The sequence below is a fragment of the Pseudomonas sp. W22_MBD1_FP4 genome, from assembly GCF_052113765.1.
Lineage (GTDB): Bacteria > Pseudomonadota > Gammaproteobacteria > Pseudomonadales > Pseudomonadaceae > Aquipseudomonas > Aquipseudomonas sivasensis.
Map to the genome: position 1 here is coordinate 1 of NZ_JBGQOI010000007.1, position 225078 is coordinate 225078.

At 58.1% G+C, this 225078-nt stretch carries 210 protein-coding genes and 4 pseudogenes (1 of these 214 only partly in view); 124 read left to right on the forward strand and 90 right to left on the reverse strand.

Features of this window, described 5'->3' with window-relative positions; all coding sequences use genetic code 11:
• Window positions 1–542 precede the first annotated feature (542 nt).
• The 10 genes from ACEN2T_RS11010 to ACEN2T_RS11055 all read right to left on the reverse strand — a co-directional run bounded on the left by ACEN2T_RS11010 (window position 543) and on the right by ACEN2T_RS11055 (window position 12332).
• Window positions 543–2279, reverse strand: a complete 1737-nt coding sequence (locus tag ACEN2T_RS11010) for a GNAT family N-acetyltransferase (RefSeq protein ID WP_442116738.1) — start codon at window positions 2277–2279, stop codon at window positions 543–545.
• 17 nt (window positions 2280–2296) lie between these two features.
• On the reverse strand, window positions 2297–3082 hold the full coding sequence (locus ACEN2T_RS11015) for a class I SAM-dependent methyltransferase (RefSeq protein ID WP_368962284.1): 786 nt from the start codon (window positions 3080–3082) through the stop codon (window positions 2297–2299).
• 116 nt (window positions 3083–3198) lie between these two features.
• Window positions 3199–3423 carry a hypothetical protein gene (locus ACEN2T_RS11020; protein ID WP_368962286.1) on the reverse strand — a complete coding sequence of 75 codons (225 nt, stop codon included), beginning with the start codon at window positions 3421–3423 and terminating at the stop codon, window positions 3199–3201.
• A 215-nt stretch (window positions 3424–3638) separates the two neighbouring features.
• Window positions 3639–4574: a ThiF family adenylyltransferase gene (locus ACEN2T_RS11025; RefSeq protein ID WP_442116739.1), complete on the reverse strand. Its 936-nt coding sequence runs from the start codon at window positions 4572–4574 to the stop codon at window positions 3639–3641.
• Between the two features lie 497 nt (window positions 4575–5071).
• Window positions 5072–6004 carry a tetratricopeptide repeat protein gene (locus ACEN2T_RS11030; RefSeq protein WP_442116740.1) on the reverse strand — a complete coding sequence of 311 codons (933 nt, stop codon included), beginning with the start codon at window positions 6002–6004 and terminating at the stop codon, window positions 5072–5074.
• Window positions 6005–6450: 446 nt separating this feature from the next.
• Entirely contained in the window at window positions 6451–7956 is a 1506-nt protein-coding gene (locus tag ACEN2T_RS11035) for a YfjI family protein (protein WP_442116741.1), read from the reverse strand.
• A complete protein-coding gene (locus ACEN2T_RS11040) occupies window positions 7953–8201 on the reverse strand; it encodes a helix-turn-helix transcriptional regulator (RefSeq protein ID WP_442116742.1) in 249 nt (82 codons plus the stop codon). Before ACEN2T_RS11040 ends, ACEN2T_RS11035 begins: the two co-directional genes overlap by 4 nt.
• A 684-nt stretch (window positions 8202–8885) precedes the next feature.
• Window positions 8886–9614 (reverse strand): metallophosphoesterase, encoded by a 729-nt coding sequence (locus tag ACEN2T_RS11045; RefSeq protein WP_442116743.1) that lies wholly within the window; start codon window positions 9612–9614, stop codon window positions 8886–8888.
• Window positions 9615–10144: 530 nt separating this feature from the next.
• A complete protein-coding gene (locus ACEN2T_RS11050) occupies window positions 10145–10984 on the reverse strand; it encodes a lipopolysaccharide kinase InaA family protein (RefSeq protein WP_442116744.1) in 840 nt (279 codons plus the stop codon).
• 160 nt (window positions 10985–11144) lie between these two features.
• On the reverse strand, window positions 11145–12332 hold the full coding sequence (locus tag ACEN2T_RS11055) for an MFS transporter (RefSeq protein WP_099601418.1): 1188 nt from the start codon (window positions 12330–12332) through the stop codon (window positions 11145–11147).
• 163 nt (window positions 12333–12495) lie between these two features.
• Between ACEN2T_RS11055 and ACEN2T_RS11060 the strand changes: the two genes are divergently transcribed.
• The 4 genes from ACEN2T_RS11060 (at window position 12496) to ACEN2T_RS11075 (ending at window position 20204) form a co-directional block, all read left to right on the forward strand.
• A complete protein-coding gene (locus tag ACEN2T_RS11060; protein WP_099601419.1) occupies window positions 12496–15309 on the forward strand; it encodes an ATP-binding protein in 2814 nt (937 codons plus the stop codon).
• Window positions 15306–16505: an EAL domain-containing response regulator gene (locus ACEN2T_RS11065; protein ID WP_095184174.1), complete on the forward strand. Its 1200-nt coding sequence runs from the start codon at window positions 15306–15308 to the stop codon at window positions 16503–16505. The genes ACEN2T_RS11060 and ACEN2T_RS11065 overlap by 4 nt, the downstream gene beginning before the upstream one ends.
• A gap of 125 nt (window positions 16506–16630) precedes the next feature.
• Window positions 16631–19528 (forward strand): ATP-binding protein, encoded by a 2898-nt coding sequence (locus ACEN2T_RS11070; RefSeq protein WP_442116745.1) that lies wholly within the window; start codon window positions 16631–16633, stop codon window positions 19526–19528.
• Window positions 19529–19556: 28 nt separating this feature from the next.
• On the forward strand, window positions 19557–20204 hold the full coding sequence (locus ACEN2T_RS11075) for a response regulator (protein ID WP_179179350.1): 648 nt from the start codon (window positions 19557–19559) through the stop codon (window positions 20202–20204).
• A 5-nt stretch (window positions 20205–20209) separates the two neighbouring features.
• Here ACEN2T_RS11075 and ACEN2T_RS11080 read toward each other — a convergent pair whose 3' ends face one another.
• The 6 genes from ACEN2T_RS11080 to ACEN2T_RS11105 all read right to left on the reverse strand — a co-directional run bounded on the left by ACEN2T_RS11080 (window position 20210) and on the right by ACEN2T_RS11105 (window position 26037).
• A complete protein-coding gene (locus ACEN2T_RS11080) occupies window positions 20210–20698 on the reverse strand; it encodes a fimbrial protein (RefSeq protein ID WP_442116746.1) in 489 nt (162 codons plus the stop codon).
• A complete protein-coding gene (locus tag ACEN2T_RS11085) occupies window positions 20695–21162 on the reverse strand; it encodes a fimbrial protein (RefSeq protein ID WP_095184177.1) in 468 nt (155 codons plus the stop codon). The genes ACEN2T_RS11080 and ACEN2T_RS11085 overlap by 4 nt, the downstream gene beginning before the upstream one ends.
• Before the next feature lie 7 nt (window positions 21163–21169).
• Window positions 21170–22078: a fimbrial protein gene (locus tag ACEN2T_RS11090; RefSeq protein ID WP_442116747.1), complete on the reverse strand. Its 909-nt coding sequence runs from the start codon at window positions 22076–22078 to the stop codon at window positions 21170–21172.
• Between the two features lie 3 nt (window positions 22079–22081).
• Entirely contained in the window at window positions 22082–24658 is a 2577-nt protein-coding gene (locus ACEN2T_RS11095; RefSeq protein WP_442116748.1) for a fimbria/pilus outer membrane usher protein, read from the reverse strand.
• 41 nt (window positions 24659–24699) lie between these two features.
• A complete protein-coding gene (locus ACEN2T_RS11100; RefSeq protein WP_122822163.1) occupies window positions 24700–25398 on the reverse strand; it encodes a fimbrial biogenesis chaperone in 699 nt (232 codons plus the stop codon).
• A gap of 66 nt (window positions 25399–25464) precedes the next feature.
• Window positions 25465–26037, reverse strand: coding sequence for a fimbrial protein (locus ACEN2T_RS11105; RefSeq protein WP_032888865.1), 573 nt, complete (start codon window positions 26035–26037; stop codon window positions 25465–25467).
• Between the two features lie 437 nt (window positions 26038–26474).
• On the opposite strand from ACEN2T_RS11105, the gene mqo reads away from it, so the two are divergent.
• Window positions 26475–28121 (forward strand): malate dehydrogenase (quinone), encoded by a 1647-nt coding sequence (mqo, locus tag ACEN2T_RS11110; RefSeq protein WP_032888867.1) that lies wholly within the window; start codon window positions 26475–26477, stop codon window positions 28119–28121.
• 212 nt (window positions 28122–28333) lie between these two features.
• Window positions 28334–28663 carry a YXWGXW repeat-containing protein gene (locus ACEN2T_RS11115; protein WP_095184329.1) on the forward strand — a complete coding sequence of 110 codons (330 nt, stop codon included), beginning with the start codon at window positions 28334–28336 and terminating at the stop codon, window positions 28661–28663.
• An 8-nt stretch (window positions 28664–28671) separates the two neighbouring features.
• On the opposite strand, the gene ACEN2T_RS11120 is transcribed toward ACEN2T_RS11115, so the two are convergent.
• From ACEN2T_RS11120 to ACEN2T_RS11130, 3 genes and pseudogenes are all read right to left on the reverse strand, one after another.
• On the reverse strand, window positions 28672–29043 hold the full coding sequence (locus ACEN2T_RS11120; protein ID WP_032888869.1) for a hypothetical protein: 372 nt from the start codon (window positions 29041–29043) through the stop codon (window positions 28672–28674).
• A 194-nt stretch (window positions 29044–29237) separates the two neighbouring features.
• Window positions 29238–30611, reverse strand: coding sequence for a nucleotide 5'-monophosphate nucleosidase PpnN (ppnN, locus tag ACEN2T_RS11125; protein WP_032888871.1), 1374 nt, complete (start codon window positions 30609–30611; stop codon window positions 29238–29240).
• A 148-nt stretch (window positions 30612–30759) separates the two neighbouring features.
• Window positions 30760–30858, reverse strand: a pseudogene (locus ACEN2T_RS11130) (aspartyl/asparaginyl beta-hydroxylase domain-containing protein); the annotation flags it as partial.
• Window positions 30859–31050: 192 nt separating this feature from the next.
• On the opposite strand from ACEN2T_RS11130, the gene fabV reads away from it, so the two are divergent.
• Window positions 31051–32247: an enoyl-ACP reductase FabV gene (gene fabV / locus ACEN2T_RS11135; RefSeq protein WP_032889283.1), complete on the forward strand. Its 1197-nt coding sequence runs from the start codon at window positions 31051–31053 to the stop codon at window positions 32245–32247.
• Between the two features lie 63 nt (window positions 32248–32310).
• Here fabV and ACEN2T_RS11140 read toward each other — a convergent pair whose 3' ends face one another.
• On the reverse strand, window positions 32311–33480 hold the full coding sequence (locus ACEN2T_RS11140) for an anthrax toxin-like adenylyl cyclase domain-containing protein (RefSeq protein ID WP_442116749.1): 1170 nt from the start codon (window positions 33478–33480) through the stop codon (window positions 32311–32313).
• Between the two features lie 304 nt (window positions 33481–33784).
• Between ACEN2T_RS11140 and ACEN2T_RS11145 the strand changes: the two genes are divergently transcribed.
• A complete protein-coding gene (locus ACEN2T_RS11145) occupies window positions 33785–34408 on the forward strand; it encodes an HAD family hydrolase (protein WP_095184180.1) in 624 nt (207 codons plus the stop codon).
• On the opposite strand, the gene ACEN2T_RS11150 is transcribed toward ACEN2T_RS11145, so the two are convergent.
• On the reverse strand, window positions 34405–35310 hold the full coding sequence (locus tag ACEN2T_RS11150; protein WP_095184181.1) for a LysR family transcriptional regulator: 906 nt from the start codon (window positions 35308–35310) through the stop codon (window positions 34405–34407). The two genes, ACEN2T_RS11145 and ACEN2T_RS11150, sit on opposite strands and share 4 nt — an antisense overlap.
• A 96-nt stretch (window positions 35311–35406) precedes the next feature.
• Here ACEN2T_RS11150 and ACEN2T_RS11155 point away from each other — a divergent pair, with 96 nt between their 5' ends.
• Complete coding sequence (locus tag ACEN2T_RS11155; RefSeq protein WP_339480596.1) at window positions 35407–36585, forward strand: acetylornithine transaminase; 1179 nt, start codon at window positions 35407–35409, stop codon at window positions 36583–36585.
• Here the strand turns inward: ACEN2T_RS11155 and punR are convergent.
• A complete protein-coding gene (punR, locus tag ACEN2T_RS11160; RefSeq protein WP_095184183.1) occupies window positions 36557–37480 on the reverse strand; it encodes a DNA-binding transcriptional activator PunR in 924 nt (307 codons plus the stop codon). The genes ACEN2T_RS11155 and punR overlap by 29 nt on opposite strands.
• A gap of 122 nt (window positions 37481–37602) precedes the next feature.
• On the opposite strand from punR, the gene punC reads away from it, so the two are divergent.
• Window positions 37603–38781 carry a purine nucleoside transporter PunC gene (gene punC / locus ACEN2T_RS11165; protein ID WP_032888880.1) on the forward strand — a complete coding sequence of 393 codons (1179 nt, stop codon included), beginning with the start codon at window positions 37603–37605 and terminating at the stop codon, window positions 38779–38781.
• A gap of 67 nt (window positions 38782–38848) precedes the next feature.
• Here punC and ACEN2T_RS11170 read toward each other — a convergent pair whose 3' ends face one another.
• A complete protein-coding gene (locus ACEN2T_RS11170) occupies window positions 38849–39682 on the reverse strand; it encodes a nucleoside-binding protein (RefSeq protein ID WP_442116750.1) in 834 nt (277 codons plus the stop codon).
• Window positions 39683–39839: 157 nt separating this feature from the next.
• Between ACEN2T_RS11170 and ACEN2T_RS11175 the strand changes: the two genes are divergently transcribed.
• Entirely contained in the window at window positions 39840–41342 is a 1503-nt protein-coding gene (locus ACEN2T_RS11175) for a nucleobase:cation symporter-2 family protein (protein ID WP_442116751.1), read from the forward strand.
• Window positions 41343–41442: 100 nt separating this feature from the next.
• On the opposite strand, the gene ACEN2T_RS11180 is transcribed toward ACEN2T_RS11175, so the two are convergent.
• Together ACEN2T_RS11180 and ACEN2T_RS11185 are read right to left on the reverse strand one after the other, a co-directional pair.
• Window positions 41443–42375: a proline iminopeptidase-family hydrolase gene (locus ACEN2T_RS11180; RefSeq protein ID WP_032888886.1), complete on the reverse strand. Its 933-nt coding sequence runs from the start codon at window positions 42373–42375 to the stop codon at window positions 41443–41445.
• A 92-nt stretch (window positions 42376–42467) separates the two neighbouring features.
• Window positions 42468–43232 carry a LuxR family transcriptional regulator gene (locus ACEN2T_RS11185; RefSeq protein WP_032888888.1) on the reverse strand — a complete coding sequence of 255 codons (765 nt, stop codon included), beginning with the start codon at window positions 43230–43232 and terminating at the stop codon, window positions 42468–42470.
• Between the two features lie 183 nt (window positions 43233–43415).
• On the opposite strand from ACEN2T_RS11185, the gene ACEN2T_RS11190 reads away from it, so the two are divergent.
• Genes ACEN2T_RS11190 through ACEN2T_RS11215 form a run of 6 tightly spaced genes read left to right on the forward strand, consistent with a single transcriptional unit; the run spans window position 43416 to window position 49579 of the window.
• Window positions 43416–44303, forward strand: a complete 888-nt coding sequence (locus ACEN2T_RS11190; protein ID WP_095184185.1) for a proline iminopeptidase-family hydrolase — start codon at window positions 43416–43418, stop codon at window positions 44301–44303.
• Window positions 44304–44306: 3 nt separating this feature from the next.
• Window positions 44307–45254 (forward strand): ABC transporter permease, encoded by a 948-nt coding sequence (locus ACEN2T_RS11195; protein ID WP_442116752.1) that lies wholly within the window; start codon window positions 44307–44309, stop codon window positions 45252–45254.
• Entirely contained in the window at window positions 45251–46108 is an 858-nt protein-coding gene (locus tag ACEN2T_RS11200; RefSeq protein ID WP_401382677.1) for an ABC transporter permease, read from the forward strand. Before ACEN2T_RS11195 ends, ACEN2T_RS11200 begins: the two co-directional genes overlap by 4 nt.
• Window positions 46105–47061 carry an ABC transporter ATP-binding protein gene (locus ACEN2T_RS11205; RefSeq protein WP_442116753.1) on the forward strand — a complete coding sequence of 319 codons (957 nt, stop codon included), beginning with the start codon at window positions 46105–46107 and terminating at the stop codon, window positions 47059–47061. The genes ACEN2T_RS11200 and ACEN2T_RS11205 overlap by 4 nt, the downstream gene beginning before the upstream one ends.
• Entirely contained in the window at window positions 47058–48029 is a 972-nt protein-coding gene (locus ACEN2T_RS11210; protein ID WP_122752669.1) for an ABC transporter ATP-binding protein, read from the forward strand. The genes ACEN2T_RS11205 and ACEN2T_RS11210 overlap by 4 nt, the downstream gene beginning before the upstream one ends.
• A gap of 35 nt (window positions 48030–48064) precedes the next feature.
• Complete coding sequence (locus ACEN2T_RS11215; protein ID WP_442116754.1) at window positions 48065–49579, forward strand: ABC transporter substrate-binding protein; 1515 nt, start codon at window positions 48065–48067, stop codon at window positions 49577–49579.
• A 193-nt stretch (window positions 49580–49772) separates the two neighbouring features.
• Here the strand turns inward: ACEN2T_RS11215 and ACEN2T_RS11220 are convergent, their stop codons facing one another.
• The 4 genes from ACEN2T_RS11220 to ACEN2T_RS11235 all read right to left on the reverse strand — a co-directional run bounded on the left by ACEN2T_RS11220 (window position 49773) and on the right by ACEN2T_RS11235 (window position 53495).
• Window positions 49773–50513 (reverse strand): YciK family oxidoreductase, encoded by a 741-nt coding sequence (locus ACEN2T_RS11220; protein WP_032888901.1) that lies wholly within the window; start codon window positions 50511–50513, stop codon window positions 49773–49775.
• A gap of 202 nt (window positions 50514–50715) precedes the next feature.
• On the reverse strand, window positions 50716–51387 hold the full coding sequence (mupP, locus tag ACEN2T_RS11225) for an N-acetylmuramic acid 6-phosphate phosphatase MupP (protein ID WP_032888903.1): 672 nt from the start codon (window positions 51385–51387) through the stop codon (window positions 50716–50718).
• Between the two features lie 4 nt (window positions 51388–51391).
• On the reverse strand, window positions 51392–52090 hold the full coding sequence (ubiG, locus tag ACEN2T_RS11230) for a bifunctional 2-polyprenyl-6-hydroxyphenol methylase/3-demethylubiquinol 3-O-methyltransferase UbiG (protein ID WP_017734479.1): 699 nt from the start codon (window positions 52088–52090) through the stop codon (window positions 51392–51394).
• A gap of 73 nt (window positions 52091–52163) precedes the next feature.
• On the reverse strand, window positions 52164–53495 hold the full coding sequence (locus tag ACEN2T_RS11235; RefSeq protein WP_442116755.1) for a TRZ/ATZ family hydrolase: 1332 nt from the start codon (window positions 53493–53495) through the stop codon (window positions 52164–52166).
• 109 nt (window positions 53496–53604) lie between these two features.
• Between ACEN2T_RS11235 and mtnA the strand changes: the two genes are divergently transcribed.
• The 28 genes from mtnA (at window position 53605) to ACEN2T_RS11375 (ending at window position 86975) form a co-directional block, all read left to right on the forward strand.
• On the forward strand, window positions 53605–54675 hold the full coding sequence (gene mtnA / locus ACEN2T_RS11240) for an S-methyl-5-thioribose-1-phosphate isomerase (RefSeq protein ID WP_442116756.1): 1071 nt from the start codon (window positions 53605–53607) through the stop codon (window positions 54673–54675).
• 423 nt (window positions 54676–55098) lie between these two features.
• Window positions 55099–57759, forward strand: a complete 2661-nt coding sequence (gene gyrA / locus ACEN2T_RS11245) for a DNA gyrase subunit A (RefSeq protein WP_095184190.1) — start codon at window positions 55099–55101, stop codon at window positions 57757–57759.
• A gap of 110 nt (window positions 57760–57869) precedes the next feature.
• Window positions 57870–58955 (forward strand): 3-phosphoserine/phosphohydroxythreonine transaminase, encoded by a 1086-nt coding sequence (gene serC / locus ACEN2T_RS11250; protein ID WP_032888912.1) that lies wholly within the window; start codon window positions 57870–57872, stop codon window positions 58953–58955.
• Window positions 58955–60049 carry a prephenate dehydratase gene (gene pheA / locus ACEN2T_RS11255; protein WP_003172650.1) on the forward strand — a complete coding sequence of 365 codons (1095 nt, stop codon included), beginning with the start codon at window positions 58955–58957 and terminating at the stop codon, window positions 60047–60049. The genes serC and pheA overlap by 1 nt, the downstream gene beginning before the upstream one ends.
• Window positions 60050–60058: 9 nt before the next feature.
• Complete coding sequence (gene hisC / locus ACEN2T_RS11260) at window positions 60059–61171, forward strand: histidinol-phosphate transaminase (protein WP_032888914.1); 1113 nt, start codon at window positions 60059–60061, stop codon at window positions 61169–61171.
• Between the two features lie 28 nt (window positions 61172–61199).
• Window positions 61200–63410 (forward strand): bifunctional prephenate dehydrogenase/3-phosphoshikimate 1-carboxyvinyltransferase, encoded by a 2211-nt coding sequence (locus ACEN2T_RS11265; protein WP_442116797.1) that lies wholly within the window; start codon window positions 61200–61202, stop codon window positions 63408–63410.
• Window positions 63407–64096, forward strand: a complete 690-nt coding sequence (cmk, locus tag ACEN2T_RS11270) for a (d)CMP kinase (RefSeq protein ID WP_003172653.1) — start codon at window positions 63407–63409, stop codon at window positions 64094–64096. Before ACEN2T_RS11265 ends, cmk begins: the two co-directional genes overlap by 4 nt.
• A 120-nt stretch (window positions 64097–64216) precedes the next feature.
• Window positions 64217–65902, forward strand: a complete 1686-nt coding sequence (gene rpsA, locus ACEN2T_RS11275; protein ID WP_027604177.1) for a 30S ribosomal protein S1 — start codon at window positions 64217–64219, stop codon at window positions 65900–65902.
• 146 nt (window positions 65903–66048) lie between these two features.
• On the forward strand, window positions 66049–66333 hold the full coding sequence (locus ACEN2T_RS11280; protein ID WP_442116757.1) for a hypothetical protein: 285 nt from the start codon (window positions 66049–66051) through the stop codon (window positions 66331–66333).
• Window positions 66334–66465: 132 nt separating this feature from the next.
• Entirely contained in the window at window positions 66466–66762 is a 297-nt protein-coding gene (gene ihfB, locus ACEN2T_RS11285; RefSeq protein ID WP_032888918.1) for an integration host factor subunit beta, read from the forward strand.
• Between the two features lie 32 nt (window positions 66763–66794).
• Window positions 66795–67040 carry a lipopolysaccharide assembly protein LapA domain-containing protein gene (locus tag ACEN2T_RS11290; RefSeq protein WP_099601435.1) on the forward strand — a complete coding sequence of 82 codons (246 nt, stop codon included), beginning with the start codon at window positions 66795–66797 and terminating at the stop codon, window positions 67038–67040.
• A gap of 819 nt (window positions 67041–67859) precedes the next feature.
• Window positions 67860–68915: a hypothetical protein gene (locus ACEN2T_RS11295; protein ID WP_442116758.1), complete on the forward strand. Its 1056-nt coding sequence runs from the start codon at window positions 67860–67862 to the stop codon at window positions 68913–68915.
• A 15-nt stretch (window positions 68916–68930) separates the two neighbouring features.
• Window positions 68931–69740, forward strand: a complete 810-nt coding sequence (locus ACEN2T_RS11300; RefSeq protein WP_122752678.1) for a glycosyltransferase family 2 protein — start codon at window positions 68931–68933, stop codon at window positions 69738–69740.
• A complete protein-coding gene (locus tag ACEN2T_RS11305; protein WP_442116759.1) occupies window positions 69737–70792 on the forward strand; it encodes a glycosyltransferase family 4 protein in 1056 nt (351 codons plus the stop codon). The genes ACEN2T_RS11300 and ACEN2T_RS11305 overlap by 4 nt, the downstream gene beginning before the upstream one ends.
• Window positions 70785–71756 carry an NAD-dependent epimerase/dehydratase family protein gene (locus tag ACEN2T_RS11310; RefSeq protein ID WP_442116760.1) on the forward strand — a complete coding sequence of 324 codons (972 nt, stop codon included), beginning with the start codon at window positions 70785–70787 and terminating at the stop codon, window positions 71754–71756. The genes ACEN2T_RS11305 and ACEN2T_RS11310 overlap by 8 nt, the downstream gene beginning before the upstream one ends.
• Window positions 71757–72184: 428 nt before the next feature.
• Window positions 72185–73684: an oligosaccharide flippase family protein gene (locus ACEN2T_RS11315; RefSeq protein ID WP_260366599.1), complete on the forward strand. Its 1500-nt coding sequence runs from the start codon at window positions 72185–72187 to the stop codon at window positions 73682–73684.
• 114 nt (window positions 73685–73798) lie between these two features.
• Window positions 73799–74902, forward strand: coding sequence for a glycosyltransferase family 4 protein (locus tag ACEN2T_RS11320; protein WP_442116761.1), 1104 nt, complete (start codon window positions 73799–73801; stop codon window positions 74900–74902).
• Window positions 74903–74906: 4 nt separating this feature from the next.
• A complete protein-coding gene (locus ACEN2T_RS11325; RefSeq protein WP_095184200.1) occupies window positions 74907–75866 on the forward strand; it encodes a GDP-mannose 4,6-dehydratase in 960 nt (319 codons plus the stop codon).
• A 30-nt stretch (window positions 75867–75896) separates the two neighbouring features.
• On the forward strand, window positions 75897–77021 hold the full coding sequence (gmd, locus tag ACEN2T_RS11330) for a GDP-mannose 4,6-dehydratase (RefSeq protein WP_032888934.1): 1125 nt from the start codon (window positions 75897–75899) through the stop codon (window positions 77019–77021).
• A 1-nt stretch (window position 77022) separates the two neighbouring features.
• The gene (gene fcl / locus ACEN2T_RS11335) at window positions 77023–78000 is read left to right on the forward strand and encodes a GDP-L-fucose synthase (protein ID WP_442116762.1); all 978 of its coding nucleotides are present in this window, start codon (window positions 77023–77025) and stop codon (window positions 77998–78000) included.
• 159 nt (window positions 78001–78159) lie between these two features.
• Window positions 78160–79575 (forward strand): mannose-1-phosphate guanylyltransferase/mannose-6-phosphate isomerase, encoded by a 1416-nt coding sequence (locus ACEN2T_RS11340; RefSeq protein WP_095184201.1) that lies wholly within the window; start codon window positions 78160–78162, stop codon window positions 79573–79575.
• A gap of 4 nt (window positions 79576–79579) precedes the next feature.
• Window positions 79580–80347, forward strand: a complete 768-nt coding sequence (locus ACEN2T_RS11345; protein ID WP_095184330.1) for a glycosyltransferase family 2 protein — start codon at window positions 79580–79582, stop codon at window positions 80345–80347.
• Entirely contained in the window at window positions 80347–81312 is a 966-nt protein-coding gene (locus tag ACEN2T_RS11350) for a UDP-glucose 4-epimerase family protein (RefSeq protein ID WP_122764955.1), read from the forward strand. The genes ACEN2T_RS11345 and ACEN2T_RS11350 overlap by 1 nt, the downstream gene beginning before the upstream one ends.
• Complete coding sequence (locus ACEN2T_RS11355; RefSeq protein WP_032888941.1) at window positions 81309–82334, forward strand: MraY family glycosyltransferase; 1026 nt, start codon at window positions 81309–81311, stop codon at window positions 82332–82334. Before ACEN2T_RS11350 ends, ACEN2T_RS11355 begins: the two co-directional genes overlap by 4 nt.
• A gap of 91 nt (window positions 82335–82425) precedes the next feature.
• Complete coding sequence (locus tag ACEN2T_RS11360; RefSeq protein WP_032888943.1) at window positions 82426–84420, forward strand: polysaccharide biosynthesis protein; 1995 nt, start codon at window positions 82426–82428, stop codon at window positions 84418–84420.
• A gap of 111 nt (window positions 84421–84531) precedes the next feature.
• Complete coding sequence (locus tag ACEN2T_RS11365; protein ID WP_032888945.1) at window positions 84532–84864, forward strand: ComEA family DNA-binding protein; 333 nt, start codon at window positions 84532–84534, stop codon at window positions 84862–84864.
• A gap of 602 nt (window positions 84865–85466) precedes the next feature.
• Entirely contained in the window at window positions 85467–86111 is a 645-nt protein-coding gene (locus tag ACEN2T_RS11370; RefSeq protein WP_095184205.1) for a GntR family transcriptional regulator, read from the forward strand.
• A 15-nt stretch (window positions 86112–86126) separates the two neighbouring features.
• Window positions 86127–86975 (forward strand): urea carboxylase-associated family protein, encoded by an 849-nt coding sequence (locus ACEN2T_RS11375; RefSeq protein ID WP_095184206.1) that lies wholly within the window; start codon window positions 86127–86129, stop codon window positions 86973–86975.
• A 6-nt stretch (window positions 86976–86981) separates the two neighbouring features.
• On the opposite strand, the gene ACEN2T_RS11380 is transcribed toward ACEN2T_RS11375, so the two are convergent.
• Together ACEN2T_RS11380 and eat are read right to left on the reverse strand one after the other, a co-directional pair.
• Window positions 86982–87149 carry a DUF2897 family protein gene (locus ACEN2T_RS11380; RefSeq protein ID WP_081797766.1) on the reverse strand — a complete coding sequence of 56 codons (168 nt, stop codon included), beginning with the start codon at window positions 87147–87149 and terminating at the stop codon, window positions 86982–86984.
• A 111-nt stretch (window positions 87150–87260) separates the two neighbouring features.
• Window positions 87261–88625 (reverse strand): ethanolamine permease, encoded by a 1365-nt coding sequence (gene eat / locus ACEN2T_RS11385; protein ID WP_095184207.1) that lies wholly within the window; start codon window positions 88623–88625, stop codon window positions 87261–87263.
• A gap of 409 nt (window positions 88626–89034) precedes the next feature.
• On the opposite strand from eat, the gene kdpF reads away from it, so the two are divergent.
• The 6 genes from kdpF (at window position 89035) to ACEN2T_RS11415 (ending at window position 96979) form a co-directional block, all read left to right on the forward strand.
• On the forward strand, window positions 89035–89124 hold the full coding sequence (kdpF, locus tag ACEN2T_RS11390; RefSeq protein WP_003218754.1) for a K(+)-transporting ATPase subunit F: 90 nt from the start codon (window positions 89035–89037) through the stop codon (window positions 89122–89124).
• 9 nt (window positions 89125–89133) lie between these two features.
• Entirely contained in the window at window positions 89134–90828 is a 1695-nt protein-coding gene (kdpA, locus tag ACEN2T_RS11395) for a potassium-transporting ATPase subunit KdpA (protein WP_032888953.1), read from the forward strand.
• A 14-nt stretch (window positions 90829–90842) separates the two neighbouring features.
• Window positions 90843–92900 carry a potassium-transporting ATPase subunit KdpB gene (gene kdpB, locus ACEN2T_RS11400; protein ID WP_206073119.1) on the forward strand — a complete coding sequence of 686 codons (2058 nt, stop codon included), beginning with the start codon at window positions 90843–90845 and terminating at the stop codon, window positions 92898–92900.
• Window positions 92901–92997: 97 nt separating this feature from the next.
• Window positions 92998–93543 (forward strand): potassium-transporting ATPase subunit KdpC, encoded by a 546-nt coding sequence (kdpC, locus tag ACEN2T_RS11405; protein ID WP_442116763.1) that lies wholly within the window; start codon window positions 92998–93000, stop codon window positions 93541–93543.
• Between the two features lie 57 nt (window positions 93544–93600).
• Window positions 93601–96252 carry a DUF4118 domain-containing protein gene (locus tag ACEN2T_RS11410; RefSeq protein ID WP_442116764.1) on the forward strand — a complete coding sequence of 884 codons (2652 nt, stop codon included), beginning with the start codon at window positions 93601–93603 and terminating at the stop codon, window positions 96250–96252.
• 37 nt (window positions 96253–96289) lie between these two features.
• Window positions 96290–96979 (forward strand): response regulator, encoded by a 690-nt coding sequence (locus ACEN2T_RS11415; RefSeq protein WP_032888961.1) that lies wholly within the window; start codon window positions 96290–96292, stop codon window positions 96977–96979.
• 22 nt (window positions 96980–97001) lie between these two features.
• Here the strand turns inward: ACEN2T_RS11415 and ACEN2T_RS11420 are convergent, their stop codons facing one another.
• Window positions 97002–98039 (reverse strand): patatin-like phospholipase family protein, encoded by a 1038-nt coding sequence (locus tag ACEN2T_RS11420; RefSeq protein ID WP_181643558.1) that lies wholly within the window; start codon window positions 98037–98039, stop codon window positions 97002–97004.
• Window positions 98040–98257: 218 nt separating this feature from the next.
• On the opposite strand from ACEN2T_RS11420, the gene ACEN2T_RS11425 reads away from it, so the two are divergent.
• From ACEN2T_RS11425 to ACEN2T_RS11435, 3 genes are all read left to right on the forward strand, one after another.
• On the forward strand, window positions 98258–98536 hold the full coding sequence (locus tag ACEN2T_RS11425; RefSeq protein ID WP_032888964.1) for a hypothetical protein: 279 nt from the start codon (window positions 98258–98260) through the stop codon (window positions 98534–98536).
• A 45-nt stretch (window positions 98537–98581) separates the two neighbouring features.
• Entirely contained in the window at window positions 98582–99343 is a 762-nt protein-coding gene (locus ACEN2T_RS11430) for a CHAD domain-containing protein (protein ID WP_442116765.1), read from the forward strand.
• A 90-nt stretch (window positions 99344–99433) separates the two neighbouring features.
• Window positions 99434–100231 carry an acyl-CoA thioesterase gene (locus ACEN2T_RS11435; protein ID WP_442116766.1) on the forward strand — a complete coding sequence of 266 codons (798 nt, stop codon included), beginning with the start codon at window positions 99434–99436 and terminating at the stop codon, window positions 100229–100231.
• 3 nt (window positions 100232–100234) lie between these two features.
• On the opposite strand, the pseudogene ACEN2T_RS11440 reads toward ACEN2T_RS11435, so the two are convergent.
• The 3 genes and pseudogenes from ACEN2T_RS11440 to ACEN2T_RS11450 all read right to left on the reverse strand — a co-directional run bounded on the left by ACEN2T_RS11440 (window position 100235) and on the right by ACEN2T_RS11450 (window position 103080).
• Window positions 100235–100596 (reverse strand): annotated as a pseudogene (locus ACEN2T_RS11440) (terminase).
• A 99-nt stretch (window positions 100597–100695) separates the two neighbouring features.
• A complete protein-coding gene (locus ACEN2T_RS11445; protein ID WP_099601452.1) occupies window positions 100696–102177 on the reverse strand; it encodes a methyl-accepting chemotaxis protein in 1482 nt (493 codons plus the stop codon).
• A 96-nt stretch (window positions 102178–102273) separates the two neighbouring features.
• Window positions 102274–103080 carry a TatD family hydrolase gene (locus ACEN2T_RS11450; RefSeq protein ID WP_122752689.1) on the reverse strand — a complete coding sequence of 269 codons (807 nt, stop codon included), beginning with the start codon at window positions 103078–103080 and terminating at the stop codon, window positions 102274–102276.
• 236 nt (window positions 103081–103316) lie between these two features.
• Between ACEN2T_RS11450 and ACEN2T_RS11455 the strand changes: the two genes are divergently transcribed.
• From ACEN2T_RS11455 to ACEN2T_RS11465, 3 genes are all read left to right on the forward strand, one after another.
• Complete coding sequence (locus ACEN2T_RS11455; protein WP_442116767.1) at window positions 103317–104738, forward strand: transglycosylase SLT domain-containing protein; 1422 nt, start codon at window positions 103317–103319, stop codon at window positions 104736–104738.
• Window positions 104739–104841: 103 nt separating this feature from the next.
• Entirely contained in the window at window positions 104842–105276 is a 435-nt protein-coding gene (locus ACEN2T_RS11460; RefSeq protein ID WP_032888975.1) for a DoxX family protein, read from the forward strand.
• A gap of 259 nt (window positions 105277–105535) precedes the next feature.
• Window positions 105536–105844, forward strand: coding sequence for a class I SAM-dependent methyltransferase (locus tag ACEN2T_RS11465; RefSeq protein WP_442116768.1), 309 nt, complete (start codon window positions 105536–105538; stop codon window positions 105842–105844).
• A gap of 4 nt (window positions 105845–105848) precedes the next feature.
• On the opposite strand, the gene ACEN2T_RS11470 is transcribed toward ACEN2T_RS11465, so the two are convergent.
• The 3 genes from ACEN2T_RS11470 to ACEN2T_RS11480 are packed head-to-tail and all read right to left on the reverse strand — an operon-like array spanning window position 105849 to window position 109258.
• Window positions 105849–107594 carry a Gldg family protein gene (locus ACEN2T_RS11470; RefSeq protein ID WP_442116769.1) on the reverse strand — a complete coding sequence of 582 codons (1746 nt, stop codon included), beginning with the start codon at window positions 107592–107594 and terminating at the stop codon, window positions 105849–105851.
• 15 nt (window positions 107595–107609) lie between these two features.
• A complete protein-coding gene (locus ACEN2T_RS11475; RefSeq protein ID WP_095184214.1) occupies window positions 107610–108335 on the reverse strand; it encodes an ABC transporter permease in 726 nt (241 codons plus the stop codon).
• The gene (locus ACEN2T_RS11480) at window positions 108332–109258 is read right to left on the reverse strand and encodes an ATP-binding cassette domain-containing protein (protein ID WP_442116770.1); all 927 of its coding nucleotides are present in this window, start codon (window positions 109256–109258) and stop codon (window positions 108332–108334) included. Before ACEN2T_RS11480 ends, ACEN2T_RS11475 begins: the two co-directional genes overlap by 4 nt.
• A 209-nt stretch (window positions 109259–109467) precedes the next feature.
• Here ACEN2T_RS11480 and ACEN2T_RS11485 point away from each other — a divergent pair, with 209 nt between their 5' ends.
• The gene (locus tag ACEN2T_RS11485) at window positions 109468–110451 is read left to right on the forward strand and encodes a hypothetical protein (RefSeq protein ID WP_032888986.1); all 984 of its coding nucleotides are present in this window, start codon (window positions 109468–109470) and stop codon (window positions 110449–110451) included.
• Between the two features lie 113 nt (window positions 110452–110564).
• Window positions 110565–111038 (forward strand): transcription elongation factor GreB, encoded by a 474-nt coding sequence (gene greB / locus ACEN2T_RS11490; RefSeq protein ID WP_442116771.1) that lies wholly within the window; start codon window positions 110565–110567, stop codon window positions 111036–111038.
• A 45-nt stretch (window positions 111039–111083) separates the two neighbouring features.
• Here greB and ACEN2T_RS11495 read toward each other — a convergent pair whose 3' ends face one another.
• A complete protein-coding gene (locus tag ACEN2T_RS11495; RefSeq protein ID WP_442116772.1) occupies window positions 111084–113594 on the reverse strand; it encodes an ABC transporter permease in 2511 nt (836 codons plus the stop codon).
• Window positions 113594–114277: an ABC transporter ATP-binding protein gene (locus ACEN2T_RS11500; protein ID WP_032888990.1), complete on the reverse strand. Its 684-nt coding sequence runs from the start codon at window positions 114275–114277 to the stop codon at window positions 113594–113596. Before ACEN2T_RS11500 ends, ACEN2T_RS11495 begins: the two co-directional genes overlap by 1 nt.
• A 10-nt stretch (window positions 114278–114287) precedes the next feature.
• Here ACEN2T_RS11500 and ACEN2T_RS11505 point away from each other — a divergent pair, with 10 nt between their 5' ends.
• The 3 genes from ACEN2T_RS11505 to ACEN2T_RS11515 all read left to right on the forward strand — a co-directional run bounded on the left by ACEN2T_RS11505 (window position 114288) and on the right by ACEN2T_RS11515 (window position 116300).
• Window positions 114288–114893, forward strand: a complete 606-nt coding sequence (locus ACEN2T_RS11505; RefSeq protein ID WP_032888992.1) for an arylesterase — start codon at window positions 114288–114290, stop codon at window positions 114891–114893.
• A gap of 58 nt (window positions 114894–114951) precedes the next feature.
• Complete coding sequence (locus ACEN2T_RS11510) at window positions 114952–115245, forward strand: hypothetical protein (RefSeq protein WP_010211879.1); 294 nt, start codon at window positions 114952–114954, stop codon at window positions 115243–115245.
• An 86-nt stretch (window positions 115246–115331) separates the two neighbouring features.
• Entirely contained in the window at window positions 115332–116300 is a 969-nt protein-coding gene (locus ACEN2T_RS11515; protein WP_032888994.1) for a L,D-transpeptidase family protein, read from the forward strand.
• 135 nt (window positions 116301–116435) lie between these two features.
• Here ACEN2T_RS11515 and oprI read toward each other — a convergent pair whose 3' ends face one another.
• A complete protein-coding gene (gene oprI / locus ACEN2T_RS11520; RefSeq protein WP_003172710.1) occupies window positions 116436–116687 on the reverse strand; it encodes an outer membrane lipoprotei OprI in 252 nt (83 codons plus the stop codon).
• 612 nt (window positions 116688–117299) lie between these two features.
• Here oprI and ACEN2T_RS11525 point away from each other — a divergent pair.
• The gene (locus ACEN2T_RS11525; protein WP_003189869.1) at window positions 117300–117581 is read left to right on the forward strand and encodes a GNAT family N-acetyltransferase; all 282 of its coding nucleotides are present in this window, start codon (window positions 117300–117302) and stop codon (window positions 117579–117581) included.
• Between the two features lie 64 nt (window positions 117582–117645).
• Here the strand turns inward: ACEN2T_RS11525 and ACEN2T_RS11530 are convergent, their stop codons facing one another.
• Both ACEN2T_RS11530 and ACEN2T_RS11535 read right to left on the reverse strand, forming a co-directional pair.
• Window positions 117646–118722 (reverse strand): 3-deoxy-7-phosphoheptulonate synthase, encoded by a 1077-nt coding sequence (locus ACEN2T_RS11530; protein ID WP_032888996.1) that lies wholly within the window; start codon window positions 118720–118722, stop codon window positions 117646–117648.
• Window positions 118723–118853: 131 nt separating this feature from the next.
• Window positions 118854–119288, reverse strand: coding sequence for a pilus assembly protein PilZ (locus ACEN2T_RS11535; RefSeq protein WP_032888998.1), 435 nt, complete (start codon window positions 119286–119288; stop codon window positions 118854–118856).
• On the opposite strand from ACEN2T_RS11535, the gene ACEN2T_RS11540 reads away from it, so the two are divergent.
• The 5 genes from ACEN2T_RS11540 (at window position 119287) to cysB (ending at window position 123190) form a co-directional block, all read left to right on the forward strand.
• Window positions 119287–119673, forward strand: coding sequence for a thioredoxin (locus ACEN2T_RS11540; RefSeq protein WP_122752693.1), 387 nt, complete (start codon window positions 119287–119289; stop codon window positions 119671–119673). The genes ACEN2T_RS11535 and ACEN2T_RS11540 overlap by 2 nt on opposite strands.
• Complete coding sequence (locus ACEN2T_RS11545) at window positions 119670–120623, forward strand: putative 2-dehydropantoate 2-reductase (protein WP_095184218.1); 954 nt, start codon at window positions 119670–119672, stop codon at window positions 120621–120623. The genes ACEN2T_RS11540 and ACEN2T_RS11545 overlap by 4 nt, the downstream gene beginning before the upstream one ends.
• Before the next feature lie 16 nt (window positions 120624–120639).
• Window positions 120640–121557, forward strand: a complete 918-nt coding sequence (locus ACEN2T_RS11550) for a 5'-nucleotidase (RefSeq protein WP_442116773.1) — start codon at window positions 120640–120642, stop codon at window positions 121555–121557.
• A gap of 53 nt (window positions 121558–121610) precedes the next feature.
• A complete protein-coding gene (locus ACEN2T_RS11555; RefSeq protein WP_032889006.1) occupies window positions 121611–122111 on the forward strand; it encodes a universal stress protein in 501 nt (166 codons plus the stop codon).
• A gap of 104 nt (window positions 122112–122215) precedes the next feature.
• Entirely contained in the window at window positions 122216–123190 is a 975-nt protein-coding gene (gene cysB / locus ACEN2T_RS11560) for an HTH-type transcriptional regulator CysB (RefSeq protein WP_003189876.1), read from the forward strand.
• A gap of 5 nt (window positions 123191–123195) precedes the next feature.
• Here cysB and ACEN2T_RS11565 read toward each other — a convergent pair whose 3' ends face one another.
• Together ACEN2T_RS11565 and ACEN2T_RS11570 are read right to left on the reverse strand one after the other, a co-directional pair.
• Entirely contained in the window at window positions 123196–123678 is a 483-nt protein-coding gene (locus ACEN2T_RS11565) for a GreA/GreB family elongation factor (protein WP_032889009.1), read from the reverse strand.
• A 12-nt stretch (window positions 123679–123690) separates the two neighbouring features.
• Window positions 123691–124059, reverse strand: a complete 369-nt coding sequence (locus ACEN2T_RS11570) for a hypothetical protein (RefSeq protein WP_032889011.1) — start codon at window positions 124057–124059, stop codon at window positions 123691–123693.
• A 132-nt stretch (window positions 124060–124191) separates the two neighbouring features.
• Here ACEN2T_RS11570 and earP point away from each other — a divergent pair, with 132 nt between their 5' ends.
• Together earP and ACEN2T_RS11580 are read left to right on the forward strand one after the other, a co-directional pair.
• On the forward strand, window positions 124192–125325 hold the full coding sequence (gene earP / locus ACEN2T_RS11575) for an elongation factor P maturation arginine rhamnosyltransferase EarP (RefSeq protein WP_442116774.1): 1134 nt from the start codon (window positions 124192–124194) through the stop codon (window positions 125323–125325).
• A 49-nt stretch (window positions 125326–125374) separates the two neighbouring features.
• Window positions 125375–125947, forward strand: a complete 573-nt coding sequence (locus ACEN2T_RS11580) for an elongation factor P (RefSeq protein ID WP_032889016.1) — start codon at window positions 125375–125377, stop codon at window positions 125945–125947.
• 62 nt (window positions 125948–126009) lie between these two features.
• Here ACEN2T_RS11580 and ACEN2T_RS11585 read toward each other — a convergent pair whose 3' ends face one another.
• The 3 genes from ACEN2T_RS11585 to ACEN2T_RS11595 all read right to left on the reverse strand — a co-directional run bounded on the left by ACEN2T_RS11585 (window position 126010) and on the right by ACEN2T_RS11595 (window position 128054).
• A complete protein-coding gene (locus tag ACEN2T_RS11585) occupies window positions 126010–126429 on the reverse strand; it encodes an organic hydroperoxide resistance protein (protein ID WP_010176159.1) in 420 nt (139 codons plus the stop codon).
• A 143-nt stretch (window positions 126430–126572) separates the two neighbouring features.
• Window positions 126573–127025, reverse strand: coding sequence for a MarR family winged helix-turn-helix transcriptional regulator (locus ACEN2T_RS11590; RefSeq protein ID WP_122755792.1), 453 nt, complete (start codon window positions 127023–127025; stop codon window positions 126573–126575).
• A 78-nt stretch (window positions 127026–127103) separates the two neighbouring features.
• Entirely contained in the window at window positions 127104–128054 is a 951-nt protein-coding gene (locus ACEN2T_RS11595) for a LysR family transcriptional regulator (protein WP_401381259.1), read from the reverse strand.
• Window positions 128055–128162: 108 nt separating this feature from the next.
• Between ACEN2T_RS11595 and ACEN2T_RS11600 the strand changes: the two genes are divergently transcribed.
• Entirely contained in the window at window positions 128163–128912 is a 750-nt protein-coding gene (locus ACEN2T_RS11600; RefSeq protein ID WP_095184224.1) for a sulfite exporter TauE/SafE family protein, read from the forward strand.
• Here the strand turns inward: ACEN2T_RS11600 and ACEN2T_RS11605 are convergent.
• Complete coding sequence (locus ACEN2T_RS11605; RefSeq protein WP_032889029.1) at window positions 128902–129756, reverse strand: LysR family transcriptional regulator; 855 nt, start codon at window positions 129754–129756, stop codon at window positions 128902–128904. The two genes, ACEN2T_RS11600 and ACEN2T_RS11605, sit on opposite strands and share 11 nt — an antisense overlap.
• A 96-nt stretch (window positions 129757–129852) precedes the next feature.
• Here ACEN2T_RS11605 and ACEN2T_RS11610 point away from each other — a divergent pair, with 96 nt between their 5' ends.
• Together ACEN2T_RS11610 and ACEN2T_RS11615 are read left to right on the forward strand one after the other, a co-directional pair.
• A complete protein-coding gene (locus ACEN2T_RS11610; RefSeq protein ID WP_233896991.1) occupies window positions 129853–130059 on the forward strand; it encodes a DUF1127 domain-containing protein in 207 nt (68 codons plus the stop codon).
• Window positions 130060–130104: 45 nt separating this feature from the next.
• Complete coding sequence (locus ACEN2T_RS11615) at window positions 130105–131337, forward strand: winged helix-turn-helix domain-containing protein (RefSeq protein ID WP_442116775.1); 1233 nt, start codon at window positions 130105–130107, stop codon at window positions 131335–131337.
• A 96-nt stretch (window positions 131338–131433) separates the two neighbouring features.
• Here the strand turns inward: ACEN2T_RS11615 and ACEN2T_RS11620 are convergent, their stop codons facing one another.
• The gene (locus ACEN2T_RS11620) at window positions 131434–132780 is read right to left on the reverse strand and encodes a class II 3-deoxy-7-phosphoheptulonate synthase (RefSeq protein ID WP_442116776.1); all 1347 of its coding nucleotides are present in this window, start codon (window positions 132778–132780) and stop codon (window positions 131434–131436) included.
• A gap of 124 nt (window positions 132781–132904) precedes the next feature.
• Here ACEN2T_RS11620 and ACEN2T_RS11625 point away from each other — a divergent pair, with 124 nt between their 5' ends.
• On the forward strand, window positions 132905–133660 hold the full coding sequence (locus ACEN2T_RS11625; RefSeq protein WP_032889040.1) for a spermidine synthase: 756 nt from the start codon (window positions 132905–132907) through the stop codon (window positions 133658–133660).
• Window positions 133661–133775: 115 nt separating this feature from the next.
• Here ACEN2T_RS11625 and ACEN2T_RS11630 read toward each other — a convergent pair whose 3' ends face one another.
• Window positions 133776–134567, reverse strand: a complete 792-nt coding sequence (locus tag ACEN2T_RS11630) for a crotonase/enoyl-CoA hydratase family protein (protein ID WP_095184227.1) — start codon at window positions 134565–134567, stop codon at window positions 133776–133778.
• 422 nt (window positions 134568–134989) lie between these two features.
• Here ACEN2T_RS11630 and ACEN2T_RS11635 point away from each other — a divergent pair, with 422 nt between their 5' ends.
• A complete protein-coding gene (locus ACEN2T_RS11635) occupies window positions 134990–136663 on the forward strand; it encodes a DEAD/DEAH box helicase (RefSeq protein ID WP_027606997.1) in 1674 nt (557 codons plus the stop codon).
• 86 nt (window positions 136664–136749) lie between these two features.
• Here the strand turns inward: ACEN2T_RS11635 and ACEN2T_RS11640 are convergent, their stop codons facing one another.
• A complete protein-coding gene (locus ACEN2T_RS11640; protein ID WP_032889047.1) occupies window positions 136750–137517 on the reverse strand; it encodes a DODA-type extradiol aromatic ring-opening family dioxygenase in 768 nt (255 codons plus the stop codon).
• 105 nt (window positions 137518–137622) lie between these two features.
• Between ACEN2T_RS11640 and ACEN2T_RS11645 the strand changes: the two genes are divergently transcribed.
• Window positions 137623–138279 carry a thiopurine S-methyltransferase gene (locus tag ACEN2T_RS11645; RefSeq protein WP_179179323.1) on the forward strand — a complete coding sequence of 219 codons (657 nt, stop codon included), beginning with the start codon at window positions 137623–137625 and terminating at the stop codon, window positions 138277–138279.
• A gap of 57 nt (window positions 138280–138336) precedes the next feature.
• Here ACEN2T_RS11645 and htpX read toward each other — a convergent pair whose 3' ends face one another.
• The gene (gene htpX, locus ACEN2T_RS11650) at window positions 138337–139224 is read right to left on the reverse strand and encodes a protease HtpX (RefSeq protein WP_032889053.1); all 888 of its coding nucleotides are present in this window, start codon (window positions 139222–139224) and stop codon (window positions 138337–138339) included.
• A gap of 303 nt (window positions 139225–139527) precedes the next feature.
• Window positions 139528–140739 carry a pyridoxal phosphate-dependent aminotransferase gene (locus tag ACEN2T_RS11655; protein WP_032889055.1) on the reverse strand — a complete coding sequence of 404 codons (1212 nt, stop codon included), beginning with the start codon at window positions 140737–140739 and terminating at the stop codon, window positions 139528–139530.
• Window positions 140740–140941: 202 nt separating this feature from the next.
• On the opposite strand from ACEN2T_RS11655, the gene msrB reads away from it, so the two are divergent.
• The 3 genes from msrB (at window position 140942) to ACEN2T_RS11670 (ending at window position 142441) form a co-directional block, all read left to right on the forward strand.
• Window positions 140942–141334, forward strand: coding sequence for a peptide-methionine (R)-S-oxide reductase MsrB (gene msrB / locus ACEN2T_RS11660; RefSeq protein WP_032889057.1), 393 nt, complete (start codon window positions 140942–140944; stop codon window positions 141332–141334).
• Between the two features lie 133 nt (window positions 141335–141467).
• The gene (locus ACEN2T_RS11665) at window positions 141468–141953 is read left to right on the forward strand and encodes a glutathione peroxidase (protein WP_032889060.1); all 486 of its coding nucleotides are present in this window, start codon (window positions 141468–141470) and stop codon (window positions 141951–141953) included.
• The gene (locus tag ACEN2T_RS11670) at window positions 141950–142441 is read left to right on the forward strand and encodes a MarR family winged helix-turn-helix transcriptional regulator (RefSeq protein ID WP_442116777.1); all 492 of its coding nucleotides are present in this window, start codon (window positions 141950–141952) and stop codon (window positions 142439–142441) included. The genes ACEN2T_RS11665 and ACEN2T_RS11670 overlap by 4 nt, the downstream gene beginning before the upstream one ends.
• Here the strand turns inward: ACEN2T_RS11670 and ACEN2T_RS11675 are convergent.
• Complete coding sequence (locus ACEN2T_RS11675; protein ID WP_032889297.1) at window positions 142395–144704, reverse strand: hybrid sensor histidine kinase/response regulator; 2310 nt, start codon at window positions 144702–144704, stop codon at window positions 142395–142397. The two genes, ACEN2T_RS11670 and ACEN2T_RS11675, sit on opposite strands and share 47 nt — an antisense overlap.
• Before the next feature lie 163 nt (window positions 144705–144867).
• On the opposite strand from ACEN2T_RS11675, the gene ACEN2T_RS11680 reads away from it, so the two are divergent.
• Complete coding sequence (locus ACEN2T_RS11680; RefSeq protein ID WP_032889064.1) at window positions 144868–145758, forward strand: ATP-binding protein; 891 nt, start codon at window positions 144868–144870, stop codon at window positions 145756–145758.
• Window positions 145755–146237, forward strand: a complete 483-nt coding sequence (locus ACEN2T_RS11685) for a GAF domain-containing protein (protein ID WP_032889067.1) — start codon at window positions 145755–145757, stop codon at window positions 146235–146237. Before ACEN2T_RS11680 ends, ACEN2T_RS11685 begins: the two co-directional genes overlap by 4 nt.
• A gap of 25 nt (window positions 146238–146262) precedes the next feature.
• On the opposite strand, the gene ACEN2T_RS11690 is transcribed toward ACEN2T_RS11685, so the two are convergent.
• The 8 genes from ACEN2T_RS11690 to ACEN2T_RS11725 all read right to left on the reverse strand — a co-directional run bounded on the left by ACEN2T_RS11690 (window position 146263) and on the right by ACEN2T_RS11725 (window position 155059).
• Window positions 146263–149898 (reverse strand): transporter substrate-binding domain-containing protein, encoded by a 3636-nt coding sequence (locus ACEN2T_RS11690; RefSeq protein WP_442116778.1) that lies wholly within the window; start codon window positions 149896–149898, stop codon window positions 146263–146265.
• Window positions 149899–149906: 8 nt separating this feature from the next.
• Window positions 149907–150527: a response regulator transcription factor gene (locus ACEN2T_RS11695; RefSeq protein ID WP_032889068.1), complete on the reverse strand. Its 621-nt coding sequence runs from the start codon at window positions 150525–150527 to the stop codon at window positions 149907–149909.
• Window positions 150528–150783: 256 nt separating this feature from the next.
• The gene (locus tag ACEN2T_RS11700) at window positions 150784–151179 is read right to left on the reverse strand and encodes a response regulator (protein ID WP_081797772.1); all 396 of its coding nucleotides are present in this window, start codon (window positions 151177–151179) and stop codon (window positions 150784–150786) included.
• Window positions 151180–151350: 171 nt separating this feature from the next.
• On the reverse strand, window positions 151351–152682 hold the full coding sequence (locus ACEN2T_RS11705; RefSeq protein WP_032889071.1) for a deoxyguanosinetriphosphate triphosphohydrolase: 1332 nt from the start codon (window positions 152680–152682) through the stop codon (window positions 151351–151353).
• A gap of 71 nt (window positions 152683–152753) precedes the next feature.
• A complete protein-coding gene (locus ACEN2T_RS11710; protein ID WP_095184234.1) occupies window positions 152754–153917 on the reverse strand; it encodes an EAL domain-containing protein in 1164 nt (387 codons plus the stop codon).
• Window positions 153918–154012: 95 nt separating this feature from the next.
• Complete coding sequence (locus tag ACEN2T_RS11715) at window positions 154013–154354, reverse strand: hypothetical protein (RefSeq protein ID WP_032889075.1); 342 nt, start codon at window positions 154352–154354, stop codon at window positions 154013–154015.
• A complete protein-coding gene (locus ACEN2T_RS11720; RefSeq protein WP_442116779.1) occupies window positions 154351–154740 on the reverse strand; it encodes a phage holin family protein in 390 nt (129 codons plus the stop codon). Before ACEN2T_RS11720 ends, ACEN2T_RS11715 begins: the two co-directional genes overlap by 4 nt.
• A gap of 4 nt (window positions 154741–154744) precedes the next feature.
• The gene (locus ACEN2T_RS11725) at window positions 154745–155059 is read right to left on the reverse strand and encodes a DUF883 family protein (RefSeq protein ID WP_032889079.1); all 315 of its coding nucleotides are present in this window, start codon (window positions 155057–155059) and stop codon (window positions 154745–154747) included.
• 346 nt (window positions 155060–155405) lie between these two features.
• Between ACEN2T_RS11725 and ACEN2T_RS11730 the strand changes: the two genes are divergently transcribed.
• Window positions 155406–156614, forward strand: coding sequence for an ammonium transporter (locus ACEN2T_RS11730; protein WP_442116780.1), 1209 nt, complete (start codon window positions 155406–155408; stop codon window positions 156612–156614).
• Here ACEN2T_RS11730 and ACEN2T_RS11735 read toward each other — a convergent pair.
• Window positions 156605–158326 carry a cation:proton antiporter gene (locus ACEN2T_RS11735; RefSeq protein ID WP_032889081.1) on the reverse strand — a complete coding sequence of 574 codons (1722 nt, stop codon included), beginning with the start codon at window positions 158324–158326 and terminating at the stop codon, window positions 156605–156607. The genes ACEN2T_RS11730 and ACEN2T_RS11735 overlap by 10 nt on opposite strands.
• Window positions 158327–158473: 147 nt before the next feature.
• Between ACEN2T_RS11735 and ACEN2T_RS11740 the strand changes: the two genes are divergently transcribed.
• From ACEN2T_RS11740 to ACEN2T_RS11750, 3 genes are all read left to right on the forward strand, one after another.
• A complete protein-coding gene (locus tag ACEN2T_RS11740; protein ID WP_095184236.1) occupies window positions 158474–158710 on the forward strand; it encodes a glutaredoxin family protein in 237 nt (78 codons plus the stop codon).
• Window positions 158711–158784: 74 nt separating this feature from the next.
• Window positions 158785–159120 carry a hypothetical protein gene (locus tag ACEN2T_RS11745; protein ID WP_032889084.1) on the forward strand — a complete coding sequence of 112 codons (336 nt, stop codon included), beginning with the start codon at window positions 158785–158787 and terminating at the stop codon, window positions 159118–159120.
• 73 nt (window positions 159121–159193) lie between these two features.
• Entirely contained in the window at window positions 159194–160084 is an 891-nt protein-coding gene (locus ACEN2T_RS11750) for a pseudouridine synthase (RefSeq protein WP_442116798.1), read from the forward strand.
• A 55-nt stretch (window positions 160085–160139) separates the two neighbouring features.
• On the opposite strand, the gene ACEN2T_RS11755 is transcribed toward ACEN2T_RS11750, so the two are convergent.
• Together ACEN2T_RS11755 and mobA are read right to left on the reverse strand one after the other, a co-directional pair.
• Entirely contained in the window at window positions 160140–160361 is a 222-nt protein-coding gene (locus ACEN2T_RS11755) for a YgdI/YgdR family lipoprotein (protein ID WP_032889086.1), read from the reverse strand.
• 80 nt (window positions 160362–160441) lie between these two features.
• Window positions 160442–161044 carry a molybdenum cofactor guanylyltransferase MobA gene (mobA, locus tag ACEN2T_RS11760; RefSeq protein ID WP_122680113.1) on the reverse strand — a complete coding sequence of 201 codons (603 nt, stop codon included), beginning with the start codon at window positions 161042–161044 and terminating at the stop codon, window positions 160442–160444.
• A gap of 76 nt (window positions 161045–161120) precedes the next feature.
• Between mobA and moaB the strand changes: the two genes are divergently transcribed.
• Both moaB and ACEN2T_RS11770 read left to right on the forward strand, forming a co-directional pair.
• Complete coding sequence (gene moaB / locus ACEN2T_RS11765; protein ID WP_032889090.1) at window positions 161121–161660, forward strand: molybdenum cofactor biosynthesis protein B; 540 nt, start codon at window positions 161121–161123, stop codon at window positions 161658–161660.
• Window positions 161644–162870 (forward strand): molybdopterin molybdotransferase MoeA, encoded by a 1227-nt coding sequence (locus ACEN2T_RS11770; RefSeq protein ID WP_095184238.1) that lies wholly within the window; start codon window positions 161644–161646, stop codon window positions 162868–162870. The genes moaB and ACEN2T_RS11770 overlap by 17 nt, the downstream gene beginning before the upstream one ends.
• Before the next feature lie 129 nt (window positions 162871–162999).
• On the opposite strand, the gene ACEN2T_RS11775 is transcribed toward ACEN2T_RS11770, so the two are convergent.
• Both ACEN2T_RS11775 and fliK read right to left on the reverse strand, forming a co-directional pair.
• On the reverse strand, window positions 163000–163329 hold the full coding sequence (locus tag ACEN2T_RS11775; protein ID WP_032889094.1) for an EscU/YscU/HrcU family type III secretion system export apparatus switch protein: 330 nt from the start codon (window positions 163327–163329) through the stop codon (window positions 163000–163002).
• The gene (fliK, locus tag ACEN2T_RS11780) at window positions 163326–164903 is read right to left on the reverse strand and encodes a flagellar hook-length control protein FliK (RefSeq protein WP_122680111.1); all 1578 of its coding nucleotides are present in this window, start codon (window positions 164901–164903) and stop codon (window positions 163326–163328) included. Before fliK ends, ACEN2T_RS11775 begins: the two co-directional genes overlap by 4 nt.
• A gap of 200 nt (window positions 164904–165103) precedes the next feature.
• Here fliK and ccmA point away from each other — a divergent pair, with 200 nt between their 5' ends.
• The 10 genes from ccmA to ACEN2T_RS11830 all read left to right on the forward strand — a co-directional run bounded on the left by ccmA (window position 165104) and on the right by ACEN2T_RS11830 (window position 172463).
• Window positions 165104–165739 (forward strand): cytochrome c biogenesis heme-transporting ATPase CcmA, encoded by a 636-nt coding sequence (gene ccmA, locus ACEN2T_RS11785; protein WP_122765337.1) that lies wholly within the window; start codon window positions 165104–165106, stop codon window positions 165737–165739.
• The gene (gene ccmB, locus ACEN2T_RS11790) at window positions 165736–166404 is read left to right on the forward strand and encodes a heme exporter protein CcmB (protein ID WP_003189951.1); all 669 of its coding nucleotides are present in this window, start codon (window positions 165736–165738) and stop codon (window positions 166402–166404) included. The genes ccmA and ccmB overlap by 4 nt, the downstream gene beginning before the upstream one ends.
• 91 nt (window positions 166405–166495) lie before the next feature.
• Window positions 166496–167251, forward strand: a complete 756-nt coding sequence (locus ACEN2T_RS11795) for a heme ABC transporter permease (protein WP_032889098.1) — start codon at window positions 166496–166498, stop codon at window positions 167249–167251.
• Window positions 167248–167424, forward strand: coding sequence for a heme exporter protein CcmD (gene ccmD / locus ACEN2T_RS11800; RefSeq protein ID WP_003172771.1), 177 nt, complete (start codon window positions 167248–167250; stop codon window positions 167422–167424). The genes ACEN2T_RS11795 and ccmD overlap by 4 nt, the downstream gene beginning before the upstream one ends.
• Window positions 167421–167876, forward strand: a complete 456-nt coding sequence (gene ccmE / locus ACEN2T_RS11805) for a cytochrome c maturation protein CcmE (protein ID WP_032889100.1) — start codon at window positions 167421–167423, stop codon at window positions 167874–167876. The genes ccmD and ccmE overlap by 4 nt, the downstream gene beginning before the upstream one ends.
• A 3-nt stretch (window positions 167877–167879) precedes the next feature.
• Window positions 167880–169868: a heme lyase CcmF/NrfE family subunit gene (locus ACEN2T_RS11810; protein ID WP_442116781.1), complete on the forward strand. Its 1989-nt coding sequence runs from the start codon at window positions 167880–167882 to the stop codon at window positions 169866–169868.
• Complete coding sequence (locus ACEN2T_RS11815) at window positions 169865–170401, forward strand: DsbE family thiol:disulfide interchange protein (protein WP_032889103.1); 537 nt, start codon at window positions 169865–169867, stop codon at window positions 170399–170401. Before ACEN2T_RS11810 ends, ACEN2T_RS11815 begins: the two co-directional genes overlap by 4 nt.
• On the forward strand, window positions 170398–170871 hold the full coding sequence (locus ACEN2T_RS11820; protein ID WP_032889105.1) for a cytochrome c-type biogenesis protein: 474 nt from the start codon (window positions 170398–170400) through the stop codon (window positions 170869–170871). Before ACEN2T_RS11815 ends, ACEN2T_RS11820 begins: the two co-directional genes overlap by 4 nt.
• Entirely contained in the window at window positions 170864–172048 is a 1185-nt protein-coding gene (gene ccmI / locus ACEN2T_RS11825; protein ID WP_032889107.1) for a c-type cytochrome biogenesis protein CcmI, read from the forward strand. The genes ACEN2T_RS11820 and ccmI overlap by 8 nt, the downstream gene beginning before the upstream one ends.
• Before the next feature lie 16 nt (window positions 172049–172064).
• A complete protein-coding gene (locus ACEN2T_RS11830; RefSeq protein WP_032889109.1) occupies window positions 172065–172463 on the forward strand; it encodes a hypothetical protein in 399 nt (132 codons plus the stop codon).
• Between the two features lie 209 nt (window positions 172464–172672).
• Here ACEN2T_RS11830 and ACEN2T_RS11835 read toward each other — a convergent pair whose 3' ends face one another.
• Window positions 172673–173656 (reverse strand): hypothetical protein, encoded by a 984-nt coding sequence (locus ACEN2T_RS11835; RefSeq protein ID WP_442116782.1) that lies wholly within the window; start codon window positions 173654–173656, stop codon window positions 172673–172675.
• Between the two features lie 95 nt (window positions 173657–173751).
• Between ACEN2T_RS11835 and ACEN2T_RS11840 the strand changes: the two are divergent.
• Together ACEN2T_RS11840 and phnN are read left to right on the forward strand one after the other, a co-directional pair.
• Window positions 173752–173898, forward strand: a pseudogene (locus ACEN2T_RS11840) (alpha-D-ribose 1-methylphosphonate 5-triphosphate diphosphatase); the annotation flags it as partial.
• A gap of 84 nt (window positions 173899–173982) precedes the next feature.
• Window positions 173983–174555 (forward strand): phosphonate metabolism protein/1,5-bisphosphokinase (PRPP-forming) PhnN, encoded by a 573-nt coding sequence (gene phnN / locus ACEN2T_RS11845; protein ID WP_099601475.1) that lies wholly within the window; start codon window positions 173983–173985, stop codon window positions 174553–174555.
• 35 nt (window positions 174556–174590) lie between these two features.
• On the opposite strand, the gene ACEN2T_RS11850 is transcribed toward phnN, so the two are convergent.
• Complete coding sequence (locus ACEN2T_RS11850) at window positions 174591–175286, reverse strand: ArsR/SmtB family transcription factor (RefSeq protein ID WP_099601476.1); 696 nt, start codon at window positions 175284–175286, stop codon at window positions 174591–174593.
• 74 nt (window positions 175287–175360) lie between these two features.
• Here ACEN2T_RS11850 and ACEN2T_RS11855 point away from each other — a divergent pair, with 74 nt between their 5' ends.
• Together ACEN2T_RS11855 and ACEN2T_RS11860 are read left to right on the forward strand one after the other, a co-directional pair.
• Window positions 175361–176485: a cytochrome P450 gene (locus ACEN2T_RS11855; protein WP_442116783.1), complete on the forward strand. Its 1125-nt coding sequence runs from the start codon at window positions 175361–175363 to the stop codon at window positions 176483–176485.
• A 107-nt stretch (window positions 176486–176592) separates the two neighbouring features.
• Window positions 176593–177042: pseudogene (locus ACEN2T_RS11860) on the forward strand (type II toxin-antitoxin system HicB family antitoxin).
• On the opposite strand, the gene ACEN2T_RS11865 reads toward ACEN2T_RS11860, so the two are convergent.
• From ACEN2T_RS11865 to gcl, 9 genes are all read right to left on the reverse strand, one after another.
• Window positions 177039–178235: an MFS transporter gene (locus tag ACEN2T_RS11865; RefSeq protein ID WP_081797774.1), complete on the reverse strand. Its 1197-nt coding sequence runs from the start codon at window positions 178233–178235 to the stop codon at window positions 177039–177041. The pseudogene ACEN2T_RS11860 and the gene ACEN2T_RS11865 overlap by 4 nt on opposite strands.
• Window positions 178236–178510: 275 nt before the next feature.
• Complete coding sequence (locus ACEN2T_RS11870) at window positions 178511–179515, reverse strand: sulfate ABC transporter substrate-binding protein (protein ID WP_032889121.1); 1005 nt, start codon at window positions 179513–179515, stop codon at window positions 178511–178513.
• Between the two features lie 96 nt (window positions 179516–179611).
• Complete coding sequence (locus ACEN2T_RS11875) at window positions 179612–180436, reverse strand: ion transporter (RefSeq protein WP_032889122.1); 825 nt, start codon at window positions 180434–180436, stop codon at window positions 179612–179614.
• A gap of 31 nt (window positions 180437–180467) precedes the next feature.
• Entirely contained in the window at window positions 180468–181343 is an 876-nt protein-coding gene (locus tag ACEN2T_RS11880; RefSeq protein WP_122765344.1) for an urea transporter, read from the reverse strand.
• 137 nt (window positions 181344–181480) lie between these two features.
• On the reverse strand, window positions 181481–182896 hold the full coding sequence (gene pyk / locus ACEN2T_RS11885) for a pyruvate kinase (protein WP_095184248.1): 1416 nt from the start codon (window positions 182894–182896) through the stop codon (window positions 181481–181483).
• Window positions 182886–184166 (reverse strand): glycerate kinase type-2 family protein, encoded by a 1281-nt coding sequence (locus ACEN2T_RS11890; RefSeq protein WP_442116784.1) that lies wholly within the window; start codon window positions 184164–184166, stop codon window positions 182886–182888. The genes pyk and ACEN2T_RS11890 overlap by 11 nt, the downstream gene beginning before the upstream one ends.
• 177 nt (window positions 184167–184343) lie before the next feature.
• Entirely contained in the window at window positions 184344–185234 is an 891-nt protein-coding gene (locus tag ACEN2T_RS11895; protein WP_442116785.1) for a 2-hydroxy-3-oxopropionate reductase, read from the reverse strand.
• A gap of 126 nt (window positions 185235–185360) precedes the next feature.
• Window positions 185361–186143 carry a hydroxypyruvate isomerase gene (gene hyi / locus ACEN2T_RS11900; RefSeq protein WP_442116786.1) on the reverse strand — a complete coding sequence of 261 codons (783 nt, stop codon included), beginning with the start codon at window positions 186141–186143 and terminating at the stop codon, window positions 185361–185363.
• Between the two features lie 10 nt (window positions 186144–186153).
• Entirely contained in the window at window positions 186154–187929 is a 1776-nt protein-coding gene (gcl, locus tag ACEN2T_RS11905) for a glyoxylate carboligase (RefSeq protein WP_032889133.1), read from the reverse strand.
• A gap of 255 nt (window positions 187930–188184) precedes the next feature.
• On the opposite strand from gcl, the gene ACEN2T_RS11910 reads away from it, so the two are divergent.
• Entirely contained in the window at window positions 188185–188625 is a 441-nt protein-coding gene (locus tag ACEN2T_RS11910; RefSeq protein ID WP_032889135.1) for a GlcG/HbpS family heme-binding protein, read from the forward strand.
• 118 nt (window positions 188626–188743) lie between these two features.
• Here the strand turns inward: ACEN2T_RS11910 and ACEN2T_RS11915 are convergent, their stop codons facing one another.
• Window positions 188744–189349 carry a TetR/AcrR family transcriptional regulator gene (locus ACEN2T_RS11915; protein ID WP_122680100.1) on the reverse strand — a complete coding sequence of 202 codons (606 nt, stop codon included), beginning with the start codon at window positions 189347–189349 and terminating at the stop codon, window positions 188744–188746.
• 133 nt (window positions 189350–189482) lie between these two features.
• On the opposite strand from ACEN2T_RS11915, the gene ACEN2T_RS11920 reads away from it, so the two are divergent.
• Complete coding sequence (locus ACEN2T_RS11920) at window positions 189483–190403, forward strand: DUF808 domain-containing protein (RefSeq protein ID WP_032889139.1); 921 nt, start codon at window positions 189483–189485, stop codon at window positions 190401–190403.
• Between the two features lie 64 nt (window positions 190404–190467).
• Here the strand turns inward: ACEN2T_RS11920 and ACEN2T_RS11925 are convergent, their stop codons facing one another.
• The 3 genes from ACEN2T_RS11925 to ACEN2T_RS11935 all read right to left on the reverse strand — a co-directional run bounded on the left by ACEN2T_RS11925 (window position 190468) and on the right by ACEN2T_RS11935 (window position 193293).
• Window positions 190468–190983 carry a hypothetical protein gene (locus tag ACEN2T_RS11925; RefSeq protein ID WP_050442854.1) on the reverse strand — a complete coding sequence of 172 codons (516 nt, stop codon included), beginning with the start codon at window positions 190981–190983 and terminating at the stop codon, window positions 190468–190470.
• Window positions 190984–191213: 230 nt separating this feature from the next.
• Window positions 191214–192002: an MlaA family lipoprotein gene (locus ACEN2T_RS11930; RefSeq protein WP_032889141.1), complete on the reverse strand. Its 789-nt coding sequence runs from the start codon at window positions 192000–192002 to the stop codon at window positions 191214–191216.
• Window positions 191995–193293 carry a serine/threonine protein kinase gene (locus ACEN2T_RS11935; protein ID WP_032889143.1) on the reverse strand — a complete coding sequence of 433 codons (1299 nt, stop codon included), beginning with the start codon at window positions 193291–193293 and terminating at the stop codon, window positions 191995–191997. Before ACEN2T_RS11935 ends, ACEN2T_RS11930 begins: the two co-directional genes overlap by 8 nt.
• 236 nt (window positions 193294–193529) lie before the next feature.
• Between ACEN2T_RS11935 and ACEN2T_RS11940 the strand changes: the two genes are divergently transcribed.
• The gene (locus tag ACEN2T_RS11940) at window positions 193530–193898 is read left to right on the forward strand and encodes a hypothetical protein (protein ID WP_095184252.1); all 369 of its coding nucleotides are present in this window, start codon (window positions 193530–193532) and stop codon (window positions 193896–193898) included.
• A gap of 80 nt (window positions 193899–193978) precedes the next feature.
• Here the strand turns inward: ACEN2T_RS11940 and ACEN2T_RS11945 are convergent, their stop codons facing one another.
• Window positions 193979–195532, reverse strand: a complete 1554-nt coding sequence (locus tag ACEN2T_RS11945; RefSeq protein WP_095184253.1) for a glycoside hydrolase family 17 protein — start codon at window positions 195530–195532, stop codon at window positions 193979–193981.
• A gap of 332 nt (window positions 195533–195864) precedes the next feature.
• Here ACEN2T_RS11945 and ACEN2T_RS11950 point away from each other — a divergent pair, with 332 nt between their 5' ends.
• The 3 genes from ACEN2T_RS11950 (at window position 195865) to ACEN2T_RS11960 (ending at window position 198946) form a co-directional block, all read left to right on the forward strand.
• Window positions 195865–196716: a glycine betaine ABC transporter substrate-binding protein gene (locus ACEN2T_RS11950; protein WP_032889150.1), complete on the forward strand. Its 852-nt coding sequence runs from the start codon at window positions 195865–195867 to the stop codon at window positions 196714–196716.
• 263 nt (window positions 196717–196979) lie between these two features.
• Window positions 196980–197291 (forward strand): DUF485 domain-containing protein, encoded by a 312-nt coding sequence (locus ACEN2T_RS11955; RefSeq protein ID WP_027607054.1) that lies wholly within the window; start codon window positions 196980–196982, stop codon window positions 197289–197291.
• The gene (locus tag ACEN2T_RS11960) at window positions 197288–198946 is read left to right on the forward strand and encodes a cation acetate symporter (RefSeq protein ID WP_095184254.1); all 1659 of its coding nucleotides are present in this window, start codon (window positions 197288–197290) and stop codon (window positions 198944–198946) included. The genes ACEN2T_RS11955 and ACEN2T_RS11960 overlap by 4 nt, the downstream gene beginning before the upstream one ends.
• A gap of 240 nt (window positions 198947–199186) precedes the next feature.
• On the opposite strand, the gene gltA is transcribed toward ACEN2T_RS11960, so the two are convergent.
• Window positions 199187–200476 (reverse strand): citrate synthase, encoded by a 1290-nt coding sequence (gene gltA / locus ACEN2T_RS11965; RefSeq protein ID WP_032889154.1) that lies wholly within the window; start codon window positions 200474–200476, stop codon window positions 199187–199189.
• Window positions 200477–200840: 364 nt separating this feature from the next.
• Here gltA and sdhC point away from each other — a divergent pair, with 364 nt between their 5' ends.
• The 11 genes from sdhC to ACEN2T_RS12020 all read left to right on the forward strand — a co-directional run bounded on the left by sdhC (window position 200841) and on the right by ACEN2T_RS12020 (window position 214870).
• Entirely contained in the window at window positions 200841–201215 is a 375-nt protein-coding gene (gene sdhC, locus ACEN2T_RS11970) for a succinate dehydrogenase, cytochrome b556 subunit (RefSeq protein WP_016979564.1), read from the forward strand.
• On the forward strand, window positions 201209–201577 hold the full coding sequence (sdhD, locus tag ACEN2T_RS11975) for a succinate dehydrogenase, hydrophobic membrane anchor protein (RefSeq protein ID WP_032889156.1): 369 nt from the start codon (window positions 201209–201211) through the stop codon (window positions 201575–201577). Before sdhC ends, sdhD begins: the two co-directional genes overlap by 7 nt.
• Window positions 201578–201580: 3 nt before the next feature.
• Window positions 201581–203353 (forward strand): succinate dehydrogenase flavoprotein subunit, encoded by a 1773-nt coding sequence (sdhA, locus tag ACEN2T_RS11980; RefSeq protein WP_032889157.1) that lies wholly within the window; start codon window positions 201581–201583, stop codon window positions 203351–203353.
• Between the two features lie 11 nt (window positions 203354–203364).
• Window positions 203365–204069, forward strand: coding sequence for a succinate dehydrogenase iron-sulfur subunit (locus tag ACEN2T_RS11985; RefSeq protein ID WP_003172807.1), 705 nt, complete (start codon window positions 203365–203367; stop codon window positions 204067–204069).
• Window positions 204070–204330: 261 nt separating this feature from the next.
• Window positions 204331–207162: a 2-oxoglutarate dehydrogenase E1 component gene (locus ACEN2T_RS11990; RefSeq protein ID WP_032889159.1), complete on the forward strand. Its 2832-nt coding sequence runs from the start codon at window positions 204331–204333 to the stop codon at window positions 207160–207162.
• 44 nt (window positions 207163–207206) lie between these two features.
• Window positions 207207–208439 (forward strand): 2-oxoglutarate dehydrogenase complex dihydrolipoyllysine-residue succinyltransferase, encoded by a 1233-nt coding sequence (gene odhB, locus ACEN2T_RS11995; RefSeq protein ID WP_442116787.1) that lies wholly within the window; start codon window positions 207207–207209, stop codon window positions 208437–208439.
• Window positions 208440–208537: 98 nt separating this feature from the next.
• Window positions 208538–209974: a dihydrolipoyl dehydrogenase gene (gene lpdA, locus ACEN2T_RS12000; RefSeq protein ID WP_032889163.1), complete on the forward strand. Its 1437-nt coding sequence runs from the start codon at window positions 208538–208540 to the stop codon at window positions 209972–209974.
• Between the two features lie 205 nt (window positions 209975–210179).
• Window positions 210180–211346, forward strand: coding sequence for an ADP-forming succinate--CoA ligase subunit beta (sucC, locus tag ACEN2T_RS12005; protein WP_003210567.1), 1167 nt, complete (start codon window positions 210180–210182; stop codon window positions 211344–211346).
• The gene (sucD, locus tag ACEN2T_RS12010; RefSeq protein WP_003210566.1) at window positions 211346–212227 is read left to right on the forward strand and encodes a succinate--CoA ligase subunit alpha; all 882 of its coding nucleotides are present in this window, start codon (window positions 211346–211348) and stop codon (window positions 212225–212227) included. Before sucC ends, sucD begins: the two co-directional genes overlap by 1 nt.
• 359 nt (window positions 212228–212586) lie before the next feature.
• Window positions 212587–213900: a branched-chain amino acid transport system II carrier protein gene (brnQ, locus tag ACEN2T_RS12015; protein WP_032889165.1), complete on the forward strand. Its 1314-nt coding sequence runs from the start codon at window positions 212587–212589 to the stop codon at window positions 213898–213900.
• Window positions 213901–214132: 232 nt separating this feature from the next.
• On the forward strand, window positions 214133–214870 hold the full coding sequence (locus tag ACEN2T_RS12020) for a DUF599 domain-containing protein (protein ID WP_032889167.1): 738 nt from the start codon (window positions 214133–214135) through the stop codon (window positions 214868–214870).
• Window positions 214871–214976: 106 nt separating this feature from the next.
• Here ACEN2T_RS12020 and ACEN2T_RS12025 read toward each other — a convergent pair whose 3' ends face one another.
• The gene (locus tag ACEN2T_RS12025; protein ID WP_010211724.1) at window positions 214977–215228 is read right to left on the reverse strand and encodes a hypothetical protein; all 252 of its coding nucleotides are present in this window, start codon (window positions 215226–215228) and stop codon (window positions 214977–214979) included.
• 158 nt (window positions 215229–215386) lie between these two features.
• Here ACEN2T_RS12025 and ACEN2T_RS12030 point away from each other — a divergent pair, with 158 nt between their 5' ends.
• The 4 genes from ACEN2T_RS12030 (at window position 215387) to ACEN2T_RS12045 (ending at window position 219101) form a co-directional block, all read left to right on the forward strand.
• Entirely contained in the window at window positions 215387–215863 is a 477-nt protein-coding gene (locus tag ACEN2T_RS12030) for a PaaI family thioesterase (RefSeq protein ID WP_442116788.1), read from the forward strand.
• Window positions 215860–216312: a PaaI family thioesterase gene (locus ACEN2T_RS12035; RefSeq protein WP_032889171.1), complete on the forward strand. Its 453-nt coding sequence runs from the start codon at window positions 215860–215862 to the stop codon at window positions 216310–216312. The genes ACEN2T_RS12030 and ACEN2T_RS12035 overlap by 4 nt, the downstream gene beginning before the upstream one ends.
• An 89-nt stretch (window positions 216313–216401) precedes the next feature.
• Window positions 216402–218306 carry a molecular chaperone HtpG gene (gene htpG, locus ACEN2T_RS12040; protein ID WP_442116789.1) on the forward strand — a complete coding sequence of 635 codons (1905 nt, stop codon included), beginning with the start codon at window positions 216402–216404 and terminating at the stop codon, window positions 218304–218306.
• Window positions 218307–218372: 66 nt separating this feature from the next.
• A complete protein-coding gene (locus tag ACEN2T_RS12045; protein WP_122680094.1) occupies window positions 218373–219101 on the forward strand; it encodes a dienelactone hydrolase family protein in 729 nt (242 codons plus the stop codon).
• 113 nt (window positions 219102–219214) lie between these two features.
• Here the strand turns inward: ACEN2T_RS12045 and ACEN2T_RS12050 are convergent, their stop codons facing one another.
• Together ACEN2T_RS12050 and ACEN2T_RS12055 are read right to left on the reverse strand one after the other, a co-directional pair.
• Window positions 219215–220081, reverse strand: a complete 867-nt coding sequence (locus tag ACEN2T_RS12050) for a pirin family protein (protein ID WP_442116790.1) — start codon at window positions 220079–220081, stop codon at window positions 219215–219217.
• 64 nt (window positions 220082–220145) lie between these two features.
• Entirely contained in the window at window positions 220146–220562 is a 417-nt protein-coding gene (locus tag ACEN2T_RS12055) for an OsmC family protein (protein WP_181639742.1), read from the reverse strand.
• A 139-nt stretch (window positions 220563–220701) separates the two neighbouring features.
• Between ACEN2T_RS12055 and ACEN2T_RS12060 the strand changes: the two genes are divergently transcribed.
• Both ACEN2T_RS12060 and ACEN2T_RS12065 read left to right on the forward strand, forming a co-directional pair.
• Window positions 220702–221724 (forward strand): amidohydrolase family protein, encoded by a 1023-nt coding sequence (locus ACEN2T_RS12060; protein ID WP_442116791.1) that lies wholly within the window; start codon window positions 220702–220704, stop codon window positions 221722–221724.
• A gap of 96 nt (window positions 221725–221820) precedes the next feature.
• A complete protein-coding gene (locus tag ACEN2T_RS12065; RefSeq protein WP_095184261.1) occupies window positions 221821–223446 on the forward strand; it encodes a methyl-accepting chemotaxis protein in 1626 nt (541 codons plus the stop codon).
• Between the two features lie 119 nt (window positions 223447–223565).
• On the opposite strand, the gene fabB is transcribed toward ACEN2T_RS12065, so the two are convergent.
• Together fabB and fabA are read right to left on the reverse strand one after the other, a co-directional pair.
• The gene (fabB, locus tag ACEN2T_RS12070; RefSeq protein ID WP_012723103.1) at window positions 223566–224786 is read right to left on the reverse strand and encodes a beta-ketoacyl-ACP synthase I; all 1221 of its coding nucleotides are present in this window, start codon (window positions 224784–224786) and stop codon (window positions 223566–223568) included.
• Between the two features lie 11 nt (window positions 224787–224797).
• Window positions 224798–225078, reverse strand: the 3' portion of a protein-coding gene (gene fabA, locus ACEN2T_RS12075) for a 3-hydroxyacyl-[acyl-carrier-protein] dehydratase FabA (protein ID WP_010211704.1). It continues 235 nt past the right edge of the window; only the last 281 of its 516 coding nucleotides appear in the window; its start codon lies off the right edge, out of view — the gene reads right to left on this strand; it ends in the stop codon at window positions 224798–224800.

Genomic DNA, 225078 nt, shown 5'->3' on the forward strand with positions numbered 1-225078 from the left:
GAACGGCTGCCGTTTTTTGAAAGCGCCTATGGCTCAGCAGTCGAAAAATAGCGGCCTACTTCAGACTATCCCTAAGGCAGCTATCCGCAGCTTTACCCAACCCTGCCAGCCCTCGCGTAAGTCGTTGATAGGCAGGGTAGGCAGTAATATCCGCTAGATCGATACGTGTTCCATTCCTATCGTTGTCTCCAAGGAATTTTTTCAGTTGGTTAGTGAGGTAATTCAATGCACTGGTCGACGAGATATGGTCTGTGAAAGTTCGTAAGTACTTTTCAACAGCACGCCAGTACAGCGTCTGATGTGTCCAGTCTGACGGAGGCAAAGTGGAGTGTGTAATCAGGGCAAGGCCGCCACACACCTCCTTGCGACTTCTACGGTATACGAACCGCGTATTAGGTTTGCAGCGCGACGACTAAACCAATGCAAATTTCGCTGTCCCGGCATCTGCCATGGATCAGAAGTCGAGGTCGGTAACGAACAGCTTTAGGCCTTGGTGCTCGGTCTCCACTGGGAACGGGTCCTTGCTCTGGCATCCAAAAAAATCACAAGATCAATGCATATATATTTTGATCTAGATACTCGTCGCCAATGCGCTCTGATTTTTTGAGTGTTCCTTCGTAATCAAAGCCACAACGTAAAGCCAGTTTGTTGCTCTTTTCATTTCTTACTGCCGCTTTGATAACGAAGCGACATATCTGGTTGCTTTTTCCATAAGTTTCAATAAGCTTTCTTACGGCAGCTGTTAGAAAACCCTTTCCTTGCATGTCAATATCCAACCAGTAGCCCAAGTATGCTGTTTTATTATCTATATCCAAGGAGTTGAAAGACAGCACTCCGCACGGTTGGCCAGATTGACATAGTATGTAAGTTTTTGAAATGTTTTCTTGATGCTCTTTTGCGCAGGAGATTAAAAACTCTTCTACATCCTCCAGTTTTTTGGTGTGTCTTGGCCAGTGCATATATTTTTCGAAGTTTTTCTTGTTTTTAGCTATCAGGCGGAAAAGATCTTTGGCATGCGTGAGATTCGAGCTAACTAAAGATAAAGTATCTGTTATTTTAATTTCTTCACATCTTTGATAGATATCACCTAAGACTAGCTGACTTGGTTTGAGTTGCGACCGACAGATCACTAGTCGGCTATCATCATACATGTAGACTACAGGCTTACATCTGATCCACTGAGTCATTGTTTGTAGGTCATATGCTCCGCAGCCTCTTATAAGAAAATAATCATTTTCTTTTAAAGAGAAATTCTCACCGAGAACCGTGAGATAATCAGTTTCAAAGCAATTGAAACCTACTAGGTACTGTGCGTGATTTATTGGTGCTCGTAAAGTCTTTGATACTTGTACGGTCGAATGAGCCCATCGATGAATTGAGGGAACCCAGTTTGAAGCTAAGTTTGTTTGGAGAAGTTCTATGCCGTTACGCCATTTAGTGCTAAAAACCTTTCCGCAGAGATAACCATAGTCCTCGCTAAGACATCTGCCTGGCTCAAAAATATAATTCCAGCTTTCCTGTTTTTGTCCAAATAAAGTTTGAATTTTTTTAGAGACTTCGTCAAAGAACATTTCGGCAGATGGGGTTTGAATACTAATGTCTGTTGAGAACGAGTCCGCTGGAAAGCCGCTTCCCAAGTCTAGTATTCCTTGATCCGGCATGTGTTTCATTAGAAATGCCGACCAATCTTCTATGGCGTCTGTTATAGCTTCTGGAGTCGGTAGATTTGATCCGACATTAAGATGAAATCCAACATGCTCTATAAGTTCATTATTGCGTAGCTTGGGGATGATGCTTTCTTCAAACTCATTGGATGTACAGCCAAAACGAGAATAACCATTATCTCTATAGATGTGTGATAGGCGAATTATCACACGGCATTTTTTTTTGATTTTCGAACATATTGAACCTATTCTTTCGACTTCTTTTATACTATCGATTTGCAGTAGCACCTCATTTTCAATAGCGAAAAATAACTCAGTGTCGAGCTTGAGCGGCCCATCAAAAATTATTTGGTTACTTTCAAAGCCTGCTTGTAATGCTAACTTTATTTCTTCTATTGAGCATGCTTCAATCCAGTAATTATTGTCTTTGAGCATTTGGCAAAACGCTCCTAAATTACACGATTTCAGAGATGCAGCGACCTGAACATGATTGAAATACTCTTTAGCAGAAGCCATAAAGCTTCTCGCTTTCGCTCTAGCGCTTTCAAGATCAAAAATAAAGAAAGGCTGATCAGGATCTACCATCTCTCTAAGATGATCGCGAACGGTCGTCATGAGTTCTTCCGGGGGGGCTACTTGTGCCATATCTGAAATGCTACTCCTTGAAAATCTTTCTGAGCGTTCAAGCTTTTGCGAATTTCAAAAAAATGATTGTATAAGTTTTTCTGTTGATGGGTGGGAATAACTTTTGTCGAAGGATTTTCTTCAGTTAGATAGCACATTACACGATTTGCTAGCACTTCCTCATTTTCGGCGAACAGTTCATAAGTGAACTCAGAGCCAAGTTTGAATCCGCCTGTTACAAAAAAATCTTTCCAGTAATCATATGTCCATGATGGTTCTGGACGCCAGCCTAGAGCTGCTTCTACCGAATTTAGTATGTGCTCGGGAGGCGGGTTTCTAAAGAAAAAATTGGAAATGCACAAAGTCCCAGTAGGCTTCAGAACTCGGTGGCATTCTGATAGTGCGAGTCGACGATCTTGAATAAACCCAAAATTGCACCCTCCTAACACATGACTAAATGACTCTTTTTCGAAAGGTAATGCGCAAGCGTCGGCTACTTGGTAATGTAAATCTCCAGTTGCGTCCATCGCGCTAGATGTTGCATTTGCAACTTTTACTGAAGAGCTGCTTAAGTCAATGCCGACAGCGCTGCTTCCCACTTTTTCGTAACAGTACCTAGAGCTATAACCTGTCGAGCAAGCTAGGTCTAATAGATGAGAGCTGGATGTAATTCCGGAGTTTTCGATCAAGTAATCTAATGCATAGCTTCCACCTGGAGGTGTGTTCTCTTGTTGCATGAACGCCACAAGATCTGGATAGGACATCGTGCTAAAGTCTAAGCTCTCAGTGTTCATAAGATAATTTTCCAAGGCGGCGAAATTAACATAGTAGATGCGAAGGTATACTTCACATCTACTATGAGTTTCATTAGCAATAAATTTAGTTAAAAATTTATTGCTCCAGACGGATCTTAGTTACAAAGACTATTGTGTGCTGATGCGCTCGGAAGAGTGCAGACGCTGGCAAGAGACTCCTTGAGCACTTCATGCTTTGCAAAAGGCGCTACTGGTCGACCCAGATCATCGTGCTGCAGTTGCGTTTCGATTTTTACTGGTGGTGTTGGCAAGGCGGTGGCCTGCACGGCGGGTGCACTTGCCAAAATTACTGAAGCGATTCCAAGCAGTTTGTGGTTCATAAGATATTCCTTTAATTTATATGAGAACGAGAATCGTTCGTAATAATCATTGAGCTTTTTCTTACTTTTGTCAACAGCTCTGCACTGATCTTTTTAATATTTGAGTTGCATTGAAATGCGCACGACACTTACGGAAATTCTTACTGAGCCGAAGCGTGATTTTTTTTGACTGAAGACTCAGGCGGAGCGGTTGATAACTTTTCAGTATATCAATTCTAGATGACTATTCTGGAACTATCCCATCGCTCTACTCTGGATTCAAAACCTTTGAAGATATTTTTTGCCAGCGCAGAAATCAGATTGCTGCATAGCACCGACGCAAGATTAAAATTTACTGGGCCATAACTTGGCATTATTCCACTGGGCAACCTCGTTAAGGATGTGGAATGATCACTCCTGACGCTGTCTACCAGATTTCTTGCGTCTTCTGGCTTGAATAGAAATGAGGTGCTGAAGTGATGAAGATAGCCCCCAGAGACAACAGGGATATTGAACTCCTCCGCGATAAGAACGCCGTCTCTTGCGAGAGTAGGAGGGTCATCAGCGGTTATAACTGCACCATGAACTTGTTCTGGGATAAGAGACTTAAGAAGATCAAGTGTGCATGGCTCCGCATGAGTAGTTATGCTTAGATTTTCAAATCTAGCATTTAGTCCATTTTTTAGCACATCCACCTTCAAATGGCCTAGATCTGCTAATGTCCAAAAAAGTTGGCGATTCAAGTTGCTTTTTTCTATAAAGTCATTATCAGTCAGGATGAGATTTTGTATTCCTGCACCCGCTAGAAGCATAGCTACCGAACTTCCAATCCCTCCGCAACCAGCTACGAGAATTTTCGCATTTCGCAAAACCTCCATGTCCGCAATTACATCTGAACATAGGTGTGCAACACTCAGGAAGTAGCTTGCGGTTCTACTGGTTACGGGATTCTGAAGAAGTTTTTTTATTTTTTGAATTTCATCGGGCGATCCTAGGATTAGAGCTCCAGTCTCATTTAAAGCATTTTCAAGAGATTGCTCGTCTCTGCTTCTAACGCTTGAAATTCCTGCAGGGCCGTTTACAACAATTTCATCAGCACCCCGAGAAAACAGGGTGGAGGGGGCGATAATGGCAATCGGCTTGCCTTTTTTGTAAAAAACTAAATCGTCCATGGTTAGCTCTTCTCTTCACGTAGTTTCTTAATTCAACGAATCAGATGGAGAAAAAATTAAGGTTGGCTTGACTTTTTTCACTCGCGTTTTTCTACGCGCAGCGCAAGCGCGCATGTCCCACAGTAGCAGTCCCAATTCATCACCGAAAAGGCTGATGTTTTTCGCTCATGACCGGCAGCAGTCGGCCAATAGCAGACGTTCGCTACTGGGGCTAACCCGAAGCATTGGCCGGTGAGTTCCGAGCTTGATGCCGGGCGCAGGTTGCTGGATTGGGTACTAGGTCAGGTGCAGAAGAAAGAGCGGACGCAGTCATGCGCGCTGCGCTTGCCTTCATTCATATCTGACGGCTGTAGCAGCGCTCTTGAGTGTAGGCTGGCCGCAGCGTTGCCTGAACCGGTCTCATCGCGGGGCAAGTCCGCTCCCACGCTACTCTCGAAGTTTGGACTGTTCAGGAGCCGGCTTGCCAGTGATGAGGTCAGCAATGGCAACACAAGGCTTCAACCAGCAGTTGGCATTAATACGACAGGCACCTGGATGGGCGGAATGTCCTCGCCCGCCGGCACCAGGTAGGGATCCTGCATGGGTAGGCCGTCCACTGCCGACACCACAAGACTGTCGATAACCGGATCGCCGCAGCTCTTGACCAGATAGGCCTTGGAACGGGGCTGCCCAGCCGTGAACCGGTAAAGCACGGTGACCGTGAAGGTCTGACCGGATGCCTTAACATGCTGGAACACCGTAGACATCAACAAGCGGTTGCGCTGCTCGCGTACAAATCGTTCGGTCCACAACCGGTTGTACTTCTGCACTTGCCCGGCGTCGAGTTCGAGCCCTCGCGCCAACAGTGGCTGTATCGCCTGCCAAGCTTTGTCGCCATACTTCTGCGTCGCGTCAATGTAAAGCTTCAAGGCCCCGGGCACATCGTGCGCACCGCCCTGTCCGTGCTCCATCATCCCACCCAGTGCCACCGCACCAGATCGTCCCCCCAGTCGGTAGTAATCACGGGCTTTAATCCAATCAGCTGGCTCGCCCACCCCGTCGCGCGCCATGCGCCCGAGTTCGACATAGGCGTAAGGGTCATCCTTTGCCGCTTCGAGATACAGACCGCGGGCCATACCGATGTTCTGAGTGACGCCGTTGCCGCTCTCGTAAAACGTGCCGAGCACATGCCGGCACATCGCATTACCAGCATCGCTGCTTCCCTTGACCATCTCCATACTAGCGGGTGCAACATCCCTGCTGTAAATGGCTTCACGGCAGGCGTTGCTCTGGTTGTCGTCCCGCGTGTAATCGAAGGTGCCAAGCGGCTCGTAACGGTTGCGCTGTTCTTTGAGGTAGCGTTCCATCGGAGTCTGCCGTGCCGCCTTGATGTAGTCGGCGGTGCTCTTGCCCATGTCGTTGGGGCTCTGGCAACCGGCCAGGGCGAACATTAGGCCAATCGATGCGAGGTTTCGAGTCATGCTTTACCTGTGTCCATACATGCACGGCGGTAGCTCGTGCGGGCGATCCATGGGTAGCCTGGCGAACGCGTTAGCGCAGTAGGTAGATGGGGCGGATCCTACCTGTCGCACGTGAAGCCCGCAAATATTGAGCACTAACGAATGAGTGACGGTGGACTCCAGAGTTGTTCGCACGAGAAGTAACGAGCCGCCCGGCTAATCGGCGGTCAAGGAGCCGCTTTTGGCTGCTTTTGGCCGTTAGCCGCCACTGGCAATTTTACATTTTTGCCTGCTGAATTCGTGTAAAGGTACCTCTATAAGAGTGCAGATTATTACTCCCAACCATGGAGGGGCTACCTACGAAACCTACAGAACCAAGTTTCGTAGGTTTTGTAGGTCTACCTACAGGCCTTTTGAGTAAATAAGCTGGGCCGAGGCTATGTATTTCGCCAGACATATCGCGTCGATGGGCGGCCGCCCTTCTCACCGGCAACCTCGTAGCCAACGATGAAGTCGTGTTCAACCAGAATTGCGAGCGCATTATTCACGGCGTCCTGCGAGCCCAATCCCGTCCAGTCCTTCTGGCGCACCTCTCGTGCGGTAAACGGCTCGGGTAATTTCTGCCGGCGTTCCAGGAGCAACCGGGCACCCAGTAGTGGGGCGTTAATTGCTGCACCGTACAACCGCTGTGCATGGCTCATCAGGTAGGCCGCCCAGTCAATCGCTCGGGTAGCAGCCTCTGCGCTGACCACTTGCTGTCCTCCGCCCATAAGCTCGAATAGAAGTGCTAATCCGGCAATTGTCTGCGGCATTTTTAGGAAGTGGGACTGCAATGCTGGATGTAATTCTTCCCCCCGGCTTTCCTGCATGTGACGGGTATACCAAGCGTTAAATATCTCCTGTGCCTCTGGGCTGAACCTGAGTGCAGAACGAGGCTCATCTGGTATTTGGTCGAGTTGCTCTATAACCCAATCCACGCGCTCAGTGGCGGCTTTGTTCGGCCAGCGGTCCACCAGACGCCATTCGCGGACATCGTCGGGATAAACGGCGAGTTGCAGGCGCTGAATCAGGCCGTCATCCAATTCGCCGCTGATCGCGGCGCGCACCAGCGATGCGATACGTGACGGTTGAATGCCGCCGATCAAGGATAAGCAGCATGACTCGATGAAAATGGTGCCGCGCCCAATGCGGTCGTAGGTGAATGAGCCGTTGCCATCGAAACACTCCAGGTAGAACGCGCGCGCAACAGAACCGTCCTCGCTCTGTATCGTCGCCAGCCAGCCTCCCAGCTCGTCACGCACTAGCAGTAGGCCGTTGGGGTTTTCGTTGAGCAGTTCGCCGAGTTTCTCGACACTTGAGTCGTTGACCATGTACCGGCGCAGGACTGGAGCCTGCATGTCGCTGGAAAGTCTGTTCAGTTCCGCCAAAGCTGCGTTCTTGTCGCCGTTACCGAGAAGTTTTTTTGCCTTGACCTTGGCGGCGTTGCGCTCCATTTCGAGTAGCTCGCTGCTGGCCTTGTGCTCGGCCTCAGCCAATCCGTAATGTTTGCGCTCGCTGGACTCCAGGGCATGCAGTGCGCGCAGTGCATGTTTGAGTGCTGGCGATTTCATCGCTGATGGTCGACCGATGATGACGCCCCATTGATTGGGGACGACCACCCAGTCGTCGTGCTGTTTCGGGTGGATGGTAAATTTGCGACCCACCACAGCGCTGACAGCAACCACGAGTGCGACCCCAATAAAATCTGGCGGGCATTGGGTGCGTTCAGCGACGTCACGTACATATTCCCGCAGGTCGGCTGGCAATAGCTCGTCACGCCAGGGCATGACCTGAGACAGCCCGCTCGGGAGCGGCTTTGGCGCAATTTCCAGACTCAGATATGAGTTAAGTGCCGGTTCGGGCATCTCTGCCAAGAACGGCGGGATCTGCTCGTGCGTGGTCATCGCTCATTTCTCTCGGAGAGATCCTGAGTGACGCCATTGCGCTCACTGATCTTGATCTCCAGCCAGGCCTCCACCTCCGCGACGACGAAGTAAACTCCAGCCTGTTTGCTCGGTCCGAATTTGATGGGGCGAGGGAAGCTGGGGTCGGTTTCGCGCAGCTTTTCGAGGCCAGAGCGGCTCTTGTCAAAGCAGTGCTGCAGAGAGGTGTGACTAATCAGGTATTTCTTGGGGGCATGTGTCGGCATGTGTGAGTCTCTGTGTGTAAGCCAACACAGATTAAATACCTCAGACAGACCGCTGTGGCGCGTTTTCAAACCGGAAAAGCGACGGAAAACGTGTTGTCGGTTGTTGAGGTAAAGGCGACAGCCAAGGATGGGCTTCGCGGGCAGGCAGGCGTCATAAAGCTGGCATAACCGAGCCAAAACCACCCATCCAGGTACAAAAAAGGCACTTGCGGTAAACGCTAAGTTCCTGATTTTTATCGCTTATTTTGTGGTGCGGGGGGGGCCGGCCTTCCCCCTGTTCCAAACAGAAGGCGGTAATTGCACAGAGCGGCGCCCTGACAATAATCCGGCATGTCAGCGATTGGACATAATCTTGCGTGAAAAATGGCTCTTTCTGAGTGTTTATCCCCAATTACCTGCTAGATTTTTGCTACAGCAAATATTAAATGTTCAATATTACACTGAAAAATAAAGCATTTTTATCTCAGTAGCTTCGATCCATCATCGGGGCAACGGAGAAGCGGCGGGAGAGTGGAGCTGTTTGTAGGGACATTGGGAATCTGAGTCAACGAGGCGAGTGGCCTAGTTTATCAGGGATGTATCAGGGGTGTTTTGCGCTCTTCACCGTCTCAAGCGACAGGGTACACGGTGAGGATCCTCAATCAATGATTGTGTCGGATATCGTGGCCTGACCCTGGCGTCTCTTTAGTGCATTGCTTGCATGGAAACGTTTGTAGCCGTCTGAGTCGTTAGTTCTATGAGGGTTAACGCTCCGTCGTCAAAGGAGCAGCCTGTATCTATGTAGATCGTATTTCCAAAATAGGTAAGGGAGGATACAGTTGAATGGCCGACATGAACTTGATCAATACCTTGAGTTAAAGCTTCGTCGAGGCTTTCGATTTTTGTTCTGGCGTACAGTGCTTTTTCTAACGCTAGGCGTTGATGGACTTCGCCAAACTGACCCGTAATAGCGTCTTTTGCACTCTGCCAGGTGTCATCGTTATGCGTCAGCGGAGTCTCTGCGTGCACAATCCCAATTTTTCGACCATCTGTTAATTCAACCTCTATTATTAGAGGAAGATCTTTTAAGGCGTCAGACAGGGTCTGTTGAAATTGAGTTGATAGTTTGTAGAGCCATGCTCCACCGTTGCGCGAATGCCTGGCAATGTCGCCATTGCCAGAAACACAGTCGATAACCATCTGTTCATGGTTGCCTCTCACGGCGTGAAACCAGGGCTTCTGTAGCCAGACCACGGCATCGATGGAGTCGGGTCCTCTGTCAATGAGGTCGCCCACAGAGAAGATTCGATCTATGCGTTCATTGAAGTCCACTTTTTTTAAAAGAAGCTCTAATAGCTTGAAGTGCCCGTGGACGTCACCGACTATAAAATCTCGACCAATTTTGTTGGGTAAAAACGACTGGGTTTTGTGCATGGTCAGTGATCGAGGGGGGATATTTAATTTTAAGGATACTACGTACTTGGAGACTTGGTAACGTACGCATGGAAATCGCGGCTTCCTCCCTGCGCCCGCTATTTAAAGTACGAGCGAATCCTCGTACACGTCTTGCTGGTGACTTTCGGTAGCCGATGTGTCGCTGCAGGCGGTGCCATTTGGATAATGCAGTGTTCCTTATGGCCATCGCCATAAACCATCACTGCCGAGGTGGTGGAGGAGCCATCTTCGTTCAAGTACGTTGTGACATTTTCACTGTTCTCTGGGCGTTTATCAGGGCCGCCGTAGGGATCAGGGTTCGCGGGGGACTCGGCCGCATAGGCAGCCTGGGCGAGCAATAGAAGCGTGAATGCGCAAATGAATTTCACAGTGGGCCCTTCGACAGAGTTGGGAATTCAGTAAATAAAGATTGAGGCGGCTGTGCAGCTCAGACCGCTAAATCCCTCAAGAAATTTCCCACACGTTCTCGCCCGGCCCTGTGCAAGCCAGCTACTACAGGCAGGGCTGCGTCAGCCCACTTCGACAGTGCCTTTATGGAAAATCTCACGCCGTGCCCGGCGGCTGATGTTTTCGTGCTTGCTGAGTGTGTACATCTCGTCAAAACGCGCACGGTCGATACGGGGATAGTTGACCAGTTCTTCCATCACCATGCGGTCGTAATCCTGCTCGATCACAAAACGGAAAACCTCGCGTCGATAATAGAAGCCGAATTGAAAGGCCAGCACTTCGGTGAGGTAGTCAGTCTGGGTGAGGAAGCAGTTCTCCAGGTCAATCGCCTTGGCGCACGTGGGGTGCTGCGGGTCGACCATCACGTTGTTGGCCCAGAAGTCCATATGGATGATGTGTTTGCTGTGCAGGGCGCGCAGCAGTTTGAATGACGCAGTGATCAGGCTTAGGACGCCGCGTTCCTGCTTGAGCCATTCCAGGCCGCTGAGGTAGCCGTCGAGCATCTCGGTGAAGATGAAGAATTCCTGGATTAGGCCAAGCGCAGATTTTCTGTAACCGAAACCACGCAGTCCGGCGACCGGTGCGCCGCGCTTCTGCGCGCCCAGGGTGTTGATGACTTCCTCTACGGGCCAGTCGAATGTGCCGTCGCGTTTGGAGCGCCCGAAGGTGACGCGCAGTTTTGGACGCAGGCTGTCCAACGGCTGGGACTTGGCGAACAGATCGTTCTCCATGCCTTTCAACGGCGCGCTGATGCGGTTTTTGAGTTGATGGCGAGTGTCGATCAGGTCCTGAATCGCTTGGTGGACTCCGTCGCCGCTGGTGTGTGTGGTGAACACCGTCGCGTTGCCGTGATTGAGCGTTGCGGGAAAATTCTCAAGCACATTTCTATCGGGAAAGCTCAAAACACATCCTTGTCATTCGGAAAAGTATTACAGATATGTTACATGCACGATCTATTGGATCCAACCTGAACGTAACCTGTCTGGAAATGAAATATTTTTCACGTAGGGTTTTCTGAGCGTTTCCTGGCGTTGATGCCTGATTTCAACCGGTTCTATTCGTTTATTCCCCGCCTTTCATCCGTCGTGCAATCAGATAGATCCCCAACCCGGCCAACGCAGTGACTGCGCCGATATAGCCGGTGCTGGTCCAACCCAACCCGGCCGTGATCGCCATGCCGCCAAACCACGGGCCCAGCGCGTTCGCCAGGTTGAATGCCGCATGGTTGGACGCTGCCGCCAGGCTTGGCGCTTCGTGGGCAATGTCCATCAGGCGGATCTGCAACGGTGCAGCCAACGCCACCATGGTGCCGACCAGGCCCATGCTCAGCAGTACGCCCCACAGCGATGCCGCTGCGAACGGAAAGAACAGCAATACGCCAATCGACCACACCAGGATCCAACCCACCGCGCGAAACTGCATGCGATCAAACAGCTTGCCGCCGGCGATATTGCCGATGATCCCGCCCACGCCAAACGCGGCGAGGCCAAAGGGAATCCACTGTGGCGAGACTTTGGTCACTTCGAGCATGGTCGGTGCCAGGTAGCTGAACACGCAGAACATCCCGGCAAACCCGATTGCGCCGATGGACAGTGCCATCCACACCTGGGGTTTGGTGAAGGCACGCAGTTCCTTGCGTGGGTCGCTGCGTTCTTCGTCATGGCGGTGCGGCACGAATTGCCAGACGAGGGCGATGGTGCACAGCGCAATCACGCTGACCAGCGCGAACGCCGAGCGCCAGCCCAGGTGTTGGCCGAGGAAGGTGGCGATGGGGTTGCCGAGTAGCATGGCCAAGGTCAGGCCCATCATGACGCGGGCGACGGCACCGGCGCGTTTGTCGCTCGGCACCATGCTGGAGGCGACCACGGCGGCGATGCCGAAATAGGCGCCGTGGGGCAGGCCACTGATAAAGCGGAACGCCACCAGCGAACCGAAGGTGGGCGTGAATGCCGTTGCGAAGTTGCCCAGCGCGTACAAGCCCATCAACAGCAACAACATATGTTTGCGCAGCAGCTTGGCGCCGAGGATCGCCAGCAGCGGCGCGCCGACCATCACGCCCAGCGCATAGGCGCTGATGGCGTGGCCGACCTGAGGTTCGCTCAACCCCAGGTTCTGGGCGATGTCGGGCATCAGGCCCATGATCGCGAATTCGCCGGTACCGATCGCGAAAGCGCCCACGGCCATGGCGGCTTCCATTTTGGCGGCGCTGCGCGCGGGCAATACGTGCCCGGGTGTTTGCTGGATAGACATGGATCGCTCTGTGCAGGAGGGAAAGACGAGCCGCCGATCCTAACGAGGCGGCCACGAAGGAGTCTAGAACAGCGGATTACGCCTGAGTTCCATCCCATCACGGCGCCGGCCTTTGAGATCCGTCTTATTCACCCGGCTCCTGCTCATCCCTAACCTTTGGGCGATGAAACTCAAACATTTCCTGCAACCCCTCGATTCAACCTTCTCGACGCCCAAGGCAGCCCGCAAGTTGTTGCGTTTGTTTGCCTTTGCGTTGGTGCTAGGCGTTTATGTGGGGGCTTACAGTTATCTGCGTGCGGCATTCAGCGAGGAAATTTCGCTGCGGCGCAGTTATATGAACGAGGCGATTTCCGACGCACAGAGTTTTTTCGTCAGCCGCCAGACGCTGTTGAAGAGCCTCGGCCTGTCCACCGTCAGCCATAAGACGCCGCCCGTGGGCAACCTCAATGAAGTGCCGGCCGAAGAAGTGCATATCACCCTCGGTGAAGCAGGCAATATCTGGAGCCTGTGGCTGACCCGACGCATGCTCGATTACTTGCAGGCCAACCAGGTCAACCTGATTTACGTGCCGCAGCGTGCCACGCCGCTGGTCGAGCGCCTGTTTACCGTGGGCGAAGCGCCGGGAGCCGTACCGGAATCGGTGTTGAAACGCTTGATGGCGGTGGATACCGGCAAGGTGTCGGTCAGCGATGAGTTGTGGCTGACCGAGCAGAGTCGCCTGGATTCATCGCTGTACATTTTTACGCGCCTGGACGAGCGCAGTCCTTCATCGGGCTGGCTTGGATTAGAGGTGGACGGACCGGACCTGATCAACGCCTTGCAGCATGAGAAGGCCGGCGACTTCATGTTGCTCGACGGTGCGGGCCAGCTGATTTTCAGCAGCGCGCCCCATCAACCGGCGGCGGCGCAGGTGTTGCGCCAGTATCACTCCACCGCCAGTTTCGGCTGGGAAGGCAGCCGCTGGTTGCCCGACCGCCTGGCGATCCGCAAGCACTTGGGCTATTCGCACTGGCAGATCGTCTACAGCCTGGAGTTGAGCTCGCTGTTGCCCAGCCTGGCGCTGCCGTTGCTGGTCTGCTTGCTGCTGTGCGCTCTGGCGAGCCTGCTGATGGTGCGCCTGGTACGGCGCATCGACCAGCGCCTGATCATCCCGGCGGCCAATCGCATCGAAGCGTTGGTGGAGAGCGAAGCGTTCAGCAGTGCGGTCATTCGGATCGCCCCGGTGGCCTTGTGCGTGCTGCGGCGCAGTGACGGCGAAGTGGTGCTGGAAAACCCGTTGTCGCGCCAATGGCTGGGCAAGGGCCAGGAGCGCCGGCAACTGTGTCTCGACTGGGTTCGCCGTGCCTTCCATGATGCCGAACACGGCAGCACCGACGAGTTGCAGATGGCCGATGGTCGCCACCTGTTCCTGAGCTTTGCGCCCACCCGTTACCAACGTGAAGAAGTATTGATCTGTGCCTTCAGCGACATCAGCGAGCGCAAGCAGGTCGAGTTGGCGCTGGAGCAGGCGCGAACCCTGGCGGATGCGGCCAACGAGGCCAAGACCCTGTTCCTCGCAACCATGAGCCACGAGATCCGCACGCCGTTGTATGGCGTGCTGGCCACCTTGGAGTTGCTTGCCCGCACCGAGCTCAACAACCAGCAGCGCGGCTACTTGAATGCCATCGAAGGTTCCTCCGCGAACCTGCTGCAATTGATCTGCGACGTGTTGGATGTCTCCAAGATCGAAGCCGGGCAGTTGTCCCTGGAACTCACGGTGTTTTCTCCGCTGGAACTGGTGCAGGAAGTGATTCAAGGCTACGCCGGTGCCGCCCAGAGCAAGGGCCTGCAATTGTTCAGTTGCCTCGACCCGCACACCCCCGAACGCGTGCGCGGCGATGTCACACGGATTCGGCAGATCCTCAACAACCTGCTCAACAACGCGCTCAAATTCACCGAGAGCGGGCGCATCGTCCTGCGTTTACGCCTGGAAAGCCGTGAGGGCGAGCGCAGCATGTTGCAGTGGCAGGTGGTCGACACCGGCAAAGGCATTGCGGCGCACGACCAGCCCGATTTGTTCGAGCCGTTCTTCCAGGCCAGCGGCAACGCCAATGTGGTGGCGGGCAGCGGGCTCGGGCTGTCGATCTGCAAGCGCCTGGTGCACTTGATGAACGGCACGTTGCGTGTGGTCAGCGAGCCGGGCCTGGGCAGCAGTTTTACCTTCAACTTGCCGTTGGAGCAGGTCACCGACGATCAGCCCTGGGCCTTGCCGTTGTTGGGCGAGCGGGTCTATGTGGTGTCACCGGTACGCGAACTGGCCGAGAGCATTGGGGGCTGGTTGCGGCGCTGGGGGGCGCGGGCGCAATTGGGCGTGCCCGAATCCGTCGCCACCGACCCCGGCGCGGTGCTGGTCGAGCTTTATCCTGGCGCGGTCGATGCTGCGCGGCTTCGCTGGTCGGGCCCACGGGTAGTTGCGTCGGCTGATGAGCATGGCGTCTCGCTGGGACCGGGCGCGTGTTGGCAGATCGGCTTGAACAACCTGCACGCGCTCAATCGTGCCGTCAGCCGCGCCCAGGGCATCGAGGAACACCTGTCGCCCATCCCCCGCGAGGCGCCCGCCGAGGTCAGCCTGAACCTGCGTCTGCTGGTGGCTGAAGACAACCTGATCAACCAGTTGATCCTGCGCGACCAGTTGGAAGAACTCGGCTGCACCGTGGTACTCGCCGGCGACGGCATTGAGGCGCTGTCGTTGTGGGGCGAACGCCCGTTCGACATGGTTCTCACCGACGTCAACATGCCGCGCATGAACGGCTACGAACTCACCGAACAACTTCGCCGCTTGGGCTGTTCGCTGCCGATCATCGGCGCCACGGCCAACGCGATGCTCGACGAAGCCGAGCGTTGCCTCAGCGCCGGCATGGACCACTGCCTGGTCAAGCCGTTTACCCTGCGCGCGCTCTATCAGTGCCTGCAGCGCTTTCAAAGGAGCGAGCCTTGAGTGCCTATCGCGTGCTCATCGTGGAAGACCATCCCTTTCAGCATGAGTACCTGATCAACGTGTTCCAGGCCATCGGCGGGTTTGACGTCGACGCGGTCTGGGATGGCGCCACCGCGTTGCAGCGCCTGGCCAGCCAGCATTACGACCTGTTGCTTAGCGACCTGATGATGCCGGGGATGGACGGTGTGCAACTGATCCAGCAACTGGCCGGCCTGCAGGCGCCGCCCGCGTTGGCGCTGATGAGTGTGGCTTCGCGGCGCATGTTGGTGGGGGCCGGGGAGGTCGCGGGCAACCTGGGCCTGACGGTGGCTGGATTACTGTCCAAACCGATCAGCGATCCGCAGGTGCGCAGCCTGCGCGATTGCCTCGACCGGCTGGCCGAACAGGCGCGCACGCCGTGTTGCCATCGCGGTGTCAACCTGGCGCGGGACACCCTGGCCCGCGCATTGACCAACGGTGAGATCCAGGCCTGGTTCCAACCCAAGAAATCCCTGCACGACGGGCGTATTGTCGGCGCCGAAGCCCTGGCTCGCTGGGTCCACCCGCAGGAGGGCCTGCTGATGCCCGCCGAGTTTCTCGGCGGGATCGAACGCCAGGGCCTGGAAACCCAACTGCTGTCCTGCATCCTCGCCCAGACCCTGACCGCCCAGGCCCAGTGGGCGCAGCTCGGCTACCGGTTGCCGGTATCGATCAACCTGCCAACCCATCTGCTCGACCAGTGCGACCTGGTCGATCGCTTGCTGGCCCAAGTGCTGCAGCGCGACGCGGAGCCCCGGCAAATCACCTTCGAACTGATGGAAAGCTCCACCACACAGTTGGCCAGCAACTACTACGCTGGAGCATGTCGCCTGCGTCTGATGGGCTTCGGTCTGGCCCAGGATGATTTTGGCAAGGGCTTCAGTTCTTACTTCAACCTGGTGTCTACGCCGTTCAACGAGGTCAAGATCGACCGCTCACTGGTGCACGGTTGTGCAGACAACGAACACCTGGCGTCGGCCTTGCAAAGCATCATTGAACTGGGCCGCAAACTGGGCCTGACGACCATCGCCGAAGGCGCCGAAACCCAGGCTGAGCTGGCGGTGCTGAGGCGTTTTCGCTGCGACCAGGTGCAAGGCTTCTTGATTTCCCACGGCGTCGCTGCCGAAAAATTCAGCGCGCTGTTGATCGAAGATGGCCCTGCGCCAGCACTTATCTGAACGGCCGGGGTCACACAGTCAAGAAGCCCAGAGGAAGGGTCATCCGGTCAGCCGGGTGTTATCGGTCAATGCCGGATGAAGCATAGGCCCTACGTCCTGATTCCAGGCTTTTCGCGGTACTGACGATGAAACATGCAAGTCTGCGCCTGGACAAGCTGGCGCAAAGCTCTCAACGCCTGAACAAAGCCCTGTTGTTGCTCACCGGGCTCGCCTTGCTGCTGTCCAGCAGTTGCTATTGGGCAGTGTCGCGTTTGTTGGAAGCCGAACAGGAAAAGATCCAGTTTCACTTTGCCCGTGTGGTGGAAATCATCCATGAGCATGAGGCGTTTCTGCGCAATGTGGCCAGCGGCTACAGCCAGCGCAACTCGGCGCCGTTGCCGGCGGTGCAATCGACGTCGGTGGTGGAGGTGCAGCGCGACGCAGGGCAGGTGGTGTTGCAGGCCAAGGGGTTTGCGCTCTCGCTGCCGTTCACCTTGTCCCACGATCCCGGCTTATCGGCGGATGACACACGGCGCGCGCTGGCATTTGGCGTGCAATTGACCGACTACTATGGCGGCTATTGGGCTAGCTCGTTTTATGCATCGCCACAGCTGTTCGTGCTCACCCCTGACAACCTCACCAGCCTAGCTGTGCCCGGCATTGGCGGCCTACGCCAGCATCAGCCGTTATTGCCCGGACAGTACCGCGAGGTGGTCGGGCGCTTGCATGAATTGCAACAGCGCCAGGCCGCCTTGCTCAATGACAGCCGCGTGCGCTGGATGCGCGCGCCGTCGCAGCTGTATCACGACAGCCGCAGCGTGGTCGCCATGATCGGTCTTGATGTGCCCGGCGCTGTGTTGCCGGCTGCTCAAGGCCAGGGCTTGCTGGCCTTGGTGGCGGTGGTGGATACGTCCCAGGTCGATGAGTTCGAGCGGGTGTTGCGACTGTCGGTCTACAACCAGTTCACCCTGATCGCGCCCGAGGGCGACGTGTTGCTCGGCAGCCTCGGCGACGAACAGATGGCGCCGATGGGCTTGAGCTTCAGCCGCCAGGGCTTGCGCTTCAAGATGACCAGCGCGGGCGGTGAACGCTGGACCGGCTTGTACGCCATCACCTATCAGGACTTCCTGCGCTACGCCAAATGGCCGCTGCTCGGTCTCGGCCTCACATTCCTCGCCGCCATGCTGCTCGGCTGGTGGATCAATCATTGGTACAAGACGCGCATCGTCAGCCCGGCGCAGCGCGCTCAGGAGCGGCTGTTCGAGAGCGAAGCGTTCAACCGCATCATGCTCCACAACGCCCCGGCCGGGCTGTGCGTGGTGCGGCGCAGCGACACGCAACTGCTGCTGGAGAACCAGCGCGCCCTGCAATTGGGCGGCACCGCGTCCTTGCTGGCGGTACTCAAGGCCAACGACGGCGCCGACACCCCCGGCGAAATGTGCCTGGCGGTGGACGGCCGTTATTTGCAGGTTGTGGTGGTGGCCGCGCGCTACGAGGGCGACGACGTATTTCTTTGCGGCTGCAACGACATCACGCGGCATGTGGACGAAGCCCAATTACTGAACCAGGCCCGTCAGGAAGCCACCGCCGCCAACGAGGCCAAGACGGTGTTCCTCGCGACCATGAGCCATGAGATCCGCACACCCTTATATGGCGTGCTGGGCAATCTGGAGCTGATGGCCCTGACCGACATGAGCGAGCGCCAGCGTCAGTACCTGGAAATCATCCAGGGCTCGTCCACTGTGCTGTTCCAGTTGATCAGCAACGTGCTCGACGTGTCGAAGATCGAGTCCGGGCAAATGGCGGTGGAGGCGGCTGCCTTCGACCCCCATCAACTGGTGGACGAGTCGGTGCTGGCGTTCACCGCCACGGCGCGCAACAAAGGCTTGCAGATCGACGCCGAGATCGACCCGCAGGTGCCACAGCAACTGCGCGGCGATGCCGGGCGCATTCGGCAGATCCTGCACAACCTGTTGGGCAATGCGATCAAGTTCACCGACTCCGGCCGCGTGCGTTTGCGCCTCACCGTGCAACAGCTGTTCGAGCAGGAAGTCGCCTTGCAATGGCAAGTCACCGACACCGGCGTGGGCATTCCGGAAAAGGCCGTGGAACAGCTCTTCAAACCGTTCTACCAAGTGGCCGGCGGCCAGGATGGCAATGGCGCGGGCCTTGGGCTGTCGATCTGCTCGCGCCTCAGTGAATTGATGGGCGGCAGCATGCGCGTGGTCAGCGAACCGGGCCTTGGCAGCAGTTTTTCGCTGTTCATTACCTTGCCGATTCTCACTTCTGTGCCCTCAGCCATCAGCCCGGCGCTGGCCTCGCCCTGTCTGGATGCGCCGTGCCTGAACGTGCGGGTGCTGGTGGCCGAAGACAACCCAGTCAGCCAGGCGGTATTGCAGGAGCAGCTCGAAGCCCTCGGCGCCCAGGCCACCGTGGCGCGGGACGGCGAGCATGCGTTGCAGATCTGGGGCTCGCAGCCTTTTGACCTGGTGATCACCGACATCAACATGCCACGCCTCAATGGTTACGATCTGGCCCGCGCCTTGCGCGAACAGGGCGTGCAGGTGCCGATTATCGGCGTCACCGCCAATGCGTTGCGCGAGGAAGGCGAACGCTGCCTCGCGGTGGGCATGAATGCCTGGGTGGTCAAACCGCTGAGCCTGAGCATGTTGCGCCAGGCGTTGATGGCGCACTGCAGGCGCGCCACGGCCCTAACGACACCGGCGCCGGACCGCGACCGCGAAGGCTGGATCGAGCTGTCGCCGTCCATGCGCAAACTGATGGGCGAGACCCTGCTGGTCGACGTGCAACTCATTGAACAGGGCCTGGACGCCGGCGACTCTGATCGGGTGCGCCAACGCCTGCACAGCCTCAACGGCGCGCTGGCCAGCGTGCGCGCCGGGCTGTTGTCCAACGCCTGTCAGACATGGGAAAACACCCTCTACGATGGCCCGTTGGACAGCCATGCCACCACGCAGATCCGTGTGTTGTGCGCGCGCTTGACGGCCGTCGCGCAGTGCCTGCTGGCCGAGTCATCCACCTGATGAACGCCCCCTACAAGAGAGCTGAACCATGCGAGACATGAACGTCGTCATAGCCGATGACCATCCCATCGTGTTGGTGGGCGTGCGCGAAATCGTGCAGCGCGACACCCGCTACCGCCTGGTGGGCGAGGCGGTCAGTTCGACGCAGTTGATCGAGCAGTTGCGCAGCCATCGGCCGCAAGTGCTGATCACCGATTTCAACATGCCCGGCGATGATACTTATGGCGACGGCCTGAAGTTGATCGAGTACATCCTGCGCCACTTCCCCGAGACCCAAGTGTTGGTGCTGACCATGATCTCCAACAGCCTGATCCTCACGCGTTTGCAGGAGTTGGGCGTGGCCGGCGTGATCCAGAAGAACCACCTGCACGGTGAAATCGAGAAAGCCCTGGGCGCCATCAGTGCTCAGCGCAGTTACCGGGCGCCGATGCCGGCGGCGACGTCGGTGGTGGGCAACGGGTTTCAGGTGCAGGAGCGGTTCCAGAGCTTGTCGCCACGGGAGATGGAGGTGCTGCGTTTATTCGTCACAGGGATGAGTGTCAGCGACATTGCCAGGCAATTGAGCCGCAGCAACAAGACCGTCAGCGCACAGAAAATCTCGGCCATGCGCAAGCTGGATGTGGACAGTGATCAGGCGCTGCTGACCTATTGCATCGAGGCCCGGCAGTTTCAGTAGGGGGGTTAGCGGTACGTCATCTGCATCAACAGCGTTGCGCTGTAGCTGCCCGCTTCGGGCAGTTCGCCCACGGTCACCGGCTTGACTCGTAGGGTCAGTTCCAATAGTTCTTTTTCCACCGTCCAGTTGCTGGTTTCTCCCAGACTGAAATCGGCCGTCGCGCTTTTATTCCACAACCCCAGGCGCAGTCCCAGACCAGCGCGATTGGTGAGCAGGGTCTGCTTGTCAGCGCTGCCCAACCCCGCTGAAAACGTCAGGCTCACCTGGCTGTCAGCTTGGCAATCGAAGATCAGCGGTACGTCGGTAGCGGCGACGCTGTCATCGACCAACTGGTTGAGGTTGGCGTCACCCAGTTTCAACTGTTGCGAGGTGGGAAAACGTGGTGTGCAGGGCGGCGCGATCAGCTTGCCGCTGACATCGATCTTCGCCTCATCCGCCGGTTGCGCAACCGCCGTGCCGGTCACCGCCAGCAGTATCCAGATAAGCGCTTTCATAGGTAGTTGATGGTCATGACGATCGACGAGGTGAACGCGCCCGGCGTCAGGGTGCCTTGTGCGATCAGCTTCGCCTTGAGGCTGATGTCGACGTTGCCGCTCAGGTTGCTGTAGGCCTTGGCGGTGCCTTTGAGGTTGGCCACCGTATTGTCTGCCCACAACAGCGAAACGCCGAGGTTGTCGGCCGTGGTCTTGGCCACGGTGTCGGTGTGCGTGCCTTTGCTGGAAGCGAAGCTTACGTTCAGCGATGAGCCAGCCGGGCAGGTCATTTTCACGGGAACCGCTACGGTATCGGTGGTGGCGACCTGGTCGGTGCGCACATTACCGAATGCTGCCGTGAGGGAGGTGCCAGAAGTCAGTACGCAGGGCGGTCGGGTGAGGGTGCCGCTTACGGTGATATTCACGGTGTCGGCGGCCTGGGCGGCAGTGCCGAGCAGTACCAGGGCGAGCAATGACGTTTTCATGAAAGCCTCATTGGTAATTGATGTTCAGGGTGTATTGGCTCTGGAACGCACCGGCAGGCGATTTCCCAGCCTCCAGTTGCGGCTTGAAACTCAAATTCACGTTGTTGCTGCCGGCCCTCAGTAGCATCGCGCGCGGGCTGGTAAAAACCACCGGGTTGCCGCTGTCGGTCCAGATAGCCTGCATGTTCAGCCCCGCAAGCGTGGTGCGTGATACTCCGGTATTGGCGTTGACCACTGACTGGCTCGGCGTCAAGGTCACGTTGGCGCGCATCGACGACGGGCAATTGAGTGACACGCTGGTCGACTGCGAAACGGCGCTGAGATTAGCGCTGCTGATAGTGCCGAATTTCAAGTTGACGGCACTGGGTGAGCTCAATGTGCAACTGACGGCGGCGACGTTGTAGACGAACGTTATAGGGTGTATCCATTCTGCATAGTTCGGGTAGCCAATAGAGGTCACACCCAGTTTGACTTCTGCCACACGCCTGCCAGGTGTGCTAGGGGCGGTGCCCCCTATGTAGTAGGTGTAAGAGACTTTGCCGCCTACCGCAATCCGCCCACACTTCCCGCCGAGGCAGGAAGACCCGTAGTTACCCAGCGGCAACTGGGACATGTAGGTATTGTTGTAATAGTCTATGCCGTACAGGGTCGCGGGGTTGCTCCCGCCGCTGTTTGTGATTTGCAGAGTTGGATAGGCCCCATTGGGAAACGTGCGTTTTGCCGTGCACGTGCCACTGAACGGCACACTCATCTCGGCGCCGGCCGCAAAGGTGTAGCCACTCATATTCGACCCCGATACATTGCAATCCCAGCTGCCACCGATCAAAGCCTGGGCGTCCAGCGGCAACATCCAACCCAGCACCAGCAGGGTTAAGCACTTGCTCCAGCAAGCGGCGAGGTGATTTTTAAGGTTCATGACTTACGAATCCTTGGCACCCGACCCACCGGCCGCGCGCTCACATTGAATGTTCAGTTGTGTAATCCCACCCTCGGCAGGCCCTTTATCGTCCAGTTTCAATTCGCGGCTGCACCACGGCTGGTTATCCACGCTGATCAACAGGCGTGACTGCGCCGGTACGCCGCTCAGGTACGCACGGCCCTTGTCGGCCACCAGTGTGCTACCCAAAGAGCGCCCATCCGGGGCGAACAGTTCGGCCTTGGCGGCAAACGGTGCCGCTTCGCCGCGTGCATCGATGATGCGGAACAGAATGCGTTGGCCTTTGCGGGTCTCGAAGTCCGCCAGCACAAAGGCACCGCGATTTGGCGTGACCTCCTGCACCAGTTGGGCGATGTCGACGTCAGCCGGCATCGACTGGGTGTCCAGCGACATACGGTTCTTGCGGTAGGGCAGGGCAGACGGCACCACCGTGTAGCCATTGGCATTGGTGCGCACACCCCGCTTGTTGGCGATTCCCACGTCTGCGGCGCCGGGTGTGGCCACGATCACGTTGGTTTCGCCCAGAGGCTGACTGAAAATCAGATTGCGGTCATAGGCGACCACCGAGCCCTCGATGCCCATGTCCAGTTGCCGGCTACCGGAGGTCTCGTTATAGCCGCCGTGCACGATGGCGTTGGGTGCGTCATAGCGCGCGGCAAACGTGCTGCCCATCACGCGGTCATTAGCGTTGACTTGCTGCGACACGCCAGCGCTGTAGGCCAGAGTGTCGTCCTCCAGCGCATTGCCGCTCAACGTCGCCGTGCGCGAGGCCGTGCCCCGCGCGCTCTGGTTCGCGTTGACCGATACACGCTGGTTGCGTGTACCGCCCAGCGGCATGCTGATGCTCAGGGACAGCGTGCGGTCATTGCTGCTGTCCCCTTTGTTAGCGCTCAAGCCGAGTGTGTAGGAAATGTCCCCGACGCTGGCGCTGTAGCCCAGTTGAATCGAGGTGTCGGCATTGCTCTTGTCCCAGTAGTTGGTTTTCGTCACGTTGGCATACACACCGCCGTAGCCGCCCAGTTGCTGGGACACGTTGGCGGTGAAGTTGCTCTTCATATGGCCGCTGCGGTACATCTCCAGCGACTGCTCGTTGGTGCGGCTGTTGAGCGCCTCGTTGAACGAGTAGTAGCCGCCGGTGGAATAGCGATAACCGATCAGGCTGAAGTTGGTGTCGGTGGCCGCCAGGGCTTTGGAGTAGCGAAAGCGAAACGACTGGCCGCTGGCGGTGGTTTTTGCCGGGCCCATGGCTTCGCTGCGCGCGTGGGTCATGTCCACTGAAATCGCACCGAAACCGGCGAAGTCGTGGGCGAACCCTAGCAGGCCGGCGCTGTACTGATCACTCAGCAGGCTGCCGCCGAACAGCGTGGTGCCGCCGGCCAGGCCACGCCGCAGGGACGCCTGGATAAAACGTGGGGTGTCCTGCTGCGTGGTCGCTTGCGCCGGGCGGTACTGGCCGGCGAATACCGAGTAGCTCTGTTGGCCCTCACGCAGCATGTAAGGCACCGACGAAAACGACTGGGTAAACACCTGACGCTGGCCATCGGGGCCTTCCACGGTGACTTCAATGTCGCCATTGCTGGCGGTGGGGTACAGGTCGGTCAACGCGAACGGCCCCGAGGGCACCCACTGCTCATGGATCACGTAACCGCGTTGGCGGATGATCACCCGCGAGCGGCCGTTGGCGATGCCACGAATCACTGGCGCGAATTGGCGGGCCTGGTCCGGCAGCATGTCCATGTCCGAGGCAATGCCCAGCCCGCGATAGGGGATGGCGTCGAACAGGTCACTTTCGGTGGTGGAGTCGCCCACGGTGGCAATCGCCATCATGTTGCCCATGTTGCGCTGGGCGTAGGTTTCCATCGACTCCCAACGTCCGGTGTCGCCTGTGCCTTTCTGCCAAGTGGAGAAATTGCGCAGCCGCCAGGCTCCGGCGTTTATACCGCTGCGCAGGCTGCCGAACTGGTCTTGGCGGCTGCCGGTGTCGGACTCCACCGTACTCCCGGAAAAGCTGTAGTTGGTGAACGCCACTTGCTCGCCGTCACTCCACTGCCGGCGGCGTACTTCAAACGGGATGCTGCCCAAGTACGCTTGGGGAATCTCAATCGACAACACTTGGCGGTTGAAGTCGTAGTCGTAGACCATCCCGGCCAGGCCCTGGTCGAACGCGATGCAGGTAGCGTCGGCGTCGCTGCGGTTTTGCAGGGCGGTATCGGCAACCCCTTGGCTACGAAAAAAGTCGGTATCCAGGCACGGGAAAAGCCCGGTGGAGGAGCGGTCCGACGTACCGCTGGCGCGAATAAAGCGTACATCGCGCTGCTCGACCGAATGCTCATTGACCAACACGTCTACCCGGTAAATCCCCGGCAACTGGCCTTCGCTCATGGCGCTGACCTGTTGTTTCACGGCGGCCGAACTCTGCCCGCCGCCGATCTCAAGGAACGACGCATCGAACTCGTAGCCAGCCTGTGCAGGGGCCAAATGCAAGGCCAAGGCCGCCGCGATCGGGCAGCCGAAAGCCTTCATGGCGCAACGGCGCATGAATGGGAGTGAACGGGGCATGGGCGTTCCTGAAATGGCGTTTCGAGGTTGGCGCTTGGGTATCAGTGAAGGCGGACGACGGGGGCGGTCACGACGCTGCCGTAGTCATCGATGTAGCTCATTTGCACTTCATCACCGGGCTTGGCCTGGATCGCTAGTTCCTGCTGTTGGCCGGGGCGCAGCACATCCGGTGCCTGGGTGATCGGCTGGCCGTTGAGCTTCAGCTCGCTGACCACAACATGAAATTTGGACGTGTTGTTGAACATCAGCGCGCCGGCATTGGCCTTCCAGTTCACTTGCGTCACCGCGTCCTTGAGTTCGCCTTTAAGGCCGGCGGGGCGGTAGAACAGCTTGATGGTGGTCTTGAGGGCGATCTGCAGCACGTTCTTGCCTTTCTGGTCGTCACTCATGGCCGGGATCGCCTTGACGTTCATCAGGAACAGGCTTTCACGGTCTTGTGGCACATCGGCGCCACCGGCAAAGATCACACGCAGGATGTTTTCCTTATTGGCGTCGAGCCGGAACAGCGGCGGGGTGACGATAAAGCTGTCGACGCTTTCTTCGCTGGTGCCGCCGAAACGGCTGACCCAGGACTGCACCAGGTAAGGCGAGGTGTCTTCGCGGTTGCTCACATTTAGATTGGCTTCGTTGGAGGCGCCGTTGTAGATCAGGCGCGTGGCGCCTACGGTCACGGCGGCGTCCGCTGCTGCGACATGCCAGAGCGGTAAGAGCGCGAGCAAAAAATACAGTTTCAAACGCATGAGGGGAGACCTTTAAAAGTCCGTAGGCCGGCGCGGCGGCGCCAGGCCCACGGTGTTGACGAGCAATTACTTGTAGGTAACGTCGAAGCTGGCCAGGGCGTTGACTTGACCGGTGCCGATGCCGGACGTGGTCACTGCATCGTCGCCCGTGCCCGTAGTCACATCGGCGGCGGTGCGCACATAGGCGGCGGTGAAGTTGAAGGTGTTGGACATCGCTCGCAGGTCGTAGTCGGCGGTCGCGGTATTCAGTGGAACCGCGTTTCCGGTACGCGCGTCAGCGATCTTGATCGCGATACCTGTGACCTGGTTTTCACCGGTCAGGCCCAGCAGGGTGGAGTCGCTGGCGTCTTCCTGGCCGCTGAAGGTAATCGCGACGTTTTTCTTGGTCGCGGTGCTGCAGTTGTCCAGGCTGATCGAGAACGCTTTCGGCTTGGCGGTGGCGCCCACCGTTTTCCCGAAGTCAGCGATGCGCACCGGATCGAGTGTCACGGACTTGCTCTCGTCGCCGGTTTTGATGGTGCACGCGTTGTCGGTCACGGAACCGGTGAATTGGATCTGCCCGTCCGCAGCCTGTGCGGTACCGGCCAGCAGCCAGCAAGCGCCGCATGCGAGAGTGATTTGGCTCAGTTTGTTCAGCATTGCAATGCCCTTTACGAGATGGATGGTTGTCTGCTTACCCCCCTTGGGTAAGCCAATCCATAGTGCAATGCTGGGATTTGGAGGCACATGAGACAGATCTTAAAAGCTGGCCTACTGATGGCCGTTCGACCGGTGAGTCCATATCCGACGCCGGGCGTGATATTCTGCGCGCCGTCTTGGTCTAGTCTTTCCTTGGTACGTACATCCGTATACGTCCCAGCGGTTGACTGTCGCCCAGGTTGCTGAAGCCAATAAAGATAAAAAGTCAGCGCAGAAGGGACATAAAAGTGAGGTCGATACGTCGGCTTTGTGTGCCCACCCTGTGGCCTTCGTGTGAGTGTGCAAACCCCGCGGTACGTTGCCTGGCGTAGCGTGATTGAGGGTTGCCCATGATCAGGGGCAGTGGGGCGGATGGCGTTTTATCATAGGTGCTACTGATGTTTAAAAAAGTAAACACTGCCCTGCTGGGGCTGGCTTTGTCGCTGGGGATCACGTCCGTTCATGCGGAAGAGGCAAAGAAAGTCGATGTGCTGCTGATCGGCGGCGGCATCATGAGTGCAACCCTCGGTGTCTGGCTTAACGAGCTGGAACCGGACTGGTCGATGGAAATGGTCGAGCGCCTCGACGGCGTGGCCGAAGAAAGCTCCAACGGCTGGAACAACGCCGGTACCGGTCACTCGGCCCTGGCCGAGCTGAACTACACCCCGGAAGACAAGAACGGCAACGTTGAGATCCCGAAAGCGGTCGAGATCAACGAAGCGTTCCAGATCTCCCGTCAGTTCTGGTCCTGGCAGGTCCAGCAGGGCGTGCTGAAGAACCCGCGTTCGTTCATCAACACCACTCCGCACATGAGCTTTGTGTGGGGCGATGACAACATCAAGTTCCTCAAGAAGCGCTACGAAGCCCTCAAAGCGAGCCCGCTGTTCGCCGGCATGCAGTACTCCGAAGACCCGGCGCAGATCGCCAAATGGGTTCCGCTGATGATGGAAGGGCGTGACCCGAACCAGAAAATCGCGGCCACCTGGAGCCCGCTGGGTACCGACATGAACTTCGGCGAGATCACCCGCCAGTTCGTTGCTCACCTGCAAACCACGCCTAAGTTCGACCTGAAACTGTCGAGCGAAGTGCAGGACATCACCAAGAACGCCGACGGTTCGTGGCGTGTCAGCTACAAAAACCTGAAAGATGGCACCAAGACTGAAACCGACGCCAAGTTCGTGTTCATCGGCGCCGGCGGCGGTGCACTGCACCTGCTGCAAAAGTCGGGCATTCCTGAAGCCAAGGAATACGCTGGCTTCCCGGTGGGTGGTTCGTTCCTCGTGACCGATAACCCAACCGTTGCCGAGCAGCACCTGGCCAAGGCCTACGGTAAGGCTTCGGTTGGCGCGCCACCGATGTCGGTTCCGCACCTGGACACCCGCGTGCTGGATGGCAAGCGCGTAATTCTGTTTGGCCCATTTGCCACCTTCTCGACCAAGTTCCTGAAAGAAGGCTCGTACCTGGACCTGCTGACCAGCACCACCACCCACAACATCTGGCCAATGACCAAAGTCGGTATTCGTGAATACCCACTGGTTGAGTACCTTGCTGGCCAACTGATGCTGTCCGATGACGACCGCTTCAAGGCGCTGCAAGAGTACTTCCCGAACGCCAAGCAATCCGACTGGCGCCTGTGGCAAGCCGGTCAGCGCGTGCAGATCATCAAGCGTGACGAAGAGCAGGGCGGCGTCCTGAAACTCGGTACCGAAGTGGTCAGCTCCGCCGACAACACCATCGCAGGCCTGCTGGGTGCATCGCCAGGCGCGTCCACCGCGGCTCCGATCATGCTGACCGTGCTGCAGAAAGTGTTCAAGGACAAGGTGGCTACTCCGGCCTGGCAGGAAAAGCTGCATCAGATCGTGCCAAGCTACGGCACCAAGCTGAACGACAGTCCTGAAGCCGTTGCCAAGGAATGGGCCTACACCGCCAATATCCTGCAACTGCCTACACCGCCGGTGATCCCTGCAATGGCTGCTCCCAAGGCGACCGAGGCTGCGAAGCCTGCGGCTGAGCCGAGCAAGCCGGCGTCTGATCTGGCGCTGTAAAAACAGGTAGGGCGCTGATTCAGGTCCAACTGTAAAAAAGCCCGCTGAACCGGTGACGGTCAGCGGGCTTTTTCATGGCCGTGAGAACAGTTCAGCAATCCGACAGACATCACCTGTTAAAAAAGTACCCAGGCCTTAGCAGGAGCGTGGCTCAAACACGGGGGCATTTTTTACTGGTGCAAGTGTTGGGCGTCAGCGCCCGAGGGGGTTATATGTTGCTACGTTACGCAGCATTGGCGGCCATGGTCGTTGCGGCATCCGGGTGTGTGCAAGAGCGTGTCGTGCATGAGCGTCGACCGCCACAACGTGAGTATGTCGAGGTGGTTGCGCCGCAACCGCCACCGGTGCAGGTGATCGAGGTCGAGCCTGCGGTACGCGAAGGTTACATATGGTCGCGTGGTTACTGGCGCTGGGAAGGTGGGCGCTATGTTGCGGTACACGGCCATTGGGAGCCTGTGCGCCAGGGCTATCGTTATGTGCATCCGCATTGGGTGCAGCGCAATGATGGATACCACTGGCAGGTTGGTGGGTGGATTCGCTGAGCTTCGTCCTAAGAGGGCTTTTTCGTACCCAAGAGCCTGACTTCCCGTAACAGCGCGGCGCCGAGTTGATCGGTGCCCAGCTCCTTGTAACCCACGGCTTTAACCTCACCGTTCTCTTCCGCCTGGATGATGATCACCGGTGTTTCCTTGCCGGTGGCTTCGTCGACGTGCATCGCGTACTGGGGAATATCCAGCTTGATCGGTGTACCCGCTGCCTTGCCCTTCACGTTGATCAGAAACGCCGCGCAGCCAGTGTCGACATCTGTACTGGTGGCCGAACGGCCGCTGACGAAGCAGGTTTTCGGTAGCTCAGGCCAGGCGATATCGGCCAGGGCGAGGGACGGCGACAAGGCCAGGGCAGCAAGAAGAAACGAGCGCACGTGGGGCTTTCTCTCGATTAGGGGCAGAGGTGGTTTTTACCAAAGCCTGCCCTTCGCCGCAACGCGCGGGTTCAGGTCAGGCGCTTGATGCCCGCCGCCTTGACCGCACTGAGGTCAAAGGTGGCGGTGTGTTCACAACCTTGCCGACGGGCCAAGGCGATAAAAACGATGACCGACCGGCCAGCCCCTTTATCTCACTGCACTACGCGATAACAAGGCACGTACGCCGCACCGCCCGGCAATTTCATGCGGTGCTGGGCGACGAACGCCTGCAGCAGCTCATCCAGCGGCTTCATGATGGCCGGGTCGCCGTGGATCTCGTACGGCCCATGCTCCTCGATCAGGCGGATGCCTTTGTCCTTCACGTTGCCGGCCACGATCCCCGAGAAGGCACGGCGCAGGTTGGCCGCCAGTTCGTGGGGTGGAAGTGCGTGGCTCAGTTGCAGGCCGGCCATGTTTTCGTGGGTCGGGTCGAACGGGCGCTGGAAGCCTTCGTCGATTTTCAGCAGCCAGTTGAAGTGGAACGCGTCGTTGCGTTCGCGGCGGAATTGTTTCACCGCCTTGAGGCCGACGGTCATTTGGCGGGCCACTTCGGCCGGGTCGTCGATGATGATCTGGTAGTGCGCCTGCGCTGCTTCGCCCAGGGTGGCACCGACGAAGGCATGCAGTTGCTGCAAGTACGGCGCAGCCTGTTTCGGCCCGGTGAGAATGACCGGGAAGGGCACGTCGCGGTTGTCCGGGTGCATCAGGATGCCAAGCAGGTACAGGAACTCTTCAGCCGTGCCGGCACCGCCTGGGAAGATGATGATGCCGTGGCCGACACGCACAAAGGCCTCCAGGCGTTTTTCGATGTCCGGCAGGATCACCAGCTCGTTGACGATCGGGTTCGGCGCTTCGGCGGCGATGATGCCCGGCTCGGTCAGGCCCAGGTAGCGGCCGCCGGTGATGCGTTGCTTGGCGTGGGAAATGGTCGCGCCCTTCATCGGGCCTTTCATCACGCCGGGGCCGCAACCGGTGCATACGTCGAGGCTGCGCAGGCCCAGTTCGTGGCCGACTTTCTTGGTGTATTTGTATTCTTCGGTATTGATCGAGTGCCCACCCCAGCACACCACGATCTTCGGTTCCACGCCCGGGCGCAGCGTGCGGGCGTTGCGCAACAGATGGAACACGTAGTCGGTGATGCCTTGGGAGTTGCTCAGGTCGATGCGCTGGCTGTCCAGTTCGTTCTCGGTGTAGACGATGTCGCGCAGTGCGCTGAACAACATCTCACGGGTACTGGCGATCATTTCTCCATCGACAAACGCGTCGGCAGGCGCGTTCAACAGTTCCAGGCGCACGCCACGGTCCTGCTGGTGGATGCGCACTTCAAAGTCTTTGTAGGCGTCGAGGATGGTCTTGGCGTTATCGATATGCGCGCCGGTGTTGAGGATCGCCAGGGCGCACTGGCGGAACAGGGTGTAGATACTGCCGGTACCGGCTTCGCTCAGTTGCTGGACTTCACGTTGGGACAGGGTTTCGAGGCTGCCCTTGGGGCTGACGGAGGCATTGATGACTTGGCGTTGGGGCATTCTGATTCCTTGAAAACACAGCCACCGCACCCGACGAGGCGCGATAGCTTGAGAATGGTGGGCGCCGTAAACGGTCGCACGAGCCGAATATTTACCTCAGGCGCGGGGCCCAGCGCAAATACCGTCCACCCCCATCATGCCGCAGAACTTACCGAATCAGCTTCCAGTTTTTGTAGAAAACCCGACGCAGGGTAACGGCCATCCCGCAAAACCCTGCGATCACGGCGTTGAGCAGCGACGGCATCACCGCAAAGGCGTGCGACCTTGTGCAGGCTTTACATCGTTTTCAAGCCTTGCCAGCCTTGTGTGGATTGAATTTTGTAAACGGAAGATTTACGTCTATCGTGACGCTTCGGTTTTTCAGGCGTCATAGACCGGTACGATTGAAGTTGAATGGCCACCATTGGCCTTCGGCACCTTGGAAGAGGCAGAAATTTTTATGATCATCAAACCGCGGGTTCGTGGCTTTATCTGTGTGACCGCTCACCCTGTTGGCTGTGAAGCGAACGTCAAAGAGCAGATCGACTACGTCACTAAAAACGGCGTCATCGAAGGCGGCCCCAAGAAGGTGCTGGTCCTCGGCGCTTCCACCGGCTACGGCCTGGCCGCGCGTATCAGTGCTGCGTTTGGCTGCGGCGCCGACACCCTGGGCGTGTTTTTTGAGAAAGAAGGCGAAGAAGGCAAGCTCAGCTCCGCTGGCTGGTACAACAGTGCTGCGTTCGAGAAGTTTGCCGTCGAAAAAGGCCTGTACGCCAAGAGCATCAACGGCGACGCGTTCTCTGACGAGATCAAGCGCCTGACCATCGAAACCATCAAGAAAGACCTGGGCAAGATCGACCTCGTGGTCTACAGCCTGGCGGCGCCACGCCGTACCGATCCTAAAACCGGTGAAGTCTATAACTCCACCCTCAAGCCAATCGGCAAGGCTGTGACCCTGCGCGGTATCAATACCGACAAAGGCGTTGTGGTCGACACCACCCTTGAGCCTGCAACCCAGGAAGAAATCGATGGCACCGTGAATGTCATGGGTGGCGCCGACTGGCAGCTGTGGATCGACGCCCTGCGTGATGCGGACGTGTTGGCCGAAGGTGCCAAGACCACCGCGTTCACCTACCTCGGCGAGAAGCTGACCCAGGATATCTACTGGAACGGCTCCATCGGCGAAGCCAAGAAAGACCTCGACAAGAAAGTCTTGACCCTTCGCGACAACCTGGCCGCACTGAAGGGCGACGCCCGCGTGTCGGTGCTCAAGGCCGTGGTGACCCAGGCCAGTTCGGCGATCCCGATCATGCCGTTGTACTTGTCGCTGCTGTTCCGCGTGATGAAAGAGCAGGGCACCCACGAAGGCTGCATCGAGCAGGTCTACGGTCTGTTCAAGGACAGCCTGTACGGCAGCGAGCCGAAACTCGACGCCGACGGCCGCCTGCGTGCCGATCTGGCTGAGTTGGAGCCTAAGGTCCAGGACGCCGTTGCGGCACTGTGGGATCAGGTTACTGACGAAAACGTCAACGAGATCAGCGATTTTGCCGGCTACAAGGCGGAGTTCCTGCGCTTGTTCGGCTTTGAAGTCGATGGCGTGGACTACGACGCTGACGTGAACCCGACCGTGAAGATCAACGGTCTGGTCCAGGCGTAAATGATGTGATTGACAGCGGTCTTGATAACCGGGTTATCAGGCCGCTGTCAGCTCTTTCTTGATTCAAGAAAGACGGTTTTTTGCCAGGGTAAAGTCGGACCGCCTGACAGTGGTCACGTCTTTCTCCCAGAGTGGATTCAGCGGTACGTGATAACCGCTGTCCTTGGCGGTCTTTATCAGTTCTGCCATTTCCCTACTGTCGCGGATGATGCTGATTTCATTGAATCGGCCCAGTTTTGCCGGCAGGAAAAACGTCGCCGGGTAATTGTCGGCCACTTCCGTTGCCGGGCTGCCCGAGTCCGCATTGTGATGAACCACGCGCTCTCCCTCGCCTATCAACGTTTGATTGATGAGTTCTATCATCTGCTCTATTCGCGGTGTCGCATTGCCGAGGTGGGGATCTTCTTTCTGGTAGAAGTGCGCCGCACTTTCAAAGTCTGCGCGTAGCTCTTTCGGAACCTGCTTGTAGCGCTCAACTCGATCCCTGAAGACACGGTGGGCCACGTCCGGCACGGGGAGTTTGTCCTGTGGACCAAAGTCGCTGATGTGGGGCGCGATCATGTGCAGGTCGTAATCGGCGGTCAACGGTTTGCCTTCTGATTGCTTGGCCAGCACTTCGAGGGGCTTGCCCTGATGAGTGATGAGGTAGCTGTCACTTGAAGGCGACGTGCGATGGCCTTCGAATGTATACGACTGTTGACTGGGCCCGCAGGCGCTCAACTGCAATATGCCGTCAGGTCCATGGGCTGCCAGTTGGGTTATCTGGCCGAGCTTGAGCAGCTCATCAATGCGCTGGCCCGAGAGTTTCAGAGGGGTTGCAACTGCATGGCCTTCCTGGATGCACGCCTGGATTTGCTCATTGGCCTTGGCCACTTTGGCCGGCGTTTTTTCAGCAAATTGCTCAAGCTTGCTGAGCGCCTGATCCGTACAGATAAAACCTGCCTGGGGGCCCCAGTTGGCGCTTTTCCCTTTGATATGGAAGTCCTTGGTGGGGTGCCCGGCTTCTATCAGGCCTGTTGCCACAGTTTCGACCGGGCGTACGCCAATGATGGAGTTGGTGGTTACCGCGATGCCTTGCAACGGGGCAAGATGGCTCGTCACGATGCCTGTTTGGTTTTTTACTTGGCCGACCAGATCGGCTGCGGGATCATTCGCGCCCTGGGCACGGTAGCTTTGCAGCGCATGAAGGCTGTGCGCGCAAGGGGAAATCACTGAGGAAATCATGCCTGTCATTGAAGTTTCTCCACGTATGTCTACTGCGAAGTTGAACGATTCCCTCCAAACGCCAGCTCCTTGAATTTTCCGACCGACACTAAGGTGAAAGCGCCCTCAATCGCAGAGAACGAGTGTGACTGTCTGTGTGAAGTTGAACTCGCACAAGTCAGTTAAAACCGCGTACTGCACGGGAGCTCCGCTGTTTCCCATCGCCGGGCCTGGTCGAATTCTCAGAGCGTTCCTACTCGCTCTTACATGCTCTTGCAGGTCGCAGGCATGCCAGACTGTGATGGTTATGTCGTTTCACACACGGGAGGACCCCATGACGATTCGCGCAGTAGTGTTTGATTTCGGCGGTGTGTTGTTCGATTGGAACCCGCAACACCTGTACCGCAAGCTGATTGCCGATGATGATGAGCGGCAATGGTTTCTCGAGAATATCTGCACCCAGGCCTGGAACACCGAGCAGGACGCGGGTCGGCCGCTGGCCGAAGCCACGCACGTCCTGATCAATCAATTCCCGCACCACAAAACCCTGATCACGGCGTACTACGACCGCTGGCATGAAATGCTGCGTGGCCCGTTGCCCGAAGGCGTGGCGATTCTCAGGGCGCTGCATGCAGCCAACATGCCCTTGTTTGGGCTTACCAACTGGTCAGCCGAAACCTTTCCCTATGCCCGTGCCCACTATCCATTCCTGCAGTGTTTTCGCGACATTGTGGTGTCTGGCGAGTTGAAGCTGATCAAGCCCGATCCGGCGATCTACCACGCCAGCCTTAGTCAAGTTCGTGCCCATTTGCCGGATATCCAGCCAGGAGAAGTCGTATTTATCGATGATGTTGCCGGCAATATCGACGCGGCCATCGCCCTCGGCTGGCAAGGCATTCACCATGTGTCAGCCGAACAGACGGCGGCTCGGCTGAGGGAGTTGGGTGTGGGCTTCTAGCGCGCCCATTTCTCCATGGCGAAATCGACAAAGGCGCGCAGCTTTGGCAGGCGATAGCGGTCCTGGCCATACAGCAAGTGCATGGGACGGCTGGGCAGTTGGTAAGTGGTTAGCAACGCCACCAGCTTGCCGCTCTGCAGGTCGGGCTGTACCAGGGCGTCGGGCAGCATGACGATGCCCATGCCTTGCACTGCCGCCTGGCGCAGGGCTTGGGAGCTGTTGATGGTCAGCGAACCGGACACCGGGATCTCCACTTCGCCCTCTGCGCCTGTCATGCGCCAGAGCTTGTCGGCATTGCGCCAGTCGTCGGTGGATGGGTAGGCGAAGGCCAGGCAGTCGTGGTGCTGCAGGTCTACAGGCGTCTGTGGCGTGCCACGCCGTTCCAGGTATTGCGGTGAGGCGCACAGGGTGATGGTGTAGTCCTGCATGGGGCGGGCGATCAGGCTCGACGGCTCCAGTTCGCCCAGGCGGATCGCCACGTCAAAGCCGCTGTCGACCATGTCCATACGCTGATTGCTGAGCACCACGTACAGTTTGATCAGCGGGTAGCGTTGCGAGAATTCGCTCAAGGCCGGCGCCAGGCGTTCGGTGCCGAAGGCGGGTGGCGCGGTGATGCGCAGGGTGCCTTTGGGAACGTCACTGTGGGCCTGTTCTGCCAATTGTTCGGAGTCGGCGACCAGTCCCAGCACTTCCAGGCAGCGCTGGTAATACTGGCCACCGAATTCCGTCAGGCTCTGCTTGCGCGTGGTGCGCTTGAGCAGGCTGACGCCCAGGCGTTGCTCCAAGGCGCGCAAATGGTTACCGACCATGGTGGTCGACATCCCACAGGCCTGTGCCGCAGCGGTCATGCTGCCGGTTTCCACCACTTTCACGTACACCGACATTGCCTGGAACAGGTCCATTATCAATCCCTGATTTAAAGTCATTGCAGGAAAGCACAGTTTATCCAGCTGAGGTGGCTAACGATACTTCCATCACCACAACCGGAGCCTGCCACCATGACCGCCGCCTGCCTGATGACCACCTACCAACCCTTGGCCTTGAGTTTTACCCGTGGCCTGGGCACACGCCTATGGGATCAGCAGGGCCGTGAATACCTGGACGCGGTAGCGGGTGTGGCGGTGACCAATGTCGGCCACTCCCACCCGAAACTGGTGACGGCTATCAGCGAGCAAGCTGGCCTGTTGCTGCATACCTCCAACCTCTACAGCATTGATTGGCAGCAACGGCTGGCCCAGCGCTTGACGCAACTGTCCGGCCTGGACCGCGTTTTTTTCAACAACTCCGGCGCCGAAGCCAACGAGACCGCGCTGAAACTGGCGCGGTTGCATGGTTGGAAAAAAGGCATCGAAGAGCCGTTGGTGGTGGTCATGGAGAATGCTTTCCACGGCCGCACGCTTGGCACCATGGCCGCCAGTGACGGACCGTCGGTGCGCCTTGGTTTTCAGCGCTTGCCGGGGGATTTTCTCAAGGTCCGGTTTGGTGATCTGGCGGCCATCGAAGCGCTCACCAAAACGTTTGGTACGCGGATCGCGGCGGTCTTGCTGGAGCCGATCCAGGGCGAAAGCGGCGTGCTGCCGGCGCCGCCGGGTTACCTGCAAGCGCTGCGCGATCACTGCACGCGCCACGGTTGGCTGATGATGCTGGATGAAATCCAGACCGGCATCGGCCGTACCGGCGCCTGGTTTGCTTTCCAGCATGAAGGCATCCTGCCGGACGTGATGACCTTGGCCAAAGGCCTGGGAAACGGTGTGCCCATCGGCGCCTGCCTTGCAAGGGCGGCGGTAGCCCAGTTATTCACGCCGGGCAGCCACGGCAGCACTTTCGGCGGTAACCCGCTGGCGTGTCGGGTGGGCTGCACCGTGTTGGACATTATCGAAGAGCAAGGCCTGTTGCAGAACGCTGCGCAGCAGGGCGAGCGCTTGCTGGCGCGGTTGCGGATGGAATTGGACGAACACCCGCAGGTAATGGCGATTCGCGGGCAAGGCTTGATGATCGGCATCGAGCTGACCAGCCCTTACCGCGAACTGGCCCAGCGCGCTGCCCAGGAGCATGGGCTACTGATCAATGTGACGCGGGGTAAGGTCATTCGCCTGTTGCCGCCGTTGACCCTGGATGCCAAGGAGGTCGAAATGATCGTGCGAGCCATCACCCGTTTATTGGATCAGGCCCATTGAGCCATTCCTGGTTCATTGTCTCTTTATCCCCCAGATACTCCAGCAACCACGCCATGGCCGGGGACAGTTTGTTCTGTGCCCAGGCCACGCACGACGGGCTGGCGGGGAAGGGCCGGGTCAATTGCAGCGCCACCAGTTCACCGCGTTCGATCCACGGCAACACCTGATGCGCTGGCGCCATGCCGACGCACAGACCATCACGCAGGCAATCGATGGCGGACGCCCAGTTCGGCACCACCAGCCGACGTTGGTTATCCAGCGTCCAGGTGTCGCGCTTGGGGAGGTTGCGTGAAGTGTCGGTCATGCACAGTGATGCGAACGGGCGCAGTTGGTCATCGCTGAGCAGCCCTTGCACCGCCGCCAGTGGATGCTTGGCGCTGACCACACACAACCAGTTCAACAACCCCATGTCGCGAAAGGTGAAGTGACTGGCCACCGGCACCGCGCTGGTGGCGCCGATCACAATGTCGGTGCGCTCATCGGCCAGGGCGTCCCACACGCCGTTGTACACCTCGTATTCCAGCAACAATTCCACCTCGGGGAACTGTCGATAAAAATCCAGCACCAACTGCCGGCAACGCTGGGGTTTGACGATGGAGTCCACGGCCACCTTCAACTGACCACTCCAACCGTTCGCCACTTGCTGACACAGACGCCGCGTGCCGAGCATCTTTTTCATCACGCCTCGGGCTTCGTCTATAAATAGACGGCCCGCCGGGGTCAGCTCTACGTCGCGATGGCGCCGCACAAACAGTGGCACTGCCAACCATTCTTCCAGTTGACGCACCGTGTAGCTGATGGCCGACGGCACGCGGTGCAATTCCTGGGCGGCAGCGCTGAAACTGCCATGGCGTGCCACCGCATCGACTACATCCAGGGAGTATTCAGACCACATGGTGACTGCCTTCAAAATTATTGATAAGAGTGTCCAATTATTATCGCTTCACACAAAATCTGTCAGCCTCATAATGGCCGCCAGTCAGCAAATAGTTTGATGGCAAGATCTACAAGGCTTCAATGAAAAATTCTTTTGGTTTTACCTGGTACCTGGCGGGGCTGAGCATGCTCGGTTATCTGGCCATGGATATGTACTTGCCGGCGTTCGGCGCCATGGGCGAGCAGTTGCAGATTGGCGCTGGCGCGGTGGGGGCCAGCTTGAGTATTTTCCTCGCCGGCTTTGCGCTGGGGCAGTTGCTGTGGGGCCCGTTGTCCGATCGCCTGGGGCGCAAGCCGATCTTGCTCGCAGGCTTGAGTCTGTTTGTGCTGGGCTGCGCCGGAATGTTCTGGGTCGAGACCGCGTCGCAGTTGCTGGCCTTGCGCTTTATGCAGGCCATTGGCGTGTGCTCCGCTGCTGTGAGCTGGCAGGCGCTGGTCATCGATCGCTACCCGGCCGACAAGGCTCACCGGGTGTTCGCCAGCATCATGCCGCTGATGTCGCTGTCGCCTGCCCTGGCGCCGCTGTTGGGCGCGATGGTGCTGAACCACTTCGGTTGGCAGGCGATCTTTGGGGTCTTACTGGGCGTATCACTGCTGTTGCTGCTGCCGACCTTATTCCTGCGCAGCGTGCCGAAACGGCAGGCAGAAACTCCGACACGCCTCGGTTATGGGCAGTTGCTCACTTCCCGGGTGTTCACCGGCAACGTGATGATCTTCGCTGCCTGCTCCGCCAGTTTCTTTGCCTGGCTGACGGCTTCGCCGTTCATCCTTGGCGACATGGGCTACAGCCCGAATGACATCGGCCTGAGTTACGTGTTGCCGACACTGGCGTTTCTGGTGGGCGGCTACAGCTGCCGCAGCGCCTTGCAGCGTTTCCAGGGCAAGACGCTGTTGCCTTGGTTACTGGCGGCCTACTGCATCAGCATGGTGGCGCTGTATCTGGTTGCGACCATGACCGTGCCGACCCTCACCACCTTGCTGATTCCGTTCTGTCTGATGGCGTTGGTCAACGGTGCGAGTTATCCGATCGTGGTGGCGAATGCACTGATGCCGTTTGCGGAAAATTCCGGCAAGGCGGCCGCGTTGCAAAACACCTTGCAACTGGGCCTGTGTTTTCTCAGCAGCCTGCTGGTGTCTTCGATGATCGACCAACCGCTGCTGATCACCGTGATCGTGATGCTGGCGACCGCGCCACTTGCGGTGTTGGGCTACTGGCTGGCGCGGCCGAAGCACACCGCTTCGAAGCTGTCGCGCGTTTAGGCTGACAGTGCGGTCACTGTGAGAGGGGGCAAGCCCCTCCCACATTTTGACTCGGCTGGGTCAGTGGCTAAAACGTGATCTCCATATTCACCGTCGGTGTTGACGTGCGGCTACCCCGGCCGCCGTCCACACCGAATTTGTTGTGCCAGTACTCGTAACCCACGCCGAGGTACAGGTTCGGCTTTACGCTCTTACCCGGTCGTACCGCCACCATCAACGCGGTGCGCATCAAGGCTTCCGGCGCAGTGTCACGGCCATGGTAGTCCTCGCCTTTTTCCCCGACGTAATTGATAAAACCCTGGAATTTTGCCGCGTGGTTGGCGATTTCGAATGGGCGCATCCAAGTCAGGTTAAGCATGTAGGTGTCGTCGAAGGCGTGGTTCGACTCCTGCGCGCCGGGGATGCCGGTGTGATTCTTTTCCTTGTAGTACATCAGGCTCAGGTCCAGCACGCCCACGGTGTTGAACTTCAAGGTCGGGCCGAGCACCAGCGCACGCTTTTTGGCCGAGGCGAAGTTGTTGTTGCGGTTGGCATCAAAGCCCAAGGTCAGCGCGTAATCCTTGATCAGCCCGGTGCCCAGCGGCACATCAAATACGCGTGAGGCGTACAGCTGGTGCCGGTACACGGCGTACACCTCGCTGCCACCGTGATCAGTGCCCTTGCGCGGGTCGCGGCTGTCGGACAGGAACACGTCCAGGTTCAGGAAATTGCTGCCGTATTGGTAGCCGCTGGCGTGGGTGAAGCTGTAGATGCGCTTGCTGAATTCATCGGGGTTGTTCGGGTTGGTGAACTGCTGGCCGTAGCGAAAGCCTACGCTGTTGTTCATCCATTCCACCGCGACAGCCTCCCCGCCGCCGAGAAGGGTGAGTGCAACGGTGGCGCCCTGTAATACCTTTTTCATGGTCCTGGTCCTTTGGCGTTCTGGCTCATCACGGCCGGATTGTTTTTGTAACGCCGGCGGAGGGTATCTTGTTCGATTGATTGTATACAACTCTATGGACATATAGTCCTAACATTGCATACAGTGGCCGCACAACAAAAACAGAGAACCCCTCACCATGACTATCCCGAAGGCGTCACCGCAGCGGCCAGAAGATGAGAATCTCGGCGTCGCCGCCAACATGGCTTACGGCCTGCAGCATGTGCTCACCATGTACGGCGGCATCGTCGCGGTACCGTTGATCGTCGGTCAGGCGGCCGGGTTGTCACCGGCAGATATTGGTCTGCTGATCGCCGCGTCGCTGTTCGCTGGTGGCTTGGCCACCCTGTTGCAAACCCTTGGCGTGCCGTTCTTTGGCTGTCAGTTGCCGCTGGTGCAGGGCGTGTCATTTGCCGGTGTGGCAACCATGGTGGCGATTGTCGGCAGCGACGGCGCTGGCGGGGTGCCGGCGATTCTTGGGGCGGTGATGGCCGCGTCGTTTATCGGGCTACTGATCACGCCCGTGTTCTCGCGGATTACCAAGTTCTTCCCGCCATTGGTGACTGGCATCGTGATCACCACCATCGGCCTGACGCTGATGCCCGTGGCGGCGCGCTGGGCCATGGGGGGTAACAGCCGCGCCGCGGATTTCGGCAGCATGCCCAATATCGGCCTGGCGGCGTTGACCTTGGTATTGGTGCTGCTATTGAGCAAGATTGGCAGCGCAACCATCTCGCGCCTGTCGATCCTGCTGGCGATGGTCATCGGCACGGTGATTGCGGTGTTCCTCGGCATGGCGGACTTTTCCGGCGTGACCCAGGGCCCGATGTTTGGTTTCCCTACGCCCTTCCATTTCGGCATGCCGACCTTCCACATCGCGGCGATCATTTCCATGTGCATCGTGGTAATGGTGACCCTGGTGGAAACCTCGGCCGACATCTTGGCCGTGGGCGAAATCATCGACACCAAAGTCGACTCTAAACGCCTCGGTAATGGCCTGCGCGCCGACATGCTGTCGAGTATGTTCGCGCCGATCTTCGGTTCGTTCACCCAGAGTGCGTTCGCCCAGAACGTCGGCCTGGTGGCGGTGACCGGGGTGAAGAGTCGCTTCGTGGTTGCCACCGGTGGCCTGTTCCTGGTGATCCTTGGCCTGCTGCCATTTATGGGGCGGGTGATCGCCGCGGTGCCCACCTCGGTGCTGGGCGGTGCCGGGATTGTGCTGTTCGGCACCGTGGCGGCCAGTGGTATTCGCACCCTGTCGAAAGTGGATTACCGCAACAACATGAACCTGATCATCGTCGCCACCTCCATCGGTTTTGGCATGATTCCGATTGCAGCGCCGAGTTTCTACGATCAATTCCCTAGCTGGTTTGCGACCATTTTCCACTCGGGCATCAGCTCGTCGGCGATCATGGCGATCCTGCTGAACCTGGCGTTTAACCACTTCACGGCGGGCAATTCGGATCAGCAGTCGGTGTTCGTAGCGGGGACCGAGCGCAGTTTGTGCTTCCACGATGTCGCGGCGCTGCGGGATGGAGATTACTTCAGGGGCGGCAAGTTGTTTGATGCCGAGGGCAAGGAGATTCCGCTGGTAGCGGAGGTGCCCAGGAAAACGGCGCAGCCTGAAACCACAGAGGTCTGAAAATGTGGGAGGGGGCTTGCTCCCGATAGCAGGGTGTCACCCACAGTAGTCGTGGCTGACCCAGCGCTATCGGGAGCAAGCCCCCTCCCACATTTGGAACTCAACCAGCCTTGCGGACGGGGTGCGGCACTGAACAGGCCTCATCCAAAAACTTCACCACGGTCCCCATGCAGGCCTGGCGTTCTTCTACGTGGGGCATGTGGCTGGAGTCTTCGAACAGCGCCCAGCGTACATCCGCGATCTCATCCAGAAACGGCTTGACCACCAGTGGGGTGGCCTCGTCATGTCGGCCCGAGATCACCAGGGTCGGCACCTTGATCGCCGAGAGGCGGCCAATGGATTTCCAGTCCTTCAGACTGCCGATCACGTGGAACTCGGTCGGGCCGCTCATGGCGTGATAAACCGTAGGGTCTGAATCGACCTGGGCGAAAGTGCGCGCCACTTCCTCCGGCCAGGGGTTCACGCGGCATACGTGCTGGTCATAGAACACCCGCGAGGCGGCGAGGTATTCCGGGTCCTGATAGGTGCCAGCGGCTTCGTGCTTGAGCAGGGTTTCGTGCACGCCTTCCGGCAGCAATTGGCGCAGGCGATTGGCCTCGCTGACCCAAGTGCGCATGCAGGTCGGGGAGTTGGCCGGGATGAACGCGCGCAAACCCTTGGGTTGCAAGATTGCATGTTCACTGCCGAGCATGCCGCCCCAGGACTGGCCGAGGATCGCGTAGTTGTCGCTGATCTGCAGGTGATCCAGCAGGTTATCCAGTTCCTTGAGGAACAAGTCGACGGTCCAGAAGGACGGATCTTTCTCAGGCAAATGCGTGGAGCGGCCATTGCCCAGTTGGTCGTAGTGGATGACCGCGTGGCCGCTGGCTGCGACGTCCTTGAAGGCGTCGACATAATCATGGGTACAGCCGGGGCCGCCGTGGATGACGACCAGTGGTGTACGGCCGCTGGACAGGTCGCCAGTGACGCGATACCAGGTCTGGTAGGCGCCAAAGGCCGCATACCCTTCGCGAATTTTTTCGATGAATTCCATTTCGTACCCTGCTCTGAAAAAAGGCTCAGGGACACGATAGTCTGCGCGCGAAATTTAGGTAACTAGCAAAACAGCTAGGTTTTGCCGATGGATCAGTCTTCCAGCAGGCGGTAATGGGTAGCCCGAACCACCGCCTGGACTCGGTTTTTGGCGCCCAGCTTGTGCATCGCCGAAGCCAGGTGCAGCGTGACCACCGCCAGCGAACGGCTCAACTGCGTGGCGATTTCAGCAGCGGTCAGGCCTTCGGCGGCCCATTTCAGGCACTCGCGTTCGCGTTTGGTCAGGTGAATATGGGGGTAGGTGCGCAGTTCCTTGCTGAACAGCGGGTAGGCTGCTTCCTGCAACGCATGGGAAATCACACTGAAATCGGACAAAGTTTGCTGCGCGTCCTGCAACACCGTGTGCGCGCTACCGATACGCAGGCCGGTCAGCGAAGCAAAGCCACCACGGGGCAGGTGGATCGGTACGCTGACGCCGCAGGTCAGCTGCTGGTCATGCAGGTAGGATGAAACCGGCGCGTGGCACGGATCGATGATTTTTTGCAGTGGGGTGTCGGCCTTGGCTTCGTAGGACCATACGAAAGGCGATACCGTGCTCAGGGCCAGGTGTTGCACCGGGTCGATCTGGTAAAACCCTTTGCTGCACCATAATGCGTGCCAGTCGGGTGGCGTATTGCGCAGTTCCAGCACCGAGGGGGTGATCAAAGCGCCGTCCTGGTCGATCGGCACGGGGGAGTAGTCGTACACCAGCGCATCGAAGCCTAACTGTTGAGCGAGGATAAACGCGTTGTCCATCTGCTCATCCAGGCTCCTGCCCGGCATCAGACGATTGTTGAAGGCAGTCAGCTTGGTCAGCATCCGTTCTGCTCCCGAATTCATTTGAATCTCGACATGCGGCAAGTAGAATGCCACGCCCCGGCGAAGGACTGCCAGGCCAAACCTATAAGAACTACTAGGTTATGGACGCGCGGCATCCTCGGTAGTGTTGGCCTGACAAGCGGCCGCTACTCGCCAGGCCGATACAACACAAGGAATGTATGCATGTGGCGTGAAATTGCCCCCGACCAGCAGTACAACGTGCAAGTCGACGGCCATAACCTCGTGGTCTACAGCTTTGGCGAAGGCGATGAGGTGCTGTTGTGCCTCAACGGCGGGCCAGGCCTGCCGTGTGACTACTTGCGCGACGCCCATGGCTGGCTCAAAGAGCATAACCTGCGAGTGGTTGCATTCGACCAGCTTGGCACGGGGGCATCAGCCAGACCGACCGATGTTTCCCTGTGGGAAATACGCCGTTATGTCGAAGAAGTCGAATCCGTGCGCCAGGCACTGGGGCTGGGCCGTGTGCACTTGCTCGGGCATTCATGGGGCGGCTGGCTGGGCATCGAATACGCCATCCATTATCCCGACGCGCTGAAAAGCCTGATCCTGGAAAACACTGTCGGCGACATTCCGCACCTGTCCCAGGAGCTGGAGCGCCTGCGCGGCGCCTTAGGCAGCGAAACCGTGGCCATGATGCAGCGCCATGAAGCCATGGGCACTCTCGATCACCCGCAGTACCAGGCCGCGATCACCTTGCTCAACTATCGCCACGTGTGCCGTCTGGACGAATGGCCCGAGCCGGTCAAACGCTCCCTCGGCGACTGGAACATGGGCCCCTACGAAACCATGCAGGGCCCTAACGAATTCCTCTATGTCGGCAACCTCAAGGACTGGAACCGCATCCCCGAGATGGCCGATTTCAAGATGCCGATCTTGATCACCACCGGCCAGCACGACGAACTCACCCCGGCCTGTGCCATGCGCATGAAGATGGCGGCCAGACACGCCGAACTGCACGTATTCCCCAACAGCAGCCATATGCCGTTCTACGAAGAACCCCAGGCGTATTTCCCGGTGCTGCTGGACTTTCTTGCTCGCCACCGAGGCTGACGGATGAACTTGGCGCGTTACCGTTTTGTGCTGTCCCGGCCGCTGCAATTGCTGCCGGTGCTGTTTGGCATCAGCCTGATTACCTTTGTGCTGGTGCGCTCGATCCCCGGCGACCCGGCGCGTGCGTTGCTCGGCTCGCGCAGCACACCGGACGCGTTGCTGAAAATCCGCGCCCAGTACGGCCTCGATCAGCCGTTGTGGCTGCAATATTTCTATTTTCTGAAGAACCTCCTGAAGGGCGACCTCGGTCAATCGCTGCTGTACAAGGTCGACGCGCTGAAGCTGATCGTCACCCGTATCGAGCCGACCCTGGTGCTGGTACTCGGCAGCGTGGTGCTGGCGCTGCTGATCGCGGTGCCCCTGGCAACCTGGGCTGCGCGCAATAAAGGCGACTGGGCCGACAACCTGATCCGCGTATTCACCACGGTGGGCCTGGGCATGCCGGCGTTCTGGCTGGGCTTGATGCTGATCCTGCTGCTGAGTGTGAAATGGGGCTTGTTCCCGGTGTCCGGCTACGGTCGCACCTGGCTGGACAAGGCACACCATATGGTCCTGCCGTGCCTGACTATTGCCCTGGCGCTGTCGGCAGTACTGGTGCGCAACCTGCGGGCGAGCATGTTGATGGAGTTGCAGGCGGACCATGTTACCGCCGCCCGTGCGCGCGGACTTTCCGAAGCCGCCGTGTTTCGCCGCCATGTGTTGCCCAATTCCCTGGTGCCAGCGGTCAACCTGCTGGCAGTGAATATCGGTTGGCTGATCAGCGGCACGGTGGTCATCGAAAGCCTGTTCGCCATTCCTGGCATCGGTCAGTTATTGGTGCGCGGCATCTTTACCCGCGACTACATGGTGGTGCAGGGCGTGGCCATGGTGTTGGCCTGCGCGACGGTGGTGGTCAACTTCATCGCGGATGTGGCGACGGTGGCCCTCGACCCGCGGGTGAAAATGCAATGAGCAGCCGCCCGTTGATTGCCCCATGGCGCTTGCGCCTGCGCTTTGGTTTTCGCAATGGCCGGCTGACGGCCGCGTGGGGGCTATTGATACTGTTGGTGTGGTTGACCCTGGCGCTGTTGGCGCCATGGATCGCGCCTTTTGATCCGATTGCACAGAACACCGATATCAGTTTGATCGGTCCCAGCCTGGCCCATCCATTCGGCACCGATAACTACGGTCGTGACATTCTGTCCAGGGTCATCTGGGGCGCACGTATTGACCTGCAGTTGGCCATCATCGGGGTCATTTTCCCCTTCATCATCGGCACCTTTGTGGGCGCGGTCTCAGGTTACATCGGCGGTCGTTTCGACAGTTTCTGCATGCGTGTGATCGATGTGATCCTGGCGTTCCCGTTCCTGGTGCTGATGCTGGCGATCATGGCCATCCTCGGCCCGGGCCTTAAGAGCTTTTACATCGCCATGGCGCTGGTGGGTTGGGTCTCGTATGCGAGGCTGATCCGTTCGCAGATCCTGGTACTCAAGGAAAGCGACTTTGCCCTGGCCGCCAAGAGCCTGGGTTTTGGTCATGGGCGCATCCTGTTCCGGCATTTGCTGCCGAATGCGATGTTTGGCTCGATTGTGTTTTCCATGTCCGATGCGGTGCTGGTGCTGCTCAACGGTGCCGCCGTGAGCTACCTGGGTCTTGGGGTGCAACCGCCGACCGCCGAATGGGGGACGATGGTCGCCGAAGGGCAGGCGTTTATTACCACGGCCTGGTGGATCTGCACCTTTCCGGGGTTGGCCATCGTGACCCTGGCCATGGGTTTCAGCCTGTTGGCTGATGGGGTGGCGCAAGTGTTAGGGGATCGGTCATGAGTCTGCTTCAGGTACGAGACCTCAGCGTAATCGCCAATAACGCGGGGCGCGATGTCACCTTGGTCGACCGCGTCTCCTTCGACCTGGCCGAAGGCGAAATCCTTGGTTTGGTGGGCGAGAGCGGCTCGGGCAAGACCATGGCCTGCCGAGGCCTGATGCGGCTGCTGCCGTCGCCTGATCTGCGCGTGCAGGGCGGTGCCGTGTGCCTGGCCGGTCAGGATCTGCTGTCACTGGATGACGCGGGCATGCGTGCGATACGCGGCGGGCAATTGGGCATGATTTTCCAGAACCCCAGCAGCCACCTCGACCCGCTGATGCGCATCGGCGAGCAGATCGCCGAGGGTATTCGCCTGCACCAGGGCGCGTCGAAAAAAGACGCCCGACGACACGCCATCGACGTACTGCGCCAAGTGGGTATTCCCGATCCACAGGCGCGCGTCGACAACTATCCTCACGAGTTTTCCGGCGGCATGCGCCAGCGCGCCATGATCGCCGTGGCCTTGGCCTGCAACCCAAGGGTACTGATCGCCGACGAGCCGACCACCGCCCTGGATGTGACCGTCCAGGCGCAAATCCTGCGTCTGTTGTTGGACCTGCGCGACCAGCGTGGCTTGTCGATCATCATGATCACCCACGACTTGGGCGTGGTGGCGCAAACCTGCGATTCCATCGCGGTGATGTACGCGGGGCGCCTGTGCGAACACGGCAGTAAGTACGACCTGCTGGCCCATCCGCAACATCCGTACACCGCTGGCCTGATTGACTGCCAGCCGGCCCACAGCAGTGGCCACGCCTTGTTGCGCACCATTCCCGGCCAGCCGCCGTTGCTGGATGCCTTGCCCGGCGGCTGCCGCTTCAATCCGCGCTGCCCGCAGGTCGGTGCCTTATGTACCGAGGTGCTGCCAGAAGGTGCCCGCGTAGCCTGTCACTATCCGCTGGGAGCGCGACCATGAGCCTGTTGCAGATCAAGGACCTGGAGGTGCGCTTTGCGGCGTCCGGCAGCGGTTTTTTTGGCCTGAACACGCAGTGGGTGAGGGCGGTGAACGGTGTGTCGCTGAACCTGGCGGCCGGCGAAACCCTCGGGTTGGTGGGCGAGTCCGGCAGCGGTAAAAGCACCCTTGGCCGGGCGATCCTGCACCTCAACCCGATCAGCGCCGGGCAGGTGTTGTTCGATGGCATCGACATGGCCCATGGCAGCGCGATCGACATCGCGCGTTTGCGCCATGAAACGGCGATGATCTTTCAGGATCCCTACGCCGCGTTGAACCCGCGCCAGACCATCGGCGAAACCATCGCCGAGGTGCTGCGGGTGCAGCGCAAAGTCCCCGCAGAGCGCATCCCGGCGCGCGTCAACGAACTGCTTGAGCTGGTCGGCTTGCGCCCCGAACTGGCCAGTCGAAAACCCGGCTCCCTCAGTGGCGGTCAATGCCAGCGCGTCGGCATTGCTCGCGCCTTGGCGGTGGAACCGCGCCTGATCATCGCCGATGAGTGCGTGGCCGCGCTGGATGTGTCGATCCAGGGGCAGATCATCAATCTGCTGTTGGAACTGCAACAGCGCATGAACCTGGCCATCCTGTTTATCGCCCATGACTTGGCCATCGTGCGGCGCCTGTGCGACCGCGTTGCGGTGATGTACTTGGGCAAGATCGTCGAGGAAGGGCCCGTTGAGGCAGTGTTCAGCGCGCCGCGCCATCCCTATACGGCGGCGTTGATCCAGGCGATTCCGGAGATCGATCCGCATCGGCCATTGCCTGCAGAACCTTTGCCCGGTGAGCCACCGAGCCCACTGAATTTGCCCACCGGCTGCGCCTTTCACCCACGTTGCCGGTATGCGCGCGCCATGTGTTCCGTGGCGTCGCCGCCTACTCATTTCCTGCACGAGCATCGATACAGTTGCGTGCTTGAATCACCTTTGCTTTGACCCTTTCCTGCCATTCATGAACAAGGAGTTATGACATGCAATCCCGTCACTTGAAGTTGCTCGCCGCCGCTACGCTTACGGCTTGGTCGCTGACCGCTGGTTTGGCCCAGGCCGCTGGCGTCCTGACTATTGGCTGCCGAGAAGACAGCACCACGTTCGACCCGATCAAAAGCGCGCAAAACCGCGACACCTGGGTGTTCGCCAACGTCTACGACACCCTGGTGCGCGTGGATAACCTGGGCACCAAGATGGAACCGGGCCTGGCCGAAAGCTGGGACATTTCCAAGGACGGCCTGACTTACACCTTCAAACTGCGCGATGCGAAATTCTCTGACGGCTCGCCGATCACCGCTGAAGATGCGGCGTTTAGCCTGCTGCGCACCCGCGATAACAAAGCCTCGCTGTGGGCGGACCCTTTCAACCTGATCAACACGGCCAACGCCGCCGACCCGAAAACCCTGGTCGTCACCTTGAAGACGCCTGCCGTGGCGTTCCTCTCGCAACTGGCTTCCCCGACGGTTTCGATCCTGTCGGAAAAAGCCATGACCAAGATGGGCGAAGACGCCTACTCGGAAAACCCGGTGACATCCGGCGCGTTTACCGTGGAGGAGTGGCGCAAGGGCGATCGGGTGATCCTGAAGAAGAACCCGAACTTCTGGCAGGCCAAGAATGTGAGCCTGGATGGCGTGGAGTGGGTCTCGGTGACCGACGACAACACGCGCATGCGCATGGTGCAGAACAACGAGCTGGACACGGCGATCTTCGTGCCGTTCTCCCGGGTTGAAGAGCTGAAGAAAGACAAGAACGTGGTGATCCACGCCGACCCTTCCACCCGTGAAGATCACCTGTTGATCAACCACGCCCATGGCCTGCTGGCCAAGCCGGAAGTCCGTCAGGCGCTGGACATGGCCATCGACAAACAATCGCTGGTCAAGACCGCCACCTACGGTCAGGGCACCGTGGCCTATTCCTACATTCCAAAAGGTTCGCTGTACCACTACGCCAACAACCTGCAACGCCCGTACGACCCGGCCGAAGCCAAGAAATTACTGGCTGCTGCCGGCGCCAAGGACTTGAAGCTGAACTATGTGGTCAACGCCGGCAATGAGGCTGACGAGCAGATCGCGGTGATCATCAAGGACCAGTTGGCCAAAGTCGGCGTCACCGCCAACCTGCAGAAGGTCGACCCGACTCAAAGCTGGCAGATGCTGGTGGACGGTGAGTACGATATTTCCGTGATGTACTGGACCAACGACATCCTCGACCCGGACCAGAAGACCACCTTTGTGCTGGGCCACGACACCAATCAGAACTACATGACCCGCTACAAGAACGACAAGGTCAAGGACCTGGTGGCTGCGGCGCGGATTGAGGCGGACCCGGTCAAGCGTGAGCAGATGTATGTCGAGCTGCAAAAACTGGCGAAACAGGATGTGAACTGGATCGACTTGTACTACAGCCCCTACATCAACATCTCACGCAAGAACGTGAGCAATTTCCTGCAAAACCCGCTGGGGCGCTTCACCCTTGAGGAAGTGGTGAAGAACTAAGTAAACCCAATGTGGGGCGAGACCTGTGATGAGCGGGCTTGCCCCGCGCTGGGCTGCGAAGCAGCCCCAGTACAGCCAGCGCGATCTGACAGAGAGATCGCGCTGGCAGGTTTTGGTGCCGCTTCGCAGTCCCGCGCGGGGCAAGCCCGCTCACTACAAAAGCCAACTCACACAGCGAGTTGGGTGTCAGATGTTACTGCGCATCAAACGCCTGCCCATTGATGCCGGCACTGTCCGGCCCCATCAGGTACAGGTACACCGGCATGATCTCTTCCGGCGCAGGCCTTTCCATGGGGTTCTCCCCCGGATACGCCTGGGCCCGCATGCTGGTACGAGTGCCGCCAGGGTTGATGCTGTTGGCCCGCACCGCTGCCACATCTTCAAGCTCATCTGCCAAGGTCTGCATCAAGCCTTCAGTGGCAAACTTCGACACCCCATAAGCGCCCCAATACGCGCGGCCCTTGCGGCCTACGCTGCTGGAGGTGAACACCACCGACGCATCCTGGGACAGCTTGAGCAGCGGCAACAAGGTGCTGGTGAGCATGAACATTGCGTTGACGTTGATGTGCATCACCCGCATGAAGTTCTCACCGGAGAGCTGCTCGATGGGCGTGCGCGGGCCGATGATCGAGGCGTTGTGCAGCAGGCCGTCGAGGTGGCCGAATTCTTTTTCGATCATGGCTGCCAGCTCATCGTATTGATGGGGCAGGGCGGTCTCCAGGTTGAATGGGATCACCACTGGCTGCGGGTTGCCGGCCGCTTCGATTTCGTCGTAGACCTGGGCCAGATTGGCTTCGGTTTTGCCTAACAACAGCACGGTAGCGCCATGGGCGGCATAGGTTTTTGCCGCCGCCGCGCCAATCCCGCGACCGGCGCCGGTCACCAAGATGACCCGGTCTTTGAGCAGTTCTGGACGTGCAGAGTAATCAAACATAAAAAGCCTCGACAGAATTCAGCAGGTTACAAACAGCGAGCTGGAAAACACTGAAGATCCCCTGTGGGAGGGGCTTGCCCCCAATACTGGTGTATCAGTCAGCAAATGCAGTGACTGACACACTGCAATCGGGGGCAAGTCGAATCGTCGAACCGCCCCTCCCACATTTGGATCTTTATCAATCACTAAGGCCGGTGAGCCATCAGCAACTGCACAGTGCGTTATCCAGCACCTTGCGCAGTTCCAGTGGGTGATCCACCACTACATCTGCGCCCCAGTGGCGTGGGTTGTCGTCCGGGTGGATATAGCCGTAGCTGACCGCCGCCGTGCGCGTGCCGGCATCGCGGCCGGACTCGATGTCACGCAGGTCATCGCCCACGAACAACACGCTGGCCGGGTCCAGGCCGAGCATCTTGCACGCCAGGATCATCGGTTCCGGGTCCGGCTTGCTGTTTGTCACGTGGTCCGGGCAGATCAGCAGGGCCGAACGCTCGGCCAGGCCCAACTGCTGCATGATCGGTTCGGCGAAGCGCAATGGCTTGTTGGTGACGACGCCCCAGACCAGCTTGGCCTTCTCGATGTCTTCCAGAAGCTCGGCCATGCCGTCGAACAGCTTGCTGTGCACCGCGCAGTCCTTCAGGTAGCGCTCCAGGAATTCCTGGCGCAGTTCCTCAAAGCCCGGTGACTCCGGGTCCATCGAGAAAGTCACGGCGACCATCGCCCGCGCACCGCCGGAAATTTCATCGCGAATATGCTGCGGGTTGATCGGCGCCAGGTCGCGGTCGGCGCGCATGGCCTGGCAGATGGCGATGAAGTCCGGCGCGGTGTCCAGCAAGGTACCGTCCATATCGAAGAGAACCGCTCGCAACTTCACAGGCTTACTCCTCGCGCAGGGTCTGGATCATGTAGTTGACGTCAACGTCGCTGGCCAGTTTGTAGTGCTTGGTCAGCGGGTTGTAGGTCAGGCCGATGATGTCCTTGACGGTCAGCCCGGCCTGGCGGCTCCAGGCGCCCAGCTCGGACGGGCGGATGAATTTCTTGAAGTCATGGGTGCCGCGCGGCAGCAGCTTCATGATGTATTCGGCGCCAATGATCGCGAACAGGTAGGCCTTGGGGTTGCGGTTGATGGTGGAGAAGAACACCTGGCCGCCGGGCTTGACCATGCGGAAGCAGGCGCGGATCACCGAGGAGGGATCCGGTACGTGCTCAAGCATCTCAAGGCAGGTGACCACGTCGAACTGCTCGGGCATCTCTTCAGCCAGGTCTTCGGCTGTGATCTGGCGGTATTCCACGTTCACGCCGGACTCCAACTGGTGCAGTTGTGCCACGGCCAGCGGCGCTTCACCCATGTCGATCCCCATCACCGTGGCGCCGCGCTGGGCCATGGCTTCGCTGAGGATGCCGCCGCCGCAGCCGACGTCCAGCACCTTCTTGCCGGCCAGGTTGACGCGTTCGTCAATCCAGTTGACCCGCAGCGGGTTGATGTCGTGGAGGGGTTTGAACTCGCTTTCGCGGTCCCACCAGCGGTGGGCCAAGGCTTCAAACTTGGCGATTTCTGCGTGGTCGACGTTGCTCATGGTGAATCCTCTAAATCTGATAAATCTGATAAATCGGTTTGTCGGTCCTGAACACTCAGGTTCAGAGCCAGCGTTATTCGGTGTGCCCGCTGATGCGTTTTCCCCAGGCAATGGCCGTGGCGGTCAACTGTTGTTCATCCATGCGGGTGAGTTGCCGATCGTCGAGCAACTGCTTGCCGGCGACCCAAAGGTGTTTCACGCAATCGCGCCCGGTGGCATATATAAGCTGTGAGACCGGATCGTAGATCGGTTGTTGCGCCAGCCCTGTGAGATCGAAGGCGACAATATCCGCCGCCTTGCCCACTTCCAGGGAGCCAATCTCGCTTTCCAGGCCCATGGCCCGCGCACCGTTGAGCGTAGCCATACGCAATGCACGGTGCGCGTCCAGCGCGGTGGCCGAGCCGGCGACGGCCTTGGCCAGCATCGCAGCGGTGCGGGTTTCGCCCAACAGGTCCAGGTCATTGTTGCTGGCGGCGCCATCGGTGCCGATGGCCACATTGACCCCAGCCTGCCACAGACGCTCCACCGGGCAGAAGCCGCTGGCCAGTTTAAGGTTGGATTCCGGGCAATGGATAACGCTGGTGTTGCTTTCTACCAGCAAAGCCAGGTCGTCCTCGCTGATTTGAGTCATATGAACGGCCTGGAAGCGCGGCCCCAGTAATCCGAGGCGGCCCAAGCGTGCCAGCGGGCGTTCGCCGGTCTGTTCGACGGCTTGCTGTACCTCGAAGGCGGTTTCGTGCACGTGCATATGGATCGCGGCGTCCAGCTCTTCGGCGATCACCCGAATCTTTTCAAGGTTGGCATCGCACACGGTATAGGGCGCGTGGGGGCCGAACGTAATCTTGATGCGCGGGTGGTGCTTGAGGTCGCCGAACAGCTCGATGCCCTGGCGGATCGCCTCATCGGCGGTACTGGCGCCGGGAATCGGGAAGTCGAGGATCGGAATCGCGATCTGTGCACGCATGCCGCTGTTGTGCACGCAATCGCTGGCGACCTTGGGGTAGAAGTACATGTCGGAGAAGCAAGTGATGCCGCCCTTGAGTTGCTCGGCGATGGCCAGGTCGGTGCCATCACGCACGAAGGCTTCATCGACCCACTTGGCCTCGGCGGGCCAGATGTGTTTTTCCAGCCAGGTCATCAAGGGCAGGTCATCGGCCAGGCCGCGAAACAGGCTCATCGCCGCGTGCCCGTGGGCGTTGATCAGGCCTGGGCTGAGCAGCATCCCCGGCAGTTCGCGCACCTCAGTGGCTGACAGCTTCAAGGCAGCGGCCCGCGGCCCGATAAAGGCAATGCGTCCATCGCGGATGCCCACGCCATGTTCCTTGAGCACCACGCCAGCAGGTTCGACAGGTACCAGCCAGGTTGGCAGTAGCAGTAAGTCGAGCGGGGCGGCAGTGGAGGTCATCGCAGGCTTCTTCCCGGGCAGCTATAAAAGAAGCGCGAAGTATACCCGAGCGTCCTGGCTGGCGGATCGCTATAATCGGCGGCTTTTGTTCATGAGTGCGGAGTAAGGGATGCGCGACCGACTGTTGGCAGCGGAGAAAGTGAAGGCCATCGATTGGCGTGATGGCACGCTGCACCTGCTCGATCAGCGTGCCTTGCCGTCCCAGGAAAACTGGGTGGCCTGCTCCACGGTCGACGACGTGGCTGCCGCCATTCGCGCCATGGTGGTGCGTGGTGCGCCGGCCATCGGTATCAGTGCGGCCTATGGCTTGGTTCTGGCCGCCCGTGATCGTATGGCCGAGGGCGAAGACTGGCAGGCTGCGTGGGAGGAGGATTACGCACTGCTGGCCGATACTCGTCCCACTGCGTCGAACCTGTTCTGGGCCCTCAAGCGCATGCGCGATCGCCTGGATCGCATCAAGATGCACGCCGATCCGCTGGCAGTCCTGGAAGCAGAGGCCATCGCGATCCATGAAAGTGACCGCGAAGCCAACCTTGTGATGGCGCAGTTGGGCGTTGAGCTGATTCGCAAGCACCAGGGCAACGCCCAGGCGATCCTGACCCACGGCAATGCCGGCGCGTTGGCGACGGGCGGTGTCGGCACCGCCCTCGGGGTTGTGCGTGCGGCCTTCTTGGAAGGCTTGGTTGAACACGTCTATGCCAATGAAACCCGGCCTTGGCTGCAAGGTTCGCGGCTGACGGCCTGGGAGTTGGCGGGCGAGGGCATCCCTGTCACGGTCAATGCCGACTCGGCGGGCGCGCATATCCTCAAGACCAAAGGCGTGACCTGGGTGATCGTCGGGGCTGACTGTATTGCGGCCAATGGAGATGTGGTCAGCACGATCGGCACGTACCAGTTGGCCGTGTGTGCCATGCATCACGGCGTGCGGTTTATGGTGGTGGCGCCGAGTTCGACTTTGGATCTGATGATGGCCACTGGCGAAGATGTTGCGTTGGAAGAGCGCGATCCCGGTGAGCTGCTGGAGGTCAACGGGAAGCGCCTGGAGGTTAATGCGTTTAACCCGGTATTTGATGTGACTCCGGCCGACCTGATTGATGTGATTGTGACTGAGAAGGGCGTGGTTGAGCGGCCGGATACGGCGAAATTGGCCAAGCTGATGTGCCGTAAGCGGCTGCATTGATGGCTGCGGTGTCTGTGAAATGGCTACCGGGGGCAAGCCCCTCCCACACTTGAATGGCGAACACAGTCAAAATGTATGAGGGGGCTTGCCCCCGATTGGCCCTGAAAGTCAATAAAACCCTCGGATCCGCCCTCAAAAAAAAGCACCACCCCATCTCTGAGCCCCTCTCGTCCCCCTCAAGCCTGTCATCCGTCAAATTACTAGTCTCCATGCGCATCAGGGGGATAGGTGCGTGGCGGCGATTGTGATAACATCCGGCGGTTTCCAGGGCCGCCCCGAGGGGTTGCCTATAACGTGCAGATCCGTGTCATAACTCGTTGATTTGTCGTAAGTCGTTGTCAGGCACTCTGTCGGCAGCGGCGAGCTTCGTTCGTCCCATATGGATGTGACGAGGTTTCACCCGAAAAAGGAATCAGGCTTCTCATGGGCGAACTGGCCAAAGAAATCCTCCCGGTCAATATCGAAGACGAGCTGAAACAGTCCTACCTCGACTACGCGATGAGCGTAATTGTCGGTCGGGCACTGCCTGATGCGCGCGATGGCTTGAAGCCCGTGCACCGGCGTGTGCTGTTCGCGATGAGCGAGCTGGGTAACGACTGGAACAAGCCGTACAAGAAATCTGCCCGTGTTGTCGGTGACGTGATCGGTAAGTATCACCCTCACGGCGACACTGCGGTGTACGACACCATCGTACGTATGGCCCAGCCGTTTTCCCTGCGCTACCTGCTGGTAGACGGCCAGGGTAACTTCGGTTCCGTCGACGGCGACAACGCCGCTGCCATGCGATACACCGAAGTGCGCATGACCAAGCTGGCGCATGAGCTGCTGGCTGACCTGCACAAAGAAACCGTGGACTGGGTGCCGAACTACGACGGCACCGAAATGATCCCGGCTGTCATGCCTACCCGGATCCCCAACCTGCTGGTCAACGGTTCCAGCGGTATCGCCGTGGGCATGGCGACCAACATCCCGCCGCACAACCTCGGTGAAGTCATCGACGGTTGCCTGGCCCTCATCGACAACCCTGAGCTGACCGTCGATGAGTTGATGCAGTACATCCCGGGTCCGGACTTCCCGACCGCCGCGATCATCAACGGTCGCGCCGGCATCATCGAAGCCTATCGCACCGGCCGTGGCCGCATTTACATGCGCGCCCGCTCGATGATCGAAGACATCGACAAGGTCGGTGGCCGTCAGCAAATCGTCATCACCGAGCTCCCTTACCAGTTGAACAAGGCGCGTCTGATCGAAAAGATCGCCGAGCTGGTTAAAGAGAAGAAACTCGAAGGCATCACCGAGCTGCGCGACGAATCCGACAAAGACGGTATGCGCGTAGTGATCGAGCTGCGTCGTGGCGAAGTGCCTGAGGTGATCCTCAACAACCTCTATGCCCAGACCCAGCTGCAAAGCGTGTTTGGTATCAACGTGGTTGCCCTGATCGACGGCCGCCCGCGCATCCTGAACCTCAAGGATCTGCTGGAAGCCTTCGTGCGTCACCGTCGCGAAGTAGTGACCCGCCGCACCGTATTCGAACTGCGCAAGGCCCGCGAGCGTGGCCACATTCTGGAAGGCCAGGCGGTTGCGCTGTCGAACATCGACCCGGTTATCGCCCTGATCAAAGCCTCGCCGACACCATCGGAAGCGAAAGAAGCGCTGATCAAGATGCCGTGGGAATCCAGCGCCGTCGTGGCGATGGTTGAACGTGCCGGTGCTGACTCGTGCCGCCCGGAGACACTGGATCCGCAATACGGTCTGCGTGACGGCAAGTACTTCCTGTCGCCGGAACAGGCCCAGGCTATCCTGGAACTGCGCCTGCACCGTCTGACCGGCCTTGAGCACGAGAAGCTGCTGGCCGAGTACCAGGAAATTCTCAACCAGATCGGCGAGTTGATCCGCATCCTCAACAGCGCCGTGCGCCTGATGGAAGTGATCCGCGAAGAACTGGAAGTAATCCGCGCCGAATACGGCGACGTGCGCCGCACCGAAATCCTCGATGCCCGTCTTGATCTGACCCTGGGTGACATGATCCCGGAAGAAGAGCGCGTGGTTACGATCTCCCACGGCGGCTATGCCAAGACCCAGCCATTGGCTGCGTACCAGGCCCAGCGTCGCGGCGGTAAAGGTAAATCGGCTACTGGCGTGAAGGATGAGGACTACATCGCTCACCTGCTGGTCGCCAACAGCCACACCACGCTGCTGCTGTTCTCCAGCAAGGGCAAAGTGTACTGGCTCAAAACCTACGAAATTCCGGAAGCGTCCCGCGCCGCCCGTGGTCGTCCGCTGGTCAACCTGCTGCCACTGGACAGTGATGAATACATCACCACCATGCTGCCGGTAGACGAATACACCGAAGGTCACTTCATCTTCATGGCAACTGCCAAAGGCACCGTGAAGAAGACCCCGCTCGAATCCTTCAGCCGCCAGCGCAGCGTGGGCCTGATCGCCCTGGAGCTGGACGAAGGCGACGTATTGATCAGCGCGGCCATCACCGATGGCGAGCGTGAAGTCATGCTGTTCTCCGACGGCGGCAAGGTTACGCGCTTCAAGGAATCCGACGTTCGCGCCATGGGCCGTACCGCCCGCGGTGTGCGCGGCATGCGTCTGCCGGAAGGGCAGAAGCTGATTTCGATGCTGATCCCGGAAGAAGGCAGCCAGATCCTCACCGCTTCGGCGCGTGGTTATGGCAAGCGTACGGCCATCGGCGAGTTCCCGGAGTACAAACGTGGTGGCCAGGGCGTTATTGCCATGGTCAGCAACGATCGCAACGGCCGTCTGGTCGGCGCGGTACAGGTGCTCGACGGCGAGGAGATCATGCTGATTTCCGACCAGGGCACCCTGGTACGTACCCGTGTGGCTGAAGTGTCGAGCCTGGGTCGCAACACCCAAGGCGTGACGCTCATCAAGCTGGCCAGCGACGAGACACTGGTAGGCCTGGAGCGTGTCCAGGAACCATCGGAAGTTGAAGGCGAAGAGCTGGACGAGGCCGATGCCGAGTTCGCAGGTGAGGTCATGGCGAGTGGCGATGATATCGTCGACGAGCCAACCCTCGATGCTGCCGCAGACGAAGAAGAACCGCAGGAATAAGCGGACACAAAGGGGGCGGATGAAGATTCGCCCCCTTGTTGTTTGTCCCTTGTGAAATATTGAAATCCCGATTTATTGCACCACCCCACCAGATCAGAGTGAGATTGGATGTGAGCAAGAGAGCCTATAACTTCTGTGCCGGTCCCGCGGCGCTTCCTGAAGCAGTCCTGCAGCGTGCGCAGGGTGAACTCCTCGACTGGCATGGAAAAGGCCTCTCTGTGATGGAAATGAGCCATCGCAGCGATGAGTTCGTATCCATTGCTACCAAGGCCGAGCAGGATCTGCGCGACTTGCTGGGCATTCCATCCGATTACAAAGTGCTGTTCCTGCAGGGTGGCGCGAGCCAGCAGTTCGCCCAGATCCCGCTGAACCTGCTGCCGGAAGACGGCACTGCCGACTACATCGACACCGGTATCTGGGGGCAGAAGGCTATTGAAGAGGCCTCGCGCTACGGTCACGTCAACGTTGCCGGCACCGCTAAGCCCTACGACTACTTCGCCATCCCAGGTCAGAACGAATGGAAGCTGTCGAAGGATGCGGCCTACGTGCACTACGTCGCGAACGAAACCATTGGCGGCCTGGAGTTCGACTGGGTGCCGGAAGTCGGCGACGTTCCGCTGGTGTGCGACATGTCCTCGGACATCCTCTCGCGGCCTATCGATGTGTCCAAGTACGGCATGATCTATGCCGGCGCGCAGAAGAACATCGGTCCAAGTGGCATCCTGGTTAACATCGTTCGTGAAGACCTGCTGGGCCGCGCCCGTTCGCTGTGCCCGACCATGCTCAACTACAAGGTCGCAGCCGACAACGGATCGATGTACAACACCCCGCCGGCGTTCTCCTGGTACCTGTCCGGCCTGGTATTCGAGTGGCTGAAAGAGCAGGGCGGTGTCGCCGCCATGGGCAAGCTCAACGAAGAGAAGAAGCGCACCCTGTACGACTTCATTGACGCCAGCGGCCTGTATAGCAACCCCATCAATCCAAGCGACCGCTCGTGGATGAACGTGCCGTTCCGCCTGGCTGACGACCGTCTGGACAAACCATTCCTGGCCGGTGCCGACGCGCGCGGCCTGTTGAACCTCAAGGGCCACCGTTCGGTGGGTGGCATGCGCGCCTCCATCTATAACGCTGTCGACATCCACGCGATCAATGCGTTGGTTGCCTACATGGCAGAGTTCGAAAAGGAACACGGCTAATGTCTGAACAAGAGCTCAAGGCCCTGCGTGTACGCATTGACAGCCTGGATGAGAAAGTCCTGGAACTGATCAGTGAACGTGCGCGGTGCGCCCAGGAAGTGGCACGGGTGAAGATGGCGTCCCTCGCTGAAGGCGAAGTGCCGGTGTTCTACCGCCCCGAGCGTGAAGCTCAGGTGCTCAAACGCGTGATGGAGCGTAACAAGGGGCCGCTGGGCAACGAAGAGATGGCGCGGTTGTTCCGTGAAATCATGTCGTCGTGCCTGGCGCTTGAGCAGCCGCTGAAGGTTGCTTATCTCGGTCCTGAGGGTACGTTTACCCAGGCGGCGGCCATGAAGCACTTCGGCCACGCTGTGATCAGCAAGCCGATGGCGGCCATCGACGAAGTGTTCCGTGAAGTGGCGGCCGGTGCGGTGAATTTTGGCGTGGTGCCAGTGGAAAACTCCACTGAAGGCGCGGTCAACCACACCCTGGACAGCTTCCTTGAGCACGACATGGTGATCTGCGGCGAAGTCGAGCTGCGTATCCACCATCACCTGCTGGTGGGCGAGAACACCAAGACCGACAGCATCAGCCGCATCTATTCCCACGCCCAGTCCCTGGCCCAGTGCCGAAAGTGGCTGGATGCCCACTACCCGAATGTCGAGCGCGTGGCGGTATCCAGCAACGCCGAAGCGGCCAAGCGTGTCAAAGGTGAGTGGAACTCGGCGGCGATTGCCGGTGATATGGCCGCAGGTCTTTATGGCTTGACGCGTCTAGCCGAAAAAATCGAGGACCGTCCGGACAACTCTACGCGCTTCCTGATGATCGGCAGCCAGGAAGTGCCGCCGACCGGCGACGACAAGACCTCGATCATCGTCTCGATGAGCAACAAGCCTGGCGCGCTGCATGAACTGCTGGTGCCGTTTCACGACAACGGGATTGACCTGACGCGCATCGAGACTCGTCCTTCGCGCAGCGGTAAATGGACGTACGTGTTCTTTATCGATTTCATCGGCCATCACCGCGACCCGCTGGTCAAAGGTGTGCTGGAGAAAATCAGTCAAGAGGCCGTGGCGCTCAAGGTGCTGGGCTCTTACCCGAAAGCGGTTTTGTGAGGCGTTAACATGAGTGGCAACTTCCTCGCCCTGGCTCAGCCGGGCGTGCAACAACTGTCGCCTTACGTTCCGGGCAAGCCTGTGGACGAGCTGGCGCGTGAGTTGAACCTGGATCCGTCGAAGATCGTCAAGCTGGCGAGCAACGAGAACCCGCTGGGCCCTAGCCCCAAAGTGCTGGCGGCGATTCGTGAGGAACTGGCCGAGCTGACCCGTTACCCGGATGGCAACGGCTTCGCCCTGAAGTCGTTGTTGGCGGAAAAGTGCCGGGTCGATCTGAACCAAGTGACCCTGGGTAACGGCTCCAATGACATCCTTGAGCTGGTCGGTCGCGCTTACTTGGCGCCAGGCCTGAATGCGGTGTTCAGTGAGCATGCGTTCGCGGTTTACCCGATTGTCACTCAGGCCGTCGGTGCTGACGCGCGCGTGATTCCTGCCAAGGATTGGGGGCATGACTTGCCAGCAATGCTGGCAGCAATCGACGCCCAGACCCGCGTCGTGTTCATCGCCAATCCGAATAACCCGACGGGTACCTGGTTCGATGAGCAGGCGCTCAACGAATTCCTGCAGGATGTGCCCGAGCACGTGCTGGTCGTGCTGGACGAGGCCTACATCGAATACGCAGAAGGCAGCGACTTGCCGGACGGCCTGGATTTCCTGGCGGCGTATCCGAACCTGCTGGTGTCGCGCACTTTCTCCAAGGCTTACGGCCTTGCTTCGCTGCGGGTTGGCTATGGTCTGTCCACGGCGGTGGTAGCTGACGTGCTGAACCGAGTACGCCAACCGTTCAATGTCAACAGCCTCGCCTTGGCGGCGGCTTGTGCGGCGGTGAAGGATGCCGAGTACCTGGAAGAAGGTCGGCGCATCAACGAAAACGGCATGCTGCAGTTGCAGGAAGGCTTGCGTGAGTTGGGCCTGGGCTGGATTCCGTCCAAGGGCAACTTTATTTGCGTCGACCTCGGCCAAGTGGCCGCGCCTGTTTTCCAGGGTCTGTTGCGCGAAGGTGTGATCGTGCGTCCGGTGGCTAACTACGGCATGCCCAACCACCTGCGCATCACCATCGGCTTGCCGGCTGAAAACAGCCGCTTCCTGGAAGCGCTGGCCAAGGTTCTGGCTCGTGGTTGATGTCACTGCATTGCAACCTGCTGTGCCTATGATCGGTCGCCTGGTGGTGGTCGGCCTGGGGTTGATCGGCGGCTCCTTCGCCAAAGGCCTGCGTGAAAGTGGGCTATGCGGTGAAGTGGTCGGTGTTGACCTGGACCCTCAATCGCGCAAGCTGGCGGTTGAGCTGGGCGTGGTGGATCGCTGTGAAGCGGACCTGGCGCTCGCGTGTCATGGCGCGGATGTGATCCAGCTAGCGGTGCCGATCCTGGCCATGGAGAAGTTGCTGGCGTTGTTGGCGGGTATGGACTTGGGGCAGGCGATTCTCACGGATGTCGGCAGTGCCAAAGGCAATGTGGTGCGCGCGGCGCAACTGGCATTTGGCGGGATGCCCGCGCGCTTCGTACCGGGTCACCCGATTGCTGGTTCCGAGCAGAGCGGGGTAGAGGCGTCCAATGCGCAGTTGTTCCGTCGGCATAAAGTGATCCTGACGCCGTCGGAGCAAACCGATCCCGCTGCGTTGGCGGTGGTGGATCGTCTCTGGCGTGAGTTGGGGGCGGACGTCGAGCATATGCAAGTCGAGCGCCATGACGAAGTGCTAGCGGCGACGAGTCATTTGCCGCATTTGCTGGCATTTGGTCTGGTGGACTCTTTGGCCAAGCGCAATGAGAACTTGGATATTTTCCGCTACGCAGCCGGTGGTTTCCGCGATTTCACGCGAATTGCCGGCAGCGACCCGGTGATGTGGCACGACATCTTTCTCGCCAATCGCGAAGCGGTGTTGCGTACTCTGGACACTTTCCGCAGTGATCTCGACGCCCTGCGCGATGCAGTGGATGCGGGTGATGGTCATCAATTGTTGGGTGTGTTCACCCGTGCGCGGGTGGCGCGTGAGCATTTCAGCAAGATCCTGGCGCGCCGGGCCTATGTGGAAACCGCTGTGAACGCCGACGAGTTGACCTTTGTCGCCAACCCGGGTGGCCGCTTGAGCGGGCGCATCCGTGTGCCGGGCGATAAGTCGATTTCTCATCGGTCAATCATGTTGGGCTCATTGGCCGACGGCGTGACCGAGGTCGAAGGCTTCCTTGAGGGCGAAGATGCTCTGGCGACCTTGCAGGCGTTTCGTGACATGGGAGTGGTCATTGAAGGTCCGCACCATGGGCGCGTGACCATTCATGGCGTGGGCTTGAATGGCTTGAAGCCGGCGCCGGGGCCGATTTACCTGGGGAACTCGGGCACGTCCATGCGGCTGTTGTCCGGCTTGCTGGCAGCGCAAAGCTTTGACAGCGTGTTGACTGGCGATGCGTCGTTGTCCAAGCGCCCAATGAGCCGCGTGGCCAAGCCGCTGCGGGAGATGGGCGCAGTGATCGAAACCGGGCCGCAAGGACGTCCACCGCTGACCATTCGTGGTGGGCAGTCGCTCAAAGGTTTGGACTATGTGTTGCCGATGGCCAGCGCCCAGGTCAAATCCTGTTTGTTGCTGGCCGGGCTATACGCCAAAGGCAAGACCGCAGTGACCGAGCCAGCACCTACGCGCGATCATACCGAGCGCATGTTGCGCGGTTTTGGCTATCCCGTGAGGGTGCAGGGTGCTACCGCAGCGGTTGAGTCGGGTCATACGCTGACTGCTACCCGTATTGAGGTGCCGGGGGATATTTCCTCGGCGGCGTTTTTTATGGTGGCTGCGTCGATTGCCGAGGGTTCCGAGTTATTGTTGGAACATGTCGGCATCAACCCTACCCGTACCGGGGTGATTGATATCCTGCGGCTGATGGGGGCAGATATCAGCCTGGAGCACCAGCGCGAAGTCGGTGGAGAACCTGTCGCAGACCTGCGTGTGCATGCTGCGGTTCTGAAGGGTATCGAGATCCCGGAAGCGCTCGTGCCGTTGGCCATCGATGAGTTTCCGGTGTTGTTTATTGCGGCGGCCTGCGCTGAAGGTCGGACCGTTTTGCGTGGGGCTCAGGAGTTGCGCGTGAAGGAGTCCGACCGTATCCAGGTGATGGCCGACGGTCTGCTCGCGCTAGGCGTGAAGTGTGAAGCTACCCCTGATGGGATTATCATTGACGGTGGCCTGATGGGCGGTGGTGAAGTCCATGCCCATGGCGATCACCGGATTGCCATGGCGTTCAGCGTAGCGTCCCTGCGGGCGACTGCGCCGATCCGTATCCGCGACTGCGCCAATGTTGCTACGTCCTTTCCGAATTTTCTTACACTGTGTGCCCAAGTCGGCATCCGTGTTGCCCAAGAGGCTCAATTGTGAATATCAAAGCACCGGTGATTACCATCGACGGGCCAAGCGGCTCGGGCAAAGGCACCATCGCCGGCATCCTGGCCAAGCGCCTGGGTTGGTGTCTGCTGGATTCCGGCGCGCTGTACCGGTTGCTGGCGTTTGCCGCACGCAACCATGGCGTAGACCTGACTAATGAAGAGTCCCTTAAGCTGCTGGCGGCGCACCTAGATGTGCAGTTCGTCGGGGCGACGGAAGGTCATCCCCAGCGCATCATCCTCGAAGGGGATGATGTGACGGATGATTTGCGCAACGAGCAAGTCGGTTCTTGGGCATCCCAGGTTGCCGCGCTCCCAGCTGTGCGTGACGCGTTGCTGCAGCGTCAGCGGGCTTTTCAGGAGCCGCCGGGCCTTGTGGCCGATGGTCGCGACATGGGTACCGTGGTGTTTCCCGAGGCACCGCTGAAGATTTTCCTGACGGCCAGCGCCGAGGAACGAGCTCGCCGGCGCTACTTGCAGTTGAAGGGCAAAGTCGATGGTGTTAGTCTGTCGAGTCTGCTAGATGAGATCCGTGCACGCGATGAGCGTGATACCCAGCGTGCAGTAGCCCCGCTAAAGCCGGCGGCTGATGCCATACAGTTGGATTCCACGGAGTTGTCCATCGAGCAGGTGCTGGAACGCATCTTGAGTGAAATCGCCATTCGCGATATCGCCGGGTGATCAAGAAGGCCGCAGGGGACCAGTCATAGTCCTGCGGTGGCTTCTTTTAACTGAAACTGACCCACGCCGTCTGGGGTGTGGAGATGGGCGTATTCTTCGCCCTTATCAACAGGAATTAAAATGAGCGAAAGCTTTGCGGAACTCTTTGAAGAAAGCCTAAAAACCCTGAACCTTCAGGCAGGCTCCATCATCACCGGTGTTATCGTTGATATCGATTACCAAGCTCGCTGGGTAACCGTTCACGCTGGTCTGAAGTCTGAAGCTCTGATCCCGCTGGAACAGTTCTACAACGATGCTGGCGATCTGACAATCAATGTCGGTGACGAAGTTCACGTTGCTCTGGACTCGGTTGAAGACGGTTTCGGTGAAACCAAGCTGTCCCGTGAAAAAGCCAAGCGCGCTGAATGCTGGATTGTTCTCGAAGCAGCCTTCGCAGCTGAAGAAGTGGTCAAGGGCGTTATCAACGGTAAGGTTAAAGGCGGCTTCACTGTCGACGTTAACGGCATCCGTGCGTTCCTGCCAGGTTCTTTGGTCGACGTTCGTCCTGTGCGCGACACCACGCACTTGGAAGGCAAAGAACTCGAATTCAAGGTCATCAAACTCGACCAGAAACGCAACAACGTTGTCGTTTCCCGTCGCAGCGTTCTGGAAGCAGAGAACTCCGCCGAGCGTGAAGCTCTGCTGGAATCCCTGCAGGAAGGCCAACAAGTCAAAGGTATCGTCAAAAACCTCACCGATTACGGCGCATTCGTCGATCTGGGTGGCGTCGATGGCCTGCTGCACATTACCGATATGGCTTGGAAGCGTATCAAGCATCCTTCCGAAATCGTCAACGTTGGCGACGAGATCGATGTAAAGGTTCTGAAGTACGATCGTGAGCGTAACCGCGTTTCCCTGGGCTTGAAGCAGCTGGGCGAAGATCCATGGGTTGCTATCAAAGCTCGCTACCCAGAAAGCACTCGCGTTACCGCGCGTGTTACCAACCTGACCGACTACGGCTGCTTCGCTGAGCTGGAAGAAGGCGTGGAAGGCCTGGTACACGTTTCCGAAATGGACTGGACCAACAAGAACATCCATCCTTCGAAAGTCGTACAAGTCGGCGACGAAGTGGAAGTTATGGTTCTGGACATCGACGAAGAGCGTCGTCGTATCTCCCTGGGCATCAAGCAGTGCAAATCTAACCCATGGGAAGATTTCTCTGGCCAGTTCAACAAGGGCGATAAAATCTCCGGCACCATCAAGTCGATCACCGATTTCGGTATCTTCATTGGTCTGGACGGCGGCATCGACGGCCTGGTTCACCTGTCCGACATCTCCTGGAACGAAGTTGGCGAAGAAGCTGTTCGTCGTTTCAAGAAGGGCGACGAGCTGGACACCGTTATCCTGTCGGTTGACCCAGAGCGCGAGCGTATCTCCCTGGGTATCAAGCAACTGGAAAGCGATCCGTTCTCCGAGTACGTTCAAGAGAACGACAAAGGCGCAATCGTTAAAGGCACTGTGAAAGAAGTTGACGCCAAAGGCGCCATCATCGTTCTGGCCGACGATATCGAAGCGACTCTGAAAGCCTCCGAAATCAGCCGTGACCGCGTTGAAGACGCGCGCAACGTTCTGAAAGAAGGCCAAGAAGTAGAAGCCAAGATCATCAGCGTTGATCGCAAGAGCCGCGTGATCCAACTCTCCATCAAGTCGAAAGATGAAGTGGAAGAGAAAGAAGCAATCCAGAGCCTGAAATCGGCTCCGGAAGCTGCAACCGGCGAGACCACTATGGCCTCCCTGCTGCGCGAAGCAATGGCTAAGCAGAACTAAGTTCTGTAACGCTATAAAAAGGGCGACTTCGGTCGCCCTTTTTTGTGCCTGGAATTTGTTGATTTAACAAACGAGAACCAAGGCGCGCAGCTCAGTGTCATAGTCACTATAGCTTTGAAAAAAGCTCGCCCGGAATAAGGATCTCAATGAACAAGCTTGTCGTGATGCTCGCATTGGTAATGCTTGTCGGCTGCTCTGTCACTAGCGCTAAAACTCACGCCAGGCGCGGTGTCAGCGGCATCGAGGTCGATTGCTCTGGCCTTGGTAATCATTGGGATAAGTGCGAACAGCGCGCCGCTCGCGAATGCAAGATGCAGAGCTACAAGGTTATCACCCGGTCAAGCGACGCCAAGGACGAAGAGGGCGACTATTTTTTTGGCTTGAACCCGGCTGGAGCTGTCACCCGCACGATGCTTGTGATCTGCAATTAGGCACGTTACTTGTTTGATACTTATGTTTATTCAGCCAGGAGATAAGTTGAAACATGGGCTGTTCAAATTCATCAAGTCATGCTAAAACCTTCGAAGCGCTTTTCCTAGCTGCTTGAAAAAGAAGGGAAAAATATGACGAAGTCGGAGTTGATCGAACGAATTGTCACCCACCAAGGACTGCTCTCATCCAAAGATGTTGAGTTGGCTATCAAGACCATGCTTGAGCAAATGTCCCAGTGCCTGGCCACTGGGGATCGTATTGAGATTCGTGGGTTCGGGAGCTTTTCGCTGCACTATCGTGCGCCTCGTGTAGGTCGTAATCCAAAGACGGGCCAGTCAGTCAGCCTTGATGGGAAATTCGTGCCTCACTTCAAGCCGGGCAAGGAGTTGAGGGATAGGGTGAATGAAGACGAGGAAGACGGCGTCTGACTCGGCTATCTATTGTTATGGAGGCGAACGCTATGGCTAGAATATTACGGATTCTTTTAGGTGTGGTCTTAATGGTCATTACCTTTGCAGTCGTTGGGTTTGTTTTGGAAAATCAGCAGGCTGTTGTGCTCTCATTCTTTGGTTGGTCGACCGGTGAGGCTCCAGTAGCCGTGTTTGTTGTATTTGCTTTGATTATCGGCATGTTAATCGGCCCATTCTTAGGATTGTTTAAGCGGAGCGTTGCGCAGCGTGACCTTGGTACGGCCAAGCACTTATGAGGGGGGGCGCGGAGTGTCCTTCGGTATGTGGCTGGCATCTTAGCTGATCCTGAGCTTAAGCCATCTGGAAGTAGCTGGTTGTTAATTGGTTTGAATGGGCCCGTCATCCTCAAATTTTACGCGCTCTAGCCTCTCCCTGTCCCGATTTGCTTACGGTGCACTGCCGTAATTTTCGCTATAGCTGCTCAGATAATTCTTACAGTAAGTTCAGAACTTTTGCGAATGTAGTTGCTCTGTGTTGAATAAAAGGTTTTGCACTATAATAATTGGCCTTCTCAGAGTAATCGGAGCTGAGTCCAGTTATTGATCTGCACAGTTTTCAATTTTATCGGGTTGGCATTTCTCTGGTAACGAATGAATCACTGCTGCTGGCTGAACTGGCTGGTTATCAAAATTGAAGCCCTGCTCCTTGAGGTCACTCACGGGCGCCTGTTCTCTCGCTGTTGCGTCAGTGAGTGGGGCTGAGTGGCAGGGCATGGCAATGACGAGCGCTCAGCATCGAATCTTCAAGACCCAGTGCTATGACCTAGTGTGCTCAATATCATGAAAAGCCTGCCAGAGTCAGTAAGTTGAGAACTATATGATAGGAACAAGGCTAGTTAATTCAGATTTTATGAGTAGGTGGGCCACTGCTGTCTGCGAATGGATTATGAAAGTAATAGCTGAGTACTATACTGGAGTGCTATTGACTCACTCAACGATGAGCGAAATTCATACATTTACGTACTTATCGATCCACGGCAGGTCTGTGTGAAATACTTATGTTATATACTCGGTGTCTTAATTGTCTTCCCGTTGAAGATTTTAAGCGTTGGTAGTGTGAACTATAAGTTTGATGAGATTTTGCTTGTATGCATTTTTGTTATTTTATTTTGTACTCGAGGCATAGCGTTTAGACCGCTGGTATATTGTGGTCTTATATTTCTATACTTAGCTTATGGTGCTCTGGCTATATTGGATAGCGGTCTTGTCATTAATTATCAGGTTTATTTTCGCCTGCTTCAGATCGTATTAATCATTGTTGTTGTGTCAATGATGTCTGACGGCGAAAGAGTGAAGATGCTTGACGGTATTGCCAGTTGGGGGCCAGTCTTCGCTTTATGTATAGTCTTCTATCTCATTTTTATACTCGACTATTCTTTTGATCTGCTGTTGGATAGCCAGCAGTACTACAAAGACTTTTTTAATGGAAAAACCACTTTTTTAAGTGTGCATATAAATACCGTTGGTACGATTTTGCTGTTGTCGATCTATCTTAACTTGTTAAAATTCCAGGTGACTAGAAATAAAGTATATGTTTTACTCTCTGCTTTTATGCTGTTGCCTTCGATAATGCTTTTGTCCAAGGGAGACCTGCTTGCCATTTTAATAGCTCTCGTCTTTTTTTGTTTTTCGAAATTAAAGATGTCGTATTTGTTTTTTGTGTGTTTGGCAGTTGGTGGCTTAATAGCGGGCTATGGCTTAAATCTTGCTAAATTTGATTCGACACGAGAAGCCCTGTATAGCACGGCATTGCAAGCATTTATTAGTAATCCACATGGATATGGGATTGGTACAGAGCGCCAAGTAATATTCGCTTCCTCTGGGATAAATTATCCTGCGCATAATTTTTTATTAAGTGCCGCGCTAGAGACTGGGGTCCTAGGCGTTATTTTTTTTCTGGCGTTGATTCTTTACAGCTATCTGAGAAACAAAGATTCGGTGGCGAGGGCTTTTTTAATAGCGTTTGTCGTAGTCGGCTCGTTTGGAAATGTTATGTATTTTTATAAATACCATTTTGTATTTTTTATTATAATAAATGGTTTTTATGATCGGGCGTACTGTCAAGCCGTTGCGTTACGAGGTAAGGCTTCAGGCGCAATCGACACACATTAATTGAGGCGGCTAGTAATGGCTAAGGCTAAAATCGGGATTGTTATTGCTACGTTTAATAGTGGGCGTACGCTGCGCGAATGTTTAGATAGCATTCAGGCGCAAGATTTTAAAGATGTGGATTTGTATGTTCAGGATGGCGGTAGCACTGACGATACGCTGGCGATTTTAAGTGAATATAACTTTGTCCGATTCTCCAGCGAAAAAGACTCTGGAGTATATTGCGCCTGGAATAAAGCATTGAAGCAGGTGAGTGCTGAATGGATAGTGTTTATGGGCAGTGATGACTATTTCAGCTCTCCGTCCGCGTTATCCTCCGTGCTTGAATATCTTGACGCCGCGGATCGGCAGGATTTGAGGTTGGTTTACGGTAGAAATATACTCGTCGATCAATCTGGCGGCTTGATTGATGAGGTTGGAGTTCCTTGGAGTGAGGCAAAAAATGATTTATCCAAGAGGATGACCATTCGTCATCCTGGTTGTTTTCATCATGTATCCTTGTTTGAGAAAATCGGCGGGTTTAATGAGAATTATAAGGTAATAGGTGACTATCATTTTATTTTACGCGCTCTCGTCGGTAGCGATGCAGGGTTCTATCCTTTCTCTATCGTGTCCCACCGAGTGGGAGGGCTCAGTAATAAGCCAAGCTTGATGATGTCGATCATTCGTGAAAATTTTAGGCTTCGAAAAGAGTTGGCATTAACTCCGTTGTATCTAGTTGACGGAATTTTCATAAAACGGTTGGTTATTTTTTTGATGAGCTGTGTTTTGGGTGATCGTGGAGTAATGAAACTGCTGTCCATTTATGGTGGGATTGTGAAGAAATGAAAATCTGCTATGTGGTTCCTGCAATCGTCAATAAGGCCCCTATTCTAGTAGCCTTGCAATTGTGCGAGCAGATGCTTCGTCGTGGGCACGATGTCACCGTTCTTTATTTTGACGAGCGTGTCGATATAGGTTTTTTGGAAGGCGCAAGATTCGAGCGAGTGAGTTTTTATAAAAAATTTGATTTTTCGGGTTATGACATAGTTCATTCCCATCTCTTGAGGGCTGATGCATTTGTATTTAAAAATAAATCATTCTTTTCGAGTGTTCGCTATGTGAGTACGCTGCATAATTACGTAGAGAAGGAGCTTTATTTTCATTACAATAAACTTGTTTCTGTTGTGTTTAGTTTCGTTTGGAATGTGTGCTGGACGAGGCATGACCGCCTTGTCGTGTTAAGTGACCATTCTATGCAGTATTACTCCAAGTTTTCATATAATAAAAAACTCTCCAGGGTTTACAATGGCAGGGATATCGTTGTTAATTATGAATTGATCGAAGATTGGTGTGCCGCTGAGATAAATAATCTGAAAAGCAAGGTTGATTTTTTGTTAGGTACGTACTGTGTGCTCACCGCAACAAAAGGTGTCGATCAGTTAGTGAGATTGTTGGCTCTTAATACCAGGCTGGGGCTTGTGGTTATTGGTGACGGTCCAGAGAAAAATATCTTACAGGATCTTAGTGTTTCTCTAGGCGTCGATAGTCGCTGTGTTTTTATTTCTTCAATTCCCTATGCACATCAGTGCAATGTTTTTTTTGATATATTTGCGATGCCTTCTCGTTCTGAAGGCTTTGGGCTTGCTCTGATTGAAGCGGCTCTCCACTCAAAGAAAATAGTGTGCTCTGATATTCCAATCTTTCGCGAGCTTTTTGATGAAGATGCGGTTTCTTTTTTTAAACTAGATGATATTGTCGGTCTTAATGCTGCGGTTGTGCAAAGTTTGGTCGAAGAGTCAAAAGGCTCGGTTGTTCTGAGTGTTGCTTGTGAAAAATATAGTTCTTTTACAATGGCATCGAACTATCTTGAAGTTTATGAGGAGCTAACGCGTGACTAATGTCAAAGTTCTGGTTACAGGTGGGTCCGGTTTTATAGGGACTAACCTGGTGTGTCGGTTAAAGATATTAGGATATAAGGTTCTAAGCTTGGATGTGGCTCAGCCTAGAAATTTAAATAATCTTGATGTTCATCTCTCCTGCGATATTTGTGATGTGGATAGTGTCAGAGAGGCTTTTGATTCGTTTAAGCCGGATTATGTCTTTCACCTCGCAGCACGTACAGATCTCCGGGGCAAAAGTTTGGACGATTATCCCGAAAACATTGTAGGTGTCGAGAACTTGTGCTCGGTACTGTCTTCGGTGGACTACGTTAAGCATGCAGTCTTCGCTTCCAGTATGTTGGTTTGTAAAGCAGGTCACATACCATCGTCAATAGAGGATGTTTCCCCAACTACAGTTTATGGGGAGAGTAAGGTCCAGGGGGAGAGCATTGTTAAGAGATGGATTGATCGCATGCCTAGATGTTCTATTGTAAGGCCTACATCTATTTGGGGGCCTTGGTTCGGAGAACCGTACCGTAACTTCTTTGATATAGTACTTGCTGGTCGATATATTAGAATTGGCAAAAAATCGAGTACAAAGACGTATGGATATGTCGAAAACTGTGTGAATCAGATGATTTCAATTTCTCAGCAGCCAAATAATGCGGTCGAATATTATTACATAGGTGATGCAAAGCCTTTGAATGTAGATGGATGGAGTTTGAGTATCGCATCGCTTGCAGGCGTTAGACGTCCAGTTAAAGCACCGATGTTTTTTTTCTATTTCTTGGCGTTGATTGGTGATGTTTGTAACTCAGTAGGATTGAGATTTCCGTTTACTAGTTTTCGTCTGAAGAATATGACAACTGATAATGTCGTCGATTGTTCTCCAGCCGAGAAGTCAAATTCTTATCCTGTTGTGGATAAGCAGGAAGGTATTAAAAAGACGCTGTCATGGCTAAAGAATTCCTCGGCCAATTAATAACTTAGCTGGCCGATATTGCGTTGGGTTACGTTCTAAGATTCGTTCACGTTTTTGGTTTTCTGAATGTTTATAGCGTCTTTATCCAGCGCCTGAGTATGGGCTGGTTTGATCGTCGAATAACGAAACTTTACTGTGCTTGCGCCGGAGAGCCCTTGAATTTCAAATTTTGTAATTTCTCAAGACTTTTCAGTGTGTCAAGATCATGCTAAAGTTATTGGTGTTGCTGAAGATTTGTTCGTGGCGGTCTTGAATCCCGCGGTCGGACCTAGTAGCTTCTTGTAAGCGTTCATGGGTAGAGGCTTACAGAGCCAGCGTTGACTATATACTTGTATTTCTAGAGCCATTATTTATCAGTAAATATAATCGAATGGTTTCTAGGATGAGTTTTTTTGAAGTAAGATTTATGTGTTAAAGGGTTATGCCGCATGAATAGCGTTCTTAAAAATGTAGCGGCAAATTTTTTGGGGCAGGGTTGGGCTGCTCTTATGGGTATCTGTTTCGTACCCTTGTATCTTAAGTTTATTGGTATTGAGGGTTACGGGTTAATAGGCTTTTTCGTAATTCTATCTTCTGCTATGTCGATGCTTGATGGCGGATTTGGTGCTGTGGCAACTAAAGAGGCCTCTGTTTATGAGTCGGCTTCGTCGCTGGAAAAGAAAAAAGTTATTCTATTGTTGAGAAGTGTTGAGTGGGTTTTTTGGGGTATTGCACTCACTGCTGGTGCGGTGGTGATATTGTTAGCGCCGCTGATTTCCAATTATTGGTTGGATATAAGTCCTGATAAGCTGGATTCTGTGACTCAATCGTTAAGAGTAATGGGTGGGGCGCTTGTTCTTCAGTTTCCTATAGCATTTTACTATGGTGCTCTTACAGGTCTTCAAAAGCAGGTTGAATTAAATATTGCAACTTCCATCTTTGCGACTTTCCGTTCGGGTGGAACGGTGTTGGTCTTGTGGCTGGTTTCTCCAACGGTTGAATGGTTTTTTATTTGGCAGTGCGTAATAAATCTTTTGACTGTTTTTATTTTGCGTATTCAACTCATTCGCGAGTTGGCAGGCTGGACGGATTCTATTTCTTTCTCTCTTGATACGCTTCGCCGCCTTCGAGGTTTTGCAGTGGGAGTAGGGGCGACGAATGCACTTGCGTTTCTACTGATGCAAGCGGATAAGATAGTTTTGTCAAAGACGTTGTCATTAACAGATTTTGGTTATTACATGCTCGCTTGGACGCTGGGTACGATCGCTTTCAGGCTTATATCTCCAGTTTTCAATGCTTATTACCCGAAGATAGTGGCATCTGTTGCTTCTGGTAATGCCGTAGAGGCATTTGGCTATTATATTAGGGCGAGTCAAATACTGTCGATGTTGGTAATACCGTTTTCTGTATGGATTGCATTTTACAGTCATCAGGTGCTTTCGTTATGGACGCAGGATCAACATATCGCCGCTGCGGCGAGTGGGCCCTTGATGATACTGGTTCTCGGCACCATGATTCATTCATTCATGAATATGCCTTATGCATTGCAATTAGCTCACGGATGGACGCGTTTCAGCGTCTGGCAAAACTTTATAGCTGCCGTTCTTGTGGTTCCATTAACGTATTATTTGGCTGCCTCTTATGGGTTGGCGGGCAGTGCTTGGCCTTGGCTATTATTGAATATCGGTTTTTTTACCTTCTGTCCTCCGATTGTCTTTAAGAAGTTAAATATTAAACCTGCGAAGACCTGGTACATAGACGCCATTTTTATTCCGTTTGTTATTTCGGTTTCGCTACTCTATTTTTTTAAAAGCGTTTTTGATCTGCTAGCTATCGATAATCCCGTTGTGATGTTGTTGTCGCTAGGGATAACTTATATTGCAGTGGCACTTCGTTTGTTTGTTTTTAGTGTTGATATTCGAAAGATAACGTGGCGAAATGCGGTGTGATATAGATTTTACATAAATGATAGGCTTACTTTGATAAGTAGTCGTTCGAAATTTAATGCAATGCAAGCTCGATTTTAAACAGATTGGGCTTTGTTTTCTTTCGGGAACAGACATATGCGAGTTGCGTTCGATCACCAAATATTCTCATTGCAAAATTATGGGGGGATCTCTCGTTATTTTGCTCGTATCGCCGAGCAGATGGTTAGCGCGGGTAATGATGTGGGTATTTTCTCACCTCTTCATCGCAATGCCTATCTGAAGGAGTTACCCGAGGGAATTGTTCGTGGCCGCTGGATGGAAAAGTACCCGCCTCATACGGCTCGGCTGATACTCGCTTACAACCGCCTTAAAGGGCGGTCGGAAATGAGTCGTTGGCAGCCTCAGATAGTGCATGAGACCTATTACAGTCGCCGCCCAAGTTTTATCTCGGAGAAGTGCCCGGTCGTACTAACGGTTTACGATATGATCCATGAATTGTATCCCGAAAGCTTTTCATCTCAAGATAAAACGACCGCGCTCAAGCAGCAGGCTGTCGAGCGTGCTGACCACGTTATTTGCATTTCGGAAAGCACACGTCAGGACCTTATGCGGTTGTTTGCAGTCCCCGAGAGTAAGTTGTCAGTCGTTCATTTAGGCTTTGAGCAATTTAAAAAAGTTACCGGAAAAAAATATTGTAATTTATCCAGGCCCTATTTGCTTTATGTCGGCGCACGCTACGCTTACAAAAATTTCGCCGGATTGCTCCGTGCCGTAGCACGCTCCAAGCGATTAAAGTCCGATTTTGATATTGTCGCTTTTGGCGGCGGAGAGTTTTCTCAAGACGAACAGGCGTTGATGCAAAGTCTTGGTTTTAGTGCGGGTCAGGTGCGGCAGATCGGCGGTGATGATGCGTTGCTGGGGCAGCTCTATGAGGGTGCAAAGGCCTTTGTTTATCCTTCTGTTTATGAGGGCTTCGGTCTTCCACCTTTAGAGGCAATGGCGCACTCTTGTCCTGTTGTCAGCAGCAGCACCAGTTCCATGCCTGAGATCATCGGCAATGCGGGGGCTTTTTTTGACCCCGGTAATGATGACGAAATGGCTGTGGCGATAGAGAGAGTGGTTTATTCTGACAGCGAAGTTGCGAGGTTGGTTGGGCTCGGTCTTGAGCGCTTAAACCATTTCTCATGGCAGCGGTGTGGCCAGGAAACATTATCGATCTATAATTCATTACAAAGGTAATACTTTGGAATACTCAGAAAAAACCGCCCTGATTTGCGGTGTGAGCGGCCAGGATGGTGCTTATCTCGCGAGGCTGTTGCTTAGCAAGGGCTATACCGTCTGGGGTACTTCTCGGGATGCGCAGGGATCTTCATTCGTCAACCTCAAGCGACTGGATATCTTTCCTCGGGTGAAACTTCTGTCGATGGTGCCTGAAGACTTTCGAAGCGTTTTCATGGCTCTTAAGCGCAGTCAGCCTGATGAAGTCTATTATCTGGCGGGGCAGTCGTCGGTTGGTTTGTCTTTTGAGCAGCCCGCCGAAACGATCCAGAGTATTACCTTGGGTACGCTCAATATGCTTGAGGCCTGCCGGATGACAGAGCGTCCGATTCGCTTTTATCAAGCAGGATCAAGTGAGTGTTTTGGGGATACCAACGGTGAGCCCGCCGCTGAGGGGATGGCGTTCCACCCTCGTAGCCCTTATGCAGTGGCTAAGTCTTCGGCGTTCTGGTTGGTCGATAACTATCGTGAAGCTTATAATCTCTTCGCCTGTACAGGGATCTTGTTTAATCACGAATCTCCATTGCGCCCCTCTAGATTTGTAACACAAAAAATTGTCACGACAGCGAAACGAATTGCTGCTGGCTCTGATGAGCGATTAACTCTTGGACGCCTGGATATCGCTCGAGATTGGGGGGCCGCCTCAGAGTATGTCGATGCGATGTGGAGGATGCTGCAGTGTGATGAGCCGAGCGATTTTGTGATAGCCACGGGTCAAACCCATACGCTTGAAACCTTTGTTGCTGAGGCGTTTACACAGTTGGGCCTCGATTGGAAGGCTTATGTCGATCAATCCACTGAATTTTTCAGGCCTACTGATCTATTGGTCAGTCGAGCTTGCCCCGCTAAGGCCGAGCAGGTCTTGGGGTGGAAAGCCCAGTCGACGATGCCTGATGTCATTACCAGCATGTTAAATGCGATTTAATAGTAAATCTAAGAATTTTAGGACGTAGATATGACCCTGAAAAAAGCGTTAATTACTGGGATCACTGGCCAAGATGGCTCGTACTTGGCTGAACTTTTGCTGGAAAAAGGCTATGAAGTTCACGGCATCAAACGACGCGCATCGTCCTTCAATACGCAGCGTGTTGATCATATCTATCAGGATCCGCATGTTGATAATCAGCGTTTTATCTTGCATTACGGGGACCTTACTGACTCGTCGAACCTGACTCGTATTATTCAGGAAGTTCAGCCCGACGAGGTTTACAATCTGGGGGCACAGTCACATGTGGCTGTGAGCTTTGAGTCGCCGGAATACACTGCTGATGTCGATGCGATGGGTACGCTGCGAATTCTTGAGGCCATTCGTTTGCTTGGGCTTGAGAAAAAAACCCGTTTCTACCAAGCCTCAACCTCTGAACTCTATGGCTTGGTACAAGAGACCCCACAAAAGGAAACCACCCCTTTTTATCCACGGTCGCCGTACGCCGTTGCCAAACTTTATGCCTACTGGATCGTGGTTAATTACCGCGAAGCCTATGGCATGCACGCATGTAACGGGATTCTTTTCAATCACGAGTCGCCACGACGTGGTGAGACTTTCGTGACCCGTAAAATCACTCGTGGCTTGGCAAATATTGCTCAGGGACTTGAGCAGTGTCTCTACATGGGCAACATGGACGCGCTTCGCGATTGGGGTCACGCGAAAGACTATGTTCGTATGCAATGGATGATGCTGCAACAAGATGTTCCCGAAGATTTTGTTATCGCAACCGGCGTTCAGTACTCGGTGCGTGAGTTCATTCGCTGGTCTGCCGCTGAACTGGGACTGACCTTGCGTTTTGAGGGCACTGGCGTAGATGAGCGGGGCATCGTGGAATCTATTGTTGGCGACAAGGCACCTGCGCTGAAAGTCGGAGATGTACTGGTTAGTGTCGACCCGCGCTATTTCCGCCCCGCTGAAGTTGAAACGCTGCTTGGCGACCCTACCAAAGCGAAAACAAAGCTGGGTTGGGTGCCAGAAATTACCGCCCAGGAGATGTGTGCTGAAATGGTTCGCGAAGACTTGAAAGTCGCCCAGCGTCACGCGCTGCTGAAGAATCATGGTTACGATTTGCCGGTGTCGTTGGAGAATTAATATGTCACGTCAATTGAGCGAATGTGTTTTTGTTGCTGGCCACAAGGGGATGGTAGGTTCGGCCATTGTTCGACGCCTGCGAGCGTTGGGTTACACCAATATTGTGACCCGCGACAGGGCTCAATTGAATCTGTTGGATCAGCTTGCGGTAATGAATTTTTTTGCTGAGACCAAGATAGAGCAAATCTATATGGCCGCTGCCAAGGTGGGTGGCATTCATGCGAACAACACCTACCCGGCTGAGTTTATCTACGAAAACCTTATGATGCAGGCAAACGTCATCCATGCTGCGCATCAGCACGACGTGCAAAAAATGCTATTCCTCGGTTCGTCGTGTATTTATCCCATTAACGTCAAGCAACCGATGCCTGAAGAGGCGCTCTTGACGGGAACGCTTGAGCCTACCAATGAGCCTTATGCCATTGCGAAGATTGCCGGGATCAAGCTATGTGAGAGTTATAATCGCCAATATGGACGCGATTATCGCAGTGCTATGCCTACTAACTTGTACGGTCCTAATGACAACTTCCACCCGCAGAACTCCCATGTAATACCCGCACTCTTGCGTCGCTTTCACGATGCAGTCGAAGAAGGCGTTGAAGAGGTTGTTATATGGGGTAGTGGTTCGCCGATGCGTGAATTCCTGCATGTGGATGATATGGCCAGTGCGTCGGTCCACGTCATGGAGTTGGATCAGAACCAGTATGGCGCCTATACCCAACCGATGCTTTCTCATATCAACGTAGGTACGGGCGAAGACTGCACCATTCGCGAACTGGCTCAAACCATCGCGAAGGTTACTGGGTTCAAGGGGCGCCTAAGCTTTGACAGCACAAAGCCAGACGGGCCGCCAAGGAAACTGATGGATGTTTCGCGTCTTGAGCGATTGGGGTGGCGTGCGAGCATCAGCCTCGAAGAGGGGCTTCGCGACGCATACGCCTGGTTCTCCGAGAACGCCTTGCACGCTCGCTCGCGCTAGCCTTTGTTGCTTGGGGGTGGCTCGTCGGCTTGCGCATTTTTTTCAAATGGCGCCGGCACCGTAAAGTTCAGGTTTCAGGCGTTGACCTGGTCCACTTTTAGTGGCTATTAGTGAGCGCGCTTATGTTGCGGCGTCGATCTCGGCCTTAAGGATGTTTGAATGTTTCTTCCAGTAATCATGGCGGGTGGCTCAGGTACCCGGCTATGGCCACTCTCCCGTCAATTGAACCCCAAGCAGTTTCTCCCCTTGGTGGATGCCGATATGACGATGCTCCAGGCCACTATCAAGCGCCTTGATGGGCTTGAGCATGGGGCGCCGCGATTGATTTGCAACGAACATCATCGCTTTCTGGCTGCCGAACAACTTCGGCAGTTGGGTCTGGACGACGCGAACATCATCCTTGAACCGGTAGGCCGCAACACTGCCCCAGCTATTACACTGGCAGCCCTGCAGGCACTCGCTGAGCAGGATGATCCAATCATGCTCGTCTTGGCGGCTGATCACTTGATTCAAGATGTCGAGGCGTTCCAGAGAAGCATCGCTACGGCGCTTGCGCTGGCGGAGTCTGGCAAGTTGGTCACCTTCGCCATTACGCCTACGTGCCCTGAGACGGGGTATGGCTATCTTCAGCTGGGTGCGCCTGTTGGATCGGGAGGGTTCAAGGTCAGTCGTTTCGTTGAAAAACCTGACTTGGTTACCGCTCAGTCCTACCTCGCTCAGGGCGATTACTTCTGGAATAGCGGCATGTTCATGTTTAGAGCCAGTCGCTATATTCAGGAGTTGGAAAAATTTCAACCGGAAATTGTGTCGGTATGTCGGGAAGCCTTGGCGGGTGGGCAACAAGATATGCATTTTACTCGGGTCGACAGTGCCATTTTCGCGACCAGCCCTGATGTCTCCATTGACTACGCAGTGATGGAGAAGACTTCAGACGCCGTCATGGTTCCTTTAGATGCCGGCTGGAGTGATATCGGGTCCTGGTCTGCTCTTTGGGAGGCAGGCGAGAAAAATGCAGACGGTAATCTGTTCAAAGGTGACGTGTTGTCTGAGAAAACCTCCGGCAGCTACGTTCATGCCACACATCGTTTGGTCACCACTGTTGGTGTAAATGACCTGATTATCGTGGAGACCAAGGACGCAGTCCTCGTTGCACACAAAGATCAAGTTCAGGAAGTTAAGAAAATCGTTGATCAACTCAAGGCGGGCAAACGCCACGAGCATACCGACCATCGCGAGGTCTATCGCCCTTGGGGTTTTTACGACTCTATTGATAGTGGCGAGCGCTATCAGGTCAAAAGAATTACCGTAAAACCAGGCGAGAAGCTCTCAGTGCAGATGCACCATCACCGCGCGGAGCACTGGGTGGTTGTCAGCGGTACTGCCCGCGTGACTAATGGTGATAAGACGTATCTCGTTACCGAGAACCAATCTACATTTATCCCTATTGGACAGATTCATGCACTGGAGAACCCTGGAATCATTCCGCTAGAACTGATTGAGGTTCAGTCGGGATCTTACTTGGGAGAGGATGATATTGTCCGGTTTGAAGATGTTTACGGCCGTGTAAAGGGTTGATGTGTTGAAAATTTCGATTATCACGGTCTCCTACAACAGCGAAAAAACGATCAGGGATACTATTGAGTCCGTATTGGCTCAGACGTATTTGAATATCGAATATATAGTTATAGATGGTGGTTCCAAGGACAATACGATGGGTATTGTTGGTGAATATGCTGCGTCTATCGCAACCATCGTGAGTGAGCCGGATCGCGGCATATACGACGCTATGAACAAAGGTATCGCGTTGGCCACGGGTGATGTTATCGGCATTCTCAACTCCGACGATTTCTATGAAAGTCCTACATCGTTAGAGAGCGTTGCAGCCGCGTTTCGTCTGAATCCAGAAAGTGCGCTCGTCTTTGGTGATGTTGTTTTTGTAAATCCTGAGGACTTGCAGCGGGTCACGCGTGTCTATAGCGCTTCACATTTTCGCTCGTGGAAGCTGCGGTTTGGGTGGATGCCTCCCCATCCAGGTACATTTGTACGCAAAGAGGCTTACGCCGACGTTGGCGCTTATTCCATGTTGTACGCCATCTCCGCAGATTACGAGATGTTTGTTCGCCTGCTCCTGATTAAAAAACTCAGATTTTCGCATATTGATAAGGTCCTGGTTCGCATGCGCTCGGGCGGCGTCAGTACCTCCGGTATAAAAAGTAGTCTGAAACTAAATCGGGAAATTGTTCTGGCGTGCAAGCGTAATGGGATATACACCAACTTGCTTATGGTGCTGAGTAAAATTCCATTCAAATTGCTGGAATACCTAAAGCGCTCGGGGACAAAGAACTGATGGACCATATCTTTATTACCGGAGCTACCGGTTTTTTGGGTAAAGATCTGATCCGCCGTTTGCAATCAGATAAGAAGTATCGCCTGTCTGCCTCCGTGCGTACCGCCGCGACAAGGTTAGATAGCGACGTTTCGGCCCATGTCATGGGCGATATTGATTCGACGACCGCATGGGGGCAGGCATTGGCGGGTGTGGATGTTGTTGTCCACTGCGCTGCTCGTGTGCACATAACGACCGACGATTCTGCTGATCCGCTACAAGCTTTTCGTGACATCAATGTTAAAGCTACCTTGCACCTGGCAAGGGAGGCCGCCGCCGCCGGCGTTCGCCGTTTTGTCTTTATCAGTTCGATCAAGGTCAACGGTGAAGTGTCGCCGGCTGGCACACCGTTCTGCGCCGATGATGAGCCGAACCCGGCTGACGCGTATGGCCTGTCTAAATGGGAAGCCGAAAAGGGGCTTCTACTACTCGCTGAGGCCGTCGAGATGGATATCGTCATCATCCGGCCAGTGCTTATCTATGGCCCCGGAGTAAAAGCAAACTTTTTGAACATGATGCGTTTTCTGTCCAAGGGAATCCCGTTGCCTTTGGGCGCCATACATAACAAACGCAGCCTTGTCGCGCTTGAAAACGTATCGGATCTGATTGTTACTTGCCTGGATCACCCTGCTGCCAGCAATCAAGTCTTTCTCGTCAGTGACGGTGAAGACCTTTCTACGACTGAACTATTGCGCAGGTTGGCACATGCATTACACGCACCCGCCCGCTTGATTCCCATTCCTTCGCGCTTTTTGACGTTCGTCGCTAAGCTATTCCGCATGTCGGGGCTCTCTCAGCGCCTGTGCGGAACGCTGCAGGTCGATATTCGCAAGACCCGCTCGCTGTTGGGGTGGGCACCTCGTGTCAGCGTTGATCAAGCTCTGAATGGCGCAGCTCGACATTATCTGGATACGAATAAACGATGAATTTTCTCTGGTTGCTCCCTGTCCTGGCGGGCATTTCCCTTCTGTTGACGTGGCAGCTGCGCCGTTATGCATTGTCAGCAAGCTTGATCGATACTCCGAACGCCCGTAGCTCACATTCAGTACCCACGCCCAGAGGCGGTGGCGTCGCGATTGTGATCAGCTTTCTCGCTGCTGTGCCTGTGCTCGCTTTTGCGGACCTTATTCCCTGGTCATGGGCGTGGGGCATGTTGGGGGCTGGCCTGGGCGTTGCCGTTCTGGGGTTCATGGATGACCACGGGCATATCGCAGCGCGCTGGCGCTTGCTTGGCCATTTCCTTGCAGCGGTATGGGTATTGTTTTTCCTTCAAGGCCTGGCGCCGCTAAAGATCTTCGGGCATTTGATTGACCTGGGTTGGCTAGGCAACTTCCTGGCTGTGCTTTATTTGGTGTGGTTACTAAATCTCTACAACTTCATGGACGGTATCGATGGTATTGCAAGCATCGAGGCGTTGTGTGCTTGCCTGGGAATGTGTGTCGTTTATGGCGTGGCGGGGCATGCACAACTGGTCTGGACGCCGCTGGTGTTCAGCATGGCGGTAGTAGGTTTTTTGTATTGGAACTTCCCTCCTGCGCGAATCTTCATGGGCGATGCAGGGAGTGGTTTTATCGGCATCATACTGGGGGCGTTTTCTTTACAGGCGTGTCTTATATCGCCTCAGTTGTTCTGGGCATGGCTGATAATGCTGGGTGTGTTTATTGTCGATGCTACCTTTACGTTGATACGTCGGCTGTTGCGTGGGGACAAGGTTTACGAAGCGCATCGCAGTCACGCCTATCAGTTTGCTTCCCGGCAGATCGGCAGGCACCGGCCGGTCACGCTGGCTGTTGCGTGTATTAATATTTTCTGGCTCCTTCCGGTGGCCCTGGCTGTAGTGTTGCTTGATTTAGATGGGGTTCTAGGCTTGGTTGTTGGTTATGTACCGTTGGTCTGGTTGGCAATAAAGTTTAATGCGGGTTCTTTAGAGCCAGCCAATACGCCCTGATTGTCATTAAGGCGCAGATGCGAATTAAGGTAGTCTGATAATGAGGCCACCCCTGCCTTTTTTCAGGCAGATGTAACTTTGGAGAGTAAGGATGGATCGGCTGCGCACGCTGCTACTTGGCCTACCAAGGCGTTATAAGCGCGTTCTACAGGTGCTGACTGACATCGTTGTGGTGTGGGCCGCGTTGTGGATGGCTTTTGTCGTGCGCCTGGGCATCGACGAGATGATCAATCCGGTCAGACAGCATTTATGGCTGTTCATTGCCGCGCCTATCGTTGCCATTCCCTTGTTTGTGCGATTCGGTATGTACCGGGCGGTTATGCGTTATTTCGGTAATGATGCGCTGATCGCGATCATCAAAGCAGTCAGCCTGTCATCGTTGATCCTGGCGCTGGTGGTTTACTGGTATAGCAACCATCAGAACGTCGTCCCGCGTTCGATTGTTTTCAATTATTGGTGGCTAAGCCTGATCATGATTGGCGGCCTGCGCCTGGGGATGCGTCAATATTTCCTTGGGGATTGGTTCACCGCCACCCAGCATGTGCCGTTTACCAATCGTGATGACGGCTTGATCAAAGTCGCTATCTACGGTGCTGGGTCTGCCGGTAACCAATTGGTCGCCGCATTGCGCATGGGGCGTGTCATGCGTCCTGTGGCGTTTATCGACGACGATCCCGGGATTTCTGATCGTGTTATCTCGGGTTTGCATGTTTATAAACCCCGGCATATTCAACAAATGATCGACGCGACAGGTGTTCAGGAAATTCTCTTGGCCATCCCCTCGTCCAATCGTGGTCGGCGGCGTGAAATCCTGTCCTTTCTTGAAGGTTTCCCTCTGCACGTTCGCAGTGTTCCCGGCTTCATGGATCTGGCCAGCGGACGCGTCAAGGTCGACGATATCCAGGAGGTCGATATTGCAGACTTGCTAGGACGTGATGCAATCCCAGCCCAAGGCGAACTGCTTGAACACTGTATTAAAAGTCAAGTTGTACTGGTTACGGGGGCAGGTGGGTCAATTGGTTCAGAACTCTGCCGGCAGATTATATCCCTCAAACCTACGACGTTATTATTGTTCGACCATAGCGAATTTAACCTGTACACCATTTTGTCTGAGTTGGAACAACGTATTACTCGCGAATCTTTGCCGGTAAAACTTTTGCCGATACTCGGTTCAGTACGTAACCAAGGCAAGTTGCTCGATGTTATGAAAACCTGGCATGTAGACACTGTCTATCATGCAGCTGCTTACAAGCATGTGCCGATGGTAGAGCACAATATCGCTGAAGGTGTGTTGAACAATGTCATCGGCACGCTCAATACGGCGCAAGCTGCACTTCAGTCTGGCGTGGCCAACTTTGTATTGATTTCGACTGACAAGGCCGTACGTCCAACTAACATCATGGGGAGCACCAAACGGCTGGCGGAATTGACGCTGCAAGCCCTGAGTCGAGAACTCGCCCCGGTATTGTTCGGCGATAAGGCGAATATCTCCCGCGTCAACAAAACCCGCTTCACTATGGTTCGCTTCGGCAACGTGCTGGGCTCCTCGGGCTCAGTCATTCCGTTGTTTCACAAACAGATCAAATCCGGTGGTCCCCTGACGGTTACCCATCCGAAAATCACGCGGTATTTCATGACGATCCCGGAGGCGGCCCAACTGGTCATTCAAGCTGGGTCCATGGGGCAGGGTGGGGATGTATTCGTGTTGGACATGGGCGAGCCGGTGAAAATTGTCGAGCTCGCAAAAAAGATGGTGCATCTATCCGGGCTCAGTGTGCGTTCTGACGAGAACCCTCAAGGTGACATCTCGATCGAGTTCACCGGCCTGCGCCCCGGCGAAAAGCTTTACGAAGAGTTACTCATCGGCGACAACGTGGTCGCCACTCAACACCCCATGATCATGAGCGCCAACGAAGATCATCTGTCTTGGGAAGTGCTTAAAGGCAAGCTCTCGGACTTATTGGCTGCCGTGGATCAAGACGACTACGCCCGCGTCCGTCAACTCCTGCGCGACACCGTCAGCGGCTACTCCCCAGACGGAGAGATCGTCGATTGGATTTACCAGCAACGCCGTCTCGAGCCTTGATTTAATACTCTGTTACTCAACCGTTTTTGACGAATTTCCAACATCACCTACGTTTGAAAAGCAGCTTCGGAAAAGCTGCTTTTCTTTCAACGATGTCATGGAGCGTCACCAATGCAGAACACCTACATCTCTTCGCTGATTTTCGCCGTTCTTACAACCCTCTCCGTCGCCAGCACCGCGGCCCCTTCCATCAAGCCTGAAGCCCCAACCCCTATCAGCGCTCAGATGGCCAAGGCCGAGCAATCCGCCAAGGTCAACCTTAACGCCGCAGACGCCGAGACCCTGCGTCGGGATCTGTTCGGTATTGGCGCTGCCAAAGCCAAGGCAATCATCGCCTACCGCGAAAGCAATGGCCCATTCACGGCGGTGGATGAGTTGCTGGAAGTGAAGGGTATCGGCAAGGCGCTGTTGGAGAAGAACCGCGACAGGCTGGTGATCAACTAAACCCCAAGGGGCCGGTCATTGATCGGCCTCTTTCTTCTGTTAGTTCCGCGCTTCACGTTCCCCCGCACCACATCTATGTTCCACCTCACCAATTGTGGGTCTTAGACTCTCCTGGCAAGGACTTATGCGCCTACCAGTGTCGACATCTTCCCCAGCCTCTCTGCGCCGCAACGCCCATCTCCCAGCGCCGTTTCAATTTGCTCAAGTCTTACGTCGATAGGGTTCGTTATCGCACTGGGCTGGTCGCTCAGATCTATTTCGGAAAACATTGTTGGCAGCGGGAAGCCGTGGTCCGGGGGAGGACATGTGCCGTTCCGACAGGTAGTTGTCGACAAATACATCCAGCGGTCTTTGCTGACTGAACAGGTTGTCGCGATGGGCGTCCAGGTCCGCAGCTGATCTGTGAAGGCCGGGCGCTTCCTTGATGATGCATGGGTGAGTTTGGGTTTTGTGACGATGTAAACAACGTATAAGGCGGCTCAAGCCACAGGCTGGCATTTTAACCAACCTTAACTTTTTACACCCATATCGCCCGTTCTGGAGGTTGGCATGAAACGTGATTACCTCCAGACAGAAGATTGTTCAACAATCATGAGGCGATGATGACACCCAATATGTCTTTAGCAGACCAGATTGCTTTGGAGCTGCGTGCCGACATCATCAGCGGGCGGTTATTGCCGGGTATGGCCCTGGTCGAGGCGGATTTGGTCACGGCCTACAGTGCGTCGCGCAATACGATTCGCGAAGCCCTCCACCGTTTGGGGCAGGAGGGCTTGACCCGTTATGTGCGCAACAAGGGTGTGATGGTCCGGCGATTGGAGCGGGAGGAAGTTCGCGATCTATTTGTTGTCCGCCGCACACTGGAATTGCAGGCCATCGCACAAAGCAAAGCGTTGACGGACGATCAATCTGAACGCATGCAAAACGCCATCGACGCCACTACCCTGGCCCGTGAGCGCGAAGATTGGCGTGCCGTGGCCACCCACAGTTTGTTGTTCCATCAGCACATCGTCGGGTTGATGCGCAGCCCCTTGTTCGATGAGTTTTTCGCCCGGGTCATCGCCCAGCTACGCCTCGTGTTTTGTGCGGCGCCCGATGAGCAGCGTTTTCAGTCACCTTGGCTTGAGCGTGACCGCGAGATTTACGCGTTATTGGTCCAGGCGAACAAACACGCGGCAGGGGAGGCGATGAGCCTGTACCTGGAAGATTCCGAACGCCTGTCGTTGGCGTTGTTTACCCACCCCTGATCGAGGATTTGCACCATGTACAAAGATTATCCGGCCGCTTATCAGGTCAGTAAAGGCTCGGCGCTGCAGGTCGACACGGCGTTTTACGAGCGCATTCGTGACCGGGCGGATCAACGCACCTTGATCGAACAGTTTGAGGTGCCTATTCGAACAGGCAGGGCCTGGAAGGTGCCGGCGGGGCATGTGTTTCGCGTTACTACGCCAGTGGGCCCGCAGGTGGGTGACTTTAATGTCTGGAACGCCCACGACCCGCGGGAACGTCTTTGGGCGGCGCGCACCCGCCAATTGCAGGGCGCCCATGTCAGCACCCATGACCGATTGTGGTCGAACCTGCCGTTTCTGCGACCGTTGGTGACCATCACCGATGACAGCCTGGCCAGTTATGGTATCGACGAGCACGGCGGGCGCCTCCACGACTTACTCGGCACGCGCTGCGATCCCTACGTGAACCGGATGCTGACCGGTGAGGATTTCCATCACCACTGCCATTCGAACCTCACTCGCGCGGTGCTGCCCCACGGTCTTACGGAATTCGACGTGCATGACGTGTTGAATATTTTCCAGTGCACCGGCCTGAATCACGACGACATGTACTTCATGAAGGCGTGTCCGGCGCAGAAGGGTGATTACCTGGAGTTCTTTGCGGAGATTGATTTGCTGTGTGCACTGTCGACCTGCCCGGGTGGAGATCTGTCGCTGCCGATGTGGGGGCCGGACGCACAGGATCCGCTGACGGTATGTCGTCCGCTGGGCGTAGAGATCTACAAGTTGGAGGATCAATTGCTGAGCGGCTGGAGCCAGCCGGAGCGTGCTGCCTACAAGGGGCAGCACGGGTTGCATATTGCCAAGGCGGATTGGGAGTAAGCCTAACTAGCGATCCTGCGAATCCTTGGCGTCCGCCTGGGCGTTGCGTTCGGCCACGCGTTTGCGTTGCTCGTCGGTGAGTTCCACCTTGTTGGCGCTGTCTCGCAGCATCATCAGCCCACCGACGATCGACCCAATCGCGACCACCATAATCAACCACGCATACCACGGCATAAGGCTCTCCTTGAGGCAGATTGCTGTGGGAGAATTTTCCCACGGTAATAACTGCTTTGAGTTACGGGCTTTCTGAGTAGTTCAGTGTAAGCCCGTTCTGCCTCGTAAACCTTAGAGCCCAGTCAACATTGCGTCCGCTGGCGCATCGGCACGGTCTTGTGCGGTCAGTTGGAAGTAGATGAAACCTACCGCCATAAAGCCCAGGAAGATCAAGCCGATGAGTGTGTTGAACCACGCCATGGCCACCAGGCACACCACCGCCAGCACCAACGCAATGCCTGGCACGATCGGGTAACCCGGCGCGCGGAAGGTGCGTTCCAGCAGCGGTTCGGTTTTACGCAGTTTGAATAGGCTGAGCATGCTCATGATGTACATGACGATGGCGCCGAAAACCGCCATGGTGATCATCGCTGCAGTCAGAGTCATGCCGCCCAGGTTGATCAGACCGTCGCTGTAGATGGCGGCGATGCCGACCACACCGCCGGCGATGATGGCCCGGTGCGGTGTCTGAAAACGCGACAGTTTGGCGAGGAAAGACGGTAAGTAACCGGCGCGAGCCAGGGCGAAGAACTGGCGCGAGTAGCCCAGGATAATGCCGTGGAAGCTCGCTACCAGGCCAAACAGGCCGATCCACACCAGCATGTGCAACCAGCCGGAGCTTTCGCCCACCACGGTTTTCATGGCCTGCGGCAGCGGGTCGTTGATGTTCGACAGGGTGCGCCAGTCACCCACTCCGCCGGCAAAGAACATCACGCCCATGGCCAGGATCACCAAGGTCAGGATGCCGCTGATGTAGGCCTTCGGAATGGTGCGCTTCGGATCCTTCGCTTCTTCAGCCGCCATGGCTGCGCCTTCGATGGCAAGGAAGAACCAGATCGCAAACGGAATTGCGGCAAACATCCCGGCAATCGCTGGGGCGCCAAAGGTATCGGAACCGGCCCATCCATTCAGGGCGAAATTACTGAAGCTGAATGCCGGGGCGACCACGCCCATAAACACCAGCAGCTCTGCGACGGCGAGCACGCACACGACCAGCTCAAAGGTCGCGGCGAGTTTCACGCCAAGGATGTTCAGGCCCATGAACACGATATAGGCACCGACGGCAGCGTGCTTCGGGTCCAGCGCAGGGAACTGCACATTCAGATAAGCGCCGATGGCCAAGGCAATGGCAGGCGGCGCGAAGACAAATTCGATCAGGGTGGCAAGACCGGCGATTAAACCGCCTTTCTCCCCAAATGCACGACGGCTGTAGGCAAACGGTCCGCCAGCATGGGGAATCGCGGTGGTCAGCTCGGTGAAACTGAAGATAAAGCAGGTGTACATTGCGGCGACCATCAACGAGGTCACCAGGAAGCCCAAGGTTCCGGCCACGCCCCAGCCATAGCTCCAGCCGAAGTATTCACCGGAGATCACCAGCCCGACGGCAATGCCCCATAAATGCAGGGTGCCTAGGGTGGGTTTGAGTTGTGTGTTCATGTGCTGCTCCCTGAACGGTTTGGAATGATTCAAGGTGTTGCAGCGGCCATGCCAGCTTGAGAATCATTGTCGTAAAGGCGCGCAACTGTCGTCTGGGGGATGGTTTGGCGTTTGAAATTTGCCGGTGTCGCACCAGATAGGTGCGGCGGTGACGGTGCCGACGCTATCGGGAGCAAGCCCCTCCCACAGGTTGACTGGCGCTCGGCATGACAACTCGGTCAAGTGTGGGAGGGGGCTTGCTCCCGATAGCGCCCGCCCAGACGCTGGAAGCCCGCAGTGTAAAACCCGCATAAAGCCACTCTTTACGCCTTCTTTACGCCCCGCCCGTACCCTCGCACTCGTTCCTTTACGCCACTCCTGCGGACAATTGCCCCACACGCGGCACTCGCCGCTGAACGGAGAGACTTCCATGAGTGTTCTGGACGGAGTGTCACTGCTATTGGCCGTGGCGCTGTTTATTTATCTGCTGGTTGCGCTGTTACGCGCGGATCGGAACTAGGAGCTGGCCATGCACAGTTATGACTATTGGCTGATCATCGCCTTCTTTGCCGTGGTATTGGTGCCGGCACCGTTCCTGGGGCGGTTCTATTACAAGGTGATGGAAGGCCAGCGCACGTGGCTGAGCCCGGTGCTCGGGCCTGTCGAAAAAGCCTGTTATCGCCTGTCGGGTGTCGACGCGCAGCAGGAGCAGAGCTGGCAGAAGTACATGCTGGCGTTGCTCGCATTCAACCTCGCGGGTTTCCTGCTGTTGTTCGCGATCCTGATGTTCCAGGACTATCTCCCGCTCAATCCGCAGAAATTGCCGGGGCAGGAGTGGACGCTGGCCTTCAACACTGCGGTCAGTTTCATGACCAACACCAACTGGCAGTCCTACAGCGGTGAGGCGTCACTGAGCTACCTCAGCCAGATGGCTGGCCTGACGGTGCAGAACTTCGTCAGTGCGGCCACTGGACTGGCAGTTCTGGTCGCTTTGTGCCGTGGGATCGGTCGCAAATCTGCCCAGACATTGGGGAATTTCTGGGTCGATATGACCCGCGCTACCCTCTACGGCCTGTTGCCGTTGTGCCTGGTGCTGGCGTTGTTCCTGGTGTGGCAGGGCGTGCCGCAGACGTTCGCCCATTACGTTGATGCCGTGACGATGCAAGGCGTGGATCAGGTGATCCCTCTGGGCCCGGCGGCCAGCCAGATTGCGATCAAGCAATTGGGCACCAACGGCGGTGGTTTTTTCGGCGTCAACTCGGCGCATCCCTTTGAAGACCCGACTGCCTGGGCCAACCTGTTTGAGGTGGCGTCCATCATCCTGATCCCGGTGGCGTTGGTATTCACCTTCGGTCATTACGTCAAAGACTTGCGCCAAAGCCGCGCCATTCTTGGCTGCATGCTGGCGCTGTTCCTGATCGGCGGCGCGACTTCACTGTGGTCCGAGTATCAGCCCAATCCGACCCTGAACAACCCGGCCGTAGAGCAAACCGCGCCGCTGGAAGGCAAGGAAGCGCGCTTCGGCACCACTGGCACGGTGCTGTGGTCGGTGACCACCACCGCGGCGTCCAACGGTTCGGTCAACGGCATGCAGGACAGCCTCAGCCCCCTCAGCGGGATGGTGGCGCTGGTCAACATGATGGTCGGCGAAGTGATCTTTGGCGGCGTCGGCGCCGGTATGTACGGGATGTTGCTTAACGTGTTGATCGCGGTGTTCCTGGCTGGCCTGATGATCGGCCGTACGCCGGAATACCTGGGCAAGAAACTCCAGGCCAAGGAAGTACAGTTGCTCGTCGTGACCTTGCTGGTGATGCCAGTCGGCGTGCTCGTGCTCGGCGCCATTGCCGCCAGCCTGCCAGGCCCGGCCGGCGCTATCAGTAACCCTGGTCCCCATGGCTTCAGCCAGTTGCTTTATGCCTACACCTCCGCCAGTGCCAACAACGGCTCTGCGTTTGGCGGCTTCAGTGCCAACACGCCGTTCCATAACCTGATGCTCGGCCTGGGCATGCTGATCGGTCGCTTTGGCTACATCCTGCCGGTACTGGCCCTGGCCGGCAGCCTGGCGATGAAAAAGAGCGCACCGATTGGCCAGAACAGCTTCCCCACCCACGGCCCGCTGTTCGTGACTCTGTTGACCGTAACCATCTTGCTGGTGGGCGGCCTGACTTTCCTGCCGACGCTGGCGCTGGGTCCTATCGCTGAACACTTGAGCATGGGCTTCTGAGAAGGGATATGAACATGAATATGCCTGCAAAAAACGCGGCCCCGGTCAAACCCCAGGAGCCTGCCAAAACCGCTATCTCTGCTCTGTGGCGCCCGGCGCTGGTCCAGGCGTTCGTCAAGCTGGACCCGCGCGAACTGAAACGCTCGCCGGTGATGCTGGTGGTCGAACTGACTGCGATCCTCACCACGGTGCTGTGCTTCGTGCCCGACACTTCCGTGCCGACCTTCGTTGCCGTGCAGATCGCCGTGTGGTTGTGGTTCACCGTGCTGTTCGCCAACTTCGCCGAAGCCTTGGCCGAAGGGCGAGGCAAGGCTCGCGCCGACAGCCTCAAGGCAGGCAGTGAAGGTCTGAGTGCTCGGCGCAAGGAAGCCGATGGCAGCTTCAAGGTCGTGCCGGCCACCAGCCTGCGTAAGGGTGATGTGGTGCGGGTTGCCGCAGGGGAAATGATCCCCGGTGACGGCGAGGTGATCGAAGGCATCGCGGCGGTTAACGAAGCGGCGATCACTGGCGAATCCGCCCCGGTGATCCGTGAGTCTGGCGGCGACCGCTCGGCCGTTACCGGCAACACCCGGCTGGTCTCGGACTGGCTGATGATCCGCATCACCGCCAACCCCGGTGAGTCCACCCTGGACCGGATGATTGCCTTGGTAGAAGGCGCCAAGCGCCAGAAGACCCCCAATGAAGTCGCGCTGGATATCCTGCTGATCGGCCTGACGCTGATCTTCCTGCTGGTGGTCGTAACGTTGCAGCCGTTCGCCCACTTCGCCAATGGCAGCTTGCCTTTGGTGTTTCTGGTCGCACTGCTTGTGACGCTGATTCCTACGACCATTGGCGGCTTGTTGTCGGCCATCGGCATTGCCGGCATGGACCGCCTGGTGCGCCTCAATGTGATCGCCAAGTCTGGCCGCGCGGTGGAAGCCGCCGGGGACGTACATGTGTTGCTGTTGGACAAGACCGGCACCATCACCTTTGGTAATCGCCGGTGTGCAGCGGTGGTCGCGGCGCCCGGGGTCAGCGGCCGCGAGGTGGCCGAAGGCGCGCTGTTCGCGTCCCTGGCGGACGACACGGCGGAAGGCAAATCCATCGTTGAATACCTGCGCGCCTTGCACCCTCAGGCCGAGCCTTCCCAGGACGAGTTGACCGCAGTGCCGTTCAGCGCTGAAACCCGCTTGTCCGGCGTTGACTTCCAGGGCCGCGTGTACCGCAAAGGCGCGGTGGATTCGCTGCTGGCATTTATCGGCCAGCAGCGTCAGGACCTTGCACCTGCGCTGTCGCGGGAAATCGACAAGATCGCCCAGAGCGGCGGCACGCCTTTGCTGGTGTGCGCCGATGGCAAGCTGCTTGGTGCGATTCATTTGAAGGACGTGGTCAAGCCCGGCATCCGCGAACGTTTCGCCGAGCTGCGCAAACTGGGCATCCGCACCGTGATGGTCACTGGCGACAACCCGCTGACGGCTGCTGCGATTGCCGCTGAGGCGGGCGTGGATGACGTGCTGGCCGAAGCCACGCCAGAGAAAAAACTCGCACGTATCCGTCATGAGCAGAACGACGGGCGCCTGGTGGCAATGTGCGGCGACGGCGCCAACGACGCCCCGGCACTGGCGCAGGCCGACGTGGGCATGGCGATGAACGACGGCACTCAAGCCGCCCGTGAGGCCGCCAACATGGTCGACCTCGACAGCGACCCTACCAAGCTGCTGGACGTGGTGCAGATCGGCAAGGAATTGCTGGTGACCCGTGGCGCGCTGACCACCTTTTCAATCGCCAACGATGTGGCCAAATACTTTGCGATTCTGCCGGCGCTGTTTGCCTCGATCTATCCGCAACTGGGCGTGCTCAACGTCATGCACTTGCAGAGTCCGCAGAGCGCGATCCTGTCGGCCATTGTGTTTAACGCGTTGATCATCGTGGTGTTGATCCCGTTGGCATTGCGCGGTGTGCGCGTGCAGGCAGCGAGTGCAGCAGCGTTGCTGCGGCGCAACCTGTTGATCTATGGCTTGGGTGGGTTGTTGGTGCCGTTCGTGGGTATCAAGGCCATCGACATGCTGTTGACCGCCCTGCACCTCGTATAGGCCAGACCTTGTAGTGAGCGGGCTTGCCCCGCGCTGGGCTGCGAAGCAGCCCCACTGCGACCAAGGTCGCTGTATCCAACGAATTGAGGAACCTGAAATGTCCAACATCATCCGTCCAGCCCTGAGCCTTTTAGTGCTCATGACCCTGATCACCGGCGTCGCCTACCCATTGGTGGTGACCGGCGTCGCCCAGGTGGCATTCCCCGATCAGGCCAACGGCAGCCTGGTACGCGACGCCGATGGTAAGGTGCGCGGGTCCAGCCTGATCGCCCAGGATTTTACCGGCGACAGCTGGTTTCACCCGCGTCCATCGGCGGGCGCCTTTGCGACGGTGTCCAGCAGCGCCAGTAACCTTGGCCCGAGTAACCCAGCGTTTGCCACCCGCGTATTCGATGACGCAAATAAACAGCTGGTGCCAGGTCAGGGCCCGGTACCTTTGGCCTCGCTGACTACCTCTGGCAGCGGTCTTGATCCACACTTGCCACCCCAGGCGATTGCCTATCAACTGGTGCGGGTAGCGGCGGCGCGGAATGTGCCGGTGTCGACCTTGCAACGGCTGTTGGATGAGCACATCGAAAGCCCATTGGTGGGGCCACCGGTAGTGAATGTACTGGCGCTGAACATGGCGCTGGAAAAACTCTGATCCCACAGTTGATCTTCACTTGCCCGATTACATCATCACCTGAAGGACACTGCCCGCATGAGCGACTCCGGCCGCGCCGATGCCCTGCTAGCTGATCTACCCCGTAATGGTCGTGGCCGGCTCAAAGTCTTCCTCGGTGCCGCACCCGGCGTAGGCAAGACCTACGCCATGCTGCAGGCGGCCCACACCCAACTGCGCCAAGGCGTCAAGTTGGTCGCCGGTGTGGTGGAAACCCACGGCCGCGCCGAGACCGAAGCCTTGCTCGCCGACCTGCCACAGCAACCGTTGCTGCGCAGCGAATATCGCGGTGTGATGCTCGAAGAAATGGACCTCGACGGCCTGCTCGCCGCCAAGCCCAAGCTGGTGCTGGTGGACGAACTGGCCCACAGCAACGCGCCCGGCAGCCGCCATGAAAAGCGCTGGCAAGATATTCAGGAACTGCTCGCTGCGGGCATCAACGTGTTTACCACGGTCAACGTTCAGCACTTGGAAAGCCTCAACGACCAAGTGCGCGGGATCACCGGCGTGCAGGTGCGTGAAACGCTGCCGGACTGGGTACTGCAAGAAGCCGACGAACTGCTGCTGATCGACTTGCCATCCCGCGAGCTGCTGGAGCGCCTGCGCGACGGCAAAGTCTATGTTCCGGAACAGGCCCGTGCGGCCATCGATGCGTTTTTCACCCAGACCAACCTGATGGCCCTGCGCGAGCTGGCGATGCAGACGGCCGCAGCCCATGTCGACGACGACTTGGCCCAGGGCTATCGCCAGCTCGGCCAGGCCGCGCCGGCGGTGCGCGGCCGCTTGTTGGTGGGTGTGGATGGCGACGCGCAGGCCGAACGCCTGGTGCGGCATGCCAGTCGTGTGGCGCAGCGTCGACATTTGCCGTGGAGCCTGGTGCATATCGATAACGGCCGGGCACGGGATGAGCAGTCGCGTCTGCGCCTGCAAAACGCCCAGCAATTGGCCGAACGTCTCGGCGGGGAAGTCGTGTTGCTGCGGGCGGGGGAGGTGGCCAAAACCTTGATCCAGCACGCCGCCGAACGCCGCGCCAGCCTGGTGCTGGTGGGACAGTCACGGATGCGCTGGCGCCGTCGTTTATTCGGTGGAGGCCTGGCGGCGCGTCTGCTGCGCAATGCGCGCGGCTTGGAAATCAACGTGCTCGACAGTGACGATATTCCCGCGGCGCCGCGCTTGCCGCAGGTGCGCGGGCTGGTGTGGTTCGACTACTTTTTGGCGGTGGTGGCGACGGTGATTGCTGCCGGCGTGGCCTGGGCGGTGTCCAGTGTGTTGCCGTTGCCGAATATCTCGCTGGTGTTTCTTGCTGCCGTATTGCTGGTCGCGGTACGCAGTAGCCTGGGGCCGTCCCTGGTCTGCGCGGCTTTATCATTTCTGACCTACGACTTCCTGTTTATTCCGCCGAATTTTTCCTTCTCCATCCAGCGTGAAGAAGATGTGCTGACCCTGCTGTTCTTCCTGCTGATGGCAGCGCTCACCGGCAACCTCGCGGCGCGTCAGCGTCGACAATTGCAGGCGTTGCGCGATACCCAGGAGGAAACCAGCGAGCTGCTTGACCTGTCACGCAAACTCACCGCCGCCACTGACCGCCAGGCCGTGGTCAGCGCGGCGGCCCATCACCTTGAAGGTTGGAACGACCTGGACCTGTGCCTGGTCAATCGCGATGGACAGGGTGGTTGGAAGATCGAAACCGGCGGCCCGCTGACCTTCAGCGAAGCCGAACGCGCCGCCGCCGATTGGGCCTGGCAACATGACCAACCCGCGGGCATGGGCACCGGCACGTTGCCGTTTGGGCGCTGGTGGTGGTGGCCGTTGTCGGGCGAGGAAGGTCCGCTGGGCTTACTCGGTGTCAGTGCCAAACCGGGCCAGGCGTTGAGCGGTCAGCGCCGCCGCTTGCTAACTGCTCTGAGTCAGCCTCTGGCCCAGGCCCTGGCCCGTGCGCAGTTGGCGCAGGAGCTAGAATCCGCACGCCTGCACGGCGAAACCGAGCAACTGCGCAGTGCCTTGCTTGCGTCGGTGTCTCACGATTTGCGTACGCCGCTGACGTCCATGCGCGGCAGTATCGACAGCCTGCTGGCGTTGGGTGAAGCCATTCCCCTGGAGGACCGTCGCGAATTACTGGAAGGCACGCGTGATGAAGCCGAGCGCCTCGATCGCTATATCCAGAACCTGTTGGACATGACTCGCTTGGGCCATGGCGCCCTCAAGCTGGCGCGTGATTGGGTGTCGCCGGGCGATATCGTCGGCAGCGCCCTTGGCCGTTTGCGTGCGGTACTGGCGCCATTGCAGGTGAGCACCGAGGTGCCGCCTGAGCTGCCGTTGCTGTATGTGCATGCGGCGCTGATCGAACAGGCGCTGGTCAATGTGCTGGAGAACGCCGCACGCTTTTCACCCCCTCAGGGACGTTTGCAATTGAGTGCCGGCGTGTCGGATAAGCAACTGTTTTTCGCGGTAGCCGATGAGGGGCCGGGCATCCCCGAGGATGAGCGCGCGAAGATTTTCGATATGTTCTACACCGCTGCGCGCGGTGATCGGGGCGGGCAGGGCACCGGCCTGGGTTTGGCGATCTGCCAGGGGATGGTTGGGGCGCACGGTGGGCATATCAGCGTGGCCGATGGCATTGAAGGGCGCGGCACCTGCATCACCTTGTTCCTTCCATTGCCTGCACAGCCTGGCCTGGAGCCTGAGTCGTGAGCTACCCTCTTTTCTCCACGGATTTTGATGGGACACCATGAGCCAGACCGCGACGATTTTGGTCATTGATGACGAACCGCAGATCCGCAAGTTCTTGCGCATCAGCCTGGCCTCCCAGGGTTACAAAGTGATTGAGGCGGGCACCGGAAACGAAGGCTTGGCCCAGGCGGCCTTGAGCAAGCCGGACTTGCTGGTGCTCGACCTAGGCTTGCCGGACATGGACGGCCAGCAAGTGCTGCGTGAGTTTCGCGAGTGGTCGACGGTGCCGGTATTGGTGCTGTCGGTGCGCGCCAGCGAAGGGCAAAAGGTCCAAGCCCTCGACGGCGGCGCCAATGACTATGTGACCAAGCCTTTTGGAATCCAGGAGTTTCTCGCCAGGGTTCGCGCGCTCCTGCGCCAGGCGCCCGCAGGTGAGGCGCAGGAAGCGGCGTTGAGTTTCGGCCCGCTGACGGTCGATCTGGCCTATCGCCGTGTGCTGCTGGACGGTGTCGAAGTGGCGCTGACTCGAAAGGAATATGCCGTGTTGGCGCAGTTGGCGCGGCACTCGGGACGGGTGATCACCCAGCAGCAACTGCTCAAGGATATCTGGGGTCCGACCCATACCGAGGACAGTCACTACCTGAGGATTGTGGTGGGCCATCTGCGGCAGAAACTGGCGGATGATCCGACTCAGCCACGCTTTATCGTGACCGAGGCGGGGGTGGGGTATCGGTTGTTAGGCGGTTAGAGTCTGGCGCCTGTCGATGCACTCAGGGCTGTTCACTTTCATAGCGGTCCAACGTATCGCTGGCAATTTCGCGCCCCAAAGCGATCAACTCCGGCGCCTTGTAGAACTCGAAAAACCGGCACACCCGCTTCGGCACGTTGATCAATACATCCGGCGGATAGCCCGCAATTTTGTACTGAGCCAATGACGTCTGCATCACCTCAAAACTCTGGTTGATCAGGTCCAGCAACGACGCCGGCCCCACGTTATCAATGATGAACGAACCGGTCGCCGACTTCGGCGCCCCGGGTTTTTCCGGCGCAGCGGCGGGTTGTTGGGACTCGGGCTCAGCCGAATCCAGCCAAGGGTTGATGTCGGCCGCCTGGGCCTGCAACGCTTCCTGCTCCAGCTTCATTAACTGCTCGGCTTGCTTACGACGAAACGGCAGGTGGGAGCCGAGTGATTTCGCCAGGCTGTTGAAGCGGCTCTTGAACGCCGGCGGACGTTGGATCACCGGCAATTGGTAGTGTTTCTGGTTGGTAGCGTTGAGATTGACTGCGATGATCAAGTCGCAATGGCTCGACACCACCGGCACGATAGGCAGTGGGTTAAGCAGGCCGCCGTCCACCAGCATGCGGTTACCTTGCATCACTGGGGTGAACAGGCTGGGAATTGCGGCCGAAGCGCGCATGGCCTGGTGCAGGCAGCCCTCTTGGAACCAGATTTCCTGCTGGTTGGTGAGGTCGGTGGCCACGGCCGTGTAGGGAATGCGCAGCTCCTCGATATTGATCTCGCCGACGATCTTGCGGATCTGTCCGAAGACCTTCTCGCCACGAATCGCTCCCAGGCGAAAACTCACGTCCACCAGACGCAGCACGTCGAGGTAATCAAGGCTTTCAATCCAGTTTCGATACTCGTCCAGCTTGCCCGCGGCGTAGATCCCACCCACCACCGCGCCCATGGAACAGCCAGCGATACAGGCAATGTCATAGCCGCGCCGTTCAATTTCTTCGATCACTCCGATATGGGCGTAGCCCCGGGCTCCACCGGAGCCCAGCACCAAGGCAACACGTTTCTTCATGGTCCATATCCTTTGATCGGCAGGTCCCCACAATGCACCCATTGAGGGGGCCGCTTCAATCTTCGCTGAACTGCGTAATATTTTTCCAGAATAGCGAGTAGGCTCGGGTATGCTCTGGCAATAGGTACTATCGATTTCAGGCTAAGGACAAGGCACTTTTTGTTGTAGGCAACGTCTACAACCGTACGACTGTTTTTCTTTATTTTGAGGTGTCATTGATGAAAGCCTGGATGTGTGTGCCTGTGATTCTGTTGGCCCTGGCCGGTTGTGCCGGGAAAACCGCTTACCGCGACAGCTGCGGCGCGCAATTGGACGCTGCCTGGAAAGAACTGGACCTGGCCAAGGCCGAAGGTTTCGCCGGTACTGTCAGCTATTCCAAGGCGTTGTCCCTCTTGACCGGTGCGAAGACACAGCAACAGTTTGAAGCGTTTGAAGGCTGCTCCAACAAGGCTGAGAAGGCACGGTTCTATATTCGTGAGTCGCGCGCCGGGCGTTGAGCCATGGGCAGCAAGTAGGATTTTTCATCAAAAGGCGGGGGCAGGATGTCAGCGTTGGTTGATCAGTTAGTCGCTCAGGTCATTGGCCTGGAAGTAGGGTTGCTGAGCTGCCAGGCTCGCCTCGCCGCCGTCACCGACGATGAAGCGCTGCATGACTTGCGCACCACCGTGCGGCGCCTGCGCAGCCTGTTGCGACCCTTGCGTGGGTTGCCAGGCGTCGAACAGCTCGAATTGGCTGCCAGCACCGTTGGCCGATTGACCACACCCCTGCGTGATCGTGAAGTGCTGGCTGCTTATCTGCATCTGCATGGTCATCACGAAGCGGCAGATCGGCGTCTGCGCCTACAGCCCGACGCGTATCGCCAGGTAGCGCAAAGTCCGGAGTTGGCGCACTTGCTGCAGATTCTGGATGCCTTCCCACGCTTTATTCGCGCCTCCCAACATCAGAAATTGCTCAAAGGCCTGCGCTCGCGCATCGGGAAGCGTCTGGCCAAGCAATGGAAAACCCTCGGTGAAGCCCTCAAGGATCCCGGCCATGATCGCCACCGTCTGCGTTTGTTGATCAAGCGGGTGCGTTATGCGGCCGAGGCGTATCCGGAACTGGACAAACTGCCCGCCAATGCCATGTCGCGCCTGAAGAAAGCCCAAGGTGCCCTGGGCGATTGGCATGATTGCTGGCAGTGGCTGGCCCAGGCTGAACATCAAGCGGATCTGCAACCGTGTGTGGCGGTATGGCACAAAACCATGGCGAAAGCCGAGGGACAGGCGGATCGGGTGCTGGACAAGCTCAGCGCGGATTGTTTCTGAATCGGTCCGGTTTTTGGCCGGAATAGGCGCTGTACCTCACCTGCACGATGGTTAAGATCCCTCATCTGTTTCCTTTGACCTGAGGTCGCCATGCGCTTTAGTGATTTGCTCGACGCTGCCCGTAGCCACCCGCTGGATGTCACCATCCCCGCCGAATGGGCCCAAGGTCGCGCGACGTTTGGCGGGCTGGTCGCCGCTTTGCAATACGAAGCACTGCGTGCCCAAGTGCCTGCGGATCGACCATTGCGGTCGTTGGCAATAACCTTCGTGGGGCCGGTGGCGCCCGATGTGCCCGCCAGTTATCAAGTCGAAGTGTTGCGCGAAGGCAAGGCAGTCAGTCAGTTGCTAGGCCGCGTCGTTCAGAACGGTGAAGTGGCGACCCTGGTGCAAGCCAGTTTTGGCGCATCCCGTGAGTCAGAGATAGATGTGGCAAGCGACGCGGCGCCGGTGTTCAAACACTGGGACGAGTGCCAGGAGTTGCCCTATATCAAGGGTGTGACGCCTGAATTTATGCGTCACTTGGCAATGCGCTGGAGCGTTGGCGGCCTGCCATTCACCGGTAATAAGTCCCGCGAAATGGGGGGCTGGGTTCGCTTGCGTGGGGATGTGAAAGAAGAGCCGTTGACCGAGGCGCATATCCTCGCCCTGGTCGACGCCTGGCCGCCGGCATTGCTGCCGCACCTGAAGAAACCGGCACCGGGCAGCACCCTGACCTGGACCATCGAATTCATCCAACCGTTGCAGGATCTGACCACCCTCGATTGGTGTCAGTACTGCGTCAACATCGAACACGCCCGCGACGGCTACGGCCATGCTGCCGCTGCGCTGTGGAGCCCTACTGGCGGATTGATTGCTATCAGCCGCCAGACTGTTGTGGTATTCGCTTAAGCATCAGTGCAGATGGCGCTGGCGCCAGGCGCGCCACCTGCCACTGCTTGACACAACGCGCGCAGAGGTCACGAACTGCTCAATTACCAGGCGCTCACCGCATGTTTGCGGTCACTGAACGGCTGACTCGCCTGGGCTTCCAGGCTGTGACCATGACGCTGCAATGCCAGGCCGGCCAGAATGCCGACTACGCCAACGGCGAAACTGGCCAGGCTCAGACTAAAGGCCCCAGAAACGATCAACAGAAAGCCAACGATAAACAGCGGCACGGCGATCAGGTTCAAGGCCAGGTTCGTTGGGTGCTGGTGCTTCTGCGGGTAGCTATGCCATTGCCAGGCGGGGAGATTGGGATGACGTTTGCCCATGATGGTGATTCCTCTGTCCGTTGAAACAACATGGAGAGAGTTTAGGTGGGGGCGGGCGCGTGGGCGAATTGGGGCTCGCTATGGGGCTCATAGCCAGTCCTACAGTTTCAGTTGCCCAATCGCCTTGCTCAACTCCCCTGCCAACGTCGCCAGTTCATTGCTGGTCGTTGCCGAATCCACGGTTTGTTGGACGGTGTTCTCGGTCACATCGCGGATACTGACCACTGCGCGGTTCATCTCTTCGGCCACATGGCTTTGCTGTTCGGCGGCAACGGCGATTTGAGTGTTGCTTTCACGCATCTGCGCCACAGCACCGGTGATTTCGGCGAGTGCTGCACCGGCTTCCTGGGCTTGTTGCACGCAGTCGTCGGCCTTGAACGAGCTTTCCTGCATAAAGTCCACCGCGTCGCGGGTACCGGCTTGCAGCGCTGAAACCATACGGGTGATCTCGTCGGTGGAGCTTTGCACGCGCTTGGCCAGATTGCGCACTTCGTCGGCGACGACTGCGAAGCCACGGCCCATTTCTCCAGCGCGTGCGGCTTCAATGGCGGCGTTGAGGGCGAGCAGGTTGGTCTGTTCGGCGATGCTGTGAATCACGCTGACCACACCGTTGATTTTCTGGCTGTCTTCAGCAAGCTTCTGGATCATTACGGCAGTTTGTTGCACGCCGCTGGAGAGTCCGGCAATCGAGTGTCTTACCCGAGTCACCACTTCCTGGCCGCTACCGGCGAGGGTGTCGGCGGATTGGGACAAATCTCGCGTGGCGCCAGCATGTTGGGCGATGTGGTAGACGGTGGCGGTCATCTCGTTGATGGCCGTGGCGGCTTGGTCGGTTTCGCTTTGCTGGCCGAGCATGCCGTGCTGCACCTCATTCATGCTGCTGGCCAGACGTGCAGCGCCTTCGTCCAGTTGCCGAGCGGTGCGCGCCACGGTGCTGACCACGCGCTGGTAGCCAGCCTGCATGGCATTGAACGCGCTGGCCATCTGGCCGACTTCATCCTTGCAGGCCAGGGGGACGCGGGCCGACAGGTCGCCGGTTTTCTCCACGTGCAGCATGACATCCTTGAGCGTGTTGAGCTGACTGAGCAGGAAGCGGATCAGCAGTTGCGAAGCGCCAAGCATCACAAGCATCAGGATTGCGACAGCCACAGCGTAATTAGCGAAGCGGTCGCTGAAGACCTGGCTCAAGCTTGGCGCGTAGGCAAGTACGCCAATGTATTGCCCATCCGGGCGGGCAATGACTTCAGCGCCTATCAATGGATTTTCACCAAACAGCGGCATGTGATTGAGTTCGACCCAGCCGGTGGTGGTGCTCAGGGCTGACAGATCCAAATCGCCCAACTGTGGGACTTGGCCTCGGGCAAACGTCAGCCAATGCGCGTCCTTGGGGAGCGGCTGGTTGGTTGGCCAGGCCCCCAGCAATCGGCCCTGGGCCTGCGCCGAAACCTGGGAGGCTGTGCTGCGCGCTTGTTGTTCGAGCTGCACGGCGTACAGCACCAGCAGCAGGGTGGTGATGAAGGCGACCGCGTTGACGGCCCAGAATTTGTACTTCAGCGAGATATTGCTAAGCCAGGCACCCATGGAAGGTTTTCTCTGATAGCGGAAACAGCATTGGCAAGGTGCCATTATTGTGCCGCTACTCAGAAAACCGGTTTTGACATGGGTCAATGCGCCGCATCAATCCAAGGTCGGCAACCCAAAAAAAGCGCGTGAACAGGCAGTGCTGTGGTCGGCCAAGTCTTGCGCGCTTTCGTTGCGGTGCAGGGCGACTTCGCGCAGTACTTCCGTCAGATAAGCCGGTTCGTTACGACCGTTTTTCGGCTTGGGACGCAGGGTGCGCGGCAGCAGGTAAGGCGCATCGCTTTCCAGCATCAGGCGGCCCCGGGGAATTTCTTTGACGAGTGGGTGCAGGTGCGTACCACGGCGCTCGTCGCATATCCAGCCGGTGATGCCAATGTGCAAATCGAGGTCGAGGTAGCTGAACAGCGCCGCCTGTTCGCCGGTGAAGCAATGCACTACGGCGGCGGGGAGGTGGTCGCGGTAGTCCTTGAGGATCTCCAGCAGGCGTTGGTTAGCGTCACGCTCATGGAGAAATACCGGGAGCTTTAGCTCGACGGCCAGGGCCAGGTGTTCTTCCAGGACTTTTTCCTGTTGCGGGCGCGGTGAGAAATCCCGGTTGAAATCCAGGCCGCATTCGCCCACGGCACGTACGCGGCTTTCGCTGAGTAAACCGCGCAAACGCTGGGCGCTGTCGCCGTTCCAGTCGCTGGCGGAGTGGGGGTGGATGCCTGCGGTGCTGAACAGGCGTTGGCCGCTTTCGTCGAGGTTGACGCACAGTTCCAGAGCCTGTTCGCTGCCGTCGACGCTGGTGCCGGTAAGTACCAATTGCTGCACGCCGGCGGCGTAGGCGCGGTCGAGAACGGCCTGGTGCTTGTCGTCGAAACTGGGGTTGGTCAGGTTGACGCCGATATCAATGAGTTGCATGGTGCTATCTCCGCCTGCGGCCGGAAAGCATATCAGAGCTGTAGATTTATAAGAAAAACGAAGAACTACAATGAGTTATAGCTGTCTTTGAACGTCGCAAGTGACATCGTGTTTGGCTGAACGCCCTGCACTGTGCCACCGTTGCACGCAAAGCCTGCGCATAAAGCGCTCTGTTTCTGACCTCCACCGCGTCGTTTTTCGCGAGCGCGTTGGCCAGTATTCTTTCCGGAGAGCGGATGATCCGACCCTCGGCGTTGCTTATGTTGTGCCTGGCGTTACTGTTGCCTTTGGCGGCGGTTGCGCGTCTGGACGGGCCGCTGGAAGTGACCAAGCCTGGCAAGGTCCGTGACTTGGCGGAGATTCGTTCAAGTCGCACCCTTCGGGTATTGGTCAACCAAAGTCGCAACAGTTCCGGCGAAGTGCAGGGCCAGGCCATCGGAGTTGAATACCACCGCCTACGCGCCTTCGAGCAATACCTCAACGGTCACGCCCGTGATGGCCAGGAAATAAACCTCAAGATAATCCCCAAGGCCAAGGATCAATTGCTCGGCGCTCTGGCCCGTGGTGAAGGCGATCTGGTTGCTCCTGGGGAGTTGCTTGATGTGAAAGCTGCTCACAAAATCAGCACCAGTAGCCCGATTGCCAGCGCTGTACCGTTGTGGCTGGTGGGGGTGAAGGGAGAGCGGCGTTTTACCAAGTTGGAGCAACTGTCAGGACGAACGCTGGCGCTGACCACTGGCAGTGCGGCAGCGGATGCCATCAGCCAGGTCAATCAGAAGCTGGCCCTGCACAAGCAGCCACCGGTGAAGGTGGAATGGGTGGACCCGACCCTGGCAGTGGAGGACGTTCTGGAAATGGTGCAGGCGGGGATTTTCCATCTCACCATTGTCGAGAAACCGATTGCCGAACGCTGGTCGAAGATCCTGCCCAAGTTGCGCTTCGACAAACAAGTCGTCATCAGCGAACCCGGCGATGAATACTGGTTTGTTCGCCAGGACGCTTCGATTCTGCGTGCAAGTATTGATCGATTTCTCAAGACCTATCGCACGCCTTCCGACCAGGACGTGGCGTTTCAACGTATTTATCGACGCCTCTACCAGGTGCGCAACCCACTGGCCCGCGCCGACCGCCAGCGCCTGGAAAAGCTGCGGCCAGTGCTGCAAAAACATGCCCGCGAGCAGGGCATGGACTGGCTTAACCTTGCAGCGCTGGCTTTCAAGGAATCCGCCTTCGATCCTGGCGCGCGCAACAGCGGTGGTCCTACCGGCTTGATGCAGATCACACCCTCAGCGGCCCAACGGGTGGGCGTCAACAATATCGAAAGTCTCGACAGTAATGTGCAGGCGGGCGCGCGTTATCTGGCGTTGATCCGTCGCAAGTTCTTCGCCAGCCCCAAGCTCAACGAGCGTGAGCGCATGGCTTTTGTACTCGCGGCCTACAACATGGGCCCGGAGCGCGTGCAGGGTATGCGCACCGAGGCCAGGCGCCGCGGATTGAACCCCAACCAATGGTTCTTCCAGGTGGAGCGCATTGCCATGGAGCAGGTGGGAATGGGCGGCGTCAGCTATGTTAATAGCGTCAACAAGTACTTCTTGGCGTTCGATCGGGAGCGTGAGTCCCTGGAGCCGCCAGCACCGAAAATTGCCTCACGGAAGTAATCGATTTTATCGATATTAATCAGGCATTTTTTCGGCTTTTATCATTGCTTAAACTGATTAATATAGCGGCCAACCAACCCCTACTTCGAAAAGGATTTACTCCATGAGCCCAATGATCAAAAGCCTACTGTCCACTCGTGCCGGCTACGGTCTGACCATCCTGCGCATTGTTGTTGGCATCATCTTCGCCGCCCACGGTTCGCAAAAACTCTTCGGTTGGTTTGGCGGCTACGGCTTGGCGGGCACTGCCCAATGGATGGAAAGCATCGGCCTGGCGCCGGGTACCCTGATGGCGCTGCTGTCGGGCGGAACCGAGTTTTTCGCCGGCCTGGCCCTGATCATCGGTCTGCTGGTACGCCCTGCCGCGTTGGGCCTGACCATTCTGTCGGTGGTGGCGATCTTCTCGGTGCATATCCATAACGGTCTGTTCATGGCCAACAACGGTTACGAGTTCGCATTAGCCTTGTTGGGCGGGTCCGTGGCAGTGCTGCTGGAAGGTGCCGGCAAACTGTCTGCCGACCGTGCAATAGCCAACTGACCCCTCTACAACACCTGAAGAGGCCCGCCATGTGCGGGCCTTTTCATTGCTCGGGATTCTTGACATCGTCCATCCGGCTTCTCTAGGATGCTGCCCATGCGCCGATTTAAACAGCTAATTGCGGGGCGCCACTGGGACTCGATGCAGCCCGACAGAAGCCTGTTCTCCCCTGAGGAAACAGCTTCGAAATACCGCTAAAGCGCTGGTTCGGTGTTGCCTCTCACCTGCCCGCAGACTTTTGAGGCAGAGACACGACACTATGAATGCACTACGCCCCCTGATACGCCTGGCTCCGATCACTGCGGACCTTACTCAACGCAATCCGAAAATCCTCTTGGGCGGTAAGCACCAGCCCACGCTGTTGCGTTACCTGGACGGCTGGCCACGTCGCACCGGGCGGCCTTCGGCTTTCCTGATCCAGTTTGTCGAAGATGTCGGTTCCCTGGCCCGTTTTGCGAGTAACAGCTTCGACCTGGCAGTTATCCAGGCGCCCAGTGCCAGCGACGCGGCTGAAGTGATTCGTCAACTCACACGTATTGCCCGGCAGGGGCTGATTGCCAGGCGTTGAGGGCTCAGGAGAGTCCGACACTCGCCTGTAATCGGCGCCGTTTATTCCTTACAAAAACCACCCAAGCGACTAGACAGAGCACGCCCGGGATTGCCAAGGTCACGAACAGCTTTATCGCGAGCTCCAGGCGATGCACCTCAGCGTGCGTCTGAGCCCTCAAAGCGTGTAATTCCATGGGTAAGCGCAGGCGCTCCTTGTTGAGCGCCACCAATTGGGGGGTGGTGTCCACTGCTTGGGAGCCGAGGGGGGCTGCCGGTGGGTTCAGCATTTGCCATTCCTGTTCCGTTCGTAACAGACGCCGTTCCAATTCAGTCGCCTTCTGCTCGTAGGCTTGTTCGGCGTTGTCGCGTATCCGCTCCATTATGTTCTTCGATCTGTCCATCGGTGCGCGCGGGCGGATATTGGCCAGTGAATCGCTTGCGGAGAGGTTATCCAGCGTATTTAAGATAAAGACTGCGTTGCTGTCAGGCGCTGAGCTATTGATGTGATCCGTGAGCAAATCAGTGTCGGCCACCACCACCACATGGATCTGTGCCGCTTTTTGCAAACCTGCGGGCTGCTCCTTAATGCCATCGGGGAATGCTGAGTAGGCTGGCCCCTCTATACGAGCAGCAATCACATGGTGTTGCGCCCGAGTGGATGCGTTATCGGCCGTTGAGTCGATCTCATGTGCTGAGGTAAATCGGTTGGTTTCCAGCAACCTGGATTGCCCGGAACTTTGCAGAAGCGGGGTGAGGGTGGTGCCGCTTTTTTTGCGATGAAAAAGCGCACCACTGCTCGAGACCGTCACAGTATTAAGTTTCCAAGTGCTGATGTCGTGCGTGTTCATTGCCTGCCGAGGCAGCTTCAATCTGCCCGGATACTGCACTGGGAGCTTACCCAGCTCAGGTGCCGCCGATTCCGCGTAGCGGTGGTCGATTAGAAACTTGTCTGCTGGCATCTCTACGCCCCAAGCGGAAAGCACCTCTGTCAGACGGGTATTGGCGGACGTGATGTTCGAACTTTGCTCAGGCATGGGGTCGATAAACATCATCAATTTACCGCCCCTCAACACAAATTGTTCAATCCCATACAACGATTGTTCGGGCAGCGCTTCAGGACGCACGACCATAAGCGTTTTGACGTGTTCCGGTATGCGCTCGGTGGTCGCCTCCAGATTGACCAGGTTGAAATGACGCTGCATTTCCGTCACCAACTGGCCTGCATAGTCTCCCATCGCTAAACCAGACAATAGTCCGATAACCGGGCGGTCTGGGTACTGCAACTTATAGATCAGATGGCTGATTTCATATTCGAGCAATGGCTCCCGGTCCAGGCTGAATGATTCAATACGTTGCGCTCCGTGGCCGGCTCGGGTGCCGATTAGCCCCAGAAATCCCGCCTGGTCGTCGAGACCGAAAAGCCTGGCTTTGTAGGCGTCTTCTGAAAAAGATCCGGGATCAATAAGGTGCAGATTGATCATACCCTTCGCTGCTTTTTCGTATTCCCGCAACCGGTCTTCTATGTGCTTGCCGTGGCGCTTTAGGGCGAAGCTTCGTTTCGGGTCGTTATTGGTATTGAAATAATACAAGTCCAGTGGCGACTCAAGCGACGAAAGTAATTGTCTAGCGGGTGGGGAGAGGGTGTGGACCTTATGTCGCGAAAGATCCCATCGAATATCAGGAATTTTCGCTATCCAAACTAAGTTGAACGCTAGAAATAATAACAATATGACAGTGAGTGTAATGCCTGTGCGCAGAGTAGGTTGCATGGAGGGCTTTCCTTCTCAGCGATGTCGGTAATTGAGGGTTACTGTCGTGGCTGTGAGGAAGGCGACTATTATACTAATGAAGTAAAGGATGTCGCGAAGCATAAACTTTCCGTTGTCAATAGCGCTGAACCTTGAAAAAGGGCTTAGGGAGGCCAGGCTGTCTATTGCCCAGATGGGCGCCTGATGCTCTAGTGCATCAAGCAAATAAGAAAGAGCGCTGGAGGTGAGCAGCAGGCCTACTGTCAGTATGAAAAGGACAGTGCGCTGAGGCAGTAGTGTGAAAATAAACAATCCAACAGATAAATAACTGCCTGCCAGCAGCCAGCTAGACATAAATTGCGAGGCAATAATATTGTTGTCTGCATTACCCATGTAGTTGGCAATGATGACGAGGGGGAACGCCAACATCAGGGCCATGCCCACCACGGCCCAGGCTGCTAGAAATTTTCCAACAACCCATTCATGCGTCGTGACGGGCACTGTTTTCATCAGGTCGAGAAAGCCTGCATTGGACTCGTCCGACCAAAGTTGCGTCGCGAGTGAAGGAATCAATAATAGATATAGCCAAGGGTGCAACTGGAAAAAAACCTGCAAGGTATTGATGTCGTGTTCAGGCCACGGACTCATGTGCAACCCGAGTGCCACGTAAAGCACTGAAAAAATGGCAACGCTCAGATAAGTGCCGGGTGTGCAGGCGTAGTGGAGAAGTTGACGCTTGAAAATGACTGGCAGCAGTTTCAAAGACGGGCCTCACGGCTCAGATGATGAACCACATCGCTCAGTCGACCGGGCTCTAGGTTCAGTGAGTTGATTTTCCATCGGCGATGGGCAATGAGTGCGTTGATGTGGGGGTAGATGGTGTGTCCCGGCATGGCCAGGACGGTCACCGTACCGGGTGCATGCCGATGCTCTTCGATCCCTGCCACACCTGGCAGTACGGCTAGAGCCAACAAGTCCAACGGAGCGTCTGCGGCGAGGGTGACCGCCTGAAAATGACGAGAGTTGCGTTGCAAATCGGGCATTGGGGTGTCGGCCACCAGGCGATTGCCTTCGATAACCAGCGCGCGAGTACAGAACTCGGACAATTCATCGCAGTGGCGGGAGGCGACGATCACTGTCATGTCTTGTGTCAACGACTGGATGAGCGCCCTGAATTTGTGTTTTTGATCAGGCGTGAGCCCTTCAGTTGGCTCATCGAGTAACAGCAGCGTAGGGGTGTGCAAGATGGCTTGGGCGATGGCGACTTTGCGCTTAAGGCCGATCGACAGCGCATCAAGGGGCGCGTTGAGCACCGATGACAATTCCAATCGTGCAGCAGCCTGTTCAACCTTTGCGCGCTTTTCGGTGCCGCGAAGTCCACGGATGGCTGCGATGTAGTCAAGGAACTCTTTAACCAGCATCGTCGGGTGACTGACACACTTGTTAATTTGGTAGCCGACTATCTTTTTTACTTTATGCGATTGGGTGGTTGTATCGATACCTTGGATGTTGATATGTCCGCTGAAGGGGAGTGTCGAGCCTGAGATTAAATCGAGAAGTGCTGTTTTAACTGTAGGATTTTCTCCGAATAGTCCCAGGCATTCATGTTTGCAGGCGCTAAATGAAAAATCGTTGATTATTGTTTTCTTGTTTAGATGTTTTGTCAGGTTGGTTATTTTGATCATTTAGTCTGGTGCGCGCAGGGCGAAGATGTTGAAAAAGAATACGAGCAATAGTGGTTTTTGGGAACTCCGATAAGCATTAATAGGAAAAGTCCTACGTGCACGCTAGGCAGGTCGCTGGAACAATTGTTTTGTGTTTGTAATCTCTAACTGCCTAGTGTTTGTCTGGGAGTTGTAGAGATTTTCCGAATGTCTAATGAGACCTGATTATCATGATGCTTCTACGTACTCTTGTTCTTGAACGCGATGGCCAAGATACGCCGGTCAACGGGGCGTTGCTCTGTGGATTTGCTGTTGGTCAGATTGCCTCAAACTTTCTTGTTTATAGCTTGGATGAAGAGGTGGAGCCGGCGAGTTCAAGGGTCTATATCGCAACCCTGCGCAAAAAACTCGATCGGTATTTTCTGGATGGGGTAGAGTCCAAGGAAGACTTACAGGTGGCAATGCAAGTTTTTAAGCAGATTCTTACATCGGCGTCGGGTATTAAGACCGGCAGTGTAACCGACACTCAAGTTTCTTATCATTTTCTCGATTTGAAAGGGTGCAAACTGCCCCCTGCGAGGCCTGAAGAGCATCATTCGGTGACCATCAAGAAGGCCCTGGTGATGAAGGTGATCACCCTGGGAATGTCTGCTCCGGTGATGCCACCCATCGAAAGTGCTTCATTGATTGTGCCTTCCATTCGCTTCTCGTCGAAAATGAGTGCGCCTCCCAGGGACGCGGACCCAACCGAGCCTGCCCAGTTGCCCGTAAATGAACAGACGCCAGAAGAGCCAAGGCAGATGCCAATCAATGAGCCGGTGACCGTGTTGCGGACTGCACCAGCCGTAATGAATGAGCCCGACGCTCCGGCGCAGCCAAAGCAACTGGCGCCAACAGACCGCTGCAACCTGTTCGAAGTGGACAGTACGCTGACCAACCTTGCTCGTGTCGCTCAGGAACTCACCCAACAAAAACTCGCTGCAATGGAACGCGAAACAGCCCTTGATCAATGGCAGGCCCGATTGCAGCAAGAGCAGAGTCAATTGGATGAAAGGACCCGCGAATTGGAACAGCGCACCACTCAGTTGCATGACCAATCGTTGGCCGTCAGTCAGCGGACCGAAGCCCTGAAAGTGATGACTTCGCAAGTGTCGGGTTTACGCCAGAGTTTGCGCGGTGTGCTGCTTGAGCTGGATCAGACCCTGGATGGTTAGACTGCCCTGGCTACTTTCCCGGGTTCATTTATCATCAACCCCAGCGAACCGACGTCAGGGAGTTATTGCCTGGCCTATCGGCATCTATGGACATTGCCTGGGGATGCATGCGTTTGAGTACCAAGCTGATTACCAAAGAAGGTCATGAGGCGCTGAAGAAAGAGCTGGATTATCTGTGGCGCGAAAAACGTCCAGATACCACGCGCAAGGTGACGTGGGCCGCCTCACTGGGGGATCGCAGTGAGAATGCCGACTACCAGTACAACAAGAAGCTGCTGCGAGAAATCGACCGACGGGTGCGTTACCTGCGCAAGCGTCTGGAAGACATGCGCGTGGTGGAGTACATGCCCGAGCAGGAAGGTAGGGTTTTTTTTGGTGCTTGGGTCAATATTGAAAACGAGCAGGGAGAGACCAAGCGTTTTCGCATAGTCGGCTATGACGAGATTTATGACCGGATGGATTACATTTCTATCGACTCACCGATGGCTCGTGCCTTGTTGCGCAAGGAGGTCGACGATGAGGCCGTCGTGCAGACTCCCGGTGGCGAAGTGTGCTGGTGGATCACCGGGATCGAATATGTGAAATAGGCAATGATGGCCCGCAGTCTTTGAAGAGTGCGGGCCATCGGCGTTTCAGCCTTCGCGCAATACCGTCAGTGGGCTGGCATTCAACGCGCGGCGTGTGCCGAATACTCCTGCGGCACCGATCAGTACGGCGCCGATGATCGGCAGCAGCAACAGCCATGGGTGCGGGTGCCAGACCAGGTCAAAGGCATAACGGTACAGCACCCAGGTCACCAGTTCGGTACCCAATGCCGCCAACAAACCGCTGACGGCGCCCAGCAAGCCAAACTCGATACGCCGTGCCTTGACCAGCAACTTGCGTTCCGCGCCCAGCGCTCGTAGCAGTGCGCCTTGGCGGATGCGCTCGTCCAGCGTGGCCTGTAAACCGGAGAACAACACGGCCATCCCGGCAGCCAGTACAAACAACAGCACGTATTCCACCGCCAGGGTCACTTGGGCGAGGATGCTGCGCAATTGCTCCAGCAGGGCCTCAACCTGGAGGATCGTAACCGCCGGAAATGCTCGCGACAGATCGACGATTTGTTGGTCATGCCCTGACGCCAGGTAGAAGCTGGTCAGGTAGGTGGCCGGCAGGTCCTTCAACGTGCCGGGCTGAAAAATCATGAAGAAGTTCGGCTGGAAGTTATCCCAGTTGATGGTTCGCAGGCTGGTGACCCGCGCTTCACGATTTTCCCCGGCAATGGTGAACACCAGGTGATCGTTCAACTTGAGCTTGAGGCTTTCAGCAACTTTGGCTTCTACCGAGACGCCAGGAATATCCTCGGTGGGTCGTTGCGACCACCATGAGCCTGCAGTCAGCGTATTGCCCGGTGGCAGGTCGGCGGCCCAGGTCAGGCTCAGGTCGCGTTGTACTGCGCGGTCGCCGCTGGAGTCCTTGCTGACTATGTCCTGTACCGGGTCGCCATTAATGCTAATCAACCGGCCCGGCACCACGGGGTACAGCGGCGCTGATTGCGCCTGCACTTCCAGCAGGCGGGCGCTAAAGGCGTCCTTGTCGGCCGGCAGGATGTTCAGCGCAAAGTAGTTAGGCGCGTCCTTGGGCAACTGGTTTTGCCAAGTGTCCAGCAATTCGCCGCGCAGCAGGGCGATCAAACCCATGGACAATAAGATCAAGCCAAACGCCAGTGACTGGCCCGCCGCCGCCAATGGGTGGCGCAGCAGTTGGCCCAAGCCCAGGCGCCAGGGCAGGGAGGCGCGAGCCAGCAGGCGCCGCAGGCTTTGCAACAGCAGCAAAAGCAAGCCGCCGAGGACCAGCGCAGCCACCACGCCACCGCCCAGCAGGGCGAAGGTCAGCACCAGATCCAGGCTCAGGCGCCACATGATCAGGCCCAGTGCGAACAGCGCAGTGCCGTAAACCATCCAGGTGCTGGACGGAATTGGCAGCAGGTCGCGGCGCAACACCCGCAACGGCGGTACCCGACCGAGTGCTGCCAACGGCGGCAGGGCGAAACCGGCGAGAGCCACCAGCCCGGTGCCGATCCCGGCAACGGCCGGCAACAGTCCCCCGGGGGGAACATCCGCTGGCAGCAGGTCGTGCAGGAAATAGAACAAGCCGAACTGTGCCAGCCAACCGAGCAGGGCGCCGGCCAGGCTTGCGAGCAAACCCAGTACGGTCAGTTGCAGGCTGAACAGCAACATGGCTTCGCGTCGTGACAGTCCCAGGCAGCGCAGCAATGCACTGGCGTCGAAGCGTCGGGTGGCAAAGCGGTTGGCCGACAAAGCCACGGCCACGCCGGCCAGCAGCACGGCTACCAGGCTGGCCATGTTCAGGTAGCGCTCGGCTTTGCCCAAGGCGCCGCCAATCTGTTGATTGCCGTCGCGTGAGTCCTGCAGTCGCTGGTTGGCGGCGAGCCCCGGCTTGAGCAGGTCGCGATAGGTTTGCAGCACCGTGCTTTCCGGCGGCCCGCGCCATAATTCGCGGTAGCTGACGCGGCTGCCGGGTTGGACCACGCCGGTGGCGTCCAGGTCTGCCAGGTTGATCATCACCCTTGGCGTGAGGCTGTAGAAGTTGCCGGCGCGATCTGGTTCGTAGGTGAGTACGCGGGCCAGACGCAGGGTTTTCATGCCGACATCGACGCTGTCGCCGATTTTGAGGTCCAGTGCCGTCAGCAGCCGCGCCTCCACCCAGGCTTCGCCGGGTTTGGGGCCGCCGCCAGGGGTTTCATCGCCAAAGGGCGCAGCAGCGCTCTTCAGTTCGCCTCGCAGCGGATATTGCTCGTTGACCGCCTTGATACTGGAAAGCTGGATACCGTTATCTGTGGCGATAACACTGGAGAACTCCACGACTCGCGCGTGATCCAGACCCAGTTCGGTCCCGGAGCGGATTTGCTCGGAACGGGCTGGTGAGCTTCCTTCAAGTACCAGGTCGGCGCCTAGGAACTCGGTGGCGCGCAACATCATGGCGCCGTTGAGACGTGCACCGAAGTAACCGATAGCAGTGCTGGCGGCCACGGCCACCAGCAGGGCAAAGAACAACACGCGCAATTCGCCGGCGCGGGCATCGCGCAGCAATTGACGCATGGCAAGGCTGAACAGGCGCAACAGCGGCAAACGTGCCATCAAGGCTCCAGGGGCGCGACCATCAGGCCGGCTTCAAGGCGGATCAGGCGTCGGCAACGGTGGGCCAGGCGCTCGTCGTGGGTGACCAGCACCAGGGTCGTGCCGCTCTCTTTATTGAGCTCGAACAGCAGGTCGCTGATGCGCTCGCCGGTGTGGCTGTCGAGGTTGCCGGTGGGTTCATCGGCAAACAGCACGTCCGGTTCGGCGGCAAAGGCGCGGGCAATGGCTACACGCTGCTGCTCGCCACCGGAAAGTTGGCGTGGCGAGTGTGTGAGGCGCTGGCCGAGGCCCACGCGTTCCAGCAGGTGTTTGGCGCGCTCACGGGCGTCTTTGCGGCCATCCAGCTCCAGCGGCAGCATGACGTTCTCCAGCGCGTTGAGGCTGTCGAGCAGTTGGAACGACTGGAACACAAAGCCTACGTGTTCGGCGCGGATGCGTGCGCGCTGGTCTTCGTCGAGGCGGCTGAGGGCTTGTCCGGCGAGTGTGACTTCGCCGCTGCTGGGCAGGTCGAGTCCGGCCAGCAGGCCGAGGAGGGTGGATTTACCGGAGCCGGAGCTGCCGACGATAGCCAGGCTATCGCCCTTGTTCAGTTCGAGGCTCAGTTCGTGCAGGATAGTCAGTTCACCTTCCGCGCTGGGAACCACTTTGCTAAGGTTCCGCGCGGTGAGAATGCTTGCGCCCATGGAGAATCCGATGCGAATGTGGTTTTTGAGTGCTGGCCTGGCCTTGATGTGCATGGCCCAGAACGCAGCGGCGGGTACAGTCCTGATCGTTGGCGATAGTATCAGTGCCGGTTTCGGCCTGGATACACGCAAAGGGTGGGTTGCCTTGTTGGAGCAACGGCTCAAGAAGGAAGGTTTCGACGATAAAGTGGTCAACGCCTCCATCAGTGGTGATACCAGTGCTGGAGGTCTCGCGCGGCTGCCGGCGGCCCTTGCAGAGCATAAGCCTGAGGTAGTGATTATCGAACTGGGTGGCAATGACGGCCTGCGCGGTATGCCCCCTACGCAATTGCAACAAAATCTTGCGTCGATGATTCAGAAGTCCCAGGACAGCGGCGCGAAGGTGCTGTTGCTGGGCATGCAGATTCCACCTAACTATGGGAAGCGTTATGTCGACGCCTTCGCCAAAGTATTTGCCGATGTCGCCCAGCAGAAAAAGGTGCCGTTGGTACCGTTTTTCCTTGAAGGAATCGGCGGCAATTCGCAATTGATGCAGGCTGACGGGCTGCACCCGGCTGTCGCTGCTCAGGGCAAGTTGCTGGAAAATGTCTGGCCTACGCTAAAACCGCTGCTATGACGCTTTTCTACTGGCAGGCTTTCGGCTAAGGTGGCGCCCCCCCGATCTGGAGCCCCCGATGTCGCGTCCTGCCTGGTCACTGTTTAACTACCAACTGATCGAGCCGGACGAGCAGTTGGATCTCTTCGCCTGCCAGGAAGTGCGGGTGCATTTAGTGGCGCGTCAATTGGAACTGGGCGGCTCCATTGATCGCACGCTGTGCGGCACGTTACTGCCAGCGCAGCCACGTTGGTCGCGGGTTGATCGCTCGATTTTCCAGGACCAGCGCCTTTGCCCCTTGTGCCGGGCCATCTTGGAGTCCCAAAAGCGCGGCACACCGCCGATCTGGCCTGAGCTGCGTTTCGAACTCTAGCGGCCGCGACACGCTTGCAGCTAGAAGCTCACATCACGTATACAATCGATTTTTACCTACACGTCGTTCTGCGAAGGATTTTCCGGATGTTGTCGCGCCTTTCCGTCGTCACCTGCTGCCTGTCTCTCGCTGCACTCTGTGCGGCGGGTTCTGCATCTGCTTTGCAGTTGCCCTTGCCACCTCCGGGTGAAGACATCGTCGGCCAGGTCCAGGTGATCAAGGCCAAGTACGAAGACACCTTTGCCGACCTGGGCACCACTTACGACCTGGGCTATTCGGAAATGGTCGCGGCCAACCCAGGTGTTGATGCCTGGTTGCCGGGAGCGGGCACCGAGATCGTGCTGCCGACGCGTTTTATCCTGCCGCCGGGGCCTCGCGAGGGCATCGTGATCAACCTGGCGGAATACCGGCTCTATTATTTCCCCAAGGGCCAGAACGTGGTCTACACCTTCCCGTTGGGGATTGGTCGTGAGGGCTGGGGCTCGCCCATTGCCCACACCAGTATTATCGCCAAGACGCCGAACCCGACATGGACGCCGCCGGCTTCGATCAAGGCCGAACACGCCGCCAACGGTGATCCTTTGCCTAACGTGGTGCCTGCCGGACCAGATAATCCGCTGGGCCCGTTCAAGTTCACCCTGGGCACACCGGGTTACCTGATCCACGGCTCCAACATGAAGTTCGGTATTGGCACACGTACCAGTCATGGCTGTTTCCGCATGTTCAACAATAATGTGCTGGAGATGGCGGGCATGGTGCCGGTAGGTACGTCGGTGCGCATCATCAACGATGCCTACAAGTTCGGCAGCAGCGGCGGCAAGGTCTATCTGGAAGCGCATACGCCTTTGAATGATGATGGAACGCCATCGGTGGTCGACAAGCACACGGCGGTGATCAACGCTTTGCTCAAGCGTGAAGACTTGGCCAATAACCTGCGGGTCAATTGGGATCAGGTACGTGATGTGGTGGCCGCGGAAGATGGTTTGCCGACTGAAATCGGCGTGCCAGGTGGGGCGCCTATAGCGTCCAGCTCGCTGATCGATCTTCAGCAGTAACTCTGCTCGATCAAAAGCCCGCCCACAGCCTTGCGCTGCGGCGGGCTTTTTATTGCCTGCGTTCAGGTGCTAATCGCAGACAATAAAAAAGCCGATCCATAAATGGATCGGCTTGATAACAATCCCGAGGGATTATTACTTGCGGCTAGCTTTTTCAAGCATACGCAGAGCGCGCTCGTTAGCTTCGTCAGCAGTCTGTTGTGCTTTTTGAGCAGCAGCCAGAGCTTCATCAGCTTTACGGTAGGCTTCGTCTGCACGGGCCTGGGAGCGAGCTGCTGCGTCTTCAGTTGCAGTCAGACGAGCTTCGGTTTCTTTGGAGACGCTGCTGCAACCGGTAGCCAGAACTGCGGCCAGAGCCAGAGCAGAGAATTTCAGAACGTTGTTCATCGTGTTCCCCTTCAAGGACTTTCTATTAAATGGCTACTTTCTCAGAGTGAGCTAATAGCCAGCGTACATACTACCCATTACTTGTAGTAAGTAAACTGACGTAGCGCAAGAAGCAAAAAAAATTCTCGCACCTAATCTATTTTGGCTAATCTTTTGGAGGTTTGTATAAAAACCGTCCAATTTTTTTCATACGGGTGAAGATTGGATCCAGGCTGAAAGGGCCGGCCTGCATGCGTTAAGCTTTGTATATAGATGAAAATTTATATATTCGGGCCGACACTTACGTTGCGTTTGGCGTTGCTTGGCCGGGCATCTTTTACTCATGTAGAGGTGACTTTAAGAGCGCCTGTTCGTCTCAAGGTTCAACTGCCGGCAATGTTCAGGCTTTCGACCAGTGTTTGGTCGAGGCCCCTTCTATATCCACCAGCAGCAGGGGATGACGAGTGCGCCTTGAGCAATTTCAGGATTGGTGCCTACTATTCCCTACGAGCTGGTTGTTAGCGCTCAAGGTTTTCTCGTTGTCGAAACCGGCACGGGGTGGCGTAGATGTTCCTTCGCCGGAAAAACATCGGTAAGGTAGGGGTCAGAATTCAAGACCCGCGAGGAGTAGTGATGAGCGAGGCGTTGTCCATCCACCATGACCAGGCTGGTCATCAGTTCGAGACCAATGTGGACGGTCATCGTGCCTATCTGACCTATATGGACCTCGGGAAGCAGACCCTGGATATCTATCGGACCTTCGTGCCCAACGCACTGCGGGGCCGCGGCATTGCGGCGGCGTTGACCGAAGAGGCCTTAAAGTTTGCCGAAGAGGCTGGCTACACGGTGATCCCTTCCTGCTCCTATGTCGAACGCTACATGGAGCGCCACCAGCGTCATGCCGCGAAGCTCTGAGTGATCAGCAGACAATAAAAAAACGCCGGGCTTAGCCCGGCGTTTTTGTGTGTGCAGTTGCGGTTCAGGTGCGTTTGCGTGTCGGCAATACGTCCTTGAGCTTGGCGTGCATGCTGCGCAGGGTGTTTTCGGTGGCGGCCCAGTCGATGCAGGCATCGGTGATCGACACGCCGTACTGCAAGTCGGCCAGGTCTTTTGGAATCGCCTGGCATCCCCAGTTCAAATGGCTCTCGACCATCAGGCCGATGATCGACTGATTGCCTTCGAGGATCTGGTTGGCAACGTTTTCCATCACCAACGGCTGTAGGGCCGGATCCTTGTTGGAGTTGGCGTGGCTGCAATCGACCATAATGTTTGGCTTGATCTTGGCCTTGTTCAACGCTTGCTCGCACAACGCAACGCTGACTGAATCATAGTTGGGCTTGCCGTTGCCGCCGCGCAGTACCACGTGACCGTAGGCATTGCCCTTGGTGGTGACGATGGAGACGCCGCCTTCCTGATTGATACCCAGGAAACGGTGGGGGCTGGAAACTGATTGCAGCGCGTTGATCGCCACAGTCAGGCCGCCGTCGGTGCCGTTCTTGAAGCCCACGGCCGATGACAGACCGGACGCCATTTCACGGTGGGTCTGGGATTCGGTGGTACGCGCGCCGATGGCCGACCAGCTGATCAGGTCCTGCAGGTATTGCGGGGAGATCGGGTCAAGCGCTTCGGTGGCAGTGGGCAGGCCCATTTCGGCCAAGTCCAGCAGCAACTGACGACCAATGTGCAAACCGTCCTGGATCTTGAACGAGTCGTCCAGGTACGGGTCGTTGATCAAGCCTTTCCAGCCGACGGTGGTACGCGGCTTTTCGAAATAGACGCGCATCACCAAGTACAAGGTGTCGGACACTTCTGCCGCCAGTACCTTGAGGCGCTCAGCATATTCGTGTGCGGCCTTGAGGTCATGGATCGAGCATGGGCCGATTACCACAAAGAGGCGGTGGTCGGTGCCGTCGAGAATCTCACGGATGACTTCGCGACCCTTGGTGACGGTCTGCAGGGCAGCGTCGCTCAGGGGGATTTCGCGCTTGAGCTGATCGGGCGTGATCAGCGTCTCGTTGGATTCGACGTTTAGGTCATTGATCGGTAAATCAGCCATCGTGTTACTCGTCAGGGTCACGGGTGCCGGCCGCCAGCTATCCCCGTGCGGCGGAGCACAGCATGATTTGGATGCAGGGGGGAGGAACCTTAGCGCGTAACACGGGCCCGCGACAATGGGCAAAGCCCCCTTTAATCCCCTGCTGGCCGCACAAACGCCTCATGGGAGAAGTCACTGGCGTGTCGCGCCACCCACTCGCGGGCCAGGGCTTCGACTTTCGCAGGGCTAGGCTCAGCATCTTCGTGCTGGCGGCAGTAGCGCTCTATCCGGCATGCTTGTTCGCCCATGCGCGCACCGAACAACGCATGTTCATCGGTAAACGAAATTCCGACGCGGTAGCCGTTTTCCACCTTGCGACACCACGCCACGTAGCCTGGGTATCGGGCGGTGGCGCCCAGGGATGGAATGTGCAAGTCAACGGCCGTGCCCTGGCGCCAGGCGCGCGGCCAATTGCAGGCAATGCCACCCAGGCCGTTAGAGAGCAGGCGTTGGCGGGGTATGGCGGGAGAGGGGCGTTGGATTAACTCGACAGCGACATCATCAGGGTGAGGTAAAAAACGACCCATGTACACGGACTCCGAGCACCGTCCTGTAGACGGCAGTGGCAGCAGTATAGTGAAGGAACTGGAATTGACCGACCTGGATATTGACCAGCAATTGCTGGGATTGCCAGGGATTTCGCTCGTGGTGTTCACCAGCGTAGGATGCTCCAGCTGCCGTTGGGCGCGCCAGCAACTGCCCGGGTGGCACTTGCCGGTGGACCGTGTGTGCTGGGTGGATGCCGGGCACAACGGTGGCGCGGTTGAACGCTACCAGATCTTTCATTTGCCCGCGTTGTTCGTCGTGTGCGAGGGTCAATTCCTCGGACAATTACAGACACGTCTTACATCTGCCGACCTTGCCGACGCGATCAATCAAGCGTTGATCCGTACTCCAGAGGATTTGCCATGACAGTACAGTCGCCACGCGTTGGCATTATCGGAACCGGTGCCATCGGGGGATTCTACGGTGTGATGCTGGCTCGCGCCGGGTTCGATGTACACTTTCTGCTGCGCAGCGAATATGCCGCGGTCAGCGAGCACGGCTTGCACATCAACAGCACGGTGCACGGCAAGTTGCACCTGTACCCGGTTCAGGCCTACGCGCGCGCCGCCGATATGCCGCCGTGTGACTGGTTGCTGGTGGGCACCAAGTCCACGGGCAATGTTGAGTTGGCGCCGACCATTGCCCAAATCGCGGCGCCGGATGCCAAAGTGGTGCTGCTTCAAAACGGCCTGGATGTAGAAGACAGCCTGCGAGAACACCTGCCGCTGTCGCTGCATCTGCTCGGCGGCCTGTGCTATATCGGCGTGCACCGTTCTGGTCCGGGTGTGGTTGAGCATCAAGCCTTGGGCCGGGTCAATCTGGGCTATCACAGCGGTTCTGCTGCTAACGATGAGGCTCGTCAGAAAGCAATTGTCGAGGCAGGCGCCGCGTTGTTTCATAAGGCTGGTATCGAGTCCCAGGCCATGGCCAATGTGCATCAGGCGCGCTGGCACAAGCTGGTGTGGAACGTACCTTACAACGGCCTTTCGGTAGTGTTGGGGACTGGCACCACGGCCCTGATGGCCGACGAATCCAGTCGCCAACTGATCCAGGCGCTGATGGCTGAAGTGGTGCAGGGTGCCCATGCCTGTGGCCAGGAAATCCCCAAGAGTTACGCTGAGCAGATGTTTGCCATGACCGAAACCATGGACGATTACTTGCCGAGCATGTACCACGACCACGTACATAAGCGCCCGCTGGAGCTGGAGGCCATCTATGCTCGCCCTCTGGCAGCCGCCAAAGCCGCGGGCTGCGAATTACCGCGTATGCAGGCGCTGTATCAGGCCTTGAGTTTTATTGATCGGCATAACCGCTGATTCGGGGGGTAAATGCATGGCGAAGGGATTAGGCGACAAACTGGTGCTGGCGATTTCGTCGCGGGCCTTGTTCGACCTGAGCGACAGCCACAAGGTCTATCTCGCTCAAGGGGTGGAGGCCTACCGCAAATACCAGATCGAACACGAGGAAGAAATCCTTGAGCCCGGCGACGCCTTCCCTCTGGTCAAAAAGCTGTTGAGCCTCAACGCCAGCCTGGGTCGTGCCCGGGTTGAAGTGGTGCTCGTATCGCGCAACAGTGCCGACACTGGCCTGCGCGTATTTAACTCTATTCAGCACTACGGCCTGGATATTTCCCGCGCCGCTTTCGTAGGAGGGCGTAGCCCTTATCCTTATTTGGCCGCCTTTGGTTGCCATCTGTTTCTTTCGACCCATGCTGAAGATGTGCGCAGCGCCCTTGATGCCGGCTTTGCAGCGGCGACGATTTTGTCGGGCGGCCCGAGACGGGCTTCCAGCGAGGAACTGCACATCGCCTTTGACGGCGACGCGGTGTTGTTTTCCGATGAGTCGGAGCGCGTGTACCAGGCCGGCGGGTTAGCCGCGTTCCAGGCCAGCGAGCGCGAATCGGCGCGCCAGCCCTTGCACGGCGGTCCGTTCAAGGGGTTTCTGGCCGCGCTGAACCTATTGCAGCGCGAGTTTCCTGAAGAGGCCTGTCCGATCCGCACAGCTTTGGTAACCGCCCGTTCGGCGCCGTCTCACGAGCGGGTGATTCGCACGTTGCGTGAGTGGGATATTCGCTTGGACGAATCCTTGTTTCTTGGCGGTCTGGAGAAGTCCGCGTTCCTGGAAGCGTTTGCCGCTGATGTATTTTTCGATGACCAAGCCGGTCATTGCGAGAAAGCCAGGGAGGTGGTGGCCACGGGGCACGTGCCCCATGGCATCAGTAATGAGGTGAGGATTCAGGCCGAGAGTTAGGGCCGCTGCTAAGCTCATTCAATCTCCTCCACCCTGGCAGTCCAGGAGGTTTTATGATTCGTTCGATGCTGTACGCCACGGACCTCGGTCTGTACGCGCCCTATGTGATGCAGCATGCACTGGCGCTGGCGCGAACGTTCAAGGCTGACCTGTATGTGATTCACGCGGTCGAGCCTATTGGGTTGTTCGCCGAATCGGTGCTGCAGAGCTACCTTGATGAAGCGGCGTTGAGTGAATGGCAGACCCAAGGGCTTAGCACGGTGATGGCGACCATCGAGCAGCGGGTGCTCGACAGTTTCCGCGAGGAGTTGGGGGAGGGTGAGCAGGACTTGAAGTTGATCCGCTCGGTACGTGTGATTCAGGGGGACCCGTGCGAGGTGATTCTCGACCAACTGCGCAAGCTGTCCGTCGACCTGTTGATCGTCGGTAGCCACAGCCATGCAACCGGCACGACAGCGCCGCTTGGGCGTACCGCGGCACGGGTGCTGCAGCTGTCTACGGTGCCGGTTTACTTGGTGCCGTCCTTACAAGGTCGACGCATTGATGACGTATGACCGGTAGAAAACGATAAAAAGTTCTAGATTTATCCGTCTAACCTTTAATATAGTTATATACCGTCGCTGATACCCGTGGCGTCTATCTGCTTTGAGGGACACATATGAAGCTTCAACAACTGCGCTACATCTGGGAAGTGGCGCACCACGACCTCAACGTTTCCGCTACCGCTCAAAGCCTGTACACCTCGCAACCCGGTATCAGCAAGCAGATACGCCTGCTCGAAGACGAGCTGGGCGTCGAAGTGTTCGCGCGCAGCGGCAAGCATCTAACCCGTGTCACCCCGGCTGGTGAGCGCATCATCACTACTGCCGGCGAGATCCTGCGTAAAGTCGAAAGCATCAAGCAGATCGCTCAGGAATTTTCCAACGAGAAAAAAGGCACTCTATCGATCGCCACCACCCACACCCAGGCGCGTTATGCATTGCCTCCGGTGATCCGCGATTTCATCAAGCAATACCCGGACGTGGCCTTGCACATGCACCAGGGCTCGCCGATGCAAATCGCCGAGATGGCTGCTGATGGCACCGTCGATTTTGCCATCGCCACCGAAGCCCTGGAACTGTTCGGTGACCTGGTGATGATGCCGTGCTACCGCTGGAACCGTTGCGTTGTGGTGCCTCAGGGGCACCCGTTGGCCAAACTGCCGAAGCTGACCCTCGAAGCCCTGGCTGAATACCCGATCGTGACCTACGTGTTCGGTTTCACTGGCCGCTCCAAGCTCGACGAAGCTTTCAGCCATCGCGGCCTCACACCGAAAGTGGTGTTCACCGCCGCCGACGCCGACGTGATCAAGACTTACGTGCGCCTGGGCCTGGGTGTGGGTATCGTCGCCAAGATGGCCGTCGACACCAACCTCGACAAAGACCTGGTGGTTCTCGACGCCAGCGAGTTGTTCGAATCCAGCGTGACCAAGATCGGCTTCCGGCGTGGCACGTTCCTGCGTGGGTTCATGTGCGACTTCATCGAGAAGTTTGCGCCGCACCTGACCCGCGAAGTGATGGCCAAGGCGATCCAGTGCCATAACAAACAGGAACTGGAAGAGCTGTTCGACGGCGTTGAATTGCCCGTCCACTGAGTGGTTTATCGGGCCTCGGTAACCGTAAACAGTTGCCGGGCGCCTGCCACCAGAATCTCTACCTCATCGCCTTCGAACTTGCCCAGCAGGCTTTTGCCCATGGGCGAGCGCGGGGTGATGACAGTCACCGGTTGCCCGACCACATCCACCTTCAAGCCTGCAGCATCAGGCGCCAGGAATAGCCATTGCTGGCGACCGTTCTCGTCCTCCAGGCCCAATAGCGCGCCGACTTCTATGCCTCGTTGATCATCGTAGGCACGCAACTGCAGGTTCTGGCACAGCGCGAGCGCTTGCTTGATTTCCTCGACCCGTTTGGCCTGCCCGGCCGCGAGATACGAAGCCTCCAACCCCAGGGTGTCGTATTTGTTTTCCGCGATGTTCTCTTCGTGAGTCGCGGTTTCGTAGGCGGTCTGCGCGGCGCGCTGGGCGATATCGAGATCGACAGTGAGTTTTTCCAGGATCAACTGGAGGACGGCGTGCTTATTCATGGTTGTGCTTGATCATTCGCAGAATTGCAGGACATTGGCCCGGCTCTTTTCATTGGGCGCATTCTGGTCCTGTTGCAGCCAGAACTGGCATTTGGGGTTGGACAGGTTACGTGCGTTGTTACGTGCCTGGTCCAGGGCTTGTTGCTGTTCCTGCTTGTGCAGGTTCTGCTGGTACTGCTCGAACATACGGTTGGGTGGCTCAGGCGCGACAACGGTCGGCTTGCCCAATTGCTGGACTGCCTGCGCCACCGGCGCAAGGCTTTGCGGGAACAGGTAGCTCGACGCCAGCCAGGTGGTCAGCGCAATGGCGATAAACCCCAGCCATACACCCAAGGCGATAGCGATGCACAGCTTGAGCAGCGACAACGATTGATCCGACATGATGGCCTCCTGGCGGGCATTTGCGGCGTAGCGGCGATTGTCGCACAGCCACTGTGCAGAATAATCGCGATCAAGCCTTCTGCATCGGCGCATTTATGCGGACAATCGAGCCTTTGAGCGTTGGAGCCCGGAATGAAAGCCCGCTGGGATATTTTTTGCAGCGTTGTCGATAACTTCGGCGACATCGGCGTGACTTGGCGGCTGGCCCGGCAATTGGTGGTGGAGCATGGCTGCGAGGTGCGCTTGTGGGTTGATGACCTGCGGGCCTTCGAACGCATGTGCCCCGAGGTGGATGTGCAGCGGGAGCAACAGTGGCAGGAGGGCGTTGATGTACACCACTGGCCAGCCCAATGGTCTCCAACTCCTGCCGGAGATGTGGTGATTGCTGCTTTCGCCTGCCAGTTACCGCTTGAGTATATGGAAGCCATGGCCGAGCGTGAGCGCACGCCGTTGTGGATGAACCTGGATTACCTCAGTGCCGAGGACTGGGTGGTGGGCTGCCATCGCCTGCCGTCGGTGAAGTTCAAGGGAGTACAGAAGTACTTCTTTTTCCCCGGCTTCCGATCTGGTACTGGCGGTTTGCTCCGTGAGGCGGGGTTGCTGGAAAAGCGTCACGCTTTTCAACTGGATGTCGCTGCGCAGCGACAATTCCTGCAAACCGTGGGTGTGATTCCGGATGATGGTGCGCGGCTGTTCTCACTGTTTGCCTACGAAAACGCTGGTCTCGCCGGATGGCTGGACGTCTTATCGACGGACGGGCGTGCCACTCATCTATTGGTGCCGGAGGGCCGCATCCTCGGTGACGTACAGCGCTGGCTCGGTGTAGGAGGGCTCGTCGCGGGCGATATTCATCAACGTAAGTCTCTGACCGTGCAGGTGCTGCCGTTCGTGCGTCAGGAGCAATATGACCACCTGCTGTGGTGCTGTGACTTTAACGCAGTGCGCGGTGAAGACTCGTTCGTCCGCGCCCAATGGGCGGGGCGCCCGTTGCTGTGGCACATCTACCGCCAGGACGAAGACATACACCTCGACAAGCTAGATGCCTTCCTGGAGTTGTACACCGCCGCCTTATCACCGGCCGCGAAGGCGGCGTTGGTCGCGCTTTGGCAGGCTTGGAACACCGAGGGTGACATGGCACAGCCGTGGAAAAAATTGTTGGAGCACTGGCCGGAAGTCACTCAACACGCCGAAACGTGGTGTCTGGAACAGGGCTTGCAGGCTGATCTTGCGACGGCGCTGGTACAGTTTTATGAAAGTTGGATATGATACGCCACCTTGATTTTTGTAAATCCCATCCAAATTTCGGATATATGCAATGAAAACTGGTAAAGAACTGAAACCCGGTACAGTGATCCGTCTCGAAAACGACCCTTGGCTGGTTCAGAAAGCTGAGTTCACCAAGTCTGGTCGTAACAGCGCAATCATGAAGACCAAGCTGAAGAACCTGCTGACCGGTTACAAGACCGAGATCGTCTACAGCGCCGATGACAAACTGGACGACGTAATCCTCGACCGCAAAGAAGCGACCCTGTCCTTCATCAGCGGCGACACCTACACGTTCATGGACACCACTGACTACACCATGTACGAGCTGAACGCTGAAGACATTGAAGCCGTTCTGCCGTTCGTGGAAGAAGGTATGGAAGATATCTGCGAAGCGATCTTCTTCGAAGAGCGTTTGGTTTCCGTTGAACTGCCAACCACTATCGTGCGTAAAGTTGCCTACACCGAAGGCTCCGCTCGCGGCGACACTTCGGGCAAGGTGATGAAGCCTGCCAAGCTGGCTAACGGTACCGAGCTGCAAGTAGCTGATTTCATCGAAATCGACGACCTGATCGAGATCGACACCCGCGAAGGCGGTTCGTACAAAGGCCGCGCCAAGAAGTAATTCTGGCTCCGCCCATAAAAAAACCCGACTTCACGTCGGGTTTTTTTATGGGCGGGTGTTTTTCATACGGTTACATGCAGGCGCACATCGACGTTGCCACGGGTGGCGTTGGAGTACGGGCAGACTTGGTGAGCCGCATCGACCAGGCTTTGCGCGTCATCCTGGGCCAGGCCTGGCAGGCTGATGTGCAGGTCGATGTCCAAGCCGAAACCGCCGGGGATCTGGCCGATGCCTACGTGGGCAGTGATCGAGGCGTCGTCCGGGATTTTGCGTTTGGTCTGGCTGGCAACGAATTTCAGCGCGCCGATAAAGCAGGCCGAGTAGCCAGCAGCGAACAGTTGTTCCGGGTTAGTGGCTTGGCCACCGGCGCCGCCCAGCTCTTTAGGCGTGGAGAGCTTAACGTCGAGAATGTTATCGCTGGAAACAGCGCGACCATCACGTCCGCCGGTGGCGGTGGCTACTGCGGTGTAGAGAGTTTGCATGGTGTCGTCCTCGGTCTAGTGTTTCGCAAAATATTTGCGCGCTAATTAGTTTGTGAGGCAAATGTATAGCGCTAATATTTAGTGCACAAGATAATTTTTGAAATGTTTTCCGGGGAGTGCTGCAAGTCAATGCGTGAAGGTGGCTAAACGGTGCTTTGCAGGTTACTGCGCAACGTAATCAGATCAGCTTGCAGCTTGCGCAACTGCTCCAGTTCCAAACCGCTGGCCCTGAGGATGCACTGCGGAATACCCATTGCCTTGTCCTGCAAGGCACGTCCCGCGGCAGTCAATTCCACCACCACCACCCGTTCATCTTCGCGGCTGCGGGTGCGGCTGAGAAGGCCTTCGGCCTCCAGGCGCTTGAGCAGTGGCGTCAGTGAGCCAGGGTCCGTCAGCAGGCGGCTGCTGATTTCGCCGACAGTCAAACCGTCCTCTTCCCACAGCACCATCATGGCTAAGTACTGCGGGTACGTCAGGCCGAGAGCTTGCAGCAGAGGCTTGTAGACCTTGGTCATAAGCAATGAAGTGGAGTGCAAGGCGAAACACAGCTGGTTATTCAGCATCAGGGATTCGCACGGATCAGGGTTTTTGCTCATGGCGGTGCCTTAAAAACGTGTATGGGCTGAAATCTAGCGGGCAAATCTTTAATGCGCCAGATAATTCGGTCCAGGCGCTCAGACCAGGCCGCTCTGTAGCGCCAGATCCCATGGCGGCACTGGACTGAAACGGGATTTGAGGTACTCCAGCAGCAAGCGGCTGCGCGCGTTGGCCTGCTGTTCCAGTCGCAGCGCATAGATTCCGGTGGTTTCCGGGCTGGGTAGGCCATCTTCGCAAAACAGCGGCAGCAACTCGCCGCGCACCAGGTATTCGCTGACCAGCCAAGTGGGCAGGTGGGCGATGCCCAACCCGGCCAACGCGCCTGAGAGCAGCGCTTCGGCATTGTTGGCGCTCATGCGGATGCGCCGCGGGCGATAGGTTGCGCGGCGCCCGTCCAACTCGAAGCGCCACGCGAACATCGGCGCCAGGCCATCCCAGTCCAAGCCGTCATGGTCACTCAACTCTCGGGGATGGGTCGGAGTGCCGCGGCTTTTGAGGTAGGCGGGACTGGCGCAGGCGATGCGCACGATGCTGGCCAAGGGCGTGGCGATCAACCGGGTGTCGACGATATGCCCGGCCCGCAGTACCAGATCGACCTTGCCCAAGTGCGCACCCTGCATATCCACAAAACTGTCGATCAGATGCAGGTGCACGTCCAGGCCGGGGTAGACCTTCAGAAAGTCCGCAATCACCGGTGCCAGATGCCGTCGACCAAACGCCGCGGGCGCATCCACGCGGATCAAGCCTTCCGGCGCATGGCTCAGGGACACCGCTTCGGCGCGCGCCAGTTGCAATTCGCTGACAATCCGCCGCGCCCGCTCGGCAAACGCCAGGCCAGCGGGCGTCGGCACTACCGCATGAGTGCTGCGTTGGAACAAGCGGCTACCCACTGAGCTTTCCAGGCTGTCGATGCGCCGCGCCACCGCGGAGGGCGTCAGTGGGTGGCGGCGTGCAGCTGCGGAAAAGCTGCCGGTTTCGAGGACATCTAGAAACAGGCTCAACTGATCAGTGAGGGTATTGGGGTTCATGGCTGAGTGCTTGTGCAAAATTGGCACAGCCATTGTGCGTTGCTGTGCGTTTCCGCGCCAGGGCCGACTGCGTAGCATGCAGAGCCTGGGATTGTGGAGTAATGAGCGGTGTGGGATTTAGCGATGTACCTGGTGCTGGGCGCTGCCTTGGGCACGGTGGGCGGGTTGTTTGGCATTGGCGGTGGGCTGATTGCGATCCCGGTGCTCGGCGTATTGTTTGGCCTGGATCAACAAATTGCTCAGGGCACCGCGCTGGTGATGGTAGTGCCAAATGTGATGCTCGCCCTGTGGCGTTACCACCAGCGCAACCGAATTGAACTGCGTCACGCGCTGCCGCTTGGGATTATGGGTTTCAGCTTTGCCTGGCTGGGCTCGATCTGGGCGGTAGGCCTTGATGCTGGGGCGATGCGGATTGGCTTTATTGCCTTTCTGGTGGCGTTGTCGGCCTACAACCTGCTGCGCATGTTCACCCGCAACGCGCCGCCGACCGCGCAAATGCGTTATTCCTGGCCCTGGCTCGGGGTGCTGGGCGCCGTATCCGGCTCCATGGGCGGCCTGTTTGGTGTCGGCGGCGCGGTGGTTGCCACTCCGGTGCTGACCAGTGTGTTCGGCACCACCCAAGTCGTCGCTCAAGGCTTGTCCCTGGCCTTGGCCTTGCCCAGCACGGGCGTGACCCTCGTCACCTACGCCTGGCACCACGAAGTGGACTGGATGATCGGCATACCCCTGGCGGTCGGTGGCCTGCTGAGTATCAGTTGGGGCGTGAAAGTTGCCCACGCATTACCCGAGCGCCTGTTGCGTGGCCTGTTCTGCGGTTTCCTGGTGGTGTGTGCGGTGATGCTGACCTTTAAAGTCTGAAGCCTTCCAGGATGTACTCGGCCAGGCACTCGGTGATTGGCGAGGTGATTTGCGGGTTGCGCAGCAAGTGCAGATTCATCGAGGGCAGCGGTGGGAAACCCTCGTCGCTGCCGAGTACGCGCAAGTCTTCAGTCACCAGGCTTTCCATGCAGATCATCGCGGCCAGGCCGGCACTCACCACCGCCTGGATAGCTGCCACGTTGGTGCTGTGGTACGCCAGGCGATAGTCTCGGCCGGAAGCATCCAGAGCGGCGCGGGTCCACTGTGTATACAAGCAGTCGGCGCCGGAGACTGCCAGGGGCACGGCATCGTGGTCTTCCACGCAAAAGCAGGGCGCTGCTGCCCAGACCATCCGTTCAGTGCGCAACAGTTCGCCGATTTCTTTGCCAGGTTCGCGGCTGATTACCGTCAGTGCCAGGTCGCGTCGCTGCATCAGCACCGTTGACGACTCGCAATGCAGTTCGATTTGGATCAGCGGGTACGCTTTGGAAAATTGCTTGAGGATTCCTGGAAGGAAGCGCATTACGTAGTCATCCGGCGTGCCGATCCGCACCAGCCCCACCATATGCGGCTCGCGCAGGGTGTTGAACACCTCGCTATGCAGTTTCAGGATTCGCCGCGCATAACCCAACAGTACTTGGCCTTCGGGCGTCAGGCGCACCTGCCTGCCGTCGCGCTCGAACAGTTTGCGCTGCAACACGTCTTCTTCGAGGCGCTTCATCTGCATGCTCACCGCCGATTGAGTGCGGTTGACCAGTTCGCCAGCGCGGGTAAAACCGCCTTGGTCGGCGATGGCGACGAAGGTGCGCAGCACTTCAGTGTCGATGCTTGGGTAGCTGGACATTGATCAATCCCAGAGATGTATTGCATAAGAAACATTCGTTGGATTGATCATAGTGCCACGCACACACTGACGTCATCCCCAAGGGAGGGCGAGAAGATGAAAGGTCAGAATGGTTTTGCGTTGATGGCGAAGTGGCCGTTTGCCGGGTTGTTTCAAACCGTAGCCCGTTGGCAAGCATTGCACGAAGAGCGCCGAATGCTGGCGAGCATGAGCGATGAAGCGCTCAAGGACATCGGCCTTAGCCGCGCTGATGTGGAGCAGGAGAGCCATCTGCACTTCTGGGAAGACCCGCTGCGAAAATGACTCCGGATGCAGTAGGGTAGGTCGCGCGCCTTCAAGGAGATTCCCATGCCCGCCGACCAGTCTTTTTCCCTCAAGCAAGCTCGACGCATGGCGCTGGCGGCCCAAGGTTTTTCCGGGCGCCAGCCGCCTGCAGAGATCAAGTCCGCGCACCTCAATCGACTGATCGAACGCCTCGGTGTATTGCAGATTGATTCGGTCAACGCTGTGGTGCGTTCCCATTACCTTCCGCTGTTTTCCCGTCTGGGTCGCTATTCTCCTTTACTGCTTGAGCAGGCCGCTTGGAGCCAGGGCCGGCGGCGTTCGCTCTTCGAATATTGGGGGCATGAAGCCTCGCTGTTGCCCATGGCGATGTACCCCTTGATGGGTTGGCGCATGGCGCGGGCGCAGCAGGGGCAAGGCATTTATTCGCAGATGGCGCGTTTCGGAAGGGAGCAGCAGTCCATCATTCAGCGTGTGCTGAAGACCGTCGAACAGCAAGGCGCCCTCGGTGCCGGTAGCCTGTCCACCCGCGAAGAGCGCGCAGGTCCCTGGTGGGACTGGAGTAATGAAAAGCACGCGCTTGAATGGTTGTTCGCCGCCGGCCTGGTGACCGTTGCCGGTCGTCGTGGTTTCGAGCGACTTTACGACTTGCCCGAGCGCGTCATCCCTGGCGATATCCTTAAGCAAGCCCCGTTGACTGAAGCCGAGGCCCAGCGCGGCTTGTTATTGCACAGCGCCACCGCCTTGGGGGTGGGCACCGAAAAAGACCTGCGTGATTACTTCCGCCTCGATCCCGCCGATAGTCGCAAGCGTCTGGTCGAATTGGTCGAAGAGGGGCTATTGCTGGTGTACCAGGTGCAAGGCTGGAAGCAACCGGCTTACTGCCTGCCAGAACCGAAAGTGCCGCGCAAAGTATCGGTGAGTGCGCTGCTGTCGCCGTTCGATTCGCTGATTTGGGAGCGCAGCCGCACAGAGCGCCTGTTCGATTTCCGTTACCGGCTTGAGATCTACACCCCGCAAGACAAACGGGTGTATGGCTATTACGTGCTGCCGTTTATGCACAACGAACGTATTGCCGCGCGGGTGGACCTGCGAGCGGAGCGCGCCAACGGGCGTTTGGCGGTGCATGCGGTGCACGAGGAAGAGCCGGGGTTGGATGATGAAGGGATGCTTGCGCTTGCGCTGAACCTGCGGCAGATGGCCGATTGGTTGGGGCTGGAACAGGTACAGCTCAATTGCCAGCGCCCGAGCGCCGCTCGGTTGCGGCTTGCGATGCTCAATGGCGGCGCTGGTTTCTAGGGCGCCATCGGGAGCAAGCGCCCTCCCACACTTGGAATACGTTTCCCTGTGGGAGGGGGCTTGCTCCCGATGGCGTCAATTCTGCCAACTAAAATTTCAGCGTTTGACTTGCTTCAGCGTTTCGGCAATCAGGAACGCCAACTCCAGCGACTGATCGGCATTCATCCTAGGGTCGCAATGGGTGTGGTAGCGGTCCGACAAGCCATCTTCGGTGATCGGGCGCGCGCCGCCGATGCACTCTGTGACGTTCTGCCCGGTCATCTCGATATGAATCCCGCCGGCATAGCTGCCCTCGGCCTGGTGCACCTGGAAGAACTCCTTCACTTCGCCGAGGATCTGCGCAAAGTCGCGGGTCTTGTAGCCGCTGCTGGCCTTGATGGTGTTCCCGTGCATCGGGTCCGAGCTCCACAGTACCTGCTTGCCCTCGCGCTGCACGGCGCGGATCAGGTTGGGTAGATGGTCGCCGACCTTGCCTGCGCCCATGCGCGCGATCAGGTTCAGGCGGCCCGGATCGTTGTCCGGGTTGAGGACGTCGATCAGGCGGATCAGATCCTCCGGGTTCATGCTCGGGCCGACCTTGACGCCGATCGGGTTGTTCACCCCGCGCAGGAATTCGACGTGAGCGCCATCCAACTGACGGGTGCGGTCGCCGATCCACAGCATGTGGGCCGAGCAGTCGTAATAGTCGTTGGTCAGACTGTCGCGACGCACGAAGGCTTGTTCGTAGTTGAGCAGCAGCGCTTCATGGGCGGTGAAAAAACTCGTTTCGCGCAACTGCGGCGAGCTGTCCATGCCGCAGGCGCGCATAAAGGCCAGGGTCTCGTCGATGCGGTTTGCCAGTTGGCTGTACTTCTCGGCCAGGGCGGAGTTGGCGATAAAGTCCAGGTTCCACTGGTGCACCTGATGCAGGTCGGCGAAACCGCCCTGGGCGAAGGCGCGCAGCAGGTTGAGGGTAGCGGTGGATTGGTGATACGACTGCAGCAGGCGGTCCGGATCGGGTACACGGCTTTTTTCGTCGAAGCCGATGCCGTTGACGATATCGCCACGGTAGGCGGGCAGGGTGATGCCGTCGATGGTCTCATCGTTGGCCGAGCGCGGCTTGGCGAACTGGCCGGCCATGCGCCCGACTTTCACCACTGGGCAGCCGGCGGCGAAGGTCATCACAATCGCCATCTGCAACAACACCTTGAAGGTGTCGCGGATTTTCGCGGCGGAAAACTCGACGAAACTCTCGGCGCAGTCGCCGCCTTGTAACAGGAAGGCGCGACCCTGGGTCACTTCGGCAAACTGGCGGCGCAACTCGCGGGCTTCCCCGGCAAACACCAGCGGCGGGTAGCTGGCCAGACTCTGCTCCACCCGCAACAGGTGTGCAGCGTCCGGGTATTGGGGTTGTTGCTGGATCGGCAGGGCGCGCCAGCTGTCGGGGCTCCAGGGTTGGCTCATCATGAACTCGATTGGCTGATTGACGGTCGGGCGCCAATGTTATCAGCAATTAGTGCGTGACCTGCTGCTGCCGGTTGGCCGACAATCGCGCCTTTGCCGTACAGCAAACCCGTTAGGAGTAGTGATGACAGAGGAGCGTGTCGAGCGCCTGCTCGCCGAAGTTCATGATGACTTCGGCATGATCCGTGTGCTCGAAGTGGCCGATTACCGGTTTCTCGAATTCGGCGATGCCATTGAGCAAAGCTGCGTGTTCACTGCAGATCCGAGCTGGCTGGAGTACGACTACACCCGCGCGATGCTGATCGGCGCGTTGTGCCATGAACAGCCGGAGAGCGCCTTGTTCCTCGGTCTGGGCGCCGGTACGTTGACCCAGGCGTGCCTCAAGTTCCTCCCGTTGGAAGACGTCGAAGCCATCGAGCTGCGCCCCGATGTGCCGCGCCTGGCCATTGAGTACCTGGGGCTGGACGATGATCCGCGCCTGTACATCCGCATCGGCGACGCCCTGGAGTTGCTGGAGACCGCTGAATCGGCGGACTTGATTTTCGTCGACCTCTATACCGATGTCGGCCCCGGCGTTGGGCACCTGGCGTGGACCTTCCTGGAAAACTGCCAGAAGAAACTCAACCCCGGCGGCTGGCTGGTGATCAATCAGTGGGCGACTGACGACGGCAAACCGCTGGGCGCGGCGTTGTTGCGTGGGTTGTATCACCGGCACTACTGGGAACTGCCGGTGAAGGAGGGCAATGTGATTTTGCTGGTACCTTCGGAGCTGGATCAGGAGCTGGATCTTGATGCCCTTTCTACTCGGGCTGAGTTGTTGGCGCCGCGTCTGGGGTATTCGTTGCAGCCCTTGATCAAGGCGATTCGGCCGGCTACGTAGTCGCCTGTACCGACGCCATCGGGGGCGAGTCGAATCGTCGCACCGCACGTCCCACACTAGGAACTCATTTCAAATGTGGGAGGGAGCTTGCCCCGATGGCGTCGGTATAGGCGACTCAAATACCCTTGAATACCCCCGGCCGCTTCTCGACCATCGCGCGCAGGCCTTCCTTGGCATCCTCGCTGTTCAGCAATTTATCCACCATCGGCGGCAGCGCGGCGGCCGCAACGGTTTCGCCTTCCACACGTGCCAGGCGGGCCGACATCAAGGTGGCCTGGACGCCAAGCGGCGCCTGGCGCGCGATGCGACTGGCCAGTTCGATGGCGCGGGGCAGCAGGTCTTCACTGGCCATTACTTCCTGCACCAAACCCAGGCGCAGGGCTTCATGGGCGTCGAACTCGTCGCCGGTCAGCAGCCAGCGCATGGCGTTGCCCCAGCCGGCGATCTGATGAAAGCGCAATGTCGCACCGCCAAACGGAAAGATCCCGCGCTGTACTTCCATCTGCGCAAAGCGGGTATTGCTCGCACACAGGTTGATATCCGCCGCGAGCATCAACTCGATACCAATGGTGAGGCAGTAGCCCTGGGCGGCGACGATCACCGGTTTACTGACCCTGGGGCCTGCGAAAACGCCCCAGGGATCACAGCCTCCCAGCGGCGGTTGCCAGCCGCCCGCCATTACCCCGCTGACATTGGCCAGGTCCAGGCCGGCGGTGAAGTGGTCGCCATGGGCAAATACTACGGCCACTCGTGCGTCATCGTTTCGATCAAATTCGCCATAAGCCAAGCTCAGCTCATTGAGCAAATCCAGGTCGAAGGCGTTGCGCTTGGCCACCCGGTCCAGGCCCAACAGCAGGACATGGCCCTGGAGTTCACGGCTGACGCGGCTGCTGCTGGCTTGATTCATTGGGTGTGCCCTCGGGTGGAGAGAAGGGTTTCAGACCAAAGGTCTTGGTCTAAGGGTGAATCGTTTAAGCCTTATGACCAACAGGGCCGGGCCTTTGAAAAATAGACCCTGGCAGGGTTATCTGCAAAGACTGTGACGCAGCACGGTTTATCGGTGCTTTGCGATAAAAAAAGCTCCCTTTTTCAAGTATTTCCGGTATAGTGCGCGCCGGCCTTTAACCGGGCCGCGTTTAGGTAGCGCAATTCCCCGAAGTCAGCTTCGGCTGCATGTCCGCACAGCGGACTCTTCCTTAACGAATCTTTTTCATTCATTCGTTTTCGCAAATCCCCGCCGACAAAGCAGCCAGGGCGACTCTTGAGTCTCAACACGGCATGCGCAGCTTTGGAGCATGGGTCTTTGCGGATGCACTTAGAGGCAGACCCATGACCCAGGAAACCGGCGGCTTCGCCGCTTTTAATCTTAACCCGAACATTCTTGCTGCCGTCATTGCGACCGGCTACGAAGAACCTTCGGCGATTCAGCAGCAATCGATCCCGATCATCATGGCCGGCCAAGACATGATTGGCCAGGCGCAAACCGGTACCGGTAAAACCGCCGCGTTCGCCCTGCCTATCCTGCACTGCATCGATCCTGCCAAGCGCGAGCCGCAAGCCCTGATCCTGGCGCCAACCCGTGAGTTGGCGCTGCAAGTAGCAACCGCTTTTGAAACCTACGCCAAGCAAATGCCGGGCGTTACCGTTGTTGCCGTTTACGGCGGCGCGCCGATGGGCCCGCAACTGAAAGCCATCCGTAATGGCGCTCAGATCGTCGTGGCTACCCCAGGCCGTCTGTGCGACCACCTGCGTCGCGACGAAAAAGTACTGTCGACCGTGAACCACCTGGTTCTCGACGAAGCTGACGAAATGTTGAAGCTGGGCTTCATGGATGACCTGGAAGTCATCTTCAAGGCACTGCCACCGACCCGTCAGACCGTACTGTTCTCGGCCACCCTGCCACAGTCGATCCGTGCCATTGCCGAGCGCCATCTGCGCGATCCGCAACACGTGAAGATCCAGACCAAGACTCAGACCGTTACCGCGATCGAACAGGCTCACCTGTTGGTTCACGCTGACCAGAAGACCTCGGCTGTATTGAGCCTGCTGGAAGTCGAAGACTTCGACGCCTTGATCATGTTCGTGCGCACCAAGCAAGCGACCCTGGACTTGGCCAGTGCCCTGGAAGCCAAAGGCTATAAAGCCGCTGCGCTGAACGGTGACATTGCCCAGAACCAACGTGAGCGCGTGATCGACTCCCTCAAGGATGGCCGTCTGGACATCGTTGTTGCGACCGACGTAGCGGCTCGTGGTCTCGACGTTCCGCGTATCACCCACGTGTTCAACGTTGACATGCCTTACGATCCAGAATCCTACGTTCACCGTATCGGCCGTACAGGCCGTGCCGGTCGCGAAGGTCGTGCACTGCTGCTGGTGACTCCACGTGAGCGTCGCATGCTGCAAGTGATCGAGCGCGTAACCGGTCAGAAAGTTGCCGAAGTCCGCCTGCCGGATGCCCAGGCCGTTCTCGATGCCCGCATCAAGAAACTGACCAACAGCCTGTCGCCTCTGGTGGCTGACGCTGAATCGACTCACGGCGACCTGCTGGACCGCCTGACCGCCGATATCGGTTGCACTCCACGTGCCCTGGCTGCTGCCCTGCTGCGCAAGGCTACAAACGGTCAGGCCCTGACCCTGGCAGCTATCGAGAAAGAGCGCCCACTGGTACCGAACAACGCGCCACGCGGTGATCGTCCAGAGCGTACCGGCGACCGTCCAGACCGTGGTGATCGTGAGCGTCGTGCTCCGGTTCCATTGGCTGAAGGTCGTGCTCGTTGCCGTACCGCGCTGGGCGCGCGTGATGGTATCGCTGCCAAGAACCTGCTGGGCGCTATCCTGAATGAGGGTGGCCTGGCACGTGAAGCAATCGGCCGTATCCAGGTCCGTGACAGTTTCTCCCTGGTGGAGCTGCCGGAAGACGGTCTGGAGAAGCTGCTGACCAAGCTGAAAGACACTCGCGTTGCCGGTAAGCAGTTGAAGCTGCGTCGCTACCGCGAAGATTGATCCGCCCTTGGGCTGATTGATCACACATAAAAAATCCCCGACTGGTTCGGGGATTTTTTTTGCGCCGCTGTTTTAACAATAAAGAGTTAGCCGAAGCGGTAAATGTCCATGCCCAAGGCGCCCATGGTGAAGCCTTGGTGCGCGATGCTGAAGTCCCCACCAGCGCCACGCGCAAAGTACAGCGGCAACAGATGTTCATCGCTTGGATGGCTGCGCACGGCGTGGGGCGCTTGGCGCCGATAGTCGTGCAACGCGGCTTCATCGTTGGCAGCGAGCTTATCCACCACCCAATCCCGGAAGCCCCGCGCCCAAGGTTCGATGCTTTCAGGCCCTGCGTGCCAGTCCAGTTCGCCCAGATTATGCGTGATGCTGCCGGAACCGATCAGCAGTACGCCTTCCTCGCGCAAACTGGTCAAGGCATGCCCGACTCGCGTCTGCAGGGCAGGGCCCATGCGGCTGGGCAATGATACCTGCACGACTGGGATATCCGCCGCGGGGTACATCAGCGACAGAGGCACCCAGGTGCCATGGTCGAAGGGGCGCTGGTCGTCGATGCGTGCATTCAGGCCGTCGGCGCGCAGCAGCCCGACGATCTCTCCCGCCAACTGTGGGTTGCCCGGTGCGGGGTATTGCACGGCAAACAGCTCGCGGGGGAAGCCGCCGAAGTCGTGCCAGGTTTCGGGTGCGGCGCTGCCGCTGACCAGTAAATCGTGGCTTTCCCAGTGTGCCGATACCACCACTATCGCCTTAGGGCGGGGCATTTCGGCAGCCAGGCGTTGCAAAGCCGGTCCGCTGGCGCCGGGTTGAAGGGCAAGCATGGGCGAACCGTGGGAGATAAACAGGCTGGGGAACATAAGAAGAGTCCTGAGCGTTAACATGTAGCCATCTTCAGTCAAATCATTGATCTAAATCTAATATAAGTTTTAGCGCGTTTTGATCGAATTATCGGAGGTGATTCCATGGAGCCCAAGTTTTGGCAGGAGCGCTGGGCGAGAAACCAGCTCGGCTTTCATTTGCCTGAGGTTAATCCTTATTTAGAACGGCATTGGCCTTCGTTGGCGCTCGCGGAGGGCGCCAAGGTACTGGTGCCGCTGTGTGGCAAAAGCCTGGACCTGATGTGGCTGGCCACCCAGGGTCATCGGGTACTCGGCGTTGAGCTATCAGAGCAGGCGGTTGAAGCCTTCTTCAGCGAGCAGAGCCTGACGCCGCGAATCACTCAGCGCGGTGTGTTCACGGTGTATCAGGCTGATTTGATCGAAGTGTGGTGCGGCGATTTCTTCGCCCTCGACGCTGAGGTTCCGGCTGATTGCACTGCGGTCTATGACCGTGCCGCTCTGATCGCCTTACCGCCGTTGATGCGCTCGCAATACACCGAGCAGTTGAACAACATGCTACGTCCAGGCTGCCAGGGTTTGCTGATCACCCTCGACTACGACCAGACGCAAAAGGCAGGCCCACCGTTTGCGGTGACGGATGAAGAGGTAAAGGTACTGTTGGGAGCACACTGGAGCCTGCAGGTGATCGAGAAGCAAGACATTCTGGGTGAGAGCTGGAAGTTCGTGCAGGACGGCGTCACGGGCTTGGACGAGCGGGTCTACAGAGTCGCGCGGGCATAAAACTGTGCCCACAAAAAAAGGGGCGATTAGATCGCCCCTTTTTTGCATTACCAGGTATCAGCCCCGACGACGAAGCGCGTCAATACGCTCTTCCAGTGGTGGGTGGCTCATGAACATACGAGCCAAACCCTGTTTGATGCCGCCGTTGATGCCAAAAGCGGTCAGGCTGTCAGGCATATGCACTGGCAGGCCCTGTTCGGAACGCAAGCGTTGCAGCGCGCTGATCATTGCATTGGTGCCTGCCAGGCGCGCGCCGGCTTCGTCTGCGCGGAACTCTCGTTTGCGCGAGAACCACATCACGATCGCACTGGCCAGGAAGCCCAGCACCACTTCGGCAAAGATGGTCGCCACGAAGTAGGCGATACCGCGACCGCCTTCGTTCTTGAAGATTACTTTGTCCACAAAGTTACCGATAATCCGCGCAAAGAACATCACGAAGGTGTTGACCACACCCTGTACCAGCGCAAGGGTAATCATGTCGCCGTTGGCTACGTGACCAATTTCGTGCGCGAGTACTGCCTTTACTTCATCGGGTGAGAAGCGTTCGAGCAAGCCCTGACTGACGGCCACGAGCGCGTCGTTCTTATTCCAGCCCGTCGCAAAGGCATTGGCCTCATAAGCAGGGAAAATCCCGACTTCGGGCATTTTGATACCTGCTTCTTGAGACAACTGCTCCACGGTTTGCATCAGCCATTGTTCATGGCGAGTGCGTGGTTGGGTGATGACTTGGGTGCTGGTGCTCATCTTCGCCATCCACTTGGAGATGAACAGCGAGAACAGCGAGCCGGCAAAACCAAAGACCGCACAGAAAATCAGCAGCTGATTGAGGTTCAGATCAACCCCGTTGGCCGCCATGAACCCGTTGAAGCCGAAAAGGCTCAGGGTGATGCTGGCAATCAGCACGACCGCCAGGTTAGTGGCCAAGAACAGCAGGATGCGCATCATGGTTGTAGAGTTCTCCTCATGCTTAATATGTCGCGTACTGCGGGGTATATAAGGTGCGGCATGGGGTGATTCAACCGAGCGACTATTTCAAACTGTGTCCTACAGCCTGAATGTAGAGCTTTGAAGGGATTTTCCGACTAGGAATGTCACCAGAGATGCCCCACTTTTTGCCTCACAACCCTGCAATTATAGGGGGCACGTGGCTTGAGAGAGGCAAGTGCCATACAGAAAAAGGGCGAGATCAGAGAAGTGTTGCCAGATAATCGCTGTACGACCGAATGTCGGTCGTACAGCGCCATGCTACTACTGGCGATAGGTCTTGAGGAAATTGCCAATACGGCCAATCGCCATGTCCAAGTCATCTACGCGCGGCAAGGTCACCACGCGGAAGTGATCCGGCCACGGCCAGTTGAACGCGGTGCCCTGAACCACCAACAGCTTTTCCGACAGCAACAAGTCGAGCACGAACTTTTCGTCGTTTAGGATCGGGCATACCTTCGGGTCTATCCGTGGAAAAGCGTACAGCGCACCCATGGGTTTCACGCAGCTCACACCGGGGATCGCATTGAGCAGCTCCCACGTGCGGTTGCGTTGTTCCAGCAGGCGGCCCTGGGGCAGTACCAGGTCATTAATGCTCTGGTAGCCGCCCAGAGCGGTCTGGATCGCATGCTGGCTCGGTACGTTGGCACACAGGCGCATGTTGGCCAGCATGTCGATGCCTTCGATGTAGCTCTGGGCGTTGTGCTTGGGACCGGAGATGGCGATCCAGCCGGAGCGGAAACCCGCCACGCGGTAGGACTTGGACAGGCCGTTGAAGGTCAGGCACAACAGGTCCGGTGCCAGGGAGGCGGTGCATACGTGCACGGCGTCGTCGTAGAGGATCTTGTCGTAGATCTCGTCGGAGAACACCACCAGGTTGTGCTGGCGTGCCAGTTCCAGCATGCCCAGCAGCACTTCCTTGGAATACACCGCGCCGGTGGGGTTGTTCGGGTTGATGATCACCAGTGCCTTTGTGTTCGGAGTGATCTTGGCCTTGATGTCAGCCAGGTCCGGGAACCAGTCGGCGCCTTCGTCGCACAGGTAGTGCACCGGGTGGCCGCCGGCCAGTGTCACGGCTGCGGTCCACAGTGGATAGTCCGGTGCAGGTACCAGCACTTCGTCGCCATTGTTCAGCAGGGCCTGCATGGACATCACGATCAGTTCGGACACGCCATTGCCCAGGTAGATGTCTTCAATGCCGACGCCTTCCACCTGCTTCTGCTGGTAGTACTGCATCACCGCTTTACGCGCGCTGAACAGGCCTTTGGAGTCGCTGTAGCCCTGAGCGGTAGGCAGGTTGCGGATAACGTCCTGGAGGATTTCGTCCGGTGCTTCGAAACCAAAAGGCGCCGGATTGCCAATGTTCAGCTTGAGGATGCGATGACCTTCCTCTTCCAGGCGTTTGGCGTGCTTGAGCACTGGGCCGCGAATGTCGTAGCAGACGTTGGCGAGCTTGTTCGATTTGCTGACCTGCATGGCGATGTGATCCTGAAAATGAACGATCCAGACGGTGTGTGCACTACCGTACTGCGAATCCTGCGAGGCCCGCACCCATAAATACGTTTGAATGCCGATAGCGCGGGTGCCAGACTGGCGTTTTGAAGAGGCGCAATCATACGTGCCGCCTGATCCATGGAAAAGACACAGATCAGGCTTTTTCAGTTGCCGAGGTGTACCGATGGAAAAGTTGCAGAAAACCGTTGAAGAGTGGAAGGCCATGCTCGATCCGGAGCAGTACAACGTGTGCCGGCTCAAAGGCACCGAACGGCCTTTCAGCGGCAAGTACAACGGCACCAAGACCGACGGCGTTTACCACTGCATCTGCTGCAATGAGCCGCTGTTCGATTCCACCACCAAATTCGACTCCGGCTGCGGCTGGCCCAGCTTTTACGCGCCGATTGCCGACAGCGCGATGATCGAGATTCGTGATGTCAGCCACGGCATGATCCGTACCGAGGTAACCTGCGCAAAGTGTGACGCGCACCTGGGCCATGTGTTCCCGGATGGGCCGCCGCCGACCGGCCTGCGTTATTGCATCAATTCGGTGTGCCTGGACCTGGTCCCGCGTTAAGCCTGCGTGGTGAGGGAGCATCCTCCCTCACCACGTGCGCCCATAACGGATGATCAGTTTGATCAATTCAATTGCACACAATTGAATTGCCTACTATGTTTCTACTTCTTTCCGCTTTTATCGAGGCACTGCCATGAGCAACGACCTGCTGAGCATCCCTTGCACCACCATCAAGGGTGAGCAAAAGACCTTGGCCGATTTCGCCGGCAAGGCCGTGCTGGTGGTCAACACTGCCAGCAAGTGCGGCTTCACCCCTCAGTACAAGGGGCTGGAACAGCTCTGGCAGCAGTACAAAGACCAGGGCCTGGTGGTGCTGGGCTTTCCCTGCAATCAGTTCGGCAAGCAGGAGCCCGGTGACGAAGGCGCTATCTCAACGTTCTGTGAGCTGAATTTCGGTGTCAGCTTTCCGTTGTTCAAGAAGATCGACGTCAATGGCAGCGATGCCCATCCACTGTTCGTGCAATTGAAAAAACAGGCGCCGGGCCTGTTGGGGTCCAAGGGCATCAAGTGGAACTTCACCAAGTTCCTCATCGGCCGTGACGGCCAGGTGGTCAAGCGCTTCGGCCCTACCACCAAGCCAAAAGACCTTACCCAAGAGATCGAAGCCCTGCTCAAATGACCGACTTGCCCGCGGTGTCCCTGGCACTGGATAACCAGCTGTGTTTCAAACTCTACGCCGCCTCACGGGCCGTGACCCGCGCTTATAAGCCGATGCTCGACCAGTTGGGTCTGACTTATCCGCAATACCTGGCGATGCTGGTGTTATGGGAATGGCACGACGCAGCCCCTGAGCAGCCGACAGTCAAAGCTCTGGGCGAACGCCTGATGCTCGACTCGGGCACGCTGACACCCTTGCTCAAACGGCTGGAGCAGATTTCACTGGTGCGGCGCCGGCGCAGTGCCCAGGATGAACGGGAGGTGCATCTGAGCTTGAGTGACGCCGGCGTGGAACTGCGTGATCAGGCCCTCGCTCTGAAGACTCGGCTGTTGTGCGACAGTGGGGTTGATCTGAATCAGGCAGACACCTTGCGCGTTGGCCTGGATCAGTTATTGGCGCAGATCAGAGCGCTGTCGTCCGAGGCACCCACAGGTCCAGCAGCGCATTGAGTTCTTCGCGGCGGAACGGTTTAGCCAGATAGTCATTCATCCCCGCCGCACGGCAGCGCTCTCGTTCTTCGGGCATGGCGTTGGCAGTCAGCGCGACAATCGGCAGGTCTGGCCAGCGCCCGCTGCGGCGAATCTGCCGGCTGGCCTCGTAGCCATCCATCACCGGCATGTTGCAGTCCATCAGCACCATATCGAAGCGTTGTTCTTCAAGAAACTTTAGTGCTTCACCACCGTGGGCGGCCACTATCACTTCGCAGCCCAGCTTGCTGAGCATGCCCTTGGCCACCAGTTGGTTTACCGGATTGTCCTCCACCAGGAGTATGCAGCCGCGATGCGCGAGTGGGGCGGCATCCAGTTGGATGGGGTCAAGAACCAGGTGCATGTCGGTGCGTAAATTGCGCTGAAGAATCTGGTACAGCGCGTTGCGGCTCAAGGGGCGTGCTTGCTGGTGCAAAGGCGCCAACGCCGCGACCTCTTCGCTGGGCATGAAATTGCCATAGGCCGTCACCAGCAGGATGGGCGCGGTAATGCCCGGCCGTATACGGAACAGACATTCAGGGCAGTCGGTAATCAGCAAGTCAGGCGTTTGCCCGCTCAGGTCGTCATCCATGGTGAAACATTGGGGGGTAAGGCCCCAACTGGGCAGCAGGGTCGTGAGCAACTCGGTCAGGCCACCGCCGATGTTGGTGATGGCAACGACCTTGCCTGTGAGAGGCGGTGGCTGCACGGCGGGCAAGTGGGTAGGTAATGGCAGTTGCGCACAGAACTGGCTGCCAAAGCCTACCTCTGAACTGATACTCAACCGTCCCTTCATGGCTTCACACAGATTGTGAGTCAACGCCAGACCCAGCCCTGTCCCGCCAAACTGACGAGTGATCCCGGCGCCGGCCTGGGTGAACGGCTGGAATATTTTCACTTGCGCTTCCTGCGCAATGCCGATGCCGGTATCGCAGACCTCAATGCTCACGCCGCCGTCGTAAGTGCGCAGGCGCACATCAACTCGACCGAAGCGCGTGAACTTCAGAGCGTTGGACAGTAAGTTGCTGACGATCTGACGTACACGGGTCGGGTCACCTAGCACTTGGGCCGGGAACTGCGGGTCGATCAAACACGTCAGTTCCACGCTCGGTGCGGCATTCTGCGACAAGAGGTTGGCGGTATCTTCAATCAGTGCACCAAGGTCGAACGGGATGCGCTCCAGCTCCAACTGACCAGCGTCGAATTTGGACAGGTCGAGAATGTCGTTGAGCAACTCCACCAGCACTTTGCCGGAGTCATGGGCGATAGACAGTTGCTGGCGCTGCTCAGCATTCAACGCGCTGTCCAGCGACAGCGCGATCATGCCCAGCAGGCCGTTGAGCGGGGTGCGGATTTCGTGGCTCATGTTCGCCAGGAAGGCTGCCCGAGCCTGAGCCATGCCTATTGCATTCATCTTCGCCGTTTCGAGCTCATCGTTGGACTGGGTCAGTCGCTGGTTGCTAGCCTTGAGTTCAAGTGTGCGGGCGGAGACGATATCTTCCAGTTGCCCCAGGTATTCCGTCAGTCGGTCTTCGGCGTGGCGGCGCTGCTGGATTTCGGTTTCCATATTTTCAAATTGCTGGTTGGCGACGTTCACCAGTACGCCGATTTCGTCATTTTCATGCCCGGGCGGACAGTCCAGGTGGGCCTGCTTGCGAGTGCTCAACTCACGAATGATGCGCACCAGCGGCTGGGTCAGCATCACGTAGAAAAGACCCAGCAAAATCCCGGTCAGTAATAGGCTGCGTACGAATCCGTTGAGCAGGGTGATCTCGGCGCGGTGTAGGAACCGGCTGCCGAAGGCGTAGGTGTCTACATCTAGACGCAGTACACCCAGTGGGTCGTTGGGCATATGGCTCAGGAACAGTTGGTCTTCGAACTGGCGGTTGGCGCCAAACATGAAGTCACTGATAGGCCGGTAGGTACTTTCTCTACGTGGCCGGTCGACATCGGCGAGCACCACGCCATTGTTGTCGATCAACTGCGCACGAATGATGGCAGGGGAGTGCAACAGTCCGAGGGTCAGTTCCTGGGCCAATTCAGCATCAATGTTGTAAGCAATACGTGATGCTGGGTTATGGCTGATTTCGATCAGTGAGCGTATTTCACGGTTGATGGATGCGTCTTCGCTGGCATAATCAATGCCGATTTGGATCAGGCTGAGCAAGGTTCCCAAGACGAAACCGACCAGCACAGTCAATCTGGCTTGTTTATAAGACAAGCGGTGGGCGAACTTGATATCCATCGAGTGTTGAACCACTTCACGTTTCCCTTCGCCCGGCAAGCATAGCTGAACATCCACAGGCTTAGGCTTGCCCGGCATGAACCGTTTTTTACGCAGCCCCAAGCGGTCTGTCGCAGGGTTGCCAATACGCCATCTTTTACAAGAACTTGCCAGAGGAATAATCGTGGATTCTCGATTGAATGCCTTTCTGGAGCGAGCCGATGCAGTGCTCGCTCGCCTGGAGCCCTTGTTGCCCGCGCCACGCCAAGCCATCGACTGGAGCCACTGTCTGGCCGCCCGCTGGCAGCGCGAAGGCCGAAGCGGTTTTCTGTTGCCACTGGACGTAAGCCTGGACATGCGTCTTTCCGACCTGATCGGTGTAGACAAGCAGCGTGAAACATTGGCGCGTAACACCCAGCAGTTTCTTGATGGACTGCCTGCCAACCATGCGTTGCTGTGGGGCTCGCGCGGCACCGGTAAATCGTCCATGGTGCGCGCGTTGCTCGCTCATCACGCGAAGGCCGGTTTGCGCCTGATCGAAATCGAGCGTGACCACCTGGCGGATTTGCCCCGTGTGGTTGAGCAACTGCTCAAGCTGCCGCAGCGTTTCATCCTGTTTTGTGATGACCTTTCGTTCGAAGCCGGCGAGGGCGACTACCGTGTGCTCAAGAGCGTGCTGGATGGTTCCCTGGAACAGGCGCCTGAAAACGTGCTGCTGTACGCGACGTCCAACCGCCGTCACCTTGTGCCGGAAAATCAGAGTGACAACGACAACTGGAAGAGGGTGGATGGGGAACTGCACCCCAGCGAGGCCGTGGAAGACAAGATTGCCTTGTCAGACCGTTTTGGCTTGTGGCTGTCCTTCTACCCGTTCACCCAAGAGCATTTCCTGGATGTGGTCGAGCACTGGATCGGTGAGCTAGCGAGCAAGGCCGGTTTGCAATGGCAGCGCGACGAAGCCCTCGACATTCTCGCGGTGCGCTGGGCGACCGGGCGCGGTAACCGCAACGGCCGCTGCGCGTATCAATTTGCCCGTTACTGGGTAGGTCTCAAATTACTGGAGCGTCAACCATGATCGATTTACAACAAGCCGGCACTGGTCTCGGTGGCTACGCCCTACTGTGTGCCCAATTGGAGTCGCTGCTGGCCGATGAGCGCGATTTCATCGCCAACAGCGCGCAGTTTTCCGCTTTCCTCTTTAGCCAGCTGGATGACTTGAATTGGGCCGGCTTTTACCTCAATCGCAATGAAGAGCTGGTGCTTGGCCCCTTCCAGGGGCAGATCGCTTGTGTGCGTATTCCGTTTGGCCGAGGGGTCTGCGGCGCTGCTGCAGCGTCGCAGCAGACCCAGCGAGTAGAGGATGTGCATGCATTCCCAGGACATATCGCCTGTGACAGCGCGTCTAACAGTGAGCTGGTCGTGCCACTGCTCAAGGACGGTAAGTTGATCGGCGTCCTCGACCTCGATAGCCCGTCGTTGGCCCGCTTTACCCCTCAGGATCAGGCCGGAATCGAACAGTTGGCGGCAATTTTCCTCCGCTTGACCGACTGCTGATCAAGTGAGGGGCGCAACCCGCCCCTTATTGGCCATCCAGTCTTTGAAGCCGCTCTTGCAGCATCCTTTCGAGTTCCAACATCAGCTTTTCCAATGACTTCACGCCTATTTCGATCAAGGGCCTGTCATCACCACGGGCACAGGCCTGTTCGAGGGCTTCGCACCGCGAGGCCAGCGTACTGGCCTGGACAATTCTAGCCGCGCCCTTGATCTTGTGAGCCTGTTCGATGATGTCCTGGGGCGATGCCTGCGCAACCATCAGTGCGACCAGTTCCTGGCGATCCTGACGACTGCTGCTCAGCAACTCCTCCAGCAGCAGACGACTCATCTGCGGATCGCCACCGGTAAGGGCCTCGAAGTTGCCAATATCCTGGATCAGGCCGGTGGGTTGAGGACTGATTTTCGCCAGTTGCTGCTCCAGCGCCGTGAGATTGATAGGTTTGAACAGGCAGTCATTCATGCCCGCCTGCGCGCAGCGTTTTTTCTCTTCTGGCTGGGCATTGGCGGTAAAGCCCAGTACCACACAAGGGGTTAGATTCTCGCGTTGCTCGTATTCACGGATTGAGCAGCTCAGCTCGTAACCATTCATGATCGGCATATTGCAGTCGGCGATTACCAAGTCGAAGTGCTCCTGGCGCCAGGCCTGGAAGCCCGCCGCGCCGTTCTGGGCAGCGGTGAACTGGTGGCCCAGGTAGCCGAGTTGCTGGCACATCAACAGGCGATTCGCCGGGTGATCATCAACCACCAGTACATTGAGCACAGACACGCTGGCGGGTGTTGTTGGCTTGAGTTCGTCGACTACCGGCAGTGCCTGCAGGCGATTCATCTTCAGGCTCACATGCACCTGGGTGCCGACCATAGGCACGCTGCTCAGGCTTAGTTGTCCACCCATCATCGCGCACAGGCTGCGGCAGATCACCAGCCCCAGGCCCGCACCGCTCCTGGCCAGATGTCCCGAATTGTCCGCCTGGGCAAAGGGTTCGAACAGACGCGTTTGATCGTCCCGGCTGATGCCGATGCCGGTATCTTCCACCACCAGCTTCATCTCGATCTGCTGCGCCAATTCAGTGTTGGATACATGCACCTTGATTTTTACTTGGCCACGTTCAGTGAATTTGATCGCATTGCTGATCAAGTTGGACAGCACCTGCTTGAAGCGCAGGGGGTCAATCAGGACTTCGGTGTCTTCTAGGTCTGGCGTGAATTCCAGCAACAGGCTAAGGCTCTTCTGGCGTGCCAGGCCGTCGAATACACGCACTACCGATTCGATCACCTCCCTCAGGTTGACGCGTTCGGGCGCCAGGCTGAGGCGACCGGACTCAATACGTGCGATGTCCAGGATGTCGCCGATTAGCTCCAGCAGATCCTTGGCCGAGTTGTAGGCCACTTCGATGGCCGGCCGATCAAGGTGGCCCTGGTCTGCCCGCTTGAGGGTCAGCTCCAGCATGCCAATCACCGCGTTCATAGGCGTACGGATTTCATGGCTCATGGTGGCGAGGAACGTGCTTTTGGCGCGATTGGCTTCGTCGGCTCGCTCCTTGGCGGTGCGAAGTTCGTCGAACAGCTGACGTCGCTCGCTGATGTCGATCCAGCCACCGATGATGCCCTGAACTTCACCGACGGAATCGCGGTAGGGAAGGATCCAGTGGTAGATCGTCAGTTTCTGTCCACGAATATGCAGGGTGCGGTCCACGATCATTGGCCTGCCTTCGGCCACCACACGTTGATAGTCGGCATGATATTGCGCCGCTTCTGCCGCAAGAGCTGTACTGATCTGAACTGCGCTTTTACCGATCACGTCTTCGCGCTTGACGTCGAACACCTGCAGGTAACTATCGTTGCAGGTCTGCAACAGTCCCTTGTTATCACGCACGTAGATCGGATGCGGGGTTTCATTGACCAGTGCGCGCATGAACTCGAACTGGTCATTGAGGGCGCGCTCGGCCATTTTCCGGTGCCTGATTTGGCGGCGCATGTAAGCGTTCCAACTCAGTGAAATCAGCAACAACAACCCGGTGCCGATGATGATGCGCGCAATCAGTTGGTGATAGTCACGCCAGTAGCTGTCGGAGGCGGCGGTATAGCCGCGCCAACGGCTATTGATCACACCCAACTCGTCAGGGGCGACGCTGAGCAAGGCCTTGTCGAGGATCGAACTGAGTTCGGTGGCGCTGCGTGATGTTGCCAACCCAAAGGTGGCGGGCATTGTGCCAATGCTGAAGCTGATTTGAATCTTGTCTTGGAACATCTGCGAGGTCAGGAAGTAGTTGGCGACTACCAGAGTATTCACGGCCCCCTCAACATTGCCTTGTACGAGGAGTTCGGCTGATTTGAACGTGTCCCCCGTTTCTACTAATTGAATCTTTGGGAACTGCTCAATCAGGAGTTTCTTCAGTGGGCTGCCTTGAGTAATCGCCAGTCGTTTGCCCGACATTTCCTCCAGGCTTGTAGGTGCCTGGCCGTCCTTACGCGTCAACATTACGTAGGAGTTTTCCAGGTAGGGGCGACTGAAGTTCAGTTGGGCTTCCCGCTCGACGCTGGGGGCGATAGCGCCAATGATGTCTGCTTTGCCGGCCTCGACCTGTTCGATCATCGTGTCCACATCACGCGCGCGCTGGATGTCGAAGCGCAACCCGGTGCGCAGGCGAATCAGTTCCAGGAGGTCAGCGGTGATTCCGCGAAAGTTGCCATCGTTGTCGAAGAACGTCAGCGGCGCAAAGGTGGGGTTCACGATCACCTTGACCACCGGGTTATCCTTTAGCCAACGTTCTTCGCGCAGGGTCAATTGCAGCTTTTGGTCGGTTAGCAGAATGTCACTGCCGGCACTCCAGCGCTTGGCGATCGCCTCCCGTTCGGTGGTCGGCACGGCCCTCAGTGCCGCGTCGACGATGCTCAACAGTGTTTGCTGGTCCTGGAGCATTGCGAAGCTGAACCCATAGGCTTCATGTTTGCCGAAGTTGGCCATGCGGATGTTTTTCAGGTAGCCCTTGTTGATCATGTAGTGGGTGGAAATGGTATCGCCGAGAAAGACGTCAGCCTGGTCGAAAGCCACTGCATTCAAAGCGTTTTGGTAAGAGGGGTGGGCGCGGATGACGGCTTTGGGGTACAGCTTTTCCACCTCCGCCAGTGGTAGATAGTGGTAGACCAGTGCCAGGCGCATCCCGGCCAACCCCTCGCTCAGACTGCGGGTTTCGCCTTCGCGGGTCACCAGGACGGGTCGATCCACGGCATAGGGTTCCGACAGGATCAGGTTAGGTTTTGCCGCTTCAAAGCTGTTGGAAGAGCCCAGTAAGTCGATATCCCCTGCTTCGAGGGCACGAATGGCGGCTTCTCGGGAGGGGTAGCGCATCACTTTCACCGGCAAGGCCAGTGCCATGGCCAGCAAGCCAGCGTAATCAGCGGTGAGTCCCTCATAGTCGCGCCCGCTGGAGGTGAGGTCAAAAGGTGGGTAGTCAGGGAACGCAGTGCCCAGCACCAGTTCGCGTTTGTTCTGGAGCCATTGGCGCTGGCCCTTGTCCAAGTGGGTTTCCAGCTGTACGGAGCTTGCTCGACTCAATAGGTTGAAATGTTCCGTGCTCGCTGGAGGTGTCGCAGGCACAGCGGTGCTGAAGCACAAGCCGGCACTCAATATAATCAAATAGTCCTTTATACGCCTGGGCATCCGGTTTCTCACACTAGCGCGTTTCGTTTTGCCAACTCGATAAGTTCTACCAAGGACTTGGCTTGAAGTTTTTGCATCAGCCTCTTTTTATATGTGCTTACGGTTTTGTTACTCAGGAACATGCCTTTTGCGATTTCCTTGTTGGTTCGGCCTTGTGCAAAAAGTTGCAATACCATCAACTCTCTATCATTAACGGCCTTGAACAGTTCAAGTTCCTTGCAGCTCTCATCGTTGGCGTTCAAGGCCTGGCTGGGGAAATAGTTGTAGCCGGACAGTACGGCACGGATGGCGCTCATCAGTTCACTCAGATCGCCTTCCTTGCATACATAACCATCGGCCCCCGAACGCATGCAGCGTGTGGCAAAGAGAGTGGGGGATTGAGCCGTCAAAACCAGGGTTTTCATCGAAGCGCTCATGGCGTTGAACCGGCAAAGCACTTCGAGTCCATCGAGTTTAGGAATGCTGATGTCCAGGATGATCAGGTCCGGCATGCATTCGCGGACCATTTGTATCGCGTCGCATCCATTATCCGTTTCGCCGACTACTTTGAAGTTTTCCTCGTGCTCCAACAACATGCGTATGGCCAGTCTTATAACGGGGTGGTCATCAATAATAAAAACTGTGTTCATGATCATATTCCATGCAAGTGCAAATAAAGCGGGCACATTAGCTCAGAAGGTGAGGGGTAAGCATGAACTTGAGGGGGTGCAGGTATAAAACAGGAAAGTTCCTACATTAAAAAAGGTAAAGCCCTACCGGGCGTGAAGGCGTCGCGAGACGAGCGGCCAGGGTTTCCCAAGGGGATGGGTTAGCGTGTGATTGCAAGGAGTTTGCGACACTTATACGTAAACTTTTCGACGGCCTAGTTTGTTTAAGTTCCTACACTTATAGCGTGAGTAATATATGGATCAAGCCTGCAAGTTCATCTTTATTCAACGGCTTTTGCAAATAGCCGAGCAATGGCAGGTCACGTTCAAGGGCTTGGTTATGCAGCGCTGACAGTTCTGCCTCGGGAAGCCCGCTGAGCAAGATGGCGGCCTTTATAAAGCATTGGCGACTGGCGATTTCAATCAACTCAAGCCCGGGCAGGTCGGGCAGACACTGGTCGCACAGGAGGATGTCGAAGGGCGCTTGGGCCTGCGTCATCAAACGGATTGCCTGTCCGGCGTTTTCCGCCGGGGTCAGTTGCTCAAAACCAAAGCTCTTGAGCAGGCACTGGGTGGCGAGCAGTTGAAAGGGATGGTCCTCCACCAACAGGATTCGAAGGGGGTAATTGGGCATAGAGGGCACACGGTGAGTGAAGCGTCGATGGAGGGCATGTAGGAACTGTTCGCCAGATTTGCCCGGAGCGTGAGCGATTATTCCTCGGGAGTTTGTGCGAATTCGATCAGGCCGCTCTGTTCCCGTCGTAGGGCGATTCTCTTCAGGGAACAAGCAACTTGATAAATGGCGTTACTGAGGGCTCGAACGCCCGGTCATTTCCCGCGCCATCTCGGTGGCATAGCTGTCGGTCATGCCAGCGATAAAGTCGATCATGCGCAGGAACGAGGCGTGCAACGGCCAAGCCGGGTTCGGTGCATTGTTACCCAGCAGGTCGAGAATACGCCGGTTCTTGAAGGAGGGCGTTCGTCCGCCATGCTGCTCCAATGCCGCGCCGCAAAAAGCGTTCAGCAGTATTTCCAACGTGGTATAGGCGCCAATTTCATGCAAGGTCTTGCGTTTGTCCTGGAAGATTTTCTTGCGCGCCATGTCTTTGGCATCCAGCACGCAGCGTTTGGCCGGCCCGTGCATATGCTCCACCAAGTCGCCGGGCAGGGTGCCGGCCAGCAAGGCATCCTGCTGTTCGACGAAGGCTCGCGCCGCCGCGTTGGTCAAATGCTCAATGGCTTTGCCGCGCAGGATCGCCAGCTTGCGTCTGCGCGAGTCCTGAGATCCCAATTGCCGATAGGTCTGCGGCAGGTCGTCGCCTACCAGGTCGAGCAGCAGCGACTCGACTTCGGCGTATTCCAGCAACTCCATTTCCAGGCCGTCTTCCAGGTCGATCAGGGCATAGCAGATGTCATCTGCGGCTTCCATCAGATAGACCAATGGGTGACGGGCCCAGCGTTGTTCTTCCAGTTGCGGCAGACCGAGCTTGTGGGCGATCTGTTCGAGGATCGGCAGTTCGCTCTGGTAGCAGCCGAACTTGTGTTTCTTGTAGCCCAGGGCGTCCGCGTGGCGAGCGGTCCAGGGGTATTTCAGGTAGGTGCCCAGGGTCGCGTAGGTCAGTCGTGTACCGCCGTCGAACTGATGGTATTCAAGCTGGGTCAGTACCCGAAAGCCTTGGGCATTGCCTTCGAAATTGAGGAAGTCGTTGCGCTCGGCGCTGCTCATGTCGTCCAGCCAGCCACGCCCGGCGGCCTGTTGGAACCAGTGCCGGATGGCGTCTTCGCCCGAATGCCCGAACGGCGGGTTGCCGATGTCATGGGCCAGGCAGGCTGATTGCACCACCATGCCCAGATCACTCGGTTCGCACCAGTCGGGCAGTGCACTGCGCAGGGTTTCGCCGACGCGCATGCCGAGTGAGCGGCCCACGCAACTGACTTCCAGGGAGTGGGTCAGGCGGGTGTGGATATGGTCGTTGCTGGACACCGGGTGCACCTGGGTCTTGCGGCCCAGGCGGCGAAATGCGCCGGAGAAAATAATGCGGTCATGGTCTTTGTGAAAAGGGCTGCGGCCGAGTTCTTCCGGGCTGTGCAGGGGCTTTCCAAGCCGTTCGCGGGTAAGCAGGGTAGGCCAATCCAAGGCGGGTACTCTCCGTGCGGTGAATGACCCTCCCAGCTTCCCGGTTCCACCTTGGCGGGGCAAGCGAAAATCTACAACCCGGCGGCGTCGATATCAATTAACAGCAAGCGCTGACCGTTATCGAAGAATTGTCCGGCAGTGAGGCAATACTGGTTGGTGGTGGCGTCGCGATACGTCGACGACAAGGTCAGGCGCCGCTCGTCCCAACCTTCGGCCAGCAGGTGATAGAAATACGGGCGCCATGACCAGTTGTGGCCCAGGTAACGCGTGTCGGCCTGCCAGGCGTCCTGGCGCCATTCGAAGTTCGGCGTGAGTTGCGTGCCATGTCGGTCGCACTGATAAAAGCGCAGCAGCCATGGGAAATCCTGCAATTGTGGTAACTGGCTAAGCGGTGCCTGGCCCAGGGCCCAGCTTTGCAGGATTTTCATCAGCTCGGCCAACTGCTGGCGCAGGTCCATGATGCGTCCACGCTCTGCCAGCTTCTGCTGGACGTACGCTGCGCGCAGTTGGGCAAAGCGTGGCACGAAGGCGTCGGTGGCAAACCAATCCAGCTGTGCCTGAGCGAACAGATAGCCCTGTACATAGCGCGAGCCGCATTCCAGGGCAAAGCTCAGTTGCGCTTCAGTTTCCACGCCTTCGGCAATGATCCAACAGCCGGTTTTTTCCGCCATCTGCGCCAGCGCCCGCACGACGTCACTGCTTGGCCCGCCCTTGGCGGCTTCCTGGAAAAGGCGCATGTCCAACTTGAGGATATCCGGCTGCAACGCCAGCACCCGGTCAAGCTGGGAATAGCCGGCACCGAAGTCATCAATGGCAATACGCGCACCGGCCTCGCGATAACGCGCGACCACATCGGCCAGGCGCTGGATATCGCCACCCAGTTCGGTGATCTCGAACACAACGCGCTGCGGGTCAACGCCGTGGGCGTGGATTTGTTTCAAGCTCGGCAGGGCCTGGCCCGGACGCAACCGGTTGATCCAGCGGGGCGAGATGTTCAGGCTTAGAAACCAATCGTCGGGGGCTTCATGCAGGCGGCTCAAGGCATTGTCGCGGATCTGACGGTCGAGGCGTCGCAACGTCGTGCCTGGCGTGCGCGGGTCCGCGAACAATGGGCCCACAGACTGCAAGCTGCCGTCAGCCTGGCGCAGGCGACCCAAGGCCTCGACGCCGGCAATGCGTCCGGTGGCAGTGTCAATAAACGGCTGGAAGCAGGCGAGCGGTTGCCCGTCAATCACAGGACCTCCTTATGAGAGGTAGCGAAAAAAAGAGGCCCGGCCTTCAATGACGAAGGCCGGGCCGATTCTGTTTGCAAGAATGCAGCCAGCAGGGCTCATCCTTTTCGGGAAGTACCTGCCATCGCTAATTTGATCAGCGGGATCAAACCTGCGCCCAGCCGCACCAGCCGGGTCACGCTGCTGATACTGCCGCCCTTGGCACCCTTCCCGGTAAAGAAGCCCATCAGCGTCACTGCCGCCACGCCCCACAGCGGCGCGTGCTTGATGCCCAGGCTGTCCTGCCAGTTGTGGCGCATGTCGCGCACTTTGTGCAGCGGAGCCATCAATTGTTGGGACTCATGACGGATTTCCTGGCGGTGCATTTCCATGCGCAGACGGATCAGTGCCTTGCGCATTTCTCGACGGGATGTGTTGTGCGGGATCTCAGTCATGCTCATGGCAGCAGGCGCTCCCGATCATTGGCCAGCTCTTCAAGCGTGGCGTGGAAGGGCGTGGACTCATCGAAAACTGCTGCTTTCAAGCGCACCCCGCAGAACGCGGCGGCCAGGCTGTAGAACAAGCAGAGGCAGATGATCCCGGTGAGACGGTAGCCAGTGTCCCAGACCAGGATCATCACCAGCGTCGACAACCCGACCAGCAACAACAGGGCAAACACCAAGGCCAAGCCGGCAAACAGCAGCAGGCTGACGGTGTGTGCTTTCTGCTCCTGCAATTCGATGCCGAACAGTTCGACGTGGCTGTGCAGCAAGCCTAGAACGGCCGCGCCCAGGCGTCTTGAGGTAGAACTTGCGCCCGTGGCCGAGCCGCTTTCGCCGATAGACATAATGTTAGCGCCTTGTAGCCAATAGGCCGATCAGAAAGCCCACGCCAGCGGCAATACCCACCGACTGCCAGGGGTTGGCCTGTACGTAGTCTTCAGTAGCGGTGACCGCAGCTTGGCCGCGCTCGCGCAGGGAGTCTTCGGTCAGTTGCAGGGTTTCACGGGCCTTGAGCAAGCTTTCATGAATCTTGCTGCGCAGCTCGTCGGCCTGATCACCCGCCAGGATCGCGGTGTCATCCAGTAGTTTTTCGGTATCACTGACCAGGGTTTGAAAATCCGCCATCAGTATCTCTTGGGCTGTCTGTGCTGTTTTTCTGGCCATGGTTATCTCCGTGATTGGCTGATCGGTACGTGTGGTTTCGAGTCACCGGCGTCGGTGAAGGTTCACTGCAATTGCGTGGTACAGCTTTTGCTTTGCCTTGGTGCGCATGCACGGGTGCCTGCGCTGAATCTGGGCGGTAAGGCCTCAAGCCATCAAAAACCTTACCTTAAATAACTGAAACTCGCGGAAAAACCCTGTCGGCAACAGCCTGTTGTGTTGATCGCTGCGCTAAAGCGGTTCACGCCCTGTGAAGAGGGGCGGTACCGGCGGTGCCAATTTAGTGCGCGCAACCGTGGCTTGAACCGCTTTGGTGCTTTTTGCCTTTAATGCAGGCCTGCCAACCTTCATGGAAAATTTGCAAAGTGCGGTGGACACTCTGGTCCACAGTTCAAACACCCTGTTTATCCTGATCGGCGCGGTCATGGTACTGGCGATGCACGCCGGCTTCGCATTCCTGGAAGTCGGCACCGTTCGCCAAAAAAATCAGGTCAACGCGCTGTCGAAGATCCTCAGCGACTTCGCCATCTCTACTTTGGCCTATTTCTTTATAGGCTATTGGATCTCCTACGGCGTGAGCTTCATGCAACCGGCGGCAGTGATCAGCGCGGACCATGGCTATGGCTTGGTGAAATTCTTCTTCCTGCTGACGTTTGCGGCAGCGATCCCCGCGATCATCTCCGGCGGCATTGCCGAGCGCGCGAAGTTTGCTCCGCAGTTGTGCGCTACTGCGTTGATCGTGGCGTTTATCTACCCGTTTTTCGAAGGCATGGTCTGGAATGGCAATTTCGGCCTGCAAGCCTGGTTGCTCGCCACCTTTGGCGCCAGCTTTCATGACTTCGCCGGTTCTGTCGTGGTGCACGCAATGGGCGGCTGGCTGGCGCTGGCGGCGGTGTTGCTGTTGGGCCCGCGTAACGGACGTTATCGGGAAGGACGCTTGGTCGCCTTTGCGCCATCGAGCATTCCGTTTCTGGCGCTGGGTTCTTGGATTCTCATCGTCGGCTGGTTCGGCTTTAACGTGATGAGCGCGCAAACCCTCAACGGCGTCAGTGGCCTGGTGGCGGTCAACTCGTTGATGGCGATGGTCGGCGGCACCGTTGCTGCGCTGGTGATCGGCCGTAATGACCCAGGCTTTCTGCATAACGGCCCGCTCGCCGGGCTGGTGGCGATCTGCGCCGGTTCCGACCTGATGCACCCGGTAGGCGCGCTGGTCACCGGTGTAGTCGCCGGTGGGCTGTTTGTCTGGTGCTTTATCGCCGCCCAGGATCGCTGGAAAATCGATGACGTGCTGGGCGTGTGGCCATTGCATGGCCTGTGCGGTGTGTGGGGTGGGGTTGCCTGCGGCATCTTTGGCCAGACCGCGCTGGGCGGCCTGGGTGGCGTGACCCTGGTCAGCCAGTTGATCGGCACCGGCCTCGGCGTGGCAGTCGCGTTCGGCGGCGGCCTGTTGGTGTATGGGGTGATCAAACGCGTCGGTGGCCTGCGCCTGAGTCAGGAGCAGGAGTATTACGGTGCGGACCTGTCGATCCACAAGATCGGCGCGGTCAGTCAGGATTGATCGTCGCTGTTCGGCGGCGTGAAAGAGCCGTGCAGCAGGCGATAGCGGTTGTGTCGCACTTCATCGACCCGCGCCTGTACCTGGTGGTCCGGAAGGCCCAGCAGGATCAGGGCGTGGGAGGCGAGCATCAGGCTCGACTCCAATAGTTCGGGCACCACTTCGCTGGCGCCCGCAGCTTTCAGTTCGGCCCACTGGCTGTCATCGCGAGTGCGCACCAGAATCGGCACCTCAGGGTTGATACGGCGCGCCTCTTTCAACACCACCAGGGCGACATCGCTGTTGTCCACGGCAATGACCACCAACCGCGCGCGTTCCAGGCCCACCGCACTGAGCAGGGCGCCGCGACGGCAGTCGCCGTAATGCACGCTGCTGTCCTCGGTGGCGGCTTCCTGTACCCGTTCCGGGTCGTCGTCCAGGGCGATAAAGGCTTGTTGTTCCCGCCGCAGAAAGCGCCCGATGGACTGCCCGACACGGCCGTAGCCACAGATCACTGCATGGCCGCGTAACTCAGCATTGAGCGCGGTGATTTCCTCCAGTTGCACTTGCTGGTTGGGTTTGCGGTGCAGGCGCAGGGCAATCGCCGGGGCGGCGCGCAACAGCAGTGGCGTCAGCAGCATCGAGCAGAATGTGGCGGCGAGCAGCAAGCCATTGAATTCATCCGGGATCAGCCGGCTTTGCTGCATTTGCGCCATCAACGCAAAACAGAACTCACCGCCCTGGGCGAGGGCCAAGCCGCTGCGCCAGGCGGTTTCGCTGTCGCTGCCCCGCAGCTTGACCAGCACCGCTACCACGCACCCCTTGATCAGCATCAGCGCGAGGGTCAGGCCGAGGATCAGCAGACTGTGGCTGATGAACAATTGCAGGTCGATCAACATGCCGATACTGACGAAAAACAGCCCCAGCAGGATGTCGCGAAACGGTCGGATATCCGCTTCGATCTGATGGCGGTAATGGCTTTCGCCCAGCAGCATGCCGGCCAGGAAGGCGCCGAGGGCCGGCGACAGACCGAGCAAATGGGTGAGCCAGGCGGTCAGCAACACGATCACCAGTGCAAGCAACACAAACAGCTCCGCCGAGTGGGACGCGGCGACTTCATGGAACAGGCGCGGCAACAACCAGCGACTGGCCAGCAGCAGGCCAACAAACAGCAACACGGTTTTACCCAGCGTCAGCGGCAGCGCCCAGTACCAGGCTTGATCGCTGCTGCCGGCAAACACGGGCACCAAGGTCAGTAGCAACACGGCTACCACGTCCTGGAACAGCAGCACGCCAATCGCGTTCTGGCCATGGCTGCTGAAAATTTCTCCGAGGCTGGTCAGCTCTTTGCTGACGATGGCCGTGGACGACAATGCCAAGCCCGCACCCAGCAGCAACGCGATGCCGGGCGCCACACCAAATGCCATCAACAAGCCTCCAAGCAGCGCACTGCACCCCAGCACCTGCAAACTGCCCAGGCCAAAGACCACGCGGCGCAGGGCGAGCATCTTTGTCAGGGAGAACTCCAGGCCCAGGGAAAACAACAGGAACACCACGCCAAGCTCGGCGAGGTCGGGAAGCTCTTCGCTGTCATTCACCCAGTCCAGCGCCGTAGGTCCCACGGCGAGGCCCACACACAGGTAGCCCAGAACGGGCGGCAGTTGCAGTCGGCGAAACAGCGCAATCACCACAAGGGATGAGGCCAAAATGATCAGCAGGTTGGCGAACACGAGCATCTCCGTTGCAGGGTGAGCGGGCAAAAAGCCGCGAGAATCGCTGAATCAGTTATACGTCATGCTGATCTGTGTCAGGGTTTATCGGCTCGCCACGGGTCTTACGCAAGCCTAGAATGTTGATCTGTTTTCTGATCAGGTCCTTTCGCCATGCTTCCTGAATGCCAGTTGTTCGGCACCCTGGGTTGCCATCTTTGTGAGATTGCCGAAGCCGAAATCATGCCGCTCGTCGAACACGGGCTGTTGGTGGAGCTGGTTGACATCACCGATCCCCAAGATCTCACCGACCTCTATGGGCTGCGGATTCCGGTGCTTCGACGGGTGGATACCGGCGCCGAATTGGACTGGCCCTTTGACGCTGAACAGGTCGTTGCCTTCCTGCGCTGACGTTTATGCGATGGCGGGTTTCCAATTATTACGTTACTGTATGTTTGTACAGCGATTGAATAGAGGGAACGCCCGTGGTGAATGTTGAACAACTGAAAAGCAGCGTCAATCGCATGTCCGCCGACGTCGTGCGCGACGCGGTGAACGAGCTGCGCCTCGATGGCTTGGTCACGGAAGGCAAGACGCCCTTTAACAAAGTGCATTTCAATACCTGCTTCGCGGAGATCGAAGCGTTGTTCCAGCGCGCCGGTTACCACAAGCAACTGGATGTGGTGGGTTATCAGGGCTTGCTCTACGCCTTGTACGATCCCGGTCGCTGGGAAGCGGTGGATGTGCTGCGTTGGCTCAAGGAATTCACCGAAGCGGCCAGTGCGTCGCCGATCCTGCGCACGCAATTAGCCAAAGCCTGAGATCCGCCCTAGGCTCAATCCCGCGTCGTGCGGGATAATGCCCATCGGTTTTTTCAAGGCTTCGAGCATCGGCATGTCCACTTCCGGTTTTTCCGCGTCCCAACACCAAGCCAGCACTCTCTACTTGCCGCCAGGCCCTTGGGCGACCGTGCTCGATTGCCTGTGCGAGCACTTCCCGGCGATCAGCCGTGAGCACTGGCTGGACCGCATCGCCCGCGGACGGGTATTGGATATCAACGGCAGCCCCATCAAGCTAGACCTCGCCTACAAGGAAGGTCTGTGCATTTACTACTTCCGTGAAGTGCCGAACGAAAAGGTGATCCCGGTGCAGGAAACCATCCTGTACGCCGACGAGCACTTGGTGGTGGCGGATAAACCGCATTTCCTGCCCGTGACCCCGGCCGGAGAGTACGTCGAGCAAACCCTGCTGCGCCGCCTGATTCGCCGCCTGGATAATCCGTCGCTGGTACCCCTGCACCGTATCGACCGGCACACCGCCGGGCTGGTGCTGTTCTCCGCCAACCCCGCCAGCCGCTCGGCCTATCAGCAATTGTTCCCCAAGCGCCAGATCGATAAATTCTACGAAGCCATTGCCCCGGCCTTACCTGGTTTGACGTTCCCGTTGGTGCACAAAAGTCGCCTTGTGGACGGCGAACCCTTCTTCCGCATGCAGGAAGGCGAGGGCGCCAGCAACACCGAAACGGCGGTGGAGGTGCGGGAAAAAAATGGTGATCTATGGCGCTACGGCCTGTTTCCCGTGACCGGTAAGAAGCACCAACTGCGCGTGCACATGACCGCGCTGGGGGCGAGCATCTGCAATGACCCGTTCTACCCGGACGTGCTCAAGGATGCCGTCGACGATTACGCCAACCCGCTCAAGCTGCTGGCCCAGGGCGTACGGTTTATCGACCCGGTCACCGGCGAAGAGCGTCGTTTTCGCAGCCAGATCACCCTCGATTGGTAACCCCCGGAAACGACAAGGCCCGCGCGAGGCGGGCCTTGTAGGCAAACGCTAAGACTTACAGGTCTTTAACGGTGCGGACCTGATCTTTATTGATACGGGTCTGCTTGCCGTCCAGTTGTTCGAACTCGTAGAAGCCCGAATCCTTATCGAATTTAGGGGTGTCGACGGCCTGGATTTCGCGACCGTCATTCAGGGTGATCACTGTCGGCGAGGCGCAACCGGCGAGGGTGGCGATGCCCAGTGCAAGCATGAGAGCGGCGATGGTCCGTTGAGTCATGGGTTTGTCTCCGAGAGAATACTTTTTAATTGCTGACCTTGAGACGCGTAAGGCGTCGCCAAAGTTCCTTGTGCGAAAGTTCATTCTGACACGTCAGAGCTCGGCTGTAACAGCTCCGGCGTATTAAGGTTGGCCAGCCGTGGGTCATCCGCCGGGCACTCCAGCCCCACGCCGCCCAATTGCAGGAATATCTTGCGCGGGCTTCGCTCGCCGGCTTGCCAGGCCTGTTCTACCTCGGTTTTGAGGTGTGTAGGGATGATGCAGATCAAGGGTTCCCAGAATTCGCCGTGGCGCACCATCACGGGCACCAATGGGTTTTGCCGCGCGGTCTTAAGCAGGTCGGTCAGTAGGATCGCGTCGATAGCCGGCACGTCGCACGGCAATATCAGCAGGTGCTCATGGCGCGCTGCGGCGAGCCCGGCGCGGATACCGGCGAGCGGGCCCGGAAAGTCCGGGCTGTCGTCGCTCACCAGCGTGTCGGCATAGGGCGCGTAGAGGTCCTGGTTGCGATTGCACGAGATGATCAGGTCATCCGTCAACGCTCGCACCAAGCGCTGCAGATGCGCGATCAATGGCTGGCCGCGCCATGCCAACAGACCTTTGTCCTGGCCGCCCATGCGCTGGCCGCGCCCGCCGGATAACAGCAAAATCGAGCAGGGAAGGGGCGAAGAATCTAACGACATAAAGGTTCCGCTGCGGCAGGTAAATAGGGGCCTGTGATATAACACCGGGCTGTTCCTCCGACAACCGGACCGTGCCATGAAAGCCAAGGCTGATGCGCCCTTCGTACCCCTGAATATCGCTGTATTGACCGTCAGCGACACCCGCACCCTGGACACCGACACCTCGGGCCAGGTTTTCGTCGACCGCCTCACCGCCGCCGGGCACAACCTGGCCGAGCGCGTACTGCTCAAGGACGACCTCTACAAGATCCGCGCCCAGGTTGCCCATTGGATTGCCGAAGACGTGGTGCAAGTGGTGCTGATCACCGGCGGCACCGGTTTCACCGGCCGTGACAGCACTCCCGAAGCCGTGAGCTGCCTTCTCGACAAGCAGGTCGACGGCTTTGGCGAACTGTTCCGCCAGATATCCGTGGCCGACATCGGCACCTCCACCGTGCAATCTCGTGCCCTGGCCGGCTTGGCCAATGGCACCCTGGTGTGCTGCCTGCCGGGTTCCACCAATGCGGTGCGCACGGGTTGGGACGGCATTCTTGCCGAGCAGTTGGACAACCGCCATCGCCCCTGCAACTTCGTCCCGCACCTGAAACAGGCCGCGCCTTGTGAATCCCGTGGGTAAGCCTGGCAAGACCGGCGCGCTGATGCCCGTGGAAGAGGCGCTGCAGCACCTGTTGGCGCTGGCCGAAGCTGCGCCGATCCGTGAGCCGCACGCCTTGCCCCTGGCCGAGTGTGATGGCCGGGTATTGGCGCAGGATCTGGTCTCCACCCTCGACCTGCCGCCGTGGCCGAACAGTGCCATGGACGGATACGCGCTGCGCCTGGCGGACTGGACCGGTGAGCCGCTGGTGGTGAGCCAGCGCATCTTTGCCGGTCAGGCGCCTGAACCTCTGGCCGCGGGCACTTGCGCGCGCATCTTCACCGGCGCACCGGTGCCGCAAGGCGCCGATTGCGTGGAGATGCAGGAAAATGCCGTGGTTCACGCCGATGAGCGCGTGAGCTTTACCGAGCCCCTGCACGCCGACCAGAACATCCGCCCTCAGGGCCAGGAAACCACGGTCGGTGAACTCGTTTTGTCAGCCGGAACGCGCTTGGGCCCGATTGAGCTGGGCCTGGCTGCGTCCCTCGGCTGTGATCGTCTGAATGTAGTGCGCTGCCCGCGCGTGGCCGTGCTGTCCACCGGCGACGAGTTGATCGAGCCCGGCTTGCCGCTGGGGCCCGGCCAGATCTACAACAGCAATCGTCGCGTGCTGTGCAGTTGGCTTTCACGCATGGGCTGTGAAGTGATCGACGCCGGGATCCTGCCGGATGACTTGGAACAGACCCGCACGCGATTGGCGGGCCTGGGCAGTGTCGACCTGATCCTGTCCACCGGTGGCGTGTCGGTAGGTGAAGCGGACTTCCTTGGCATCGCCCTGCGTGAAGAAGGCGAACTGGCCCTGTGGAAGCTCGCGATCAAACCTGGCAAGCCACTGACGGTCGGGCATTTCCGTGGCGTGCCGGTGATCGGCCTGCCGGGTAACCCGGCCTCGACCCTGGTGACTTTCGCACTGTTGGCGCGCCCCTACATCCTGCGTCGCCAAGGTGTGGCCGACGTGGAGCCGTTGCGGTTCGAAGTTCCGGTGGGATTCGTCTGGCCGAAACCGGGCAATCGTCGCGAGTATCTGCGTGGGCGCATCGAGCAGGGCAAGGCGATCATCTACCGTAACCAAAGCTCTGGCGTGCTGCGCAGCGCGGCGTGGGCGGAGGGGTTTGTGGAGGTGTTGGAAGGGACGACGCTGGCACTCGGTGATCGGGTTAATTTCATCCCGCTGAGCGAAGTCCTGAACTGAACACAAGTCCAAATGGGAGAGGGGGCTTGCCCCCGATAGCGGTGCTTCAGCCACACATCAGGTGACTGACACTCTGCCATCGGGGGCAAGCCCCCTCCCACATTTGGACCTTTGTGTGCCTGTGGCTATTCAGTAGTCGTCGCCACGCTCCGTGACGTCCCGCTCCACAGGCCGCGCATCCGGGTCATAGCCCACCGGGAACTTGCCCTTCAAGGTCCAGGCAAACGCAATGATTTCCGCGATGGTGCGGTACAACTCCTCCGGAATGCTGTCGCCCAGTTCCATGCGCGCCAGCAGCTTTACCAGCTCGGCGTTTTCATAGATCGGCACTTCATTTTCCCGCGCCAACTTGAGGATGGCTTCGGCCAGGGCATCGTCGCCCTTGGCGGTCAGGGTCGGCGCTTGCTGGCCGTCGTACTTGAGGGCAATCGCCTGGCGCGGTGGGTTGGAGTTCTTCATGCGGTTTCATCCACCCAGCGTTGCTCCAGTCCGGTTTTCGGCCCGCGTGGTGGCGTACCCAGGTGGCAATCGAGGTCGCCGACGTTGATGCCCGAAGTCACCAGCCGCTCGCGCAAGTTGCCCAAATGGCTTTCGATCAGGCTGGCGGTGAACGGGCGTGTTGCCCACAGTTGGCTCGACAGTTTGCCCTGGGTCAGTTGTGCCTGGACCTGCAACGGCCCCAGCGGCTCCATATCGAATGCCAGCTCGACGCGCCATAGCATTTGCTTGGGGTCTTTGCGGTCTTTGCGTTCGGGCTGGTCTTTGTCTGGCGCCGGTTCTTCGCGCTGGAACTTGACCTGCAACGGCACGATGTCCTGCAGCGTGCGCATAGGGATTTCCAACTGCCAGGTGGTTTGCAGGCGGCCATCGGCGGTGGTGCCGGTCTGTTCCAGACTCGACAGTTGGTGGCTCTGTAACCTGGAAATGGCCCCGGCTGCCAGACGCAGCAGGTTTTCCAGGTCGCCTTCGCCTTCAAGCTTCGCCATCAGCCGCTCGGGCAGTGGAAAGCTGACCGGTGCCTGCCGCGCGCTGACTTGGCCCAGCGTGTTCAGTGGGCTGCGCACAAAATTGGGCAATACCTGGGCCAGCGTGTTGGCCGCAAGAATGGCGTTGAGGTTGGTACTGGCGGGCAGGGCGGGCAATAAGTCCGCGACAAGGCGCAGCAGTGCGCCCTTCATGTCCAGTGGTGGTATTTGGGGATTCTGTCCTGCGAGTAATTTGGCCTCCAGAAAGGCGCCGCTGTTCTGAATCACTTGGGCCAGGACTTTGGGGTTACTGACCTGTGCCAGATCGGGCAGCGCCGCGAGCAAACGGTCGGCGGCGGCGCGCAGGTCGGCGGAGGTGCTATCGCCACGGGGCAGGTTTTGCAGGGCAGTGAACACCGCATCCAGGGAGCCCTGGCGACTTTGCTGGGTCGACAGTTGCTGGGTGACCGCCAATTGATCCTTGAGCCCGCTCAGCGGCACAAAATTCAAGGTCTGCGCGTTCTGCACCACGGCGCTGAGCAGGCTGCCTACGCGCAACGGCTGTGGGCTTTCCACCGTCAGTGTCGCGCCGGCCAGGGCGTTATTCAGCACCGTCACCAACGAACGATAGATCGCCGGTTGCGCCGTGCCCTGTGGCAGCATCTGAGTGGTCAGTACCTTGGCTTGCAACAACGTACCTTCCGGGACTTTGGCGGTATCGATGCGGGTGAGGGCGGCGACGTTGGCACTCAAAGCCTGTTGCAGGCTGAGGGTCAGATTGCCCGCTGGCGTCTGGCTCACCGCCACATTGCTGCCTAAGGGCAAGGGCTGCGCGCTGCTGGCCTGCACCAGCGTCTGGCGGCCGCCGTCCAAGGTCAGCTTGAGCAGCAACTGAAAGGCTTCACCGCCTTGTTTAAGGGCGATGACTTCGGCATTCGCGGTTTTCCCAGGGTCGATCAGTCCAATCTGCGGCTCCAGCAGTTTCAGCAGTGCCCCAGGCGCAGGCGCGGAGCTTTGCCCGGCTGCCGGGGTGGGAGGAAGCGTAGGAAGGTTGATCTCGCCGGTCATCGTGCGCATCGTCTCTGGGGAAATTGCCCTCTTTAGCGTAGGGCATCGCATGTATAATGCCGCCCGTCTGCAAAGAGAGCGCTAAAAACCTCACAACTATTTGATCCAGCTCTCTAAAATCGGTCGCCAAAGCCGTTATTGTGCTTCTTTCTATAACGGCCGCTGCACCGCCGACTTGAACCGTAAAGGCCCGCGATCTCTTGACCAGCCCTCTTCTTGAAGCCGTAGCGCTCTCCTGTGAACGCGACTTGCGCCTGCTGTTCGAGCACCTCGACCTGCGTGTGGCGGGTGGCGATATGGTGCAGATCAGCGGTCCCAACGGCAGCGGCAAAACCAGTTTGCTGCGCCTGCTGGCCGGGTTGATGCAACCCACGGCCGGTGAAGTGCGGCTTAACGGCAAGCCCCTCAACGAACAGCGCACCGAGCTTGCACGCAACTTGATCTGGATCGGCCACGCGGCCGGCATCAAGGACGTGCTCACTGCCGAAGAAAACCTCAGCTGGCTCAGCGCCCTGCACCATCCTGCTTCCCGCGATGCCATCTGGCAGGCCCTGGCCGCTGTGGGCCTCAAGGGTTTCGAAGACGTTCCCTGTCACACCCTGTCCGCCGGCCAACAGCGCCGCGTGGCCCTGGCGCGCCTGTACCTGCCGGGCCCGCCACTGTGGATTCTCGACGAACCCTTCACCGCCCTCGACAAACAAGGCGTCGCCCAGTTGGAAGAGCACCTGGCGCTGCATTGCGAGCAGGGCGGAACCGTCTTGCTCACCACCCACCACACCCTGGCGCGCATGCCCGCCGGTTACCGCGACCTTGATCTGGGCCGGTGGTCGGCATGAGTGTCTTCGCCCTGCTGGTCGCCCGCGAAGCACGGCTGTTGTGCCGTCGCCCGGCTGAATTGGCCAACCCGCTGGTGTTCTTTGCCATCGTGATTGCGCTGTTCCCGCTGGCGGTCGGCCCCGAGACTAAACTGTTGCAAACCTTGTCGCCGGGGCTGGTGTGGGTCGCGGCCCTTTTGTCTGTCCTGCTCTCGCTGGACGGGCTGTTTCGCAGTGATTTCGAAGACGGTTCCCTGGAACAGTGGGTCCTTTCGTCGCACCCTCTGCCACTTCTGGTACTGGCCAAGGTGCTGGCACACTGGGCTTTTTCCGGCCTCGCGCTAGTCTTGCTCTCGCCGCTGTTGGCGATGATGCTGGGCTTGCCCGTCGAATGCCTGCCGGTGTTGCTTTTGTCCTTGTTACTCGGCACGCCAGTGCTCAGCCTGTTGGGGGCCGTGGGCGCAGCGTTGACCGTCGGTTTGAAGCGTGGTGGCCTGCTACTGGCCCTGTTGATTCTGCCGTTGTATATCCCGGTACTGATCCTTGGCAGCGGCGCTTTGCAGGCCGCGCTCATGGGCATGCCGGCGACCGGTTACCTCCTGTGGCTTGGTAGCCTGACCGCCCTGGCGGTAACCCTGACACCCTTTGCTATAGCCGCCGGCCTGAAGATCAGCGTCGGCGAATAATGAGGTCTGACCCAGCGACATTGTCAGCTCTTCAACATAAGAAAGACCCTACGTTTCTCGCAATGACGAGAAGCAACCGTGAGAAACAGCAATGAACTGGACCTGGTTTCACAAGCTCGGCTCGCCCAAATGGTTCTACGGCATCAGTGGCAAACTGCTGCCTTGGTTCAGCATCGCCGCCGTGTTGCTGATCGGCATCGGCCTGGTCTGGGGCCTGGCCTTCGCGCCGCCGGACTACCAGCAAGGCAACAGCTTTCGCATCATCTATATCCACGTACCCGCCGCGATGCTGGCCCAGTCCTGTTACGTGATGCTCGCGGTGTGCGGCGTTGTCGGCCTGGTGTGGAAGATGAAGTTGGCCGACGTTGCCCTGCAATGCGCCGCGCCCATCGGCGCGTGGATGACCGCCGTGGCGCTGGTCACCGGCGCGATCTGGGGCAAACCCACCTGGGGCTCGTGGTGGGTGTGGGATGCGCGACTAACGTCCATGCTGATCCTGCTGTTCCTGTACTTCGGTCTGATTGCCCTGGGCAACGCGATCAGTAATCGTGACAGCGCCGCCAAGGCCTGCGCGGTGCTGGCCATTGTCGGCGTGATCAACATCCCGATCATCAAATACTCGGTGGAGTGGTGGAACACCCTGCACCAGGGCGCCACCTTCACCCTCACCGAAAAACCGGCGATGCCCGTGGAAATGTGGGCACCGCTGCTGTTGATGGTGCTGGGCTTCTACTGTTTCTTCGGTGCCGTGCTGCTGATGCGCATGCGCCTCGAAGTGCTCAAGCGTGAAGCCCGCGCCAGTTGGGTCAAGGCCGAAGTGCAAAGCAGCCTGGGAGCGCGCGGATGAGTTTTGCTTCTTTCAGTGATTTTCTCGCCATGGGCCACCACGGCCTCTATGTCTGGACGGCCTATGGCATCTGCCTGGCGGTGCTGGCCCTCAACGTCGCCGCGCCGATCCTGGCCCGCAAGCGTTACCTGCAACAAGAGGCGCGTCGTCTGCGCCGGGAGACCGAAAAGTGAATCCGCTGCGTAGAAAACGTCTGATGATCATCCTCGCCATCATGGCCGGCGTCGGCATTGCCGTGGCCCTGGCCTTGAGCGCGCTGCAACAGAACATCAACCTGTTCTACACCCCGACCCAGATCGCCAATGGCGAAGCACCGGTTGATACCCGCATCCGCGCCGGTGGCATGGTGGAGAAGGGCTCGTTGAAACGTTCCGGCGATTCCCTCGATGTGACCTTCGTGGTTACCGACTTCAATAAGGCCGTGACCATCACCTACCGTGGCATCCTCCCGGACCTGTTCCGCGAAGGCCAGGGCATCGTCGCCCTGGGCAAACTCAACGCTGACGGCGTGGTGGTGGCCGATGAAGTGCTGGCCAAGCACGACGAAAAATACATGCCGCCGGAAGTCACCAAGGCGTTGAAAGAAAGCGGCCAATCGGCACCAACCCCAGCGAAGGAGGGCTAAGTGATGACGTCCGCACTGTTTATCCCCGAGTTGGGCCAATTGGCGATGATCCTCGCCTTGTGCTTCGCCATTGTGCAGGCCGTGGTGCCGTTGCTCGGTGCCTGGCGCGGCGACCGCCTTTGGATGAGCCTGGCGCAGCCGGCCGCCTGGGGGCAGTTTGCCTTTCTGCTGTTCGCGTTTGGCTGCCTGACCTACGCCTTTATGACCGACGACTTTTCCGTCGCTTATGTCGCCAATAACTCCAACACCGCGCTGCCTTGGTACTACAAGTTCAGCGCCGTGTGGGGCGCCCACGAAGGTTCGTTGCTGCTGTGGGCGTTGATCCTCGGCGGCTGGACCTTCGCTGTATCGGTGTTCTCGCGCCAATTGCCGCAAGTGATGCTGGCGCGGGTGCTGGCGGTGATGGGCATGATCAGCATTGGTTTTTTGCTGTTCCTGATCATGACCTCCAACCCTTTCAGCCGCATCCTGCCGCAGATTCCATCGGATGGGCATGACCTCAACCCCTTGCTGCAAGACATTGGCCTGATCGTGCACCCGCCGATGCTCTACATGGGTTACGTCGGTTTCTCCGTGGCGTTCGCCTTCGCCATCGCCGCCTTGCTTGGCGGGCGTCTGGATGCCGCGTGGGCGCGCTGGTCGCGGCCATGGACCATCGTCGCCTGGGCGTTCCTGGGTATCGGCATCACCCTCGGCTCGTGGTGGGCCTACTACGAACTCGGCTGGGGCGGCTGGTGGTTCTGGGACCCGGTGGAAAACGCCTCGTTCATGCCATGGCTGGTGGGTACCGCACTGATTCACTCGTTGGCCGTCACCGAAAAGCGCGGCGTGTTCAAGAGCTGGACCGTGTTGCTGGCCATCGCGGCATTTTCCCTCAGCCTGCTGGGCACATTCCTCGTGCGTTCGGGTGTGTTGACCTCGGTGCACGCCTTTGCGTCCGACCCTGAGCGCGGCGTGTTCATCCTGATCTTCCTGCTGTTTGTGGTTGGCGGCTCCCTGACCCTGTTCGCCCTGCGCGCGCCGGTGGTCAAAAGCCAGGTCGGCTTCAATCTGTGGTCGCGGGAAACCCTGCTGCTGGGCAATAACCTGGTGCTGGTGGTGGGCGCGTCGATGATCCTGCTCGGCACCCTGTACCCGCTGGTGTTGGATGCCCTGAGCGGCGCCAAACTGTCCGTCGGCCCGCCGTACTTCAACGCGTTGTTCATCCCGTTGATGGGTCTGTTGATGGTGGTGATGGCGGTTGGCATGCTGGTGCGCTGGAAGGACACCCCGGTCAAATGGCTGGTCGGCATGTTGATGCCGGTGCTGCTCGGCAGCGTGGCCCTGGCCGTGGTCGCCGGGATTGCCTATGGCGACTTCAACTGGGCGGTGCTCGCCACCTTCCTGCTCGCCGCCTGGGTATTGCTGGCCGGTGTGCGCGACATCTTCGACAAGACCCGCCACAAAGGCCTGGTCAAAGGCCTTCCGACGCTGACCCGCAGCTACTGGGGCATGCAGATCGCCCACATCGGCATCGCCGTGTGTGCGCTGGGCGTGGTGCTGTCCAGCCAGAACAGCGCCGAGCGCGATCTGCGTCTGGCGCCGGGCGAGTCCATGGACCTTGCTGGGTACCAGTTCATCTTCGAGGGCGCCAAGCACTTTGAAGGGCCGAATTTCACGTCGGACAAAGGCACCGTGCGGGTAGTCCGCAACGGTAAGGAAATCGCCGTATTGCACCCCGAAAAACGCCTGTACACCGTGCAGAGCTCGATGATGACCGAAGCCGGTATCGACGCGGGTTTCACCCGTGACCTCTATGTGGCACTGGGCGAACCGTTGGGCGAGGGCGCCTGGGCAGTGCGCGTGCATGTGAAACCGTTTGTGCGTTGGATCTGGTTCGGCGGTTTGCTCACTGGGTTTGGCGGTTTGCTGGCCGCGCTGGACCGGCGTTATCGGGTCAAGGTCAAGAGCCGAGTGCGTGAAGCCTTGGGTATGCAAGGAGCGGCGGTATGAAGCGTTGGTTGATGGTGTTGCCGCTGGCGTTGTTCCTGGTGGTGGCGGTGTTCCTGTATCGCGGCCTCTACCTGGATCCGGCAGAGTTGCCTTCTGCGATGATCGGCAAGCCTTTCCCCGAGTTCTCGCTGTCGAACGTGCAAGGAGACAAGACGCTGACCCGTGCCGACTTGCTGGGCAAACCGGCACTGGTCAACGTATGGGGCACATGGTGCATTTCCTGCCGCGTGGAACACCCGGTGCTGAACAAGTTGGCTGAGAAGGGCGTGGTGATCTACGGCATCAACTACAAGGACGACAATGCGGCGGCCTTGAAGTGGCTGGCCGAGTTCCATAACCCGTACCAACTGGACATCCGTGATGAAGACGGCAATCTCGGGCTCAACCTCGGCGTTTACGGCGCCCCGGAAACCTTCTTCATTGATGCCAAGGGTGTGATCCGCGACAAATACGTCGGTGTGATCGACGAGGTGGTCTGGCGCGAGCAACTGGCTGCCAAGTACCAGGCGCTGGTCGATGAGGCCAAGCCATGAAGCGTCTGTTAGTCGCTGCCGTGCTGGCACTGGGTTTGGCGGGTGTGGCCCATGCCGCCATCGACACGTACGAATTCGCCAAGGACGGTGACCGCGAGCGTTTCCGCGAACTGACCAAGGAACTGCGCTGCCCCAAGTGTCAGAACCAGGACATCGCCGACTCCAACGCTCCCATCGCCGCCGACCTGCGCAAAGAGATCTTCCGCATGCTGGGAGAGGGCAAGGACAACCAGCAGATCATCGACTTCATGGTCGATCGCTACGGTGATTTCGTGCGCTACAAACCGGCCCTCACCGGCAAGACCGCGCTGCTCTGGTTCGGCCCTGCAGGGCTGTTATTGGCCGGCGTGGTGGTGATGGCGGTGATCGTGCGCCGTCGCCGCGCAGCGCCGACCGATGGTTCCGACGCGCTGTCCCCCGAAGAGCGTAAACGCCTCGACCAATTGCTGGACACCAAGACTGATGATTGATTTCTGGCTCGCAGCCGGCTTGCTGCTTCTGATTGCCCTGAGTTTCCTGTTGATCCCTGTGTTGCGCGGCCGCCGTGCCCAGCGCGAAGAGGATCGCACCGCGCTGAACGTGGCGCTGTATCAAGAACGCGTCGCCGAGTTGCAAGTGCAGCAGGACGAAGGCGTGCTCAACGCCGCGCAACTCGACACCGGTCGCGCCGAAGCCGCCCGCGAACTGCTGGCGGATACCGAGGGTGTGGAAAAACCCCGCGAATCGCGCCTGGGCAAACCGCTGCCATTGCTCGCCGCCGTCCTCGTCCCCGTCCTTGGCTTGGGCCTGTACATGCACTTTGGTGCCAGCGACAAGGTCGAGCTGACCCGCGAATTCTCACAGCCACCGGTGTCCATGGAAGACATGACCCACCGCCTGGAACGCGCGGCTGCGGCCCAACCGGATTCGGCCGAAGGCCTGTACTTCCTCGGTCGCGCCTATATGGCCCAAGACCGCTCCGCAGACGCCGCGAAAGTGTTCGAGCGCACCGTGGCCCTGGCCGGGCGCCAGCCGGAGCTGCTGGGGCAGTGGGCCCAGGCGCAGTACTTTGCCGACAACAAACAGTGGTCGCCCAAGGTGCAGGCGCTCACTGATGAAGCCTTGAAGCTGGACCCGAAGGAAGTCACCAGCCTGGGCTTGCTGGGCATTGCGGCATTTGAAGGCAAGCGTTATCAAGAGGCCATCGACTACTGGACCCGTCTGTTGGCCCAACTGCCACCGGAAGATAATTCCCGTGCTGCCCTGCAAGGCGGCATCGACCGGGCCGCGCAAAGTCTGAAGGAGAGCGGAGGCAGCGTCGCCCAAAAGGCTGTGATGAAGGTACGTGTGGACCTGTCCGCCGACGTGAAGGCCAAGGCCTTGCCAACCGACAGCGTGTTCATCTTCGCCCGCGCCGTCAGTGGCCCGCCGGCACCTCTGGCGGTCAAACGCGTCACCGTCGCCGAATTGCCTGTTACCGTCGAACTGGGTGACGCCGATGCAATGATGCCGCAATTGAAACTGTCCAACTTCCCCGAAGTCCAACTGGTTGCGCGCATATCCCGGGCCGGTCAACCAACCACTGGCGAGTGGATCGGCCGCAGCCAACCCCTGGCCAGCAGCACCACTGCGCTGCAACAGCTGACCATCGACAGTCCGGACAAGTAATTTTGAGGAAACGCCTATGACGACCGCATTCGCACGCATCACCTTGCTCAGCCTGGTACTGGGCCTGAGCGCCTGTGCGGTCCATCGGCCACCACCTGGCCCGACCGGCCCGACTATCCCGCCGTCAGGCCCCTCGACTCAGCCGAGCACCAAGCCTTCCGGCCCGGTCACCCCGCCACCGAAGCCTGTGCCCACTAAATCGCCGACCTTCGCCCCACCACCGGGCGCCGCCAGCCATTGGGACGGCAAGATGCAGGTGTACGTGCTTGATGACCAACCGGACACGTTCTACCGCCAGCGCACCTACTACCGCTGGAGCAACGGCTGGAGCCGCTCCATCAGCCCCAATGGGCCGTGGGAAGACACCAACGTGCAAGGTGTGCCGCCGGGGTTGAGCAAGCAGTACGCGCAATGACAAAAGGCGACCTTCGGGTCGCCTTTTTCACGCCTGTGAATTCCATCCTTCCAGGCACTGAAGTTCAAATACGGGAGGGGACTTGCTCCCGATAGCGCCAGGTCAGTCGCTGATTAGCTGAGTGTGGCATCGCCATCGGGGGCAAGCCCCCTCCCACAGTGGATCTCCTCAGCCCTCAGGCCACGGAGGCGCCGTTACCATGCCGCTTCTCATATGTTCATCAGTTTCGCCGCAATGGCATTCCAGCCAGCCGGTTCATGGATCATGGTCAAGTAGTCATGGCCCGCGAAGAACTGCCCCTGAAACGTGTGTTTAGCCATGATCTCCTTGATGATCATCGTGGCAGGGCCCAAGCCGGTATTGCCGGTTCGGGCATCGAGTGCACGACCTCGCACTTGAGTGGTGATTGCGGCGCCGAGCATCATCTTTCTTTGTTCAAGCTGCTTGATCTGATCTGCTCGGGATAAGCCGGCGAGGCTGGCTTGCGGCATATCGCCGACGTTGGGGTTCTGTTCAAGAAAGGCCGCCCACTGCAACTCCATCGCCGCCACCTTGCACAGGGCGGCGTAACGGTCGCTGACCATCAGCCTGGCCAGTTCAAGTTGGAAGCTGACCATGATGAGCGGGATTTTCCCGACCAGGCCGATGCCGGTAAATGAAAGCAAGGTCGAGGTGGTCGAGATGGCCATTTCTGTGCCTCGAAATGCGAGCTTCTTGAACTTTACCTCGATGGCCAGTTGCAGCCATTTAATCGCATCACTGATTTGTTCATCACCAGCGGCGAAGGGTTGATAAGCCGCCAGCATTTTTGACAGCCGACGCAGATGTATCGCCGTAGAGGTCGTGGCAGAAGCATGCCTGGCCGCATAGAAGGGCGCGGGAATAGGCGAGATCGCCGGGCTTATCGCCGCCACTCCCACCCCGGTTGCGCCAACACCCAAGCTTTTGTATTTGCGGTGTGAAAGCATCTTTTGGGTTTTGGGCGAGGGTCCGCAATTGCCGTTTTTGACAAAGTACGGGTTGAGTTTCAACCCGCTTTTTTCGCAGACCTTCATATAACTTCTGGCGGCGCCTATGGTTGTGATGATGGGGTGAAGGCCAGCCAGTCCGGAAAGAAGGCTAAAGAATATGTCTTCTTTTGACTGTTCTGTTTGAGCGGTTTCACGTACTTGCGCTGCGATTGAGTCGGGCACTTTTTCGTCTCCGTTGAGGGGAGAAGGGATAGGAGCCTGTACCGTAGATAAGCACCGTAGTGCTGGCTGTAGGATTGTTCGGGGAGGCATCACTCGTCTTTGTGGTGGCGCCGAACCTGATGCGCGGCGGGTCGCACTCGGGTAATGTGGCCGCCGCCGGCCTGGCTGCCGAAGGATTGCTGGATATACTTTTCAGTGATCGCTATCCGCCCAGCCTGTTGCAGGCGGCATTTGTACGGGCCAGCGGGCCGAGCTGATGCAAGCCAGGCGCCGCGAATGGCTTCCTGTGGTGCATAAGTCTGGCGACAAGCGAAGAGGGTGTGTTGATGGCGGGCAGGTTGATCTATCTCATCGGGCCATCGGGTTCGGGCAAGGACAGCCTGCTGGATGCCGCCCGTCCGCAGTTGGCCGAGCGCGGCTGCCGCATCGTGCGGCGCGTCATCACCCGTTCGGCGGAGGCCGTGGGCGAGGCGGCGCACGGTGTGAGCGCGGAGCAGTTTGCGGTGATGCGTACCGAGGGGGCGTTTGCCCTCAGTTGGCAGGCCAACGGCTTGTCCTATGGCATTCCACGGGAAATCGACGATTGGCTGGCGGCGGGGGATGACGTTCTGGTCAACGGCTCGCGTGCACACCTGGCTCAGGCCCACGCGCGTTATCCGCAGATGCTGGTGCTATTGCTGACCGTGGATCAAGGCGTGTTACGCCAGCGCTTGATCGCGCGGGGACGAGAGTTGCCGGCCGACATCGAGGAGCGCTTGGCGCGCAATGCGCGGTTTACTCAAGAGCTGATCGCCGGCAGTGGTTCAGGGTTGTTTGTGCTGGATAACTCCGGCCCCTTGGATCACACGGTCGAGCGCCTGCTGCACTGCCTGGATGCTGGGCATTCGGTATGCGCCTGATCCTGCTACGTATCGGCGAGTTTGGCTGGTGATCTTCATGGCTCGCAGATCGTTGTTCCAAATCGGGCCTTGAGCGCTTTGCGGCCCTTTGGCGTCACACTCAGTGCGCGGCTATCCAGGTCCTGTGTTACCCATTCACGGCGAACAGCATTTTGCAAAAGCGCCGCGCCCAAAGCACCCGCCAGGTGCGGGCGGCGCATGCTCCAGTCCAGGCAGGCGCAGGCGAATCGCCGTCGTTGCGTGCGCAGCGCCGCCACATCAATCCCAAGTTCAACCATCGCCTTGTCGCCGTGTGCGCTGAGTTGGTAGCTGTCGTTCCCGGTCAACCAGCCGGCCTCAATGAAATGGTCGTGCAGCGTGACCGCCAACGTACCCGCCATGTGGTCGTAGCAGGTGCGCGCAAACTGCAGACGCGTGGGCGTGCTCGGCACAAACGCCTTGGCGCTGTTGCGGCTGATCACCATCAACCCTTCAATCGCCTGGGCCACCGACGGACCGGCGAGGCTGTAGTACCGGTGACGCCCCTGCGTGTGCAACGTGATCAAGCCGTCGTCCTTGAGCCGGGCCAAGTGCGCGCTGGCGGTTGAGGTGCTGACCTCGGCAATCACCGCCATTTCGGTACTGGTACGCGCATGCCCATCCATCAGCGCGCAGAGCATTTTCGTGCGCGCAGGTTCTGCAATTGCGCCGGCGACCTGTGAGAGTGCGGCGTCGTCGTCCTGGCCATTCATATTTCGTTCCTGAGCGAATCGTTACCGGGTGAGGTGGCTGATAGTAGCGGTTCTTCGTGAACAGGACGTCCTGAATGACACCGCTTGAAGCCGCTACCCACGCTGACCCTTATGACTATTACTCACGCCTGAGACGTACTGGCGGGTTGCTGTTCGACGCTGAACTTGGGCTGTGGGTCGCCAGTACTGCCGAGGTGGTTGCGGCTGTTCTGGCTCACCCGGATTGTCGAGTACGCCCGCATCACGAGCCGGTGCCCGCTGCGATTGCGCAAGGCGCGGCAGGCCAGGTATTTGCCCGCTTGATGCGGATGAATGAAGGGACGGCCCATCGATGCCCGCGAGCAGCAGTCGAACCGGCATTGGCTGACGTAGGCGTCGGGACCGTCGCGGAGGTGGTTGGCAGCCTTATCGACCGCGTGGATAACCTGGAGGCGTTGATGTTCACCTTGCCGGTCTCGGCGGTTGCGGCGTTGCTGGGTTTTCCAACTGGGCAGACAGCAGCGGTTGCCGAGCTGACACGGGATTTCGTCGCCTGCCTCTCGCCGCTGAGCAACGAGGCCCAACGGCGTCACGCCGACATCGGAGCGTCGCAGTTGACGCAAATGTTCGGCGACGTACTTGAAGCTTCGGCGTTGATGACGCACATCCGCACAGGCGACTGGATGGACACTGACGTGTTGACCGCGAACCTGATCGGGCTGCTGTCACAGACCTGCGAAGCCACGGCCGGCCTGATAGGTAACACATTGGTGATGCTCGCCCGGCAGCCTGATCTGCTGGAGCAGGTTCAGCACGCGCCCGCCCAGGTCATGGCGCTGGTTGAAGAAGTGGCGCGCTTCGATTCCCCAGTGCAGAACACTCGGCGGTTTGTTGCCGATCGGTGTGTCATCGGTAACCGCGTGCTGGAGGCCGGGGATACCCTTCTGGTGGTGCTGGCGTCCGCCAATCGTGACCCTGCGGCAAACCCGATGCCCGATAGTTTTGTGCTTGAACGCCCGCAGCGGCGCAGCTTCAGCTTTGGTTTCGGCGCTCATCAATGTCCTGGCCAGCGGCTGGCGTTGATCATTGCGTCCCAAACCATCCTTGCTCTGCTCCGTCGCCAGCCTGCCTTGCTGGCGGGTGCGGGGTCATTCGGTTACTGGCCGTCGCTTAACGGGCGGATTCCGAGGTTTCACTCGGCAGCGCTCAACATTCGGTAAAACCACCGCCAGTCAGGCTGAGAGGTTCTGTGCTTGAGCAAAGAAAACTCTAGGGTTGTTTTTGTTCAGGCCAAGCCAAGGAGACTGGGGTGTAAAGCAGGTGATTGATCAAGGAGCTGCAACAGGCTGGATGGGTACTGGATCGCGTCACGGGCAGTCATCATATTTTTATCGAATGGAGCGATGACTTTACCGCTACCGGCATTCAAATCCCCGATATTCCAGGCGCTGTCACCGCCGGGGACAGCTTTGAAGAGGCTTGCAACGCTGCCGTGTAAGTCGCGCACATCCTGCTGCAGGAGATCGCTGCAGAGGGCGGGACGATTCCGATGCCAACGTCAGTCGCGAACCATCGCGCTCATGAGGACTACGCGGGGATGGGCTGGGGGCTGCTGGCGTTGGACAGCTCGCCTTATCTGGGCAAGACCGAGAAGGTCAATGCGACCTTGCCCGGTTATGTCATCCAGCGAATCGACCGTTATGTGCGTGAGCACAAGGTCAAAAGCCGCTCGTCATTTCTGGCGGACGCGGCTCTGAAGAAGTTGGTGCGCTCTTAAGCGGTTGCGACCGCCACCCGCCGGGACGCACTCAGGAACCGCAACAACGCCACCAGCGGGAATGCGCTGCCGACCAGCATCACCCCGAGCCAGCCGCCGTGTTCATACACGCTGCTGGCAATCGCTGAGCCAAAGGCGCCGCCGATGAAGATGCTGGTCATGTACAGCGCGTTCAAACGGCTGCGGCTGTTGGCGTCGAGGGCGTAGATGGCGCGTTGGCCCAGGACCATGTTCATCTGCACGCAGAAGTCCAGGACCACACCGGTTACCGCCAGGCCGATCACGCTGTACAGCGGGTGCACGAAAGCCGGCAGGAAGCTCAGCGCGGCGAACAGCATCGCCAGCAACGAAGCGCGGTGAGTATGACCGGCATCCGCCAGGCGCCCGGCGATGGGCGCGGCGATGGCGCCCAAGGCACCGACCAGGGCGAAGAGGGCGATTTCGCTCTGGCTCAGGCCGTGATTACGCGCCAGCTCCAGTGGCGCGGCGGTCCAGAACAGGCTGAAGGTGGCAAACATGCAGCCCTGGTAAAACGCGCGCTGGCGCAACACTGGCTGGCGACGCAACAAGGTGCCCAGCGAACCCAGCAATTGGCCATATGTGGCGCTGTGGTCGGGTTGGCGCTTGGGGATGGTCAGCATCAGCACCACGCTGATAAACGCCATCAACCCCGCCGCCGCCATGAACATCGCACGCCAGCCGAAGTGGTCCGCCACCACGCTGGAGACCGGCCGTGCCAGCAGGATGCCCAGCAACAAACCGCCCATGATGCTACCGACCACACGGCCACGGGACTCGGCAGGCGCCAGGTGCGCGGCCAGCGGGATCAGGATCTGCACCGATACTGAACTGAATCCGATCAGCAGCGACACCAGCAGGAATAGGTTCGGCTGTGCGGTGAACGCTGCGCCCAGTAGGCTGGCGATGGCCACCACGGTGGTGAGGATCATCAGCTTGCGGTTTTCCAGCAGGTCGCCCAACGGCACCAGGAAGAAGAGTCCCAGGGCATAACCGATTTGCGTCAGGGACACGATCAGGCTGGCCATGGCCGGCGTAAGGCCGATGTCCGGGGCGATCAGTTCAATGATCGGTTGCGCGTAGTAAATGTTGGCAACGATGGCGCCGCAGCAGAACGCAAACAGCATCACCATCCCGCGGGTCATGGTGCTTGTAGTGTGGGGAGTAGCGTTCATGGTGTTCTCATAAAAGCGGAGGAAGATGGCGAGCGAGAGTAAAGCCAAGGCGTACGCACGAGTAGGGCGCTCGTGGTGATATCACTTATGCTGGCTGATGATACATTCAGAAACAACTAAGGTGGTGTGACACTACCGATGCAACGGCCATACAGAAAGCCAAAATGTGGGAGGGGGCTTGCCCCCGATGGCGGAGTGTCAGTCACTGGGTGTAGTGGCTGACACGCTGCTATCGGGAGCAAGCCCCCTCCCACATTTTTTACCGCGTTTCTTAGTTATTGACCGGAGTAGATCTGGTCGAAGATGCCACCGTCATTGAAGTGGGTCTTCTGTACGGTGCGCCAGTCACCAAAGGTTTTCTCCACCGACAGGAAGTCGACTTTCGGGAAGCGGTCGGTGTACTTGGCCAGTACTTTTGGATCACGCGGGCGCAGGTAGTTGTTGGCGGCGATTTCCTGGCCTTCCGGCGACCACAGGTACTTCAGGTAGTCTTCGGCGGCCACGCGGGTGCCTTTCTTCTCGACCACTTTGTCGACAACCGACACCGGCGGCTCGGCTTCAGCGGAAACGCTTGGGTAGATCACTTCAAACTGATCACGGCCGAATTCACGGGCGATCATTTCGGCTTCGTTCTCAAAGGTCACCAGCACGTCGCCGATCTGGTTGGTCATGAACGTGGTGGTCGCTGCACGGCCACCGGTGTCGAGCACAGGCGCTTGCTTGAACAGCTTGCCGACGAAGGTTTTCGCCTTTTCTTCATCGCCGCCGTTCTTGAGCACATAACCCCAGGCCGACAGGTAGGTGTAGCGGCCGTTACCCGAGGTTTTCGGGTTAGGCACGATCACTTGCACGCCATCCTTGAGCAGGTCCGGCCAGTCTTTCAGCGCCTTGGGGTTGCCCTTGCGCACGATGAACACGGTGGCGGAGGTGAACGGCGCGCTGTTGTTGGGCAGGCGCGTGACCCAGTTGTCTGGCACCAGTTTGCCGTTGTCGGCAAGGGCGTTGATGTCGGTGGCCATGTTCATGGTGATCACGTCAGCTGGCAGACCGTCGATCACCGAACGCGCTTGTTTGCTGGAACCGCCGAAGGACATTTGCAGGGTCAGCTTGTCGTTCGGGTGCTCGGCTTCCCAATGCTTCTGGAAGGCGGCGTTGTAGTCCTTGTAGAAATCGCGCATTACGTCATAGGAGACGTTGAGCAGTGTGACCGGTGCGGCGTGCACGGCGCCCGCCAGGGCAAGACCGGCGGCCAGGAGAGAGGCGCTAACGAGTTTTTTCACTGCTCATTCCTTGTTGTTCGGGAGAAGGGGTAAGGCCATTTGCCAGCGACTATAGCCGGGGCGCCATAGTCGCTTAAAGATTAAAAAGAACTTTGCTTATTCCACTTTCTTGAAAAGATTGCTGCCGCAGCGCGAGCAGAACGCCGCATTCGGCTCGTGGCTGTTTTTCTTGCACACCGGGCAGTCGGTTTGCAGCTGTTCACCGCGCATGGCACTGGCCAGCTCGGCGGTAAAAATGCCCGTGGGCACGGCGATGATCGAGTAACCGGTGATCATCACCAGTGACGAAATCACTTGGCCCAGCGGCGTCTTCGGCACGATATCGCCAAAGCCCACGGTGGTCAGGGTGACGATGGCCCAATAGATGCCTTTGGGAATGCTGGTAAACCCGTGTTCCGGGCCTTCGATCACGTACATCAAGGTGCCGAACACCGTCACCAGGGTGCATACGCTCACCAAGAACACCACGATCTTCTGCTTGCTGCCGCGCAACGCCGCCATCAGGTAGTTGGCTTGCTTGAGGTACGGGCTGAGCTTGAGCACGCGGAAAATCCGCAGCATGCGGATGATGCGGATGATCAGCAGGTACTGCGCATCGCTGTAATACAGCGCAAGGATGCCGGGCACGATGGCGAGCAAATCCACCAGCCCGTAAAAACTGAAGGCATAGCGCAACGGCTTGGGCGAGCAGTACAGGCGCAGCCCGTACTCGATCAGGAAGATGACGGTGAAGCCCCACTCGATATACGCCAGCACATTGGCGTAGTTCTGGTGGATCTGGTCGATGCTGTCGAGCATCACGATCACCAGGCTGGCGAGGATGATCAGCAACAAGATGCCGTCAAAGCGCCGCCCGGCGACGGTGTCGCTCTGAAAAACCATGACGTAGAGCCGCTGGCGCCAGTCGTTGTTGCTGTCCATAAATCCCGCCCGAATCGAAGATCGAGCAAGCCTAGGGGGATTCGAAGGGGCTGTCCATGCGCGGTTTCTGCACGATTCGGCGACCGGCGCGTACCAGCCAGCAGGCGAGGATAAACGGCGCGGTGAGCGCGGGCAGGTGCAGGGCGGCAAAGCCCGGTGTCAGAAGGATCGCCAGCAGGATGCCGAGCAGCGGCAGCCAGGCTTGGCGACGCGCTTGGCTCAGTGCCAGGGCCGCGAGGGCCGGGTTGTAGCTGTGCAGGCCGAGGAGGGCGCCGGTGCTGTCCTCCAGCATGACGCCGATCAGCACGCCGGCGCTGGCGCCGATCAAGGCCCAGATGGCCGCGCGTCGGTTGGCGAGCCACAGGCCAAGGGCAATCAAGACGCCGGCCACGGGCTGATCCAGCAGCATGATTTGCGCCAGGCCAGTGAAGGGCGCGCTGAACAAAGCCAGGGCGTCCGGTGCGCCCAGGGCGAAGGTGTTTGGCGCCGCAGTGCCCAGCAGCAGCCAACCCAGCATGACAAACGGCGCGGTGTAGGCAGGCAAGTCATCCGGTTGCGTCGCGTGCTTGAGCCATTGCCGCGTGAGAATCGCACTCAAGCCGCCACACGCCAGGATCAGCGGCGGCAACAAGGCAGACCACGCGAAATGCTCGCTGATCAACAAGCCCAGCAACACGCCGTTGTAGCTATATAAGCCAGCTTGGCGTTCAGCTTTGGGATAACCCCGGCGCTGGGCCGTGAGTAACCCGGCCACGCCACCCAGCAGTGCACCGCCGAGCAAGGCCGGAGCGCCGATCAGGATGGCCAGTAGGCACAGCAAGCCGCACAGCGGCTGGCGTTGCAGGAAGATTTGGCTGAAGCCGTTGAGCAGCGCTTCGGCCCAGTCGGGGCAGGTCTGGTTGTGCATGATGGGGATTCAGTGAGACTGAGTTGTCCCCATCGAGGGCCAGCCCCCTCCCACACTTGATTGGGTTCACACCGTTAGATGTGTGAATGCAGTCCAATGTGGGAGGGGGCTTGCCCCCGATGGGGCCTCTACAGGCGCTAGATCAGCGTCTCTATACGCAAAGAGTTGGTCGACCCCGGCTGCCCGAACGGCACCCCCGCCGTAATCACCAACGTATCCCCGCGCTGCGCCATGCCCTGAGCCTGGGCAATCTCCAGTGCCGTGGAACACACCTCATCCACCTGGCGCAGCCGATCATTCACCACCGAGTGCACGCCCCACGCCACGCTCAGCCGTCGCGCCGTGGACAGGTTCGGCGTGAGGTTAAGGATCGGCGCCACGGGCCGTTCCCGTGCAGCGCGCAGGCTGGAGCTGCCGGATTCGCTGTAGTTCACCAGCACCGCCACCGGCAGGATGCTGCTGATACGACGGATCGCGCAGCTGATGGCGTCCGACACGGTGGCATCGGCTTTGGGCCGGCTGACGTCCAGTTGCGCCTGGTAATCCGGACCGTTTTCCACTTGGCGGATGATCTTGCTCATCATCTGCACGGCTTCCAGCGGGTACTCACCCGATGCGGTTTCTGCCGACAGCATCACCGCATCCGCGCCCTCGGCCACGGCGTTGGCCACATCGGTGACTTCGGCACGGGTGGGCGCCGGTGAGAAACGCATGGATTCGAGCATCTGCGTGGCGACCACCACCGGTTTACCCAACTGACGGCAGGTGCTGATGATGTCCTTCTGGATCTGCGGCACGCTCTCGGCCGGTACTTCCACACCCAGGTCGCCTCTGGCCACCATGATCGCGTCGCTCAGTTCGGCGATTTCCCGCAGGCGCTGGACGGCCGACGGCTTCTCGATCTTGGCCATCAGGAAGGCTTTGTCACCGATCAGCTCGCGGGCTTCGCGGATGTCTTCCGGGCGTTGCACGAACGACAACGCCACCCAGTCCACGCCCAGCTCCAGGCCGAAGCTCAGGTCGCGGCGGTCCTTGGCGGTCAGAGGGCTCAGTTCCAACAGCGCTTGTGGCACGTTCACGCCCTTGCGGTCGGAAAGCTCACCGCCATTGAGCACGGTGGTATCAATGGCATCGGTGTGCTTGGTGATCACCCGCAGGCGCAGCTTGCCGTCGTCCAGTAGCAGGTCCATGCCCGGCTCCAGCGCTGCAATGATTTCCGGGTGGGGCAGGTTGACCCGGCGTTGGTCGCCCGGGGTCTCATCCAGGTCCAGGCGCAGGGCCTGGCCGCGCACCAATTGCACCTTGCCTTCGGCGAAACGCCCGACTCGCAGCTTCGGCCCTTGCAGGTCCATCAGGATGCCCAGCGGGTAGTTGAGCTGGCGCTCCACCTGGCGAATCCATTGGTAGCGCTGGGCGTGATCGGCGTGGTCACCGTGGCTGAAGTTGAGGCGGAAGATATTCACCCCGGCTTCTACCAGCTCGAGGATGTCATCGATCCCGTCGGTGGCCGGGCCCAGGGTGGCGAGGATCTTGACCTTCTTGTCAGGCGTCATGGGCAGTGCTCTCAAGGATCAGGATGGCGCGGAAGTCGTTGACGTTGGTGCGGGTTGGCTCGGTGACGATCAAGTCGTCGAGCGCCGCGAAAAAGCCGTAGCCGTTGTTGTTATCCAACTCATCGCTGGCGCTCAGGCCCAAGGCTTCGGCGCGGCGGTAGCTGCAAGGCGTCATGATTGCGCCGGCGTTGTCTTCCGAACCGTCGATGCCGTCGGTGTCGCCGGCCAGTGCGTACACGCCGGGCAGGCCTTTGAGGCTGTCGGTCAGGCTCAGCAGAAATTCCGCATTGCGCCCGCCCCGGCCATTGCCGCGCACCGTGACGGTGGTTTCACCGCCGGACAGGATCACGCACGGCGCTGCCAACGGTTGGCCGTGCTGCACGATCTGCCGGGCAATGCCCGCATGCACTTTGGCCACGTCCCGCGCTTCACCTTCCAGATCGCCGAGGATCAGCGGGCTGAAACCGGCCTGGCGTACTTTTACGGCCACGGCTTCCAGGCATTGCTGGGGGCGGGCGATCAATTGGAAGTGGCTGCGGGCGAGGATCGGATCGCCGGGTTTGACGGTTTCCGAGGCCGGGTTTTGCAGCCAGCTGCGCACGGAGGCGGGTGCGTCGATCCCGTAACGCTTGAGAATCGCCAGGGCTTGTTGCGAGGTGCTCGGGTCGCCGACGGTAGGGCCGGAGGCAATCACCGTGGCCTGGTCGCCCGGCACGTCGGAGATGGCGTAGGTGTACACCGTTGCCGGCCATGCGGCCTTGGCCAACCGACCGCCTTTGATTGCCGAGAGGTGCTTGCGCACGCAGTTCATCTCGCCAATGGTCGCGCCGGATTTAAGCAACGCCTTGTTGATGGTTTGTTTGTCCGCCAGGGTGATGCCTTCGGCGGGCAGGGCCAGCAATGCAGAGCCGCCGCCAGAGAGCAGGAAGATCACGCGGTCTTCTTCGCCGAGGTTGCTGATCAACTCCAGCACGCGCTTGGCCACGGCCAGGCCGGCAGCATCGGGGACGGGGTGGGCGGCTTCAACCACTTCGATTTTTTTGCACGGTGCGCCATGGCCGTAGCGGGTGACCACCAGGCCAGTGACCTCGCCGTGCCAGCAGTTCTCGACGACGAGTGCCATGGCGGCGGCGGCTTTGCCGGCGCCGATCACGATCACGCGGCCGGTGCGGTCGGCGGGCAGAAAGGGTTCAAGGACTTGCCGGGGGTGGGCGGCGTCGATGGCTGTGGCAAACAGCTCGCGAAGCAGGTGTTGCGGATCGACCGACATAAGCGGGCTCCCGGGGATTTTTGTTATTAGAGGTGCAGCAATTTCAGATTTGGAATGCGATCAAGTGTGGGAGGGGGCTTGCCCCCCGATAGCGGTGTGTCAGACGTAGATGATTGGGCTGAAACACTGTCCTCAGGGGCAAGCCCCTCCCACATTCAAGGTGTTTCCACTGGCGGGTTACTTATCGCGAATCGAGAAATTCGCCATATGCTCCAGCCCCTTGATCAGCGCCGAGTGATCCCAGTTGCCGCCACCAATTGCCGTGCACGTACTGAACACCTGCTGGGTACCGGCAGTGTTCGGCAGGTTGATCCCCAACTCCTTGGCTCCGGCCAGGGCCAGGTTAAGGTCTTTCTGGTGCAGGTTGATGCGGAAGCCAGGATCGAAGGTGCCCTTGATCATGCGTTCGCCGTGCACTTCCAGAATCTTCGACGAGGCAAATCCACCCATCAGTGCTTCACGCACCTTGGCCGGGTCGGCGCCGTTTTTCGAGGCGAACAGCAGCGCTTCGGCCACCGCCTGGATGTTCAGCGCAACGATGATCTGATTGGCCACTTTGGCCGTCTGGCCATCGCCATTGCCGCCGACCAGCGTGATGTTCTTGCCCATGCTCTGGAACAGCGGCAGGGCACGTTCGAAGGTCTGGGGCTCGCCGCCGACCATGATGCTCAGGGTGCCGGCCTTGGCGCCGACCTCACCGCCGGACACCGGTGCATCGAGGTACTGTGCACCGGTCTCGTTGATTTTCGCTGCGAATGCCTTGGTGGCAGTGGGCGAGATCGAACTCATGTCGATCACAACCTTGTTCGGCGACAAGCCAGCGGCGACGCCGTCGGCGCGGAACAGCACGTCATCGACCTGCGGGGTGTCGGGCACCATGACGATGATGAATTCGGCTTCCTGGGTGACTTGCTGCGGATTGGCCAGGGCCACTGCGCCGGCGTTGATCAGCTCGGCCGGCGCCTTGCCGTGGTGCTCGGAAAGAAACAGTTGGTGACCTGCTTTCTGAAGGTTCGCGGCCATGGGTTGGCCCATGATGCCGGTGCCGATAAATCCGATTTTAGCCATGGTGAAATCCTCTTCTTATGTGGGAGGGGGCTTGCCCCCGATGGCGGTGTGTCAGGCAAAACATTGCTGACTGACCCGCCGCTATCGGGGGCAAGCCCCCTCCCACAGGGTTTTGTGTGGTGTCTGTCAGATGGCGTTATGGGTTTTAAGCCAACCCAGGCCCGCTTCGGTGGTGGTCAACGGCTTGTACTCACAGCCGACCCAACCCGAGTAGCCAATCCGATCCAGATGCTCGAACAGGAAGCGATAGTTGATCTCGCCCGTGCCCGGCTCATTGCGCCCAGGGTTGTCCGCCAGCTGGATGTGGTTGATCTCATCCAGGTGCGTGGCAATGGTCCGGGCAAGGTCGCCTTCCATGATTTGCATGTGGTAGATGTCGTACTGCAGGAACAGGTTGGCACTGCCCACCTGCTCGCGGATCGACAGGGCTTGCGCTGTGGTGTTCAGGTAGAAGCCGGGGATGTCGCGGGTATTGATCATCTCCATCACCAGCTTGATGCCCGCTGCTTGCAGCTTGTCAGCGGCGTACTTGAGGTTGGCGACGAAGGTTCTTTCCAGGATGTCGTCGTCAACGCCTTGTGGCCGAATGCCCGCCAGGCAGTTGATCTGGGTATTGCCCAGCACTTGGGCGTAAGCGATGGCCAGCTTGACCCCGGCGCGGAATTCCTCGACCCGGTCCGGGTGGCACGCCAGGCCGCGTTCGCCTTTGGCCCAGTCACCGGCTGGCAGGTTGAACAGCACCTGGGTCAGGCCGTTGGCGTCGAGGTGTGCCTTGATGTCAGCCGAGCTGAATTCATACGGGAACAGGTACTCGACACCTTCGAAACCGGCATCGGCGGCCGCTTTGAAACGGGCAAGGAAATCCTGTTCGGTAAACAGCATGGACAGGTTGGCGGCGAAACGCGGCATAAGGTTCTCCTTAATCGAGCAGGGAAATGGCAGTCGGTGCATCGTTGCCGACCAGGGCCAAGTCTTCGAATTCGTTGACGGCGTTGATCTCGGTGCCCATGGAAATATTGGTCACGCGCTCCAGAATGATTTCGACGATCACTGGCACCTTGAACTCTTCGATCATCTCCTGGGCCTTGCGCAGCGCCGGCTGGATCTGGCCTGGCTCGAATACACGCAGGGCCTTGCAACCCAGGCCTTCGGCGACGGCGACGTGGTCCACGCCATATCCATTGAGTTCCGGGGCGTTGAGGTTGTCGAAAGACAGCTGCACGCAGTAGTCCATTTCAAAGCCACGTTGTGCCTGACGGATCAAACCCAGGTAGGAATTGTTCACCACTACATGGATGTACGGCAGCTTGAACTGCGCGCCCACGGCCAGTTCTTCGATCATGAACTGGAAGTCATAGTCGCCGGACAACGCCACCACCTTGCGGCTCGGGTCGGCCTTGACCACGCCGAGTGCGGCGGGAATGGTCCAGCCCAGCGGGCCAGCCTGGCCGCAGTTGATCCAGTGGCGTGGCTTGTAGACGTGCAGGAACTGCGCGCCGGCAATCTGCGACAGGCCGATGGTGCTGACGTAGCAGGTGTCTTTGCCAAACACCTGGTTCATCTCTTCGTACACGCGCTGCGGCTTGACCGGCACGTTGTCGAAGTGAGTCTTGCGGTGCAGGGTGGCTTTGCGCTGCTGGCAGTCATGCAGCCAGGCACTGCGGTCCTTGAGCTTGCCGGCGGCTTTCCACTCGCGGGCCACTTCGATAAACATTGTCAGCGCCGCACCGGCGTCGGAAACGATACCCAGGTCCGGGGTGAAAACACGACCAATCTGGGTCGGCTCAATGTCGACGTGGATGAACTTGCGGCCCTCGGTGTAGACCTCTACCGAACCGGTATGGCGGTTGGCCCAGCGGTTGCCGATGCCCAGCACCACGTCCGACTTGAGCATGGTCGCGTTGCCATAACGGTGGGAGGTTTGCAGCCCGACCATACCCACCATCAGCGGGTGATCATCGGCGATGGTGCCCCAGCCCATCAGGGTTGGAATCACCGGGATACCGGTGAGTTCAGCGAATTCCACCAGCAACTCGCTGGCGTCGGCGTTGATCACGCCACCCCCGCTGACCAGCAACGGACGTTCGGCCGCGTCGAGCAGGGCCAGGGCTTTTTCGACCTGGATGCGTGTTGCCAGTGGTTTGGCCAGGGGCAGTGGCTGATAGGCGTCGATGTCGAATTCGATTTCGGCCATCTGCACGTCGAACGGCAGGTCGATCAGCACTGGGCCTGGTCGGCCGGAGCGCATTTCATAAAAGGCTTTCTGGAACGCGTAGGGCACCTGGCCGGGTTCCAGGACGGTGGTCGCCCACTTGGTCACCGGCTTGACGATGCTGGTGATGTCCACGGCCTGGAAGTCTTCCTTGTGCATCCGTGCACGAGGGGCTTGGCCGGTGATGCACAGGATCGGGATCGAGTCGGCCGAGGCGCTGTAGAGGCCGGTGACCATGTCGGTGCCCGCCGGGCCCGAGGTGCCGATACACACGCCGATATTCCCGGCCTTGGTGCGGGTGTAACCCTCGGCCATGTGCGAGGCGCCTTCAACGTGGCGAGCAAGGACGTGATCGATGCCACCCACCTTCTGCAAGGCTGAGTACAGCGGGTTGATCGCGGCGCCTGGGATGCCGAAGGCGGTGTCCACGCCTTCACGGCGCATGACGAGGACGGCGGCTTCGATTGCTCTCATTTTGCTCATGTTTTGGTGCCTCTTGCGTTTTGTAATTGTATACAAGTGGTTTCTGTTCAAAGTGTATTCACGGCGGGATGCGCAGGTCAATCCATTTTATTGATTGGTCTTTGCGTTCGTCGGAACGGCTTTTTTCGACGTATGGAGCCTTTGTGCGAAAATATTGTATACAAAAACAAATGTCATTGTGTTCTATTTGTTTGATCGAGCATCTGATCAAACAGACCTCCACCGCTTTCCCAATAACAAAAGAAGGACGGCACCATGAGCGCTTTAACCTTGAAGATTGCCACCCAACTGGCCACCCAGGCCCTCACCGCAGGCCGCACGATTTCAGCGGCACCGCTGACCATCGCGGTCCTCGACAGCGGCGGCCACTTGATCACCCTGCAGCGCGAAGATGGCGCCAGCCTGCTGCGCCCGCAAATCGCCATCGGCAAGGCCTGGGGGGCGATTGCGTTGGGCAAGGGCTCGCGCTTGCTGGCACTGGATGCGCAGCAACGACCGGCGTTTATTGCGGCGTTGAATAGCCTGGGGCAGGGCAGCGTCGTGCCGGCACCGGGAGGCGTGTTGATTCGGGATCAGGACGGGGCGGTACTGGGGGCAATCGGTATCAGCGGGGATACGTCGGATATTGATGAGCAGTGTGCGATCACGGCGATCGAGGGGGTGGGGTTGTGGGCGGATGCTGGGGTGTCAGCCTAATCGTCGGTGACTGTCAGGGCCCCATCGGGAGCAAGCCCCCTCGCACAATTTTGACCGCGTTCGCAGTTCACCATGTGGGAGGGGGCTTGCCCCCGATTGGCACCCACACCTCGGTGTATCAGTCGGGTTCACAACCCTTGAGCACCAACCGAATAATGGTCTGCGCCGCCGCTTCGTAATCCGCTTCATCGAGCTTGGCCTTGCCGGTCACTGCCGAAATCTGCCAGTCGAAATCCGCATAGGTCTGCGTCGCCGCCCATATGCTGAACATTAGGTGATTAGGGTCGATCGCCGCAATCAACCCACGATCCACCCAGCTCTGGATGCATTGGATATTGTGCTTGGCCTGGGCGTTGAGCTGTTCGACCTGATCGCTGCTCAGGTGCGGGGCGCCGTGCATGATTTCGCTGGCGAACACCTTGGAGGCAAACGGCAGGTCGCGGGAGATGCGGATTTTCGAGCGGATGTAGTTGCTCAACACTTCTTTGGGCTCGCCGTCCGGATTGAACGGCGTGGAAGCGGCCAGGATCGGCTCAATAATGCTTTCGAGCACCTCGCGGTAGAGGTTGTCCTTGGACTTGAAGTAGTAATAGACGTTGGGCTTGGGCAGGCCGGCCTTGGCGGCAATGTCGCTGGTTTTGGTCGCGGCGAAGCCCTTGTCGGCAAACTCCTCGCTTGCCGCCCGCAGGATTTTTTCTTTGTTGCGCTCGCGAATGGTGCTCATAAACCAGGAGTTTCCTTGCCAATACCGGCGGTTGCGCATGGTAGCACCGGCTATCCGCGGGCCTCAACAATGTGCCCGCAACGCCTTGCGCCGCGTTATGCTCGCGCCATCCCCCCTTACGGAAGTGCGATTCATGGCAGGAAGCAGCTTGTTGGTGTTGATCGATGACATCGCCGCGGTACTCGATGACGTTGCCTTGATGACAAAAATGGCCGCGAAGAAGACCTCCGGCGTGCTGGGTGACGACCTGGCGCTCAACGCCCAGCAGGTTTCCGGTGTGCGCGCCGAGCGTGAAATTCCCGTGGTGTGGGCGGTGGCCAAGGGCTCGTTCGTCAATAAACTGATCCTGGTGCCCACCGCACTGTTGATCAGCGCCTTTGCGCCGTGGGCGGTGACGCCGCTGTTGATGCTCGGCGGCGCCTACCTGTGTTTTGAAGGCTTCGAGAAAGTCGCGCACAAATTCCTTCACAGCAAAGCTGAAGACCAGGCCGAGCACGCGCAGTTGGCCGACGCCGTAGCGGACCCGGCGACCGACCTGGTGGCGTTCGAAAAAGACAAGATCAAAGGCGCGATCCGCACCGACTTCATCCTCTCCGCCGAAATCATCGCCATTACCCTCGGTATTGTGGCTGACGCGCAGTTGACCCAGCAGGTGATCGTGCTGTCGGGCATCGCCATTGTCATGACCATCGGCGTCTATGGGCTGGTGGCCGGTATCGTCAAGCTGGACGACTTGGGTCTGTGGCTCACCCAGAAGCCCGGTCAGGTAGCGCGCAGCATCGGTGGTGGGATCCTGAGTGCGGCGCCATACATGATGAAAAGCCTGTCGGTGATCGGCACGGCTGCGATGTTTATGGTCGGTGGCGGCATCCTCACCCACGGCGTACCGGTGGTGCATCACTGGATTGAATCGGTGAGTCAGAGCGCCGGCGCAATCGCTTGGTTGATGCCGACCTTGCTGAATGCGGTGGCGGGGATTATCGCTGGTGCGCTGGTATTGATGATGGTGTCGCTGGTTCGCAAGGTATGGCAGCGCACTAAACGTCAGGCGTGACGTTCGCAGTCACGCGTGTGTGTTCAGGGCGCTATAAGGGCGTTCGGTCTGATCGTGGTGCCGCTTATCTCGGACCGGGTTGCAGCCCTGGATAGCCTTCTTCCGTGAAGCGTACAAGCATGCTCGCTTCGGAGTTCCAAAGGTGCATCTTGCCGTTGTTCGGAGTTGAAGCGTTGTGCGCTGATGGACTCTTAAAGCCAGTGTCTATGCGGTCGTTGTTGGGCGTCGAAAAGGCATGTGGAGTGCTATCAATGTATTTAAGTACCCGAAGAGCATTGGCTGCGATGTTCGCGCGGTCGTAGGGCGTGAGTTTATGCAACTCATGCTGGGGAACGCCGCCGACTTTGAGGAAAAACGCTTGGAGTTGGGTTTTAGTGAGCACAGAAGGCTTGGTGCTAGTGCCGAAAACCGAAGCAAAAAGCGGATCCTCGTAGAAGTCGTGATGGCTACGATAGTCACCCTCGTCCCGGCCGGTATTTTGGGTCGGCGGCGCGTGCTTTACTTCGTTCTGATGTGTGGAGGTAGTTGTCAGAACCTTGTCCACGTTTGAGTGTGTTACTGAAGCGCTGGATAACAGCATCTGTGTCGGCCTTTAAAATAAAGCGTCTGATGGGATGTTCTTTGGTTGGGGGCGTCTGCTGCTTCAGGCGTTAACTGAACCTGAGAGGCACACTCTTAGTATTGAGTTTTTCCCCAGGGATAGTTCCCGGGCAAAGTGTGCGTGCTCTGTGGGAGGTTGCTTGAGTCTGTTGTGCGAAAAAAAAGGCCATCCAGATTGCCTGGATGGCCTTTTAATTAAGCTAGAGGTGATTACTCGGCAATCTGCAACTTGCGCGATTCCGTGTAGATATACCGCACCTTCTCATACTCGAACGGCGAGTTCATCTGACCATAACGGAAGCTGGTCTGATAACGCTTGTCCACCGCGCGCAGGGCCCAGATTTCCGGGTGGTTGGAGCTGACTTCCGAGACGTTCAGGAAGTTGATCTGCGATTCCGCGGTGTAGTCCACCAGCAAGCCGCCGGTGTCGCGCAAGTTCGATGGGCCGAAGATCGGCAGTACCAAATACGCCCCGCCGGGGACGCCGTAGAAGCCTAGGGTCTGGCCGAAGTCTTCGCTCTGGCGCGGTAGGCCCATGGCGGTGGCCGGGTCCCACAGGCCGGCGATGCCGACGGTGGTGTTGAGCAGCAGGCGGCCAGTGGTCTCCAGGGAGCGGTGCCCCTTGAGTTGGAGCAAGCTGTTCAACAGGTTGGGCACGTCGCCCAGGTTGTTGAAGAAGTTGCTCACGCCGGTGCGCAGGAAGCTCGGGGTCACGTATTTGTAGCCGTCGACCACGGGCAGGAACACCCATTGGTCGAAGCGGTAGTTGAAGTGGTACACGCGACGGTTCCACGATTCGAGCGGGTCATACACGTTGAGGGCGTTGACGGACGAGCGTTCAAACTCGCGCTGGTCCAGACCCGGGTTGAATTTAAGTTTGCTTAACGGCTCTTTGAAACCGTCGGAATCCACCACGACCGGCGCGTGAGCCTTGCTGTTGTCGGCATTGGCTACGCCCGCGCACATCAGGGCGGCGAGCAGCAGAAGATATTTAGCCACGGAAGAACTCCAGCATGGCGTCGGCGTTGACGCGGTAATTGAGGTTGCCGCAGTGGCCGCCCAGTGGGTAGACGGTCAAGCGATCGCCGAAGGTTTTACGCAGGAAACCAAGGTCGCCCGGGCCGAGGATTACGTCGTCGGCGTTGTGCATGACGGCGATTTTCGGGCTGGCGTGCAGGTAGTCCTTGAGGGCGTACAGGCTGACCTGGTCAACCAGTTGCAACAGGCTGCCGCCATCGGAACGGGCGCGCCACATCGGGATTACCTGTTCGGTGAGGTAGCAGTCGAAATCGCATTGCAGCGCACGCTTGAGGAACGGCGTGAGGCTGGTGCCTTCGGTGATCGGGTACTTCGGCGGGATGATCAGGCCGCGGCGGTTGATCAGGTCCGAGGTAAAGGCAATGTCGGCCGCCGAGAAGCGGAACGACGTGCCAATCAGCATGGCCATCTGTTCGTTGGTCAAGTGCTGCTTGGATTGCTGGAAGTCGTAGAGCAGGGCGTCGTTGAGGTCGATATAGCCCTTTTGCTGGAAGTAGCGAGTCAGCTTGTTCAGCACCAGTTCATAGAACGTGGTGGTGTTGTTGATGCCCTTGACCTCGGTCTGTACCAGCTTGTCGAGGTTAGTGATCGAGGTATAGAGGTTGACCGGCGGGTTGAGCAGCAGCACTTTCTTGAAGTTGAAGCTGCGGCGGGTCTCGTCCAGTTTGCTGACGAACGCCGCATCCAGCGCACCGAGGCTGTAGCCGGTGAGGTAGAAGTCGGTCACTGGCAGCGAGGCGTTTTGCGCACGCACGGCTTGCATCACGCGGTACATGTCTTCGGCGTCTTCCTGGGTGATCCCAGGTGTGGCGAAGCGCGAGGCGGCACTGATGAAGTCAAAGCTGGTAGGCGACGACAGTTGCACTACGTGATAGCCGGCTTGGTAATACAGTTTTTTCAGGTATTCGTTGATGCTGCTATCGAACCGCGCACCGGTGCCCGCGATCAGGAAGATCAGCGGCGCGGCGCGGTCTTGCTTGGCGATGCGGTAGGTGAGCTTCTTCACCGCCCAGAAGTTGTCCGGCAGGCTGAACTCGCGCTCTGGGCGCATGTTCAGGGTGTAGTCGGACTGGTTGATTTCGCTATCACTCGGCAATGTGGGCCGAAGGTCAGGCGGAGTGGTGGCGATGGTCGCTTCGAACGGGTTGGTCAAAGGGTAGCCATAGCTGGCTTGGTCGATATCGACCGCCAGTGCTGACGCACTCAAAAAAAGGCTGCCCAGTAAGGCAGCACAGCGCAAGGAACGGAGCATGACTTAATCCCTAAGAGGAAACGTGCTTAATGAAGTTCGCAGGCTATGACCACCGCGTTGCCACCGAAGTGCCAGCTCTCGGCACGAAAAGTCGGAAAATAACGTCGGAATCGGGGTAATAGTAGCGAGACGATACACTTTGCCATGCATTAGTGAACACTAATTGTGTGTATGCAGCTTGCTAACGACCGCTGGCGCATTAAGCTGAGCGCCGTTTTTGCCTATCGGAGTGCTCCATGTCCCGCCGCTTGCCCTTGATTCTGCTGCTTATTGCCCTGCCGTTATGGCTGGCTGCCAGTTATGGCGCACGTTACGGCTTTATGGAAGATGGCCAGTGGGTCGGCATCTGTGCCGACGAGGCCAGCCGCTGGGAATGCCAGGTGCGTTCGAACCTGGGCTTGATGATTCACTTTAAGGTGCTGGGCTGGGCCGCACTGGTGACCTCGGTGCTGGCGTTTTTCGTGCCGGGTCGCGTGGGCTGGGGATTGGCAGTGCTGGGGCTGGTGTTCGGGTTCCCGGCCCTGGCGCTGTACAACACCACGTTTGCGGTGTTTGCGGTGGTGATTGCGGGGTTGCGGTTGGTCAGACAGCCGCGGGGCGCCTGATAAGGCCAATCGAGGGCAAACCCCCTCCCACCTTTGGAATGCGTTCTCATGTGGGAGGGGGCTTGCCCCCGATAGCGGTCTTAAGCCTTACGCATCCGCAAGCACCGCCACAAAGCCACAACCATCAACCCACTGACCACCGCCCAACCCCACGCCTGCTGGTTCAGCAAGCCTTCACGGTATAGTTGCGGCGCAATGCCGGCACCGATGATAAAGGTCAAGAGTGCAATCTCCCGGCGTGGCCCGGTCACCGGACGAACCAGATACACCAACGCCGGCAGTAGCAGCGCCGCACTCGGGAAACTGCGGTAGCGTGGGTCAAACACCAGTGCCAGCATCATCACCGCACCGGCAAAGCCGGCGATTGCCACCAGCCAGCCCGCACGCTGTTCCAGCCAATTGAAGGCCCGCTCGCGCCAACCTTCCCGAGTGCTCAATGCCAGTGCTGCATGAGCCAATACCAGCAAGTTGAGCGTCATCAACAACGCCGCCCACACCCACTCATCATTAAATCGCGCAGTCACGCGGGTCAGTTCGGCCCAGGTTCCGATAGAGCAGGCCGCCACTGCGCCGAGCAGCGGCAGGGCCATGGCGGCGCGACTGCTGCGAACGCGACCACCGAGCACCAACGTCCCGAGCAGGATGACACCACCCACCCCCAACCACAGCGGCCAGTACGGCACGTTAGTCACCGGCCCGGCGAGGATGCCCTTTTCCTGGCGATCAGCATCGAACAAGCCCCAGTAGCCGCCTACCGCACCTTCGCTGGCACGTTTCCACGGCTGGTCAAACGCTTCGATCAGGTTGTAGCGCCAGCCATTGGCTTCGGCCATCGCCACAAAACCACGCATGAACTTGGCTTCATTGACTCGGCTCGGCACGGCTGTTTCACGCTGGCGACCCTCGCTGGGCCAGCCGGTTTCGCCGATCAGCACGTCCTTGGGCGCGAACTTGTTGCCGAAGGTCTGGCGCACATCGCCCACGTGCTTGAGGGCCTGGTCGATGCTCGAAGGATCATCTTCCCAATAGGGCAGTAGGTGAATGGTCAGGAAATCCACCGCCGGGGCGATTTCCGGGTGTTGCAGCCAGAACTCCCAGACATCGGCGTAAGTGACCGGTTGTTTGATCTGGCTTTTGACTGTCTGGATCAGTTTCACCAACTGCGCGGCGGTGACTTCCTTGCGCAACAGCGCTTCGTTGCCGACGATTACCGAGGTCACCACGTCCGGGTTGGCGTTTGCCGCTGCGATCAACTCGTCGATTTCTTTTTCGGTGGCCACCGGATCACTGCTGACCCAAGCGCCGGCCATCACCTTGAGGCCATGTTTGCGCGCCATGCCTGGCAGGGCTTCCAGGCCGGTCATGGAGTAAGTGCGGATGCATTCGAATCGGGTGGCCAGTAGGGCCAGGTCGGCGTCCATCCGCTCGGGGCGTAGTTTGAACGGCTGGTCGAACGGGGATTGGTCTTTGTCGAACGGCGTGTAGGACGCGCATTGCAGTTTATGGCTGGCACTGGCGACATCCGGCAACACCACCGGACGGCCGAGGCCATACCAATAGCCGACCAGGGCCAGCAGGCCGAGGATCAGGGCGAAGAAATAGGGCAGGGCAGGGAAGCGGGCGGTCGCGGGCATGGTCGGCTTATCTGGGGGAGCAAAGGCGCGCATCTTACCCGGATTTGCCCTCTCCCAGTGGGGCTGCATAATTTTGACATGCAAAGTTCGGGCGGAATATTGACGCCATGTTCCAGGAAACGTCCTGCTGGCGATGTGATGTCGTTTCTTGCTTGCATAAGGTCGCTGACAGAGCAGGTCGACGGCTTCTGCGGGTTGATGATCAGGGTGTCAGTACTCAACTGATGTCGCGGCCACCGGATCGATGCGCGTGAACGGGGCGCGGTGCACTACATAACAACAGGTTGACGTCGCTCGGCATCCGTCGAGCGCAGCACTTTCGGGGAAGTACGATGAAGATGCGACGACTCTTGGGCGCAGCTGCCACTCTGGTAGTTGCGATGAGCTCCACACTGGCCAGCGCCGACAGCAAAACCCTGAGCATCGGCTACGTTGATGGTTGGTCGGACAGTGTTGCCACCACCCACGTGGCGGCAGAAGTGATCAAACAGAAGCTCGGTTATGACGTGAAACTGCAGGCGGTTGCCACCGGCATCATGTGGCAGGGCGTGGCGACCGGCAAACTCGATGCCATGCTTTCCGCCTGGCTGCCCGTGACTCACGGTGAATACTGGACCAAGAACAAGGACAAGGTGGTCGATTACGGCCCCAACTTCAAGGATGCGAAAATCGGCCTGATCGTGCCGGAGTACGTCAAGGCCAAGTCCATCGAAGACCTCAAGACCGACACCACCTTCAAGAACAAAATCGTTGGTATCGACGCCGGTTCAGGCGTGATGCTCAAGACCGACGAAGCGATCAAGGCCTACGGTCTGGACTACAAACTGCAGGCCAGCTCGGGCGCAGCAATGATCGCCGAACTGACCCGTGCCGAAGACAAACAGGAATCCATTGCGGTCACCGGTTGGGTGCCACACTGGATGTTCGCCAAGTGGAAACTGCGTTTCCTGGAAGATCCAAAAGGGATTTATGGTGCTGCTGAAACCGTCAACAGCATCGGTAGCAAGGGCCTGGAGAAGAAAGCGCCGGAAGTCGCGGCCTTCCTGAAGAAATTCCAGTGGGCCTCCAAGGACGAAATCGGCGAAGTCATGTTGGCTATCCAAGAAGGTGCCAAGCCTGATGCAGCGGCCAAGGACTGGGTCGCCAAGCACCCTGAGCGTGTAGCCGAGTGGACCGGTAAATAACCCCCCCCATGCCTTGATACAACCCCAGTGGGAGGGGGCTTGCTCCCGATTGCGGTGTGTCAGTCGTCAATGTTCTGACTGGCTCACCGCGATCGGGAGCGAGCCCTCTCCCACATTATTTTCGTCATCCGCAAATGTTTCTTTGCCCTCCCAATCCCTCGCTACACTTCCTCTAATACTAAGGTCGTCTGGAACCTGTTCCGCAGCCGCATACAGTGGCTATGTTCCAATAATAAAAAAGCTGTGCTGCGAGGATAAAAACAATGAACGACAGCATTTACCTCTCGATTCAAAACAGCCCTCGTTTCAAGGAGCTGGTGAGAAAAAGGGAAAGGTTCGCCTGGATTCTCTCGGCGATCATGCTAGGGCTTTACTCCGGATTCATCCTGTTGATCGCCTACGGGCCACAAGTGCTAGGGGCCAAACTGAGCCCTGGTTCATCTATTACGTGGGGTATCCCTATTGGGGTCGGGCTGATTGTCTCGGCCTTTGTCCTCACCGGCATCTACGTACGACGCGCCAACGGCGAATTCGACGACCTGAACAATGCGATTCTCAAGGAGGCTGCGCAATGATCCGTCGTCTATTGGCTGTATTCGGCGCTTCGGTCTTCGCGCCCGCTGTGTGGGCGGCGGATGCATTGACCGGTGAAGTGCACAAACAACCGCTGAATATCGCAGCGATCCTTATGTTCGTGGCCTTTGTCGGCGCGACGTTGTGCATCACCTACTGGGCGTCCAAGCGCAACAACTCGGCGGCCGACTATTACGCGGCCGGCGGCAAGATCACCGGTTTCCAGAATGGCCTGGCGATTGCCGGCGACTATATGTCGGCCGCGTCCTTCCTGGGTATTTCCGCGCTGGTGTTCACCTCTGGCTACGATGGCCTGATCTACTCGATCGGCTTCCTGGTGGGCTGGCCGATCATTCTGTTCCTGATCGCCGAGCGCCTGCGTAACCTGGGCAAGTACACCTTTGCTGACGTAGCGTCCTACCGCCTCGGCCAAACCCAGATCCGCAGCCTGTCGGCCTGTGGCTCCCTGGTGGTGGTGGCGTTTTACCTGATCGCTCAGATGGTGGGTGCGGGCAAGCTGATCCAACTGCTGTTCGGTCTGGACTACCACGTCGCGGTGATCCTGGTCGGTATCCTGATGTGCATGTACGTGCTGTTTGGCGGCATGTTGGCGACGACTTGGGTACAGATCATCAAGGCAGTGCTGCTGCTGTCCGGTGCCTCGTTCATGGCGCTGATGGTGATGAAGCACGTCAACTTCGACTTCAACATGCTGTTCTCCGAGGCAATCAAGGTTCACCCTAAAGGTGAAGCGATCATGAGCCCCGGCGGCCTGGTGAAGGACCCGATCTCCGCGTTCTCCCTTGGCTTGGCACTGATGTTCGGTACCGCCGGCCTGCCGCACATCCTGATGCGCTTCTTCACCGTAAGCGACGCCAAGGAAGCGCGTAAGAGCGTGCTGTATGCCACTGGCTTCATCGGCTACTTCTATATCCTGACCTTTATCATCGGCTTCGGCGCGATCCTGCTGGTCAGCACCAACCCGGCGTTCAAGGATGCTGCAGGCGCTCTGTTGGGCGGTAACAACATGGCGGCGGTGCACCTGGCTAACGCGGTGGGCGGCAGTATCTTCCTGGGCTTTATCTCGGCCGTGGCCTTCGCCACCATCCTCGCGGTAGTGGCCGGCTTGACCCTGGCCGGTGCTTCGGCGGTTTCCCATGACCTGTACGCCAGCGTGATCAAGAAAGGCAAGGCCAACGAAAAGGATGAGATTCGCGTGTCGAAGATCACCACCATCGCCCTCGCAGTGTTGGCGATCGGCCTGGGCATCCTGTTCGAAAGCCAGAACATTGCGTTCATGGTCGGCCTGGCGTTCTCGATTGCGGCCAGCTGTAACTTCCCGGTGTTGCTGCTTTCCATGTACTGGAAAAACCTCACCACCCGTGGCGCCATGATCGGTGGCTGGTTGGGCTTGATCAGCGCCGTTGGCCTGATGGTGCTGGGTCCGACCATCTGGGTCTCGATCCTGCATCATGAAAAAGCCATCTTCCCGTACGAATACCCCGCGCTGTTCTCGATGATCATCGCGTTTGTGGGTATCTGGTTCTTCTCCATCACCGACAAGTCGGCGGCGGCAGAGAAAGAGCGTGCGCTGTACTTCCCGCAGTTTGTGCGTTCGCAGACTGGTCTGGGGGCGAGTGGGGCGGTTAACCACTAAGGTTGAAGCTGGATAAGGAAATGCCCCGGTCGAAAGGCCGGGGCATTTTTTTGTCTGGAGGTTATGAGGTGCTTGTGCCAATGCCATCGGGGCAAGCCTCCTCCTGCAGTTAACCGAGTGCATCATTTGGAATGCACTTCAATGTGGGAGGTGGCTTGCCCCTGATGGTGGTAGATCAGTCGACACAAATAAAAACGGCCTCCACTGAGGGAGGCCGTTTTCGGTGCTGCTAAAAGGTGCTTACTTGCGATCTTCCAGCTTGGAGATGTCACGCGACTCGTAGCCGGTGTACAGCTGGCGCGGACGGCCAATCTTGTACGGGCTGGAGAGCATTTCTTTCCAGTGGGAGATCCAGCCCACGGTGCGGGCCAGGGCGAAGATTACGGTGAACATGCTGGTTGGAATGCCGATCGCCTTGAGGATGATCCCCGAGTAGAAGTCAACGTTCGGGTACAGCGAGCGTTCGATGAAGTATGGGTCGGTCAGGGCGATCTCTTCCAGGCGCATGGCCAGTTCGAGTTGCGGATCGTTCTTGATGCCCAGTTCCTTCAATACTTCGTCGCAGGTCTGCTTCATCACGGTGGCGCGCGGGTCGCGGTTCTTGTAGACCCGGTGACCGAAGCCCATCAACTTGAACGGATCGTTCTTGTCTTTGGCCTTGGCGATGAACTTGTCGATGTTGGACACATCGCCGATTTCATCGAGCATGGTCAATACGGCTTCGTTCGCACCGCCGTGGGCAGGGCCCCACAGTGCGGCGATACCGGCGGCGATACAGGCGAACGGGTTGGCACCCGAAGAGCCTGCCAGGCGTACGGTGGACGTCGAGGCGTTTTGCTCGTGGTCGGCGTGGAGGATGAAGATCCGGTCCATGGCCTTGGCGAGTACCGGGCTGATCGGTTTGATCTCGCACGGGGTGTTGAACATCATGTGCAGGAAGTTTTCCGCGTACGTCAGGTCGTTGCGCGGGTACATCATGGGTTGACCCATCGAGTACTTGTAAACCATTGCGGCCAGAGTCGGCATCTTGGCAACCAGGCGGATCGCGGAGATTTCGCGATGCTGCGGGTTATTGATGTCGAGGGAGTCATGATAGAAGGCTGACAGAGCGCCAACCACACCGCACATGACGGCCATCGGATGGGCGTCGCGACGGAAGCCGTTGAAGAAGGTCTTCAACTGCTCGTGAACCATGGTGTGGTTCTTTACAGTGCTGACGAACTGGGCTTTTTGCTCGGCTGTTGGCAGTTCGCCATTTAGCAGCAGGTAGCAGGTTTCCAGGTAGTCCGACTTTTCAGCCAGTTGCTCGATCGGGTAGCCCCGATGCAGCAGAATGCCATTGTCGCCGTCGATATAGGTGATCTTCGACTCGCAAGAGGCGGTCGACATGAAGCCTGGGTCGAAAGTGAAACGGCCCGTGGCCGTCAGGCCCCGTACGTCGATAACATCGGGACCAACGGTGCCGGTTAAAATGGGCAGCTCGACGGGGGCTGCGCCCTCGATGATCAACTGCGCTTTTTTGTCAGCCATGTGGCCTCCTATTTATGCTTCAAATCATCAGACAGACCCCCCACGCAGGGCCCGCACCACTATAGTGAGATAAATTCAGATGTCAATTTGCCTAAAGTCTTGCTCCAGAAGGCTTTAACCGTACTTTTTCCTCGAAATTGACTGCCGTTTACGCCTTTTATCTCGCCAGCGCAATCCGCTATTAGGGTGAGGAGCGCGCGTTGTCATTAGTAACCTAACTGTCTATACTCGGCCACCGACCGCCAAGGGCTTTTGGGCTTGCTTTCATTGGGGGTCGCACTCCCTGGGTGGTGCTTACCTGACCAGTGCACTCCCCAACAACTTTGCCCTGATTGTTAGGGGCTCTTCAGTGTGAAAAAAAGCCGTGAATAGCCAACGACCTGTAAACCTAGACCTAAGGACCATCAAACTCCCCATCACCGGCGTTACGTCGTTCCTGCACCGTGTTTCCGGCATCATCCTGTTCCTGGGCTTGGGCATCATGCTTTATGCATTGAGCAAATCCCTGGGTTCCGAGGAAGGTTACGCCGAGGTGAAGGCATGCTTGACCAGCCCGCTGGCCAAGTTCGTAGCATGGGGCCTCCTGTCCGCTCTGCTTTATCACCTGGTAGCCGGTGTGCGCCACTTGATCATGGATGCGGGTATCGGTGAGACGCTGGAAGGCGGCCGCCTGGGCTCGAAAATCATCATCGCCATTTCCGTGGTGCTGATCGTTCTGGCAGGAGTTTGGATATGGTAACCAGCGTTACGAACCTTTCGCGTTCAGGCCTCTATGACTGGATGGCACAACGTGTGTCTGCGGTCGTTCTCGCGGCTTATTTCATTTTCCTGATCGGATACCTCGTCGCAAATCCGGGCATCGGCTATGAGCAATGGCACGGCCTGTTTTCCCACAATGCGATGCGAATCTTCAGCCTGCTGGCCCTTGTAGCCCTGGGCGCTCACGCCTGGGTTGGCATGTGGACCATTGCGACTGACTACTTGACGCCTATGGCGCTGGGCAAGTCCGCAACCGCAGTCCGTTTCCTCTTCCAGGCAGTATGCGGCATTGCGATGTTCGCTTACTTCGTCTGGGGTGTGCAGATTCTTTGGGGTATCTGATTCATGGCTAACATTCCAACTATTTCCTTCGACGCCATCATTATTGGTGGCGGCGGTGCTGGCATGCGCGCAGCGCTGCAGCTGGCCCAGGGTGGTCACAAGACTGCCGTGATCACCAAGGTGTTCCCGACCCGCTCCCACACCGTATCGGCCCAGGGTGGCATCACCTGCGCCATCGCTTCCGCCGATCCGAACGATGACTGGCGCTGGCACATGTACGATACCGTCAAGGGTTCCGACTACATCGGTGACCAGGACGCTATCGAATACATGTGTCAGGAAGGTCCGGCTGCGGTGTTCGAGCTGGACCACATGGGCCTGCCGTTTTCCCGTACCGAGCAAGGTCGTATCTACCAGCGTCCATTCGGCGGTCAGTCGAAGGATTACGGTAAAGGTGGCCAAGCTGCCCGTACTTGCGCTGCGTCCGACCGTACCGGTCATGCGCTGCTGCACACCCTTTATCAGGGCAACCTGAAAGCTGGCACCACGTTCCTGAACGAGTACTACGCGGTTGATCTGGTGAAGAACGCCGACGGTGCATTTGTTGGTGTTATCGCCATCTGCATCGAGACCGGTGAAACCACCTACATCCGTGCCAAGGCTACTGTTCTGGCAACTGGCGGTGCAGGCCGTATCTACGCGTCGACCACTAATGCCCTGATCAACACCGGTGACGGCGTTGGCATGGCACTGCGTGCTGGCGTGCCGGTGCAAGACATCGAAATGTGGCAGTTCCACCCGACCGGCATCGCCGGCGCCGGTGTACTGGTGACTGAAGGTTGCCGTGGTGAAGGTGGTTACCTGATCAACAAGCACGGCGAGCGTTTCATGGAGCGTTATGCTCCGAACGCGAAAGACCTCGCGGGTCGTGACGTTGTAGCTCGCTCCATGGTTAAAGAGATCATCGCCGGTAACGGCTGTGGCCCGAATGGCGACCACGTTCTGCTGAAGCTCGATCACCTGGGGGAAGAAGTACTGCACAGCCGCCTGCCGGGTATCTGTGAACTGTCCAAGACCTTTGCCCACGTTGACCCAGTGGTTGCTCCGGTTCCGGTTGTTCCAACCTGCCACTACATGATGGGCGGTGTTCCGACCAACATTCATGGCCAGGCGATCACCCAGAACGCCGACGGCGTTGACGAGATCATCCACGGTCTGTTCGCAGTAGGCGAAGTGGCTTGCGTATCGGTACACGGTGCCAACCGTCTGGGCGGCAACTCGCTGCTCGACTTGGTGGTATTCGGTCGCGCGGCCGGCCTGCACCTGGAAAAAGCGCTGACCGACGGCATCGAATACGATGACGCTACCGACGCTAACATCGAGGCTGCCTTGGCCCGCCTGAACGCTCTGAACGAGCGCACTGATGGCGAAGACGTGGCAACTCTGCGTCGTGAGCTGCAAAGCTGCATGCAGAACTACTTCGGCGTATTCCGTACCGGCGAATACATGCAGAAGGGTATTGCCCAGCTGGCCGATCTGCGCAAGCGCATCGCCAACGTCAAGATCAACGATAAGAGCCAGGCGTTCAACACCGCTCGTATCGAAGCCCTTGAACTGCAAAACCTGCTGGAAGTGGCTGAAGCGACTGCGATCGCCGCCGAGGTTCGTAAAGAATCCCGTGGTGCTCACGCTCGTGAAGACTTTGAAGACCGCGATGACGAAAACTGGTTGTGCCACACCCTGTACTTCCCGGGTGACAAGCGCGTAACCAAGCGTGCCGTGAACTTCTCGCCGAAGACGGTTCCGACGTTTGAACCGAAGATTCGGACTTACTAAGGGTGGCTGCCATGTTGAAAGTCAGTGTTTATCGCTACAACCCTGATCAGGACGCTGCGCCGTTCATGCAGGAGTTCCAGGTCGATACCGGTGGTAAAGACCTGATGGTGCTGGATGTATTGGCACTGATCAAAGAGCAGGACGAGGGTTTCTCCTATCGTCGCTCTTGCCGTGAAGGTGTTTGCGGTTCCGACGGCATGAACATCAACGGCAAAAACGGCCTGGCGTGCATCACGCCGCTGTCCGCCGTTGTTAAAGGCAACAAGCTGATCGTTCGTCCTCTACCAGGTTTGCCGGTTATCCGTGACCTAGTCGTCGATATGAGCATCTTCTACAAGCAATACGAGAAAGTTAAGCCGTTCCTGCAGAACGACACGCCGGCTCCGGCCATCGAGCGTCTGCAGTCCCCTGAAGAGCGTGAAAAGCTCGACGGTCTGTACGAGTGCATCCTGTGCGCCTGCTGCTCGACCTCGTGCCCGTCCTTCTGGTGGAACCCGGACAAGTTCCTGGGGCCAGCTGCCCTGCTGCAAGCGTACCGCTTCCTGGCAGACAGCCGTGACACCAAGACATCCGAGCGTCTGGCTTCGCTGGATGACCCGTTCAGCGTATTCCGCTGCCGCGGGATCATGAACTGCGTCAACGTATGTCCCAAAGGCCTGAACCCGACTAAGGCCATTGGTCACATCCGTAACATGCTGCTCCAAAGCGGCGTGTAACTGACGTTGTAACAAAGCAGGACCGTTGTGCCCGTAAATGCTGCGGCGCAGGCTTCAACCGGCGCCGTAGTTTTAACTTGAGCAGCGACTTACAAAGCCGCGGCTCTTATTTTGAAGAAATGAGACAAGCAGGGGCATTCGGGTTGGTACCCGAACTATCAGCGTGATCCTAAGTGGCTTGTTTTGGTCGCTGCACTTGGCCTTTTGCAAGCAAACTCGGTGTTTCCGCCGGTGGTGTCCCCAAATCGAGGGTGACCAAGCATGCAAGAAAGCGTGATGCAGCGCATGTGGAACAGCGGCTATCTTTCAGGTGGTAACGCTGCCTATGTGGAAGAGCTTTATGAGCTCTACCTGCACGACCCTAACGCTGTGCCAGAAGAATGGCGCACCAAATTTCAGACGTTGTCTTCAGACGGCAACGCTGCCACCGATGTATCGCACGCAACGATTCGCGATCAGTTTGTGCTGCTGGCAAAGAACCAGCGCCGCGCCCAACCGGTTTCCGCCGGTAGCGTGAGCAGTGAGCATGAGAAGAAGCAAGTTGAAGTACTGCGACTGATCCAGGCCTACCGGATGCGTGGCCACCAGGCGGCCCAGCTTGACCCGCTGGGGCTCTGGCAGCGTCCTGCACCTGCTGACCTGTCGATCAATCATTACGGCTTGACCAATGCCGATCTTGATACGACCTTCCGTGCCGGCGACCTGTTCATCGGCAAAGAGGAAGCGAGCCTACGCGAAATTCACGAAGCGTTGCAGCAGACATATTGCCGCACCATCGGCGCTGAGTTCACGCACATCACCGATTCCGAGCAACGCCACTGGTTCCAGCATCGCCTGGAAGGTGTGCGTGGCCGTCCGGTGCTGTCCGCCGACGTTCGCAGCCACCTGCTTGAGCGCGTGACCGCAGCTGAAGGTTTGGAAAAATACCTGGGCACCAAATACCCAGGCACCAAGCGTTTTGGCCTGGAGGGCGGCGAAAGCCTGATCCCGATGCTCGACGAGCTGATCCAGCGTTCCGGTTCCTACGGTACCAAGGAAATCGTGATCGGCATGGCTCACCGTGGTCGCCTGAACGTGTTGGTCAACACCTTCGGCAAGAACCCGCGTGAACTGTTCGACGAGTTCGAAGGCAAGAAGAAGGTCGAGCTGGGTTCCGGTGACGTTAAATATCACCAGGGCTTCTCGTCCAACGTCATGACCACAGGCGGCGAAGTTCACCTGGCCATGGCCTTCAACCCATCCCACCTGGAAATCGTTTCTCCAGTGGTCGAGGGTTCGGTCCGTGCTCGTCAGGATCGTCGTAACGACACCACCGGTGAAAAGGTTCTGCCGATTTCCATCCACGGTGACGCGGCATTCGCCGGTCAGGGCGTGGTACTGGAAACGTTCCAGATGTCGCAGACTCGCGGCTTCAAGACTGGCGGTACCGTTCACATCGTCATCAACAACCAGGTTGGCTTCACCATCAGCAACCCACTGGATGCGCGCTCCACCGAGTACGCCACCGACGTTGCCAAGATGATTCAGGCGCCGATCCTCCATGTGAATGGTGATGATCCGGAAGCTGTGCTGTTCGTGACCCAACTGGCCGTCGACTATCGCATGCAGTTCAAGCGTGACGTGGTGATCGACCTGGTTTGCTACCGCCGTCGCGGTCACAACGAAGCTGACGAACCAAGCGGCACCCAGCCGTTGATGTACCAGCAGATCACCAAGCAGCGCACCACACGTGAGCTGTATGCCGAAAGCCTGACGAAGGCCGGTATTGTTGATGATGCGCGTGTTCAGGCGAAGATCGATGAATACCGCAACGCGCTGGACAATGGTCTGCACGTAGTAAAAAGCCTGGTCAAAGAGCCGAACAAAGAGCTGTTCGTTGACTGGCGTCCGTACTTGGGTCACACCTGGACGGCGCGTCACGACACCTCGTTCGATCTGAAGACCCTGCAGGAACTGTCCGCCAAGCTGCTGGAGATCCCGGATGGCTTCGTGGTGCAGCGCCAGGTTGCGAAGATCTACGAAGACCGTCAGAAGATGCAAGCCGGCGGCCTGCCGATCAACTGGGGCTATGCCGAAACCATGGCGTACGCGACCCTGGCGTTTGAAGGTCACCCGATCCGCATGACCGGCCAGGACATCGGCCGTGGTACGTTCTCGCACCGTCACGCGGTATTGCACAACCAGAAAGACGCGGGCACCTACATCCCGTTGCAGAACCTGTACGAAGGCCAGCCGCGTTTCGACCTGTACGATTCGTTCCTGTCCGAAGAAGCCGTACTGGCGTTCGAATACGGTTACTCGACGACCACGCCGCAGGCGCTGGTGATCTGGGAAGCCCAGTTCGGCGACTTCGCCAACGGTGCCCAGGTGGTTATCGACCAGTTCATCACCAGCGGCGAGCACAAGTGGGGCCGTCTGTGCGGTCTGACCATGCTGCTGCCACACGGTTATGAAGGTCAGGGTCCGGAGCACTCCTCGGCCCGTCTGGAGCGTTACCTGCAGCTGTGCGCCGAGCACAACATCCAGGTGTGCGTGCCGACTACTCCGGCGCAGATCTACCACTTGCTGCGTCGTCAGGTGATCCGTCCGCTGCGCAAGCCGCTGGTAGTGCTGACCCCGAAATCGCTGCTGCGTCACAAATTGGCCATCTCTACCCTGGAAGATCTGGCGGATGGTTCGTTCCAGACCGTGATTCCAGAGATCGATACGCTGGACGCGGCCAAGGTCACTCGCCTGATCCTGTGCAGCGGCAAGGTCTACTACGACCTGCTGGAAAAACGTCGTGCCGAGGGCCGCGAAGACATCGCCATCGTACGTATCGAACAGCTTTACCCGTTCCCGGAAGATGACCTCATGGAGATCATCGCGCCTTACACCAACCTCACTAATGTTGTGTGGTGTCAGGAAGAACCGATGAACCAAGGCGCTTGGTACAGCAGCCAGCATCACCTGCGTCGCAGTATCGGCAACCACAACAAGGCCTTGGGCCTGGAGTACGCCGGTCGTGATGCTTCTGCTGCACCTGCTTGTGGTTATGCGTCGATGCACGCCGAGCAGCAGGAAAAACTGCTGCAAGATGCTTTCACTGTTTAACGCCTTCGCGCTGACTGAAACCGAATTTTAAGGACCCACAGATAATGGCTATCGAAATCAAAGCCCCGTCATTCCCGGAATCGGTTGCCGATGGCACCGTTGCCACTTGGCACAAGAAACCAGGCGACGCTGTAAAGCGTGACGACCTGATCGTCGACATCGAGACCGACAAAGTCGTTCTGGAAGTGTTGGCCGAAGCTGACGGCGTACTGGGCGCAATCGTTGCCGAAGAGGGCGCTACCGTTCTGTCGAACCAGGTACTGGGCTCGATCGAAGAAGGCAGCGCTGCCGCTGCTCCTGCTGCCGCTGCTGCCGCTGCTGTACCGGCCGCTGCCTCGGCACCTGCTGCCGCTCCGGCTGCGGGTGGTGAAGATCCAATCGCTGCACCGGCTGCGCGTCAGCTGGCTGAAGAAAACGGTATCAACCTGGCTTCCATCAAAGGCACCGGTAAAGACGGCCGTGTGACCAAGGAAGATGTGGTTGCTGCTGTTGAAGCCAAGAAAAACGCTCCTGCTGCTGCGCCTGCCAAGGCTGCTGCCCCGGCTGCCGCTGCTCCTGTGTTCGCTGCTGGCGACCGCACCGAGAAGCGTGTGCCGATGACCCGCGTTCGTGCCACCGTGGCCAAGCGCCTGGTTGAAGCACAGTCGAACATGGCGATGCTGACTACTTTCAACGAAGTCGACATGACCGAAGTCATGGCCCTGCGTTCGAAGTACAAGGATCTGTTCGAGAAGTCCCACAACGGCGTGCGCCTGGGTTTCATGTCGTTCTTCGTGAAAGCGGCCACCGAAGCGCTGAAACGCTTCCCGGCAGTCAACGCTTCCATCGACGGCGGCGACATCGTTTACCACGGCTATGCAGACGTCGGCGTTGCCGTGTCCAGCGACCGTGGCCTGGTGGTTCCGGTCCTGCGTAACGCCGAGCTGATGAGCCTGGCCGAAATCGAAGGCGGCATCGCCGGCTTCGGCAAGAAAGCCCGTGACGGCAAGCTGACCATCGACGAGATGACCGGTGGTACCTTCACCATCACCAACGGTGGTACCTTCGGTTCGATGATGTCGACCCCGATCGTCAACCCGCCACAAGCCGCGATCCTGGGCATGCACAACATCATCCAGCGTCCGATGGCGATCAACGGCCAAGTCGTGATCCGCCCAATGATGTACCTGGCACTGTCTTACGATCACCGTCTGATCGATGGTAAAGAAGCCGTGACTTTCCTGGTGACCATCAAGAACCTGCTGGAAGACCCGGCTCGTCTGCTGCTGGATATCTGATAGAAGCAGCTGCAGGCTCCGGGCAAGCCGCCAAATAGGGCGGCTTGACCTGGAGCGTGTGGCTTGAAAGCTTGCTGCTAAATAGAGGAACTATTTTCATGTCGCAGAAATTTGACGTTGTAGTGATTGGTGCAGGTCCTGGAGGCTATGTTGCCGCCATCAAGGCCGCACAACTGGGCCTCTCGACTGCTTGCATCGAAAAATACACCGACAAGGAAGGCAAACTGGCACTGGGCGGTACTTGCCTGAACGTTGGTTGCATTCCTTCCAAGGCGCTGCTGGACAGCTCCTGGAAATTCCACGAAGCCCAAGACGGCTTCGCGATCCACGGCATCAACCATGCTGGCGTGACCATGGACGTGCCAGCAATGGTCGGCCGTAAAGCCAACATTGTTAAAGGCCTGACTTCCGGCGTTGCAACCCTGTTCAAGGCTAACGGCGTCACTTCCCTGCAAGGCCACGGCAAACTGTTGGCCGGCAAGAAAGTTGAAATCACCAAGCCAGACGGCTCGGTTGAAGTCATCGAAGCCGAGAACGTGATTCTGGCTCCGGGTTCGCGTCCTATCGACATTCCACCAGCTCCAGTTGACCAGAACGTAATCGTTGATTCGACCGGCGCCCTGGAATTCCAAGCAGTTCCAAAACGTCTGGGCGTGATCGGCGCTGGCGTGATCGGCCTGGAACTGGGTTCGGTCTGGTCCCGCCTGGGTTCTGAAGTGACTGTACTGGAAGCCCTGGACACGTTCCTACTGGCTGCCGACACCGCTGTGTCCAAAGAAGCGCTGAAAACCCTGACCAAACAAGGTCTGGATATCAAGCTGGGCGCACGTGTTACCGGTTCGAAGGTCAACGGCGAAGAAGTCGTTGTGACCTACACCGACAAAGACGGCGAGCAGACCATCACTTTCGACAAGCTGATCGTAGCCGTAGGTCGCCGTCCAGTGACCACCGACCTGCTGGCTTCTGACAGTGGCGTGAACATCGATGAGCGTGGCTTCATCCACGTTGACGATCACTGCGCTACCACCGTTCCTGGCGTCTACGCCATTGGCGACGTGGTTCGCGGCATGATGCTCGCGCACAAAGCTTCCGAAGAAGGCATCATGGTTGTCGAGCGCATCAAGGGCCACAAGACCCAGATGAACTACGACCTGATCCCATCGGTTATCTACACCCACCCGGAAATTGCATGGGTCGGCAAAAACGAACAGCAGTTGAAAGCTGAAGGCGTTGAAGTTAACGTCGGCACCTTCCCGTTTGCTGCTTCTGGCCGTGCCATGGCAGCCAACGACACCGGTGGTTTTGTCAAAGTCATCGCTGATGCCAAGACTGACCGCGTATTGGGCGTCCACGTGATTGGCCCGAGCGCTGCAGAACTGGTTCAGCAAGGCGCAATCGGTATGGAATTCGGCACCAGTGCCGAGGACCTGGGCATGATGGTTTTCTCCCATCCGACCCTGTCCGAAGCGTTGCATGAAGCAGCGTTGGCTGTGAATGGCGGCGCCATCCACATCGCCAACCGCAAGAAGCGCTAAGCGAGATAATAAGAAACCACGGCGGAGTTGCCCGTCGTGAGCCTTGCGCGCAAGACTCACCGCGGAATATCCGCTGGACGCAGTCTTGCGCAGCTTTACGGGCCTTAAAGCCCAGCAAGTTGCGCAAGCAGCAGTCACAGGTGGCGCGGCACTCATAATGAGCGCAGCGCCGAATGCGCAGTACCTAACGAAGACGGTAAAAAGCATGAATCTTCACGAGTATCAGGGTAAGCAGCTGTTCGCTGAATACGGCCTGCCAGTATCCAAGGGCTACGCAGTAGACACCCCGGAAGCAGCAGCAGAAGCCTGCGACAAAATCGGCGGCACCGAGTGGGTTGTCAAAGCCCAGGTCCACGCTGGTGGTCGCGGTAAAGCGGGCGGCGTTAAGCTGGTTCGCAGCAAAGAAGACGCCAAGGCCTTCGCACAGCAATGGCTGGGCAAGCGTCTGGTGACTTACCAGACTGATGCCAATGGCCAGCCAGTCACCAAGATCCTGGTTGAATCGTGCACTGATATCGCTAAAGAGCTGTACCTGGGCGCTGTCGTTGACCGTTCGAGCCGTCGCATCGTGTTCATGGCTTCCACCGAAGGTGGCGTGGACATTGAGAAGATCGCCGAAGAAACCCCAGAAAAAATTCTGAAAGCCACTATCGATCCACTGGTTGGCGCTCAGCCGTTCCAGGGTCGTGAGCTGGCTTTCCAGTTGGGTCTGGAAGGCAAGCAAGTTGCCCAGTTCGCCAAGATCTTCGTAGGTCTGGCGAAACTGTTCCAGGATCACGATCTGGCTCTGCTGGAAGTGAACCCGCTGGTGATCAAGGCTGATGGCGATCTGCACTGCCTCGATGCCAAGATCAACATCGACGCCAACGCCATGTACCGTCAGCCTAAGCTGAAGACTTTCCACGATCCGTCGCAAGACGATCCGCGCGAAGCGCACGCTGCCAAGTTCGAACTGAACTACGTAGCCCTGGAAGGTAACATCGGTTGCATGGTCAACGGTGCTGGCCTGGCCATGGGTACCATGGACATCGTCAACCTGCATGGCGGCAAACCAGCCAACTTCCTCGACGTAGGCGGCGGTGCTACCAAAGAACGCGTTACCGAAGCCTTCAAGATCATCCTGTCCGACTCCAACGTCGCAGCAGTGCTGGTCAACATCTTCGGCGGCATCGTTCGTTGCGACATGATTGCCGAAGGCATCATCGGTGCAGTGAAAGAAGTTGGCGTTAAAATCCCGGTTGTTGTTCGCCTTGAAGGTAACAACGCTGAACTGGGCGCTAAAGTACTGGCAGAAAGCGGTTTGAACATCATCGCGGCTACCAGCCTGACCGACGCTGCTCAACAAGTTGTTAAAGCTGCGGAGGGCAAATAATGAGCGTCCTGATCAATAAAGACACCAAAGTTATCTGCCAGGGTATTACCGGTTCGCAAGGTAGTTTCCACACCCAGCAAGCCATCGAATACGGCACCAAGATGGTTGGCGGCGTAACTCCTGGTAAAGGCGGCACCGAGCACCTGGGTCTGCCAGTGTTCAACACCGTGAAAGATGCTGTAGCTGCCACTGGCGCCACCGCCAGCGTGATCTACGTTCCAGCTCCTTTCTGCAAGGACTCCATCCTGGAAGCAGCATTCGGCGGCATCAAGCTGATCGTCTGCATCACCGAAGGCATTCCTACCCTGGACATGCTGGACGCTAAAGTTAAGTGCGACGAACTGGGCGTTGTCCTGATCGGCCCTAACTGCCCAGGCGTGATCACCCCAGGCGAATGCAAGATCGGCATCATGCCAGGTCACATTCACTTGCCAGGTAAAGTCGGTATCGTTTCCCGTTCCGGCACCCTGACCTACGAAGCTGTCAAGCAAACTACTGACGCCGGTTTCGGTCAGTCGACTTGCGTCGGCATCGGCGGTGACCCGATCCCAGGTTCGAACTTCATCGACATCCTGAAGCTGTTCCAGGAAGACCCGAAGACCGAAGCGATCGTGATGATCGGTGAGATCGGCGGTTCGGCTGAAGAAGAAGCGGCTGCCTACATCAAGGCACACGTGACCAAGCCGGTTGTTTCCTACATCGCTGGTGTGACTGCCCCTGCGGGCAAGCGCATGGGCCATGCTGGCGCAATCATCTCTGGCGGCAAAGGCACTGCAGACGAGAAGTTTGCTGCCCTGGAAGACGCAGGCGTTAAAACCGTGCGTTCGCTGGCAGACATCGGCAAGGCTTTGTCCGAGCTGACCGGTTGGGCTGTCAAGTAAGCTTCGCGCTTAGCTGACGCTTTACCAGCAAAGGCCACCTTCGGGTGGCCTTTGTGCGTTTGGATGTACTCGATCCTATGTAAGGGGCAGTGCGACGATTCAACTAGACCTCACACATTTGTTTGTATTGCCAACATAAGTATGAAAACGCGACATCAAGATGTCGCTTATCGGACAGTTCGCCCCGCAACAGTGCGTTTGTCAGCCTGATTCTGTAACCTACCCGCCTCTTTATGCGCTGGCCTCCCAAAAGGAAGCCGCGCGCTAGACCGGTCGGCCCCATCAGGGCCGGCAGTATTTCCCTCATCCACAGGGAATCCCTCTCTAAATTCCGATTCAGTAGTGTGGTATTTCCCGAAATGAAAGTGTTGAAAAGCCAGGATATCCTGGCGTTGGGCTTCATGACCTTTGCCCTGTTCGTGGGCGCCGGTAACATCATCTTCCCGCCTATCGTTGGCTTGCAGTCCGGACCTCACGTCTGGATGGCGGCGTTGGGCTTCCTGATCACCGCAGTGGGTTTGCCAGTGGTCACCGTGATTGCCCTCGCCAAGGTCGGCGGTGGTATGGATGCGTTGAGCAGTCCGATCGGCAAGATCGCCGGTGGCCTGCTTGCGGCGGCTGCGTATCTGGCGGTAGGGCCGCTGTTCGCTACCCCGCGTACCGCGACGGTGTCCTTTGAAGTCGGCTTGGCGCCGCTCACCGGTGAAAGCCCGTTGGCGCTGTTCCTCTATAGCTCCGTTTACTTCCTGGTGGTGTTCTTTGTGTCCCTGTACCCAGGGCGCCTGCTGGACACTGTCGGTCGTTTCCTTGCGCCGTTGAAGATCATCGCTTTAGCCATCCTCGGCATCGCTGCGTTTGCCTTGCCGGCCGGTGAGGTGGGTGTCGCCACCCCGGAATACGTCGCTGCACCATTCTCCCAAGGTTTTATCAATGGTTATCTGACCATGGACACCCTTGGTGCTCTGGTATTCGGCATTGTGATCGTCAACGCCATCCGCTCCCGTGGTGTCGACTCGCCCAAGCTGATCACCCGCTACGCGATCATCGCTGGCCTGATTGCTGGCGTTGGTCTTGCGCTGGTGTACGTCAGCCTGTTCCGCCTTGGTGCGGGAAGTCATGAAGTGGCCGCTGGTGCGGCTAATGGCGCAGCCGTACTGCACGCGTACGTGCAACACACCTTCGGCTCCCTGGGCAGTGGTTTCCTGGCGGTATTGATTTCCTTGGCATGCCTGGTTACCGCGGTTGGCCTGACCTGCGCTTGCGCCGAGTACTTCAGCAAAATCCTGCCGCTGTCCTACAAAACCCTTGTAGTGATCCTGGCGCTGTTCTCGTTGTTCGTGTCCAACCTGGGCCTGACTAAGCTGATTGCCTTTTCGATCCCGGTGCTTACCGCGATCTACCCGCCGTGCATCGTGCTGGTGGCCCTGAGCTTCTGCAAAGACTTCTGGCAGGAACAGGGCCGGATCGTTGGCCCGGTGATGCTGGTGTCGTTCATCTTTGGCTGCATTGATGCGCTGAAGGGCGCGGGCTTTGCCGACTGGCTGCCGTCGCAACTGGCGCATCTGCCGCTGAGCGAGCAGGGCCTTGCGTGGTTGGTGCCGTCGGTAATGACCTTGGTCGTGGCTGTGGTGGTTGATCGTATGCTTGGCAAGCGTAGCGAAGCGATCGCGTAACACCGCTTCAAGGCTGCACAGAAATGCCCCGTATCAATCAATACGGGGCATTTTTTATGCTTGGTAGACTACGACCTTCTAAAGTTGGAGCGCGGTCGATGTAGGAGGGGGCTTGCCTCAGACGGCACTGTGCCATTCAACAGGTGCAGTGGCTGTCAGCAAGCAATCGGGAGCAAACCCTCTGCGCCATGTTGACCGCGTTTGCAAAACCATTTTTTGATATAGGACCCGCATGTCGTTCGTCGAAACCAATCAAATCCACCTGCTTGCCGCCCTCTGGTTCGTCCTTTGTTGGGGCGGCTACACCCGTTATGCGACCTGGAAAGCTCGGGACACTGCGTGCCTGGCCAGTGTGCTGCATTTGTATCGTGAGGACTGGATGCGTCGCATGCTGCTGCGCGACAACCGCATTGCCGACGCCAGCGTGATCGGCAACCTGGAGCGCAATGCTTCGTTCTTTGCCTCCAGTACCCTGATTATCCTCGCTGGTATTCTCACCGTGCTTGGCGCCTCTGAGCGGGCCGTGTCCTTGCTAGCGGACATTCCTATGGTGCAGCAGGCGTCCCAGGGCATGTCGGAAATTAAGTTGTTGTGCCTGGCATTGGTGTTCGTCTACGCCTTCTTCACGTTCAGCTGGTGTATGCGCCAGTACAACTTTGCGGCGGTGTTGGTGGGGTCTGCGCCGATGATCGGTGAGCGGCATGTGTCCGAGCAAGAGCGCAAGGCGTTTGCCTTGCGGGCGGCAAGGGTAATCTCCATGGCTGCCAACCAGTTTAACTTTGGTCTGCGCGCTTATTACTTCGGCATGACCATGTTGGCGTGGTTTGTCAGCCCATGGTTATTCATGTTGATGAGCGCGGGAGTGGTAGTCGTGCTTTACCGTCGAGAGTTTCATTCCGACGTGCTGCAAGTGATGGTGTATACGCAGACTGATACGCCAGTGCCTGAGGCGATCAAAGAGTCGGCTTAGTCCACTTCAGCGAGTTAACGCTTCAAATTAAAAACCACAGGCAAAGAAAAGCCCGCTATTTGAGCGGGCTTTCTTTATCGCAGCGAAGCTATTTCAAACCGCGGTCTCAAGAACCGGTGGCTGGAGTAGCAGGTGCTGCTTCTTTTGCGGCGGCTTCGTTCGATTCAGCCTGAGCTTTGGCAGCATCGGCGTTTTCTTTCGCAGCGTCGTTCACTTTATCCTGAGCCTTCGCCATATCTTTCTGAGCTTGCTCAGAGTGCGCGGCAGCGTCTTGGGCTTTGTCTTCGGATTTTTTGTCGCAGGCAGCGAGACCGAGGGCAGCGGCGAGCATCATGGAAATAGCTAAAGTCTTGCGCATTGGGTGTTTCTCCTTATTGAAGATATCTACTGGCCTTTCGAGCCTGAGGGTTCAGCATTAGTTCCTTTTATTGCGCAGATATATAAACAGCGCACCCCAAGGAACTTTCAACCGCACTGCCTACTCCGCGGATTAACGCTAATAAGAGTCTAGACCGAATGACCGAAAACCTACTGTTAGAGCGTGCGACGCGCTTTGTTTCGGCCCTGCGCCATTGCCAGGTGCTGGGGATTACCGTGCATGCCGCCAACCTGGAAGGTATGACCTTGGTCCTGCCCTACGGCCCCTCCATCGTCGGCGACCCTCGCACCGGGGTGATCCATGGCGGTGCGCTGACTTCGCTGATGGACACCGCCTGTGGCATGGCCACCTTGTGTGTATTGCCAGAGTTCGAGGTGTGCCCGACCCTCGACCTGCGCGTCGACTACATGCACACCGCCGAACCCCACAAGCCAGTTTATGGCTTCGCCCAATGTTACCGGGTGACGACTGACGTGATTTTTACCCGTGGCGTTGCCTATCAGGATGACCCGCAGCAGCCCATTGCCCATGTGGTTGGCACGTTCATGCGCATGGGCAAGCGGCTCAAGGGAGCCCAAGGACCGAGCAGCACAATCAAGGGAGAACAGGCATGACGCATCGATTCAAGACGCGCCTGGAACAGGCCCACGAACTCGGCAACTATGAGGCGCTGCTGGAGTTGATTCCTTACGCCAAGCTGATCGGCATCGAATGCACACGCCTGGGCGATGAATTGCTGTTTCGCCTGCCCGCCAACAAAGACAACATTGGTAACCCCATATTGCCGGCGCTGCACGGCGGGGTGATTGCCGGCTTTATGGAGCTGTCGGCGGCGTTGCACCTGCTGGTATTTACCGGTGCGCCGGGCTTGCCGAAAATCATCGATTTCTCCCTGGATTACCTGCGTGCAGGCCAGTTCCGCGACACTTATGCCAAATGCCAGGTCTGGCGCCAGGGCCGACGGGTCGCGAACGTGGCAATTACCGCCTGGCAGAGCACCCCGGCAGAACCTATTGCCACCGCCCGTGCGCATTTCAAAATTGAGGAAACGACTCGCCCTTGAAATCCTGGCCTTAGCCCCCAACTTTGATGACAACCCGCCGCCAACCCTCAAGGGTACGGCCACTGCCATCCAATTGGAGTTTGATGACCATGAGTGTGGAAACTCAAAAGGAAACCCTGGGCTTCCAGACCGAGGTGAAGCAACTGCTGCACCTCATGATCCATTCGCTGTATTCCAACAAGGAAATTTTCCTTCGCGAATTGATCTCGAACGCCTCTGACGCTGTCGACAAATTACGTTTCGAAGCCCTGTCCAAGCCTGAGTTGCTGGAAGGTGGCGCCGAACTGAAAATCCGTGTGAGCTTCGATAAAGACGCCAAGACCGTCACCCTCGAAGACAACGGTATCGGCATGAGCCGTGACGATGCGATCACCCACCTGGGTACCATCGCCAAATCCGGCACCGCTGATTTCATGAAGAACCTGTCCGGTGACCAGAAGAAAGATTCGCACCTGATCGGCCAATTCGGTGTGGGCTTCTACTCGGCCTTCATCGTTGCCGACAAGGTTGAAGTGTTCAGCCGCCGCGCCGGCCTTGACGCCAGCCAAGGCGTGCATTGGTCCTCCAAGGGTGAGGGCGAGTTTGAAATCGCCACCATCGATAAAGCCGACCGTGGCACCCGCATCGTGCTGCACCTGAAATCCGCTGAAGATGAGTTCGCTGACGGCTACCGCCTGCGCAATATCATCAAGAAATACTCCGACCACATCGCTCTGCCAATCGAGTTGCCGAAAGAGCAGGCTGCCGCCGAAGGCGAAGAAGCGCCTGCCCAGGAATGGGAAGTGGTCAACCGTGCCAGCGCCCTGTGGACCCGTCCTCGCACTGAAGTGAAGGACGAGGAATACCAGGAGTTCTACAAGCACATCGCCCACGACTACGAAAACCCACTGAGCTGGAGCCACAATAAGGTCGAAGGCAAGCTGGAATACAGCTCGCTGCTTTACGTACCGGCCCGTGCTCCGTTCGACCTGTACCAGCGTGAAGCGCCGAAAGGCCTGAAGCTCTACGTGCAGCGCGTGTTCGTGATGGACCAGGCGGAATCGTTCCTGCCGCTGTACCTGCGCTTCATCAAAGGCGTGGTCGACTCCAATGACCTGTCGCTGAACGTGTCGCGGGAAATCCTGCAGAAAGACCCGATCATCGACTCCATGAAGTCGGCGTTGACCAAGCGCGTCCTCGACATGCTGGAAAAACTGGCGAAGAACCAGCCTGAGCAATACAAAGGCTTCTGGAAAAACTTCGGTCAGGTCATGAAAGAAGGCCCGGCGGAAGATTTCGCCAACAAGGAAAAAATCGCCGGCCTGCTGCGTTTTGCCTCGACTCAGGGCGAAGATGGCGAGCAGGTGGTGTCCCTGGCCGAGTACCTGGCACGCGCCAAGGAAGGTCAGGACAAGATCTACTACCTGACCGGCGAAACCTACGCTCAGGTCAAGAACAGCCCGCACCTGGAAGTCTTCCGTAAGAAAGGCATCGAAGTGCTGCTGCTGACCGACCGTATCGATGAGTGGCTGATGAGCTACCTCAGCGAATTCGACGGCAAGACCTTTGTCGACGTTGCCCGTGGTGACCTGGACCTGGGTAACCTGGACTCCGAAGAAGAGAAGAAGGAAGCCGAGGAAGTCGCCAAGGCCAAAGAAGGCCTGGTTGAGCGGATCAAGACGGCCCTCGGCGATGCGGTCAGTGAAGTGCGGGTTTCCCACCGCCTGACCGACTCCCCGGCGATCCTGGCCATCGGCGAGCAGGACCTGGGCATGCAGATGCGCCAGATTCTCGAAGCCAGCGGCCAGAAGGTTCCGGATTCCAAGCCGATCTTCGAATTCAACCCGGCTCACCCGCTGATCGAGAAACTCGACGGCGAGCAGAGCGAAGAGCGGTTTGGCGACCTGTCGCACATCCTCTTCGATCAGGCGGCCCTGGCCGCTGGCGACAGCCTCAAGGATCCGGCCGCGTATGTGCGCCGCCTGAACAAGCTGTTGGTTGAACTGTCGGTTTGACCCCGTTGTAGAAAAACCCGCTTCGGCGGGTTTTTTCGTTCTACTGCACCTCAACTGGAGTAAATGATGAGCCAAGTCACTGTGCGTTCCGTGGTCTATCAGATTGATGGCCAGCCTTATGAGAGCCGCCTGGCATTCGATGCCAGCCACCAGGGTCCGTTGCCGGGCTTGTTGATGGCGCCGAACTGGATGGGCGTGAGTGCGGGTGCCGAAGAAATCGCCAAGGCCGTTGCCGGCAAAGGTTATGTGGTGCTGATTGCCGACTTGTACGGGCAAAGTGTGCGCCCGTCGAATGGCGACGAAGCCGGTGCCGCGATGATGCCGTTGAAGAATGATCGCCCGTTGCTGAACAAGCGCATGCAGGCGGCCTTTGAGCAGTTGCAAGGTCAGACCGAAGCCGCAGTGGATACCTCGAAGCTGGCGACCTTTGGTTTCTGCTTTGGCGGTTGCTGCTCCCTGGAGCTGGCACGTACCGGCGCGCCGTTGAAGGCTGCGGTGTCGTTCCACGGCACCCTCGACACGCCGAATCCGGCGGACGCGAAGAACATCAAGGGCTCGGTGCTGGTGCTGCACGGTGCTTCCGACCCATTGGTGCCAAAAGAGCAACTGCCGGCGTTCGAAGATGAAATGAACGCGGCCGGCGTGGACTGGCAATTGCTGAGCTACGGCGGTGCGGTGCATTCCTTCACTGACCCGGAGGCCAATGTGCCGGGCAAGATGATGTACGACGCGAAGACCGCAGCACGGGCCTTCCAGTCGATGCATAACTTGTTGGATGAAGTGTTCAAGGGCTAACGCTTAAGCGCTTGTTCCGGCCTCATCGAGGGCAAGTCCCTCCCACATGTTGACCGTGTGAATCCGATCAAGTGTGGGAGGGGCGGTGCGAAGATTCGACTTGCCCCCGTTAGCTATCTCAGGGGCAACTCAATTCTTTCAGTTTCACCCGGCACCGTCGGCCAATCCCCAGCGGCCCAGCGCTGCCTGGCCTGCTCGATCTTCAACGGATCGCTCGCGACAAAATTCCAATTGATCCGCCGTGGCCCATCCAGCGGTGCACCGCCAAACACCACCAGGTGGCAATCGCTCCCGGCGCACAGCGTCATCTCCTGTCCTGCCGGCAAGACCACCAGACTCTGCACCTCAAGCGCCTCGCCCTCCAACTGTGCTTCACCCTCCAGCACGTACACCGCCCGTTGCTCATGCTCGTCAGGGATCAGCAGGGTAGTGGCCGTCTGCATCCGCACCTCGGCATACAGCGTGGGCGACAGCACTGGCACTGGCGATTTCAGGCAAAACCCATTGCCGGCGATCATGCGAATCTGCACGCCCAAGTTGTCGCTGATCGGCAGGCTCGCCGCCGGGTGGTGGCTGTAATGGCCGGGCCCGGTTTCATGATCCTTGGGTGACGCAAGCCACACTTGCAACCCATGCAGGCTGAAGCCACTGGCCTTGAGTGCCTCGGGTGTGCGCTCCACATGGGCAATCGCGCTGCCGGCAGTCATCCAGCTGACATCACCCGCTTGCACCTCCTGGTCAGAACCCAAGCTGTCCTTATGCTGCAGCGCACCGTCGAACAGATAGGTGAGAGTGGATAGGCCGATATGCGGATGCTGACGGATATTCATGCCGCTGCCCGCTGGGTAGTGGGTGGGCAACATGTGATCAAAGAACACAAAGGGCCCGACGCTACGGCATTCCCGTGAGGGCAAGGGGCGCAGGATCGGCTGGCCTTCGACGTCTTCGGGGCGAGGGCGGATCACGGTGAGGGTGGTCATGGTGCGTCCCAGTCTGAGCGGGTTAGGTGTAATTGAGCATAACCCGCTCGACGAGAGGTTGCCGCTATTGGCTGAATGCGCCTTCGGACAGCTGGGTCTCGATATTGATTTCGGCAGTGGTCATCAGCTTGTGCACCGGGCACTTGTCCGCCACGCGATGCAGTTCATCGCGCTGCGCGTCCGTGAGTACGCCCTTGAGGGTCAATTTGACGTTGAGTGTGTATTTGCCCTTTTGCTCTTCGGCGGCGTCGTGGGTGACTTCCACGGTCACGCCGGTCAGCGGGATATCTTTCTTCTGGGCATAGAGCCTGACGGTCAAGGCCTTGCACGACGCCAGTGCGGCATCGAAGTAATCGTGGGGGGAGGGCGCCGAGTCGTCGCCACCCAGGCTCTTGGGCAGGTCGGTAAACAGTTCGTGGTTGTTGATATTGACGCTGTGGCGGAAGTTTTCAGCGTTCAATGTGTTCACGGTAACAGGCATGGCAAACCTCACAGGGTGGCAGGATGAAGGTCATGCAGTTATAGAGCATGCTGGCACTTCAGTGTTCCGCGTTTTTCCACGATGAACCTCGGCACAGGGCACAAGGTCTACCCGTATTGGCCCCCATCGAGGTTGTACCGTGCCCTGGATCCGCCTGAGTCTTGCCCTATTGCTCGCCGCCGGTAGTCTCGCTGTGCAGGCGCGTGACTATGCCTACAGCGACGCCCACCTGCATTACGTGGATTTTTTCCAGGAAACTGCCGGCATGGATAAATTGCTCAAGGCCATGGCCGAGAATCGCATCGAGCATGTGATGATTTCCGGCATTCCCGTTGCGAAGAAATGGCACGAAGACGAGCCCAAACGCCCGCGCTACTACGCCGGTGATGACGCCGATGCCTATTGGTACAGCGCCACTGACGTCATCGTGGCTGCGGCCGTGAACAAGCTCACCCCAGAACAGCGCCAGCATTTTCATCCGTTTCTAAGCGGCTTCAATCCCAACGACAAGAACTCTGCCGCCCATATCCAACGCATGCTCGACCTTAATCCAGGGCTCTGGCAGGGCATTGGAGAGGTGTTCACCCGTCACGATGACCTGACCGCGCTTACCTCAGGCGATACCCCGCGTGCCAATAACGAGGCAATGACGCGGATATACCACCTGGCCGCCGAAAACGACCTGCCGGTAATGCTGCACTCGAACATCACCTCCAAGCGCGAGCGTAACCCGCTGTATTTGGCTGAGATCGAAGAGCCGTTGCGCAACCACCCGCACACCCGTTTTATCTGGGCCCATGCCGGTACCAGCAAGGAAATTCACCGTCATCAGGTCCAGATGGACTTCCTGCTGCCCACGTTAAGCCGGATGCTGGAGGCTTATCCCAATCTGTATATCGACCTGTCCTGGAGCATGCTCACGCCGTATTTGCTGGACGATGCGGGTCAGCCTAGGCCGGAGTGGGTAAAGCTGGTGGAGCGCTTCCCGGAGCGTTTTATGCTGGGCTCGGACGTCGTAGGGCGTTTCAATAAGCTGGGTAAGGAAATGCGCCGCTTTGATCCCTTCCTCGATGCATTGCCCGAAGACGTCGCCCACAAGGTTGCACGGGATAACTTCCTGGCCATTCTGCCTAAACTACCTCGCGATGGTGGCGCACGTTGATATCGCGTTTTCGTCTTACGCAAATACAGTAGAGCGCCGATAACTTCCAGGAGACCGGCTGCAGGTGAATGCAGCGCTTTTGGAAGGATCCAGGCAATGAATATCCGTAGTTTGAATATTGCCCCGCGCGCCGGTTTGGGCTTTGGCGTGCTGGCGGTGATGGTGTTTGCTCTGGGCGGCTTTGCGCTGCTGCAGATGGCCAACATGCGCCAGCAGTCGGATCAGGTGGAAAACAACTGGCTGCCCAGCGTGATGGCGGTGGGGGAGATGAGCCAGGACGTGTTGCGCATTCGCGCGCTGACCTTGCGCTTGCTGGTCACCCGCGATCCCCAGGCCGTGGCGCAGAACGAGCAGAAAATCACCGAGATCAAAGCCGCGCTGCATAACGCCGAAGGGCTGTACGAAGCGTTGATCGTATTGCCCGAGGAGCGTGTGTTGTTTGATCGACTCAAGGTCGAGGAACAGCGCTACCTGCAGCGCCAGGAGCAGGTGGTGGCGCTGTCCAAGGCTAACCGGCTGGAGGAAGCGATTCAGGTGGTCAACGGTGAGATGAATCAGTTGGCTGACGAAATGGCACTGACCTTGCGATCCCTGGTTAATCTAAACAAGGTCAGTGCCAACGAAGCGGCAAAGCAGGCACAGCATGTATTCAGCCAGTCGCGAACTTGGGTGATCGCCATGGTTGCCCTGGCCGCGCTGGTCACCATCGGCCTGGCGGTCTGGCTGACCCGCAGTATCGTGTTGCCACTGGCTCAGTCGCTCAAAGTTGCCCAGAACGTTGCCAGCGGCGATCTGACTGGGGAAATCATACTGAGTGGCAAGGATGAACCCGCGCGCTTGCAGCGGGCGCTCAAGGGGATGCAGGACACCTTGCGTGACACCATCCGGCGTATCTCGGAGTCTTCGAGTCAACTTGCGTCGGCGTCCGAGGAACTCAGCTGCGTTACCGAGGACGCCACCCGTGGTTTGCACCAGCAAAGCCAGGAAATCGAACAGGCCGCAACGGCGGTCAACCAGATGACGGCCGCGGTGGAGGAGGTGGCAAGCAATGCGGTGGCCACGTCACAGGCATCCCGCGAGTCTGACCGTATCGCCCAGCAAGGGCGTGAGCAGGTGCATCAAACGGTAGTGTCGATTGAGGCGCTGGCCTCGGATGTGACCGCCAATGCGACCCAGGTCGAGGACTTGGCTCAGAAGGTCTATGGCATTAGTAAGGTGCTGGATGTGATTCGTTCGATTGCCGAGCAGACCAATCTGTTGGCGCTGAATGCTGCCATTGAGGCTGCGCGGGCAGGTGATGCGGGGCGCGGCTTTGCGGTGGTTGCCGACGAGGTGCGCGCGTTGGCCCATCGCACTCAGCAGTCGACGCAGGAAATCGAGCAGATGATCGGTGGGATTCAGCAAGGCACGGAGCAAGCCGTCAGTTCAATGCAGCAGAGCAACACCCGGGCGCGTTCCACCCTGGACATCGCCAAGTCGGCGGGGACTGCGCTGGAGGCAATTGCATCGGCGTTCACGCTGATCAATGAGCGCAACCTGGTGATTGCCAGTGCGTCCGAACAGCAGGCGGCGGTGGCGAGGGAGGTGGATCGCAACTTGATGAATATCCGCGACCTGGCGCATCAGACGTCCGCCGGAGCTAATCAGACCAGTGCGGCGAGTCAGGAGTTGTCGCGGTTGGCGGTGGATTTGAATTCGATGGTGGCGCGGTTTTCGGTGTAGTGCGCAGGTTGGGTGTATGTCCGTTGTTCAAGTAACGGATGTATACCCGGTCAACTCCAGTCTTCCATAAAAAAGCCCCGAACCAGTCGGGGCTTTTTCAGTGGATCAAGCTACAGGTCTTACTTACCCTGCCAGCGCTTCAGTACCAAGGTGGCGTTAGTGCCACCGAAGCCGAAGCTGTTGCTCATCACTGTGTCGATCTTGGCGTTTTCAACGGTCTTGGTCAGGATCGGCATATCGGCGACGACCGGGTCGATCTCGTCGATGTTGGCCGAACCGGCCATGAAGTTGCCTTCCATCATCAGCAGGCAGTAGATCGCTTCGTGAACGCCAGCGGCGCCCAAGGAGTGACCCGACAGGCTCTTGGTGGAGCTGATGGCCGGAGCCTTGTCGCCGAATACCGCACGTACACCTTCCATTTCCTTGGCGTCGCCGACCGGAGTCGAGGTGCCGTGGGTGTTCAGGTAGTCGATTGGGGTATCTACAGTGGACATGGCCATCTGCATGCAACGGATAGCGCCTTCACCGCTCGGGGCAACCATGTCGTAACCGTCGGACGTCGCGCCGTAGCCAACGATTTCCGCGTAGATCTTGGCACCACGGGCCAGAGCGTGTTCCAGCTCCTCGACCACCACCATGCCGCCACCGCCGGCGATGACGAAGCCGTCACGTTTGGCGTCATAGGCGCGGGAGGCCTTTTCCGGGGTTTCGTTGTACTGGGTGGACAGCGCGCCCATGGCGTCGAACAGGAACGACTGGCTCCAATGTTCTTCTTCACCGCCGCCGGCGAACACGATGTCCTGCTTGCCCAGCTGGATCTGTTCTACCGCAGTACCGATGCAGTGAGCACTGGTGGCGCAGGCGGAGGAGATCGAGTAGTTCACGCCCTTGATGGCGAACGGTGTGGCCAGGCAGGCCGAAACGGTGCTGCCCATGGTCCGTGTTACACGGTACGGGCCAACGCGCTTCACGCCTTTCTCGCGCAGGATGTCCAGCGCTTCCATCTGGTTCAGGGTGGATGCGCCGCCCGAACCGGCGATCAGGCCGGTGCGTACGTTCGATACCTGGTCTTCGCTCAGGCCGGAGTCGGCGATGGCATCTTTCATGGCCAAATAGGCGTAGGCGGCAGCGTGGCCAACGAAGCGATAGATCTTGCGATCGATCAGTTCTTCGAGGGGCAGGTCGATGGAGCCGGAAACCTGGCTACGCAGACCCATTTCGGCATATTCCGGGTTGAAGCGGATGCCAGGGCGACTTGCACGCAGGTTAGCGGTGACGGTCTCTTTGTCATTGCCCAGGCAAGAAACGATGCCCAGACCAGTGATAACGACGCGGCGCATGCGGATAACCCTTAAAAGTTGTCAGTGGAAGTGAATACGCCGACCCGAAGGCCTTCGGCAGTATAGATCTCGCGACCGTCGACGCTCACCGAACCATCGGCGATGGCCAGGTTCAGCTTGCCCTTGAGGACGCGCTTGATCTGAATGTTGTAGGTGACTTTCTTGGCGGTCGGCAGGACCTGGCCAAAGAACTTCACTTCGCCCGAACCCAGGGCGCGGCCGCGGCCTGGCAAACCCTGCCAGCCGAGGAAGAAGCCGACCAGTTGCCACATGGCGTCGAGGCCCAGGCAAC

Excerpts from the sequence above, each read along its gene's own strand:
- ACEN2T_RS11010 (WP_442116738.1), bottom strand. The coding sequence starts at position 2,279 with ATGACGACCGTTCGCGATCATCTTAGAGAGATGGTAGATCCTGATCAG.
- ACEN2T_RS11015 (WP_368962284.1), bottom strand. The coding sequence starts at position 3,082 with ATGAACACTGAGAGCTTAGACTTTAGCACGATGTCCTATCCAGATCTT.
- ACEN2T_RS11020 (WP_368962286.1), bottom strand. The coding sequence starts at position 3,423 with ATGAACCACAAACTGCTTGGAATCGCTTCAGTAATTTTGGCAAGTGCA.
- ACEN2T_RS11025 (WP_442116739.1), bottom strand. The coding sequence starts at position 4,574 with ATGGACGATTTAGTTTTTTACAAAAAAGGCAAGCCGATTGCCATTATC.
- ACEN2T_RS11030 (WP_442116740.1), bottom strand. The coding sequence starts at position 6,004 with ATGTTCGCCCTGGCCGGTTGCCAGAGCCCCAACGACATGGGCAAGAGC.
- ACEN2T_RS11035 (WP_442116741.1), bottom strand. The coding sequence starts at position 7,956 with ATGACCACGCACGAGCAGATCCCGCCGTTCTTGGCAGAGATGCCCGAA.
- ACEN2T_RS11040 (WP_442116742.1), bottom strand. The coding sequence starts at position 8,201 with ATGCCGACACATGCCCCCAAGAAATACCTGATTAGTCACACCTCTCTG.
- ACEN2T_RS11045 (WP_442116743.1), bottom strand. The coding sequence starts at position 9,614 with ATGCACAAAACCCAGTCGTTTTTACCCAACAAAATTGGTCGAGATTTT.
- ACEN2T_RS11055 (WP_099601418.1), bottom strand. The coding sequence starts at position 12,332 with ATGTCTATCCAGCAAACACCCGGGCACGTATTGCCCGCGCGCAGCGCC.
- ACEN2T_RS11060 (WP_099601419.1), top strand. The coding sequence starts at position 12,496 with ATGAAACTCAAACATTTCCTGCAACCCCTCGATTCAACCTTCTCGACG.
- ACEN2T_RS11070 (WP_442116745.1), top strand. The coding sequence starts at position 16,631 with ATGAAACATGCAAGTCTGCGCCTGGACAAGCTGGCGCAAAGCTCTCAA.
- ACEN2T_RS11075 (WP_179179350.1), top strand. The coding sequence starts at position 19,557 with ATGCGAGACATGAACGTCGTCATAGCCGATGACCATCCCATCGTGTTG.
- ACEN2T_RS11080 (WP_442116746.1), bottom strand. The coding sequence starts at position 20,698 with ATGAAAGCGCTTATCTGGATACTGCTGGCGGTGACCGGCACGGCGGTT.
- ACEN2T_RS11085 (WP_095184177.1), bottom strand. The coding sequence starts at position 21,162 with ATGAAAACGTCATTGCTCGCCCTGGTACTGCTCGGCACTGCCGCCCAG.
- ACEN2T_RS11090 (WP_442116747.1), bottom strand. The coding sequence starts at position 22,078 with ATGAACCTTAAAAATCACCTCGCCGCTTGCTGGAGCAAGTGCTTAACC.
- ACEN2T_RS11095 (WP_442116748.1), bottom strand. The coding sequence starts at position 24,658 with ATGCCCCGTTCACTCCCATTCATGCGCCGTTGCGCCATGAAGGCTTTC.
- ACEN2T_RS11100 (WP_122822163.1), bottom strand. The coding sequence starts at position 25,398 with ATGCGTTTGAAACTGTATTTTTTGCTCGCGCTCTTACCGCTCTGGCAT.
- ACEN2T_RS11105 (WP_032888865.1), bottom strand. The coding sequence starts at position 26,037 with ATGCTGAACAAACTGAGCCAAATCACTCTCGCATGCGGCGCTTGCTGG.
- mqo (WP_032888867.1), top strand. The coding sequence starts at position 26,475 with ATGTTTAAAAAAGTAAACACTGCCCTGCTGGGGCTGGCTTTGTCGCTG.
- ACEN2T_RS11115 (WP_095184329.1), top strand. The coding sequence starts at position 28,334 with ATGTTGCTACGTTACGCAGCATTGGCGGCCATGGTCGTTGCGGCATCC.
- ppnN (WP_032888871.1), bottom strand. The coding sequence starts at position 30,611 with ATGCCCCAACGCCAAGTCATCAATGCCTCCGTCAGCCCCAAGGGCAGC.
- fabV (WP_032889283.1), top strand. The coding sequence starts at position 31,051 with ATGATCATCAAACCGCGGGTTCGTGGCTTTATCTGTGTGACCGCTCAC.
- ACEN2T_RS11140 (WP_442116749.1), bottom strand. The coding sequence starts at position 33,480 with ATGACAGGCATGATTTCCTCAGTGATTTCCCCTTGCGCGCACAGCCTT.
- ACEN2T_RS11145 (WP_095184180.1), top strand. The coding sequence starts at position 33,785 with ATGACGATTCGCGCAGTAGTGTTTGATTTCGGCGGTGTGTTGTTCGAT.
- ACEN2T_RS11150 (WP_095184181.1), bottom strand. The coding sequence starts at position 35,310 with ATGGACCTGTTCCAGGCAATGTCGGTGTACGTGAAAGTGGTGGAAACC.
- ACEN2T_RS11155 (WP_339480596.1), top strand. The coding sequence starts at position 35,407 with ATGACCGCCGCCTGCCTGATGACCACCTACCAACCCTTGGCCTTGAGT.
- punR (WP_095184183.1), bottom strand. The coding sequence starts at position 37,480 with ATGTGGTCTGAATACTCCCTGGATGTAGTCGATGCGGTGGCACGCCAT.
- punC (WP_032888880.1), top strand. The coding sequence starts at position 37,603 with ATGAAAAATTCTTTTGGTTTTACCTGGTACCTGGCGGGGCTGAGCATG.
- ACEN2T_RS11170 (WP_442116750.1), bottom strand. The coding sequence starts at position 39,682 with ATGAAAAAGGTATTACAGGGCGCCACCGTTGCACTCACCCTTCTCGGC.
- ACEN2T_RS11175 (WP_442116751.1), top strand. The coding sequence starts at position 39,840 with ATGACTATCCCGAAGGCGTCACCGCAGCGGCCAGAAGATGAGAATCTC.
- ACEN2T_RS11180 (WP_032888886.1), bottom strand. The coding sequence starts at position 42,375 with ATGGAATTCATCGAAAAAATTCGCGAAGGGTATGCGGCCTTTGGCGCC.
- ACEN2T_RS11185 (WP_032888888.1), bottom strand. The coding sequence starts at position 43,232 with ATGCTGACCAAGCTGACTGCCTTCAACAATCGTCTGATGCCGGGCAGG.
- ACEN2T_RS11190 (WP_095184185.1), top strand. The coding sequence starts at position 43,416 with ATGTGGCGTGAAATTGCCCCCGACCAGCAGTACAACGTGCAAGTCGAC.
- ACEN2T_RS11195 (WP_442116752.1), top strand. The coding sequence starts at position 44,307 with ATGAACTTGGCGCGTTACCGTTTTGTGCTGTCCCGGCCGCTGCAATTG.
- ACEN2T_RS11200 (WP_401382677.1), top strand. The coding sequence starts at position 45,251 with ATGAGCAGCCGCCCGTTGATTGCCCCATGGCGCTTGCGCCTGCGCTTT.
- ACEN2T_RS11205 (WP_442116753.1), top strand. The coding sequence starts at position 46,105 with ATGAGTCTGCTTCAGGTACGAGACCTCAGCGTAATCGCCAATAACGCG.
- ACEN2T_RS11210 (WP_122752669.1), top strand. The coding sequence starts at position 47,058 with ATGAGCCTGTTGCAGATCAAGGACCTGGAGGTGCGCTTTGCGGCGTCC.
- ACEN2T_RS11215 (WP_442116754.1), top strand. The coding sequence starts at position 48,065 with ATGCAATCCCGTCACTTGAAGTTGCTCGCCGCCGCTACGCTTACGGCT.
- ACEN2T_RS11220 (WP_032888901.1), bottom strand. The coding sequence starts at position 50,513 with ATGTTTGATTACTCTGCACGTCCAGAACTGCTCAAAGACCGGGTCATC.
- ubiG (WP_017734479.1), bottom strand. The coding sequence starts at position 52,090 with ATGAGCAACGTCGACCACGCAGAAATCGCCAAGTTTGAAGCCTTGGCC.
- ACEN2T_RS11235 (WP_442116755.1), bottom strand. The coding sequence starts at position 53,495 with ATGACCTCCACTGCCGCCCCGCTCGACTTACTGCTACTGCCAACCTGG.
- mtnA (WP_442116756.1), top strand. The coding sequence starts at position 53,605 with ATGCGCGACCGACTGTTGGCAGCGGAGAAAGTGAAGGCCATCGATTGG.
- gyrA (WP_095184190.1), top strand. The coding sequence starts at position 55,099 with ATGGGCGAACTGGCCAAAGAAATCCTCCCGGTCAATATCGAAGACGAG.
- pheA (WP_003172650.1), top strand. The coding sequence starts at position 58,955 with ATGTCTGAACAAGAGCTCAAGGCCCTGCGTGTACGCATTGACAGCCTG.
- hisC (WP_032888914.1), top strand. The coding sequence starts at position 60,059 with ATGAGTGGCAACTTCCTCGCCCTGGCTCAGCCGGGCGTGCAACAACTG.
- ACEN2T_RS11265 (WP_442116797.1), top strand. The coding sequence starts at position 61,200 with ATGATCGGTCGCCTGGTGGTGGTCGGCCTGGGGTTGATCGGCGGCTCC.
- rpsA (WP_027604177.1), top strand. The coding sequence starts at position 64,217 with ATGAGCGAAAGCTTTGCGGAACTCTTTGAAGAAAGCCTAAAAACCCTG.
- ACEN2T_RS11280 (WP_442116757.1), top strand. The coding sequence starts at position 66,049 with ATGAACAAGCTTGTCGTGATGCTCGCATTGGTAATGCTTGTCGGCTGC.
- ihfB (WP_032888918.1), top strand. The coding sequence starts at position 66,466 with ATGACGAAGTCGGAGTTGATCGAACGAATTGTCACCCACCAAGGACTG.
- ACEN2T_RS11290 (WP_099601435.1), top strand. The coding sequence starts at position 66,795 with ATGGCTAGAATATTACGGATTCTTTTAGGTGTGGTCTTAATGGTCATT.
- ACEN2T_RS11300 (WP_122752678.1), top strand. The coding sequence starts at position 68,931 with ATGGCTAAGGCTAAAATCGGGATTGTTATTGCTACGTTTAATAGTGGG.
- ACEN2T_RS11305 (WP_442116759.1), top strand. The coding sequence starts at position 69,737 with ATGAAAATCTGCTATGTGGTTCCTGCAATCGTCAATAAGGCCCCTATT.
- ACEN2T_RS11315 (WP_260366599.1), top strand. The coding sequence starts at position 72,185 with ATGAATAGCGTTCTTAAAAATGTAGCGGCAAATTTTTTGGGGCAGGGT.
- ACEN2T_RS11320 (WP_442116761.1), top strand. The coding sequence starts at position 73,799 with ATGCGAGTTGCGTTCGATCACCAAATATTCTCATTGCAAAATTATGGG.
- gmd (WP_032888934.1), top strand. The coding sequence starts at position 75,897 with ATGACCCTGAAAAAAGCGTTAATTACTGGGATCACTGGCCAAGATGGC.
- fcl (WP_442116762.1), top strand. The coding sequence starts at position 77,023 with ATGTCACGTCAATTGAGCGAATGTGTTTTTGTTGCTGGCCACAAGGGG.
- ACEN2T_RS11340 (WP_095184201.1), top strand. The coding sequence starts at position 78,160 with ATGTTTCTTCCAGTAATCATGGCGGGTGGCTCAGGTACCCGGCTATGG.
- ACEN2T_RS11350 (WP_122764955.1), top strand. The coding sequence starts at position 80,347 with ATGGACCATATCTTTATTACCGGAGCTACCGGTTTTTTGGGTAAAGAT.
- ACEN2T_RS11355 (WP_032888941.1), top strand. The coding sequence starts at position 81,309 with ATGAATTTTCTCTGGTTGCTCCCTGTCCTGGCGGGCATTTCCCTTCTG.
- ACEN2T_RS11360 (WP_032888943.1), top strand. The coding sequence starts at position 82,426 with ATGGATCGGCTGCGCACGCTGCTACTTGGCCTACCAAGGCGTTATAAG.
- ACEN2T_RS11365 (WP_032888945.1), top strand. The coding sequence starts at position 84,532 with ATGCAGAACACCTACATCTCTTCGCTGATTTTCGCCGTTCTTACAACC.
- ACEN2T_RS11370 (WP_095184205.1), top strand. The coding sequence starts at position 85,467 with ATGACACCCAATATGTCTTTAGCAGACCAGATTGCTTTGGAGCTGCGT.
- ACEN2T_RS11375 (WP_095184206.1), top strand. The coding sequence starts at position 86,127 with ATGTACAAAGATTATCCGGCCGCTTATCAGGTCAGTAAAGGCTCGGCG.
- ACEN2T_RS11380 (WP_081797766.1), bottom strand. The coding sequence starts at position 87,149 with ATGCCGTGGTATGCGTGGTTGATTATGGTGGTCGCGATTGGGTCGATC.
- eat (WP_095184207.1), bottom strand. The coding sequence starts at position 88,625 with ATGAACACACAACTCAAACCCACCCTAGGCACCCTGCATTTATGGGGC.
- kdpF (WP_003218754.1), top strand. The coding sequence starts at position 89,035 with ATGAGTGTTCTGGACGGAGTGTCACTGCTATTGGCCGTGGCGCTGTTT.
- kdpA (WP_032888953.1), top strand. The coding sequence starts at position 89,134 with ATGCACAGTTATGACTATTGGCTGATCATCGCCTTCTTTGCCGTGGTA.
- kdpB (WP_206073119.1), top strand. The coding sequence starts at position 90,843 with ATGAATATGCCTGCAAAAAACGCGGCCCCGGTCAAACCCCAGGAGCCT.
- kdpC (WP_442116763.1), top strand. The coding sequence starts at position 92,998 with ATGTCCAACATCATCCGTCCAGCCCTGAGCCTTTTAGTGCTCATGACC.
- ACEN2T_RS11410 (WP_442116764.1), top strand. The coding sequence starts at position 93,601 with ATGAGCGACTCCGGCCGCGCCGATGCCCTGCTAGCTGATCTACCCCGT.
- ACEN2T_RS11415 (WP_032888961.1), top strand. The coding sequence starts at position 96,290 with ATGAGCCAGACCGCGACGATTTTGGTCATTGATGACGAACCGCAGATC.
- ACEN2T_RS11420 (WP_181643558.1), bottom strand. The coding sequence starts at position 98,039 with ATGAAGAAACGTGTTGCCTTGGTGCTGGGCTCCGGTGGAGCCCGGGGC.
- ACEN2T_RS11425 (WP_032888964.1), top strand. The coding sequence starts at position 98,258 with ATGAAAGCCTGGATGTGTGTGCCTGTGATTCTGTTGGCCCTGGCCGGT.
- ACEN2T_RS11430 (WP_442116765.1), top strand. The coding sequence starts at position 98,582 with ATGTCAGCGTTGGTTGATCAGTTAGTCGCTCAGGTCATTGGCCTGGAA.
- ACEN2T_RS11435 (WP_442116766.1), top strand. The coding sequence starts at position 99,434 with ATGCGCTTTAGTGATTTGCTCGACGCTGCCCGTAGCCACCCGCTGGAT.
- ACEN2T_RS11445 (WP_099601452.1), bottom strand. The coding sequence starts at position 102,177 with ATGGGTGCCTGGCTTAGCAATATCTCGCTGAAGTACAAATTCTGGGCC.
- ACEN2T_RS11450 (WP_122752689.1), bottom strand. The coding sequence starts at position 103,080 with ATGCAACTCATTGATATCGGCGTCAACCTGACCAACCCCAGTTTCGAC.
- ACEN2T_RS11455 (WP_442116767.1), top strand. The coding sequence starts at position 103,317 with ATGATCCGACCCTCGGCGTTGCTTATGTTGTGCCTGGCGTTACTGTTG.
- ACEN2T_RS11460 (WP_032888975.1), top strand. The coding sequence starts at position 104,842 with ATGAGCCCAATGATCAAAAGCCTACTGTCCACTCGTGCCGGCTACGGT.
- ACEN2T_RS11465 (WP_442116768.1), top strand. The coding sequence starts at position 105,536 with ATGAATGCACTACGCCCCCTGATACGCCTGGCTCCGATCACTGCGGAC.
- ACEN2T_RS11470 (WP_442116769.1), bottom strand. The coding sequence starts at position 107,594 with ATGCAACCTACTCTGCGCACAGGCATTACACTCACTGTCATATTGTTA.
- ACEN2T_RS11480 (WP_442116770.1), bottom strand. The coding sequence starts at position 109,258 with ATGATCAAAATAACCAACCTGACAAAACATCTAAACAAGAAAACAATA.
- ACEN2T_RS11485 (WP_032888986.1), top strand. The coding sequence starts at position 109,468 with ATGATGCTTCTACGTACTCTTGTTCTTGAACGCGATGGCCAAGATACG.
- ACEN2T_RS11495 (WP_442116772.1), bottom strand. The coding sequence starts at position 113,594 with ATGGCACGTTTGCCGCTGTTGCGCCTGTTCAGCCTTGCCATGCGTCAA.
- ACEN2T_RS11500 (WP_032888990.1), bottom strand. The coding sequence starts at position 114,277 with ATGGGCGCAAGCATTCTCACCGCGCGGAACCTTAGCAAAGTGGTTCCC.
- ACEN2T_RS11505 (WP_032888992.1), top strand. The coding sequence starts at position 114,288 with ATGCGAATGTGGTTTTTGAGTGCTGGCCTGGCCTTGATGTGCATGGCC.
- ACEN2T_RS11510 (WP_010211879.1), top strand. The coding sequence starts at position 114,952 with ATGTCGCGTCCTGCCTGGTCACTGTTTAACTACCAACTGATCGAGCCG.
- ACEN2T_RS11515 (WP_032888994.1), top strand. The coding sequence starts at position 115,332 with ATGTTGTCGCGCCTTTCCGTCGTCACCTGCTGCCTGTCTCTCGCTGCA.
- oprI (WP_003172710.1), bottom strand. The coding sequence starts at position 116,687 with ATGAACAACGTTCTGAAATTCTCTGCTCTGGCTCTGGCCGCAGTTCTG.
- ACEN2T_RS11525 (WP_003189869.1), top strand. The coding sequence starts at position 117,300 with ATGAGCGAGGCGTTGTCCATCCACCATGACCAGGCTGGTCATCAGTTC.
- ACEN2T_RS11530 (WP_032888996.1), bottom strand. The coding sequence starts at position 118,722 with ATGGCTGATTTACCGATCAATGACCTAAACGTCGAATCCAACGAGACG.
- ACEN2T_RS11540 (WP_122752693.1), top strand. The coding sequence starts at position 119,287 with ATGTACACGGACTCCGAGCACCGTCCTGTAGACGGCAGTGGCAGCAGT.
- ACEN2T_RS11535 (WP_032888998.1), bottom strand. The coding sequence starts at position 119,288 with ATGGGTCGTTTTTTACCTCACCCTGATGATGTCGCTGTCGAGTTAATC.
- ACEN2T_RS11545 (WP_095184218.1), top strand. The coding sequence starts at position 119,670 with ATGACAGTACAGTCGCCACGCGTTGGCATTATCGGAACCGGTGCCATC.
- ACEN2T_RS11550 (WP_442116773.1), top strand. The coding sequence starts at position 120,640 with ATGGCGAAGGGATTAGGCGACAAACTGGTGCTGGCGATTTCGTCGCGG.
- ACEN2T_RS11555 (WP_032889006.1), top strand. The coding sequence starts at position 121,611 with ATGATTCGTTCGATGCTGTACGCCACGGACCTCGGTCTGTACGCGCCC.
- cysB (WP_003189876.1), top strand. The coding sequence starts at position 122,216 with ATGAAGCTTCAACAACTGCGCTACATCTGGGAAGTGGCGCACCACGAC.
- ACEN2T_RS11565 (WP_032889009.1), bottom strand. The coding sequence starts at position 123,678 with ATGAATAAGCACGCCGTCCTCCAGTTGATCCTGGAAAAACTCACTGTC.
- ACEN2T_RS11570 (WP_032889011.1), bottom strand. The coding sequence starts at position 124,059 with ATGTCGGATCAATCGTTGTCGCTGCTCAAGCTGTGCATCGCTATCGCC.
- earP (WP_442116774.1), top strand. The coding sequence starts at position 124,192 with ATGAAAGCCCGCTGGGATATTTTTTGCAGCGTTGTCGATAACTTCGGC.
- ACEN2T_RS11580 (WP_032889016.1), top strand. The coding sequence starts at position 125,375 with ATGAAAACTGGTAAAGAACTGAAACCCGGTACAGTGATCCGTCTCGAA.
- ACEN2T_RS11585 (WP_010176159.1), bottom strand. The coding sequence starts at position 126,429 with ATGCAAACTCTCTACACCGCAGTAGCCACCGCCACCGGCGGACGTGAT.
- ACEN2T_RS11590 (WP_122755792.1), bottom strand. The coding sequence starts at position 127,025 with ATGAGCAAAAACCCTGATCCGTGCGAATCCCTGATGCTGAATAACCAG.
- ACEN2T_RS11595 (WP_401381259.1), bottom strand. The coding sequence starts at position 128,054 with ATGAACCCCAATACCCTCACTGATCAGTTGAGCCTGTTTCTAGATGTC.
- ACEN2T_RS11605 (WP_032889029.1), bottom strand. The coding sequence starts at position 129,756 with ATGTCCAGCTACCCAAGCATCGACACTGAAGTGCTGCGCACCTTCGTC.
- ACEN2T_RS11610 (WP_233896991.1), top strand. The coding sequence starts at position 129,853 with ATGAAAGGTCAGAATGGTTTTGCGTTGATGGCGAAGTGGCCGTTTGCC.
- ACEN2T_RS11615 (WP_442116775.1), top strand. The coding sequence starts at position 130,105 with ATGCCCGCCGACCAGTCTTTTTCCCTCAAGCAAGCTCGACGCATGGCG.
- ACEN2T_RS11620 (WP_442116776.1), bottom strand. The coding sequence starts at position 132,780 with ATGAGCCAACCCTGGAGCCCCGACAGCTGGCGCGCCCTGCCGATCCAG.
- ACEN2T_RS11625 (WP_032889040.1), top strand. The coding sequence starts at position 132,905 with ATGACAGAGGAGCGTGTCGAGCGCCTGCTCGCCGAAGTTCATGATGAC.
- ACEN2T_RS11630 (WP_095184227.1), bottom strand. The coding sequence starts at position 134,567 with ATGAATCAAGCCAGCAGCAGCCGCGTCAGCCGTGAACTCCAGGGCCAT.
- ACEN2T_RS11635 (WP_027606997.1), top strand. The coding sequence starts at position 134,990 with ATGACCCAGGAAACCGGCGGCTTCGCCGCTTTTAATCTTAACCCGAAC.
- ACEN2T_RS11640 (WP_032889047.1), bottom strand. The coding sequence starts at position 137,517 with ATGTTCCCCAGCCTGTTTATCTCCCACGGTTCGCCCATGCTTGCCCTT.
- ACEN2T_RS11645 (WP_179179323.1), top strand. The coding sequence starts at position 137,623 with ATGGAGCCCAAGTTTTGGCAGGAGCGCTGGGCGAGAAACCAGCTCGGC.
- htpX (WP_032889053.1), bottom strand. The coding sequence starts at position 139,224 with ATGATGCGCATCCTGCTGTTCTTGGCCACTAACCTGGCGGTCGTGCTG.
- ACEN2T_RS11655 (WP_032889055.1), bottom strand. The coding sequence starts at position 140,739 with ATGCAGGTCAGCAAATCGAACAAGCTCGCCAACGTCTGCTACGACATT.
- msrB (WP_032889057.1), top strand. The coding sequence starts at position 140,942 with ATGGAAAAGTTGCAGAAAACCGTTGAAGAGTGGAAGGCCATGCTCGAT.
- ACEN2T_RS11665 (WP_032889060.1), top strand. The coding sequence starts at position 141,468 with ATGAGCAACGACCTGCTGAGCATCCCTTGCACCACCATCAAGGGTGAG.
- ACEN2T_RS11670 (WP_442116777.1), top strand. The coding sequence starts at position 141,950 with ATGACCGACTTGCCCGCGGTGTCCCTGGCACTGGATAACCAGCTGTGT.
- ACEN2T_RS11675 (WP_032889297.1), bottom strand. The coding sequence starts at position 144,704 with ATGGATATCAAGTTCGCCCACCGCTTGTCTTATAAACAAGCCAGATTG.
- ACEN2T_RS11685 (WP_032889067.1), top strand. The coding sequence starts at position 145,755 with ATGATCGATTTACAACAAGCCGGCACTGGTCTCGGTGGCTACGCCCTA.
- ACEN2T_RS11690 (WP_442116778.1), bottom strand. The coding sequence starts at position 149,898 with ATGCCCAGGCGTATAAAGGACTATTTGATTATATTGAGTGCCGGCTTG.
- ACEN2T_RS11695 (WP_032889068.1), bottom strand. The coding sequence starts at position 150,527 with ATGAACACAGTTTTTATTATTGATGACCACCCCGTTATAAGACTGGCC.
- ACEN2T_RS11700 (WP_081797772.1), bottom strand. The coding sequence starts at position 151,179 with ATGCCCAATTACCCCCTTCGAATCCTGTTGGTGGAGGACCATCCCTTT.
- ACEN2T_RS11715 (WP_032889075.1), bottom strand. The coding sequence starts at position 154,354 with ATGAGCATGACTGAGATCCCGCACAACACATCCCGTCGAGAAATGCGC.
- ACEN2T_RS11720 (WP_442116779.1), bottom strand. The coding sequence starts at position 154,740 with ATGTCTATCGGCGAAAGCGGCTCGGCCACGGGCGCAAGTTCTACCTCA.
- ACEN2T_RS11725 (WP_032889079.1), bottom strand. The coding sequence starts at position 155,059 with ATGGCCAGAAAAACAGCACAGACAGCCCAAGAGATACTGATGGCGGAT.
- ACEN2T_RS11730 (WP_442116780.1), top strand. The coding sequence starts at position 155,406 with ATGGAAAATTTGCAAAGTGCGGTGGACACTCTGGTCCACAGTTCAAAC.
- ACEN2T_RS11735 (WP_032889081.1), bottom strand. The coding sequence starts at position 158,326 with ATGCTCGTGTTCGCCAACCTGCTGATCATTTTGGCCTCATCCCTTGTG.
- ACEN2T_RS11740 (WP_095184236.1), top strand. The coding sequence starts at position 158,474 with ATGCTTCCTGAATGCCAGTTGTTCGGCACCCTGGGTTGCCATCTTTGT.
- ACEN2T_RS11750 (WP_442116798.1), top strand. The coding sequence starts at position 159,194 with ATGTCCACTTCCGGTTTTTCCGCGTCCCAACACCAAGCCAGCACTCTC.
- ACEN2T_RS11755 (WP_032889086.1), bottom strand. The coding sequence starts at position 160,361 with ATGACTCAACGGACCATCGCCGCTCTCATGCTTGCACTGGGCATCGCC.
- mobA (WP_122680113.1), bottom strand. The coding sequence starts at position 161,044 with ATGTCGTTAGATTCTTCGCCCCTTCCCTGCTCGATTTTGCTGTTATCC.
- moaB (WP_032889090.1), top strand. The coding sequence starts at position 161,121 with ATGAAAGCCAAGGCTGATGCGCCCTTCGTACCCCTGAATATCGCTGTA.
- ACEN2T_RS11775 (WP_032889094.1), bottom strand. The coding sequence starts at position 163,329 with ATGAAGAACTCCAACCCACCGCGCCAGGCGATTGCCCTCAAGTACGAC.
- fliK (WP_122680111.1), bottom strand. The coding sequence starts at position 164,903 with ATGACCGGCGAGATCAACCTTCCTACGCTTCCTCCCACCCCGGCAGCC.
- ccmB (WP_003189951.1), top strand. The coding sequence starts at position 165,736 with ATGAGTGTCTTCGCCCTGCTGGTCGCCCGCGAAGCACGGCTGTTGTGC.
- ACEN2T_RS11795 (WP_032889098.1), top strand. The coding sequence starts at position 166,496 with ATGAACTGGACCTGGTTTCACAAGCTCGGCTCGCCCAAATGGTTCTAC.
- ccmD (WP_003172771.1), top strand. The coding sequence starts at position 167,248 with ATGAGTTTTGCTTCTTTCAGTGATTTTCTCGCCATGGGCCACCACGGC.
- ACEN2T_RS11810 (WP_442116781.1), top strand. The coding sequence starts at position 167,880 with ATGACGTCCGCACTGTTTATCCCCGAGTTGGGCCAATTGGCGATGATC.
- ACEN2T_RS11815 (WP_032889103.1), top strand. The coding sequence starts at position 169,865 with ATGAAGCGTTGGTTGATGGTGTTGCCGCTGGCGTTGTTCCTGGTGGTG.
- ACEN2T_RS11820 (WP_032889105.1), top strand. The coding sequence starts at position 170,398 with ATGAAGCGTCTGTTAGTCGCTGCCGTGCTGGCACTGGGTTTGGCGGGT.
- ccmI (WP_032889107.1), top strand. The coding sequence starts at position 170,864 with ATGATTGATTTCTGGCTCGCAGCCGGCTTGCTGCTTCTGATTGCCCTG.
- ACEN2T_RS11830 (WP_032889109.1), top strand. The coding sequence starts at position 172,065 with ATGACGACCGCATTCGCACGCATCACCTTGCTCAGCCTGGTACTGGGC.
- phnN (WP_099601475.1), top strand. The coding sequence starts at position 173,983 with ATGGCGGGCAGGTTGATCTATCTCATCGGGCCATCGGGTTCGGGCAAG.
- ACEN2T_RS11850 (WP_099601476.1), bottom strand. The coding sequence starts at position 175,286 with ATGAATGGCCAGGACGACGACGCCGCACTCTCACAGGTCGCCGGCGCA.
- ACEN2T_RS11855 (WP_442116783.1), top strand. The coding sequence starts at position 175,361 with ATGACACCGCTTGAAGCCGCTACCCACGCTGACCCTTATGACTATTAC.
- ACEN2T_RS11865 (WP_081797774.1), bottom strand. The coding sequence starts at position 178,235 with ATGAACGCTACTCCCCACACTACAAGCACCATGACCCGCGGGATGGTG.
- ACEN2T_RS11875 (WP_032889122.1), bottom strand. The coding sequence starts at position 180,436 with ATGGACAGCAACAACGACTGGCGCCAGCGGCTCTACGTCATGGTTTTT.
- ACEN2T_RS11880 (WP_122765344.1), bottom strand. The coding sequence starts at position 181,343 with ATGCACAACCAGACCTGCCCCGACTGGGCCGAAGCGCTGCTCAACGGC.
- pyk (WP_095184248.1), bottom strand. The coding sequence starts at position 182,896 with ATGACGCCTGACAAGAAGGTCAAGATCCTCGCCACCCTGGGCCCGGCC.
- ACEN2T_RS11890 (WP_442116784.1), bottom strand. The coding sequence starts at position 184,166 with ATGTCGGTCGATCCGCAACACCTGCTTCGCGAGCTGTTTGCCACAGCC.
- ACEN2T_RS11895 (WP_442116785.1), bottom strand. The coding sequence starts at position 185,234 with ATGGCTAAAATCGGATTTATCGGCACCGGCATCATGGGCCAACCCATG.
- hyi (WP_442116786.1), bottom strand. The coding sequence starts at position 186,143 with ATGCCGCGTTTCGCCGCCAACCTGTCCATGCTGTTTACCGAACAGGAT.
- gcl (WP_032889133.1), bottom strand. The coding sequence starts at position 187,929 with ATGAGCAAAATGAGAGCAATCGAAGCCGCCGTCCTCGTCATGCGCCGT.
- ACEN2T_RS11910 (WP_032889135.1), top strand. The coding sequence starts at position 188,185 with ATGAGCGCTTTAACCTTGAAGATTGCCACCCAACTGGCCACCCAGGCC.
- ACEN2T_RS11915 (WP_122680100.1), bottom strand. The coding sequence starts at position 189,349 with ATGAGCACCATTCGCGAGCGCAACAAAGAAAAAATCCTGCGGGCGGCA.
- ACEN2T_RS11920 (WP_032889139.1), top strand. The coding sequence starts at position 189,483 with ATGGCAGGAAGCAGCTTGTTGGTGTTGATCGATGACATCGCCGCGGTA.
- ACEN2T_RS11925 (WP_050442854.1), bottom strand. The coding sequence starts at position 190,983 with ATGCTGTTATCCAGCGCTTCAGTAACACACTCAAACGTGGACAAGGTT.
- ACEN2T_RS11935 (WP_032889143.1), bottom strand. The coding sequence starts at position 193,293 with ATGCTCCGTTCCTTGCGCTGTGCTGCCTTACTGGGCAGCCTTTTTTTG.
- ACEN2T_RS11940 (WP_095184252.1), top strand. The coding sequence starts at position 193,530 with ATGTCCCGCCGCTTGCCCTTGATTCTGCTGCTTATTGCCCTGCCGTTA.
- ACEN2T_RS11945 (WP_095184253.1), bottom strand. The coding sequence starts at position 195,532 with ATGCCCGCGACCGCCCGCTTCCCTGCCCTGCCCTATTTCTTCGCCCTG.
- ACEN2T_RS11950 (WP_032889150.1), top strand. The coding sequence starts at position 195,865 with ATGAAGATGCGACGACTCTTGGGCGCAGCTGCCACTCTGGTAGTTGCG.
- ACEN2T_RS11955 (WP_027607054.1), top strand. The coding sequence starts at position 196,980 with ATGAACGACAGCATTTACCTCTCGATTCAAAACAGCCCTCGTTTCAAG.
- ACEN2T_RS11960 (WP_095184254.1), top strand. The coding sequence starts at position 197,288 with ATGATCCGTCGTCTATTGGCTGTATTCGGCGCTTCGGTCTTCGCGCCC.
- gltA (WP_032889154.1), bottom strand. The coding sequence starts at position 200,476 with ATGGCTGACAAAAAAGCGCAGTTGATCATCGAGGGCGCAGCCCCCGTC.
- sdhD (WP_032889156.1), top strand. The coding sequence starts at position 201,209 with ATGGTAACCAGCGTTACGAACCTTTCGCGTTCAGGCCTCTATGACTGG.
- sdhA (WP_032889157.1), top strand. The coding sequence starts at position 201,581 with ATGGCTAACATTCCAACTATTTCCTTCGACGCCATCATTATTGGTGGC.
- ACEN2T_RS11985 (WP_003172807.1), top strand. The coding sequence starts at position 203,365 with ATGTTGAAAGTCAGTGTTTATCGCTACAACCCTGATCAGGACGCTGCG.
- ACEN2T_RS11990 (WP_032889159.1), top strand. The coding sequence starts at position 204,331 with ATGCAAGAAAGCGTGATGCAGCGCATGTGGAACAGCGGCTATCTTTCA.
- odhB (WP_442116787.1), top strand. The coding sequence starts at position 207,207 with ATGGCTATCGAAATCAAAGCCCCGTCATTCCCGGAATCGGTTGCCGAT.
- lpdA (WP_032889163.1), top strand. The coding sequence starts at position 208,538 with ATGTCGCAGAAATTTGACGTTGTAGTGATTGGTGCAGGTCCTGGAGGC.
- sucC (WP_003210567.1), top strand. The coding sequence starts at position 210,180 with ATGAATCTTCACGAGTATCAGGGTAAGCAGCTGTTCGCTGAATACGGC.
- sucD (WP_003210566.1), top strand. The coding sequence starts at position 211,346 with ATGAGCGTCCTGATCAATAAAGACACCAAAGTTATCTGCCAGGGTATT.
- brnQ (WP_032889165.1), top strand. The coding sequence starts at position 212,587 with ATGAAAGTGTTGAAAAGCCAGGATATCCTGGCGTTGGGCTTCATGACC.
- ACEN2T_RS12020 (WP_032889167.1), top strand. The coding sequence starts at position 214,133 with ATGTCGTTCGTCGAAACCAATCAAATCCACCTGCTTGCCGCCCTCTGG.
- ACEN2T_RS12025 (WP_010211724.1), bottom strand. The coding sequence starts at position 215,228 with ATGCGCAAGACTTTAGCTATTTCCATGATGCTCGCCGCTGCCCTCGGT.
- ACEN2T_RS12030 (WP_442116788.1), top strand. The coding sequence starts at position 215,387 with ATGACCGAAAACCTACTGTTAGAGCGTGCGACGCGCTTTGTTTCGGCC.
- ACEN2T_RS12035 (WP_032889171.1), top strand. The coding sequence starts at position 215,860 with ATGACGCATCGATTCAAGACGCGCCTGGAACAGGCCCACGAACTCGGC.
- htpG (WP_442116789.1), top strand. The coding sequence starts at position 216,402 with ATGAGTGTGGAAACTCAAAAGGAAACCCTGGGCTTCCAGACCGAGGTG.
- ACEN2T_RS12045 (WP_122680094.1), top strand. The coding sequence starts at position 218,373 with ATGAGCCAAGTCACTGTGCGTTCCGTGGTCTATCAGATTGATGGCCAG.
- ACEN2T_RS12050 (WP_442116790.1), bottom strand. The coding sequence starts at position 220,081 with ATGACCACCCTCACCGTGATCCGCCCTCGCCCCGAAGACGTCGAAGGC.
- ACEN2T_RS12055 (WP_181639742.1), bottom strand. The coding sequence starts at position 220,562 with ATGCCTGTTACCGTGAACACATTGAACGCTGAAAACTTCCGCCACAGC.
- ACEN2T_RS12065 (WP_095184261.1), top strand. The coding sequence starts at position 221,821 with ATGAATATCCGTAGTTTGAATATTGCCCCGCGCGCCGGTTTGGGCTTT.
- fabB (WP_012723103.1), bottom strand. The coding sequence starts at position 224,786 with ATGCGCCGCGTCGTTATCACTGGTCTGGGCATCGTTTCTTGCCTGGGC.